206 protein-coding genes and 6 pseudogenes (2 of these 212 cut by a window edge) are annotated in these 230686 nt (G+C 54.3%); 99 read left to right on the top strand and 113 right to left on the bottom strand.

Annotated features, from left to right (window positions below):
- Positions 1-600, top strand: partial view of a sugar transporter gene (locus VW41_11125; GenBank protein ID AJZ91938.1) — the 3' portion only. 570 nt of this gene lie to the left of the window's left edge; only the last 600 of its 1170 coding nucleotides appear in the window; its start codon lies off the left edge, out of view; it ends in the stop codon at positions 598-600.
- Here VW41_11125 and VW41_11120 read toward each other — a convergent pair.
- On the bottom strand, positions 583-1431 hold the full coding sequence (locus VW41_11120) for a LysR family transcriptional regulator (protein ID AJZ91937.1): 849 nt from the start codon (positions 1429-1431) through the stop codon (positions 583-585). The genes VW41_11125 and VW41_11120 overlap by 18 nt on opposite strands.
- A 91-nt stretch (positions 1432-1522) precedes the next feature.
- Between VW41_11120 and VW41_11115 the strand changes: the two genes are divergently transcribed.
- Positions 1523-2578 (top strand): 2-nitropropane dioxygenase, encoded by a 1056-nt coding sequence (locus VW41_11115; protein AJZ89543.1) that lies wholly within the window; start codon positions 1523-1525, stop codon positions 2576-2578.
- Positions 2579-2585: 7 nt separating this feature from the next.
- Here the strand turns inward: VW41_11115 and VW41_11110 are convergent, their stop codons facing one another.
- Positions 2586-3473 (bottom strand): LysR family transcriptional regulator, encoded by an 888-nt coding sequence (locus VW41_11110; protein AJZ89542.1) that lies wholly within the window; start codon positions 3471-3473, stop codon positions 2586-2588.
- Between the two features lie 88 nt (positions 3474-3561).
- Between VW41_11110 and VW41_11105 the strand changes: the two genes are divergently transcribed.
- The 3 genes from VW41_11105 (at position 3562) to VW41_11095 (ending at position 5222) form a co-directional block, all read left to right on the top strand.
- Positions 3562-4116, top strand: a complete 555-nt coding sequence (locus VW41_11105) for an NAD(P)H dehydrogenase (GenBank protein AJZ89541.1) — start codon at positions 3562-3564, stop codon at positions 4114-4116.
- Positions 4117-4206: 90 nt separating this feature from the next.
- Positions 4207-4656 carry a hypothetical protein gene (locus VW41_11100; protein AJZ89540.1) on the top strand — a complete coding sequence of 150 codons (450 nt, stop codon included), beginning with the start codon at positions 4207-4209 and terminating at the stop codon, positions 4654-4656.
- 5 nt (positions 4657-4661) lie between these two features.
- Positions 4662-5222, top strand: a complete 561-nt coding sequence (locus VW41_11095; protein ID AJZ89539.1) for an RNA polymerase subunit sigma-24 — start codon at positions 4662-4664, stop codon at positions 5220-5222.
- A 50-nt stretch (positions 5223-5272) separates the two neighbouring features.
- Here VW41_11095 and VW41_11090 read toward each other — a convergent pair whose 3' ends face one another.
- Complete coding sequence (locus VW41_11090; protein AJZ91936.1) at positions 5273-6610, bottom strand: lipoprotein; 1338 nt, start codon at positions 6608-6610, stop codon at positions 5273-5275.
- Between the two features lie 289 nt (positions 6611-6899).
- On the opposite strand from VW41_11090, the gene VW41_11085 reads away from it, so the two are divergent.
- Genes VW41_11085 through VW41_11070 form a run of 4 tightly spaced genes read left to right on the top strand, consistent with a single transcriptional unit; the run spans position 6900 to position 10836 of the window.
- On the top strand, positions 6900-8324 hold the full coding sequence (locus VW41_11085; protein ID AJZ89538.1) for an isopropylmalate isomerase: 1425 nt from the start codon (positions 6900-6902) through the stop codon (positions 8322-8324).
- The gene (locus tag VW41_11080) at positions 8325-8939 is read left to right on the top strand and encodes a 3-isopropylmalate dehydratase (GenBank protein ID AJZ89537.1); all 615 of its coding nucleotides are present in this window, start codon (positions 8325-8327) and stop codon (positions 8937-8939) included.
- A 6-nt stretch (positions 8940-8945) separates the two neighbouring features.
- The gene (locus VW41_11075) at positions 8946-9869 is read left to right on the top strand and encodes a hydrolase (protein ID AJZ89536.1); all 924 of its coding nucleotides are present in this window, start codon (positions 8946-8948) and stop codon (positions 9867-9869) included.
- A gap of 19 nt (positions 9870-9888) precedes the next feature.
- Positions 9889-10836 (top strand): LysR family transcriptional regulator, encoded by a 948-nt coding sequence (locus VW41_11070; protein AJZ89535.1) that lies wholly within the window; start codon positions 9889-9891, stop codon positions 10834-10836.
- Here VW41_11070 and VW41_11065 read toward each other — a convergent pair.
- A complete protein-coding gene (locus VW41_11065; GenBank protein ID AJZ89534.1) occupies positions 10829-11599 on the bottom strand; it encodes a short-chain dehydrogenase in 771 nt (256 codons plus the stop codon). The two genes, VW41_11070 and VW41_11065, sit on opposite strands and share 8 nt — an antisense overlap.
- 499 nt (positions 11600-12098) lie before the next feature.
- Between VW41_11065 and VW41_11060 the strand changes: the two genes are divergently transcribed.
- From VW41_11060 to VW41_11025, 8 genes are all read left to right on the top strand, one after another.
- Positions 12099-12332: a hypothetical protein gene (locus VW41_11060; protein ID AJZ89533.1), complete on the top strand. Its 234-nt coding sequence runs from the start codon at positions 12099-12101 to the stop codon at positions 12330-12332.
- A 34-nt stretch (positions 12333-12366) separates the two neighbouring features.
- The gene (locus VW41_11055; GenBank protein ID AJZ89532.1) at positions 12367-13161 is read left to right on the top strand and encodes a cytochrome C551; all 795 of its coding nucleotides are present in this window, start codon (positions 12367-12369) and stop codon (positions 13159-13161) included.
- Between the two features lie 172 nt (positions 13162-13333).
- A complete protein-coding gene (gene metQ, locus VW41_11050; protein AJZ89531.1) occupies positions 13334-14158 on the top strand; it encodes a DL-methionine transporter substrate-binding subunit in 825 nt (274 codons plus the stop codon).
- Positions 14159-14774: 616 nt separating this feature from the next.
- Complete coding sequence (locus VW41_11045) at positions 14775-15230, top strand: hypothetical protein (GenBank protein ID AJZ89530.1); 456 nt, start codon at positions 14775-14777, stop codon at positions 15228-15230.
- Positions 15231-15232: 2 nt separating this feature from the next.
- Positions 15233-15511, top strand: a complete 279-nt coding sequence (locus tag VW41_11040) for a PTS maltose transporter subunit IIABC (protein AJZ89529.1) — start codon at positions 15233-15235, stop codon at positions 15509-15511.
- 26 nt (positions 15512-15537) lie between these two features.
- Entirely contained in the window at positions 15538-16839 is a 1302-nt protein-coding gene (locus tag VW41_11035) for a PTS ascorbate transporter subunit IIC (protein AJZ89528.1), read from the top strand.
- A gap of 17 nt (positions 16840-16856) precedes the next feature.
- Positions 16857-17495, top strand: a complete 639-nt coding sequence (locus tag VW41_11030; protein AJZ89527.1) for a hypothetical protein — start codon at positions 16857-16859, stop codon at positions 17493-17495.
- Positions 17496-17505: 10 nt separating this feature from the next.
- On the top strand, positions 17506-18573 hold the full coding sequence (locus VW41_11025) for an ascorbate 6-phosphate lactonase (GenBank protein ID AJZ89526.1): 1068 nt from the start codon (positions 17506-17508) through the stop codon (positions 18571-18573).
- Positions 18574-20617: 2044 nt separating this feature from the next.
- Here the strand turns inward: VW41_11025 and VW41_11020 are convergent.
- Positions 20618-21625: pseudogene (locus tag VW41_11020) on the bottom strand (hypothetical protein).
- Positions 21626-22370: 745 nt separating this feature from the next.
- Between VW41_11020 and VW41_11015 the strand changes: the two are divergent.
- Positions 22371-22583 (top strand): hypothetical protein, encoded by a 213-nt coding sequence (locus VW41_11015; GenBank protein ID AJZ89525.1) that lies wholly within the window; start codon positions 22371-22373, stop codon positions 22581-22583.
- Between the two features lie 98 nt (positions 22584-22681).
- On the opposite strand, the gene VW41_11010 is transcribed toward VW41_11015, so the two are convergent.
- Positions 22682-24661: a hypothetical protein gene (locus VW41_11010; protein AJZ89524.1), complete on the bottom strand. Its 1980-nt coding sequence runs from the start codon at positions 24659-24661 to the stop codon at positions 22682-22684.
- 5 nt (positions 24662-24666) lie between these two features.
- On the opposite strand from VW41_11010, the gene VW41_11005 reads away from it, so the two are divergent.
- Positions 24667-24900, top strand: coding sequence for a hypothetical protein (locus tag VW41_11005; GenBank protein ID AJZ89523.1), 234 nt, complete (start codon positions 24667-24669; stop codon positions 24898-24900).
- A 14-nt stretch (positions 24901-24914) separates the two neighbouring features.
- On the opposite strand, the gene VW41_11000 is transcribed toward VW41_11005, so the two are convergent.
- From VW41_11000 to VW41_10975, 6 genes and pseudogenes are all read right to left on the bottom strand, one after another.
- Positions 24915-26096, bottom strand: coding sequence for a hypothetical protein (locus VW41_11000; GenBank protein ID AJZ89522.1), 1182 nt, complete (start codon positions 26094-26096; stop codon positions 24915-24917).
- A gap of 137 nt (positions 26097-26233) precedes the next feature.
- A pseudogene (locus VW41_10995) lies at positions 26234-26563 on the bottom strand (hypothetical protein).
- 760 nt (positions 26564-27323) lie between these two features.
- Positions 27324-28220 (bottom strand): annotated as a pseudogene (locus VW41_10990) (hypothetical protein).
- Between the two features lie 2028 nt (positions 28221-30248).
- Positions 30249-31529 carry a hypothetical protein gene (locus tag VW41_10985; protein AJZ89521.1) on the bottom strand — a complete coding sequence of 427 codons (1281 nt, stop codon included), beginning with the start codon at positions 31527-31529 and terminating at the stop codon, positions 30249-30251.
- 1128 nt (positions 31530-32657) lie between these two features.
- Entirely contained in the window at positions 32658-33317 is a 660-nt protein-coding gene (locus VW41_10980) for a TenA family transcriptional regulator (protein ID AJZ89520.1), read from the bottom strand.
- Complete coding sequence (locus VW41_10975) at positions 33317-34162, bottom strand: BtpA family membrane complex biogenesis protein (protein ID AJZ89519.1); 846 nt, start codon at positions 34160-34162, stop codon at positions 33317-33319. Before VW41_10975 ends, VW41_10980 begins: the two co-directional genes overlap by 1 nt.
- 26 nt (positions 34163-34188) lie before the next feature.
- Here VW41_10975 and VW41_10970 point away from each other — a divergent pair, with 26 nt between their 5' ends.
- Positions 34189-35061: a carbohydrate kinase gene (locus tag VW41_10970; protein ID AJZ89518.1), complete on the top strand. Its 873-nt coding sequence runs from the start codon at positions 34189-34191 to the stop codon at positions 35059-35061.
- Between the two features lies 1 nt (position 35062).
- Here the strand turns inward: VW41_10970 and VW41_10965 are convergent, their stop codons facing one another.
- Complete coding sequence (locus VW41_10965; protein ID AJZ89517.1) at positions 35063-36016, bottom strand: sugar ABC transporter substrate-binding protein; 954 nt, start codon at positions 36014-36016, stop codon at positions 35063-35065.
- A 344-nt stretch (positions 36017-36360) separates the two neighbouring features.
- Here VW41_10965 and VW41_10960 point away from each other — a divergent pair, with 344 nt between their 5' ends.
- The 8 genes and pseudogenes from VW41_10960 to VW41_10925 all read left to right on the top strand — a co-directional run bounded on the left by VW41_10960 (position 36361) and on the right by VW41_10925 (position 46450).
- Positions 36361-37383 carry a cytochrome C peroxidase gene (locus VW41_10960; protein AJZ89516.1) on the top strand — a complete coding sequence of 341 codons (1023 nt, stop codon included), beginning with the start codon at positions 36361-36363 and terminating at the stop codon, positions 37381-37383.
- 345 nt (positions 37384-37728) lie between these two features.
- Entirely contained in the window at positions 37729-38511 is a 783-nt protein-coding gene (locus tag VW41_10955) for an ABC transporter ATP-binding protein (protein ID AJZ89515.1), read from the top strand.
- A gap of 9 nt (positions 38512-38520) precedes the next feature.
- Positions 38521-39531 (top strand): ABC transporter permease, encoded by a 1011-nt coding sequence (locus tag VW41_10950; protein AJZ89514.1) that lies wholly within the window; start codon positions 38521-38523, stop codon positions 39529-39531.
- A 3-nt stretch (positions 39532-39534) separates the two neighbouring features.
- Positions 39535-40614 carry an aryldialkylphosphatase gene (locus VW41_10945; GenBank protein ID AJZ89513.1) on the top strand — a complete coding sequence of 360 codons (1080 nt, stop codon included), beginning with the start codon at positions 39535-39537 and terminating at the stop codon, positions 40612-40614.
- Positions 40615-40627: 13 nt separating this feature from the next.
- Positions 40628-41383, top strand: a complete 756-nt coding sequence (locus VW41_10940; protein AJZ89512.1) for an A4 beta-galactosidase middle domain protein — start codon at positions 40628-40630, stop codon at positions 41381-41383.
- Positions 41383-42495 (top strand): peptidase M20, encoded by a 1113-nt coding sequence (locus VW41_10935; GenBank protein AJZ89511.1) that lies wholly within the window; start codon positions 41383-41385, stop codon positions 42493-42495. Before VW41_10940 ends, VW41_10935 begins: the two co-directional genes overlap by 1 nt.
- Before the next feature lie 716 nt (positions 42496-43211).
- On the top strand, positions 43212-45710 hold the full coding sequence (locus VW41_10930; GenBank protein AJZ89510.1) for a hypothetical protein: 2499 nt from the start codon (positions 43212-43214) through the stop codon (positions 45708-45710).
- 467 nt (positions 45711-46177) lie between these two features.
- Positions 46178-46450 (top strand): annotated as a pseudogene (locus VW41_10925) (hypothetical protein).
- Positions 46451-47302: 852 nt separating this feature from the next.
- Here the strand turns inward: VW41_10925 and VW41_10920 are convergent.
- Both VW41_10920 and VW41_10915 read right to left on the bottom strand, forming a co-directional pair.
- On the bottom strand, positions 47303-48709 hold the full coding sequence (locus tag VW41_10920) for a histidine kinase (protein ID AJZ89509.1): 1407 nt from the start codon (positions 48707-48709) through the stop codon (positions 47303-47305).
- On the bottom strand, positions 48696-49391 hold the full coding sequence (locus VW41_10915) for a transcriptional regulator (GenBank protein AJZ89508.1): 696 nt from the start codon (positions 49389-49391) through the stop codon (positions 48696-48698). Before VW41_10915 ends, VW41_10920 begins: the two co-directional genes overlap by 14 nt.
- Before the next feature lie 276 nt (positions 49392-49667).
- On the opposite strand from VW41_10915, the gene VW41_10910 reads away from it, so the two are divergent.
- Together VW41_10910 and VW41_10905 are read left to right on the top strand one after the other, a co-directional pair.
- Positions 49668-50885 carry a hemolysin D gene (locus VW41_10910; protein AJZ89507.1) on the top strand — a complete coding sequence of 406 codons (1218 nt, stop codon included), beginning with the start codon at positions 49668-49670 and terminating at the stop codon, positions 50883-50885.
- Positions 50878-54021, top strand: coding sequence for a multidrug transporter (locus VW41_10905; GenBank protein AJZ89506.1), 3144 nt, complete (start codon positions 50878-50880; stop codon positions 54019-54021). The genes VW41_10910 and VW41_10905 overlap by 8 nt, the downstream gene beginning before the upstream one ends.
- 154 nt (positions 54022-54175) lie before the next feature.
- On the opposite strand, the gene VW41_10900 is transcribed toward VW41_10905, so the two are convergent.
- Complete coding sequence (locus VW41_10900; protein AJZ89505.1) at positions 54176-55060, bottom strand: dienelactone hydrolase; 885 nt, start codon at positions 55058-55060, stop codon at positions 54176-54178.
- Positions 55061-55408: 348 nt separating this feature from the next.
- On the bottom strand, positions 55409-56329 hold the full coding sequence (locus tag VW41_10895; protein AJZ89504.1) for a LysR family transcriptional regulator: 921 nt from the start codon (positions 56327-56329) through the stop codon (positions 55409-55411).
- Between the two features lie 126 nt (positions 56330-56455).
- Here VW41_10895 and VW41_10890 point away from each other — a divergent pair, with 126 nt between their 5' ends.
- Entirely contained in the window at positions 56456-56719 is a 264-nt protein-coding gene (locus VW41_10890) for a hypothetical protein (GenBank protein ID AJZ89503.1), read from the top strand.
- Between the two features lie 378 nt (positions 56720-57097).
- On the top strand, positions 57098-57757 hold the full coding sequence (locus VW41_10885; protein ID AJZ89502.1) for a membrane protein: 660 nt from the start codon (positions 57098-57100) through the stop codon (positions 57755-57757).
- A 239-nt stretch (positions 57758-57996) separates the two neighbouring features.
- Here VW41_10885 and VW41_10880 read toward each other — a convergent pair whose 3' ends face one another.
- Entirely contained in the window at positions 57997-58905 is a 909-nt protein-coding gene (locus VW41_10880; protein AJZ89501.1) for a hypothetical protein, read from the bottom strand.
- A gap of 351 nt (positions 58906-59256) precedes the next feature.
- Between VW41_10880 and VW41_10875 the strand changes: the two genes are divergently transcribed.
- Together VW41_10875 and VW41_10870 are read left to right on the top strand one after the other, a co-directional pair.
- On the top strand, positions 59257-60654 hold the full coding sequence (locus VW41_10875; GenBank protein AJZ89500.1) for an FAD-dependent oxidoreductase: 1398 nt from the start codon (positions 59257-59259) through the stop codon (positions 60652-60654).
- Positions 60651-61868, top strand: a complete 1218-nt coding sequence (locus VW41_10870; GenBank protein ID AJZ89499.1) for a pyridine nucleotide-disulfide oxidoreductase — start codon at positions 60651-60653, stop codon at positions 61866-61868. The genes VW41_10875 and VW41_10870 overlap by 4 nt, the downstream gene beginning before the upstream one ends.
- An 88-nt stretch (positions 61869-61956) precedes the next feature.
- Here VW41_10870 and VW41_10865 read toward each other — a convergent pair whose 3' ends face one another.
- Genes VW41_10865 through VW41_10855 form a run of 3 tightly spaced genes read right to left on the bottom strand, consistent with a single transcriptional unit; the run spans position 61957 to position 65084 of the window.
- The gene (locus tag VW41_10865; protein AJZ89498.1) at positions 61957-62313 is read right to left on the bottom strand and encodes a hypothetical protein; all 357 of its coding nucleotides are present in this window, start codon (positions 62311-62313) and stop codon (positions 61957-61959) included.
- Between the two features lie 56 nt (positions 62314-62369).
- Positions 62370-63620, bottom strand: coding sequence for an ethanolamine utilization protein EutH (locus VW41_10860; protein AJZ89497.1), 1251 nt, complete (start codon positions 63618-63620; stop codon positions 62370-62372).
- 12 nt (positions 63621-63632) lie between these two features.
- Positions 63633-65084, bottom strand: a complete 1452-nt coding sequence (locus VW41_10855) for a glycerol kinase (GenBank protein AJZ89496.1) — start codon at positions 65082-65084, stop codon at positions 63633-63635.
- Between the two features lie 360 nt (positions 65085-65444).
- On the opposite strand from VW41_10855, the gene VW41_10850 reads away from it, so the two are divergent.
- Both VW41_10850 and VW41_10845 read left to right on the top strand, forming a co-directional pair.
- Positions 65445-66212 carry a DeoR faimly transcriptional regulator gene (locus tag VW41_10850; protein AJZ89495.1) on the top strand — a complete coding sequence of 256 codons (768 nt, stop codon included), beginning with the start codon at positions 65445-65447 and terminating at the stop codon, positions 66210-66212.
- A 37-nt stretch (positions 66213-66249) separates the two neighbouring features.
- The gene (locus tag VW41_10845; GenBank protein AJZ89494.1) at positions 66250-67260 is read left to right on the top strand and encodes a membrane protein; all 1011 of its coding nucleotides are present in this window, start codon (positions 66250-66252) and stop codon (positions 67258-67260) included.
- 39 nt (positions 67261-67299) lie between these two features.
- Here the strand turns inward: VW41_10845 and VW41_10840 are convergent, their stop codons facing one another.
- The 4 genes from VW41_10840 to VW41_10825 all read right to left on the bottom strand — a co-directional run bounded on the left by VW41_10840 (position 67300) and on the right by VW41_10825 (position 71281).
- Positions 67300-67749: a hypothetical protein gene (locus VW41_10840; GenBank protein ID AJZ89493.1), complete on the bottom strand. Its 450-nt coding sequence runs from the start codon at positions 67747-67749 to the stop codon at positions 67300-67302.
- Positions 67750-68214: 465 nt separating this feature from the next.
- Positions 68215-68586: a glyoxalase gene (locus VW41_10835; protein AJZ89492.1), complete on the bottom strand. Its 372-nt coding sequence runs from the start codon at positions 68584-68586 to the stop codon at positions 68215-68217.
- Positions 68587-68715: 129 nt separating this feature from the next.
- The gene (locus VW41_10830) at positions 68716-70296 is read right to left on the bottom strand and encodes a diguanylate cyclase (protein ID AJZ89491.1); all 1581 of its coding nucleotides are present in this window, start codon (positions 70294-70296) and stop codon (positions 68716-68718) included.
- A gap of 55 nt (positions 70297-70351) precedes the next feature.
- Positions 70352-71281, bottom strand: coding sequence for a LysR family transcriptional regulator (locus VW41_10825; protein ID AJZ89490.1), 930 nt, complete (start codon positions 71279-71281; stop codon positions 70352-70354).
- A 140-nt stretch (positions 71282-71421) separates the two neighbouring features.
- Here VW41_10825 and VW41_10820 point away from each other — a divergent pair, with 140 nt between their 5' ends.
- Together VW41_10820 and VW41_10815 are read left to right on the top strand one after the other, a co-directional pair.
- Positions 71422-72825: a transporter gene (locus tag VW41_10820; protein AJZ89489.1), complete on the top strand. Its 1404-nt coding sequence runs from the start codon at positions 71422-71424 to the stop codon at positions 72823-72825.
- Between the two features lie 56 nt (positions 72826-72881).
- Positions 72882-73352: a polyketide cyclase gene (locus VW41_10815; GenBank protein AJZ89488.1), complete on the top strand. Its 471-nt coding sequence runs from the start codon at positions 72882-72884 to the stop codon at positions 73350-73352.
- Positions 73353-73361: 9 nt separating this feature from the next.
- Here the strand turns inward: VW41_10815 and VW41_10810 are convergent, their stop codons facing one another.
- The 3 genes from VW41_10810 to VW41_10800 all read right to left on the bottom strand — a co-directional run bounded on the left by VW41_10810 (position 73362) and on the right by VW41_10800 (position 74950).
- A complete protein-coding gene (locus VW41_10810) occupies positions 73362-73754 on the bottom strand; it encodes a prolyl endopeptidase (GenBank protein ID AJZ89487.1) in 393 nt (130 codons plus the stop codon).
- 78 nt (positions 73755-73832) lie between these two features.
- Positions 73833-74456, bottom strand: a complete 624-nt coding sequence (locus VW41_10805; GenBank protein AJZ91935.1) for a DNA-binding protein — start codon at positions 74454-74456, stop codon at positions 73833-73835.
- Between the two features lie 11 nt (positions 74457-74467).
- Positions 74468-74950, bottom strand: coding sequence for a GCN5 family acetyltransferase (locus VW41_10800; GenBank protein ID AJZ89486.1), 483 nt, complete (start codon positions 74948-74950; stop codon positions 74468-74470).
- 260 nt (positions 74951-75210) lie between these two features.
- On the opposite strand from VW41_10800, the gene dsbG reads away from it, so the two are divergent.
- Positions 75211-75975, top strand: coding sequence for a disulfide isomerase (dsbG, locus tag VW41_10795; protein ID AJZ89485.1), 765 nt, complete (start codon positions 75211-75213; stop codon positions 75973-75975).
- A 3-nt stretch (positions 75976-75978) separates the two neighbouring features.
- Here the strand turns inward: dsbG and VW41_10790 are convergent, their stop codons facing one another.
- The 8 genes and pseudogenes from VW41_10790 to VW41_10755 all read right to left on the bottom strand — a co-directional run bounded on the left by VW41_10790 (position 75979) and on the right by VW41_10755 (position 85605).
- A complete protein-coding gene (locus tag VW41_10790; GenBank protein ID AJZ89484.1) occupies positions 75979-76914 on the bottom strand; it encodes an alcohol dehydrogenase in 936 nt (311 codons plus the stop codon).
- Between the two features lie 92 nt (positions 76915-77006).
- Entirely contained in the window at positions 77007-77531 is a 525-nt protein-coding gene (locus tag VW41_10785; protein ID AJZ89483.1) for a GCN5 family acetyltransferase, read from the bottom strand.
- Positions 77532-77776: 245 nt separating this feature from the next.
- A pseudogene (locus tag VW41_10780) lies at positions 77777-78295 on the bottom strand (diguanylate cyclase).
- A gap of 51 nt (positions 78296-78346) precedes the next feature.
- The gene (locus VW41_10775; protein ID AJZ91934.1) at positions 78347-79339 is read right to left on the bottom strand and encodes a diguanylate cyclase; all 993 of its coding nucleotides are present in this window, start codon (positions 79337-79339) and stop codon (positions 78347-78349) included.
- A 141-nt stretch (positions 79340-79480) separates the two neighbouring features.
- Positions 79481-80950 carry a diguanylate cyclase gene (locus tag VW41_10770; protein AJZ89482.1) on the bottom strand — a complete coding sequence of 490 codons (1470 nt, stop codon included), beginning with the start codon at positions 80948-80950 and terminating at the stop codon, positions 79481-79483.
- 462 nt (positions 80951-81412) lie between these two features.
- Positions 81413-82339: a glutaminase gene (locus VW41_10765; protein AJZ89481.1), complete on the bottom strand. Its 927-nt coding sequence runs from the start codon at positions 82337-82339 to the stop codon at positions 81413-81415.
- A gap of 69 nt (positions 82340-82408) precedes the next feature.
- Positions 82409-84010, bottom strand: a complete 1602-nt coding sequence (locus VW41_10760) for a chemotaxis protein (GenBank protein ID AJZ89480.1) — start codon at positions 84008-84010, stop codon at positions 82409-82411.
- Between the two features lie 203 nt (positions 84011-84213).
- On the bottom strand, positions 84214-85605 hold the full coding sequence (locus VW41_10755) for a succinate dehydrogenase (protein ID AJZ89479.1): 1392 nt from the start codon (positions 85603-85605) through the stop codon (positions 84214-84216).
- Positions 85606-85706: 101 nt separating this feature from the next.
- Between VW41_10755 and VW41_10750 the strand changes: the two genes are divergently transcribed.
- Positions 85707-86564, top strand: coding sequence for a LysR family transcriptional regulator (locus VW41_10750; protein AJZ89478.1), 858 nt, complete (start codon positions 85707-85709; stop codon positions 86562-86564).
- On the opposite strand, the gene VW41_10745 is transcribed toward VW41_10750, so the two are convergent.
- The gene (locus tag VW41_10745) at positions 86565-87401 is read right to left on the bottom strand and encodes a short-chain dehydrogenase (protein AJZ89477.1); all 837 of its coding nucleotides are present in this window, start codon (positions 87399-87401) and stop codon (positions 86565-86567) included.
- 122 nt (positions 87402-87523) lie between these two features.
- Positions 87524-88315, bottom strand: coding sequence for an isomerase (locus VW41_10740; protein AJZ89476.1), 792 nt, complete (start codon positions 88313-88315; stop codon positions 87524-87526).
- A 195-nt stretch (positions 88316-88510) separates the two neighbouring features.
- Between VW41_10740 and VW41_10735 the strand changes: the two genes are divergently transcribed.
- Positions 88511-89710: an arabinose transporter gene (locus VW41_10735; GenBank protein AJZ89475.1), complete on the top strand. Its 1200-nt coding sequence runs from the start codon at positions 88511-88513 to the stop codon at positions 89708-89710.
- Positions 89711-89758: 48 nt separating this feature from the next.
- Here VW41_10735 and VW41_10730 read toward each other — a convergent pair whose 3' ends face one another.
- Positions 89759-90427: a hypothetical protein gene (locus VW41_10730; protein AJZ89474.1), complete on the bottom strand. Its 669-nt coding sequence runs from the start codon at positions 90425-90427 to the stop codon at positions 89759-89761.
- A 186-nt stretch (positions 90428-90613) separates the two neighbouring features.
- Here VW41_10730 and VW41_10725 point away from each other — a divergent pair, with 186 nt between their 5' ends.
- Genes VW41_10725 through VW41_10715 form a run of 3 tightly spaced genes read left to right on the top strand, consistent with a single transcriptional unit; the run spans position 90614 to position 91712 of the window.
- Entirely contained in the window at positions 90614-91048 is a 435-nt protein-coding gene (locus VW41_10725; GenBank protein AJZ89473.1) for a transcriptional regulator, read from the top strand.
- A gap of 20 nt (positions 91049-91068) precedes the next feature.
- Positions 91069-91461: a transcriptional regulator gene (locus tag VW41_10720; GenBank protein AJZ89472.1), complete on the top strand. Its 393-nt coding sequence runs from the start codon at positions 91069-91071 to the stop codon at positions 91459-91461.
- Positions 91462-91499: 38 nt separating this feature from the next.
- Complete coding sequence (locus VW41_10715; GenBank protein AJZ89471.1) at positions 91500-91712, top strand: hypothetical protein; 213 nt, start codon at positions 91500-91502, stop codon at positions 91710-91712.
- Between the two features lie 43 nt (positions 91713-91755).
- Here VW41_10715 and VW41_10710 read toward each other — a convergent pair whose 3' ends face one another.
- Positions 91756-92658, bottom strand: a complete 903-nt coding sequence (locus VW41_10710) for an acetylserine transporter (GenBank protein AJZ89470.1) — start codon at positions 92656-92658, stop codon at positions 91756-91758.
- Between the two features lie 198 nt (positions 92659-92856).
- Here VW41_10710 and VW41_10705 point away from each other — a divergent pair, with 198 nt between their 5' ends.
- Positions 92857-94071, top strand: a complete 1215-nt coding sequence (locus VW41_10705) for a transporter (GenBank protein ID AJZ89469.1) — start codon at positions 92857-92859, stop codon at positions 94069-94071.
- Positions 94072-94085: 14 nt separating this feature from the next.
- Here the strand turns inward: VW41_10705 and VW41_10700 are convergent, their stop codons facing one another.
- The 14 genes from VW41_10700 to VW41_10635 form a co-directional block, all read right to left on the bottom strand.
- Positions 94086-95264: a GCN5 family acetyltransferase gene (locus tag VW41_10700; protein ID AJZ89468.1), complete on the bottom strand. Its 1179-nt coding sequence runs from the start codon at positions 95262-95264 to the stop codon at positions 94086-94088.
- A 94-nt stretch (positions 95265-95358) separates the two neighbouring features.
- Positions 95359-96057: an urea ABC transporter ATP-binding protein gene (locus tag VW41_10695; GenBank protein ID AJZ89467.1), complete on the bottom strand. Its 699-nt coding sequence runs from the start codon at positions 96055-96057 to the stop codon at positions 95359-95361.
- Between the two features lie 9 nt (positions 96058-96066).
- Positions 96067-96864 carry an urea ABC transporter ATP-binding protein gene (locus tag VW41_10690; protein ID AJZ89466.1) on the bottom strand — a complete coding sequence of 266 codons (798 nt, stop codon included), beginning with the start codon at positions 96862-96864 and terminating at the stop codon, positions 96067-96069.
- Positions 96864-97937 carry an amino acid ABC transporter permease gene (locus VW41_10685; protein AJZ89465.1) on the bottom strand — a complete coding sequence of 358 codons (1074 nt, stop codon included), beginning with the start codon at positions 97935-97937 and terminating at the stop codon, positions 96864-96866. Before VW41_10685 ends, VW41_10690 begins: the two co-directional genes overlap by 1 nt.
- Positions 97937-99508, bottom strand: coding sequence for an urea ABC transporter permease (locus VW41_10680; protein ID AJZ89464.1), 1572 nt, complete (start codon positions 99506-99508; stop codon positions 97937-97939). The genes VW41_10685 and VW41_10680 overlap by 1 nt, the downstream gene beginning before the upstream one ends.
- 173 nt (positions 99509-99681) lie before the next feature.
- Positions 99682-100953, bottom strand: a complete 1272-nt coding sequence (locus VW41_10675; protein AJZ89463.1) for a branched-chain amino acid ABC transporter substrate-binding protein — start codon at positions 100951-100953, stop codon at positions 99682-99684.
- A 32-nt stretch (positions 100954-100985) separates the two neighbouring features.
- Complete coding sequence (locus tag VW41_10670) at positions 100986-101666, bottom strand: GntR family transcriptional regulator (GenBank protein AJZ89462.1); 681 nt, start codon at positions 101664-101666, stop codon at positions 100986-100988.
- A 204-nt stretch (positions 101667-101870) separates the two neighbouring features.
- On the bottom strand, positions 101871-105491 hold the full coding sequence (locus tag VW41_10665; GenBank protein AJZ89461.1) for an urea carboxylase: 3621 nt from the start codon (positions 105489-105491) through the stop codon (positions 101871-101873).
- A gap of 11 nt (positions 105492-105502) precedes the next feature.
- Positions 105503-107218, bottom strand: coding sequence for an allophanate hydrolase (locus VW41_10660; protein AJZ91933.1), 1716 nt, complete (start codon positions 107216-107218; stop codon positions 105503-105505).
- 296 nt (positions 107219-107514) lie between these two features.
- Entirely contained in the window at positions 107515-108387 is an 873-nt protein-coding gene (locus VW41_10655) for an oxidoreductase (protein AJZ89460.1), read from the bottom strand.
- 12 nt (positions 108388-108399) lie between these two features.
- The gene (locus VW41_10650; protein ID AJZ89459.1) at positions 108400-108633 is read right to left on the bottom strand and encodes a hypothetical protein; all 234 of its coding nucleotides are present in this window, start codon (positions 108631-108633) and stop codon (positions 108400-108402) included.
- A gap of 232 nt (positions 108634-108865) precedes the next feature.
- The gene (locus tag VW41_10645) at positions 108866-110464 is read right to left on the bottom strand and encodes a peptide ABC transporter substrate-binding protein (protein AJZ89458.1); all 1599 of its coding nucleotides are present in this window, start codon (positions 110462-110464) and stop codon (positions 108866-108868) included.
- A gap of 135 nt (positions 110465-110599) precedes the next feature.
- Complete coding sequence (locus VW41_10640; protein ID AJZ89457.1) at positions 110600-111319, bottom strand: glutamine amidotransferase; 720 nt, start codon at positions 111317-111319, stop codon at positions 110600-110602.
- Positions 111320-111408: 89 nt separating this feature from the next.
- Entirely contained in the window at positions 111409-112608 is a 1200-nt protein-coding gene (locus VW41_10635) for a transporter (GenBank protein AJZ89456.1), read from the bottom strand.
- A gap of 90 nt (positions 112609-112698) precedes the next feature.
- On the opposite strand from VW41_10635, the gene VW41_10630 reads away from it, so the two are divergent.
- Positions 112699-113217 carry an AsnC family transcriptional regulator gene (locus VW41_10630; GenBank protein ID AJZ89455.1) on the top strand — a complete coding sequence of 173 codons (519 nt, stop codon included), beginning with the start codon at positions 112699-112701 and terminating at the stop codon, positions 113215-113217.
- Positions 113218-113219: 2 nt separating this feature from the next.
- On the opposite strand, the gene VW41_10625 is transcribed toward VW41_10630, so the two are convergent.
- The 4 genes from VW41_10625 to VW41_10610 all read right to left on the bottom strand — a co-directional run bounded on the left by VW41_10625 (position 113220) and on the right by VW41_10610 (position 116541).
- Positions 113220-114281 carry a 1,4-alpha-glucan branching protein gene (locus VW41_10625; protein ID AJZ89454.1) on the bottom strand — a complete coding sequence of 354 codons (1062 nt, stop codon included), beginning with the start codon at positions 114279-114281 and terminating at the stop codon, positions 113220-113222.
- On the bottom strand, positions 114271-115332 hold the full coding sequence (locus VW41_10620) for a hemolysin secretion protein D (protein AJZ89453.1): 1062 nt from the start codon (positions 115330-115332) through the stop codon (positions 114271-114273). Before VW41_10620 ends, VW41_10625 begins: the two co-directional genes overlap by 11 nt.
- Before the next feature lie 48 nt (positions 115333-115380).
- On the bottom strand, positions 115381-115839 hold the full coding sequence (locus VW41_10615) for a MarR family transcriptional regulator (protein ID AJZ89452.1): 459 nt from the start codon (positions 115837-115839) through the stop codon (positions 115381-115383).
- A gap of 150 nt (positions 115840-115989) precedes the next feature.
- Positions 115990-116541 carry an NADPH-dependent FMN reductase gene (locus VW41_10610; protein ID AJZ89451.1) on the bottom strand — a complete coding sequence of 184 codons (552 nt, stop codon included), beginning with the start codon at positions 116539-116541 and terminating at the stop codon, positions 115990-115992.
- A gap of 278 nt (positions 116542-116819) precedes the next feature.
- On the opposite strand from VW41_10610, the gene VW41_10605 reads away from it, so the two are divergent.
- The 4 genes from VW41_10605 to VW41_10590 all read left to right on the top strand — a co-directional run bounded on the left by VW41_10605 (position 116820) and on the right by VW41_10590 (position 125530).
- On the top strand, positions 116820-118205 hold the full coding sequence (locus VW41_10605; GenBank protein ID AJZ89450.1) for a ssrAB activated protein: 1386 nt from the start codon (positions 116820-116822) through the stop codon (positions 118203-118205).
- Between the two features lie 2 nt (positions 118206-118207).
- On the top strand, positions 118208-121180 hold the full coding sequence (locus VW41_10600; protein ID AJZ89449.1) for a virulence factor SrfB: 2973 nt from the start codon (positions 118208-118210) through the stop codon (positions 121178-121180).
- Positions 121177-123318, top strand: coding sequence for a hypothetical protein (locus VW41_10595; protein AJZ89448.1), 2142 nt, complete (start codon positions 121177-121179; stop codon positions 123316-123318). The genes VW41_10600 and VW41_10595 overlap by 4 nt, the downstream gene beginning before the upstream one ends.
- A 481-nt stretch (positions 123319-123799) precedes the next feature.
- A complete protein-coding gene (locus VW41_10590) occupies positions 123800-125530 on the top strand; it encodes an ABC transporter (protein AJZ89447.1) in 1731 nt (576 codons plus the stop codon).
- Positions 125531-125891: 361 nt separating this feature from the next.
- Here the strand turns inward: VW41_10590 and VW41_10585 are convergent, their stop codons facing one another.
- Both VW41_10585 and VW41_10580 read right to left on the bottom strand, forming a co-directional pair.
- Positions 125892-126650 carry an alpha/beta hydrolase gene (locus VW41_10585; GenBank protein ID AJZ91932.1) on the bottom strand — a complete coding sequence of 253 codons (759 nt, stop codon included), beginning with the start codon at positions 126648-126650 and terminating at the stop codon, positions 125892-125894.
- A gap of 142 nt (positions 126651-126792) precedes the next feature.
- Complete coding sequence (locus tag VW41_10580) at positions 126793-128130, bottom strand: esterase-like activity of phytase family protein (protein ID AJZ89446.1); 1338 nt, start codon at positions 128128-128130, stop codon at positions 126793-126795.
- A 196-nt stretch (positions 128131-128326) separates the two neighbouring features.
- On the opposite strand from VW41_10580, the gene VW41_10575 reads away from it, so the two are divergent.
- Positions 128327-129865 (top strand): Tar, encoded by a 1539-nt coding sequence (locus VW41_10575; GenBank protein ID AJZ89445.1) that lies wholly within the window; start codon positions 128327-128329, stop codon positions 129863-129865.
- A gap of 123 nt (positions 129866-129988) precedes the next feature.
- A complete protein-coding gene (locus VW41_10570; GenBank protein AJZ89444.1) occupies positions 129989-130906 on the top strand; it encodes a hypothetical protein in 918 nt (305 codons plus the stop codon).
- 547 nt (positions 130907-131453) lie between these two features.
- Here VW41_10570 and VW41_10565 read toward each other — a convergent pair.
- On the bottom strand, positions 131454-132134 hold the full coding sequence (locus VW41_10565; protein AJZ89443.1) for an ArsR family transcriptional regulator: 681 nt from the start codon (positions 132132-132134) through the stop codon (positions 131454-131456).
- A 75-nt stretch (positions 132135-132209) separates the two neighbouring features.
- On the opposite strand from VW41_10565, the gene VW41_10560 reads away from it, so the two are divergent.
- Both VW41_10560 and VW41_10555 read left to right on the top strand, forming a co-directional pair.
- On the top strand, positions 132210-132569 hold the full coding sequence (locus VW41_10560; GenBank protein ID AJZ89442.1) for an antibiotic biosynthesis monooxygenase: 360 nt from the start codon (positions 132210-132212) through the stop codon (positions 132567-132569).
- Complete coding sequence (locus VW41_10555) at positions 132562-133305, top strand: membrane protein (protein AJZ89441.1); 744 nt, start codon at positions 132562-132564, stop codon at positions 133303-133305. Before VW41_10560 ends, VW41_10555 begins: the two co-directional genes overlap by 8 nt.
- Here the strand turns inward: VW41_10555 and VW41_10550 are convergent.
- A complete protein-coding gene (locus VW41_10550) occupies positions 133302-133691 on the bottom strand; it encodes a rhodanese (GenBank protein ID AJZ89440.1) in 390 nt (129 codons plus the stop codon). The two genes, VW41_10555 and VW41_10550, sit on opposite strands and share 4 nt — an antisense overlap.
- Positions 133692-133762: 71 nt before the next feature.
- Between VW41_10550 and ftrA the strand changes: the two genes are divergently transcribed.
- From ftrA to VW41_10535, 3 genes are all read left to right on the top strand, one after another.
- Positions 133763-134761, top strand: coding sequence for a transcriptional regulator (gene ftrA, locus VW41_10545; GenBank protein ID AJZ91931.1), 999 nt, complete (start codon positions 133763-133765; stop codon positions 134759-134761).
- 123 nt (positions 134762-134884) lie between these two features.
- Positions 134885-134980 (top strand): membrane protein, encoded by a 96-nt coding sequence (locus tag VW41_10540; GenBank protein AJZ89439.1) that lies wholly within the window; start codon positions 134885-134887, stop codon positions 134978-134980.
- Positions 134981-135172: 192 nt separating this feature from the next.
- A complete protein-coding gene (locus VW41_10535) occupies positions 135173-135532 on the top strand; it encodes a hypothetical protein (GenBank protein ID AJZ89438.1) in 360 nt (119 codons plus the stop codon).
- A gap of 45 nt (positions 135533-135577) precedes the next feature.
- Here VW41_10535 and VW41_10530 read toward each other — a convergent pair whose 3' ends face one another.
- A complete protein-coding gene (locus VW41_10530; GenBank protein ID AJZ89437.1) occupies positions 135578-135835 on the bottom strand; it encodes a hypothetical protein in 258 nt (85 codons plus the stop codon).
- Positions 135836-135983: 148 nt separating this feature from the next.
- Positions 135984-136886 carry a XynB gene (locus VW41_10525; GenBank protein AJZ89436.1) on the bottom strand — a complete coding sequence of 301 codons (903 nt, stop codon included), beginning with the start codon at positions 136884-136886 and terminating at the stop codon, positions 135984-135986.
- Between the two features lie 269 nt (positions 136887-137155).
- Between VW41_10525 and VW41_10520 the strand changes: the two genes are divergently transcribed.
- Positions 137156-137359: a selenoprotein YdfZ gene (locus tag VW41_10520; GenBank protein ID AJZ91930.1), complete on the top strand. Its 204-nt coding sequence runs from the start codon at positions 137156-137158 to the stop codon at positions 137357-137359.
- 38 nt (positions 137360-137397) lie between these two features.
- Here VW41_10520 and VW41_10515 read toward each other — a convergent pair whose 3' ends face one another.
- Positions 137398-137688: a hypothetical protein gene (locus tag VW41_10515; GenBank protein AJZ89435.1), complete on the bottom strand. Its 291-nt coding sequence runs from the start codon at positions 137686-137688 to the stop codon at positions 137398-137400.
- Positions 137689-137754: 66 nt separating this feature from the next.
- Here VW41_10515 and VW41_10510 point away from each other — a divergent pair, with 66 nt between their 5' ends.
- Positions 137755-138513, top strand: a complete 759-nt coding sequence (locus VW41_10510; GenBank protein AJZ89434.1) for a trans-aconitate methyltransferase — start codon at positions 137755-137757, stop codon at positions 138511-138513.
- On the opposite strand, the gene VW41_10505 is transcribed toward VW41_10510, so the two are convergent.
- From VW41_10505 to VW41_10495, 3 genes are all read right to left on the bottom strand, one after another.
- On the bottom strand, positions 138510-139439 hold the full coding sequence (locus tag VW41_10505; GenBank protein AJZ89433.1) for an AraC family transcriptional regulator: 930 nt from the start codon (positions 139437-139439) through the stop codon (positions 138510-138512). The genes VW41_10510 and VW41_10505 overlap by 4 nt on opposite strands.
- 1 nt (position 139440) lies before the next feature.
- On the bottom strand, positions 139441-140859 hold the full coding sequence (locus tag VW41_10500; GenBank protein AJZ89432.1) for an aldehyde dehydrogenase: 1419 nt from the start codon (positions 140857-140859) through the stop codon (positions 139441-139443).
- Positions 140860-140959: 100 nt separating this feature from the next.
- Complete coding sequence (locus tag VW41_10495; GenBank protein ID AJZ89431.1) at positions 140960-141415, bottom strand: Na(+)-translocating NADH-quinone reductase subunit E; 456 nt, start codon at positions 141413-141415, stop codon at positions 140960-140962.
- Between the two features lie 88 nt (positions 141416-141503).
- Between VW41_10495 and VW41_10490 the strand changes: the two genes are divergently transcribed.
- Both VW41_10490 and VW41_10485 read left to right on the top strand, forming a co-directional pair.
- A complete protein-coding gene (locus tag VW41_10490) occupies positions 141504-142367 on the top strand; it encodes a transcriptional regulator (GenBank protein AJZ89430.1) in 864 nt (287 codons plus the stop codon).
- An 80-nt stretch (positions 142368-142447) separates the two neighbouring features.
- The gene (locus VW41_10485) at positions 142448-143071 is read left to right on the top strand and encodes a threonine transporter (GenBank protein AJZ89429.1); all 624 of its coding nucleotides are present in this window, start codon (positions 142448-142450) and stop codon (positions 143069-143071) included.
- Between the two features lie 56 nt (positions 143072-143127).
- On the opposite strand, the gene VW41_10480 is transcribed toward VW41_10485, so the two are convergent.
- Entirely contained in the window at positions 143128-143316 is a 189-nt protein-coding gene (locus tag VW41_10480) for a hypothetical protein (GenBank protein ID AJZ89428.1), read from the bottom strand.
- Between the two features lie 117 nt (positions 143317-143433).
- Here VW41_10480 and VW41_10475 point away from each other — a divergent pair, with 117 nt between their 5' ends.
- Positions 143434-143823, top strand: a complete 390-nt coding sequence (locus VW41_10475; GenBank protein ID AJZ89427.1) for a thioesterase — start codon at positions 143434-143436, stop codon at positions 143821-143823.
- Between the two features lie 31 nt (positions 143824-143854).
- Here the strand turns inward: VW41_10475 and VW41_10470 are convergent, their stop codons facing one another.
- Entirely contained in the window at positions 143855-144406 is a 552-nt protein-coding gene (locus tag VW41_10470) for an ATPase (protein ID AJZ91929.1), read from the bottom strand.
- A gap of 102 nt (positions 144407-144508) precedes the next feature.
- Between VW41_10470 and VW41_10465 the strand changes: the two genes are divergently transcribed.
- Positions 144509-145177, top strand: a complete 669-nt coding sequence (locus tag VW41_10465; protein AJZ89426.1) for a hypothetical protein — start codon at positions 144509-144511, stop codon at positions 145175-145177.
- Between the two features lie 239 nt (positions 145178-145416).
- Here the strand turns inward: VW41_10465 and VW41_10460 are convergent, their stop codons facing one another.
- On the bottom strand, positions 145417-147465 hold the full coding sequence (locus tag VW41_10460) for a dipeptidyl carboxypeptidase II (GenBank protein ID AJZ89425.1): 2049 nt from the start codon (positions 147463-147465) through the stop codon (positions 145417-145419).
- A gap of 135 nt (positions 147466-147600) precedes the next feature.
- Here VW41_10460 and VW41_10455 point away from each other — a divergent pair, with 135 nt between their 5' ends.
- Both VW41_10455 and VW41_10450 read left to right on the top strand, forming a co-directional pair.
- A complete protein-coding gene (locus tag VW41_10455) occupies positions 147601-148350 on the top strand; it encodes a malonic semialdehyde reductase (GenBank protein ID AJZ89424.1) in 750 nt (249 codons plus the stop codon).
- A gap of 91 nt (positions 148351-148441) precedes the next feature.
- Positions 148442-149128: a GntR family transcriptional regulator gene (locus VW41_10450; GenBank protein ID AJZ91928.1), complete on the top strand. Its 687-nt coding sequence runs from the start codon at positions 148442-148444 to the stop codon at positions 149126-149128.
- Between the two features lie 33 nt (positions 149129-149161).
- On the opposite strand, the gene VW41_10445 is transcribed toward VW41_10450, so the two are convergent.
- The 5 genes from VW41_10445 to VW41_10425 all read right to left on the bottom strand — a co-directional run bounded on the left by VW41_10445 (position 149162) and on the right by VW41_10425 (position 154978).
- Complete coding sequence (locus VW41_10445) at positions 149162-150613, bottom strand: D-mannonate oxidoreductase (protein ID AJZ91927.1); 1452 nt, start codon at positions 150611-150613, stop codon at positions 149162-149164.
- 92 nt (positions 150614-150705) lie between these two features.
- The gene (locus tag VW41_10440) at positions 150706-152094 is read right to left on the bottom strand and encodes an MFS transporter (protein ID AJZ89423.1); all 1389 of its coding nucleotides are present in this window, start codon (positions 152092-152094) and stop codon (positions 150706-150708) included.
- Positions 152095-152150: 56 nt separating this feature from the next.
- Positions 152151-153164, bottom strand: coding sequence for an oxidoreductase (locus tag VW41_10435; GenBank protein ID AJZ91926.1), 1014 nt, complete (start codon positions 153162-153164; stop codon positions 152151-152153).
- 91 nt (positions 153165-153255) lie between these two features.
- Positions 153256-154470 (bottom strand): bifunctional D-altronate/D-mannonate dehydratase, encoded by a 1215-nt coding sequence (locus VW41_10430; GenBank protein AJZ89422.1) that lies wholly within the window; start codon positions 154468-154470, stop codon positions 153256-153258.
- A gap of 181 nt (positions 154471-154651) precedes the next feature.
- Positions 154652-154978, bottom strand: coding sequence for a membrane protein (locus VW41_10425; GenBank protein ID AJZ89421.1), 327 nt, complete (start codon positions 154976-154978; stop codon positions 154652-154654).
- Between the two features lie 103 nt (positions 154979-155081).
- On the opposite strand from VW41_10425, the gene VW41_10420 reads away from it, so the two are divergent.
- The 3 genes from VW41_10420 to VW41_10410 all read left to right on the top strand — a co-directional run bounded on the left by VW41_10420 (position 155082) and on the right by VW41_10410 (position 158551).
- Complete coding sequence (locus VW41_10420; GenBank protein ID AJZ89420.1) at positions 155082-155492, top strand: hypothetical protein; 411 nt, start codon at positions 155082-155084, stop codon at positions 155490-155492.
- Positions 155493-155557: 65 nt separating this feature from the next.
- The gene (locus VW41_10415; protein ID AJZ89419.1) at positions 155558-156115 is read left to right on the top strand and encodes a spermidine acetyltransferase; all 558 of its coding nucleotides are present in this window, start codon (positions 155558-155560) and stop codon (positions 156113-156115) included.
- Between the two features lie 261 nt (positions 156116-156376).
- Complete coding sequence (locus VW41_10410; protein ID AJZ89418.1) at positions 156377-158551, top strand: peroxidase; 2175 nt, start codon at positions 156377-156379, stop codon at positions 158549-158551.
- A 73-nt stretch (positions 158552-158624) separates the two neighbouring features.
- Here VW41_10410 and VW41_10405 read toward each other — a convergent pair whose 3' ends face one another.
- Together VW41_10405 and VW41_10400 are read right to left on the bottom strand one after the other, a co-directional pair.
- Complete coding sequence (locus tag VW41_10405; GenBank protein AJZ89417.1) at positions 158625-159743, bottom strand: S-(hydroxymethyl)glutathione dehydrogenase; 1119 nt, start codon at positions 159741-159743, stop codon at positions 158625-158627.
- Positions 159744-159771: 28 nt separating this feature from the next.
- Entirely contained in the window at positions 159772-160047 is a 276-nt protein-coding gene (locus VW41_10400; GenBank protein AJZ89416.1) for a hypothetical protein, read from the bottom strand.
- Positions 160048-160363: 316 nt separating this feature from the next.
- Here VW41_10400 and VW41_10395 point away from each other — a divergent pair, with 316 nt between their 5' ends.
- Positions 160364-160744: a hypothetical protein gene (locus VW41_10395; protein AJZ89415.1), complete on the top strand. Its 381-nt coding sequence runs from the start codon at positions 160364-160366 to the stop codon at positions 160742-160744.
- A gap of 74 nt (positions 160745-160818) precedes the next feature.
- Positions 160819-161445 (top strand): hypothetical protein, encoded by a 627-nt coding sequence (locus VW41_10390; protein AJZ89414.1) that lies wholly within the window; start codon positions 160819-160821, stop codon positions 161443-161445.
- Positions 161446-161523: 78 nt separating this feature from the next.
- Here the strand turns inward: VW41_10390 and VW41_10385 are convergent, their stop codons facing one another.
- From VW41_10385 to VW41_10375, 3 genes are all read right to left on the bottom strand, one after another.
- Positions 161524-161916, bottom strand: coding sequence for a hypothetical protein (locus VW41_10385; GenBank protein AJZ89413.1), 393 nt, complete (start codon positions 161914-161916; stop codon positions 161524-161526).
- 112 nt (positions 161917-162028) lie between these two features.
- A complete protein-coding gene (locus VW41_10380; protein ID AJZ89412.1) occupies positions 162029-162568 on the bottom strand; it encodes a dihydrofolate reductase in 540 nt (179 codons plus the stop codon).
- A 71-nt stretch (positions 162569-162639) separates the two neighbouring features.
- Positions 162640-163584, bottom strand: a complete 945-nt coding sequence (locus VW41_10375) for an AraC family transcriptional regulator (protein AJZ89411.1) — start codon at positions 163582-163584, stop codon at positions 162640-162642.
- 115 nt (positions 163585-163699) lie between these two features.
- Here VW41_10375 and VW41_10370 point away from each other — a divergent pair, with 115 nt between their 5' ends.
- The 5 genes from VW41_10370 (at position 163700) to VW41_10350 (ending at position 170927) form a co-directional block, all read left to right on the top strand.
- Entirely contained in the window at positions 163700-164497 is a 798-nt protein-coding gene (locus VW41_10370; protein AJZ89410.1) for an AraC family transcriptional regulator, read from the top strand.
- 210 nt (positions 164498-164707) lie between these two features.
- Positions 164708-165580, top strand: a complete 873-nt coding sequence (locus VW41_10365; GenBank protein AJZ89409.1) for an iron-regulated protein — start codon at positions 164708-164710, stop codon at positions 165578-165580.
- A gap of 7 nt (positions 165581-165587) precedes the next feature.
- Positions 165588-166376, top strand: coding sequence for an energy transducer TonB (locus VW41_10360; protein AJZ89408.1), 789 nt, complete (start codon positions 165588-165590; stop codon positions 166374-166376).
- 101 nt (positions 166377-166477) lie between these two features.
- Positions 166478-168565 (top strand): protease 2, encoded by a 2088-nt coding sequence (locus tag VW41_10355; protein AJZ91925.1) that lies wholly within the window; start codon positions 166478-166480, stop codon positions 168563-168565.
- Between the two features lie 91 nt (positions 168566-168656).
- Positions 168657-170927, top strand: coding sequence for a TonB-dependent receptor (locus VW41_10350; GenBank protein AJZ89407.1), 2271 nt, complete (start codon positions 168657-168659; stop codon positions 170925-170927).
- 43 nt (positions 170928-170970) lie between these two features.
- Here the strand turns inward: VW41_10350 and VW41_10345 are convergent, their stop codons facing one another.
- A complete protein-coding gene (locus VW41_10345; GenBank protein AJZ89406.1) occupies positions 170971-171858 on the bottom strand; it encodes an NAD-dependent dehydratase in 888 nt (295 codons plus the stop codon).
- Between the two features lie 125 nt (positions 171859-171983).
- On the opposite strand from VW41_10345, the gene VW41_10340 reads away from it, so the two are divergent.
- Entirely contained in the window at positions 171984-172880 is an 897-nt protein-coding gene (locus tag VW41_10340; GenBank protein ID AJZ89405.1) for an AraC family transcriptional regulator, read from the top strand.
- Between the two features lie 20 nt (positions 172881-172900).
- Here the strand turns inward: VW41_10340 and VW41_10335 are convergent, their stop codons facing one another.
- From VW41_10335 to VW41_10305, 7 genes and pseudogenes are all read right to left on the bottom strand, one after another.
- On the bottom strand, positions 172901-173437 hold the full coding sequence (locus VW41_10335) for a cytochrome b561 (protein ID AJZ89404.1): 537 nt from the start codon (positions 173435-173437) through the stop codon (positions 172901-172903).
- A gap of 144 nt (positions 173438-173581) precedes the next feature.
- Positions 173582-174376: a hypothetical protein gene (locus tag VW41_10330; GenBank protein ID AJZ89403.1), complete on the bottom strand. Its 795-nt coding sequence runs from the start codon at positions 174374-174376 to the stop codon at positions 173582-173584.
- A 527-nt stretch (positions 174377-174903) separates the two neighbouring features.
- A pseudogene (locus tag VW41_10325) lies at positions 174904-175308 on the bottom strand (glutathione transferase).
- A gap of 2 nt (positions 175309-175310) precedes the next feature.
- Complete coding sequence (locus VW41_10320; GenBank protein ID AJZ89402.1) at positions 175311-175604, bottom strand: hypothetical protein; 294 nt, start codon at positions 175602-175604, stop codon at positions 175311-175313.
- 2 nt (positions 175605-175606) lie between these two features.
- Complete coding sequence (locus tag VW41_10315; GenBank protein AJZ89401.1) at positions 175607-175888, bottom strand: hypothetical protein; 282 nt, start codon at positions 175886-175888, stop codon at positions 175607-175609.
- Positions 175889-176009: 121 nt separating this feature from the next.
- Entirely contained in the window at positions 176010-177704 is a 1695-nt protein-coding gene (locus tag VW41_10310) for a chemotaxis protein (protein ID AJZ89400.1), read from the bottom strand.
- A 198-nt stretch (positions 177705-177902) separates the two neighbouring features.
- Entirely contained in the window at positions 177903-178763 is an 861-nt protein-coding gene (locus VW41_10305; GenBank protein ID AJZ89399.1) for a haloalkane dehalogenase, read from the bottom strand.
- A gap of 115 nt (positions 178764-178878) precedes the next feature.
- Between VW41_10305 and VW41_10300 the strand changes: the two genes are divergently transcribed.
- Positions 178879-179316, top strand: a complete 438-nt coding sequence (locus tag VW41_10300; GenBank protein AJZ89398.1) for a MarR family transcriptional regulator — start codon at positions 178879-178881, stop codon at positions 179314-179316.
- A 76-nt stretch (positions 179317-179392) separates the two neighbouring features.
- On the opposite strand, the gene VW41_10295 is transcribed toward VW41_10300, so the two are convergent.
- The 3 genes from VW41_10295 to VW41_10285 form a co-directional block, all read right to left on the bottom strand.
- Positions 179393-181042 carry a diguanylate cyclase gene (locus VW41_10295; protein AJZ89397.1) on the bottom strand — a complete coding sequence of 550 codons (1650 nt, stop codon included), beginning with the start codon at positions 181040-181042 and terminating at the stop codon, positions 179393-179395.
- Between the two features lie 105 nt (positions 181043-181147).
- Complete coding sequence (locus VW41_10290) at positions 181148-181399, bottom strand: transcriptional regulator (GenBank protein AJZ89396.1); 252 nt, start codon at positions 181397-181399, stop codon at positions 181148-181150.
- A 424-nt stretch (positions 181400-181823) separates the two neighbouring features.
- On the bottom strand, positions 181824-182342 hold the full coding sequence (locus VW41_10285) for a GNAT family acetyltransferase (protein AJZ89395.1): 519 nt from the start codon (positions 182340-182342) through the stop codon (positions 181824-181826).
- A gap of 183 nt (positions 182343-182525) precedes the next feature.
- On the opposite strand from VW41_10285, the gene VW41_10280 reads away from it, so the two are divergent.
- Both VW41_10280 and VW41_10275 read left to right on the top strand, forming a co-directional pair.
- Positions 182526-184823 carry a CbbBc protein gene (locus tag VW41_10280; protein ID AJZ89394.1) on the top strand — a complete coding sequence of 766 codons (2298 nt, stop codon included), beginning with the start codon at positions 182526-182528 and terminating at the stop codon, positions 184821-184823.
- Between the two features lie 67 nt (positions 184824-184890).
- The gene (locus tag VW41_10275; protein ID AJZ89393.1) at positions 184891-185547 is read left to right on the top strand and encodes a methyltransferase; all 657 of its coding nucleotides are present in this window, start codon (positions 184891-184893) and stop codon (positions 185545-185547) included.
- 32 nt (positions 185548-185579) lie between these two features.
- Here the strand turns inward: VW41_10275 and VW41_10270 are convergent, their stop codons facing one another.
- The gene (locus VW41_10270; GenBank protein AJZ89392.1) at positions 185580-189479 is read right to left on the bottom strand and encodes an ATP-dependent helicase HrpA; all 3900 of its coding nucleotides are present in this window, start codon (positions 189477-189479) and stop codon (positions 185580-185582) included.
- Positions 189480-189692: 213 nt separating this feature from the next.
- Here VW41_10270 and VW41_10265 point away from each other — a divergent pair, with 213 nt between their 5' ends.
- Complete coding sequence (locus tag VW41_10265; GenBank protein ID AJZ89391.1) at positions 189693-190298, top strand: FMN-dependent NADH-azoreductase; 606 nt, start codon at positions 189693-189695, stop codon at positions 190296-190298.
- 84 nt (positions 190299-190382) lie between these two features.
- On the opposite strand, the gene VW41_10260 is transcribed toward VW41_10265, so the two are convergent.
- The 8 genes from VW41_10260 to VW41_10225 all read right to left on the bottom strand — a co-directional run bounded on the left by VW41_10260 (position 190383) and on the right by VW41_10225 (position 198054).
- Entirely contained in the window at positions 190383-190979 is a 597-nt protein-coding gene (locus VW41_10260; GenBank protein AJZ89390.1) for a carnitine operon protein CaiE, read from the bottom strand.
- Positions 190980-190993: 14 nt separating this feature from the next.
- A complete protein-coding gene (locus tag VW41_10255) occupies positions 190994-191920 on the bottom strand; it encodes a phenylacetic acid degradation protein (protein ID AJZ89389.1) in 927 nt (308 codons plus the stop codon).
- A gap of 126 nt (positions 191921-192046) precedes the next feature.
- Positions 192047-193234, bottom strand: coding sequence for a glycosyl hydrolase (locus tag VW41_10250; protein ID AJZ89388.1), 1188 nt, complete (start codon positions 193232-193234; stop codon positions 192047-192049).
- Positions 193235-193323: 89 nt separating this feature from the next.
- Positions 193324-194142 (bottom strand): hypothetical protein, encoded by an 819-nt coding sequence (locus VW41_10245; protein AJZ89387.1) that lies wholly within the window; start codon positions 194140-194142, stop codon positions 193324-193326.
- Positions 194139-194801 carry a transcriptional regulator gene (locus VW41_10240; protein ID AJZ89386.1) on the bottom strand — a complete coding sequence of 221 codons (663 nt, stop codon included), beginning with the start codon at positions 194799-194801 and terminating at the stop codon, positions 194139-194141. The genes VW41_10245 and VW41_10240 overlap by 4 nt, the downstream gene beginning before the upstream one ends.
- Positions 194788-196143: a hypothetical protein gene (locus tag VW41_10235; protein AJZ91924.1), complete on the bottom strand. Its 1356-nt coding sequence runs from the start codon at positions 196141-196143 to the stop codon at positions 194788-194790. The genes VW41_10240 and VW41_10235 overlap by 14 nt, the downstream gene beginning before the upstream one ends.
- A gap of 116 nt (positions 196144-196259) precedes the next feature.
- Positions 196260-197213 carry a sugar kinase gene (locus VW41_10230; GenBank protein AJZ89385.1) on the bottom strand — a complete coding sequence of 318 codons (954 nt, stop codon included), beginning with the start codon at positions 197211-197213 and terminating at the stop codon, positions 196260-196262.
- A 10-nt stretch (positions 197214-197223) separates the two neighbouring features.
- On the bottom strand, positions 197224-198054 hold the full coding sequence (locus VW41_10225; GenBank protein AJZ89384.1) for a DeoR faimly transcriptional regulator: 831 nt from the start codon (positions 198052-198054) through the stop codon (positions 197224-197226).
- A 317-nt stretch (positions 198055-198371) separates the two neighbouring features.
- On the opposite strand from VW41_10225, the gene kbaY reads away from it, so the two are divergent.
- Genes kbaY through VW41_10205 form a run of 4 tightly spaced genes read left to right on the top strand, consistent with a single transcriptional unit; the run spans position 198372 to position 202378 of the window.
- Positions 198372-199226 (top strand): tagatose-bisphosphate aldolase, encoded by an 855-nt coding sequence (gene kbaY / locus VW41_10220; GenBank protein AJZ89383.1) that lies wholly within the window; start codon positions 198372-198374, stop codon positions 199224-199226.
- A gap of 24 nt (positions 199227-199250) precedes the next feature.
- Positions 199251-200165 carry a 6-phosphofructokinase gene (locus VW41_10215; protein ID AJZ89382.1) on the top strand — a complete coding sequence of 305 codons (915 nt, stop codon included), beginning with the start codon at positions 199251-199253 and terminating at the stop codon, positions 200163-200165.
- A gap of 10 nt (positions 200166-200175) precedes the next feature.
- Entirely contained in the window at positions 200176-201600 is a 1425-nt protein-coding gene (locus VW41_10210) for a PTS fructose transporter subunit IIC (GenBank protein AJZ89381.1), read from the top strand.
- Complete coding sequence (locus VW41_10205; GenBank protein AJZ89380.1) at positions 201587-202378, top strand: PTS fructose transporter subunit IIA; 792 nt, start codon at positions 201587-201589, stop codon at positions 202376-202378. Before VW41_10210 ends, VW41_10205 begins: the two co-directional genes overlap by 14 nt.
- A gap of 51 nt (positions 202379-202429) precedes the next feature.
- On the opposite strand, the gene VW41_10200 is transcribed toward VW41_10205, so the two are convergent.
- A complete protein-coding gene (locus tag VW41_10200) occupies positions 202430-203140 on the bottom strand; it encodes a lipoprotein (GenBank protein ID AJZ89379.1) in 711 nt (236 codons plus the stop codon).
- 106 nt (positions 203141-203246) lie between these two features.
- On the opposite strand from VW41_10200, the gene VW41_10195 reads away from it, so the two are divergent.
- The 9 genes from VW41_10195 to VW41_10155 all read left to right on the top strand — a co-directional run bounded on the left by VW41_10195 (position 203247) and on the right by VW41_10155 (position 212414).
- Positions 203247-203519, top strand: coding sequence for a hypothetical protein (locus VW41_10195; protein AJZ89378.1), 273 nt, complete (start codon positions 203247-203249; stop codon positions 203517-203519).
- 205 nt (positions 203520-203724) lie between these two features.
- Positions 203725-206166 (top strand): dimethyl sulfoxide reductase, encoded by a 2442-nt coding sequence (locus VW41_10190; GenBank protein ID AJZ89377.1) that lies wholly within the window; start codon positions 203725-203727, stop codon positions 206164-206166.
- A gap of 93 nt (positions 206167-206259) precedes the next feature.
- Positions 206260-206886, top strand: coding sequence for a twin-argninine leader-binding protein DmsD (locus VW41_10185; protein AJZ89376.1), 627 nt, complete (start codon positions 206260-206262; stop codon positions 206884-206886).
- A gap of 311 nt (positions 206887-207197) precedes the next feature.
- Positions 207198-207914 carry a glycine/betaine ABC transporter permease gene (locus VW41_10180; protein AJZ89375.1) on the top strand — a complete coding sequence of 239 codons (717 nt, stop codon included), beginning with the start codon at positions 207198-207200 and terminating at the stop codon, positions 207912-207914.
- Positions 207915-207932: 18 nt separating this feature from the next.
- Entirely contained in the window at positions 207933-208838 is a 906-nt protein-coding gene (locus VW41_10175) for a glycine/betaine ABC transporter substrate-binding protein (protein AJZ89374.1), read from the top strand.
- Positions 208839-208847: 9 nt separating this feature from the next.
- Complete coding sequence (locus tag VW41_10170; GenBank protein AJZ89373.1) at positions 208848-209486, top strand: choline ABC transporter permease; 639 nt, start codon at positions 208848-208850, stop codon at positions 209484-209486.
- 11 nt (positions 209487-209497) lie between these two features.
- Positions 209498-209695 (top strand): lipoprotein, encoded by a 198-nt coding sequence (locus VW41_10165; GenBank protein AJZ91923.1) that lies wholly within the window; start codon positions 209498-209500, stop codon positions 209693-209695.
- 33 nt (positions 209696-209728) lie between these two features.
- Positions 209729-210874, top strand: coding sequence for a glycine/betaine ABC transporter ATP-binding protein (locus VW41_10160; protein AJZ89372.1), 1146 nt, complete (start codon positions 209729-209731; stop codon positions 210872-210874).
- A gap of 247 nt (positions 210875-211121) precedes the next feature.
- Complete coding sequence (locus VW41_10155; protein AJZ89371.1) at positions 211122-212414, top strand: voltage-gated chloride channel protein ClcB; 1293 nt, start codon at positions 211122-211124, stop codon at positions 212412-212414.
- Here the strand turns inward: VW41_10155 and VW41_10150 are convergent.
- From VW41_10150 to VW41_10140, 3 genes are all read right to left on the bottom strand, one after another.
- The gene (locus VW41_10150; protein ID AJZ89370.1) at positions 212367-213062 is read right to left on the bottom strand and encodes a dethiobiotin synthetase; all 696 of its coding nucleotides are present in this window, start codon (positions 213060-213062) and stop codon (positions 212367-212369) included. The two genes, VW41_10155 and VW41_10150, sit on opposite strands and share 48 nt — an antisense overlap.
- Before the next feature lie 124 nt (positions 213063-213186).
- Positions 213187-214404, bottom strand: a complete 1218-nt coding sequence (locus tag VW41_10145) for a transcriptional regulator (protein AJZ89369.1) — start codon at positions 214402-214404, stop codon at positions 213187-213189.
- A gap of 125 nt (positions 214405-214529) precedes the next feature.
- On the bottom strand, positions 214530-215432 hold the full coding sequence (locus VW41_10140; GenBank protein ID AJZ89368.1) for a LysR family transcriptional regulator: 903 nt from the start codon (positions 215430-215432) through the stop codon (positions 214530-214532).
- Between the two features lie 99 nt (positions 215433-215531).
- Between VW41_10140 and VW41_10135 the strand changes: the two genes are divergently transcribed.
- Complete coding sequence (locus VW41_10135; GenBank protein AJZ89367.1) at positions 215532-216782, top strand: membrane protein; 1251 nt, start codon at positions 215532-215534, stop codon at positions 216780-216782.
- Between the two features lie 74 nt (positions 216783-216856).
- A complete protein-coding gene (locus VW41_10130; protein AJZ89366.1) occupies positions 216857-218341 on the top strand; it encodes a peptidase M32 in 1485 nt (494 codons plus the stop codon).
- Positions 218342-218505: 164 nt separating this feature from the next.
- Here VW41_10130 and VW41_10125 read toward each other — a convergent pair whose 3' ends face one another.
- Positions 218506-218877: a hypothetical protein gene (locus VW41_10125; protein ID AJZ89365.1), complete on the bottom strand. Its 372-nt coding sequence runs from the start codon at positions 218875-218877 to the stop codon at positions 218506-218508.
- Positions 218878-219213: 336 nt separating this feature from the next.
- Here VW41_10125 and VW41_10120 point away from each other — a divergent pair, with 336 nt between their 5' ends.
- Entirely contained in the window at positions 219214-220020 is an 807-nt protein-coding gene (locus tag VW41_10120; protein AJZ89364.1) for a serine protease, read from the top strand.
- A gap of 73 nt (positions 220021-220093) precedes the next feature.
- On the opposite strand, the gene VW41_10115 is transcribed toward VW41_10120, so the two are convergent.
- The 5 genes from VW41_10115 to VW41_10095 all read right to left on the bottom strand — a co-directional run bounded on the left by VW41_10115 (position 220094) and on the right by VW41_10095 (position 225313).
- On the bottom strand, positions 220094-221206 hold the full coding sequence (locus VW41_10115; protein AJZ89363.1) for a cell wall shape-determining protein: 1113 nt from the start codon (positions 221204-221206) through the stop codon (positions 220094-220096).
- Positions 221207-221361: 155 nt separating this feature from the next.
- The gene (locus VW41_10110) at positions 221362-222003 is read right to left on the bottom strand and encodes a peptidase S14 (protein ID AJZ89362.1); all 642 of its coding nucleotides are present in this window, start codon (positions 222001-222003) and stop codon (positions 221362-221364) included.
- A gap of 324 nt (positions 222004-222327) precedes the next feature.
- Positions 222328-224490 carry a diguanylate cyclase gene (locus tag VW41_10105; GenBank protein AJZ89361.1) on the bottom strand — a complete coding sequence of 721 codons (2163 nt, stop codon included), beginning with the start codon at positions 224488-224490 and terminating at the stop codon, positions 222328-222330.
- A 132-nt stretch (positions 224491-224622) separates the two neighbouring features.
- On the bottom strand, positions 224623-224952 hold the full coding sequence (locus VW41_10100; protein AJZ89360.1) for a multidrug transporter: 330 nt from the start codon (positions 224950-224952) through the stop codon (positions 224623-224625).
- Positions 224939-225313, bottom strand: coding sequence for a multidrug transporter (locus VW41_10095; protein ID AJZ89359.1), 375 nt, complete (start codon positions 225311-225313; stop codon positions 224939-224941). The genes VW41_10100 and VW41_10095 overlap by 14 nt, the downstream gene beginning before the upstream one ends.
- Positions 225314-225770: 457 nt before the next feature.
- On the opposite strand from VW41_10095, the gene tqsA reads away from it, so the two are divergent.
- Positions 225771-226805: a pheromone autoinducer 2 transporter gene (gene tqsA, locus VW41_10090; protein AJZ89358.1), complete on the top strand. Its 1035-nt coding sequence runs from the start codon at positions 225771-225773 to the stop codon at positions 226803-226805.
- A 140-nt stretch (positions 226806-226945) separates the two neighbouring features.
- On the opposite strand, the gene VW41_10085 is transcribed toward tqsA, so the two are convergent.
- A complete protein-coding gene (locus VW41_10085; protein ID AJZ89357.1) occupies positions 226946-227560 on the bottom strand; it encodes a phospholipase in 615 nt (204 codons plus the stop codon).
- A gap of 188 nt (positions 227561-227748) precedes the next feature.
- Between VW41_10085 and VW41_10080 the strand changes: the two genes are divergently transcribed.
- Together VW41_10080 and VW41_10075 are read left to right on the top strand one after the other, a co-directional pair.
- The gene (locus VW41_10080) at positions 227749-229254 is read left to right on the top strand and encodes an MFS transporter (GenBank protein ID AJZ89356.1); all 1506 of its coding nucleotides are present in this window, start codon (positions 227749-227751) and stop codon (positions 229252-229254) included.
- A 41-nt stretch (positions 229255-229295) separates the two neighbouring features.
- Positions 229296-229877 carry a TetR-family transcriptional regulator gene (locus VW41_10075; protein ID AJZ89355.1) on the top strand — a complete coding sequence of 194 codons (582 nt, stop codon included), beginning with the start codon at positions 229296-229298 and terminating at the stop codon, positions 229875-229877.
- Here VW41_10075 and VW41_10070 read toward each other — a convergent pair.
- On the bottom strand, positions 229874-230686 hold the end of the coding sequence (locus VW41_10070) for a potassium transporter Kup (GenBank protein ID AJZ89354.1). Its footprint extends 1080 nt past the window's final position; the window shows 813 of its 1893 coding nt (coding positions 1081-1893); its start codon lies beyond the right edge, outside the window — the gene reads right to left on this strand; the stop codon is at positions 229874-229876. The genes VW41_10075 and VW41_10070 overlap by 4 nt on opposite strands.

The following is a 230686-nucleotide window of genomic DNA, read 5'->3' as shown; positions in this document are numbered from 1 at the left end:
CTGATGGACTATCACACGCAGACGGCCATTCGGGTTGAGCCAGAAGAAGGGCAGGCTAAAGAGGCATGGAAACTGCTGGCTATCTACGGCCTGGCCGGATTCGGATACATCATTACCGCCACCTATTTACCGCTTTTTCTCTCCGGGTCGCTGAGTGCGCTGGATCCGGTGCAGCTTTGGGCTCTCTTCGGCCTGGCCGCGGTGCCGTCCTGTTTTGTCTGGCATCAAATCGTATCGAAGTACGGTTATCGCCGCGCTTTTGCCGCCAATCTTCTGGTGCAGGCCGCTGGCGTGGTGCTCCCGGCCTTTAGCCAGTCGCTACTTTTTTGCCTGTTAAGCGCTTTGCTGGTGGGCTTTACGTTTACCGGCACGGTGACAATAGCCTTACCGGAAGCCAAAAGGCTGGCACATCTGGTGCGCTTCAACATGATCGCGGCGATGACCGCTATTTACGGCGTCGGGCAGATTATTGGGCCGCTGGTTGCCGGGGAGCTTTACGGCATCACGGGCAGTTTTAACGGGTCATTAGCCGCCGCCACCGGCGCATTACTGTTGGCCGGTGGACTGGTGCTGGCAGGGCGTTCACAGGTTGCTGGCTGAGGCCAGGATCTGTTTCATTGCCTCAAGCGCGGTGGAATGATAGCCCTTGCGCCAGACCAACTGGGTGAGGGCTTCGGCCACAAACTGTTGCTGTGTCCCCTCCGGCAAAGTAAGGGTGGCTGCGACGCTTTCCGGCAGCACGCCGCTGCATCGTCCCGAGGCGACAGAAGCCATCATCGAGTGATAAGAGCTGACGTCCTGTACCTCTACAAGGGTTTGGGCGTTGAGCAAGGCTTCGCCGCGCGCCCGGTAAGAACACCCCCTGGGGAAGGCGGCAAGCCGGGGCTGATTGTGGCCGACCGCTTCGGGAGCGATCAGCACAAGGCGCTCAAGGAACACGTTCGCAAACTCAAGATCTTCAGGGCAGTGGACGAGCCCTCCGGGTTCCGGCAACAGACTCACCAGCGCGCAGTCCAGTGAAGCCTGGCGAACCTGCTCCAGAAGCTGCTGAGTTGGCTGGGTGGTTAAAGTCAGGGCGACATCAGGGTACTGGCGGTGGAACTGCTGGAACACCGGCATCAGGCGGCTGACCGCCGTTGCTTCCATCGAGCCCATATTCAGCGCGCCTGCGGGTTTACCCGGATGCAACGCCTGTCGGGCTTCTTCCGCCAGGCTAAGTATTTTTTTTGTGTAGGAGAGAAAACTCTCGCCCTCCGGCGAAAGGATCATTTTCTTGCTGTCACGCACGAACAAGGCAACGCCAAGATCTTCTTCCAGTTGCTGAATTCGGGTGGTGATGTTCGACTGTACGCGGCCAAGCCTTTTGGCTGCTTTCGTCACGCTTTGTTCTTCCGCGACGATTTTGAACATCTGCAGTGTGGTGTGGTTCATATTTTTAATTCTCAATATGACAATGATCTTGATCTTAGCATCTTCAAATAAGATGTTAAGCACTCAATCTCTCATTTCCTGAGGTGCCGTCATGTTTCGTAGCCTTACCCAACTACTCGCTATCGACTATCCCATCATACAGGCCCCTATGGCGGGCGTCTCCACCCCGGAGCTGGCGGCGGCGGTCAGTAATGCCGGCGGCCTTGGTTCACTGGGGGTGGGCGCGAGCAGCGTCGGGCAGGCCCGGGCGGCAATCCTGAAAACGCAGGCGCTAACCTCGCGCCCGTTCAACGTTAACCTGTTTTGCCACCAGCCTGCAAAACGGGATCCGGCCCTGGAGCAGGCATGGATTGAAAGTCTGCGTCCGCTCTTTGCCGGGTTTGGCGGCACTCCGCCGGAAACGCTCAGCGAAATTTACCAAAGTTTTATCGGCCATGAAGCGATGCTGGAGATGCTGCTGGAGACGGCGCCGGCCGCGGTCAGTTTCCATTTTGGCGTGCCTGAGCGTGAGGTTGTGCAGGCCTTTCGCGACAAAGGGATTGTGACGCTCGCCACCGCCACCCGGCCTGAGGAGGCTTTGCAGATTCAGGCGAACGGCGTGGATGTCATTGTCGCGCAGGGCTTTGAGGCGGGCGGACATCGCGGAATGTTCGACAATAAGGCCCTGGATACTCAACTCAGTACTTTTGCGCTGGTACAGTTGCTGAAAACACAGGTGGATCTGCCGGTTGTTGCCGCCGGGGCGATGATGGATGGCGCCGGTATTCACGCCATGCTAAGCCTGGGCGCAGACGCGGTACAGCTGGGCACTGCGTTTCTGCTTTGCCCTGAGTCTGCCGCCGATGAAGGCTACCGGCAGCGGCTTAAATCGAGCCGATCGCACCGGACGGAAATGACCCACGCCATCTCTGGCAGGGCGGCGAGAAGCCTGGATAACGATTACTGCCGCCACGGGCGCAGCACCGGCCAGCACGCCGTGCCGGCTTACCCGGTGGCCTACGATATTGGTAAAGCTCTCGCCAGCCTCGCAAAAAACCACGGCCATCACGGCTACAGCGCACACTGGGCCGGGCAAGGGGTGAATCTTATCCGCGAAATGCCGGCGGCTGAATTGCTGCAAACGCTGGTGCGCGAAGCCGGGCTGTAAAACGGTTTTACTTCAGCAACGTCATCAAAATAGCGGCGACGTGCTGCAGGGCCACATCCTGGCTTCGGCGTTTGTGCCAGGCCAGGTGGAGCGAAAACCCCGGCAGAGCGACAGGGGCGGGAAAGGCGACGAGGCCCTCAGTAAAGGGGATAACCCGGGAAGGCAGCAGCGCCAGAAAATCCGACGCCGCCAGCAGCTGCGGCACCATCTGGAAATTCGGCAATACCAGCCCGACGCGCCGGCGTAATCCCAACTTTGAGAGTTCCGCATCCACCGGAGTAACGCTTTCCCCTTTGCCGGAAGTGATGATGTGCGGCCAGGCAAGCCAGCGCTCAAGACTGAACCCGGATGCGGCCGGATGCCCGGCCCGCATTGCCACGACGTAGTGCTCGTCCATCAATAACTCACTGTGAATATCTGCGGCAGGCTGAGGGAAGACCGAAATAGCAATGTCCGTGGTGCCCTGGAGTAATGAGGTTTCTGCCTGTTCCGCACCAGTCCAGCCCTGAACGATGGGGTCAATCCCCGGAGCCGACTGCCGAAGTTTCTGCATCAGCGGGACCAGTACAAACAGCGCCGGAAAATCCGCCATGGTGATCCGTAGTTTCTGCTGAATTTGATCTAGCGGAATGACCGGCGGGTCAATGAGTTCGGTAATGCCGCCCAGCACGGATTTCAGCGGCGCGCGTAGGGCCTGGGCAAAAGGCGTCAGCCTCATAGTCCCCCGGCCACGCTCCAGCAGTTGATCGTTAAAAAGACAGCGGCAGCGAGCAAGCGCTGCGGAGGTGGCAGACTGCGAGAGGCATAGTCTGTCAGCGGCCCGGGTGACGTGCGCCTCGTCGAGCAGGGCGTCCAGCACCACCAGGAGGTTAAGATCCAGCGTTCTTAAATTCATACGATCGATAATAGATTATCTTAATTATCTGTTGGAGTAATTTTTAATGCATCGCCATTATCGTCTCATCAACCCAAGGAGACGCCCCATGAGCAAAACCCTGATTTTACTTTTTCACCCGGATTTGTCCCGCTCCAGCGCCAATGCCGCGCTGGCGCAAGAAGCCGCAAAACTTGAACACGTTGAGCTGGTCGATATCCAGGCGATGTATCCTGATGGGATCGACATTTACCGTGACGGCGAGCGTGAAGCGGCCCGGTTACTTGCCGCCGAGCGCATTGTGCTGCAGTTCCCGATGCACTGGTATTCCATGCCGGCCATTATGCGTCAGTGGCAGGACGCGGTGCTGACCCGGATGTTCTACCTTAATTATCAGGAGGAGGGGCAAAAGCTGGAAGGGACGCCGCTGTACGTGGCGGTCACCGCCGGCAACGTGGAGGAGGCTTATCGCCCCGAAGGCCGTAACCTCTTTACCATTGAATCACTGCTTGCGCCTCTGCGTGCTACGGCGAACCGCTGTGGGCTTAGCTGGTGCGCTCCATTTGTGGTCTACACGGCCGATAAGCTTGACGCTGCGGGCCTGAAAACGAAGGCGGAAGCGTATGCGCAGGCGCTGACCCAGTGGCGCGAAAATAAACTTTGAAGTTTTTTTTATTTTTTTAGCAATATTTCTCGCGCTGATTCGTCTACCTCATCACAAGTGATTATCAGTGGCTTTACTGAGGTAAACAAAATGAGAGATTTTGATATGCACCGACACGATCACCCCCGCCGCGGATTCTGTGGCCACCGTATGGGTAAACCGATTTTGCTCTGCGTGGTGTTGTTTGTGGCGCTCGGCCTGATCGTTATGACGCTGTGGAACGCGGTGCTGCCGGGCCTGCTGGGCGTGAAGGACATCGGCTTCTGGCAGTCCTTAGGCCTGTTGGCCCTGTGCCGCATTCTGTTCGGCGGCCTGGGGTTCCGCCCCGGTATGTTTGGCAAAGCCCGCCGCCGTATGCACGAACGCTGGATGCAAATGACGCCTGAGCAGCGCGAAGAGTTCATGCAGCATCGCCGCGAGAAATTTGGCTTTGGTCACCGCGACCGCTGCGGCTGGCACTCGCGCTGGGATGAGAAAATGGATCCGCGCCCGCAGCCGCAGCCAGATGAGAACAACGCTAAAAAACCGGACGCTGAGTGACAACGATGAAAGCCGGCATAGTGGGGGAATCTCTGCTGATGGCAGCCCTGAACGGCTGCCGGACCCGACTGAAAGCGTTTATTCGCGGGAGAACCGCCGGGCGTGAAGATGCCGAGGATATCCTGCAGGAGGTCAGCTACCAGCTGATGAAGGTCGAACAGCCTGTGGAGAACGTCGCCGCCTGGCTGTTCCGCGCCGCCCGGAACGAAATGACAGATCGGGCGAGGAAAAAACGCGAGCTGCCTTTAGCCGGCTGGTTTGGCGACGGAGAAGAGGACGACTACCCGGAAGATGAACTGGCCGAAACGCTGTTCGGTACCCCGCAAACGCCAGAGGGCGAATACCTGAAACATCTGCTATGGGAAGAGCTGGAGGCGGCCCTGTCGGAGCTGCCTGCCCCGCAGCGTGAGGTGTTTATCAAAACCGAGCTGCAAGACTATAGCGTGAAGGCGCTTGCGGCCGAGAGTGGCGACACCGTGCAGGCGCTGCTCTCCCGCAAACACAAAGCCGTTCTGTATCTGCGCACCCGGCTGCGCAATGTGTATGACGACCTGGCTGGTCACTAAGACAGCCCCCGGATCGGCCCAGGGATGGGCGATCCGGTTTTTTTAGCCCATCATTCCCCCCAACGTTCCTTGATGTAGTTCACCGCCTGCTGGGTCTGGGGCTGGTTGAGGTAATTTTCCCGGAACAAAATAGTGCCGTTAATTTGCGGCACGGTATCGTTCAAATCGAGCTGCTTTTTCAGCTCCGGTACGCCGCCGCTTACCGTCCAGTCCGGTTCATTCTTCGAAGGCTCCCCGACTTTATACAGCGCAATCCCAATATAAAGACGCGTATTAGTGGGCTTCACTACATTAGCCCACCATTTGGCCAGCACGTCGTAGCGGGCGGCGCTGCGGGAGAAGGGCCAGTAGATCTGCGGGGCTATATAGTCCAGCAAGCCTTTTTGTACCCAGAGGCGCGTATCGGCATAGGACTCATCATAGGCTGCCGCGCCGCGGGTTTCTGACCCGGCCGGATCGTGGGAGATGTTACGCCAGACGCCCGCCGGACTCACGCCAAACTCAACCCCGGGCTTAAGCTGTTTGATGGTGCGAGAGACTTGCTCAATAAGCTGCTCAGTATTGTGACGGCGCCAGTCGGCTTTGGATGAATAGCCCTGGCCGTAGGTTCTGTAAGTCTGGTTGTCGTTGAGGGTCGAGCCCGGTGATTCGGTGTAGAAGTAATCATCAAACTGTACGCCATCAACGGCGTAGTGCGAGACAACTTCGGCGACAATGCTGGTTATCCAGTCGCGCACTTCGGGGATGCCGGGATCGAGCACAAAGCGGTCGCCGGAGGTTCTTATCCAGTCACGGTGCAGCACAAAAACGCTGGCCGGTTTCAGCGAAAGCGTGCGGTTCAGTGCGGAAACGGTGCCCGGCGTGGTGTTGGTAGAAACCCGGTAGGGGTTAAACCAGGCGTGTACCTTCATGCCGCGTTTGTGTGCTTCATCGAGCATAAACTGCAGCGGATCGTAGCCGGGATCTTCGCCAATTTTTCCCGTCAGCATATCTGACCACGGCAAAATCTTTGAAGACCACAGGGCGGTGCCGTCGGGTTTCACCTGGAAAAACACCGTGTTTATCCCGAGAGACTTGAGTTTATCCAGCTTGTCCCTGAGCGCCTGCTGCTGCTGGTTGATGCGCACGGCTTCGCTGCTGCCGTTCACGGAGGAAACCGGCGGCCAGTCAAGGCGGGAAACCGTCGCCAGCCAGACGCCACGCATCGGCAGATTATGCTGAGAAGAAGGCCCCACATTCGGCTTGGTGCCCGGCAAGGGGGTCACGAGAGAAACCGGCGGTTTCGAGGCACAGCTCGCCAAAAACAGCGCGGCGGCAAGTATCGCACCAGATTTTTTAACCCTGGCGGCAGAGAGGAAGCGGCGTGAAGTGGCGATGATGTGCTCCAGATTTTGCCTGTCGGTGAACAACAAGCATTTTCTTACTATTCAACTTCAAGTCAATCTCTAACAGCGCGAGGTGGCGTAGACCCTGAATAACGTTGCTCCCGATCAAAATCCTTATTTATCATCACAATAAAAAGAACACACTTCGTGTTTTATCCTATTACGCTTGTGCATCATGCCCTTGCTGACAGCTGAATCACCCGGTTGCTACTATCCCTGTAGAAATTGTTCATTTTTTATCTGCGTGCCCGCACGCCGTTATTTTAGCTGTAGAGAAGCAAGGTGACCCGTCATGAAGCCTAAAACGCTGTACGATAAAATCATCGATACCCACGTCATCCGCCCTCTGGACGATCAGGGCAATGTCCTGCTGTATATCGACCGTTCCATCCTCAACGAATACACCAGCCCGCAAGCTTTTAGCGGCCTGCGTGACGCTAACCGCAAGGTCTGGCAGCCAAAGAGCATCCTGCTCAACGTGGACCACGTTAACCCGACGCGGCCTGAGCGCACGCCAGACATGACCGACCCGGGCGGCGAGCTGCAGGTGCGTTACTTTGAGTCCAACAGCCGTGATTTTGGCCTTGAGCTGTTCGGCGTCATGGACCCCCGACAGGGTATTGAACATGTGGTTGCCCATGAACAGGGGATTGTGCTGCCGGGCATGGTGATTGCCGCTGGGGATAGCCATACCACCACCTACGGTGCTTTTGGCGCGTTTGGGTTCGGTATCGGCACCTCAGAAATTGAACATATGCTGGCGACGCAGACGCTGGCCTATAAAAAGCTCAAAACCCTGCGCGTGACGGTGAACGGTGAGCTGCCATTTGCCGCGACGGCTAAAGATATTGTCATGCTGCTGATAGCCGAAATTGGTGCCGACGGCGCGACCGGTTTCGCCATCGAGTTTTGCGGCAGCGCCATTGATGCGCTCAGCGTGGAAGGGCGCATGACCATCTGTAATATGGCGGTCGAAGCCGGGGCCCGCGGCGCGTTTATGGCGCCCGATGACAAAGTTTATGCCTATATCAAACCGGCGCCGCGGGTGCCAAAAGGCGAGATGTGGGAACAGGCGCTGAAATACTGGCGCACGCTCTACAGCGATGCTGATGCGGTATTTGATAAAGAAGTTGTGCTCGACTGCGCAAACTTGACGCCTCGCGTGACGTGGGGCACCAGCCCGGATCAGGGCGGAAGCATCACGGACCTGGTGCCCGATCCTGCCAGTGAGTCCAATGCGGCCAAACGTCGTGATATCGAAAATGCGCTGAGCTATATGGGCCTCAAGCCCGGCACGCCGCTGAGCCAGATCTCGATTACCCATGCGTTTATTGGCTCCTGCACCAACGGACGTATCGAAGATCTCCGGGCGGTTGCCCAGGTGCTGCGAGACAGAAGAATTGCCCCGGGCGTAAGGGGGATTATTGTGCCGGGTTCAACGCAGGTTCGCGCGCGCGCCGAGCAAGAAGGTTTAGCCCAAATATTTATCGATGCAGGGTTTGAATGGCGGCAGTCAGGCTGCTCCATGTGCCTGGCGATGAACGAAGACGTACTGCAGCCAGGCGATCGCTGCGCCTCCAGCACCAACCGTAACTTCGCCGGCCGCCAGGGGGCCGGAGCGAGAACTCATTTGATGAGTCCTGCCATGGTGGCTGCGGCCGCTGTCGCCGGCCACCTCACCGATGTCCGCCCGTTTTTACAGCAGGGGAAAGCGTAAATGGAACCCTTTAACCGCGTAACTGGCGTAGCTGCGCCAATGATGGCAGCCAACATTGATACCGATGTGATCATGCCGAAGCAGTTCCTGAAAGGCATCGACCGCAATAACCTGGACAGAGGCGTTTTCTTCGATCGGCGTTTTATGACCGACGGCTCGCTGAACCCGGATTTTATCCTCAACAAGCCGGCCTGGCAGGGCGCGGAATTTCTTATCGTCGGGCCTAACTTTGGCTGCGGCTCAAGCCGCGAACACGCGGTGTGGGGGCTGCGTCAGCTTGGCATCAGGGCGCTGATCGGCTCCAGCTTTGCCGGTATTTTTAACGACAACTGCCAGCGTAACGGCGTGCTGACCCTGACGCTGCCGACGGAAGATATCGAGCGGCTGGCGCAGGCAGCAAACAACCCGGAAGCCAACAGCATTACCGTCGATCTCGCCCGGCAGCTGATAAGCGTGGAGAGCAAAGATATTGCGTTTACGGTCGATGCGCTGAAAAAGCATATGTTGCTGGAAGGACACGACGCCATTAGCTACACCTTGCAGTATCAGCGGGAGATTCGCGAGTTTGAAAAGCGCCATTTCGCCACCTATCCGTGGCTACTGACTCAGGATTAATTTTCAATGATGAAAGAGAACGCTGACTTTATTCGCGGCAGAGGCGAGTCGCCTTTTATTCGTGGCTTCCGGCTCATAGATGTGACCCTGGAAAACGGTATTACCCTGCGTGCCGCCGTCGGGGGGCAGGGTGAACCATTAGTTTTGCTGCATGGGCACCCGCAGAACCACGTTACCTGGCGTAAAATTGCCCCGGCTCTGGCACAGCATTTTACCGTCATCATGCCGGACATCCGCGGCTATGGCGACAGCGCTAAGCCCACCAGCGACGAAGATCACCGCGGCTATTCCAAGCGTGAAATGGCGAAAGATATTGTTCTGCTGGTGGCGCAGCTCGGTTTCCGGGACGGCTTTGCTTTTATGGGACACGATCGCGGGGCGCGCGTCGGGCATCGCCTGGCGCTGGATTACCCGGCGCTGGTTAAGCGCAGTATCTTTATTGATATCGCCCCAACGGCCACCATGTATGCGCTGACGGACAAAACCTTTGCCACTCGCTATTTCTGGTGGTTCTTCCTGATCCAGTCTTCGCCCGTGCCGGAAAAAATGATCGCCGCAGATCCGGAGTTTTTCCTGCGAAAACATATTGATGGCCAGCTTAAAACCCCTGGCGCGACAGAACCCGAGGTGTTTGCCGAGTACCTGCGTTGTTACCAGCATCCGGATACACTGCGGGCCATCTGCGAAGATTACCGCGCCTCGGCCACCATCGACCTTGAGGATGACGAGGCCGACAAACATCTGCGCATTAGCACTCCTTTGCTGGTGCTGTGGGGGGAGAAAGGCACCGTGGGCCAGCTTTATGATGTCCCAGCCACCTGGCAGGAAAAAGCGCTGGATGTTCGTGGGCGAGCCATGCCCTGCGGGCACAGCCCACAAGAGGAGTGTCCTGATGTGCTGCTGAGCGCTATTATGCCTTTCTTAACCTGACACAGAAGATGGCAGACCGATGAGCCCCAACGAAACTCCGCGCGCCGCCTGGCCGCTTGTTGAAGATTTGAATGTCTTTGTCACCGTGGTGCGTAAAGAAAGCTTTGCCAACGCGGCGGCGGAGCTGGGGCTTTCTCCGTCATATGTCAGTAAACGCATTGCGCTGCTGGAAAAAAGCCTGGGAATGCGGCTGTTTCACCGCAGCGCCCGGGCGATTCATTTAACGTCCGACGGCCATAAGGCGCTGAGCGGGGCGCTTTCGGTTTTGGAAAGTATGGGGGATTTTGTCTCGGAGCTTGCCGCCTGGCGGGATACGCTCGAAGGTAATATTCAGATGAGCTGCTCGTTTGGTTTTGGCTCCACGTATATGCCAGATGCGCTTTCGGCGCTGGCGGAACGCTATCCGGCGCTGAATATCAAGCTAACGCTGACGGACAGAGTGGTTGATTTGATAGAAGAGGGCGTGGATATTGAAATTCGCGTTGGCGACGACATTAAAGATCTTTATATCACCCGGCAGCTCTCAACGAACAACCGCGTACTGTGCGCGGCGCCGGACTACCTGGCGAAACACGGAACGCCGGGAAGGATAGCCGATCTGAAGTCCCATAAATGCCTTGTTATTCAGGAACGCAGCGCACAGTTCGGCGTATGGCCGTTAACTGACGGCACCGATAGCGTTCAGGCGCACGTCAGTAGCCAGCTCTCCTCCAATAACGGCAGCGTGGTATTGAGCTGGGCGTTGAAGGGCCACGGCATTATTCTGCGTTCGCAATGGGAAGTGCAGCGCCACATTGCCCGCGGCGAGCTGGTGCAGATCTTGCCCGACTGGTATCAGGCCGCCAATATTTGGGCGGTTTATTCCAACCGTACCAGTGGCTCAGCGAAGCTAAAGGCCTGTATTGATTTTCTGGTGGACTATTTTCAGCGTTTTCCGCCGGTGGAAGCGTCGGGCATGGCTAACTAATTTCAACGCCTGAATACACCGCGCAGGCGGTTAATAACCGCCGCTGGAGAACAGGATCGGAGGCTGCTTTAACCGCGCTATCTGGCTTCTGGTGATAAAAATAGCCCCCGGTTGGCGCGGATGACAATGTTGGATCGGCAGCAAGCCAGACCTGTGTGCTCGGGCCAAGCTCCAGCGCATCAGACGCGCCAGCACCTCCCATTTTCGTTGCCACCCAGCCGGGGTCGACGCAGTTTGACATCACTTCAGGCCACAGTCTGGCAATAGCAAATGTCAGCAGGGTAATCTGCAGCTTCGAATCCGAATAGGCCTGGCCGCCGTTCCAGCGGCGTTTCTCCCATGCAAGATCGTCAAGCGAGGGATCCCCGTCCCTGTGTAAGGACGAACTGAGGTAGACCAGGCGTTTAGGCCGATGAATTAACGCGGTCAGGATATAAGGTGCCAAAGTGTTAACGGCAAACACCTGCGGTAAACCGTCGACGGTCAGCTGGCGCTCTCTTTCCTGATAACCCACGGCGGCATTGTGAATAATGGCGTCAAAGTGGCCAAAGGCATTCACCTCATCCGCCAGCGTTTTTGTCTCGGCAATGCTGGAAAGGTCGGCGGCAAAAGCCGACTCTGCGCCCGGCACCATCGACATAGCGTGAGCTGCTCGCGTTTTGTTTCGCGCATGCAGTACAACCTGGTGCCCGTCGGCCACCAGAAGCCTGGCGGCCATTTGCCCAAGACCATCGGCAGAGCCGGTAATAAAAATCCTTGCCATTTTACAACCTCCACGGAAGAAAGATGAAACGCCTGCTGAGGCTATGTTTTCCCAAACCATTTGCCTATAACCCGGCAGTCATAACGCTTATGACTGCCGTTCATCAATATTGCAAAGCCGCACGGTGACGGGATATTTAAACCGGAAAAACTCCAAATACGGTTTTGTAAAAATAAAACAGATTTACTCTGGCGTGTGTCCGATTATGCTTTATCAAAAATACGTAGCACTTAATTTAACGGCAGGAACGATATCCTCCTGCCGTCTTTTTTTATTTCACTCAGGGAGTTCGGACACGCTGTTTACGCATAGTTAAAGCTGAAAGATCCATTCAACGGGCTGTTTTTATTGCTATAAAACGCTATGATTTCCCTGGTAATAATTTGTGGCGTTAGGTGAAAAATAGGAGAGATAACAGTTGAATAAAATGTCATTACGGGTCAAGCGGGTACCTCTTGTCAGCCTTCTCAAAATTTTTGGCATCGGCTTATCTATACCCATGACCATACTTGGCATTATCAGCGGGATCATGGGCTTTTTAGGATTCAACGGCGTAATGCTGAACGGACAGCAGGTGTACGGTTTTTCCGCCCTGGTGGCCGGCCCACTGATAAGCATTATTTTTACGTTATTTTTGGTCTTATTTTTCGGTTTTTTTTCATGGCTGGGGTTGAGAGCCTTCTGTAAATTTCGCGTGCTGACCCTTTCGGTTCATCTCGATAAAGGGGAGTAAATCCGGGTGCAACAAATTTGATGGCGCCAATCTAATGCGCACCAACGCAGTAACGTCGCTGGTTTCCGCCAGCCTTTGCCGTGGGCTTTTACTTCTGGGGATCTTCCTGCTGGTGGGCTGTGCCCGCTCCGACGCGCTATGGGGCGTGGTCGATAAGGTGTGCATGACTAACTATCAGCAAACCAGCAGCCCGGCACCGTGCCAGCAAATCTATATGCCAGAAGGAAAGGCTCACGGCTTTAGCGTTATCCAGAACCCACGCTACCCCTACCATTTTATTCTGGTCCCCACGGCGAAGCTGACCGGCATTGAAAGCCCGGAACTGGCGGCAGAAGGGCGCACGGACTATTTCGGCTATGCCTGGATCATGCGTCGCCTTTTAGCCTGGCAGTATGGCGCCCCGGTACCTGACGACGCTCTCGGTCTGGCCATTAACTCGGCTTATGGGCGAAGCCAAAATCAGCTGCATATTCACCTGACCTGCCTGCGGGAGGATGTCCGGCGTCAGATGCTGGCAGAACGTCCCTTTATAACGGAAGAATGGCGACCCTTGCCTGATAAGCTCCTGCGCTACACCTGGTACGCGCGGCGGGTGATGCAGCCGACAGTGATGGGGATTGATCCGATTAACAGCGTCGCGAGTCATTTCCATTTAACGCCTGAACAGCTGGCGGAGTGGGGCGTGGCCGTCATTCCCACCACCTACGGCGAGCAAAAAGGGTTTATTTTACTCACCACCAGGCGAGGCTGGGACCGCAATAATCGGGCCTCGGTGGAAGCATTGCTGGATAAAGAATGTGCGGTCTTGTCGCCTGCAGCGCCCCTTTGAAAAAACACGGGCGAATTTGACGCGATAAACAGCATCAGATTTTTTTACACATAGGTTATGTCTTTTTCTTATTTGCCAGTATCAGTACAGTTTGAAAAACTCTCCCGGCCGCACCTGAGTGGTGGGTAATTTCAAATTTGCTGTTTTTATTGGTTTAAGGAAGACGTTATTTATGCGCTCGGCGATAAAACATACTGTAAAAATTTCTCTGCTGGCTGTTTCACTGGCTGGAGCCACGTTGCTTACCGGCTGTGGCCCTAAACAGGACGCGAACCATATTAAAGTGGGCATCAGCGCAGGCATCGATCAGCCGCTATGGGATACCGTCAAAAAGGTCGCAAAAGAAAAATACAACCTTGATGTGGAAGTGGTGACCTTCACTGACTATGTCTTACCCAATTCGGCGTTGAGCAGCGGCGATATTGATGCCAATTCATTCCAGCATGGCCCTTATCTGGATAAGCAAATAAAAGAGCGCGGCTATAAGCTAGCCGCCGTGGGCAATACTTTTGTTTATCCTATTGCCGGTTATTCCCGCAAAATTAAATCCGTGTCTGAGCTGAAGGATGGGGCGCAGGTGGCTGTACCTAATGACCCTACGAATCTGGGGCGTTCCCTGCTGCTGCTGCAAACCCAGGGTTTGATAAAACTGAAGGATAATGTCGGCCTGCTGCCAACGTCTCTGGATATTGTAGCCAATCCTAAGCACCTGAAAATTGTTGAAGTAGAGGCCGCGCAGCTGACTCGCGCCATTGATGACGACAAAATCGACCTCGCGATCATCAACACCAATTATTCCAGTCAGATTGGGCTGACGCCCGCCAAAAACGGCCTGTTTGTTGAAGATAAAAACTCGCCGTACGTGAACATTATTGTTGCCCGGGAAGATAATAAGGACAGCGACAATGTGAAAAACCTTGTGAAGGCATACCAGACCGATGAAGTGGCCGCCGCGGCTGACAAAATTTATCACGGTGATGCCGTAAAAGGCTGGTAAGCATATATTGGGATCTCGAAAATCGGGATCCCATTCAGATGACTGCCTCGCCCCCTGGCGGCTATCGAGTAAACAGGTGGGTACCCACGGACAAACACCCGGTTAGTGCAAAAACGGAGGAATAGACCATCAGGATAATTAACGGTTTCATTCGTCTCTCTGATGTTTAAAAAAGCGAAACACAGCCGCTCAGCGCAGCCACAGAACATAACAAAAATAACCCACACATCAATTTCCTACACATACGCACCTTTTCTACCTCACGCTAAGATTTCTCGCAGCATGACAGCAGGGCATCAAGAAATTATCAATGCAGCATGCAGAAAGACTCAAGCCCGGGATAGTCCCCGGCATTTGCGTAAAAACTGCTGATTGGCGCATGGCGAATTATTTGATTCTCCTCAAACTTTTAATCACCACATAGGTTCCTTTGCGACTGCCTGAGCAAAAGAAATCAAATGCTATCGCGGCAAAAGTTGCAGCCCATCCCACAGAAATTTTACCTTTCAGCCTGGTTGCGCCCAATTTGTTGACACTCTCCTGAGCGCAAATTGGTTTTTTTTTCGTCGCTCATGCGTATTAGCCTTTGCTCAGAAACATGCAAGGGACACTAGCGATGACGACCGAGATTATTGCCAAAGCGAATATTGAATTGAAAGTCAGGGCGCAAGACTGGCGACATGCCATGCAACTTGCCGGTGATTTACTGACTAAAAATGGTTACACGACGAATGATTACACCAAAGAGATGATCCACGCCGTGGACACTCTTGGCCCTTATATTGTGGTAGCGCCGGGTATCGCGCTGGCACATTCCCGACCGGCTCCCAGTGTCATTAAAACCGGTCTGAGCGTTACGACACTTGTGGAGCCTATCAACTTCGGCAGCGAGGAGAACGATCCGGTTGAGATTGTGTTCGGCCTCTGCGCTACCGACAGCCACAGCCACATCCAGATTATTTCAAGACTGGTGGCATTTCTGGATAACGAAGAAAACATCGAATTCTTAAAGCGCTGCACAAACAGCAGCGACGTCTGGCTCGCCATTAATCGCATTGAAGAAGGGGTCTGAAAATGAAAATTGTTTGCGTATGCGGCATGGGACTTGGTTCAAGTGTGATTGCCAAAATGAACATCGAACAAGTGCTGAAAAAAATGAATCTCTCCGCGACCGTGGAAACCTGCGATTTAGGCAGCGTGCGCGGCGTGCCTGCCGACCTGTATGTCACCACCCGTGAATTAGCCGTCAGCATGCCTGCTGAAGTGCAGAGTAAAACCATCGTGCTGACTAACTTTGTGCGTAAAGTCGAAATCGAAAGCAGCATTGGCGATTACCTCAAAAATCTGGCGTAGAGATCTGCTACAAAAAGGGGATCACGATGAAAGATATTGTCGATTTTATTATTTTCCAACTGCTTGATAAGGCGCCACTGTTCCTCGGTCTCATTGCGATGACAGGGCTGATACTTCAGGGAAGAAAAGTCAACGAAGTCATTGATGGAACGACGAAAACCATCATTGGCCTGCTGGTTATCACCATCGGTTCCGGCACGCTGCTGAAATCACTAACCCCGATCATGGGGAAACTGAACAGCATGCTAGGGATCCAGGGCGTACTGCCAGCCAACGAGGCAGCGTTTGGTGTGGCAATGCTGCATTTTGCCAATGACGTCACCATGACGTTCATTCTCGGCTTCCTGATTCACCTGTTTTTTGTCTGGATCATTCCGTTCAAGCGCTGCAAAAACGTGTATCTGACGGTGCATATCCAGCTATTCCTGGCAACCTTTATGGTGGTTTCCCTGCCGGGCGTTCTGGGCTTATCTGGCTTCCCGCTGATCATCACTGGTGCTGTGCTGTGTGCGCTGTACTGGACGCTTACACCGGCGATTACTCGCTCCCTCGCACAGCACTTCGTTGGCGATGACCTGACGCTGGGTCATCACCAGCAGGTCGGGGCGTGGGTGGCAAGTCGTATTGCGAAAGTGGTTGGTAACCCGGAACAGGATGCGGAAGAGATGAAGTTGCCTGGTTTCCTGGCTATGTTCCGCGACAACACCATTTCGCTCTCATTCCTGATGCCGCTGATTTTCCTGGGCATTGGCCTGGCCGTTGGCGCGGATGGGATTGGTCAACTGAGCGGCAAGACCAACTGGGTTGTCTGGCTCATTATGGAAGGGCTGACCTTTACCGCTGGCGTGGTGATCCTGCTGGTGGGGGTGCGCATGTTTATCGGCTCGATTGTTCCGGCGTTTAAAGGAATTTCCGATCGTCTGCTGCCAGACGCGGTTCCGGCTCTGGATTGCCCGGCGCTTTTCCCGTACTCACCCACAGGTGCAATGCTTGGTTTTATCGCCTCCGTTGCCGGAGCGCTGCTGGTGATGGGGGCAACCATCCTCTTCAAATGTTCGATTATTGTTTTTCCAAGCCCAATCATCATGTTCTTTGATGGCTGCACCATGGGCGTATTTGGCAACAAATACGGCGGGTATAAAGGTGCGCTGGCCGCAGGCTTTGTAACCAGCATCATTGCGCATGCCGGCATAATTCTGCTTTACCCAATGATGGGCTCTCTGTTTGGTTCCGGACTGATGTTCTCCAATATCGATTTCACCCTGGTCTGGTTACCGCTGTTGTATTTGCTGAAACTTGTTGGCACCGCATTTGGTCTGGTGCCGTAACTGTCCTGGAGATGGCTATGAAAATTCAACTGGCGCTCGATTTACTCGACCGCGATCAGGCACTCGACGTGGTGCGCAAAGCGGGGCCGTATGTCGATATTATCGAAGTGGGCACATCTCTACTGAAGCTGTGCGGCATCCAGATTGCCGCGGACATTCGCGCTATCTGCCCGGATAAACCACTGTTTCTCGATATGAAAATCATTGATGGCCCGGAGCGTGAAGCGACGCTGATGTGCAAATGCTCGCCGGAGAACTACTCTATGCTCGCCGTTGCCAGCGACACGGCGGTGAAAAAGATCCTGGCGATTGCCAGTGAAAATAACGCCACCGTGGTCTTTGATTTGCAGTCGGTCCTCAACCCGGTACAGCGCGCGAAAGAGCTCAAAGCGCTGGGCGCCACTCATCTCTGCGTACATAAGAACGCGGATTGTGGTGACAGCCAGGCAGAGGCGTTCCGTGAGTTTCTCGATGTCCGAGAGGCAACGGGTTTGCCTGTCTCGCTGGCGGGGGGAATTAACCTCAACACTCTGCCAAACATCAAAAAACAACTCGATCCGGCCGTCGCCATTGTTGGCGGCGCCATTCTGAATGCGCCTGACTGCCGCGAAGCGGCTATCGCTTTCCAGAAAATTGCCCATCCCAGCGAAGTGTAAGGAGACTATGATGAGTCATGTAAACGAAATTTCCCGCGAATCCTGGGTACAGAATACCTTTCCGGAATGGGGGACCTGGCTGAATGATGAAATCAGCGCCGAGAACGTTGCTCCAAAATCGGTGGCAATGTGGTGGCTTGGTTGTGTCGGCCTGTGGGTGAAAACCCCGGGCAATGCCAATGTCAGCATTGATTTCTGGTGCGGCACCGGCAAGCGCAAAAAGAATCTGCCGGACATGAAACCGAGCCATCAGATGGCCCGTATGAGCGGGGCGCGGATCGCTCAACCGAACCTGCGCAGCACCCCCTTCGTGCTCGACCCGTTCTCCATCAAAGAGATCGACGCGGTGCTGGCCACGCACTATCACGCAGACCATATCGACATCAACGTGGCGGCAGCCGTACTGAAAAACTGTTCTCCGGAGGTGCCGTTTATTGGCCCACAGGCGTGCGTGGATTTATGGATGCAGTGGGGAGTACCTGCGGAGCGTTGTCGGGTTGTGAAACCTGGTGATGTTATCAAAATTAAAGATATGGAAATCGCCGTGCTGGAGTCTTCTGACCGGACGATCCTTATTACGGAACCGCCAAAACCGCTGGCAGATGACGGGGCGGCTATCCCGGATATGGATTTGCGTTCGGTGAACTACCTGCTGAAAACCCCGGGTGGTAACATCTATCACTCAGGCGATTCTCACTACTCCAATATGTACGCTCAGCATGGCAAGCAGCATAATATCGACGTCGCGCTGGGTTCGTTTGGCGAGAATCCGATAGGCATTACTGATAAAATGACTTCCGTGGACATCCTGCGAATGGGCGAAGCGCTGCGCACGAATGTGATGATCCCGTTCCACCACGATATCTGGTGCAACATGCTGGCGGACACCAACGAAATTCTGACGCTGTTCGAAATGCGTCGTCATCGCCTGCAATATCAGTTTGTGCCGTTTATCTGGCAGCCTGGCGGTAAATTTACTTACCCGCAGGATCTTAATCGTCGCATATACCAGCATCCGCGTGGCTTCCCGGATATTTTCGAGGCAGAAACGGACCTGCCATACCCGTCCTTCCTGTAATGCACTGATATTGAGAGCTGGCACCTTAGGTGTCAGCTTTTTCAGGGGGCAACATGCAGCTCGACCACCTGGCCGTAGAGATCCTGAAAAAGGTGTCTACCGAGCCGGGGATGTCCATCAAGATTCTCTGTGAACGCATCGGCTTGCCGCAGCGTAATTTCTATTATCGGCGTACGCGGATTAACAACTGGCTTTCAGCCCAGGGTTTTACGCCACTGATTTGCGATGCGCAGCGGGGCGTGCGCGTTGCCGACAATGAAGCTGCCGGGATCTTACGTCAGCTTGGAGTGATTAACACCCGGCACTACAAACTCAGCGCCGACGAACGGCGCGTCAATCTGCTGCTTCATCTAGCCTGCCGTATCCATCCCGCTTTTACCCAGCATATCAGTGAACTTAACCGCGTGAGCCGCAACACCACGCTGGATGATATCGCGCTGCTTAAACAACAGCTTCAGCCGCAACAACTGATACTCCGAGTCGATAAAAGGCAAGGATATCGCCTTGAAGGAAGCGATCTCTCTATCCGTCTGGCGGTGCAGCAGATGCTGCACCACGCGCTAAAATATTCCGATTATCAGGCAGAGGCCCGCATTGCACAGATTCTATTTGGGCAACTGACTATTGCTGGGCGGGATGAATCCCGGGTGCGTCAGGTGATGGACGCCCAACTTAAACAAACAGAACAGCTGCTGCACCGGACATTTAGCGACAAGGACAGGCGCGCGCTGCATTACATGTTGCTCTTCACGCTGCTGGACACGCTCAATGGGCACTATCCCGAGTTCTCCGTGGTTCAAACGCGCTTTTTGCGTGAGCAAGAAGAGTGTGAAGTTGCCGCCAGTCTGAATGCGGCGCTTGCCCGCGAACTGAATCTGGCGGAAATATCAGGCAACACGCTGTTTATTTCACTGCTGCTTTCTACCAGTAAAAAAATCACTCTTATGGAGGGCGAAAAGGGGGGGAATAGCAGGCTGATGGCAACCGTTCGGCACCTTATCGTACAGTTTCAGGCATTAGCCGGTGTCTATTTACAGGATGCGGAACAGCTGGAATTGCGGTTATTTTCGCACCTTGGTCCGGCTATCCATCGCTGTCTTTTCGGTATGCACAGTGAAAATGTGCTGCGCGAGGAGATCCTTCAACGCTACCCGCTGATTTTCCGCCTTTGTCGGCAGATTATTGTCACCCTGGAGCAAGAGTATCAGGTGGCATTTTGCGACGATGAGCTCAGCTACATTGTTATCAGTTTCGCGGCATGGATGGACCGGCGGCCTGAGACGGCTGAACAGCATATTTTATTGGTCACTGAAGGAGGGCTTTCTTCAACGGCAATCCTTGAAAACCAACTTCGTAACCTGACTGTGCTACCCATGCATATCGAACGAGTCTCTGCCAGCCAGTTGCTGCAGCAAGGCGTAGGAAGTCACGTTCGTCTGGTGGTGAGTACGATTGCGTTAAACTGCCCACTTCCTGCTGGTGTGGGTTTTATTCAGACTCAACATATGCTCAGCGAAAGCGAGAAGCAGCAGTTGCGCCTGATGCTGGAAAATAACATCGAACTGACTGGGGTATCAGCCCTGGTTGAGTCGCTGGTCGCTTCCGTAACCCGACTTGTGCCACAACAAAAAGAACCGCTGCACGAGGAATTCAGTCATATCATCAGCCAGTTTATTCAGAAACAACAACGCCGGGTAGTGGCCTCATCCCAACCAGGCGCCGAACGCTTCCCCTTTGTTAATTTTACCTCCCGCCATTTGTCATGGCAGCAGTCGATCCGTAAGGCGGCGCAGCCGCTCAGGGAGAAGGGGATCATTGATGCGCAGTATGTGCGTAATATGGTCAAACAGATTGAGGATCACGGCATCACCACTTATCTAACCCCGGATATTCTACTGCTACATGATGCGCCGCCTGCTGGTGCGACCGAGGGGGCGCTTTCGCTGCTGAAACTGAAATATCCTCTGCATTTTGAACTATCCGAGCTCTCGCTCACCCCCAGGTTGATTGTGATTTTTGTGCCAACTTCAAATCTTTCACATATTCAATTGCTGGAGGAATTCAATGCATTAATCAGTGATGACAAGAGACTTGAGCAATTGCTCAACGCCGATTCACTCTCCCAGGTTAAATGTTGTATTCATGATGGTGCCGTTTGGTAGGTTGGGCAATCTCAATTGACGCGTTGTCTCTTTTTCTGGACCTGCGGGGAGCATCCAGCCCATGGGCGGACCTACTGTTATCAACTATTCCGGCGGGATCAATTTCATAAATCCGGCCATAGGTGGAGTAGGGTAGTAGACACACTTGGCCCCAGATCCGGCAGGATAATGCCCACCAGCTATGTACTTGCCGATGGCCATTCGACGGTATTCGCGGTCCTCAATCAGATAGCGTTATTTATCGGGCTATACGGTCAGGGCTTTTGATACCCGGCGGGGCATTCGCCCGGGAAATTTCGCATCAAGATCATCGTCTAAGGCCGGCGGCCGATGCGCGTTAAAATCATGCCAGGGGGCTTTGGCAAAGCGTCGGTTGTAATCCGCCATGTATTCTTCCGCAAATACATTTTGTATCAGCTAGCCAGTACAAGGCCGCCGGTAACAAAGCTGATGAATTTTAGGTGCGCGCTGTCTGCGTGGGATCCTGAGTCCGGCTTTTATCCCGAGACGTCGGATGGTTTCCTTGCCAGGGAACAGACCGCGAATGTCCTTCAGATTTTGCCGCGCCTGCGGTCGGTCCTGAATCGGGACTGTATTCCCGGATGATATTGCCAGCTCAGTCAGTGACGCGGGCAGCAAGCGGAATCCAATGCGAGCGCGGCTCTGATGGTTTATGTCAGGCGGGACAGACTGACGATAACTTTCAGCAGGCCGCGGCAATGGTGCGGCGTAATACCGAGCATGTTCGCAGCCTGGCCAGGATGCGGGTTACGGTCGATGACATCCCGAAGAATTTTGAAGCAGTCGATTTCTTTCACGGGGAACATCCCGGCGTCATGTATCGCGACGGGAAACGCGGATCGGACAAAGTGAGTCGTTGGGCCGGGCATACAGACCGGAGGAATCAGCCACAATTAAACAGTAATATTGAGCTACCATGACCTTGGTGCGCATAATGTATATTATGTTAAATTACCTACAATGATAAATAAGTTCATAAGACATTTCCACTAGCTGATTAATCAATACGTTAGAATTTTGGATCCCCTCTCGTTTCTTGCATTAGGTACAGAGTACATTCTCTTCATATCCGTAGTAATTATGGGGTAAACGTCGTGTATTCAGTAAACCAGTTGGCTATCTCAGGCTGCAAACGGCAATGGATCCTGATGGACACGGAAACCTCTCTGCCGTTTCTGTATCCACTCAGATACTACATTGACCATCTGGCTCACCGCTCATTGTCAACGCAGTTAGCTTCACTGCAATCTGTGAAGTTTTTTTACGAATTCTGGAATCAAAAGTATGGTGTCTCGTAGCGAAATGCCTTCATTTTGGCTGTATCAGGAAAATGGCCACAACGTCCAGTCAGATGTGTTGTCTTTAACAAGAGCCACCAAAGCCAGTAGGCAAAGCCCCGACACATAAAAGTGCCACGTAATGGACTTGGAGTCGTCTGGCCCCCTTGAGATTGGGTAGCAACCTTACCCTCTCACCTTATCGCGCTCGCCCGGTTATGTTAATACACCCTACCCCGGTGACGCTAAAAAGCAATCTACAACCTTTCGTTACGGCAGCCAGTACGGCAGCGACGACTGGCAACGGTTCTGTCGGGCCAATAATCTGGCACCGAGCATGAGCCGGCGTGGCAACTGCTGGGATAATGCGGTGGCCGAGTCGTTCTTCAGTTCGCTGAAAAAAGAACGGATCAGAAAGCGTATCTATAAAACCCGGGATCTGGCCCGGGCCGATATCTTCGATTACATTGAAATGTTCTACAACCGGGCCCGGCGGCACAGTCATCTCGGCGGCGTCAGTCCGGAGGCCTTCGAACAAGCCTCGTCGTGAGGACAGAAACTGTCTACCGGAGCTTGGTCACTCCAGCCAGCAGCGGTTCAGCAGGAGGATGTGGCGAAAAATATCAGCTCACCATCTGCCCAGTCTACCTAAGACTTCCCCAAAAGCTCATGCACACATTGGTGCATCGCATTACCGCTCCTCACAGAGATAGCGGGTAGCTTGCGTGCCTGACTCGGCACAATCGGAGAGTCGTCTAGATTGAAAAGCCATACCTTGATCTTGCCATATTCCTGTTGGTTTATTGCCAGACTCATTTCGTCATAGCACCATGGGCTCTGAGCATACTGACGGCTCCAAAGAACTGCACAAACATCGCTGCGAAGAACCGCTTGCTCGATGGTTGCTGTGATCATCTGATCTGATCTGATTTCGTCGTCACCAACCAAGACCTCAATACCCTCTTTAACTAGGGCTGCACGTAGTTCATTCGCTATTACTGAGTCCTGATGAGCAAAACTAATGAAGACCACTTTTGGACGCTCTGGGCAGGAGCTCGGCTGCATTCGATCCAATATCAGACGATTAGCGATCTCAATCGTATGCTCTATGCCATCAACGTCGCACAAAACGCTAGGATCAAATCCCGGATTAAGCCGCGACCAATCACGTCGCTCATATGAGCGACGTGCGACTCCACCAAGAAATGCGAATGGAATGATCGGAAGGCCTTTGGCCTCAGCAAGATGCAATAGTGTGCTAGCCGTTTGGGAAATTTTCCCTCCCAGAGCAACAACTACATCAGCCTTTTCCAGCGCTTGTATCTGGGCCAAAAACCAAGATTGGAACCAGACATCGCCCTCATTGCCCTCTGGGCCAGGGTAGTTCCAATCCTGGATTGCTAGGCCTGGCCGTCCAAGTGTTTTGCGTAGAAGACATCGCTTTTCCTCGACCGTTGAATGTGTGGGACTATGGAACTGGATTACTCCACCACACTTAGCGTCCGCATAACCCATTGCTGTGTAATAGTCGACCGAATCAGGGAACGGGCTACATACTAATAGCTGCGCTCCCGCTTTCGCGAGAACATGACCAAGGGTCAACGATACCTTGTGCAAGCGTGGGAGTTCAGCATCTACATCAGCGGTCTCACCGGTGCGACCACCTATGACAAACACTGATTTCACGCGAGAATCAAGCGGAACATCCGATTCTGAAGAAGATATGACATGTGCCAATTCTGCCTCTGATCCAAACAATCCAGCTTGGACAGTATGAATAAAAAAAGAAACAGCGTTCCTAGCAGACAAATCTCTAAACTTACCTTTAGCGGCGCCCTCAATTTTTTCTTTTCTGGCGTCAGCGTAATCAGAAATGCCGCGAATAGCCACGGCTCGTGGGGCTGGAGTGCGAACAGTCGCAGCATCATGCACACCTGCCGACTCCATTTCTATGGCCGCAACTTTACGATCATGTTCGCGTAAGATCCAATCAACAAATCCCTTGCCTTTACCTACTGCAGGGCCGCTGGCCAGTTTGCGATCATCCCCGGCAAAGAGCTTACAACAACCGCGTAGGATCAGGCCTCTACTAGCAAGGGTTAGTTCGGCCTCTTCTGAAATGAGATCAGACCTGAAGGTTTGCGTATTTTGCTGCCACCGATTGTAATAGTCTTTACTGGTGTGTGCGAAGAATTGAAACCTATTGAGCAGTCTCAAGGAGGTTGGAAATAGGTTACCTGATGTAGTAAATCTCCAGTTCTTACTCTCCCCAATGGCCGCAGAATTTGCCATATACTCGTTAACCGTGTCCGGTATAAATACATCGCCAGGCTCCATGTCGTTTGCCAGCGAGCCTGCTATACCCAGCACCACGATGTTGGCAGGATTGAGTTTTTCGATAAGTACAGATGTAAGACTAGCGGATCGAATGTTGCCCATCTTCCCAGCCGCGAACACCGCCACTTCGAAGTTTCGGTCAAGTGCAGGCGAGGCGATATTGCCGAAGAAACCTGTTAGAGTAACATCTGCCAACTCTTGAGATTTAAAATCTGGCCCTAGCATTTCTATGACTACATCGAACTCCTCGCTTAAAGCTACGTAAAGCAGGATATCGATACTCTTATCCATATCTTGTGACCTTCATAATGTTAATTTGTATGGTGGAGCCAGCGCCCACTGCGACGTTTTTCACCGTAAAAGGTGACATCATAGATCACACGCTTGCGACGAAATTCGTCAGCGGAAGTTCTTGTTTCGGTTTCGCGGAGCATATTGATGCTCTGTTCGCTAGAGAAATTCATCTTAACTGTGATGACCTTACATTGATGATGAAAGTATTAGCAATGTCACTGTCTACCAATCAATAGAGAGCACACTGAGTTCATATCCAGATGTTAGCGATACCTGATCTAATCGCTGAAACTATAAATTTTGCAGAAAGCAAGCATCCTATTCGATGAAACGAATCCCCTTTATTTTTACCACCATCATCAACAACTGATTTAGCTGCAAAAAAAATAGTTCTTTTACTAGCATTCCTGGCCGCTTCATAAACAGAGTAAACTTCCATATCAAAACCAGTAAGCTTACGTTGCCCAACTGCGAGCGATGAGGTATTTCCTTCTTCAGCTATAACAGCACTACCGCTACTGATAATAGCATCAGTAACTATTTTGCATGTTACTCTTTCTTTACCTGAGGGAAATTCTGACCTCGTAGGGTTTAGGTCCATTTCTAGTTTTGATGCAAGTATGCCAGATGCAACTTCGACTAATTTATTATGTACTTCAACTTCAAGCTGTACATCATAATGCTCCGATTTAAATCCTTCAGTGCTCCATTTTCCAACATCATGTTGGTGGCAACATTGGGGAATTAATAAATCATAAATTTCTGATTCCCCAACAACACCACCACATATACCACTCATACAAATCAGGCGTGGTTCAAATCGTTCCAATGCCAGTGAGGCTGAAACTGCAGAAGCAACCAATCCCATTCGATTTGGTTTTACGATTACTGCATTAATATCCCCAATCTGAACTTCACGGCATAGCAAGCCAGAGATAGGGGTAACCGGTCCCCAGGAGTCAGTTAACCCTTCAAACGCGAGAGCCTCTTTTTCAAGAGCACATAAAATAACCACATCAAATTTTTTGGCGGGCTGAGCTGCAAGTAATTTTAACTTAAGTGCCTCTTTCCATTTTCCATGACTATTGAAGTGAATTACATTAATATCGACAATGTTTAGTTCAGAAACAATATCTCCACTCCCCAAGGCGTGTTGTGTCAGAACAATTGCAGGTGTTTTAAATGATTTGCTTCGATAGTCACGTGTAGTTGAAACTAAAGATTCATAATGATCTTCTACCGTATTATCTTTAGATGATCGAGGTACCATTAGATCTAAAAGTATTAGATCAAATTTTATGTGGGCAACAGTGATTGAATAGCCTAGCCAGTTTTTCTCTCGAGTGATTTTTGCATTAGGAATAACTTCCATTATATGTGAAAATATCAATTCGTACTTTGTATCTTCATCCTCCAATATCAGAATATTCATAAACCCCTCAATATAATACTCATTTCATTTTTCCATTGCTTGTCATTTTCTAGATAGCGTATGCAACCTGCAACTTCAATACCAAATTTTTCAAGTATTGTAGCTTTAGCTAAATCTACAGGTATTGGAAAACTTTCAATTTCTATGTCTGGATACTGAGTTAAAATAATACAATGCGTCTGATCCTGACTGAACATTATTTCAAACAAAACATCTAGCCCTCCAGATGAAAGCGGGATAGGTGAACCAGCACCAGCCTTAGGATCATGGCTATGAATAGACATATCGATAATAGCCAAATGAAATTGTTTAGTGGACAAAGATGCAGTAGCAGAAGCCAGTGCATGACACTCACATATTTTTATTCTGTCTTTAAAAAAATCAATTAAGTGGGATTTAATACCCTCCATCTTAAACTGGTCATCTTCTACGATAAGACAATTAATATTGTTAATGTTCGAGGGCATAGATAAGCCTCACTTGAACCTCTTTGTTAATGACTTGGTATTTATCGAGTTTAAAATCACTCCTACTGTTTTCTAGAAGTAAAAGTTTCGATATCCCACTTTTTTTGTCATACATGTTAGCATTCCGAAAATCAGCGCTTTTCCTTGTTTCAATGCTTTCAGATACTTCAACTGGGTCATCTGTAGGTTTTATAGCCGAAGAAATCTCAATGACTAAACTTTTAACTTTTCCAGGAATTACTTCAAATTTTCGATTGAGTGGACGGCTGCGGTCCGCATATTTGGCTGCATTGCTAACAATGATGGCTAAAGAATCATAAATAAGGTGATAAAAATTACCAACCAAATCAATTTCTTCATTACTGTGATCGGCATCTTGCGGATTAAAATCAGGTATCGTATCTTTAATCTCAGCTACAGTTGCTTCAAATAATAGTGATACTGATGCCTTTGGTGCTACGATTGATGGCCTTTTGAACCAGCCAAGCATGGTGATTAATTTTCTATCTATAGATAACTCTAACTCTCTTCTAAAAGAATCTGCCAGTTTATTATCGACCATGGCTGCGGCTGGAAAGAGTTCTTCTGACAAAAAACCTTCGTTTTTTAATGGGTTTTGTTGAGATTTTAAATAATGCACAACTGGAATTAAATCGAGTTCTGCTAGACGCCAGCAATAATCAATTATGGTAGGGCAAATATCTGCTGTTGATATTGTTTCAGCGTAATTTTTACTTATATTATGCACAGCGGCGGATAATACATCTTGTTTTGAGACGTTATAGATATCAGGAGTTAACAGACCCAGTGGTTTTATTTTTGATTGTACATGTAGACGTTCAGCTATTATCTCTTCAATCGCCTCATTGTACGCATTCTTCCAATAACTCCACTTGAGAGAAAAATGAGGATTTGAAAAAAGTCTTTTAAATTTAGCCGATTTTTCCAACCCATTGATAACGCTTGAAAACATATGCCCATGAAATGTACCATGACGAATGCGCCGACCTATATATGAAGCAATGCCAAAAACAGGGTTAGAACAAAATGCGTTGTAACTTTGAGTAACAACCATTGATAGTATTGTTTCATCACAGGTTACAGTTACACCCTTTTTCCCTGCGCCAGTAGAGTTAAGCGCACCATTTAACTCCAGCATCATTTCATCCTCTATCCATGAAATGAAACGCATTGGATCAACATATATTCGATGGTCATCAATTTCGTTCCTTACTCTATTTATTTGATGATCAATCCTTACAGCTCGAGCTCGTTGAAGGTAATATTCATCGCCACCTTTGAACTCAGCCATCCATTCATGTAACGATGCGCGGATTTCTGGTATATCAGCTCGATGAGGAGCAAGTTTCGTTAGTTTTGCAAGAAAGTCCTCAGTGGCAATGTCATAGATATATTCTGCAACATACGGGTGTGTTTTATCATAATGCTTGACCAACTCAACTAACGAGCCATTATGATATTTAAAAGCAATTGATTCCAACTGTTTTCTCAACATAAAGTGATCAAGTTCATTTTTACTGCGCTTAGCTAACAAAAGTAGAAAAATTAATTTTACGAGTTCATCTTTAGCTAATTTTGCCGCAGTACGTGCTGCATTAACAGGAATGGTTCTTGCTAAGTCTCGTGTTAAGCCCATCAGTATGAATAAATCATGGCTATTGAAACCAATCTGACCTTCAGATACTTCAAGCCAATAATTAAAAATTGCAGAACGAGATAAACACCCAGAAATTTCCAATTTTGCCAAGCTAGAGTAACTATGAGATGTAAACTGTTGACCAGATACAAGAATGCTCGGATTTGTTTCTCCAACCCATGAGCTAAGTTCTGTTCTTATGTTTTCAGGCAGTTTATCGATATTTTCGTTTGATGAGTCATAGTAATTATCAATCAGTGCACGGTATTTTTGCATTTGATGATATTCTAACCATGCGCTTGATTGCTTATAAAAGATGTTTTCACTTTCATTCGATGAAGATTGATATGTTTTAATCAAAGCTTCAAATAGATCATCCCTACCAATTGCATTTGAGATTGCTGATAATGTTGGATAACTTTCGATTTTAAAGAATATGCTATTGAATTTAGCTAAAATTATGCCATCAATTAAGGAGCATTTAATGGCTTCTTTTAAATATCCAGCCAAATCATCACAGGATATTGCAAAAGGATGAACACTTAGCTTTGAAATAGTTCGAGTATAACGATTTAGTCCTCCACGATTAGGAATATTAAGCACTGACCTTTTGCTCATCAAAATGCTTTGGTCTGGAGTGTATGTATGTATTAAAGTAGATACAACGACTCCTTTAATTCCTGCTTTGTTGATGAGTTCTTCAATTTTTTCATTAACACTATTTTTTTCTAAATTTTCACGAATAAGCACAACTTTTCGCAATAACGCATGACTCCATCCATCCTCTTCAATTGTTTCAATAATTTTTGCTATGCATTCATCTGTTTTTTTTGAAGCATAACATTCATCAATATATTCAAGAGACTGCGCAAGCCTTTTAAGTCTATGCCAATGCTTTGCGGCGCTAACCTCAAGAGAGGTCAGTATTTCATTTAAATTTGCATGGATATCTGCTCGAAGTATGTCGTGGAATTGAGGTGTTTTAGGAAAAGGAATAGATTTCTTGACGGCTTTAGTTAAAGTGGAGCTATTTATTATTTCATCTAGGGTATCAATTTGAGACTTTCCAAACTTGGCACTTAACTTGGTTAAGCGAGCAATAGCATTGCCCTCGCCATCACTTAAAATAGCTCTAAGTTGATTTCTGGTATTTAAATCAAACCTTTTTATTCTTTGTTCCCTACGCATCACCCTTTTCCTCTATTTAAGCGCGATAATATGTTATTTTTTATTTTGAAGGAATATCAAGCTAACTCGTTTATTTTAAAGAGCATAAAACTATCGGCGTGAATCCTAAAATTAACCCTGCAAGACCTAATACAACAAACACTATTCTAAAACATCTACCATACGTCCAGACAGAAAATAACCCAGAGTTGAGGGTTGAATGATCCAAATCACTAGAAAATATCCTGAATGATGGATGCTCTAAGTGTGATTCCAAATACTTCAATGCTCCTTCTGATTTTTTGATGAGCAAGGAAACACGGTCATCTAGTTTATAAAAAATAAAGGTAATAAAAGTTATAAACAAACCCAATACGGTGCTAAAATAAATAAAATCGCCTCCCTGCTGTAAAGATATGCCGCAACCTGCAGCGAGTAAACCTACAACCGTGATGTAAAAATTAAAGACCGTCATACGTTGTTGCGAGTGAACTTCAAAATATTTCCATGCATGCTCGAAGGATAAATCATTTGGCTGTTTCATTTTTTATTGGGTTTCTCAAATTGAAAATATTTGGGCGTTAATGATTTATAAAGTCTTTCATCATTTCAATAACATAAAAACATAAGAATTAAATTTTTCTCAGTAAGAGAAAATGAGTAGCATAGTTAAGTAATTAAATCTCCTTACTCTTTATGCTTCCTTTTCCTTAATGCTATCAAACAAAATGAATGGTACGTCCGAGTTGGATGACGTCAGTATTTATCTGATCGGGTAATACGCCGTACATCCTTGTACGGCTTGACCGTCCTTATTTAGGTGTTGAGTATTCTGATGGAAAACGCAATTTATCCATATGGTTACTGACGAATTAGTGATACCAATTCCTCCCGTTTTTCCATTAAAAGTGCCTGAATAACTTTATTCTTTCCAGCATAAATCTCTTTGTTGTTACTCTTCTGTATCCAGCCAACGCGTTTTTGGCGTGAGTCGTAGCTGAATAAATTTAGCAGGAACTCACGTTTATCTTCTCCCAGGACAGAAAGGAGTATTTCCTCAGGGCTATTATACTGGAAAATAACATGTTCGTGTGAGTAATTATGTAACGCGATTGCTTTTAGTTTGGTGAGTTCTGCTACGTCCAAAACATCCTTATCGCAAGAAACGAGGTTTGATATATAGAAGTCGACACCAAATTCGTTGCTTGTATTACTGAACCAATCCATAACACGAAACATGAACAAATCCCAGGCACAACCATGAATAATACCAAGAGAGTCGGGGTGATGATGGTTGATTTTGCGAAGTTTCTTTGTTAATTGGTTACTATTCCCATTAAAAAGAATGTCTGTACAAATAGCAATCTCTCGTAGCATCATCACTTGCAATTTTTCATCCATAAACTGAATAAGCATTTCAAGCTTATGTTCATTTTTGTCTTTCGTAGTGATATCCAGTATCTTGGTTTCTAGTAGCAATAATTCGGTCAAAGCAAATTGGTGATCAAGTAAATTAAACTCCCCATTCTGATGCCAGGAAAGGAAATTTTTAAATAACGGAGCGATACTTTCCTCGCATTGCTCAAGGAAATATTTTTTATACATCTCCCGCCAGGATTCATCCAGCGGGCCCGAAATTTTTGATAACGCAGTCATGACGGCAAAGGTTTTTCTGCCATATTCGATATTTTCAGGCTTGGTGTCAAAATATTTCCTATTTTCAAAAAGATATAAATAAGGATTGATATTTCGGTAATCTATCCCTAAGGACTGTATTCGCCCCAGTTGTTTTCTTAGCTCTGGACCAAATTTCTCTTTATATCCTAATGAATAAATAAATGAGGCCACGTTTGAGTCGAAATATGTTCCTGTTCCTGCAAGATAAGGAACCACTCCTTCGGTTCCTGCCATGTTCGCATCAATAACCCATAAGGATCGTCCCCTAAAAATGGAACAGATTCCCGTTGAACTACCTACTACTCTGTTCTGTAGTTTAAATGGACCATGATCATCGTTAGCGGCGTAGATGATTCGCCAGTCCTTCAACAAATCGAAGTGCCGTTCATATATGTTATGTGCTTCAAGTGGAGAAGATGTAGCAGTAATTTGATGAAATATACGCTGTAGTTCAAAATCATCCATTGAAATATCTTTCCTCAAAAGTGTAGTGGTTTACTGAATTTGGCCACCTGAACAGAGGTGATATGCTCACCTTAGAACAATACAGGTGCATAATACTAGGCTAACGGTCCGGAGCTGATCTCGCTGACGCTGGCACAATGGGCAAAAGAGCATAGTGTGATGCTGGAATTTATGAGGCCCGGCAAAACAAGGCAAAATGCCTTTATCGAAGGGCTCAACCGGACATACAAAACAGAAATACTGGATTTTTATCTATTCAAAACACTGAATGAATTTTGGAAGCAACCATATATACCACCGTTAGCCTCTTCCTGATTAGAATAAGCAAACGTTAATATAAATGGCCTCTTTATATTTCATCCATCATTTTCCTATAAAAAAACTGTGCATGCTGAAAACATGGCCATAACATAGTTCGAGTAATAACGCCATGTAAGTCTTACTAATGCCATTAGTGTTCGCTTAACACCACTCTGCCAACATAGATCTTAATAGCCCTCTTACCCAACCGATTCCCCTCAGGCAAACCTAGAAAACTTGACAACGCTACCGCCCTCAGATTCATCATTCTGATTAGGTATTAACATATCTAAATGTCGCTGAAATTAATGAATTGTTCAAGAAAACAATAATATACCACCTAAATTTGGTAGGTTTGGATATATGATTGCGGTGGGATATAGTTTTCATAGCAGATTTTCATGAAATGCTTATAAGAATCAGACCTTATGTTAGTTCATGAAGTCCTGCGAGAGTGAATTCAGATGTACACTGAAGCTACTACATAAAATCAGGTGGATAAAAGCTATATAGCTTATGAACTGGACTCTCACACAACATAAGTTAAATTGCATTTATGGGTCTGTTGCTTCATGGTTCTCTGGTGCAGCTACAGCCATCAGCATGTTGTGAATTTTGAGATACCTCCCTTTTCTTGCGTTCGGTGTCCCGTTCGGTACTGATTGTGTGGCCGTATCATTAGGCTCTGAGCCTGGGTCAGATGCCGGGTCTATTCAAAACCGGAGTCATCATACCGCCGCCTGGCAATATGATGCCCCGCTCCAGCCACTCATTTAAAAGCTGTATTTGGTCGCCACCATTTTAGACGAACCACTATGCACGCTCCTGTTATTCACCTCGCGGCCACTCCTCGTACGCTGCGTGATGAAAATCAATTTCCCACTGCAGAACATCGCCATAAAGTGCCGACAGCGCCTGCTTTTCTTTTTCACTCAGCGCGATGGCGCAGCGATCGAGTTCGTTCTTTAGCCAAAGAGCCTGCTGATAGAATGCGTCCTCCGCGTGCATCTCTACCCAGCGTCGGATGTCCGCGTCGCTCTGGCGACGCTCGCTCACCCGCTGGCACCAGAAGTAATACATCCATTCCGCAGCGAACATCATTGTAACGATCTGCTCATAGCTGCCCTGCTGGGCGGTCCACAGCATACCGTCGCGAAAACGCCGCACGGCGGGTAAATCGGCCGGGTACTCAGCGGGATCGATCCGCCGCTCTGATAACACCTGTTCAAACCATGCGATCTGGGTGTCAACCAGGGCATTCAGCACGCCAATCAGCCAGCGCTGCTGATGAATATCCGGCGCTTTGCTGACCCCGAGGGCAAAAATCGCGATTGCCGTCGCGACAAAGTTGCCTTCAAATACGAGATAACGGTTGAAGACGGCTGCTGGCAGACGATCCTCCTCTATATCAACCACAAAACGGTGCCTCTGCATCGCCTGCCACGCCTGTTGATGCTCGCTCAGCAGACGCTCGCTAAACAATTCCATTATTCCTCCTCGAGCGCGGCCTGCGCGACTGACATAAAATGCTTAACCCGGGCCAGCTCAACATCATTCCACCAGACGCCATCGACCTTCATCGTACTGGCCACTATGACTCCTTGAGTTCGCCCAAGGATCTGGCGCACGTTGCCCGGCGTCACCCCGGAGCCCACTAACAGCGGTAGCTCCGTGGCAGCACGGATCTCATCAATTTCCTCCATCGTGGCGCTATCCCCCGTGCGCTGGCCGGTGGCGATCACCGCATCAGCCTCGAAGAAATCGACGTCACGCGTCAGTTCCTGAATCGAACGATCGGCCACGATGGCATGACTGCCGTGCTTAACGTGGCTGTCGGCAAAAACGCGGATATGCTCGGCGCGCAGCATACTGCGGTAGCGCAGTGCCTTGGCGGCCGCCCCTTCAATAAATCCTTCGTTGGCAATATAGGCGTTGGCCCACTGGTTTACGCGGACGAAATCGGCTCCGCCCGCCAGGGCGATAGCCATCGCCGGGATTGCAGCGTTAGCCAGAACGTTAATACCCAGCGGCACAGCAAAACGCTCTCGCACTTTCTCGGTAATCACCGCCATCAGCGCGGAGGTTTCATGCCCGATATCCTCAGGTTTGGAAAAAGGAATATCCCCGTGATTTTCGATAATAAGGCCATGAACGCCGCCGGAAATATAATTTTCAGCATCGCGAAGCGCACGCTCAACAATACCGGAAACTGATTTTCCTCGATATTTTGGCGAGCCGGGGAAAGGGTCGCAATGAATAACACCAATAACAGCTTTATTACGTGAAAAAATAGCTTGTATTGCGTTCGTTTTTTCTGCTGAGATAGCAATCATCTTATCCATCCTTTTAAGGACATACTATGCGTGTTTACGTTATCGGTAATATTGCCGTGGATGAAACCTGGGCCATTTCAGACATGCCAAAAAAAGGCGTTTCAATTCACGGAATTAAAGTCTCGCAGGATGTCGGCGGTAAAGGCGCGAATCAGGCGATTATATTATCCCGCTGCGGAATCGACACGCATTTAATTGCTGCCACGGGAAATGACAGCAACGGCGAGTGGATCCGTCAGCAGATAATAAATGAACCATTGACGCTACTACCCGACGGCCATTTCAATCCACATAGCGACACCTCGATTATTTTAAATAGTGCTGATGGCGACAATGCCATTATTACCACTACGGCTGCTGCTGATACGTTCAGCCTTGATGATATTATTCCGCATATGGCGGAGGCCACAGCGGGCGATATTCTGCTCCAGCAAGGCAATTTCTCCCTGGATAAAACGCGGGCACTGTTCCAGTACGCCAAAACCCGCGGTATGACAACGGTATTCAACCCCTCACCTGTCAACCCTGACTTTTGCCATCTGTGGCCGCTTATCGACATCGCGGTGGTCAATGAATCCGAAGCCGAACAGCTCCAACCCTATGCCGTGAGAAGCTTAGTGGTGACCCAGGGCGCGGCAGGCGCCTGGCTTATCCAGGCGGGCCAGCGCCAGTTTTGCCCCGCCTTCCCTGCCGAGGCGCTAGACACCACCGGTGCAGGCGACACCTTCCTCGCGGTGATGCTGGCGTCTTCAATCCTGCGCGGTGTTGCGCCGGATGCGCTGGCGCTGGCACACGCCAGTAGAGCTGCCGCCATTACCGTCAGCCGCCGTGGAACGCTCAGCGCGTTTCCCGACGGCGCTGAACTCACCGCCCTGTTAGCCGTGAACGGCGCAAACTGACCTACTTGAACAGCGAACGGTAGGTATCTACGTTCGCTTTGGTTACCACCGTGGCAGGAACCAGAATGGTTTTCGGCACGGTTTTACCTGAGGTGATAGCGTTCAGCGCTTTCAGAGCTTCGGCCCCCATCTTTTCCGGATCCTGCTGCAATACGGCGGTGACGTACCCACCGTCGATACCTGAAATGGCCTTCGCCGTCAGATCCCAGCCAAAGACTTTAATATCCTTCTGGCGCCCCTGGTTTTCCACGGCGGCAATGGCGCCCAGCAAAGCGGGTTCGCCGGTGGCATAAATCACCGTCAGATCGGGGTTACCGGTAATCAGGTTTTCGGCCGCGATCATGGCTTTATCCTGCACGTTCTGGCCGTCGACAACGTCAGCAATGGTGATTTTCGGATTGCTTTTCAGCATCTCTTCAAATCCTTTCTGCCGCTGGTTCTGAATAGCTGAATTCAGTGCACCAACAATACCCAACCGCGCCTGCCCCCCCATCTCTTTCTGCACATAGTCCACGAAGTATTTACCAATTATTTTACCACCCTCGATATTATCAACGCCGACCTGAGCCGCCTGCGGCCCGGCCGGTAATACGGCATCAATCGCAATTACCGGAATGTTGGCAGCGGCAGCTTCTTTTATCGCAGGCATAATGCCGTTAACGTCGATAGCGTCAACGAGAATACCTTTAACACCTTGTTGAATATAGTTTTCTATCGCATCGTTTTGCGCCACGGGATTATCATTAGAGTTAAAAATCACTAAATTTTTGCCGCTGGACTTAGCCGCATCCGCCGCACCTTTATTCATCAGATTAAAGAACAGAGCCTGCTGATTAATTTGTACCAGCGCATAAGTTGGAGCTGCGGCGCCGGCGGCAGAAATAAAACCGATTGATGCCAGCATCGTCGTAGCTACAGCAATAGAACGCAGTTTTCCGGTGTTAAATAACATCATCATTATCCTCTTCGGGAATAGTTTATAGCCAGCAGAGTTCCGCGCCGTATGTGAACGCAGAAGAGTTATTTTTTTGGCGGGCAAATATCGACTATATGGCCTGAACAATCATCGACGTTCGGCGGAGACCTGCTTAATTTCATTCCGGCAACCGGTCCGTGTCGGTGCACGACTGGAATGAGTTAAACGGGTTTGGGAATGATTTCCCGGATGATGCGGTAAACTGCCTATACAATTCTCCGCAGATTAAAATTTGTCAAGCATTTATTTCCGCTTATGGTGAGCAGAGAAATAGCTGTATCCACCGCGATTAACTGTGTTACAGATAGCCGATTCTGGGAGTCATGGCGCAGGAAATGAGTATAAAACGCGTATTGTTATCCGATGTGGCAAAGCTGGCGGGGCTGTCGAAGTCGACACTGTCGCGTTATATGAACAACAGTATTGTGCTGCCGCAGGACACCATCGACCGTATTGAAACCGCCATTCGCGAACTGGACTATCGTGGCAATAGCCTGGCCCGCCGTCTTAGCAAGGGCGGCAGCGAAACGTTTGGCCTGGTGCTTCCCGATATTACCAACCCCTTCTTTGCCGAACTGGCCGATGCCGCCGAAGAGGCCGCTTCCGCCAGCGGCTTCAGCCTGGTGCTGTGTATCACCCGTAACAACCCTGAAAAAGAGTGCCAGTTCATCCGCTGGCTGGATACCTGCCAGGTCGACGGCCTGCTGTTCACCACCAACCGCCCCGATAACGGCCTGCTGCGTAAAGAGATCCAGCGTCACGAACGCATTGTCTTGCTGGATGAAGATATTCCCGGCAGTAAGGTACCGAAAGTGTTTGCTGATAACGTCCAGGGCGGGCGGATCGCCACCGAACAACTGATCGCTGCCGGGCATCGCCATATCGCTTTCGTCGGTGGCCCGGATAAGTTGATGAGCGTCCGCGAGCGCTACCAGGGATTCTGCACCGCGATGGAGCAAGCCGGCCTGAGCTGGCCACCCGAATGGGTTATTTACGGCGACTACCACCGCGAGTTTGGCCAACAGGCGCTGCGGTACCTGTTCAGCCAGCCGGTTCCCCCGACCGCCGTCTTCGCCGCCAGCGACTATCTGGTGCTCGGTCTGTTAGACGGTCTGCGCACCAGAGGACTTCAGGCTCCGGAGGCGCTATCGTTGGTCGGCTTCGATGACGCCAACTACGCCGATTTTACCCAGCCGAGGATTTCGACTATCCGACAGCCCGCCCGGGAACTGGGCCGCACCGCGGTGAACATCATGATGCGCCTGCTGAACAACGATAGTGATATCCCGGCGGAAACCCGCCTGCCGGTTGAATGGATTGGTCGCGACTCGATCCAGAAGCGTTAAGCGCGTTCCAGAATGGCGCAAAAAGCGCCCAGCTTTGGCGCATAAAACGTTCAGCCAACAGTTTTATCATCATGGCAAGTAAACCGGTTTACCGATACTCCAAAGAATTAATTCTATTTAATACATATTGTTAAGTTTAATTGATGCTGTGTTGTTTCTGCCCTGGCACGGATGCTGCAATGTTTTTCCTGGCGAACAAATATCTTACATAGCGTTTGTCCTGACTGTACTGGCGAGTGCTCTTTTCCACAGGTAAACCGGTTTACTAGCATGTAAACCGTGTCGGATAGAGTCTCTCCTGCAGGAGGGCGAACATTTCCCTGCCACAGCGATGGGAGTTATCAGATGCAGCAGCCACAAACTACCCCAGCAAGGGTGGAGATGATCAATATCACCAAGACCTACGGGTCGATACGTTCCCTGCGCGGAGTCAACCTTGCGCTGGCCCCAGGCGAAGTGCTGGGCTTAGTCGGCGATAACGGCGCGGGGAAATCCACCCTGACCAAAGTGCTCTCTGGCGCGGTGATCCCTTCCAGCGGCACGATTCGTATCGACGGTGAACAGCAGCAGTTTACCGCTCCGGCCGATTCACGCCGCTGCCATATCGAGATGGTGTATCAGGATCTGTCGCTGTGCGACACGGTCGACGTCGCGGGCAATCTGTTTATGGGCCGCGAGCCGATGAAATCGGTCCTTGGTATCCCCTTCCTCGATGAGGGCAAAATGCACGCCGACGCCCGGGAGATGCTTAAAGGGCTCGGGATCTCCATTCCCGATACACGACTGCTGGTGCGAAATCTCTCCGGCGGCCAGCGCCAGGCTATTGCCATCGCTCGCGCAGCAGCCTTTGACCCGAAAGTGCTGATTATGGATGAACCCACCGCCGCGCTGGCCGTCGCGGAAGTCGAAGCGGTTCTCGAGCTCATTCGCCGCGTTTCCGCTCGCGGGGTGAGCGTGATTCTGATTACCCACCGCCTGCAGGACCTGTTCCTGGTCTGTGACCGGATCATGGTGATGTATGAAGGTACCAACGTCGCCGACAGACGGGTGGCCGACACCAGCCTGAGCGATATTGTTAACCTGATTGTGGGCGAAAAATTCACCGCCCACTCTGCGGCTGCACATTGAGGTAACAGGATGAGTATCATGAACTTAAGCAGCTCCCGCATGATCCAGCATTCGCTGCCGCGCCGCCTGCTGCATAACCACTCAGGCGTGGTCAGCATTGCACTCTTTTTCGTCTTCTGCTGCGTGGTGTTTTCGCTGATAACCAGCAACTTTCTCACCGGCACCAACTGGCTGAACATTATCCGTCAGAGTGCCCCGCTGCTGATAGTCGCGACGGCAATGACCCTGGTCATTACCACAGGCGGTATAGATCTGTCTGTGGGCTCTACCCTGGCGCTGGTCGGCGCGCTTTCCGCGATCGCCCTTAATAACTGGGGGCTGCCGTGGCCAGTGGTAATGCTCGGCGGCCTTTTGCTTGGCGGATTCGTTGGCGCCATCAACGGCTTTTTTATTGCCTATGAAGGCATTCCGGCGTTTATCGTCACTCTCGCCACCCTGGCCGTGGTTCGCGGCATCGCGCTTCTGGTCACCCAGGGCTACTCGATTCCGGTTCCGGCTGACAGCCTGTTTACCTTTATAGGACGCGCGTGGGTAGTGGGTATCCCCATGCCCGCGCTGATCGGCATTTTGTGTCTGGTTACCGGGCATATCGTACTCAACCATATGCGCTTTGGCCGCTACGTGACCGCTATCGGCGCCAACGCCGAAGGTGCACGACGCAGCGGCATTAACACCAAAGCGGTCACCATGAAGGTCTATATCATCAGCGGAATGGCTGCCGCACTGGCGGGGATGATCATTACCGCCAGACTCGGCAGCGGCTCCTCCAACCAGGGCGAGGGCTTTGAGCTGCAGGTCATAGCGGCCGTAGTGCTTGGCAGTACCAGCCTGTTTGGCGGCTTCGGTACCATTATTGGCACGCTGCTGGGCGCGCTGTCGATTGCGGTCATTCAGAACGGGCTGATCCTGTCGCATATTTCGCCGTTTTACACTCAGATAGCCACCGGCACCATTATCCTGCTGGCCATCTGGCTGAACACCCGCATTCTCAACCCGACTCGCTCCACGGCGAAAGGATAGTTGATGAAAGGATCAATTTTTCGCCACCCCTCCCCGCTACCGGTTGGCGTCAGTAGCGGTTACGTTATGACGGTGCTTGGCCCGCTGCCGGTTAACGAAATGGGCGTTACCCTGATGCATGAGCATATCCTGCTGGATGCCTCCGGCAAATGGGTGCCGCCCTGCTGCTGTAGCGATCGCCATCTTGCCGAACTGCCTGTGAAAATGGAAAACCTCGGCGAACTGTCGCTGAATCCGCTGATGAGCCGCGATAACTGCCAGCTGTTTGATGTCGATGTTGCGATTGACGAGCTGATGAAATATCGAGCCCTTGGCGGAGAAACGGTGGTTGACCCGACCAATATCGGTATTGGCCGCGATCCCAAAGCGCTGGCGCGCATCGCGCGTCTGACCGGTCTGAACATTATTATGGGGACTGGCCTCTATCTGGAACCGTCGCACCCCGAGTGGGTAAAAAACAGCAGCATCGAACAGCTGACCGAGCGGCTGATGTACGATCTTGGCGGCGCGGAGAAGAAACCGGAGGTGCTCGCCGGGCTCATCGGCGAAATCGGTATCTCAAGCCGATTTACGCCGGATGAGGAGAAATCCCTGCGCGCTGCGGGTCGGGCCAGTGCCGCGACAGGCGTGCCCATCGAGGTCCATCTGCCCGGCTGGGAGCGGCTGGGACATCGGGTGCTGGATATTCTCGAACAGGAAGGCGCCGATTTACGCCATACCGTGCTATGCCATATGAATCCCAGCTTTGCCGATAAGCGCTACCAGCGGGAACTGGCGCAGCGCGGGGCGTTTCTCGAATACGACATGATCGGCATGAGCTATTACTACGCTGACGAGTCGGTGCAGTCGCCCTCCGACGAGGAGAACGCCCGCGCGATTCGTGAGCTGATTGACGACGGCTATATTCAGCAAATTCTGCTGTCGCAGGACGTCTTCCTGAAAACCATGCTCACCCGCTACGGCGGTCACGGTTACGGCTACATACTCAAACATTTTGTTCCGCGTCTGAGACGCCACGGCATCAGCGGCGAACAGCTTGAAACCTTAATGATTGGTAATCCCCAACGCGTCTTTGGCGGATAAAAGGAAAATCATAATGCAGAAAAAAATCTTACTGGTCGGTGAATCCTGGACCAGCACGTCAACGCACGTTAAAGGTTTCGACCAGTTTGCCACCACCACCTGGCACACCGGCGCAACGGATTTTTTAGCAGCGCTGGCGGACAGTCCCTACGCCGTGACCTATATGCCCGCCCACGCGGCGGCGACAGATTTTCCGCTGATGCTGGAAGCGCTGCAGGAGTGGGATGCGATTATTCTCTCGGACATCGGCGCCAATACGCTGCTGCTGCATCCGGACACCTGGCTGAAAAGCCGGCGAACCGCCAACCGTCTGACGCTTCTGCATGACTACGTGGCCGGCGGCGGCTCGCTGATGATGATTGGCGGATATTACAGCTTCCAGGGCATTAACGGCGGCGCGCGCTATCGCCATACTGCGGTAGAGAAGGTTTTGCCGGTCCGCTGTCTGGCGTGGGATGACCGCGTTGAAACCCCGGAAGGTTGCTATGCTGAAGTGGCGGAATCGCACACCTTGTTGAACAATATTCCAGGCGAATGGCCGTGGCTGCTGGGCTATAACGAAGTTGAAATGCATCCAGAAGGTAAACTGCTGGCAACCGTCGCTGGTACCGGTCATCCGCTGCTGGCTATTCGTGAATATCAACAGGGCCGTTCGCTGGTGTGGACCAGCGACATGTCGGCACACTGGCTGCCGGAAGAGTTTACTCAATGGCCCGGCTATCGCCAGCTATGGATTAACTGCCTCGACTGGCTGACGGAACATCGCTGATGGTCTCCACCCTGCACTTGGCCCGGCAACTGCTGGGCTTTAACACCATCAACCCGCCGGGCAGCGAAGCGGATTGCATGCGGTTCTTTGCCAACTGGCTGGACGAAAGCGGTTTTGAAGTTTCGCTGTCATCGTTCGGCGAGGGACGCTGCAATCTTATCGCCAGGCTGACCGGAGCGAAGACGGGTAAACCGCTGGCCTTCACCGGACATCTGGATACCGTCCCGCTGGGAAGTGCCCGGTGGCAGTACGATCCTTTCGGCTCGCAGATAGAAGATGGGCGTCTTTATGGACGCGGATCGAGCGATATGAAAGCGGCAATAGCGGCGTTTGCCGTGGCCTGCGTCAAGCTGCGGGAAACGATCCTCGCCGGACGCGGCGCGTTATTGCTAATTACCGGCGGAGAAGAGACCGGCTGCGACGGGGCACGGGCACTGATCGCCTCCACGACGTTGCCGGACGTGGGCGCGCTGATCGTCGGTGAGCCCACCGCCAACTATCCGGTTATCGGCCATAAAGGCGCACTCTGGCTACGCTGCGAAACTCGGGGGAAAACCGCTCACGGCGCGATGCCGGAGCTGGGAATTAATGCTATCTATCTGGCGGCGGATGCGCTGGGTAAAATCCAACATTTTTCGCCGGGCCCGCCGCATCCACTGATGAAGCAGCCCACGGTGAATGTCGGAAGTATTCACGGCGGGCTAAATATTAATTCCGTGCCGGACCACACGCGCTTCGATGTCGATATCCGCAGCGCGCCCAATTTACAGCACGCCACCATCCGCCGGCGGTTGAGTACGCTGCTTGGCGAGAGCGTCACGGTGTCAACGCTAGTCGATCTGCCCGCAGTACTCAGCGAACAAGAGCACGCGTGGATAAAACAGGTTTATCAGCGCTGCCAGCCGCTGCACGCCAGGCCGCTTGAGCCCCGCGTAGTGCCATACTTTACCGACGCATCTCTGTTGCTGCCTGCGTTGGGAAACCCGCCCTGCATGATTCTCGGCCCCGGCGAGCCGTCTATGGCCCATCAAACCGACGAGTATTGTCTGCTCAGTCGGCTGGAAGAAGCGGAACAGCTGTACGGGGAGATTATTCGCGACTGGATGGCGTAAACCGGTGGGTAAAGGCAAAATATAAGTGACAGTGTCACTTAAAGCCGATGCTGCGCGATCAATCCGCCGCCAGCGCCAGTCACTCTCGTCCAGGGGAGTATTGATCATGCCGGAATTCTGTTTCTGAATGCAGCAGGATTTTAGGTCAGGGTCAGTTCAATCGCTCGATAAACGCGTGCTGCGTCGGCTTACAAAATAAACTTACATATTATTATCAAGCTAATCATCCATAGTGCCTTATATATTTTTTGATTTCCCCGTGATAATTATTATGTTCATTTCATTTTAATCAAAATAAGACAAATCCCCGTCCGGTGCTATGTTGATTAGATGTAAAGACAAATCCCTATGCCGCTCTGCGACATGAGCCAGGGGTAAGTTCAATAATAATTCACTATTGCCTTTGTTATTACGCGGCTTTCATATGGCGCGAATTATCCTAAAGCTCATCATCGAACTGACCTCGACCAGAAAATTTCCCTTCCAGGGTATAAAAAACACCCTATAAAAACATAAAACAATGATTTAATTAAGTTTAATAATCAATTTTTCAATAATGATAATAGATCTCATTATCATTTACACGAGGATAAAACTTGGTTATCATAAGATGATTATTCCAATAAAAACCTGCAATTGAGTTTTTTTTACTATTTTTTTCGTGTATTGGAGTGAATGTGGCACTTTTCATAGGGATTTTTTGAACAGGTTAGACCATGAAGAAAAATTTAAAGAATACCTCTATTTGCATGATTTCATTGCCATTGCTATATACCACTCAGGCATTTTCTGCCGAAACTGAAGATCTTCACTCGTTGGGTGTCATCGATGTTACGGCAACTGCTGACAGTAAGAAATTAGACAAAAGTAAAGTTGAAGATACCTACTACTCCCCTCTTACGTCGACATTCCTGGGTAAGACTGAAGTCGACAGATTTAAGGGAACGAGAAACTCGGATATATTCAATCAAATAACAGGCGTTCAGATAAATAACCCGGCAAATGAGGCCGGAGCGCTCGATATCGGTATCCGCGGAATGCAAGGAAATGGCCGGGTGCCTATCGTTATCGATGATGCGGTACAGTCGACAATGACCGAGCGTGGATATCAGGGAAGTTCTGACAGAACCTACATTGATATGGATTTGATCCGGAGTGTGCAGGTAGACAAAGGACCCGCAATTGGCGCTGACACTGCCGGCGCCACCGGTGGTCGAGTTGAAATGCGTACAATTAATGCGGATGATATTATCCCGGACAAAGAAAGCTTCGGTATAAATCTCAACATTGGTACATACAACAATAATAAAAAACCGAACCGGTTTGGTGATGCCAGGGAACAATTGCAGTACCCCTTGAAGCGTCGCCAGAGTGCGACCGATTTTCGTAATGGATTTTATACGGTTGCCATGGCCGGTCGTAACGATCGCGGCAGTTTGCTTATGGCATATACGGAACGCGACACAGGAAACTATTTTGCCGGCAAACGGAATGCGCGACGATATGACTCTGGAACTAAATTTGACCAGGTTACTCGTCCCGGACAGGAAGTGGCCAACACAAGCAATTACAATAGCTCATTTCTTGCAAAAGCCACGTTGAATGCCGATGAAAATAATAGCCTGCTGGTTACTTATCGACACCATAAACAGAAGGCTGGGGAAATTTTATCTGCCTATTTGACCAAGGAAAAAAATGAAGCTGGTGATGATATCCAGGCGCAGTGGAGTCTTGGAACTGCTGAGCTTGATGCGGTCAGCGTCTCGCACCGATTCAATCCGATAGAAAATCCCTGGTTTGATTTAAAGTCTGTACTCTTTTATACCGAACTAAAAACCGAGCAGCACAACGGTTTTAACGGGCGTGGCCAGTACGGCGATCAATACTGGAATTCATTGAGAGATCGGCGACTTGGTTTAAACGTAACAAATACATCGCTATTACCGGCCGTACCCGTAATGGGCGATATGCAGTTAAGCTACGGTGCGTCTCTTGAAAAACAGCTTATAGACCCACGAGTGACACGGCGAAGCAGCGGCTCATCAAATCCTGACGGCAACAGAAAAAGCAGCAGTCTGTTTGCCAATATCAGCGCAGAGCCTTTCAGTTGGGTCACCGCCAGCGCAGGTATCAGGAAAACAGTAGTAAATCTCCATAGCAACCAACAAATAGAATACAAGAAAGATATTTTTGACAACCCTGAAAATCGCGGTGGTGGATGGCGTAGCTACTTAAATCAATATGGACTGCCAACTTATTGCCCTACGTTTGTTAATGGTAAATATTTCATTGCCGACGCAAACAATCCAGATGAAGTAAAAAAACATTGTTTATACACCCGCCAGGAGATTGTCACAGGACAGAGCAAAAAAGATTTCCGCTATGCCCTGCGGCCTGACTTCACAGCCAGTCTAACTTTTCATATCACCCCGGAGCTGGATGTATTTACCAGCTATGCCAATGTCAATCGGGCACCCAGTGCTTACGAACAGATAAGCCAGGGCAGCACAATGAGTAGCGCCAGCTACATGGGGCAATCCGTTGTGAACTCGGAAAATACACAAAATATAGAAGCTGGCCTGGCGGCCAGATATCAAGATGCCATTACCTCTGGAGATAAATTTAATTTCCGCATATCTAAATTTTATAATAAAAACAAGAATTACATTGCACCAGCTGCAAGATGGGATGGACTGTATGCCTTTGTGAACTATGACAGTTTCTCAACTCAGGGAACAGAGGTGCAGATTGATTACGACACAGGCAAATTCTATACATCGGCAGGCCTGACCAGGTTTGACAAACAGACCGTCTGTTCAAAATTGATGGCTGGCAATGCAAGCGAGTGCAACTCCGTCGGCTTTTCGATGGGCGGGATCAGCACAAGATTACAGCCAAAGGATAACCTGGTAGTGACGGCTGGTTACCGTTTTCTGGAGGATAACAGCCTCGATCTGGGGATGCGTTACCGCTATCACAGCAGAAAACAAAATCCCGAGAATTGGCTGTCGGGTACGGCTGCACAGCAAATCATGGAGCATGCCGATGCTAATCAGTTCATCGACATTTATGCGAGCTATAAGGTCAATAATAACCTCACCGTGCAGGCTGGAATAGATAACCTGACCGATCAATATGCTATTGCACCAGGTGCGGCAGTATGGATACCGGAACCAGGCCGAACCTGGCGCCTCACGATTAACACCAAATTTTAACAATACAAAATGACACACGCTCAGGATATTTCGCTCACGTGAGTAATATAAGAAACCTGACTGCCGCTGCATTGTCAGCGGCGTTTCATATAATATTAATTTCTCAACTGGTGGCTATGGAAAGCATCCCTAAATATCCGCTGTCTCACAGTGAAGGAGAAAAGTCTATTATCTCCGTCGAAATGATTATTGCCAGCATGCCAGCTGAAACCAGCGCCGAACCGGAAAAAGAGGAAACACCTGTCAGATTGATTACCAATAAAAATGCGCTGATTAAACAACCAAAAGTATCATCGTCACGGCAGACAGGAAAATCAGCGTCAACTAAAACCCAACGCGCATTGGGCAAGAAGCAAATGACACTCAAAAATATTCTCCCTCCCTCTTTGACCACTGATCCATTTAACAGCCATGAAGGGAGGCGTCAAGCGTTACGACAGGAGGGAACAAATAATGGAGACATCACCAGTAAAAGCACCTATCTTTCGCGGCTAAGAGCAAAAATTGAAAATAATAAGCGCTATCCAACGAACGGTCGAAACAAACAGGGCGTCAGCATCGTGTCCTTCAGGCTGTCAGACAATGGCCAGATCCATAGCGTAACACTCTTAAAGTCTTCCGGATATTCGATACTGGACAACGCCGCAATTATGGCCGTTGGCCAAACCAGCATGGCTGAGGCTCCCCCACCCGAAGTCCCAAGGGTAATGAGTGTCTCAGTATATTTCACTGTTCATTAAGATACTGTGCACCACGGAGAGGCCGCCGGAAATAAGACACATCACCTCAAATAAATTATGTTGATTGAAATCTACCCGACAGCGCTGGCGTCACCTTTACCTCTCAGGGGCTAAAACCATATAAGCGATATGTTTTAGCCCCCTCATCTCCATCAGCGGTATATTATCGCACTACCGCGCCAGTGGCTGGAGTCGCCCGGGTTATCAATGCCGACGATTCGAATATGGCTTGCACCCGCATTAGCTGCTTTATCTTTCAAAGCGAGAACCGCTGAGGATGGGCCTCCTCTTACTCCTGATATAGAAACTGCCCCTATTCTTTGCAAATTAACAGCCTGCTCACTGTTAATTTTCTGCACCGTTGATGGCGATGCCGCGTAGGTAGTGACGGAAAAAATCGCGAGGGTGATTGCTGTAAAATAAGATATCTTTTTCATAAAGCACTCCGAATTTAACTGGAATAGCTGCGTTTCACAGTTACAATCACTCAGACCATCAACCCTCTGAGGGAATATCTTGCGAAACATTTAGCACCACCGATTTAAAGTGCTACCTTTGCATTATGATTGAAATAATGCAAAGTAATGAAACCTGATGTAATTAATTTAAATGCAATGAATTTATATTTCACCGAATGTAGAGGTGGCCTGCTTAAACTTAAGTTTTTGTAGTCGCTTCGCATTGAAGTTCATATTAACCAGCTGGCATTCGACTCTTCACGTAGTATACCAGCAAAAAAAACAACAGAAACACCACCAATAACGGCATTGATTATAAAAATAACAACCAGGTTAAATAAAGCAGAGAGGGCTCATGGTAAATGAAAAGGTGTTTTCTTTCGGGAACAGGCGGTTAGTCTATGGATGGCGGTGGGCTCATTAATGAAAAGCCAAAAGTATTAAAGCCATTTTCGCTGTGAGCAAAAACGTTCCCTCTGTGCATCAGGGCGATGGCTCGCACGATAGAAAGTCCTAAGCCATGATGCATGTTACTCTGCCCTCGAGAGGAATCTATCCGATAAAAGCGTTCGAATAATCTTGAGAGATGCTCGGGCGCAATTTCTTCGCCAGAATTTGTCACTTCTACTCGAATGACATCCTGCGATTTTTCTAATCTCACGCAAACTATTGTATCAGGCAAAGCATAGCGGGCACTGTTCTCCAGTAAATTAGCAAGCGCACGATGGAACAATCGTCTATCCACATATGCCTGAATATCACCGATGATTTCCAGCGTTATATTATTTTCAATAAATAAAGGCTCAACATATTCAGCGGTTTTTAACGCTTCTTCGCGTAACAGGATGTCGCTAAGGACCGTTGAGTATTGACCTGCCTGTGCATAAGATAAAAACAACATATCATTGACAATTGATGTCATGCGTTCAAGCTCCTCCAGATTAGACTGAAGCAAATCCTTCAGCTCACAAACGCTGCGATCGCGAGCCAGCCCATGTTGCGTCTGAACAATCAGATTGGTTAAAGGCGTTCGCAGCTCGTGAGCGACGTCAGCATTAAAACTCTCTAACTGCCCCCAGGCTACTTCCTGCCGGGCAAGTACGCCATTAAATGAGTTAGCCAGGTTGTGTAATTCCGGCGGTAAAGACGCATTGTCAAGCCGCTGGCTTAGATGACCAGGAACCAAATGGTGGGCTTGTTCACTCAGACTAACTACCGGTCGCAGACCAATACGTGAAATACAATACCCAAGGTATGAGGCCAGTAAAATGGCGACGACTGAGATCAAAAGCAGTACTTGAGTGAACTCCGACAGGGTATTCATATAGGGTGTGGAATCTATCGCCACCACATACCGTACAGATGGCCGCTCACCGAGTGGAGGCAGCGTCGAAATGAGTAAGTAAATCGGTGAGTCGGACAGCGGATTTGGCATAGTTGAAAAGCCATCAGCGGAGACAATTGGTCTAAAGCCCGCGGGCAGTGGTGGGATGCTATAGCGCGGGTCGCGACTTATTATCCAGTGATTTACCATTCCACCTTCGCTGCTGGATATGTTATTGAGTTTTTGCTGTACCGCTGACCAGTTCGATGAGGTGCCTTTGTCTGTGATAAAGGGGGAAATCAGTGAGTGGCGGAGCTGAAGTTCCTTTTGCATCTGATTTTGCAATGAAGTGAGCAACGCGTTATGCATGACCAACGCCAGCATTAACATGAGCATAGCCATGATGAGCGCGAACATCAGTGCCATACGTGTTGAGATAGAGATTTTTATGCGGGCTGCAGCCCTATTGCTGACCATCGCCAGGCATCCGTTTTTCAAGCACATATCCCATGCCACGTACCGTATGCAGCAATTTTTGGGGATAAGGCGCGTCAATTTTGGCCCGTAATCTTTTTACCGCCACCTCTACCACATTGGCATCACTTTCAAAGTTCATGTCCCACACCTGTTCAGCTATCATCATTTTCGACAAAATCTCGCCCTGATGACGAGCCAACAGGCTAAGCAACGAAAACTCTTTAGCAGTCAAGTCTATACGTTCGTTCCCTCTGACCACCCTACGCGCCAGCAGGTCAACCTGTAAATCGTCAATCTGTAAATGGGTAATATCCGCCCCATCGCTGCTTCGGCGGCGCACCAGAGCTTGAATGCGTGCAACCAGTTCTATCAGTGAGAAAGGTTTAGGCAAGTAGTCATCAGCCCCACTCCTCAGGCCTTTGACTCGCTCATCTACAGACCCACGAGCCGACAGCATCAGCACCGGCGTTTTTTTACAGGCCCGCAGGCTTTCCAGGACTGCGTAGCCATCCTTACCGGGTAACATCACATCCAGAATCACCGCATCGTAGTCCTGGTGTACGGACAGATGCAGCCCTTCTATTCCATCGCCAGCAACGTCAACTGTGTAGCCAAGTTCACTTAACGCGCTGTTGATGTATGAGGATGTTTTGATTTCGTCCTCTATCAGCAGTAATCGCACGGCTTTTCCTATTCCTATATTAAAAATTCATGACATGAGCCTGCCTACAAGATAGCAACGAGCCTTATCCGCCAGTGTAGATCATCCATTGGGTCAGTTTGCTTACAGCAAACTGATATTTTTGTCAGCAAGCCCGCGGTTAACCATAAATCAACGCTGGCTGACAGAAATGTTATTCGCAGGTCATGTTGAGGTCAGTTAACGGTACGTAGAGTAAAAATCAGGTTGCACTGTGGTTTGCCGCCAGTCACACGGCATGTAAAAGGAAACCTGTTCATGAATGTCAAAAAAACCTTTCTGTTCATCGCTGTCATTTTTCTCACTCTTGCGGCCTGTCTGTTTCTGTGGTTTGAGCAAGCTGCCGAAAAACCTGAATCCAGGGAGCTACCGCAGAGATCAAGAGTAAGGGTGGTTACTTTGAATAACCAGCCTATTACGTTGACCCGGGAACTGCCCGGGCGTGCCACAGCCTTTCGTAATGCCGAGGTGCGGCCGCAGGTAGGAGGAATTGTGCAGAAACGGTTGTTTACTGAAGGTCAGGAGGTGAAAGCGCAGCAACCCCTGTACCAGATTGATCCGGTACTCTATCAGACCGAATATAACCGCAGTGATGCTGCCCTGGCTCGCGCCAATGCACAGTTGAGAGTTGCCACCTTGCTGATACAGCGTTATCGCCCCCTCGTAGACACTCGTGTTATAAGCCAACAGACCTATGATGACGCCGTTGCCGCTCAGCAGCAGGCGAATGCAGATGTGCTGGTTGCAAAAGCGAATCTCGATACTGCCAGTATTAATCTGGTTTACACCAGGGTGCTGTCGCCAATTGACGGGGTGATTGGACGTTCAGCGGTGACGGAAGGAGCTCTTGTCACCGCGCAGCAGGCGAGCGCGATTGCATCCGTGCAACAGATTGACCCCATTTATGTTGATATCACACAGCCCACCGCTCAGCTTTTACGTTTGAAAGATGCATTTAACCGTGGGGCACTAACGGCAGGCGACGCGTCGCAATCTGCCATTGTCACCTTAATGCTTGAAGATGGCTCCCGGTATGCCCATCCAGGAAAATTGCAATTTTCTGATATTTCGGTCGACCACTCCACCGGCTCGGTGATTTTGCGCGCAATATTTCCCAATCCAGATCGGCAATTACTTCCAGGCATGTTCGTACGGGCGCACCTGATGGATGGAATGGCTGCGTCGAATGGCTTGCTGGTACCACAGCGAGGGGTGACCCGAAACACACAGGGTAAAGCGACGGCCCTGGTTGTTGAATCAACAGGGAAAGTCGAATTGCGTGAAGTCGTAACCGAGAGGGCTCTGGGAGACCAGTGGCTGATATCAACCGGTTTGTCGGCCGGCGATCGCGTGATTGTTGAAGGGGGGCAGACGGTGCGTCCGGGGATGCAGGTCATCGCGGCGGAATGGCCCTCTGCCGCCAGAACTGACGATGGAAAATCCACAGTTCAGATTAAGGAGCCGGCCAATGGCTAATTTCTTTATTGACCGGCCTGTTTTCGCCTGGGTACTGGCGATTACCATGATGCTTTGCGGCCTGATATCCATCCTTAACCTGCCGTTAGCCCAGTATCCAGCCATTGCCCCACCCTCCATCAGAATTCAGCTCACCTACCCTGGCGCGTCAGCCAAAACGGTACAAGACAGTGTGGTCCAGGTGATTGAGCAGCAGATGAACGGCCTGGACCAGCTGCAATATATCTCCTCAGAGAGCAACTCCGACGGCAGCATGAGCATTGCGCTCACTTTCGCCCAGGGCACCAATGCCGATACCGCTCAGGTACAGGTACAAAATAAGCTGGCACTGGCACAGCCACTTTTGCCTCAAGAGGTGCAACAGCAAGGGATTCGCGTAACCAAAGCGTCGGCAAGTTTTATGATGATGGAGGCATTTATCTCGACTGACGGCAGCATGACGCGACAAGATTTGGCAGACTATGTTGCCTCTTATGTACAGGATCCCCTTAGCCGTACTTCCGGAGTGGGCGAACTTCAGTTATTTGGGGCACCTTATGCAATGCGTATTTGGCTGGATCCCGCAGCCCTGATGAACTATGGGCTCACGGCCATTGATGTCAGCAACGCTATTCAGGAACAAAACGTACAGGTATCGTCCGGGCAATTAGGTGAACAGCCCGCGCTTGCAGGCCAGGAACTGAATGCCACGATGATTGGCCCTTCACGCCTGCAAACACCGGAACAGTTTGGTCAGATTTTGTTAAAAGCTAACCCGAATGGATCTCAAGTCAGGCTGGGGGATGTGGCGCGTATTGAGCTGGGGGCACAGAACTATTCTATAGACAGTTACTATAACGGCGCTCCGGCGGCAGGATTGGGCATTCGCCTGGCGCCTAACGCAAACGCACTGGAAACAGCGAAAGCAGTGAGAGCCACGCTGGATGAGTTAAAGCCTTTTTTTCCTCCAGGAATGGAAGTGGTAAACGTCTATGACACGGCGCCATTTGTAAGTCAGTCAATTCTAAACGTGGTGCGTACGCTTATTGAGGCCATTATTCTGGTATTTGCTGTTATGTATCTGTTTTTGCAAAACCTTCGGGCAACGCTAATCCCCACGCTTGCGGTACCTGTTGTACTGCTCGGTACATTTGGCGTACTTGCCGCATTCGGTTATTCAATAAATACGCTGACCATGTTTGGAATGGTATTAGCTATTGGATTACTGGTAGATGATGCCATCGTGGTGGTGGAAAATGTTGAACGAATAATGCATGAAGAAGGGCTGTCGCCCCGCCAGGCTACCCGTAAATCCATGCAGCAGATCACTGGCGCACTGTTGGGCATCGCTATGGTACTGACGGCAGTATTTATTCCCATGGCGTTTTTTAGCGGGTCAAGCGGGGTTATATACCGTCAATTCTCCATAACGATTATTTCTTCAATGGTGTTGTCCGTCATCGTGGCCGTCGTTTTTACACCTGCCCTGTGCGCGACACTACTCAAACCTGTCAAGACTGAATATCACTCTGAACGTAGAGGTTTCTTCGCCTGGTTTAATCACCAGATGGCCTGGGCAAATCAAAGCTATGTCACCTCAGTAATACGGGGGCTCACCCGGCCGCGAAGGCTGATGATCATTTACCTGATCATTGCTGTTGTTACTGGTTGGTTATTCACGCGGATTCCAACTTCATTTCTGCCACAGGAAGATCAGGGGATATTATTTGCGCAGCTACAGGCTCCTCCGGGGGCGACAGGCGAACGCATACGAAATACGTTGCACGACGCTACAGATTATCTTCTCAAGCTAGAAGGAGAAAGCGTGAGCTCCGTATATTCTATTTCTGGTTTAAATTTTGGAGGGCGCGGACAGAATGTCGGAACGCTATTTATCGGGCTGCATGACTGGGCACAGCGACAGCGCCCCGATCAGAATGCTGAGTCAATCGCCGTTCGCCTGAATGCTATTTTCGGCAGTGAATTCCGGGATACCAATACAAATGTGGTGCTGCCTCCGTCGGTGCGTGAGCTGGGTAATGTGTCAGGTTTCAATTTACAGCTAATGGATCGTGGCGGGATTGGCTATGCAAATCTGCTTGAGGCCCGCAACGCGTTCCTGCTAGCTGCAGGACAAAGCCCTTTATTAAATCGGGTGCGCGCCAACGGAATTGAGGATGCCCCTCAGTATGAGCTGATTATTGACCGCGAGAAAGCGCGCGCGTTGAGCGTATCAATTGGTGACATAAACCGTACACTTTCGCTGGCCTGGGGAGCGGGTTATATAAATGATTTTATCGATCGCGAGCGAGTGAAGCGCGTATATATTCAGGGTGAAGCATCATCTCGTATGCTGCCACAGGATTTAGATAAGTGGTTTGTACGGAATGCCTCAGACACGATGGTCCCTTTCTCCGCCTTCTCCAGCGCAAAATGGAGCTACGGCCCACAAAAGCTCAACCGCTATAATGGTGTGCAATCATTTAATCTTCAAGGTGCACCGGCACAGGGATTCAGCACCGGACAGGCGATGGCCGAAATTGAACGCATTGCCGTTAACTTGCCGCCAGGGGTGGGGTTTAACTGGACCGGGATGTCATTTGAGGAGCGTTTATCCGGTTCTCAGGTTCCAGCGCTTTACGCAATCTCGCTGATAGTGGTGTTTCTGTGTCTGGCAGCGCTTTATGAAAGCTGGAGCATTCCCAGCGCGGTGATGCTGGTGATTCCGCTCGGTGTTATGGGCGCAGTGGTTGCGACATTACTCCGAGGGCTTCCCAACGATGTTTATTTTCAGGTGGGGCTGCTGACGACGGTTGGACTGGCGGCTAAAAATGCCATTTTGATCGTGGAATTCGCAAAGGCGCATTTTGAAGCGGGCTCCACTCCGGTCGATGCGGTAGTCAATGCCGCCAAACAGAGGTTACGGCCAATCCTGATGACATCGCTGGCCTTCATTCTTGGCGTTGTGCCATTAGTCGTGGCCAGCGGGGCTGGCTCAGGCAGTCAGAATGCTATTGGCACCGTAGTCATGGGCGGGATGCTGACCAGCACATTTCTGGCCATTTTCTTTGTCCCCTCGTTCTTCGTCATTATGCTGCGATTGTTCCGTGTTCAGCGACGCAGCGAACGTATGAAAAACGAGCAAACCGTACACTAATGCTAATGCCGATTAATGAGGACTCACTACCGTCAAGGTAATGAGTCCTCTGGTAGGTAAATTTTCAAAAATAAATATAAGAATATTTAAATTAAATTTCTTCTTTCAGCCTGGTGTTAGCCCATGAAGTTATGTACATAAAAAATTGAGTGCGTTAGCTCAGATATTTTTCAAACCAGCTTAGCGTTCTCTGCCACGCCAGGTCTGCTGAGCGCTCATCATATCGTGGGGTTGAATCATTGTGAAACCCATGATTTACGCCTGGGTAAATATATGCTTCAAACACCTTGTTATTTGATTTAAGAGCCGCTTCATAGACTGGCCAGCCCTCGTTGATACTTTGATCATATTCGGCGAGATGAATAAGCAATGGAGCATTAATTTTCGGCACGTCTATCGCGGGAGGATGTCGGCCGTAAAAAGGTACGGCGCACGCTAATTCAGGATAGGCAATAGCGGCGGCATTAGACACTCCGCCTCCGTAGCAAAACCCGGTAATACCGACCTTTCCATTTGTCTCATCGGACTTCTGCATAAATTCAATAGCCGCAAAAAAATCATTCATTAATTTTTGGGGATCGACAGTCTGCTGAAGTACTCTGCCCTCATCATCATTACCGGGATAACCCCCCACCGAACTTAAACCGTCCGGGGCCAGAGCAATGTAGCCTGCCTTAGCTACTCGTCGCGCGACGTCTTCAATGTAAGGATTTAGCCCACGGTTTTCATGTATCACAACGACTGCGGGAACTTTACCGGTAATCTTCGTCGGTTTAACCAGGTATCCACGGACTTGTCCATGACCATTTACCGAGGGGTATGAAATGTATTCTGCAAATATGTCAGGATCTGTGAATTTTACCTTTTCTGCTAGCGCATAGTTTGGTTTAAGCATATTGAAGAGCATTATCGCCGTGACTCCCCCCACAGTATACTTAGCTGCGAGGGCCAGAAACTCACGTTTACTTATTTTTCCATGTGCATAGTAATCATAGTACTCGATTAGTTCTTGTGGGAAATCTTTGGCAGTTAGTCGCATGTCGAGTTACCTCCTGAGTTTTAATTCTATAAATCACAAGCGGGATTATTAATTCATGCTTTAAAAACGCTGTCAGAATAACTTAACAATATGATCTGTAACTATATTGATTTTTACTTAAACACTATCCCTTCAAGGCCATCTCATTTACTGCTTGTTTTCCAGAAACGCAATCAAACTATAAACAAACATTTGAAATTAATTGAAACCATGCGTAAATAATATTAAAGATTGTGGATAAATATGGAGAATATTGAATTTATTTAATTCATGAATCTATCCGGAAGTTAGTTGCCCCTTGTATTTAATATGTTCTTTTAAAACAAAAGGATATTTAGATAACTGCAGCTATGAATCCATCCGCTCACGCATAGCCCCTTCCAGAAATTCAATAAAGGCTCTTACTTTGGAAGTAAGGGCGGATCGTTCATTTACGCAGGCATAAATATTCATCGGGTCAGGCTCAGCGTAGCTCTCATCGCTTCGCTCTGTACAGAACAGCGGGATTAGCTGGCCATTGTCTATCAGCGGCTGGGCAATAAAGCTTGCAAGACGGGCGATGCCGCCGCCCTCCTCTGCTATTTTTTTAATAATATCAATATCATCACTTACAAAAGCCGGGTTGAGTTTAACGTTAACCAGTTGGCCATTAACCCTAAATGTCCAGGGCAAAAAACGCCCATCCGTGGGGTAGCGGAACACCAGACAGGCATGCTGGCTGAGCGCTTCAGGCGTCTGAGGGATGCCTGCGCGAGCCAGATAAGCGGGTGACGCACAAAATATAAAGGGTAATGAGGCAATTTTTCTGGCGATCAGTTGATCGTTGAGCTGCGCCTCAATACGGATACTCACGTCCACACCTTCCAGCCGGTGGTCAACGTTGCGGTCGGTGCTAATGAGTTCGACCTCAATATCAGGGAAAGTCCTTTTAAACGCTGGCATAAGGGGAGCAATCACGTAGCGGCCAAACGCCGCTGTAGTCGCGATGCAAAGCGGGCCTTGTGGCTGACTGTCATTCGAAACGGCCTGAGAAGCAAGGTCGATATCATATGGAATATGACGAACCTTCTCGAAATAGCGTTTACCATTCTCAGTTAGTGTCATGCTCCGGGTGGTACGCGACAGCAGCCGTACCCCCAAATGCGTTTCAAGCCGGGACAAACTTTGGCTAACCGCTGCCGGGCTCATACCCTTAACCCGGGCTGCTGCGGCAATACTGCCGTTCTCTACTACGCGGATAAAATTCTCGATCAGCCCTAGCATATCCATACGATTTCCACCGACCGATTCGTTGATTTTAGTTAACAATGATTAAATCACCACCGCCCTACCACTCTTGTCATTCGCTAGTTAGGTTAGCCGCTGATTTCCACCCTTGCTAAACAGGATAACTCAATGTCGAATGCTGTCATCAGAAAAAACAAACGATTCCGCTTTCCCCCGCGCACTTCACCCTATGTTTTTTCTCTTTATATGGCGACCATCATGGCCTTTCTGATGAGCCTGGTCATTACCCTGGCTGAATTCGGAATGGGGCCTCATTACATGGAAAATGTGATGAATGCTTATCAAGTTGCTATGCCGGCGGCCTTCGTCTGTATCCTCGTCGTACGCCCGCTTGTTACCCGCTTAGTGGGATTGACGGTTCACGTTCACTGATTCAGTCATATTGCCCGCCGAATCGTTTTATGTGCCGTTAAATAGAGATGTTTAACGGCGCACAATGCCTCAGAAACCATGCTGAATCACATCCTTAGAGCCACCTCCGTTTACAGTTAAGCTCCCCAACTTTCGGCCAATCAATCACCCATAAGCGTGCTCGCGGCATAGATAACAACGCAACGATATGATTATAAAGAAATTACCCTATTATTCGCACGCTACGTGAATTCTGAGATTTTGGCAGCATCTGAGTGCGTCAAAATTCACGTACGGCGAGCAGCCAATATTCAAAAAATCGCCACTGCAGGCCAGCATGCCTTTCGCTTTAGCCTCGTCTACAGTTAACTTATCCACCCCTCGTCGAATCAATTACCCATGAGATTTTCGCTACGGACCCACCTGTTCGCCCGCCTGCGGCTATTGGTTTCAGTTGCCGCCGGTATCCTCTGTTATTACCTATTGCCCGCTCATCTCGGCACGCTGCAGCGGCTGTTGATCGGCTGGAATGTTTTGGCCTGGCTTTACCTGACGTTTATCTGGTTTCGCATGCTGCGAACGGAAGTCTGCAACATCCCGCGAATAGCCAGGGTACAGGATCAAAGCGCAGCGCTGGTACTGAGCCTGGTTATCTTTGCCTGTATGGCCAGCCTTGTGGCCATCCTGAGTGAACTGCCGTCGCTACGTTCCCTTTCAGGCACTCCGCTTGTGCTGCACATCGTTCTGACAGCATTGACGCTCCTGGCTTCCTGGACACTACTGCCCAGCTCTTTTGCCATGCACTACGCGCATCAGCACTATTTGCATCTCAGCCAGAACGTCACGCCGATGATTTTTCCTGAAAAACCAAAAGCCCCAGGATATTGGGATTTCCTTTATTACTCTTTCACCATAGCCGTTGCCGCACAAACGGCGGATGTGGCAACGGGTACAACCGGCATGCGCAAAATAACCCTGCTGCAGTCAATTATTTCGTTTATCTTCAACCTGGCGATTTTGGGACTGTCCGTCAACGTGGGGGCTGGATTGCTGAGTTAGCAAGTATGAGATTTGAGCTGGCCCAAACAAAATAGACTATAATTTAACCAGCGATGCCCCGCGTAAAGGTGGAACACGATGCCGAATCCATTTGATGCCTGCATGTCTATCGTGCTGATTCTTGGCGCATTACATGAAATGGGATTAATTCCCTGGTAATGTTTTCCCGGTGCTTAGCCTGGACGCACTAACCACCGGGAACAACCGCTTATTGGCCTGATTTATCAAATCTCAGGTGATTAATCTTTGTTCTCTCTGGCAGCGGCCAGTGCTTTCCCTACCGTTCTGGCAAATCCACGTCCTGCCAACCCATCCGGGTCCATATCTGGGTTATAAATGGTCAACTGAAGCCCAATCGCTTTAGGGGAACTCATCGCCACCCGAATAATGGTGGCAAGGTCATCCCACATAAAACCATCCGGTTGCGGAGCATCGCACGCCCACATAATGCTCTGATCCAGGCAATCGGCATCGATGTGGATCCAGTATCCTTCCGGTCCATCCTCTCTGGTTAAAAAGGCCACGGCATCTTCCGCAGCCGTTTCTGTTCCCAGTATCCTTACCTGATTACGGTTCAGCGCCATCATACTTTCAGGCAGGACTTCGCAGCGGTTATGCACCTGCGTTGCGCCATCGCGATAGCCAAAGACCGCAACGTCCTCATCCCGAACCAGGGGTCTCAGCCCTTCTATGTTGGAGACGATGTCCGGCCCGCGTCCGGTAATAAAGTAGAGATCGCTGGCGGAAGCTGCACCAAGAATAGGGTTGAGATCCGGGCGATAAAAATCGGTATGGCCATCAACGTAAAAAATCCCGTAACGGCCACGGCGGCGCAGTGCCAATAAATTGCCAAGAATAATGGAGCAATCTCCGCCTATCACTACGGGAAAATCTCCCGCCTCGATCGCCTGGCCGACGGCATCTGCAAGCTGGACTGAGTACTGGTTAATTTCCGTGGGGTTCATCATTTGAGTTTCAGCATCTCGTTCCGCACGCCAGCGCGGACTCTCTACGCGCGTGACCGTCTTCGCGCCGATCAAATCAGTGAAACCATTTTGTCGGAATGAATCCGGCATTTTTGCGACGCCGAGATGCGTAGGGATATGTCCGAGCACGGACGGTGCTTCAATAATTGTGTAACTGCGCATACTTATCTGCCTCTCATTGAATGTGGGTTTGTTGATGAGATTTGATCTAAAAACCACAAATTACAACATGAAATTAACATTCAATTGCTAAAGCGTGACGCCACTCATGTTTGGCATTCTCCCCTTATCTCCTGAAATAACCACATCAAAAGCCACACAACAGAAACAACTTTACACTCAGTCACCAAACTCACTGAAAATCAATATTTTCTCATCATGACAATACATTAACATCGATATCAATGATGCTTTTCATGGCAAACACGATGTGATCAATGCGTGGCAATAACGTTGTTATCATGTGGTTTTTGTGATTATATGTTGTCAGAACCTGAAGGCGGGAACTTATAAATGACAGAGTTACTTGAAGATGTGGATGTGGTTGTCATCGGCGGGGGTGTAGTCGGCTGTGCCGTCTTCCGCCGCTTTACTTTGCTGGGCGCACGCACGCTTTTGCTCGAAAAAGGGGAAGATATCCTCTCCGGGGCCAGCAAGGCTAATAGCGCAATATTACACACGGGTTTTGATGCGCCCGGGGAAAGCCTGGAGCTTAAATGCATACAGGATGGCTACGCGGAGTATCTGGAGATTCATAAAAAAATGAATCTTCCCCTGTTGAAAACGACGGCGATTGTGGTTGCCTGGACACAGGAGCAGCTTGAGGCATTACCGGGCATCGTGCAGCAGGCTCATCAAAACGGCGTCAAAGACGTAGAACAGATTTCCGCCGATGAGATTTACCGCCGCGAGCCGAATCTGGCTTCCGGGGCACTTGGCGGCGTTTATGTTCCCGGGGAGTACGTCATCGATCCCTGGAGCGCCCCGCTCGCCTATGTCACCCAGGCCGTGATGCACGGCGGGAAGTACCATTTCGATTGTGAGGTACAAAACGCCGTTCAGGAGCAAGAGGGTTGGCTGCTGGACACCACTAAAGGGCCAGTGAAAAGCCGGCTGGTCATTAATTGCGCAGGGAATCACGGCGATCTGGTTGATGGCCTGTGGCGCACCCCAGAGTTTGAGATCCATCCGCGTAAAGGGCAGTTTTTGGTGTTCGATAAAGCCGCCGCCTCGCGTATTAATGCCATCATTCTCCCGGTGCCAACGGCAACCACAAAAGGCGTGCTGCTGTGCCGAACCATCTTTGGCAACATGATCCTTGGCCCAACCGCAGAAGAACAGCAGGATCGAAACCGGGCCGATGTCGATGAAGCCGTGATGAAAGGTTTAATAGAAAAAGGCCGCCAGATGCTGCCTGAGCTAACGAACTACTCAGTAACGGCGACCTATGCTGGATTACGCCCCGCAACGGAGAAAAAAGAGTACCGTCTTTTTCACTATCCGGAACATCGCTGGATAACCGTGGGCGGGATCCGCTCCACCGGCCTGACCGCCGCGCTGGGTATCGCGTCATGGGTTGAACGGTTGTACCTGGAAAACTTCCCTGTCTTGTTCCCGTTGAACCCTGCGGCAGAATTAAAATGGCCCACCATGCCGATGCTTTCTGAGTATGAGCCACGAGATTACGCCTGTGCCGGTAACGGCGGCATTGTCTGCCACTGTGAACTGGTTACCCGGCGTGAACTTGAAGCCGCATTTGATTCGGCGGTACCGCCGGAGTGCATCGGGGGATTACGCCGCCGAACCAGAGTCATGATGGGGCGCTGCAACGGTTTCTTCTGCAGTAATCATGTCGCTGAAATCGTCGGCGAACGTCTGAATAATTCTTTGGTTGTCGGGAAGGTCGAATGAGTACGCCTTATGAGGTCATTATTATTGGGGCTGGCCCTTCCGGGCTGGGAGCCGCTCGCGCTTTATTAGAGAAAGGGATCAAAAATGTTTTACTGCTCGAAAGAGAGAATGAAGCCGGAGGCGTCCCCAGACACTGTCGGCACCCTACTTTCGGCCTTCAGACCTTCCACCGTCCCATGAGTGGCCACCGCTGGGCGGAGAAAATTCACCGGATGATTGCCGGTAAATATGAAATTCGTACCAGCACCACCGTTATCGGCATAAAACCCGGGGGCGAAGTCATCGTCACCTCTGACCTGGGCCTTGAAACGCTGCGCGCCGGCCGAGTTATCATTGCGACCGGCGTCAGGGAAACGCCACGTCATCCACGTCTTATCAGCGGCTTAAGACCGCAAGGTATTCTCACCGCAGGTGCCCTGCAGCAGTTTATCTATCTGCGTAAGCTGAAACCCGGTAACCGCCCGGTGATTGTCGGATCGGAACTGGTTAGTTTTTCCACCATCTGGACGCTGCGCAACGCGGGAATCAAGGCCCTGGCTCTGCTTGACGAGAACCGACGTCCCCTGGCCTTCAGACCCAGCGTGCTCTTCGCTTATTTGTTAGGGGTTAAGCTGCATCTTGGCGCTCATATCACCAACATTAACGGTACTGAACGTGTTGAAGGCGTAGAGTTTACCGACGCTCAGGGCCAGTCGCACAGCCTGGCCTGCGATAGCGTCATTTTTACCGGGCGTTTTACCGGCGAATATACGCTGATCCGCAGCAGCCATCTCGCCCACCAGCCGGAAAGTGGACGCCCGATATTCGATCAGTTTGGCCGCTGTTCCGATCCATGTTATTACGCGGTCGGAAACATGACTCATCCGGCGGATATGGGCGACCAATGCTATCAGGAAGGCCAGCTCGTGGGCTATTCCGTCGCACGTTCGCTGCAGGTAGAAACGCCACAAAGCTTCGCCGTTCCCGTTCTGCTGGAAGATACCTTCCATATTGCCGCACCTAACACCATTACCTGCGGCAGCGGAAAGACCGGCCGTGTGACGCTAAATGTTCGTGTCAATACTGCGCATACCGGGGATATTGTGGTCAGCGACGGGCAACGCGAGCTTTATCGTAAAAAGCATCGCTGCCTGCCGGAACGCAGGATCTTGCTGAAGGATATAGAGGTTTCAGGTTTAAGCCCGTCGAGCCGTCTGACGGTAAAAGCGGGCTAACGCCCAGGCGCAGTAAAACCGTGGGGCTCCGGCCCCTTTTTTGCAGCCGCTAGTTTATATAAAAAGGCGCTTTCCGCGCCTTAATCCGTTATTCAAATTCCTGTTCAATCTCAGACCAGAGACTTACCCGCTGGCCTCTGCCCCGGTAAAATTCAATTTCACGTTTGATCCCCGCACTTTTATCCCACCCCTCAAGGTCAAGAATAATCAGCTCTTCCATCATGTCCAGAAACACGGCGTCTATCGGGGCCCACATTTTCCCGATATTCGCTTTCTCGGTCTTTTTCAGCATTTGATTTATCGGGTGAGACATAGTGACCTGGCTAAAGACAGCCTGGCCTGACTCAACAATTTTTGCGGCAACTGTATTGCATGCCAGATAGCGCTGTTGAACCACGCTTTCATCAGGATGGCTATATGGACAGGCGAGAAAAATTTTACGCATTGTGACCTCCAGGTCATAAAAAAAGCGCGACAAACTGCGCCGCGCCGGGGGAAGAATTACTGAGTTCGTTGGGGTGTCATGCCGGTTTCAGGAGAGGACTCGCCCGCACTCTGGGCGTCTTTTTGTTCCATACGCTGGGCTTCCGGTACCGAGATAAAGATGGCAATAGCGACCGCTATCGCGCCGGCGAGAAACTTACCGGCCATGATGGGCAGAACAAGCGTTGGCTGAAAATTAGCGGTAAAAGCAAGATGATCGCCAAGCGTTGCCTGCGCGCAAATACCAAACGCCACGCACAGCACCTTGTCACGGGCGCGCATCGAGGCAAACAGATGAAACACAGCAATAATATTAGCCAGCACCATCACCATGCCTAAGGCGCCTGTATCGCTCAGCTTCAATCGGCGACCAATAAACTTCATCGGCCGCTGGCAATACTTCTGGAACAGGTAGCAAATCGGAAACGTACCGGCCAGCATAATGCCGATATATCCGGCAATCTCGATAGCGCGATACAGCTCTTTTTCATCGGCAAACAGTGGGTCAAAGATCCAGTGTCCAAACAATGTGGTAAACAGCCCGGTGAAGTGTTGAATAATGCAGGCAGCCAGCCCAAGTTTGATAAACGCATCCATCACTTTCCCAAACAGCAGGAAGGCATTCACCATCAAATCGGTGCGGTACTTCAGCCCGAGCGCGAGCAGAAAACAAAATGCAAACAGCGGCGAAAGCAGATGCAACGCGTTGACGAAGTCGATGCTTAGATAATGATTAGCCGCCGATGAGGTAGAAATTATCTCTCGCACCGGAATATTGTTCAGCGTAATGAGCATCAGCGATATCAGCACGCCAAAGGGAATACTGATCAGCCCGGCCATTGCCCCAAGGGCCAGATACTTGTGATCTTTCTTTTGCAACATCACCAGGCCGACGGGAATGAGATAAACAATACTCGCTCCTGAGGTATACCCAATGAGCATGGCGGTTATCCACTGGTCACGATTCGCAGCAATCACATCTGCCAGCTGGTACCCGCCCATATCCACGGCAATAACCGACAGCGCGGCGATTGACACGTCAGACCCCATCGACTCAAACAGCGGCCCGATGGTATGCGTAATGGCGTATGAAATTATAGGGATCGCCGCCATAATCCCGGCCTGGGCAAGAAATACCGGTCCAATAGCGTGAATACCGTTCACAAACTCTTTGCCAAGGCCGCTTTCCGGCTTGACGACGGACGCCATAGCACCAAGCAGCGTGCCCGCCATAATGATATAGATGATGATATTGCCAATCTCAGACATAACGGCCTCTTATTATTTTTCACAGCGCAGGTTGCGTGAACGGGCAATGATCTCCCGGTACCGCTCGAAATAAGACGAAAAGTCCCGGTTCTCTGGCTCAATCACCGAGTGCTGATTTCTCACCTTCAGCGGATGCTCATTGCCTAATCCCTTACGGGCCAGCATGGCTACGCCCTGAGCGGTGATTTCACGGTTAGAAGGCGAGACAATTTGCTTTTGGATAAGGGTGGACAGGAACTGCGTGAAGTAGCGGTTAGAGGAGAGACCACCGTCCACTGAAATGGTGTCACCTACAGGGCGAACCCTGGCCATGGCATTGATAACTTCGGCCGAGCGCACCGCAATCCCTTCGAGGATCGACTGCAGCATGTCTTTACGCTCCGTTTCAAGGGATAAGCCGGCCCATAGCCCCGCCGCAGAGCGATCCCAGTGCGGGCAGCCGAGGCCTGAAAGTGCCGGCACAAAAGCAAGCCCACGGGCAATCGCGGGTTCATTTGGGAAGTCAGAGAAATCTTCCAGCTCGGTAAACAAGCCAATTTTTCCGGCCCAGTTGACCGCAGATGCCGCGTTGTATACTCCACCGTCAAGGCCATAAACCGGTTTTTCACCGGGAAGCTTCCAGCAAAGCGTGGGCAACAGCCCGGAACCGTGCGCATCCGGAACATCAGTTCCGGCAATCGACTGTAAAAATGCTCCGGTGCCAAAGGTGATTTTCATCTGCCCTGGCTCAACACAGCCGTGCCCGTAGGTGCCGGCAAACTGATCGACAATGCAGGCTGTAAGGGGTGTTGTGGTGGTATTGCCCTCCGAGCGCACGTCACCGAAGTGACCGGTGTTGTGACGCACTTCCGGAAGCGCTTCAATGGGCACACCAAAAATTCGACACAGCTCCTCATCCCACTGAAGCGTGTGAATGTTGAATAAAGAAGTACGGGATGCAGAGTTATAATCCGTCGCGTGAACACCACACAGATGGAACATGAAAAATGCGTCCATGGTGCCCAGCCGCAATGTGCCCTTGCGCAACAGTTCACGCGCGCCCGCCACATTATTCATCACCCAGCCCATCTTACTGGCCGAGAAATAGGTGTCTAACGGCAAGCCTGCCCTGGCCCGGACAACCTCCTCTATTCCCTCCGCCCGCAGTTTTTGGATCACGGACTCGGTACGCTGATCCTGCCAGATAATGGCATTGCACAGCGGCAGGCCCGTTTGCGCATCCCAGGCAACAATGCTTTCCCCCTGATGTGCCAGGCCGATAGCATCAACCACACCGCAGTGGTTCAGACAATTACGGATATTACGCAAAATCTCCATTGCGTCGTGTTCAACCCAGCCCGGATTGGGCGTAAGTTGTTTGTGGGCAACAGCCGCAGGTGAAAAGTGTTTTCCATCCTCGCTGAACACCACCACGCGTGTTCCAGTCGTTCCCTGATCAATAGCTGCATAGCGTTGGTTTAGCATATGACCCTCGATGCCGTTGTTACTTTTATGTTGTTAATTGGTGTTTTTTGTTTATTTGGCATTAAATAAACACATAAAAGCAACACCAATAACACATCATAGCGTGTAAACGTGATGCATCTCATACTTTGTTGTTATGTCTGTGTGGGTTTGGTGTTGTTTTAGGAAATCTGGCCGTAAGAACAGCTCGAAGAGGATTAACAGAGAAACGTAATTTAACTAGTTATTTCATGTGGATGTATTAAAGTTTTCGACTGAGTGGCTCTTTCGAACGGTATAAATCGTGATGTGGATATCCCTTGTCCGGGTTTTGACGAATGCGTACTATAGCGTTCAATGCTATGGCAACCGGAACGTAATATGGACCACTCTAACGGCTCTGAAAGAAGGAACGTTATCCTTGAAAAACTGAGGGAAACGGGCCAGGTTTTTGTTAACGATCTTGCTGAATACTTTAATGTTTCTCAGGAAACCATCCGGCGTGACTTTAATAAACTCGAAGAACTGAGGTTTATAAAAAAAGTTCACGGCGGCGCCGTCAGCGCACAATTCGGCTTTGAGCTTGAATTTAATGCGCGAGCAAAGCTTGCAGAAGATGAGAAAAAATCTATCGCGGCCCGGGCGGCAGAACTCGTCAAACCCGGCGACTCGCTGTTTATTGATTTTGGCACCACGACCATGGAGCTCGCCCGCAAGCTTAGCGAAATCAATGACCTTACGGTGATAACCAACTCACCGGTCATCGCCAACCTGTTTCATGACAACAGCTCCATCGAACTTATTTTAATCGGGGGCCAGTTCGGCGCTTCCAGAATGGAATGCGTCGGAGCCATTGCCCTGCAATCCATAAGCGCTTTTTATGCTGACTACGCTTTTATCGGCGCGGGGGCGGTAAGTCCGGATGCGGGCGTCATGGATCAAAACCTGGACGAAGCCGCCATTGCCCGGCAGATGATTAAACACAGTAACAAGGCCGTTGTTTTGGCGGATGGCCACAAGGTGAATAACCGCGCCACTGCGGTTGTTGCCGACTGGAAAGAGATTACCTGGCTCATTACCACCGATCCCGACAACAAGCTAAAGCAGCTGGCTTTCCCCAAAAACGTCAATGTTATCGTCGCCGGGTAGTCAGACCCGCCATCTCCCACGGTGCTTCAGGAAAACCATGAACTCAACGCTACAGACTTTTGTTGGCAGCTTGCTTCAGGACGAGAAAACGCTTGTCGCCTCTTACGATCTTGAGTCATTGTCGCCGGCGCAGAGAAACGACCTGCGGCTTAAGGCGCTGAATCAGCCGGGGATTTACAACTACGCCTTACAGCCCTTTTCTCTCGACTTTAGCGAGATCCAGCGGCTCTGTATTATTAACGGCATGGGCGTCACGCTGGGAGATTCGCTGATCGGCATTGCGGCGTTGCAGGCCATTAAAGTCATCAACCCCAAGCTTCACCTGACGGTGCTGCGCCCTCACACCTGCCTGGGCTATGTGGAAGAAATTTATCGGCTCGCGGGTAACGTGATCGATGAACTGCATTTTATGCCTCAGGAACTGGCTTCATTTCAGGGATATGATGCGCTGATTGACGCCGGGAACCAGCTCTTCCGGGAGGATTTCGCCACCCTGGAAATGCACGATTTCTTCTTACGCCACCTTGGCATTGCCCCCGAGTCTGTACCCGAAGATATAAAAACAAATCGCTGGCTTCGGGACGGCATGCCGGAGCAAGCTCCCCTTCTGGAAGGCCGTTACGTACTGTTCAATCATCGCGCCAGCACGCCGCTTCGCGACATCCCGCCGGCCGTGCTCGTTGAATTTGTCGCGCATATCTATCGGCAGCATGGCCTGCCCGTTGCAGGATTTGGACAAATAGATCACCCGCAGTTCATCGATCTGTCTTCTCATTCCCGTACAACCCGCGACTTTATCGCCATTATTCGCCACGCCAGGAAAGTCTATACCTGTGATTCGTCGGCTCTGCATATTGCCGCCGCCTTTGAGGTGCCTACGACGGCATATTTTAACGCCATCAAGCCGGCGCTGCGGGCAGCTTATTACCCGCAGTGTAAAAGTATAGACATGAGCACCGCGCGGTCTGTACTGCTGCACCAAAGTGAAGACAGCGAATTGCTGAAAGAAATTGAGGATAATTATTGGCGTTATCTGGCCGCTTTATAGCGCCAGAAAACTGGCCGTAGCATGACGGCCAGTCCCGCTTTATTGGTTGATTCCAGTTACCAGCACGGTTGATTTCTTGCATTGATTATCCTGGCAAATACCGGAGAACCAAACCTGCCCTTTGCCGATTGCCAGCCCCTGATAATTAGCAAAAAGATCCTGATATGCCTGAGCTTTTACCACCGCCACCAACTCCGGTGTAAAAATCGCGTCATAGTGCTTAACCAGTTGCTGAGGCGTTTTGATTTGTACTTTTTTACCCACCAGCGTGACCTTTATCGGGTATGAAACCAGTTTTGCCACCTCTGTTTTATTCTGCGCGACAACCTGTGTTTTGAAATTATCGAAAAAAGCATGATAGTTCTGATGAGAATTGAATAACCGATCCAGATTCGCATCCATCTCCTGCTCAGTGGCCGCAAACGACGCGCCGGACCAGACAACTGACGAAACCAGTAACAGTCTGGCAAGTAGCGATGTAAACTTCATAAAATCTTCCCCTTGTCTTAAATATCATTACATTGTCGTATTTATATCGTTTTAACTTCCCTGCCTCACACACCCTTTGCTGCGTCGATAAGCCAGCAGGCGTTCCCTCGGCGGCATCATATATGATATAATTTTGACCAATCCATTGATTTCAAATAAAAGTAAACAAATCATATTAATATGAAACAACTTTTCCTGGCGATCTGCCTTTTCATTCCCTTCAAAATGTCCATGGCTTCGGTCAGCGGGACCTTTGACGTGAGAATGACTATTTTGCCGAAGCCTCTGCCGCCTAAAGTGACTAAAATTAAACTTTCAGCAGATACGGTGATGATCATTAATGAATGGTAGTGTTTTCATCCTTCAAGTCATCCTGATAGCAAAATTTCGCATCCATTAAAAAAGCCGCTGACGGAATCCACCAGCGGCTTTTTGTTGGTAGTGCTTCAGACTATCCGCCTGATTTTAGTTTACTAATCTTTGCCCTACGTCTATCCGGTTCCCGTCAGGGTCGGCAAACACAAATGCCCGCAGGCCATAATCTTTATCCTGAAGCCCCTTAATGATCCTGGCGCCTGCCTGCTGGCAAAGTGCCAACAGCGCGCTGGCGTCATCAACCAGAAGATGCACCACCGGAAAATTCGCAGCTTCATGCCGCGGCTGTAACGTCAAATGGAGCTCACTGCCCCCCTGTTTGACGATAACAAACCCGACCGGGTCGCCGTTTTGAAAGGTCTGGCTAAATCCTAACCCGTCTACGTAAAAAGCGATTGCCTGCTGCATATCTTTTACCGGCAACACGGCCGCCATGCGGCCAAATCCCACAGTGAAATCCATTCTCAACCTCGTGATTTACTGAAATGTGGCCATCAATGCAGACGGTGCCGCAACTGATACATTTCATTTTGATGCCGGACGGTGCCAGAGTGAACGTATCATATCCGGGCGGCCAGCCTCACTCAAAGATTATCGGCTGGAGCCTTTTGCCCCATACTTATTACGCTTATGCTGATACAGCCGTTCATCTGCTTTCAGTAGCGCAGTTTCTAAGGTATCCCCCGCGATCATTTGGTAACTCCCGTAGGAAAAAGCGACCATTTTCTGGGCGTCAATTGTCAGCAGGTAATCCTGAATGCGCGCGATCACTTCGTTAGATTTGCTCAGGTTGTAATCAATCAGGATCAGGCTAAATTCATCGCCGCCGAGGCGGATGCCGTAGTCGCTCTTACGGATAGATTGCGCCAGCGCTCTCCCCAGATACTGAATAGCCCGGTCTCCCATGGCGTGGCCAAGCGTATCGTTGATCCTCTTCAACCCATCGCTATCAATAGAGATAACCGTCACCGCAATGTTGCTGCGTAATAACCCCTGAACCTTCTGTTCCAGAGAAGATGTCAGCACTTTCCGGTTATACAGCCCGGTCATCGCGTCGGTCATATTATCGTGAGACAGCGACCGATGCCGGTCGAGTTGTTTCCTGGCGTAGCGACAAAGGAGCCAGGTTCCCCCCACATAGAGAGCCATTAACCAGAGAATAGCGATCAGGAAGTAAATAGCATCCAGTTTAATATGCAGCGTATAGTAGCCGGTGATTTTCTCTTCATAGCTAATCGGCGTGAACGAATTTAGCGCCGGACGATGGAAAGTAATCTTATCGCCAGTCGCATTATCTGTGACGTACAATGATAAAAAATGCCACAGCAGCGGTCTTTCTGCCGTATAAAATGAGGTGGCCAAATCATCAATATTGATATCGGTAATAAATAGTCCTTTTATATCCTCTCGCTGAAATACCGGCGTAATCATGCTGATGATGTTTTTCCGCGTGTAGCCATCTCTATAAATGTGGGAGACAATATTTTCACCCAACCGCAGGTCGGCCAGCGCGGCGTCATCAATATTAATAGTTCTGGCGCTTCGATCGATATCTATTCGCCCATTTTCGCGTACCAACCAGTTATTGAAAGTATAATGATTAGTATCAACAATTTTATTAATAAAGATGTAGTTATTTTTCAGATCGATGTAATAGCGAATATTATTGAACACATAGCCACTGTAGTTAGAGAAACTGTATCTGGAAACGTTGCCCACAGCCCTGTCCTGCACAATCATCAGCGAGGCTACATCACCAGCCCAGCTGGTACATGCAGGGTTTCGTGTTTGCAAAGTCCCGCTTAACGCGGATAATTTATGGCCAACAAGATTTAAGCCATAAATACCATTGAGCGACTCGGCATATTTACATACCTCGACCTCTTTATTCCCCACCGAACTAAGCCCCGCAGGTGCCGATGAAAACGCACGAGATAAACGGAAAGCGATGCTTTGGTTAATATACTCTTCATGGAAAAGTGCAGATTTACCATTTTCTGCAACATATCCCATATAACTTTCCAGACTTCTGTACTCCCGCAGCACGAAACCGGCAAAAATCGACGTCGTCAAAATAGCGATAATTATAAGAGTATTGATGTATTTTAGCTGCGACAAGACGGTATATTCCCTTAAAAAAAACCACTTGTTAGTTGTGCTCGAGTATAGCATATCGATAAGACGGAGATTACCTGGAGCACAGAATACTCCTGGTCACACCTGTCAACTAAGGCACCAGGGTACGGCATACGCTTAGTACCAGCTTGCGTAGCCAACTGTGCGCGAGGTCGGCCTCTGAGCGTGGATGCCACATTTGAGAAACGGTGATCGGTTTCGTACTCACCGGCAGCTCAAACATTGCCAGCCTGGCGTTATCTCCGTCAACCTCACTAACCGATTGATTAAGAAGAAAAGAAGATGGCACCAGTGCAATCAGGTCGGACGCCTGAGCCACCTTTAACGACGCCGGAAACCCCGGTACCACAGCGGCAATTTTTCGCACCAGCCCCCTTTTATCCAGCGCGTCATCTACGGGCCCGAGCGTTGAGCGGATACGGCGGGAAGCAACCACATGTCCATAGGCAAGATACTGTTCTACGGTAACTTCCGAGACCCCAGCCAGAGGATGTCCGGCCCGAACCACGCCGACAAAGCGATCGCGAAACAGCGCCTGAAGCCGTATTTCCGGCCCCATTTCACCCATCACGCCGATTTCAAGGTCAACCAGGCCTTCTCGCAGATGCCGGGGGCCTTTCTCAGGTTTTGAGGTAAAGCACAGCTGGACCCCCGGCGCCTGTGCTGTGGCAGCGGCGATCAGTGACGGAGCAAATGCCTCAATAAAACCGTCATTGGCTCTGATAATAAATGCGCATGTCAGCGTGGAAAGAGACAGCTCTGCCGGGGAGGGGCTCAGTAAGGCTCGCGCCTCGAGCGCTGCGTTTCTCGCCCGGTCACGAATCGCTTCGGCATAGGGCGTCAGCACCATATTTCTTCCCGCTCTAACCAGCAGAGGATCGCCGGTTGCAGCCCGCAGGCGACTCAACGTCCGGCTCATCGCCGACGAACTGAGCCCCAGGCGTCGTGCGGCCCCGGCCACGCTTCCTTCAGAAAGAAAGGTATCCAGCGCAAGCAGCAGATTCAGGTCGGGTTCATTCATAAGGGCATCCTGTAAAGAGATATAGCGTCTGATGCAACTATTAACTGCACATCATGCGTCTTCCGCCTGTCTTTAAGTATCACTATATTTGCTGCACTGACAACCTGATACTGCGTGCCGCGCTGCGGCAAGGAACCGTGATGGAATTATTTTCAACCCAGCCAGGCGATGAAGGTTTACCCGGTCGCCAGCGCCTGATGGCAATGCTTGCCGTGATGACGACCGTAACGATGGCCGTATTCGATGGTTCGATGGTGAACATCGCGCTACCCACTATCGCCAAAGCGCTCGGCGTGTCCGGGAGCGATGCCATTTGGGTGGCTAATGGCTACCTGCTTGCCACGGCTATGACGCTGGCGATTTTCGCCGCGCTGGCTACCCGACTGGGCTTCAGGCAAGTATTTGTTTTCGGGCTGAGCCTGTTTACCCTGGCATCCGCGGGCTGCGCGCTGTCCTCTTCCCTTGATATGTTAGTGATTATGCGGTTATTGCAGGGAGTAGGTGGCGCGGCGGTGCTTAGCATCTCCCCGGCAATCCTTCGGTCGGTATTCCCAAACCGCCTGCTCGGCAGGATCCTGGGGCTGAATGCCTTTCTCATCGCCACCAGTACGGCAATTGCGCCTTTGCTTGGCGGGACGCTGCTCTCCACGCTGGGTTGGGAATGGCTTTTTGCGGTGAATATACCGTTGGGCATTGCGGCGCTTGGACTGAGCCTCCGGGTGCCAGCTGGTGACACAGCCGCCAATCCTAAGCCCTTCGATTATGCCGGATCGCTTCTTTCCGCTTTGCTGTTGGGCTCGCTGATAATGGCCGCCGACAGCTTTACCAGGAGCGGAGGCATGATGTCGGCGTTGATCTACAGCGTTATCTCATTATTTGCCGGGGTGGCCTTTATCTGGCGTGAGCGCCGTGCGGCCCAGCCCCTGCTTCCGCTGACGCTGTTCGCCTCTGCACGATTTTCGCTGGCGGCCATGACTTCGCTGGCTTCATTCATCGGGCAAGGGATAACGTTTGTCGCCCTGCCGTTTTTATTCCAGAACGTTTATGGCTACAGCGCTTTTGCCTCAGCCCTGCTCTTTACGCCCTGGCCCGTTGGTATCATGCTCGCCGCGCCGCGTGCCGGTCGGCTTGCCGACAAGCATTCACCGGCGCTTATCGCCACCACCGGCTTGGGGGTGTTTACGGTAGGCCTGGTGCTTTTAGCCCTGCTGCCTGCCCACGCCCAGGCATGGGACATCGGTTTACGTAGCCTGGTGTGCGGCATTGGCTTCGGCATTTTCCAGAGTCCTAACAACCGGGAGATGATGGCCAATGCCTCGCGGGAAAACAGCGGCTACGCCTCTGGCATACTGGCCATTATGCGAACCTTCGGGCAGTGCCTGGGCGCGGCAATCGTGGGTATTATTCTGGCGCTTTACGGCAACGCAATATGGCAGGAGCCGCAGGCGATACGCCTGAGTCTTTGGGTTGCCGCTGGCGCAACGTTACTGGCCATCAGCTTAAGTGGCCTGCGAACCAGGCAACCAGGACAGCAAAATATTTAGCCACAAAAAGAAACTTCAGCCAGGCTATAGAAGTAAATATCCCCCGAGGAATCACCATGAACCTGGATGCTGACACTGACTTAAAACTGGAGCGCGTGATCGACGTTCCAGGGCGGCTGGTCTGGGAATGCTGGACCCAGCCGCAGCATATAAAACAGTTTTTTGTGCCGCGCCCTCATCGCGTCTCCGCCTGTGAGATAGATCTTCGGGTTGGCGGGCGTTTCAATACCGTGTTTAACGTTGACGGGCAGGAGATGCACAACACCGGCGTCTGGCTTGATATCGTGGCCGGGCAAAAGCTGGTTTTTACCGACGCCTATAGCGAGGGCTGGAAGCCGGCAGTAAACCCGTTTATGACGGCAATTTTGCTGCTTGAGGATGCAGGCAACGGGAAAACGCGCTACACGGCAATCGCCCGCCACCGTACGCCAGAAGCCCGGCAGGCCCATGAAGAAATGGGCTTCTTCACCGGCTGGAATATCGTTGTCGATCAGCTTGTCGAGTACGCAAAAGGCCTGAAGCGTTGATAACGCAGGCTATAGCGACCAGTCGCTATTTTGCAAAACAACCCGATAATCGTCGGAGTCGATAAAGGTTGCGCCCTTTACATCCCAGTAGGGGTTGAATGCATCCCGCCGGGTAAAACCGGCTTCCAGCATTCTGTCGCAGGCGGCTTCCCATTCGACACGGTCGGGGACATAAAGAACAAGTAAATCATCTTTCGTTGGCCGCGGTGCAATCGGGTGATGCTGGCAGACAGTAAATTCCAGGTGCCAGCCCAGCGACGGACGGCCCAGCATCACGCCGCTGAAACCGTCGTGATCGTTAAATTCCGCTATTTGCTGAAGACCGAGTCCCGCGCAGTACATGTCGCGACTGTTTTTAAGGTTGCTCACCGGCCGGGCAATACGCATATGGCTGAAGTTCATCATTTTTTCCTGGTCTGATATTCACTCAACCTTAAAGGTATTTCTTTCGCGCCATTTTCCTCACCGTGCGATTTCAGGCTACAAACTGTAGGCAGGAATTGAGCGGAGCGTACCCGTCAGGCTGTCGAAGACCATGCGTTCTGCCGTGATTATCGCCATCCCGGCCTGCCTCAGGACGGAGATATCGGCCGCAATACGCTGCAGCCCAAACCAAAACAAGCCGTCGAGGGCATTGACCTGAAGCCCGGCCTCAAGGGCGATTTTCAGCCGATCTCTGGGGCTTCTGACCTGCAACGCGATCTGCTGGTAGGCCGTCGCGGGCGTACCACCCGGATCAATTCTGCGTATGCGATTTGAAAAACGATAGCGGAAGGCGTCCGGCACGGCGCTGAGATCGTCTTTTATGCTGTAGACCTCCCCCCGCTTATTGTCATTGATCACCACGCTCTTCTGGCTAAGCTGAAGCTCGGCGCGTAGTTTGTCGATCAACTGAGGCGCCCGCAGGAGCAGCAGACGAAAAGGCAGTTCAAAGCTTGTCACATAGTCCACGTTCAGCAACGCCAGCCTCAGGCGCTGCTCCGCATCCTGCGGCTCTCTCTGAAACTCCTCCCGGACTTCCTCCCACTGCCGGGTGAGGCGCGGGGACTCTTCTACTTCGGTGAAACTGTACTTTTCAATCTGGTAATCGATGCGGTCGTTCATGTTGGCACCTTTCACATTTCAGAATCCAGCTCGCAAACCATCTCGTAGCAGCGCAGCAATGTACCGCTGCGCGATATGGGATAAAGCCCCTCTTTCACGACGCGAAACCCCTGCGTCAGATAAAAGCCTCGGGCGTTTGGCGTCGAGGAAAGCGTCAATCTGCTCATCCCTCTGGACCTGGCTTCCTGCTTGATAGCCTGGAGAATCTGTTTTGCCATTCCCCGGCCGGTGTATGCCGGCAGGGTAAAAACGGCCTCAACAGACCCGTTTTTGAGATCCAAAAAACCCGTGGCTACCGGCTCGCCGTTTTCATTCTCCGCCACAAAGAAGGGATTTTTCACGATTTCGTTTCGGTAACCCTCTGGCATCTCATCAGGCGTCCATGTGGCCAGCACATCTTCCGGATAAGTCTCCCGGCAGCCAAAACGAATGGCCTCGTTTCTTATCGTCCATAGCGCCTGAGCTTCATTCAGCGTTGCTCGTCTGACCGTCATTGCCTGACCTCCGAAATGATCCGTTACTTAAAGGAAAGTATTACCCGGCATATTTCAAGCTGCGGGTGCGTGGACTGCTCCCGCTCCCCCCAGCCACATAGTTAGCTACGCTCCTGCGGGGGCAGCGGAAATACTGTTCAAAAAGGCCTGAAAGTCTTTTTGCCCCGCCACTCGAATTATCCTGGATATGTGCCTGATGACTTAGCGCAAAAAGGAATGTTACCCTTTGAAGAAAATAACATTTAATTAAGGACCGCTCGATGAAAAAAATCTCTGCCCTGTCCGTTTCGCTGGCCCTGCTTTTTAATGCCTCAGCCTTTGCCGCTGACGCAAAACTGCCCGCCCCAATAGAGGCCCTGGAAAAACAGGGCTTCGAACTGAAAGGGGAATTTAAAGCCCCGGGCGACCTGCAGGGTTACGCCATGCAGTATCAGGGACAAGGCACAACCGTTTACCTGACGCCGGACAAACAGCACGCCATTATGGGTAACATGGTCGACCCCGAAGGTAAAAACCTGAGCGACGCGGAAGTTGAGAAATTTGTCTATGCGCCGATGGCCAAAGCCATGTGGCAAAATCTTGAGAAACACCGCTGGATAGCCGCCGGGAGTGAAAAAGCCTCCCGCATTGTCTACGTGTTTGCCGACCCGTACTGCCCGTATTGCACCCAGTTTTGGGAACAGGCTCAGCCCTGGCTGAAGTCCGGTAAAGTCCAGCTCCGCGTCCTTCTCGTCGGGATGCTGCGCCCGGACAGCGGGCAAAAAGCGGCGGCAATTCTGATGTCGAAAGATCCGGCCAAAACGCTGGCCGACTATGAGAACAGCAAAGGTAAGCTGGCGCTGCAAAAACCGGAAAAAATAGATCCGGTTATCGGGGAAGCCCTAAAAGATAACCTGACGCTGATGGACGACCTCGGCGGCAACGCCACGCCGTCGATTTACTACCTGAACGCCGAAGGCCGCCTGCAGCAGCACCAGGGTATGCCGGATGCCGAAACCCTGAATACCATTCTGGGTGATAAATAACGCTTATAGCCTCAGCAGCGGTTTGCGCTGGCGGCCAGGTTCACGGAACAGCGCCAGCGCCTGCCGCCAATCCTCCAGCGCATACACCGCCACAGCGGGCTGCTGCGTTTGTAGCAGCCGCTCCCACAGGGAGATAAACCAGCCCTGCCACTCTTCAACCGGGGTGACCGCCAGCGTATCGCGCAAATGAAATCGCTGGGCGGTAACGTTCTTCCCTCGTGGAGAAAAGGCTTTCCCGCTCAGTAAACCGTAGGAAATCAACGCCGCATAATGATTGAGGTGATCGAGCATCAGTGTGGCTAATTCGCCGCCCACGGCGTCATACACTACATCAACTTTTCCGGCGGCTTCGGCGATGCCACCCCGGTCATCGCCACTCAGCGGGATAATACCCGACTGAAGCAACGCCGGAAGATGCTGTGCCGAGCGGTAAACGCCATAAACTTCCTTTGCCCCCTGCTGTTTGGCCCACTGCGCCAGTAACCCGGCACAGGTTGACCCCGCCGCCGTGACCAGGACGCTTTTCCCCGCCACGGGCCATTTTTTAAGCATCAGCCAGGCGGCCAGGGGGTTGATATAGCCGCGTGCCGCAAGCTCATCCGGAACGCTGTCCGGCACGGGCACCGCCCATTGACTCGGGCAGTCAATCCATCTTTGCCAGGTGCCTTCCCCCCGCAGAGGCAACACCCGCCGGCCAATCCACGCAGGGGAATCCGCCTGCTCGACGACGCCAACGCCTTCATACCCGGCTATACGCGGGGGGACAACCCTATGGCGGTAAGCCCCGGTAATCGGAATCAGATCTGAGGGATTGAGAGGGGCATAGCGCATGCGCACCCGTAGCGTGCCGGGGATAACCGGCGCGAGCGGCGCTTGTTCGAGGGTTAAGACCTGTTCTGGTTCACCAAACTGCCGGAACCAGAGGGCTGAGTTTTCCATACTAAATGCCTGTCACTGCCATATTGCAGGCACTATATCACGTCAAACTCAGCATAAACGCGGCAAAAAAAGTGACACCGTCACTCACTGTCTTATAAATTGCGGTAGTAGAACGTCGTGGAACATGGGCTGCCGTCCGGCATCAGCGCATAATGCGGCAAATCCCCTACGCGCTGCCAGCCCATGCCCTGGTAAAATATCTCCGCATCGCTACCGGTGGCGGTATCAAGTACCAGCACCGACTTTCCCTGCGTGGTGGCGACGGCTTCGAGGTAGGCCATCAGGCGCTGGGCAATACCTTTGCGCCTCGCCTGACGATGCACCAACAGCTTGGCCACATCGGCCCGGTGCGGCTGGTTTTCCGGCTGGCTGGTAATCAGTTGCACGGTGCCGACAATGTGCCCCTGGCCATCTTCCGCCACAATCACCGTGCGTTCGCCCCGCGCCACGCTTTGCCCAACCTCGCCCCAGAATGCCGCCGCTTTTTCCGGGGCTAACGGATGCAAAAAGCTGACCGAAGCCCCGCCTGCTACACAGTCAATCAGCACATCAGTTAATGCTGCGGTGGCGGCCGCAAATTCACAGGCCTTCAGGGAACGAATACGATACTCGGGCACAGCGACTCCTGAATATTAGTTAAGTACATGTCGGAATATTACCGGGCATAAGAATAGACCAGCTTAATGCGTAGCACCGGAATCAGCTATTCAGGAAAGATATGGATAAGCTGCCCGCGGTAACCTCTTTCTTTACAGGAAGAGAGAATGCCCCGCGGCGCAGCGAATGAAAAAGCATGCGGGTGGCACATGTTAAGCCAGAGGGTTAGCAGAGCCTCATCATAAGGAATTATGATTGCGCAGGTTTATAGCTTCTCATACCCTTTTCCTGGCCGCTCCGCCCCTGAAGATTTCGCCTGATACATGGCCCGCCCGGCTTCGGTGATGACATCCTCAAGGCAGAGATGCCGGTGAGGATCGAACTCCACGCTTCCCCAGCGGAAAGACAGCATCCAGGGGTTTTCTGCTCGCTGGTTAAAGTCGGTAACTTTGCCTTGCAGGTGCTGCATGGCGATAAATGCCCCTTCATCATTCGTCGCGTTAAAAAGCAGGACAAATTCATCTCCGCCCTGCCTGGCGACCAGATCCGTTTCACGGAAAGAGGAGCGCATAAGTTCTGAGAAAGCGACCAGCGCTCGATTACCCTGCTGATGGCCGAAACTGTCGTTAATCTGCCCCACCTCATTAAGGTGGATAAACACCATCGAAAGCGGCTCCGCACGGCGGTTAGCGCTACTCATGGCATACTGCCCCAGAAACATAAGGCCCTGACGGTTCAGCAGGCCCGTCAGCTCGTCGGTCATTGTGGTATCGAGCATCTCATCCCCCGGCGCAGACTAATAACATGGTCTGCTTAGAGTTTAGATGATCATTAATCAGGCGGCATAAATGCGGTTTTTGCCGGCGCGTTTAGCGTTATAAAGCGCATCATCCGCCGCTTTTAGCCACTCGGCAGCATCCGGCATCTGTTTTGTTGCGCAGGCAATGCCGATACTCAGGGTGCAGAAAGCATTCTTTTCAGGCAGGACCCGAACATTAATAGACTCCAGCAGGATCCGCTGGGCAATCCCTTCAGCTTCTTCCAGCGAGGTGTTTGGCATCAGGACCACAAACTCGTCCCCGCCAAGGCGAGCCGGCGTGTCGCTGGGGCGCGTCACCACCCGCAGCACGTCGGATACCGCCATCAGAATAGCGTCCCCGACTTTATGCCCGAAACGGTCGTTCACCTCTTTGAAATTGTCGATGTCGATAAACATCAGCGCCGAGCTGCCACAGGCAATGTGCAATCGCGCCAGCTCATTGCTGATTTTACGCTCCAGCAGGCGCCGGTTGGCGATCCCCAGCAGAGGATCCATCATGGCAATGTTTTCCAGCTCGCGGCTCTTTGCCCGCAGTTTCAGCGCGATAGACGCCGTCAGCATACTGAGCGTGATGGTGTACACCGCAATCAATGGCAGCGTGGCGTACATTGTCCGGGCAGAAACAGCCGGGCTAAACGGCATCCCGTGGCTTATCCAGGTCAGCCCAAATGCAAGCCCCATAGCCAGCATCGCCCGTTTCATCAGCGGTTTTCCTCCGGCGGCCAGCCGATCGGAAACCAGAATAGTGACAATCACCACCGACGGCAGCGCGCTGAGCGATATCATGGCAATCCAGAAGCCTCCCGCCGCCGCGTCGATCACAAGGTTCTGTTTTTCACTGTTGACGGGAGATGAGGCAAAGCGCGCTTTCAGCAGCGCAACGTGCGGCCAGACAAAAGCGTTCACGACCAGCAGCGCCACCACCGGCACAGAGGAGTGCTGCTCATGTAGCACCGAAAAAATGGGCAAAAAACATAACAGCGTGCCCAACATGCGCATGATATACATGCGATTAATAAAGCGAGAGCCGTGCGTTCTGGCTTTTTTTTGAGGATCAGATGTACTCATAAATATCTCAGGCAGACGAACCAGCAACGACAAACTGCACGGGCATATTACGCGATAATAAAGGATCCAAAGTGCAGATGGCTATTGTGAATCGCCGATCTGCGGCGCAGTAAACGCCTCAGGCGCCACGCCATTCGTGCTGGTCTTATTGCGCCCCTGCCGTTTCGACAAATACAAATACTTATCCGCTTCGGGAATAAGCTGATTAAAGGTCGCCTCCAGCGTGCTATTGCCCAGCGCCGCCTCGGCCAGACCAATACTGACGGTGATAAACAGCGACTGCCCCTCGTAGTAAAAACTGCTGGCCTCAATTGTTTTACGGATTTGCTCGGCTATTTCAAAACCCTCTCTGGGAGAGCGGGTGCGGCAAACCACCACAAACTCTTCGCCGCCAATACGCGCCACCATTCCCCGGTCACCCACGGTGTCCAGCACCCTGGCGGCAAAAGATGCCAGCACAGTATCCCCACATTCGTGGCCCCAGCTGTCATTTATCCGTTTAAAAAAATCGATATCCAGCAGCATCACGCAGAGCAGCGGCTCACCGTGACCTGGCTGATGTCGTCCGCTGCGCTTGAGCGCTTCAAACAGCCCTGAGCGGGAGAAAACGCCCGTCAGGTAATCATAGTCCGCACGCAGCGACGTCTGCTTAATCAACTGATTAATGGCATCCACGCTGATGGAAACAATCAGCGGGCAAATAGCGATGGTGGCAATCCCCAGCCGCGCGGAGAACATCTGATCGACCAGCAGCAGCGGCTGTTCGGAGTGGAGATTGATCGCCGCATGGGCCACCAGCACAATTTCCACCCCGCCGGTTATCAGCGTTAATAGCGCGGTAACCGGGAGGGGGTAGCGAATGGCACACCAGATAAGCGCGGGGAGCGGAAACGCCAGGCTGCCCGCCCCGCCGATAATCATCGCCGTGCAGACGGCAATCACTACGGAAAAAAACGGATACATGTCTGACGGCACGATACCGGTTAATTTACGCCAGGAAGGCCAGCTTGCGGTCAGTAAACAGGGCAGCATCAGCACGCCGGTTGAAAACTGCTCGCTCACCCAGTCGGCATAGAGCGGCATAAACTTTTCATGATAATCGCCGCTAATACCCAGCGACCCGACGGCGCCGAATAATGAAGATAATATGGCGGCAATCAGCGAAAAGTTGAAAATATTAAACGCATTTAGCGCCCAGTTACTCTCATCCATATTGCGCGAATAACGCAGCAATAAACAGGCAGCGGTGACAATAAAGACCATGTTCGAGAAATTTATGATCGTCGACTGCCAGCCCCACTGGGTGGTAAAGGCGTCATAAATCAGCATTGCCGCGTAGCAAATAAAATAATAAACGGCTTTATTCAGCCACGGATTACGAACAAAAATGGCGGCCAGCACCGCATTCAGCGGCCAAAATAGAGAAAGATCGTTAACCAGGCGCAGTGAAGCGCCAAAGAAGTAAAAAAGCGTGGTAAGCACAAAAACACTGACTGCGTTTAACAGCATTTTTTCGGGGGAAAAGAATAAAAACTTAGGTCGATTAACCATGCTATCCTGGTTCATATCTATTCATCACCGCTGAAAATAAATAGCGCCATCAGGTGATTGCGAAAATAAGCATTAGCTTAGCATGTTTGCCCTGGTAGCAACCCAGGGCATTGAGAGAAAGAAGAAAATTCACTCAACTCGCCAGCACTCCGCATGAACTATCAGCCATAAGCTAAATTTCCGCCAGCTTGTACGCCCCCTTTTGTTAGCGGCAGGCTTTGTGGCTAAAAATTCATACTTATCACCGGGGAATAATTAGCAGCCTCAGGTTTAACCGATGTTTAACGTGGCTGCCTTATAGTCCATGGACGTAAGATTTCCCGGAGCTGAAATGCGTAAAACACCCTGGGCGGAACGACTTATCATTACCGCCATAATGCTGGCCGTGCTGGCCACCGTTAGCCTGGTTGGCGTGCTATGGCTGCGCATACCGGGATTATTACTGCTGTAATCCCACAGCGGTTAAAAAATAGAGCGCCCGATGCGCTGAGAAAGAATTTCCAGCGCTGCCGTCCCGGCCAGTGAGTTACCGGAAGCATCCAGCTCCGGGCACCACACGGCAATAGACATCTCATTCGGTACGTTGGCGATAATTCCGCCGCCCACCCCAGACTTCCCTGGCAAACCAACGCGATAGGCAAATTCCCCGGCACCGTCATACATGCCGCTGGTGATCATCAGCGCATTAATCTGCCGCGCGTGCTGGGCGGAGATCACCGGCTCATCAATGTGCAGAGCCCGTCCCTGCCTGGCGAGAAATAAAAACGTTTTGGCCAACTCCAGGCAACTCATTTCCAGCGCACAATAATGGAAATAGGTTTGCAGCACGGGAATGACATCATTCTCAAAATTACCAAATGACTTCATCAGCCAGGCAATCGCGGCATTACGTGCCGAATGCTCAAATTCAGACCGCGCCACGCGCGTGTTATAGACTAAATCATCGGCACCGGAGAGCGCACGCACGACTTCCAGCATACGCTGTTTGGGCGCGCTGAGGCGGGTTTGCAGCATGTCACACACCACCAGCGCACCGGCATTAATAAACGGATTGCGGGGTTTGCCCTGTTCAAGCTCAAGCTGCAAAAGAGAGTTAAACGGCTGGCCGGATGGCTCTTTGCCGACGCGCTGCCAGATTTCATCTTCATCATAGCGGCCCATCGCCAGCGTCAGGCTCAGCACTTTAGAGATCGACTGAATAGAAAAACGCTCTGCCGCATCCCCGGCGCTGAAAAATTCACCGTCAACGGTACAAATAGCGATCCCGAGTTTATTGCCGGAAACCTCTTCCAGGGCCGGGATATAGTCCGCGACCTTCCCCTTACCCAGCAAAGGACGAACCTGGTCGAGGATCTCTTCCAGTAACTCATTGTTTAATTGAACCGGCACCGTGCGCTCCTGAGGGATATGTTAAGCGGCGAAAGTATATCAGAGCCACGGGCCGATAATAAAACGAACTCAAGCCGTCATTTGAAAGCGAGCTACTGCTTTTTCAAGACGTTGAGACTCATCCAGTAAACGTTTAGAGGTGGTGGCCGACGCTTTAATCAGCAGCCCAGTCTGGCTCACCGCCTGGTTAAGCGTGGTGATCCGTGTGGTAACGTGATGCACGCTAGCGCCCTGGTCCACGGAGGCACTGGAAATTTCATTCAACAGCCCGCTTAAACGGGTCACCAGGGCAATCACCTTTTTCAACTGCGCCTCCAGCTCTGACACCGCTTCGCTGCCCTGCTCAATGCCCTGCAGAGAGTTGTTGATCAACGACTGAATGTTTCTGGTTGACTGGCTGCTCTGTTTCGCCAGCAGACCAACTTCACGAGCCACCACGGCAAATCCTCTTCCCTGATTACCCGCATGAGCGGCTTCAATGGCGGCGTTCAGGGCCAGGATATTGGTCTGGAAGGCAACGTTATCAATCATCGCCACGATGCCGCGCATCTCTGAGGAACGGGTCACAATATCCTGCATCGACATATTCACCGTGTGCATCATCTGATCCCCCCCGGCCACCATTTCACGGGCTTCGTCCGCGCGCTGGTTCGCCTGGATAGCATACTGGCTGTTTTCCTGAACGCGGGACTCCAGCTCGGTGATATGCAGGGTAACTTTCTCCAGCTCCTGCTCCTGCCGGGAGGAGTGGTTAGACAGCTCGGTATTCCCTTCAGCAAGCTGGCCAATGTTGCTTAGCAAAATGGCGGAAGACTCCCGCACCTCAAGCACAAGCTGCTGGATACCCTGCTGCATCTCCAGCACGCTGCCGTGAAGCTGTTTCACTTCGCGGTTAACCAGTTTTCGTTCAGCGGGTAGCCGGGACAGATCGCCGGCGGCCAGAATGTGCAAATGCTCGATAAGACTACGCAGAGGACGAATCACCCAGCGGGCCACTCCCAGCCAGACTGCAATCGCCACCCCCAGCAAAATACCCAGCGCGATAATAAACAACGTTTGGGCCTGACTCAGGCTATGCAGCAGAGTGTGGCTGGCCTGAACGGTTTGTTTCTCGCCTTCGGCCTGATATCGCGCGTACTGCTCGTTGAAATCGGACTGAAATGCCTGGATCGGCACTTCAAAGAAAGCATCGATGGACGCCTTTTTTTGCATCCCTTCCAGCTGTTCTTTTAATCCCCCAAAGAACAACTGATAACTGTTAGCCAGACTCTCACTGCCCGCCGGGTGAAGCTGCTGCCAGGCGGCAAAGTTCTGCCGGGAAACCTTCAGCGAAGCGTCGGCTTCATCCACCAGGCTGTTCCAGCTGCCGACCGAGCCGGTTTCTTTGTCCTGCATAAAATATACGCCCGCCCGGTTCAGCAGGTCGCTGGTCATCAGCAGCGAGGTTCTCGCCTTCTCCATAACAACCTGCTGCTGGTGAAGCTGGCTATTTTCAAGCACGCTCTGACGGGTTTCATGCAGAATGTTGGAGAGGGACACGGTGGAGAGAATTTGCAGCACGGAAAAGAGTGCGATCACGCCAACCACCCCGCTCAGTAGCCCGAACTCGCGGGGGCGACGGGCAAAAAGTCTGAAGGGATTTAAACGGCGAAAAATTTGACTTATGTTCATGATTTTCTTCAGTAACACAACGATGCCGCGAGTGTACTGAGCGAAAATGACAGAATTATTTCACTCTCATGACAAACAAGGCCACCTTCACGGTGGCCTTACTTTTTACTAATAGCCTAGGCATAAACCAGCATAACGTCCGTACTTAGCGGGGGAAAAGAAGCATTATCCCTCCCCGACAGGCCGGCATCAGGCGGGCTAAACTAGCGTCGGTCCTTCCATACGGTCTGAATATTACAGAACTCGTGCAGCCCGAAGTGGGAAAGTTCGCGGCCAAACCCGCTCTTTTTCACCCCGCCAAACGCCACTCGAGGGTCGCTGGCGCTATAACCGTTGATAAACACGCCGCCGCATTCGAGGCGGGACGCCATCTCCAGCGCAAGCTGTTCATTGGCGGTATAAACCGTCGCAGATAGCCCATAATCGCTGTCGTTTGCCAGCTCAAGGGCATGATTGCTGTCGCGAGCGACGGTAATCGCGGCCACCGGGCCGAACAGCTCCTGGCGGAACGCGGCCATATCTGGCGTCACATTGGTGAGCACGGTCGGCGCGTAGTAGTTGCCCTCGCCGGGCAGCTTATCCCCGCCAGTCAGCAGTTTTGCGCCCTGTTTAAGTGACATTGTCACTTGCTCATGCAGCTCATCACGCAGATCGTAGCGCGCCATCGGCCCGAGGCGGTTAGCTTCTTCCACCGGGGAACCAACCTCGTAGCTTTTCAGCTCGGCAATAAAGCGGTCGGTAAAGGCTGCGGCGATCCCGGCTTCCACGATGAAGCGTTTCGCGGCGGCACAAACCTGCCCGGTGTTCTGGAAGCGCCCGGCCACCGCGGCCTTCACGGCTTCATCGAGGTCGGCATCATTAAGCACGATGAACGGATCCGAGCCGCCCAGTTCCAGCACGCATTTTTTCAACGCTGCCCCGGCCTGAGCCCCAATCGCCGCCCCGGCTCTGCCGCTGCCGGTCACGGTTACGGCGGCCACGCGGGAGTCGTTAATCGCCTGACTAACCCCTTCCGGCGTGACGTTCAGCAGCTCGAACAATGCGGGCAGGAAGCCCGCGTCAACAAACATCTGGCGAATAAGTTCGGCGCAGCCCATCACGTTCGGCGCATGTTTCAGAATATAGCTGTTGCCGGCCAGCAGAATCGGCACCGCCCCGCGCAGCACCTGCCAAAGCGGGAAGTTCCAGGGCATTACCGCCAGAATCGGCCCCAGCGGGCGGTATTCAATAACGGCTTTGTTGTTTTCAACCTGAGTAGCTTCCGGACCTAACATGGCCGGGCCGTGCTCGGCATACCAGTCGCAGAGGTTCGCGGATTTCGCCACTTCAGCACGCGCCTGCAAAATGGGTTTGCCCATTTCAGCGGTAATCATTTGCGCCATCGCTTCGCCGTGCTTGCGCACCGCCGCCCCTAAATCACGGAGCTTTTGTGCACGTTCGCTGAGCGGGGTAACGCGCCAGGCGTGAAACGCCTGCTGGTTACGGGCCAGCGCGGCATCAATCTGGGCTGCGCTCTCGAAAGGATAAACCGCAATGCGCTCACCGGTAGCGGGATTGCGTGAAATGGCGTGGGTTTGCCCGGTTACTGATTGCATGGTGGTGCCTCGACAGGTGAATGAGATGTTAACAGTAGCCTTGAGGCACAAAGTTTAAAAATGAATAATACTAAGCAAACCCTTCACGATTTGAGAAAGCTATGGATCTCACTCAGCTGGAAATGTTCAACGCCGTTGCGGAAACTGGCAGCATCAGCGCCGCCGCGCAGCAGGTACACCGCGTCCCGTCCAATCTCACGACCCGAATCAAGCAGCTGGAGGCTGACTTAGGCGTGGCGCTGTTCATTCGTGAGAACCAGCGGCTGAAGCTCTCCCCGTCCGGCCACAGCTTCCTGGCCTACAGTAAACGCATCCTGGCGCTGGTAGATGAGGCGCGCATGGTGGTGTCCGGGGATGAACCTCAGGGGCCGCTGGCGCTGGGATCGCTGGAAAGTACGGCGGCGGTGCGCATTCCCGGCCTGCTGGCGAACTTTAACCAGCGTTATCCCAAAATCCACCTTTCCCTTACCACCGGGCCTTCCGGTGACCAGATTGACGGCGTGCTCGAAGGCCGCCTCGCCGCTGCCTTTGTTGACGGGCCGGTGCTGCATCCTTCTCTGGAAGGCGTGGCGGTGTACCGTGAAGAGATGACCATTGTCGCGCCTGCCGACCATGCCCCCATTCACAGCGGGTCGGACGTTAACGGCGCGAGTATTTACGCTTTCCGGGCAAACTGCTCCTACCGCCGCCATTTTGAAAGCTGGTTCCACGACAGCCGGGCGATGCCGGGTAAAATCCATGAAATGGAGTCGTATCACGGGATGCTCGCCTGCGTGATTGCGGGCGCTGGCCTGGCGCTGATGCCGCGCAGTATGCTGGAGAGTATGCCGGGCAGCCATCAGATAAGCACCTGGCCGCTGCCGGACGATAAACGCTATCTGGACACCTGGCTGCTGTGGCGCAGAGACGCTAAAACCCGCCAGCTTGACGCTTTTATCTCCCTGCTGGAAGCGCCTTAATTAAGCCTTAAGATCGCCATACTTATAAGCGGCGGTGACCCCGCCGTCGATCAGGATATCGCTCCCGCTGATATACGCGCCGTTTGGGCCAAAGAGAAACTCAGCCAGCGCGCCAATTTCATCTGGCGTACCGCCTCTTCCTGCCGGAGATTTTGCCAGCATGTTTCGGTAGAACTCCCCACGCTCGGCGCTGTGCAGTTCGTCATAGGCCAAAGGCGTGTAAACAATCCCGGCGCTGATGCAGTTGATTCTCGCCCCTCGCCGCCCCCACTTAACCGCCTCGGCCATCACCCGCAGCGCATTGCCTCGCTTTGAAAGCTGATAGGCATACAGGCTGTCATCAATGGCTTTGACTCGCGGTAGCTCCAGCAATTGTTCCGGCGGCAGCGTGGCCAGCTCGTCGGCCTCGGCCTGCGTGAGCGCATCCACATCCAGCCGATGGCTGGACTGTGAGCCAATCACTACCCCGGAGCCGCCTGCGCCGATAACCTGGCCGAACGTCTGAAACACTACCGCCGTACCGAAGAGATCGACGCGGAGAATATCCTGCGCGGCAGCCTGGGAAGGCGAAAGCCCGGCGGTATGTATCACGCCCTTCACTTCGCCCAGGTCACAAGCCAGACCCACTAATTTTTGAATAGATTCACGGGAACGAACGTCGACACCGGCGGTACTCACCCGAAAGCCTGCCTGCTGCAATGTTTGTTGCGCGGCCTCGCTATTTTCCGGCGTGATATCGGCCAGCAGAATATGTTTGCCAATGCCTACGCGGCGGGCAATCGCCTGGGCAATCGACCCACTGCCGATAACAACTATAACTTCATGGGATACGGGCATCTTTTTCTCCTGGAGAATGGAATGCAATCAGGCTAGCACGGACGGATTACTCAATAATCGCTTCCAACGTGCTAGCCTTTATGAGCTGCATTCATTAATCCCGGCGAATTTTGCCCGGAAAGTTAGCGCAACAGCACTTTGCCCACCAGATAGGTCACGGCCTTGCCGCCAATCAACACCCGGTCACCTTTGTACTGGCAGCGCAGATCGCCGCCGCGATACGAGACCTGTCGCGCCAGCAGGTGCGTTTTATTCAGCTTATCCGCCCAGTAAGGGATCAGCATGCTGTGAGTGGAGCCGGTGACGGGATCTTCCGGCACCGCTTCGCCCGGGCAGAAGAAGCGGCTGACAAAATCATATTCGCCTTCACCCGCTGCGGTAATGCAGACCATTTTTTCCAGCGGGATCATGGCGTTGATATCGGGCTGTATCGCCTCAACCTGTGCCTGGCTTTCCAGTACCACGATATAATCACGCCCTACGCGCATCTCTTTGCACTCGCTGATGCCAAGCGTCGCCAGGAGTTCCGGCAGCGGCGCAATCGGCTGAGTTTCCCAGGCCGGGAAATCCAGCGTCAGCCACTCGCCGCTACGCGTTACCGTCAGCGGGCCGACAAAACGCGTGCTGAAATGGATTACCGCCTCCGGGTGATCCAGATGCTCGAAAATAACGTGGGAAGCCGCCAGCGTAGCGTGTCCGCAAAGGTTGATCTCCCCCTGGGTCGTGAACCAGCGCAGCTCAAAGCCCTCATCCGTGGTAACGAAAAAAGCCGTTTCCGACTGATTATGCTGCTGTGACATTTTCAGCAGCACTTCGTCAGGCAACCATTCGCTGAGCGGGCAAACCGCCGCAGCGTTGCCGCCAAACGTTGTGTCTGCAAAGGCGTCTACCATATAAAAGTCAATTGCTTGCATTGGCGTTACTCCTGTTTTTCATTGTTATTTTCTTCGCCTCTACCATGACATATTCGCCCACCCGGTGCTGCTTTTTTTCCACCATATACAGGCGCTGGCTGCAAATGAGACATAAATCACAAAATGGGTTGTGTCGCCGATCTGATGGTTTTATGATCGAGCCATTCCTACCCCTTATTTACCTGCTATTCCCTTATGACAATCGCTACCGTTTCTCGCAAAACGGCGTGGCTGCGGGTCGTCACTCTCGCCGTTGCCGCGTTTATCTTTAACACTACCGAATTTGTGCCCGTCGGTCTGCTGTCCGACATCGCGCAAAGTTTTGGCATGGAAACCGCGCAGGTCGGGATCATGCTCACTATCTATGCCTGGGTGGTGGCCCTGATGTCGCTGCCCTTTATGCTGATGACAAGCCAGGTTGAGCGCCGCCGCCTGCTGATTAGCATTTTCCTGCTGTTTATCGCCAGCCATGTGCTGTCGTTCCTCGCCTGGAACTTCACCGTGCTGGTGATAAGCCGCATCGGGATTGCTTTCGCCCATGCCATTTTTTGGTCTATTACCGCCTCACTGGCCATTCGCATGGCCCCGGCGGGCAAAAAAGCGCAGGCGCTGAGCTTGCTCGCTACCGGCACGGCGCTGGCGATGGTGCTGGGCTTACCCATCGGCCGCATCGTCGGGCAGTATTTCGGCTGGCGAACGACCTTCTTCGTCATTGGCGTGGTGGCAGCGATAACGCTGTTCTGCCTGATAAAACTGCTGCCTAAACTGCCCAGCGAACATTCTGGCTCGCTATCCAGCGTCCCTAAACTGTTCCGCCGTCCGGCGCTGGTCAATATTTATGCTTTAATCGCGATAGTGGTGACCGCGCACTACACCGCCTACAGTTACATCGAACCTTTCGTCCAGCAGATTGCCGGGCTTAGCGCTAATTTCGCCACCCTGCTTTTACTGCTGTTTGGCGGCGCGGGCATTATCGGCAGCGTGCTGTTTGGCAAATGGGGAAATAAACATGCTTCGGGACTGGTTTCCGGCGCGATTGCGCTGATGGCAGCTTGCCTTGTGCTCCTGCTCCCTGCCGCGCAAGGCGAACTCACCCTTGCCGGGCTCAGCCTGTTCTGGGGCATTTCGATCATGATAGTTGCCCTGGGTATGCAGGTGAAAGTGCTGGCCCTGGCACCGGACGCTACCGACGTGGCGATGTCGCTATTCTCCGGGATCTTTAATATAGGCATCGGCGCAGGTGCGCTGCTGGGTAACCAGGTCAGCCTGCATATTTCCATGTCAGATATCGGCTTTATCGGCGCTATTCCGGCGATTATCGCGCTGGTCTGGTCGATTCTGGTGTTCCGCCGCTGGCCGGTGGCGCTGGAAGAACACCCCCAAGCCACGCATTAACAAAAATGCCCTCATTGCGAGGGCATTTTTCTTTAAATCACGCTCAAATCAGGCGGGATAAGTCTTAATAATTTCCAGCACGCCGTTAATAATAAACTGCACGCCCATACACACCAGCAGGAACCCCATCAGGCGGGAAATTGCCTCAATGCCGCTTTTACCGACAATACGCATAATCGCGCCGGAGCTGCGCAAGCTGGCCCAAAGAATCAGGCCCACGGCGAGGAAAATCAGCGGCGGCGCAACGGTAATGACCCAGCTCGGGAAGTCGGAGCCAGCCCGCACCGTAGAAGCGGAGCTGATGATCATCGCAATGGTGCCCGGCCCAGCCGTACTCGGCATCGCCAGCGGCACAAAAGCAATATTGGCTTCCGGCTCTTCGCTTAACTCTTCCGACTTGGTTCTTGCCTCCGGGGACTCATGCGCTTTCTGCTGCGGGAACAGCATACGGAAGCCGATAAAGGCGACAATCAGTCCGCCGGCGATACGCAGTCCGGGAATAGAAATCCCGAAGGTGTTCATCACCACCTGCCCGGCGTAGTACGCCACCATCATAATGACAAACACATTCACCGAAGCCATCAGCGCAGTGCGGTTGCGCTGCCGGCTATTCATGTCCCCGGAGAGCCCAAGGAACAGCGCCACGGTGGTAAGCGGGTTCGCCAGCGGCAGCAGAACCACAAGGCCAAGGCCGATGGCCCTGAGTAAATCCATCATATTTTTATCCTTTTTTGTCCTTTATCGAGCGGCTATAGCGCAGGTTTGACTATAGCAGCCCGCAGTTTACTGACCGCAGTTGAAGCGTTTTAGCTTTTCGTGGCATCGGCTGAATCATCACGTTGACTTATACTTGCCTCGGCAATAGTATCTGCCGTGACTAATCTACTTGCCTGGGCAAACATAGTGAAAAGCACCTGTGATCTGTTTAACGAAATGATCCCCCTCGGGCGATTGATCCACATGGTGAATCAGCATAAGGATCGCCTGTTAAACGATTCTCTCTCCCCGCTGGATATCACCGCGACCCAGTTTAAGGTGCTGTGCTCCATTCACTATGAAGTGTGTATTACCCCAGTCGAGCTGAAAAAAGTGCTTTCCGTTGACCTCGGCGCGTTAACCCGAATGCTGGACCGCCTGCTGTGCAAAGGCTGGGTCGAGCGTTTGCCGAACCCCAACGATAAGCGCGGCGTTCTGATCAGGCTGACGCCGGAAGGCGTGGCGCTGTGTGAAGAGTGCCGAAACCTGGTGGGGCTTAGCCTCCATAAAGAACTTACTAAAAACCTGACGGACGACGAAGTCGACACGCTTTATCGCCTGTTGAAAAAGGTATTGCCGTAAACCTGCAAAGAGGTGAAACGATGTCCAGACGCAACAATGATGCGGTCACGATTCAAAGCATTTTGGGGTGGATTGAAGAGAACCTGGAAACCCCGCTCTCGCTGGAGAAGGTTTCTCAGCGTTCTGGCTACTCCAAGTGGCATCTGCAGCGGATGTTTAAAAAAGAAACCGGCCACTCGCTGGGCCAGTACATCCGCAACCGTAAGCTGACCGAAATCGCGCTGAAGCTCAAAGAGAGCAACGAGCCGATCCTTTATCTGGCCGAGCGCTACGGCTTTGAATCGCAGCAAACGTTAACCCGCACCTTTAAGAACTACTTTTCGGTGCCGCCGCACAAGTACCGCGTAACCCGTCTTGCCGGCGAAGGCAAGTATCTGCATCCCTACAACCAGTATTGCAGTTTGTGTAACTAATGCATCACCGTCTGTTTTACAGACGTAACCGAGGAAATATGAAAGTCATCTCCGCAGCCGCGCTCATTCTGGCGCTGGCATCAACCAACGCTCTTGCGGAGCAATCCGGCAGCTTCAACGCCACCCAGGCCAACTACGGCAACATGATCACCTGTTCTGGCGGTCAATTGTCTAAAGGCCCGCAGCAAACCGCGGCTGAACGTTCAGAAGAACTGGGCTCCCCGTACTACCACGGTCACGCGCGTTCGTAAGATAAAGGCTGACCCGCCCGATGCTGGGCGGGTGCCGCACTTCTCAGGATGGCAATCTTTTCACTGAACGACCAAACCGCAGGCCAAAGACGTTAATATACAGCCCGCCCATAATTAACACTGCCCCCAGCAACTGCATTACCGTCAGCTTTTCGCCCAGCAGCAACGCCGCGCTAGCCATACCCACGACCGGCACCAGCAGCGACAGCGGCGCCACGCGCCAGGTTTCGTACCGCCCTAACAGGGTGCCCCAGATACCGTAGCCCACAATGGTGGAGATAAACGCCAGATAGATCAGCGAAAGCACCGTTGTGATATCAATATTGACCAGGCTTTGCAGCATCGTTGCCGGGCCATCCAGCAGCCAGCTTGCGGCAAAGAACGGCAGCACCGGGATCAGCGCGCTCCAGACAATCAGCGACATGATCGCCGGACGCTGCTCATGCTGCATGATAATCTTGTTGAAGATATTACCGAACGCCCAGCTCATGCCTGCCGCAAGCGTTAGCATAAAGCCCAGCAGCGCCACCTGTTGCCCTTCGAAACTGCCCTCAATCAGCACCAGTACGCCGAAAACCGCCAGGGTAATGCCGGCCAGTTGCTTAGCCTGCAGACGCTCGCCAAAGAAAAATGTCCCCAGAATGATGGTGAAAAACGCCTGAGACTGCAGCACCAGTGAAGCCAGCCCGGCGGGCATGCCGAACTTTATCGCGGTAAACAGGAAGGCAAACTGCCCGAAGCTGATGGTCAGCGCGTAGGCTGCCAGCAGGCGGAACGGAAGCTTTGGCCGGGCCACAAACAGCAGCGCGGGAAACGCCACCAGCAAAAAACGCAGACCCGCCAGCATCAGCGGCGGCATATTGTGCAGCCCCAGCTTGATCACCACAAAATTCACGCCCCAAATCACCACCACCAGCAACGCCAGCAGTCCATCTTTACGCGTCATTATCCAGCCCCTGTATTTATTATCGATTTGTAAAAAAATAAACCTTATCTCCTTCAGCAAACAGATACAGATCTCACTTTTTGTCAGGAGTACAGATGTGGTGTATCGTGCTTTCGCCAGATCTGGTTGCTATACCAGGCTGATTTTTCGTGATAAATCTTTCGCTCTCTTACCACACCATAACTAAAACAGGCCGCCATGACCGCCCTCAGAAATCTGTTTGCAGGCAAACAACTTGCAACAACTGTGTTACTTATTTCTTCGCTGCTGTTGACTATCGGGCGGGGTCTGACGCTGCCGTTTATGACCATCTATCTTTCGCGTGAATACCATATGGCGCTGAAGGATATCGGCCTGGCGATTACCATCGCGCTGGTGGCCGGGGTGGTATTCAGCCTGTGGTTTGGCATCCTTGCAGACAAATTCGATAAGAAAAAGGCGATGCTGCTGGCTATCGTCATTTTCCTCGGCGGCTTTGCGGTCATTCCGCTGGTGCACAATGCCGGGCTGGTGGTGTTGTTCTACTCCATCATCAACTGCTCTTATACGGTGTTTTCCGTGGTGGTGAAGGCGTGGTTTTCCGACACGCTGGACGTCAGCCTGCGGCCAAAAATCTTTTCGCTCAACTACACCTTCGTCAACATCGGCTGGACGGTTGGCCCGCCGCTCGGCACTTTCGTGGTGATGTACAGCACCAATCTGCCGTTCTGGCTCTCCGCCCTGACCGCCCTGCTGCCGATTCTGATGATTGGCCGCTATGTCAAAAGTCAGCCCGTCGCCGCCATGATGCCCGGCAGTCTGGAAGACAAAGTTCTGCCTTCGCCGCGCATTATGCTGCGCGACAAACAGTTGATGTGGTTCACTACCTCGGCGTTTTTAGGCTCAATGGTTTACGGCGCTTTCGCCGGCTGCCTGTCGCAATACGCGATTGTTATCGGCGATACCGGGCTGGCGGAAAAAGTGGTCAGCGTCGTACTTTCGGTCAACGCTATTGTTGTCGTCGCTTTCCAGTACTTCCTGGGGAAAAATATTCGCCCGGATAACATCAAAAAGATGATGTTCTACGGCACGCTGTTTTTCATCTGCGGCCTCGGTGGCTTTATGATTTCAGGGACTAACCTGTGGCTGTGGGGGCTGTCTTCACTGGTGTTTACCGTCGGCGAGCTTATCTACGCGCCGGGGGAATACATGCTTATCGACAACATTGCGCCGTCGGGCCTGAAATCAAGCTATTTTGCCGCCCAGCAGCTCGGCTGGCTTGGCGGGGCCTGTAACCCGCTGGTCACCGGTCTGTTATTGAGCTGGCTGCCGCCTTACATGCTGTTCGTGGTGCTGATGGGCACGATTTTACTGGCTTACTACGCCATCGTGATTGGCATGAATACGCCGCCCCGCCAGCCCATAACGGCCTGACGAGGCGTGCGTTATTACACGGCTTTTTCGTATTTGATAAAGCCGGACTTCTGCGCCACTTTGTCATACAGCGTCTGCGCCGTGGCGTTAGTTTCATGGGTATGCCAGTACAGGCGCGAACTGTGGTTCGCCCCGGCGTGCTGGCGAACCGCTTCAATCAGCGCCCGGCCAACGCCTTTGCCCCTCGCTTGTGGAGCCGCAAACAAGTCTTCCAGGTAGCAATAGTTCGTCGCAGACCAGGTACTGCGGTGATAGAGGAAGTGAGTAAAACCGAGCATGGTGCCCTTTTCATCAAAGGCCCCAAAGCCCCACATTGGCTCACGCTCATCCAGCATGCGCTCCCAGGTCAAATTAGTGACACTGTCACTTATCTGGGCGTCGTAAAAGTTCAGATAGCCCTGCCAGAGCGCCTGCCACTGCGCCCGGTCGCCTGCCGTTAACAGGCGCACTTCCACCTGCGGACCAGGTTCGCTTTTCTGGCGGCTAAGTTCGTCGCGAATAGCCGCCAGCCCTGTACGCTGCACGCCGTTATCCATATTGTCAGCAGCAAGCCAGCGCTCAAAGGCGGTTTTCACCAGCGGCCATTCGCCATCGGTGATGGAGAACCACGCCGTATCACGGGTGCGCCCTTTGTAGATCCCCATCTGGCGAAACACGCCTTCGAAGCGGAAGCCAAACCGCAGCGCCGCGCGGCGGGAGGGGCCATTCAGGCTGTCACACTTCCACTCGTAGCGACGGTAGCCCAGCGTTTCAAACGCATACTTCATCAGCAAAAAATGGGCTTCCGTGGCCAGGGCGGTGCGCTGCAGCAGCGGCGAAAACACCACAAAGCCAACTTCAATACTGCCGTTCGCCGGGTCAATACGCATCAGCGACAGCGAGCCCAGCGCTTTACCGCTGGCGTTATCCACGACAGCATAATGAAAAGAGTCCGGGCTTTGTTCTGCCCCGGCAATGTACTGGATAAAATCGACTTCGGTGTCGAAGGGCCCGACGCTGAGATAAGTCCAGCCTCGGGTATCTTCGGCCTGGCGCCAGGCCTGCCAAAGCGGCGCCCCATGCTGCGCCGCACTCAATGGCTCAAGGCGGCAAAACTGGCCGTTTAATGTGACGCGATCCGGCAGCGGACGGCGCTGCCAGTCAGGAAGAGAGAAGCCAATCGGCTGCTGAAAACTGTTGACGGTAAAAGACATGCTAACCTCTGGAATTCGATGGAGAATGTCTAAAACTATAGGCGCACAGAGGTTCAGCCAAAAGTACCACAATCAGTAATTTTTTGCAGACCACTTATATTGCCACCAGCCCTCGAACACCTTCCTGCTCCATCGCGCTACCATCCCCCCGTTGCACTATCTCCCCGCGCGACATCACCAGATATCGGTCGGCAATCTCTGCGGCAAAATCGTAAAACTGCTCCACCAGCAAAATCGCCATATCCCCTCGTCCGGCAAGGTGACGAATCACCTGCCCGATCTCTTTGATGATTGAGGGCTGAATGCCTTCCGTGGGCTCATCCAGAATCAGCAACTGCGGCTTACAGGCCAGCGCCCGGCCAATCGCCAACTGCTGTTGCTGCCCGCCGGAGAGATCGCCGCCCCGCCTGAGTCTCATCTCTTTTAGCACCGGAAAAAGCCGGTAAATCTCGTCCGGTACGGCCTTTGCCTCGCGCCCGGAAAACCGCGACAACCCCATCAGCAGATTTTCCTCCACCGTCAGCCGGGGAAAGATTTCCCGCCCCTGGGGAACGTAGGCGATGCCCGCCTGAACACGCTGGTGCGGCCTGCGCTGGGTTATTGCTTTCCCCTGCCAGCTAATACTGCCGCCCTTCACCGGCACCAGCCCCATCAGGCATTTCAGCAGCGTGGTTTTCCCCACGCCATTACGTCCGAGCAGGCAGGTCACTTCCCCCACGCGCACCTCAAAGCTGATGCCACGCAAAATATGGCTGCCGCCGTAATACTGGTTAAGCTCATTCACCTGCAGCATGTTTGCTCCTTAGCGTCCAAGATAGACCTCGATAACCTGCTCATTCGCCTGCACTTCACGCAGCGAGCCTTCCGCCAGCACCTGCCCCTGATGCAGCACGGTCACATGGTCAGCAATCGTTTCAACAAAGCCCATATCGTGCTCGACCACCATCAGGGAATGCTTCCCCGCGAGGCTGCGGAATAGCTCCGCCGTGTACTCGGTTTCGGCATCGGTCATGCCCGCCGCAGGCTCATCCAGCAGCAGCAAATGCGGTTCCTGCACCAGCAGCATGCCGATTTCGAGAAACTGCTTTTGCCCGTGGGACAGCAGCCCCGCCCGACGATGACGATCCCCGGCAAGCCGCAGCGTGACCAGCATGTCATCAATGCGATCGCGCTGTTCGCCGCTGAGTTTCGCCCGCAGACTCGCCCATACGGACTTCTCGTTTTTCTGGGCTATCTCCAGGTTTTCGAAGACCGTGAGCGCCTCGAAAACCGTGGGCTTTTGAAATTTACGACCTATACCGCGCCGGGCGATTTCAATGGGTTCCAGACGCATCAGGTCGATGGATTGATCGTAAAAAGCTTTGCCGCTTTGGGGTTTGGTCTTCCCGGTGATCACATCCATCAGCGTGGTTTTTCCCGCGCCGTTGGGGCCAATCACACAGCGCAGCTCCCCGACGCCGATATTCAGCGACAAATTGGTTAACGCCTGAAACCCGTCGAAGTTGACGTTGATATTTTCCAGCGCCAGTACCGGGTCGGTCTGCTCGCGAAAACGATCCGTAGGGTACTGGCGGGTAAACAGGGATTCGGCAGGCTGCATCATTTCTCTCCTTTGCGCAGCAGGCCAATCACCCCGCGCGGTAAAAACAGCGTCACCAGAATAAAAATCAGGCCAAGAAACAGTTGCCAGTATTCCGGCACCGCCATGGTGAAGTAACTTTTAGCCCCGTTCACCAGCCCCGCCCCCAGCACCGGGCCAATCAGCGTCCCGCGTCCGCCCAGCGCGACCCAGATAGCGGCCTCAATGGAATTAGTCGGTGACATTTCGCCAGGGTTAATGATGCCCACCTGCGGCACGTACAGCGCCCCGGCTAAGCCACACAGCGCCGCAGAAAGCGTCCACACCAGTAGCTTGAAGCCCCGGGGATCGTACCCGCAGTACGTCAGGCGGTTTTCCGCATCACGCACCGCCGTCAGAACGCGGCCAAATTTGCTGCGCGCCAGCCAGAACCCGAGGCCGATGCTCGCCACCAAAAGCAGCACGGTGGCGATAAACAGGCCGATACGCGTGCCGACCGCCGTGACGGGCATCCCCAACAGCGTGGTAAAACCGGTGAAACCGTTATTACCGCCAAAGCCAGTTTCGTTGCGAAAAAATAGCAGCATCCCAGCCCAGGTGAGCGCCTGCGTCATGATCGAGAAGTACACGCCTTTAATCTTTGAGCGAAAAGCGAAGTAGCCGAAAACAAACGCCAGCAGCCCTGGAATAGCCATCGCCAGCAGCAGCGCCCAGGCAAAATGCTGCGTGCCCCACCAGTACCACGGCAGCTCGCTCCAGGAGAGAAACGACATAAACCCGGGTAGCCCGTCACCTGCAGCCTGGCGCATAAGGTACATTCCCATGGCGTAGCCGCCGAGGGCGAAAAACAGGCCATGCCCGAGGGAAAGTAAACCGGCATAGCCCCAGACCAGATCCAGCGCCACCGCGACGATGGCGTAGCAGAGGATCTTGCCAAGCAGCGTCAGGGTGTAGGTTGACAGGCTGAGCGGATTGCTGGCCGGCAACAGCGTCAGGAACGGCAGCGTCAGCAGCAAAACAACCAGCAATGTCCCCACAAGCAAAGTCAGGCGCGGCGCTTTGTGCCCGAGCGTTAAAGTCAGCGGCATGCTCATCAGTCAATGACCCTCCCTTTTAGCGCAAACAGCCCCTGCGGCCGCTTCTGAATGAACAGCACGATCAGGACCAGAATCAAAATCTTGCCCAGCACCGCGCCGATTTGCGGCTCGAGGATTTTGTTAAAGATGCCAAGCCCGAACGCCGCGGCCACGCTCCCGGCAAGCTGCCCGACACCGCCCAGCACCACGACCAGGAAGGAGTCGATGATGTAGCCCTGGCCAAGCTCAGGGCCAACGTTGCCTAACTGAGACAGCGCCACGCCGCCCAAACCGGCAATGCCAGACCCAAGCCCAAACGCGAGCATATCCACACGCCCGGTCGAAACGCCGCAGCAGGCCGCCATGGCGCGGTTTTGCGTCACGGCCCGCACGTTCATGCCCAGCCGTGTTTTATTCAGCAACAGCCAGGTAAACAGCAGCACCAGTAGCACAAAGCCCAGCACCACCAGGCGGTTCCACGGCAGGATCAGGTTCGGCAGTACCTGCAGCCCGCCGGACAGCCAGGCGGGGTTAGCCACCTCCACGTTCTGCGCGCCAAACAGCATGCGCACTACCTGAATCAGCATCAGGCTGATGCCCCATGTCGCCAGCAGCGTCTCCAGCGGCCGGCCGTACAAATGGCGGATAATCGTGCGCTCAAGCGCCATGCCAATCCCGGCGGTGATCGCAAACGCCACCGGCAGTGCAACCAGCGGATAAAGCGCCAGCCACGCCGGGGCAAACTGCTGGAATGCGGTCTGAACGCCCCACGCCGAGTACGCCCCCAGCATCAACATTTCGCCATGCGCCATATTGATAACCCCCAGCAGGCCATAGGTGATAGCCAGGCCCAGCGCGGCCAGCAATAAAATCGAGCCCAGGGAAAGCCCCATAAACGCCTGGCCGAGGATATCGCCCAGCATCTGGCGGCGCTCGATTTGGCGCAGCCCGTCTGTTGCGGCCTGCCGCACGTTTGCATCCGGCTCCGCGCTTGCATCGGTTAAAGGCTTGAGCAGCGCTTCAGTATCCGGGTCGGTGGACTTGCCCAGCAGCCTGACCGCATCCAGACGCACGGCAGTCTGCGGGCTGGTTAACTCCAGCCGAGCGACGGCCAGCTCAAGCGCGGCCCGCACGCTTTGCTCTTTTTCGGCGCTAATCCGCTGTTGTAAAACGGGCAGCAGCTCCGGCGGGGCATCCTTCTGCAGGGCTTTCGCAGCGCCCAGACGAATAGTGACGTTGTCACTTATTAATTGATGACTGGCCAGCGCCCCGGCGACCAGGACGCGCAGCCGGTTGGTCAATCGGAGTTTTTTTGTCTCGCCCTGCGGTTGGGCTTCGTCGCCTAACACCGTCAGCGTGGCGCCAGTCTGGTTAAAAGCCGAATGCCCGTCGGTGACCAGCGTTTCCTGTTTCAGCGCGTTGAGCAGCGGTAAACGGGCCGGGTCGGGTGCCAGCGTCCAGCTTTGCAGCAGATCGGCCTGCGCCGTGCGGTTTGCCGCCGCAAACGTTTCTGCATCCCCGGCGGCGGCAAGCCCCGGCAGTAAAGCGGCCACAACCAGCAGCAGCCGGGCCAGTGTCGCTAATGTCATGGCGTTCTCCTGTTTGATTTCAACCTGCAGCCCCTCACCCTAACCCTCTCCCCAGAGGGGCGAGGGAATAAAGAATTTCCCCCACTCCCTTTTCAGATAGGGTATTCCCGCTTTTCCCCTCTCCCTTCCAGGGAGAGGGCCGGGGTGAGGGTAAATGCCCCGTGGGTCGAACATCAGTTGCTGGCGGTCTTCACCGGCCGATCCGATTTCTTATCATTGCCAGGAATAAACGGACTCCAGGGCTGGGCACGCACGGGCTTATCGGTCTGCCACACCACGTTGAACTGGCCGTTGCTTTCGATCTCGCCGATCATCACCGGCTTGTGCAGGTGGTGGTTGGTGGCGTCCATAGTCAGGGTAAAGCCGGAAGGCGCTTTAAAGGTCTGTCCGGCCATCGCCGCGCGGACTTTGTCCACATCGGTCGTCCCGGCTTTCTCTACGGCCTGCGCCCACATATGAATGCCGACGTACGTCGCCTCCATCGGGTCGTTGGTGACCACGGTATTGGCGTTCGGCAGGTTGTGGGCTTTGGCATAGGCTTTCCATTCGCTAACGAACTGTTTGTTGGTCGGATTATCGACGGACTCGAAGTAGTTCCATGCCGCGAGGTTGCCCACCAGCGGTTTGGTATCGATCCCGCGCAGCTCTTCTTCACCCACGGAGAAAGCCACAACCGGCACGTCGGTCGCCTTCAGGCCCTGGTTCGCCAGCTCTTTGTAGAACGGCACGTTGGAGTCGCCGTTGATGGTGGAGATCACCGCCGTTTTACCGCCGGCGGAGAATTTTTTAATATTGGCCACGATAGTCTGGTAATCGCTGTGCCCAAACGGCGTGTAGACTTCTTCGATGTCTTTGTCCTGAACGCCTTTCGAATGCAGGAAAGCACGCAGGATCTTGTTGGTAGTGCGCGGATAAACGTAGTCCGTGCCCAGCAGGAAGAAGCGTTTCGCCGCCCCGCCGTCTTCGCTCATCAGGTATTCCACCGCCGGAATCGCCTGCTGGTTAGGCGCCGCCCCGGTGTAAAACACGTTCGGCGACATCTCTTCCCCTTCGTACTGCACCGGGTAGAACAGCAGGCCATTCAGTTCTTCAAATACCGGCAGCACGGATTTACGCGACACGGACGTCCAGCAGCCAAAGACCACGGCCACTTTATCCTGGCTCAGCAGCTGGCGGGCTTTTTCAGCGAACAGCGGCCAGTTTGACGCCGGGTCAACCACCACCGGCTCCAGCTTTTTCCCCAGCACGCCGCCCTTCGCGTTAATGTCGTCGATGGTCATTAACGCCACGTCTTTCAGCGGCGTTTCTGAGATAGCCATGGTGCCCGACAGCGAGTGCATGATCCCCACTTTGATGGTGTCCGCCGCCTGGGCTGCGAAGGCCCATCCAAGGCTGACAATCGAAGCGGAAAGCGCGAAAGCTTTAACAAAGGTACGACGTTGCATAAGTCTGACTCCCCTGAAGAAACGATAAGTAATTAGCTCAGCTTGTATTGCCTGGCCTGGTGCAGCATATGAAGCGTTATCTGACGAACCTCTTTCTGACTTGCGGCGATATGGTCATGTAGTCGGGTTTGTGCCTCCTCAAGATTACGGTCCCGAACGGCGAGCAGGATCTGCCCATGCTCGGCATAGGTCGCACTGACGCGCGGCTGGCGGGTAAAGTCCAGCCTGCGCACAATGCGAATTTTTTCGGTGATCTCCCGGTGAACCCTCGCCATTTCAGGGTTACCCGCCGCAGTGACCAGCGTCATGTGAAAAACCTCGTCGTGCGGCGCGACGTTCATTCCCTCGTCCAGCGGCGCGTCATCCAGCCAGAACTGTTTCAGCGCCTGTAGCGGCAACGGAAAAACTGAATCAGCCCGCTGGCAAAGCCGTTTCACTGCCTCCAGCTCCAGCACGATGCGCAGATCGTACAGGGCCTCGAGATGATCGAAATCTACCGCACGGATCTGCCAGCCGCTGCGGGGCTGCACGTCGACATAGCCTTCCTGCTGCAGGGCATAAAGAGCCTGGCGAACCGGGGTGCGGCTGGCGCTCATGCGGTCCGCAATTTCGTTTTCGCTAAAGCGGTCGCCCGGCAGCAGGAGAAAGTCGAAGATTTCCTGTTTGAGCTGCTGGTAGATGCGCTCGGCTACGGCTTCTGGTCGCTTTGGCATAGTGATTTTCCGTGTGTTTACCCTCACCCCGGCCCTCTCCCTGGAAGGGAGAGGGAGAAATAAAGTGAGGTGCTTGTCTGTGTTTATTCCCTCGCCCCGCCTGAACTACGAGGCTCTGTTTTATTCCCTCGCCCCGACTGGACTACGAGGCTCTGTTTTATTCCCTCTCCCCTCTGGGGAGAGGGTTAGGGTGAGGGGCGGCCCCTACACCGCCTCCAACCACAGCAGCGCATCCCCAGGCCCCACGGGCCGGCCCTGCTGGCACTGAATTCGCACCACCTTGCCGTCGCACGGCGCGCTAACCAGCAGCTCCATTTTCATCGCCTCGACGACAATCAGCGGCTCGCCCTGTTTCACGCTTTGCCCCGGCTCAACGAGGATCTTCCAGATATTGCCGTTCAGGTCGGCGCTGACGAGCTGTCCGGCCTGTTCCTCCGTCGGCAGATCCGCCGCCATTAGCGCGCTCTCTACCGCCGCGCTTTCCTGCTCTTTCCAGTGCGCCACTTCGCTCAGAAACGCTTCCTGTTGGCGGCCACGGAAGGCGGCAATATCGTCGGCGTTGTCAGCGAGAAAACGGCTATATTCGGCAAAATCGAACTCAACCTCTTCGATCTCAACCTGTACCCGCCCTTCCCGAAACGCCGTGCGAAACGCAGTGAGCTCTTCTTCGCTCACCGGGTAGAAACGTACCTGATCAAAGAACTTGAGCAGCCACGGCTCGTCGCCAAACTGTTCGTTTTTAAGAAATTTGTTCCAGATGGGCAGCGTGCGCCCCACCAGTTGATAGCCCCCCGGCGAATCCATGCCGTAGATGCACATGTACATCCCGCCGATCCCTACCGTGCCTTCCGCCGTCCACGTTCGTGCCGGGTTGTACTTCGAACTCAACAGGCGATGACGCGGGTCGAGCGGCACGGCGCAAGGCGCCCCGAGATACACATCCCCCAGGCCGAGCACCAGATAGCTGGCGTCGAACAGGATCTGCTTCACCTCATCGCGGCTTTGCAGCCCGTTGGTGCGCTGAATAAAGTCCACGTTGTTCGGCAGCCACGGCGCCTCTTCCCGCACCGTCTGCTGGTAGCGTTCCACCGCCGCGAGCGTGGCGCTGTCTTCAAAGGCCAGCGGTAAATGCACGATGCGCGAAGGAATTTTCAGCCGGGTTACATCGCCTAGCTGTTTCTCAATGCTCAGCAGCAGCGTGAGCAGCTGGCCCTGGGAAATACGCTGGCTGTCATAGCGGATCTGCAGCGAGCGCACGCCCGGGGAGAGTTCCTCAATGCCCGGCTGCGCCGCCTGGTTAATCGCCTTCATCAGCAGATAAATACGCAGCCGCAGCGCCAGGTCGAGCACGTTATCGCCGTATTCAATCAGCACATAGTTGTCGCCCGCCTGGCGGTAAACCACCGCCGGGAGTACACCCTGAGCCGGAATTTCCGCCAGAATCGCCGCGCTGGTCGTCGCGCCAGGTGCAATCGAAGGATGCAGATCCGGCAGGCTTGCCCCAGCGCACAGATTGGTCACCGCAACCTGCTGGGCAATCTCCAGCGACTGCGCGTGCTCAAAGCTGATGGCGTGAAAACGAATGCGGTCGCCCGGCTTCACCTGCCCGACTTTCCACAATTCCGCTTTGGCTATCGTCACCGGGCAAACAAAACCGCCGAGACTTGGGCCATCGCGCGTCAGGATCACCGGGAAGTCGCCGGTGAAGTTCACCGCGCCGATGGCGTATTCACAGTCGTGAACATTGGAAGGATGCAGCCCGGCTTCGCCCCCGTCGGCTCTCGTCCATTCCGGCTTCGGCCCCACCAGACGCACGCCGAGGCGGTTAGAGTTGTAGTGAACCTGCCACTCGGCATTGAAAAAGGTTTCCATCGACTCAGGCGTGAAGAAATCCGGAGCGCCGTGTGGCCCGTACAGCACGCCAATCTCCCACAGCTCGCCGTACTGCGGGATCAGCGCCGGTTCCGGAGCCTGCGGCAGGCTTATCGGCGCCGGTGTGGTACAGGCTGGCAGGCAAGGCTGAGAAATAGCCAGCACATCGGCCACGCGCAGCGTGCGCCCGGCGTGGCCGCCAAACTGCCCCAGGGCGAAGGTGGCGCGGCTGCCAAGATAAACCGGCACATCGAAGCCGTTACGCACCGCCAGATAGGTACGGCAGCCGCTGGTCGCCCTGCCGAGCGTCAGGATCTGCCCGGCTTTGACCACGGTGGGCTGCCAGAAGGCTACGGGCCTGTCATCCAGCGTGGCCGGGCAAGGTGCGCCGGTCAGCGCGATTGTGGCTTCGCTGTGGAAACGCAGCGTCGGCCCCTGCAGAGTAAACTCCAGCCCGGCCGCGGAAGGATGGTTGCCGACGATGCGGTTTGCCAGGCGGAAAGCAAAATCATCCATCGGCCCGGAAGGCGGCACGCCAATATCCCAATAGCCCAGGCGGCCCGGACTGTCCTGGATACTGCTCCAGGTCCCCGGCTCCAGCACCTCCACCGCCTGTGCCCGATAACTCACGCTATCCAGCAGGCGCGTCCACATAACCCCTGCTTTGAATTCCGGCAGACACACGACCTGGCGCAGATAATCGAGGTTGGTGGCGATCCCGTGCAGACGGGTGGCGGCCAGGGCGCCGTTTAGTTTACTTAACGCCGCCAGGCGGTCCTCACCGTGAACGATGATCTTGGCGATCATCGGATCGTAAAACGCGCTGACTTCGCTGCCGGTACTGACCCAGCCGTCAACCCGCACGCCCTCCGGGAAATAAACGTCGGTCAACATCCCCGGCGACGGCTGGAAGTTTTTCAGCGCATCCTCCGCATAAATGCGGACTTCAATAGCCGCCCCCTGCGGTGCCTCTGCCATTTTTTGCCAGTCCGGTGACGCGCCTGCCGCCACCAGCACCATGCATTCGATAAGATCCAGTCCGGTTACGCATTCGGTCACCGGGTGTTCAACCTGCAGGCGGGTGTTCACCTCCAGGAAATAGAACGCATCCCGCGCGGCGTCGTAGATAAATTCCACGGTTCCCGCACTGCGGTAATGAACGGACTCCCCCAGCGCCACCGCGGCACGGTGCAGCGCTTCGCGCGTGGTCTGCGGCAGATTCGGTGCCGGGGTTTCTTCGACAACTTTCTGGTTGCGGCGCTGTAGCGAGCAATCACGCTCTCCTAAGGCAACAACCTTCCCTTTACCATCCCCAAAAATTTGCACTTCCAGATGGCGTGCCTTGTCGACAAAGCGTTCGATAAACACGCCGTCGTCGCTGAAAAATTGCGCGCCCATGCGCTTCACGCTTTCCCAGGCTTCAAGCAACGCCGCTTCACTGTCGCAGCGGGTCAGCCCGATCCCGCCCCCGCCTGCCGTGGTTTTAAGCATCACCGGATAGCCGATTTCCGCCGCCGCCAGCTGCGCTTCGGCAAGCGATGTCAGCAGCCCGGTGCCCGGCGTCATCGGCACGTCCACGCCGGAGGCCAGCTCACGGGCGCGATGCTTCAGGCCAAAATCGCTGATTTGCTGCGCCGTTGGCCCGATAAAAATAACGCCTGCCGCTGCACAAGCCTCGGCAAATTCCGCCCGCTCCGAGAGGAAGCCGTAGCCGGGGAAGATCGCCTCGGCGCCGCTTTCTTTTGCCGCTGCCAGAATTTTTTCGATATTCAGATAAGTGTCGCTGGCCTTATTTCCCCCAAGCGCCACCGCCTCATCGGCATCAATGACGTGCTGTGCGCTGGCATCTGCGTCGGAATAGACGGCCACGCTGGTAATGTTCATTTTCTTCAGCGTGCGCATGGCGCGGCAGGCAATTTCACCGCGGTTGGCAATCAAAACCTTGCTAAACATAGTCCCTCTCCTTAAGCGCCAGGTTGACGAGCAAGCCAGGCTTTCCAGCCGCCCCATGGGGTAATGTCCGTGGCACCTTCTGTCGCACACGGTTCACAAATAAAGCCCTTCACGTTCCGCCCGTCCTGCAAGGTCAGCGTGCCGATACCCAGCGGAGCGGGGATTTCGGCGACAAATTCACCAAAGCGAGCGAGCGGGATATCCCACAGCTCAACGGCGATCGGCTGCCCTTCGGAGGCACGGACCAGGCCCGGTTTCGGCGGCTGTGTATTAGCCAGGGCATAGAGGCGGTAGGTTTCTGCCGTATGGGTTTCTTCTACGAAGACGGCATTGCGGCCGGTGAGCTGGTGGTTCAGCGGCATCCCACGCAGGTGCGCCCCCACAACCGCGACACGCACGCAGCCATGGGCAGGTATCGAGGTTTGCGTGGCGGGCAGTTTTTGGGATGTGGCCCCGACCGGCAAATCAAGCTGAGCCTGCCACTGCGCACCAAAATGGCTGAGCGCGGTATCATGCCAGGCCGGGGCTATCAAGGTGATCCCCGCCGGCAGGCCATCGCCCCGGAAATCCGCCGGGAGCGCCAGCGCGCTCAGGTCAGCAAGGTTGGTGAAGTTGGTGTAGGTGCCAAACTGAGAGTTATAGGCCACCGGCTCATCGCGCATTTCAGCCAGGGTGTGGATAGTCGGAGACGTGGGCACCACAAGGGCATCAAATGAGGCAAGCTGCTGCTGAATACGGCGGGCAAGTTCAGCGCGGGTGTATTCCGCCTGCCAGGCATCGCAGGCGGTGAAGCTCAGCCCGCTGGCGACGATCCCGCGCACGGTAGGCTCCATCGCATCAGGGTGTTTTTCGAGGATCTCTTTCACCGCGACGGTACGCTCGGCAACCCACGCCCCGTTATAGAGTTGTTCGGCCAGGCGGGTGAAATCACTGAAATCTATCGCAACCAGCTCCGCTCCCATCGCCATTAATCTTTCCAGCGCCAGCTGAAAAGCCTCTTCGCTGAGTTTGTCGCCAAAGAATGTCAGGCGGTCTGGAATGGCAAAGCGCAGGCGCGGGCTAAAGCGAGCCGGCGCGGTGTGGGGGTTGTTTCGGGAGTAAGGATCGCGGGGATCGTACCCCCCGGCCACGCTGGCCACCAGGGCCGCATCCGCCGCCGAGTGGGCGAAGATCGACACACAATCGTTGAGGCGACAGGCCGGGACCACACCCTGCGTAGAAAGCCAGCCTTTGGTGGGTTTTAAACCGACGATGTTATTGAACCCGGCGGGAACTCGCCCGGAGCCTGCGGTGTCCGTGCCTAATGAGAAGCAAACCAGCCCGCGAGCTACTACGGAAGCGGAACCTGAGCTCGAGCCGCCGCTGACATAGTCCGGGTTAAAGCTGTTCACCACCGCGCCATAGGGCGAGCGGGTGCCGACCAGCCCGGTCGCGAACTGATCGAGGTTAGTTTTGCCCACCACTATGGCACCGGCGGCGCGAAGGCGCGAAATCACCGTGGCATCGTCAGCGGGATGATAAATAAACGCCGGGCAAGCGGCGCTGGTTGGCATCCCGGCCACATCAATATTGTCTTTCACTGCAAACGGCACGCCAAATAATGGGAAATCTTCCGGTTTTTTCCCCCCGACCTTAATGGCCTGTAATAACGATTTTATTTGCTCATTAATTTGCTGCTCGCTGGCGATATATATCCACGCATTATCCTGCCGCGAGATATTGGCTATTAATTGCTGATAAGCGCCCGGCAGCAAATGCGGCTGCGGCTGGTACTCGGCTACCCACTGCGACAATAAAGCGACTGACATAAGCTGGCATCCCACCTGGTATACAAGATGGATTGAATAAAGCAATTACGATGCCAGGTCTGATTTATCTATGATTTACAAGGAAATTATATTTAAAAATAAGATTTAATTATATTTAATGCACCGTCGCAGCGCGTTATTTTAGTGCGGATGAATAATTAAGGGGATATATTTGGCGGCGAATAAGTCGTGTTACCATTCGCCGCCAGGGAGAGTTATTTCCCGCTGCGGCGAGCGGAAACGGTGGCTAATGCCGCCCAGTCAAGATGTTCATCGCCGTGAGCCAGCGCATCGAGATAGTTATCCCGCAGGACGCCAGCAAACCCCATCGGCACATTTTTACTTTCTGCCGCCTGCTGCGCCAGACGCACGTCTTTCAGCCCCAGCTTCATGGTAAACCCGGCCGGACTGTAGCGAGATTCGGCGATCATCGCCCCATAGTTTTTATACGCCGGGGCGGCAAACAGCGTGCTGGTCAGCATCCCGAGGAAATCACCGGCGGCCACATCGTAGGCGCCCACCAGCGCAGAGGATTCCCCCATCGCTTCGATGGCGCTGGCGAGCATAAAGTTAGCCGCCAGCTTCACCGCCGCCGCCTGCTCCGGCCTGTCGCCAAAGCGCCAGGTTTTTTGCCCCAGCACATCGAAGATAGGCTGCACGCTGTCCAGCAGCTCCGCTGCCCCTGCGGTAAGAATGTTGAGATTACCTGCGGCGGCAACGTCCACGCGCCCCAGAACGGGCGCAGCGATATAGCGATACCCACCGGCGCTGGCTTTTTCCGCCATCTCATTGGTAAAGCCAACGGAAACCGTGGCCATGTTGATCCAGATAGCGCCCTTCGGCAGTGCATTGAGCGCGCCCTGCTCAATCACCACGCGGCGGCTGGTGTCGTCGTCGGCCAGCATAGTGATCAACACGTCGCTGTCGCTGAACTCTGCTGGCGTGGCGTGGACTGTCGCCCCTTTCGCTTTTAAGGCTTCGGCGGGTGCCTGAGAACGGTTCCAGACGGCAACCTGGTGCCCGGCGGTCAGCAGATTGTCTGCCATTGGCTGGCCCATACCGCCCAGTCCGATAAATCCAATACGCATAACAACTCCCGGCTAGATAATGGTGCCGCTGCGGGTGAACAGCTCCCGGCGTTCTTCGGCTTCTTCTTTGTGGTGATTGCCTTTGTGGGCAATGGCGATACGTAGTCGCTGCTGCTGGGCATACCTGTCTTCCCGCGTCAGCTCTGCGTCATCGCTGAGTTCAATCAGCAGCTCGTTCATTGGGATGATGATGTCCGCGGCAATGGCGGCGTCCACGCGGCTGATAACGTCTGCAAGATGGGTCATGGTGTGTTCCTTAACATGTTTTTTCCCCCTCACCCTAACCCTCTCCCCAGCGGGGAGAGGGAATAAAAAAACTGGCATCTGTATTCCCTTCTCTCCCTGCCTGGGAGAGATAGAATAAAAAGCCGGCATCAGTATTCCCCCTCTCCCTGCCAGGGAGAGATAGAATAAAAAGCCGGCATCAGTATTCCCCCTCTCCCTGCCAGGGAGAGGCCGGGGTGAGGATCGATACCTCTTAATCCAGCTTCGCTTTGGAGAAATCACTCCCGGCGAGGCTAACGGTATAACCGCTCACGTTGCTGCGGGTGGCGTAGAATGTTTTACCGTTCGCCAGCGCAATCCACGGCGCCTGCTGATAGTAAACCTGCTGCGCCTGGACGTAGAGCTTCGCGCGGGCGGCCGGGTCGCTGGTCAGCTTCGCTTTCTGTACCAGTGAATCGTAGTTTTTGTCACACCAGCGGGCAACGTTCGAGCCGCTGGCGACGCTGCCGCAGCCCAGCAGGGTATCGGCAAAGTTATCCGGATCGCCGTTATCGGACATCCAGCCAAATAGCGCCGAGGAGTGTTCCCCTTTACGCATCCCGGACAGATATTCGCCCCATTCGAAGGTGACGATTTTGGCGTTGACGCCCACTTTCGCCCAGTCACTCTGGATCATCTCGGCAATACGACGCGAGTTCGGGTTATACGGGCGCTGCACCGGCATCGACCACAGATCGGTATCAAAGCCCTTCTCCAGCCCGGCCTGCTTCAGCAACGCTTTGGCTTTTTCTGGATCGTAGCCGTAATCTTTCAGATCCTTATCGTAGCCCAACATGGTTGGCGGGATCGGCGACTTTGCCACCGAGCCGGACCCCATAAAGATGGCGTTCACGATGGCTTTTTTGTCCACCGCATAGTTCAGCGCCTGGCGCACCAGCGCATTATCGAACGGCTTCTTGCTGGTGTTAAACGCCAGGTAACCGACGTTCAGACCATCAATGCTGTGCAGCGCCAGATTTTTGTCCGCCTTGATAGCGTCAAACTGCACCGGGCTTGGCGCAGGGATAATCTGGCATTCGTTTTTCTGCAGCTTCGCCAGGCGGGTTTGCACATTCGGCGTGATGGAGAAAATCAGGTGTTTGGTCGGGACTTCGCCTTTCCAGTAATTAGGGTTGGCGACGTAGCGAATCACGGAATCAACTTTGTAATCCTGCAGTGCATAAGGCCCGGTGCCGATTGGGTTGTTGTCCACGCGCTCTGGCGTACCGGCTTTCAGCATCGCATCCGCGTACTCGGCGGATAAAATAGAGGCAAAGTCCATGCCCCAGTCGGCGAGAAACGCCGCATTCGGTTCGCTCAGGGTGAACTGGACGTGATAGTCATCCAGCTTTTTAACGTCAACGATGAGCTTGTCGAGGCCGACGTCGTTGAAGTACTCGTAGTTCGCCTGCGACACCTTATGGTATGGGTTGTTGGCGTCCTTCTGTCGCATGACCGAGAACACAACATCATCCGCGTTGAAGTCACGCGTTGGCTTAAAGAACTTGTTGCTGTTGAACTTCACGCCCTGCCGCAGGGTAAACGTATAGGTTTTACCGTCGGGACTGATTTTCCATTCCGTCGCCAGCGACGGCACCGGCGTGTTGTCGGTCAGGTTGAAATCAATCAGGCGGTTATACAGGGTTTGCGAGCTGGCGACAAAGCTTGGGCCGGAGCTGGCAATTTGTGGGTTAAAGGATTCAGGAGAGGCTTCTGAGCAGTAGACCAGCGTGCTGTTTGCCGCCGCCATCGCGCTTCCTGCCGGGAGGAGCGCGCTCAGCAGCAGGCCGAGCAGTGTTTTCCCTTTAGACATAGTGTTTGCCTTATATTTGCTTGCCAAATGGTTGAGCTACTTATTATTTCTCACAGTAATAACAGCACAGCCCTTAGCGACAAGCAAATGGCAAACCTCCCCTTTCTATACAATTATGGCGGTTAACGCGGGCCTTCAGGCCGATGACAAAACAAAACGCTGCAAAATTGCTCTGGCCCCGGGTGTACCACTGATATCGTTCGGCGATGCCTGTTTATTTTCGTTCCCCAGCGCCGCCTGCTCGCTGCGGCTGGCGAGAATTTTGTGCATCACCGTCGCGGTAAATTCCGGGTGAAACTGCACCGAGAGCGCGGTGGGGGTGTAGCGGATAATTTGATGAGGATCGTGGGCCGACGACGCCAGACAGACCGCCCCTGGCGGCAGCGCCAGCACGCTCTGCGCATGGCTTAAAAAGACGGGGAACGACTCAGGCAGGTGGCTCAGCGCCGGATCGTCTCGCCCTGCTTCCGTCAGCGCCACCGGCAGTTGCCCGACTTCACTGCCCCGTGGATGGTAGTCCACTCGCCCACCGAGCGCGTAAGCCATCAGTTGATGTCCGTAGCACACGCCGAACAGCGGCGTGCCGGCGGCAACGACGTCTTTCACCCATTCTGCCGTGCGCTCGCTCCACGCCTCATGCTCCGTCACCATCGACCATGAACCCGAAATCACCGCCGCCTGAAAGCTTCCAGGGGCAGGCAAAGGCTCGCCCAGAAACGGCCTGACGGTGTTCAACTCGACATCCGGGTGTTGTAGCGCCTGCTCAAACCAGGCCGGCTGATCCCCTACGGCCTGCTGAATATCCTCCGGGGGCCGCCCCATTTGCACCAGTAAAATCGGCAATCTTTGACTCATATTTCGGACCTCTGCAACCATATAATGGCTTCAGAATTAGCACAGGCAATCCGGCTTGTCTCAGATAAAAAAGCGATAACTCAGAAGCTTTAATCCGCAACCTTCACGCTCTGTCCGGCAGAATCACGCCACAGGCAGGTCAGCACTGCGATAACCATCAGCGCCAGGGAGACCAGCGAGATAGCGGTAAAACCATGATCGGTATAAAGCGGCCCGTAGCTGCTGCTGCCGGCAAACACCGCAAGGTACGTCACCGCACTGTTTAATCCCATCAGCGTGCCGCGCTTAGCCGGGTCGATGGCCGTCAGGCGCTGAATCAGCAAATTCACACCAAGGTGGTTCACCAGGCCCAGAACAAACAGCAGGCAGATAACCCCCACCAGCGAGCCGCCGAACATCGCCAGGCCCAGGTACACCAGGGCTGCCACCAAAAGCACCGGCGGCATCAGGCGTTTGGGGCCAAATCGATCCACCATTCCGCCAAGTAATGCTGCGCAGCCAAACCCGGCCCCATAGGCAATCGCTACCCCGCCGTTGGCCGTCACCGGCAGGCCGAGATCTTGATGAAGATGATCGCCGAGGTAGGCATAAATACCGTAAAACGCGGTCATAAATGCGCCGCACACCACCAGCAGTGACTTCATGCCAGATAGCCCCAGGGCAGACAGTGGCGATGGGGCAATGCCCGCCGCTGGACGATCCTGCATGTTCAGCCTGATGAGCGCGATCAGCGCCAGGGCGGCAAGACAGCTCACCGACACATACACCGCGCGCCAGCTGAATACCTCGGTCAATACAACGGAAAACGACACGCCGGCTATCATGCTCAGCGTCCAGCCGGTCAGCACCTTGCCGATCGTCCGGCTTTCACGCCCCGGCTCAGCAATGGCGGCGGCGCTAGCGTAAATCGCAGGCAGCGCGATCCCCGAAGCCAGCCCGGCAAACAGTTGGGCAGCAATAAACACCTCCACGGAAGGCGAAGCCGCGCCAAGCAGCAGCGACGCGCCCAGCAGCAGCATGGTGAATTTGAGCATCCGCGCCGAGCCAACGAGATCGATAAGCCTTGCCAGGAAAAGCGCGCTTGCCGCCGTCCCCAGGCCAAACGCCGCCGCGGCCATCATCACCGTAGGCACAGCCGCTCCGATAGACACTGCTACTGCGGGGGCAATAGGGCCCAACACCATTGAGTTAGCGCCGATAACGCCGACGCAGCCGGTCAGCACATACACGGCTTTGGCGGGAGACAGAGACGGCTCTGGATGCAGTTCCAGACACTGGCTGTTTTTCATTTCGCTTCCTGGTAATGATTGAACTTGACTTACATTCGATAAAAACCAATTTTATCCGAATGAAATTCAGCGTCATTAGCTAGGGGCAATATGAAAAAAGAAACAGACAGTATTAAGCAGAACGGTGCGGCAGAGCGAACTATCGATGCCGCTGACCGAAGAATATTAGGCGCCCTGGTGGAGGATGCGACCATCAGCTATGCCGAACTCGGTGAAAAGGTCGCGCTTTCCGCCCCGGCGGTACATGAAAGAGTCAAACGCCTGAAGCGGTCAGGTGTGATTCAGCAGACGGCGGCGCTACTCGATCCCAAGGCCATCAGTAAATCTCTGCTGGCCTTCGTGCATATTGATACCAAGGGCTGGGGAAAAACGCCGGATCTGCTGCGAATATCCGCCTACCCGGAAGTGGAAGAGATCCATTCCGTGGCCGGAGACACTTCCATGCTGCTGAAGGTCCGTACGGAGGACTCAAGGGCGCTTGAGGCCCTGCTGGCACACCTGTATGAGATCAACGGCGTGGTGGCGACCAGAACCTATATCGTGCTGTCCACCTATCTTGAGCGCCCTGTCCAGCCGGGAATTACCCGCGACTGGCCGGAACAGGACTAACGTTATTTCACGATATAGCGCGTTGAGGCGAAGTTATTCAGTATCTTATGAATAATAAAGGTCACGGCCAGCGTGCCGACAATCGCCACCGATACCGATGAAATACGGTACAGCGCGCTAAAAACAATGTCCTGGTTAGGGTGCATGTATTGCCCGAACATCAGCGCCAGCGTTGTCAGAATAGAAAAGCCCACGCCCGGCCCGACCTTCTCAAAAACGTGAATTCGCGCGGCCAGCAGCAGGCCGAGGCTAATCAACGGCATCAGTAGAATCAGGTGGCGGCTAAAATCGTAGATAACCAGCTGCACCAGAATCGCGTAAAGACACCCGGCTATCACCCCCACAATGCGCCACCAGGAGGAAAGAATCGCCCCGCGAAAATGCATGGGGAACAGGGCAAAAATCCCGGCCATCAGCGCGGCCAGGGAATCATTCAGCGTGTAGACCTGGAACACGGTGAATAAAATGGTCGCCGTTATCGAAGCCAGCAGCGTTTCATGCATCACCCTTGGCCCATCCTTTTGAATCGCGGGCGGCGGCTTGCGCGGCTCTACGTCCGGCAGCAAATAGCAGCTAAGCGCCGACAGTCCCACGGCCAAAAGACTGCCAATGATGTTAGAAAACATCAGATCGCTCATGTCAGTTGTCGGGTAGCTCAGGAAATTCGCCATCACGCTTAAACACACCACGCCCATTGAGCCAAACAGAAAAAGCGGCCCCCGGCTCATCAGGTAGAAGCGTGTCATGTACATCAGGAAAACAATCAACGTCATCGGCAGCGGGTAATTAGCCAGCACCGCAAACAGCAGCGTCATTTCCACACAGTTTAGCAAGGCGTTGGCTATCATCTGCCGGGCAATGTGGCCGTTAAAAATGGGCACCAGTCCGGTGAGCATGATCGGGTAAACCACATAAAACACCCCGTACTGCGTATTGACCCAACTGTAGACAAACATCCCCACGCAGCCCGCCATCACGATGCGCAGCATGTGGCGGAAATCATTGCCGCTGAACGGCGTCGGCGCATTGCGCTTCAGCGGACCAACAATAAATTTAATAAACATAATGCAGGTAGCTCACCAGCCTGATTTGCATCCCGCCGATAAACGAAGCAAAAGCAGATGACGAATTGTAGAGTTGCACCGTAGCCCGCGCGCCCGCCGGCAGATCTGGCGTTTCACCGTCGTCCAGCAGCAAATGGATGCGCATACGCTGTGCGTCCCTCACCCAGCGATTGGAGGTTTCCGGCGCGGAAAGCTGCCCGTTGATGGCCTGCTGCCCCGGCAAAACACCCGCGTCTTTGCTGGTGACCCGGGCTTTGAAAACTTGCCCCGGCAGGCCGTCAAAAACGATGTCTGCCGCCGTCTCTGGCAGGGTTTTGCTCAGGCTTTTTTCACGGAAATCGGCCACGATATCGAGCTTGTCGTTGACCAGCGCCAGCGTCGGCGAGCCGGCCCCCGCATACCAGCCTTCTTTAAGCTGTAAGTTGCTGATGATGCCGTCGCTGCTGGCGATCACACGGGTGTAATCCAGGTTTAGCCGGGCGTCGTTCAGCAGGTTGCGGTATTTTTGCAGCGTGACGTTTTGATCCCCTCGTTCACCCCGCGAAATCACCAATTGCGCTAAAGCCGCCTGCAGGTTGTTGACGTTTTGCTCCGCGCTTTGCCAACGCGTCAAGGCCGCGTCCAGATCCTGTCTGGAAATGAGGTTGCCGCTGCTTAGTCCGTTAAAGCGGTGATAGCTGCGCCCGGCATTGTCGGCATCCAACTGAGCGGCTTTGATTTTTGCCCTGGCGGCGCTGATTTGGGCATCAATTTGCTGGTTGTCGAGTATCGCTTGCTGATAGGCAATCTCCGCGCGTTCCAGCTGATTTTGATAAGGTTTATTGTCGATCTCGAACAGCACATCCCCCTTCTTCACCACGCTGTTGTTGCTGACGTAGATATGGGTCACGTAGCCCGAGACCCGGGCAGAAACCGGGGTTACCACGCGCATCACGGTGGAGTCCGGGGTTTGCGGCACCCAGATGTCGGCGGCAAGGAAATAGCAAAACATTGCGGCAAAAAGCGCCAGCGTCACTTTTACCCAGCGGGTAAATCGTTGTTCAGGGGTCATAACTACTCGCTAAATGAGAAATACGCCAGGAAGCCGGGCGTGAAAGCACTACCGAATCTTAATCATGTTGGCCGCCAGCAGGTTTACCGTCTGGCTGAACTGTTCTATTTGCTGCGCCGGAATACCCTGTGCGACCTGAGCCTGACAGCGTTCGACCGTTTCACTTACCGCCTTGATCGCTTTTTGCCCTGAGGGCGTCAGCGAGATAAATTTCACCCGCCTGTCTTTTTCGTCCGGCGTGCGGGTGACATAGCCCTCTTTTTCAAGCTGTGCCAGCGTGCGCATCAAAGGTGGCAGGTCAATGCCCTGCGCCCGGGCCAGATCCGTAACGGTGATTTTCTCTCCCGCCACGCTGAGCTGCATCAGCGTTGTCCAGCTACTTTGGGTCAGGCCGGTAAACGCCACGGCGTCATCCACGATGCCACGCCACAGTCGCACCAGCATCGCCAGGCGCATCCCCAGCGGGCGATCGGGAAAGTCGACAATGTCGTACTTATCGTCATGCATTGGGTAGTTTCCACGCAAATAGTCACTATGATAATTATCATGATAAGTATTTATCTGGTGAATACAACTGACAATAACCAGGGGTAATTACTGAGAAAGAAGCCAAAGACAAAAGCGCCCGCAGGCGCTTTAGAGATAAGAAGAGAAACGTTAGCTCAGGCGGGCAGCAATATCCGCCACGCGGGCGCCATATTTCACGGCGGTGTCCAGGTCACCCTGGGCAATTTGCTCGGCACCCGCGTCAGCAGGAGACTGGACCAGCAGCCCTACGGAGCCGCCCAGGTTGTTAGCGTCTTCACGGGTCGCCGCCAGCGTGTTAGCCGGCAACTGGCCGAGGCTCACCCAAATGCCACCGTGCTGAGAAGCCAGGGTTTGCATCCACTGCAGGCTCACCTGCTTGTCGCCGTTCAGGCTGGCGCTGTTGGTAAAGCCGCCGAACACTTTGTCCTGCCAGCCACGGGTAAACCAGACTTTGGACGAGGCATCGGCAAATTTCTTGAACTGCCACGGCACGTTGCCCATATAGGTCGGCGCCCCAAAGATGATCCCTTTGGCTTCGTTCAGTTTTTGCCAGTCCGCTTCCTGAATATCGCCGTTGCTGTCAACGGCTATCAGGTCGGCGTTTGCCCCCTGGGCAACGTGCTCTGCCACACGCTTGGTGTGGCCGTATCCGGAAAAGTAAATAACAGCGATTTTAGCCATAATGTTTCTCGACATGGTTAAAGGGAAAGCCCCGGCCAGAAGGCCGTGAAACTGGGGTCATCGTGTCTGTATTTTTCTTTCTGGTCAAGAAGTTACCCACCGGTAAGTGACTTACTTCCGGGTAAGTATCGTCCACATCTTACCGTCCCATTTTGTACAATAGCCAGATAATTTACCCATTTTGCCGTCTCTTCTGCCGTTTGACTTAGGGCCGCTTCGTTAAACTGTAAAGCGTGAAGATGGCTCTCGGGTGAGCCGTTAACAGCAGGATTGATGACGTGGCAAAAACATTATTGCGCAGCGGATGCCTGGATGACTTTCTCGCGCTGGGCGAAAACGGTCAGGCAGTGTTTGATTCCGCGTTTCAAATACGCGAAACCTTACGCCTTCGTAAACAGCAGGCCGTCGCCGATGCGCTGGCCATTCCCCAGCCTAACGACGAAGGCGACCGCGTCGACTGGTATGCACCTCAGGAAGGCAGCGTCACCAGCTGGGCCGCCGCCAGCGATGAAGAGCGCCGTACCGCCCTTCGCTATCTGGATAACTGTTTATCTAACGTGGCTTCCCTCAGCGCGCGCTGCCAGCAAGCGGAAAAAACCTCAATACGTCTTTTTGGCGCGCTGCTGGAGAAAGCCCTGCAGTTTCCCGGTAGTCAGCACGTCTACCTGGTGAACGGCAAGCCGGTGATTACCTTCTGGGGTTTTGTAAATCTTAACCAGGGCGCACGGGACGATGTGCTGGAATGCCTGCGGATTGTTGAGCCGCGCGAGCCTGAAATCGCGTTTATCCCGGAAGAAGTGATGCCGGAGCCGGAGCCGCTGCCGGTAGAGATAAGCGAGCCAGAAAAGCCGCTGCTTGAAACCCCGATGACCGTTCAGGCAGATGACAATTCACCGGTGTATAGCCTCTCGGCGCTCACAGCGGCGAAAACGCCGGCGATGGAAGAAGTAAAACCGGCCCCGCGCCCGGAACCCGCAGCTATAGCCGCGAAACCTCGCCGCCGCTGGCTGCTGCCGGTAGCCGCCGTGATTGCCGTCGCCATTGCGGCCCCCGTAGGTTATCTGCTGCTTAGCGGTAGCCAGACCGCGCCGGTGGCAACCGCCCAGGCTGAAGTCCCACCTAAGCCTATTGCTCCTGCGCCAATTCAGGCTGTCGACGTGGCAAAAACCACTCTGCCGCTAACGCCTGCCGAAGTTATTGTGCCACCTAAACCAGAACCTGCGCCGGCCGTAACGCCAGAGGCGGCTCCTGAGCCGATCCCCGTCGCGGCGGACGTGCCGAAAAATGCGTTAATTTTACCTGCAGAAGCCCTAAAAATGGGCTCCACCAAATTCCTCAACGGCACCTGGCGGGCACAAATCAATTTCAGCGACCCGATAACCGGCAAAGCGCCAAGCCTGCGTTACCAGATAGCCAACAACAAAGGCACGGTGCGCCTGGTGCATGGCGATAACATCGTCTGTAAAGCAGAGGTGTTTTCCGGCCTGCATCAGAACGGCGCCCTGATGATTAAAACCCGTGGCAGCGCCCGCTGCAGCGACGGCACCCGCTACCCGATGCCGGAAGTGACCTGTAAAACCGGCAGCAACGGCGCCGCCGTTTGCACCGGCCGCTACGAAGGCGACAAAGTCATACCGATCACCTTCCGAAAAGTGAGTAACTGATCATGCTGGCGACCCTTTTTCACTACAAGCCGAGCGTCACGCTCATTAAAGACAGCGGGATCCAGTTCCTGGACTTTGGCCTTGCGCCACAGACTAACGCCGCCCACGCCGGACGCTTTGTCCGCCAGACCGCCAACGGCCCGCTATTACGCCTTGATTATGATGTTGTGCCGGGGAAATTTACCCTGCCGGGTGAGCACGGCGCGGCGCCAGAAGTGGTGAAACCCGAAAGCACCATTACGCTTGGCCACTCCCTGCGGGTGATGGACAAAACCTGGCTGCCGCTCCCGTTCCTGCGGTTTAACCCACCTCGTACCTTCGTGGGCGGCCCGGATAACTGGGCTCGGGTGCAGGTGCGGGTGCTGGAGACGCCGGATTCTGCGGGCAATACGGTGCGCATCAGCATCGCGCTGGACAGCAAGATTTACGCTGATGATCACCCGGCGGCACACCTGGCACCGACGGAAAACGACGTGCGTAACGGCGCCCGTTTTGCGTTGGCCTGGCATAACCACGAGATAAAAGATTTTCTCGACCAGGCCTGGGTTGACGGCTGGCTGCGCGAAATCTTCACTCAGTTTGCGACCCGCGAGGAAGAGCGCACCGAGCGCGAACTGGCCGCCGCGATGAAAGCCTTTGAATATCAGGCTCACTACCTGAATATTCTGGAACTTATCGGTAATCAACTGGCCGTACCGGAAGTGAAGATCGTCTCCGCCACGCTGCAATCCCCGCCGATTGACGTAGATTTGGTGCTGGATGTGGGGAACACCCACACCTGCGGCGTCCTGATCGAAGACCACGGCGAAGAGAACGATGGCCTGCGCCAGACCGCCGAGCTGCAGATCCGCTCCCTGAGTGAACCGCAGCTCATCAACGACGCGATGTTTACCAGCCGCCTGGAGTTCAGCGAGGCAAAATTCGGCAAGCAGCACTTTTCCGTCGAAAGCGGACGCGACGACGCCTTTGTCTGGCCATCAATTGCCCGCGTGGGCGACGAAGCCCGCCGCATGGCCTGCGCTCGCCTGGGTACCGAAGGCGCCAGCGGAATATCCAGCCCGCGCCGCTACCTGTGGGACGTGACGCCAGCCAGCCAGGACTGGCGCTTCAGTCAGATGGGTGTGAAAACCCAGCGAGAACCTCTGGCTACCGCGTTCCCGCTGATGAACCTGATGAACGACGACGGCCAGCCGCTTTACGCCCTGCCGATGGACGAACGCCTGCCGGTGTTTTCCCCCCAGTACAGCCGCAGTTCGCTGATGACCCTGATGCTGTGCGAGCTGCTCTCCCAGGCGCTGATGCAAATCAACAGTATCGGCTCCCGTCAGAGCATGGGCCACCCGACCTCGCCCCGTCAGTTGCGTAACCTTATCCTGACCCTGCCTTCCGCCATGCCAAAACCGGAGCGCGAGCTGTTCCGCCAGCGCATGCAGGAGGCCGTCGGCCTGGTATGGAAAGCTATGGACTGGCACCCTACAGACGAAGGCTTCACCCTCGAACGTGACAAAAAGAAAAGCATCGTGCCGGTACCAGAAGTGCAAATGGAGTGGGACGAAGCGACCTGCGGCCAGCTTGTCTGGCTGTATAACGAGGCGCTGGTTAACTACGCCGGGCAAACCGGGCGCTTCTTTGAAAGCCTCGCCCGCCCCGACCGCGCCCTGACGCCGGATGAACCCGCCGGCAAAACCCTGCGCGTAGCCTCGATTGACATCGGCGGCGGCACAACCGATATGGCGATCACCCAGTACCAGTTGGATGACGGCGTGGGCAGCAACGTGAAAATTGCGCCGCGACTGCTGTTCCGCGAAGGCTTTAAGGTTGCCGGAGACGATATTTTACTGGACGTGATTCAACGCTGCGTGCTGCCAGCGCTGCAGGCGCATATTCACAAAGCGGGCGTGGCCGATGCTGCGGGCCTGATGACCACCCTGTTCGGGGAGTCCGGCCGGATGGACACCCGCGCGACGCTGCGCCAGCAAACCGCGCTGCAGCTGTTTATTCCACTTGGGCATGCGGTGCTTTCGTTCTGGGAAGAGAGCGACCCGGAAGAGCCGGACGCGGTGCTGGAGGCGACCTTCGGCGAGCTGTTGACCCAGCCGCCAACCCGCAACGTGATCAATTATGTTCAGCAGGCGGTGCAGCACGAGCTCCCTGCCGATGCCCCGCAGTTTGACATTATGAGCGTGCCCCTGCAGGCGGAAATTGCCGCCCTGCAGGATGCGCTGCTGGCGGGCCAGTTTACCCTCACCGCGCCTCTGCAGGCGCTGTGCGAAGTCATCAACCATTATTGCTGCGACGTGCTGCTGGTAACGGGTCGCCCGGGGTGCCTGCCGGGTGTGCAGGCGCTGCTGCGCCACCTTCAGCCGGTGCCGGTTAACCGCATCGTCTGGCTCGATAACTACCAGACCCACGAATGGTATCCGTTCAGTCAGCAGGGACGTATCGGTAACCCGAAATCTACCGCCGCGGTGGGCGCGATGCTGTGCAGCCTGGCGATGGATCTGCGCTTACCCAGCTTTAACTTTAAGGCCGCCGATATTCAGGCCTATTCCACCGTCCGCTATCTCGGCATGCTGGACGGCAACGATCGGCTGCTGGAAGACAACGTCTGGTACCGGGATATCGATCTCGACAGCCCGCAGGCAAGCCTGGACACCCGAGTCCATTTCCCGCTGCGCGGCAACGCCTGCCTGGGCTTCCGACAACTGGACAATGCCCGCTGGCCGGCCACCCCGCTCTACACGCTGGCCATTAACTCGCCCCAGTTGGCGAAATCTATCGCCGGAGATGGCGTGCTGAACGTGCGCCTGAAGCAGACCCGCGAGGCCGAGTCGTTCCACCTTGCCGAAGCCTGGCTGTCGGACGGCAGCAAAGTCCCCCTCGATCAACTGAGTTTTAAACTGAACACCCTCGCCGGCAGCTACAGCGGGGCGACGCATTACTGGATAGACAGCGGGAGCGTATACCAAAAATGAAGCAGTTAACGACCTCTCTCAGCCATCTGGTGAACTGGGTTCAGATGACCCGCACTTTTTCTCCGCTGCTCGATAACGAAGCGGACAGCCTGCTGGCCCGCCTCGAACAGCTCAGCGAGCGCCACCGCCGCATCAGCGCCCTGGAGGACGCCCCGCTGACGCTGGGGATTTATGGCCACGCCCTGGACGGCAAAAATCATCTGCTGAATACCCTGCAGGGCAGCCCGAATGGCCGCATTGATATTCAGCTCGGCGACAAGCGACTGGACTACCTGACGCACATCAATCCCGGCCATACGCCAGCGGCGATGGCGGTGCGTTTCAGCCCGCAGCCGGCACCGGCAGTGGAGAATTATCCGCTGCTGCTGACGCTGTTTAGCGAAGCCGAACTGGCGCAGCAGTTTATCAATCGATATCACGCCTCTGACGCACCGCGCCTGGCAACGTCCAGCGCTGTTGCCCTGCGGCTTACCGAACTGGAATCCCGCCGTCTTTCCTCCCCGGCGCCGGGATTAACCCGTGAGCAAACGGCCGATCTGTTGTACGGCTACCACCGTCTCCAGCGCCGCCAGCACCATCTGGATGAGCGCGTGGCCTACCGTATGGCCGAGCTTGCGCCTCATCTTTCGACGGAAGATCGCGCCGCGCTGTTCGCCCTGCTGTGGGGCGAGGATAGCGCCCTGACTGAAACCTGGCTGCGGCTGGCACAGGCACTACAGCATCTGGGCTGTGTGGCGCAGGTTCTGGCCCCGGCAAGCCTGGTGGTGGACAGTTTCCTGCTTCCTGCCGAAGGTTTTCTGATTCCTTCCGGCCCTGAAGATGCGCCGGAGCAGGCGGATGTGATGGTTTGCCCGCTGGTGGGGAATCTGCCGGGGTCACACCTCAGCCTGCCTCAGAGCGACCTCGCGCAGCTTTGCGCCGAAGTGATTTTCACCCTTAGTCAGCCGTCAGCGCTGGCCAACGTCGATTTACTGGATATCCCGGCGGATCAGCTAAGCTGGTACACCACTCGCCTTCAACCGGACACGCTGCTTGTATGCAACGCTGTCACCGAGCGCAGTGCCGTTCAGGCGACGGGGAAAGCCCTGGCATGGTGGGTAGACAGCACCCAAAGTCCGGGCCACAGCTCGCTGCCGGGTCTGGTCTGGGCCATCACGCCGTTTGACGCCCGCTTTACGCTTGGCGCCAGCCTGGATGACGGCGTTCAGCGCCTGGTTGGTTATCCCGGTAAGCGCTGGGGCACGCTGCAGGCGCTGGACAGCAGGAATATGCACCGCCTGGTGGAATGGCTGACCGATGCGCTAAATCCCACCCGCCGTGAGCAGCGTATCGCCGCCCTGCGCCATGACCTGGAGACGCAAACCGTCGCGCTGTTCCAGCGCTTTATTGACGCGCAGCAGGTCACCCCTCAGCAGGCCCGCCAGCAGGCTGAAGATCTGGTGCGCGCGCTGCAGGCCAGGGCCACCCAGCACGGTAATTTACTGGCAAGCCTTGTGCCATCCCGGGATTCGCTGCAGCAGATATGGCTGCAGCATCAACAGCAGCATCAGCCTAAACCGGAAGGTTTTGCGCTGGAGATAGACTTGTTTGCCGACACGGCCGAACACCTCGCCCCGCAGGCCGACGGCATCAGCTACGCCCGCGCCGTGCACCAGCTTTGGGTAAACCATCTGCGCCTGCTGGGCCACCGACGTGAGGCCGCGCACCAGTTTGGCCTGGATAGCGTCCAGCTTCAGGCGCTGTGCGATGTGCTGATCGTGGCCAGTTACCGGCTGGACGTGCCGATGATGCTGGAACGCAGTATGCATAACGGCGATTCGGGCCTTGAGCTGGATATTTCCCGCGCCAGCACGGTGCTGGGTGATTTTATTGCCTGGCTGGGGTACGCCAGCGCCCCGGTCGCTGGTCGCCCTGCAAGCCGCGTGAATAAAGGCCAAGCGGTGTTTGCCCCTCCCGCACAGGCCGATATCAGCCGCCGCCTGACTAAACTGGGTGAACAGCCTACGCGCGGCAACGCCAGTTACGTGTACGACTGGCTGGTCGCGCTGTATACCCGGGCAACGGAGAATATCGGCTATCAAAACCCGCTGGATATTAACGAGAAGCAGCGGCAGACACTGGTGAAGCTGCTGGGGTGAATTTGGGGGGCGTCAGCCCCTCACCCCGGCCCTCTCCCCAAAGGGGAGAGGGGGCAAACAAAAGCTATGGGAAGCATTGTTTATTTCATCTCCCCAAGGGAGCGAGGGAGAAACAACAGGTCAAAACAGCAGGTCATCTATTCCCTCTCCCTTCCAGGGAGAGGGTGAGGATAAGAAGCGATGCCGCACTAAAGTGATTCGCAACAAATTCTGGCAGGTGGCAACCCATTAACTTTCCCGCTAAAATCCGCTCACCCATTCACTCAACATATATAAGGAGGATCCCCATGATGTCTTGTGAGCGCTTTAACCGTTCGCATACTTTTGGCGATCGTCTCTGCTCAAGCGTTATCGGTTCCGTGCTGCGATAACTTCGGCTTGAGCGAAGAAACTTACTGAATCCCTTCTCTCGGGCTTACCGGGTTATCGTCAGCGTTATATGACGAGGCGTTTGCACGCCATAACTCTTGAGTAAGCACATATGAGCACTTTATTAACCGCCCAATCTCTGCACCTCGATACCGCTTTCGGTTCGCTGCTGGAGTCCATCACTTTTACCCTGAAAAAAGGCGACCGCATTGGCCTGATTGGTCATAACGGCTGCGGCAAAAGCACCCTGCTGAAACTGCTGGACGGCACCCTTTCGCCCACCAGCGGCTCTGTGACGCGGGCGGCAAGCTGCCTGATGGCCAGGGTTGAACAGCATCTGCCGGAAAGCCTCAACGCGATGACCATGCTCGATGCCGTTCTGGCGCAGATTGAGGAAAACCAGCGCGACAGTGACCGCTGGCGAGCCGAAGCTTTGCTGGCAAGCATGGGTTTTAGCGATGCGGACTGGCGGCTGACTTCGGGTACGCTGAGCGGCGGGCAGCATACTCGCCTGCTGCTGGCCCGAGCGCTGATAAGCGAACCGGATTTACTGCTGCTGGATGAGCCCAGCAACCACCTGGATCTGCCCACGCTGCTCTGGCTGGAACAGTTCCTGCGCGGCTGGAGCGGCAGCTTTGTGCTGGTGTCGCACGACCGCAGCCTGCTGGATAACGTCACCAACGGCAGCTGGATTTTGCGCGATCGGGCACTGCATTTCTTTGCCCTACCTTGTTCACAGGCGCGCAGTGCGCTGGAGGACCGGGACAAAACCGATGCCCACCGCCACCAGGCGGAGCAAAAGGAAATTGACCGTATTGCCGCCAGCGCGAAACGCCTGGCAATTTGGGGCCGGGTTTACGACAACGAAGATCTTTCCCGAAAAGCCAAACAGATGGAGAAACGCATCGACCGGCTGAAAGACGAGCAAACTGAGCTCACGGCGGGCAGCCAGTGGCAGCTGAAGCTGAAAGGCGAAGCGCTGGTCGCCGACAGGCTACTGGAGCTGGAAGCGCTGAAGGTTCGTCCTGCACCGGGGTGTGAACCGCTGTTCACTCTGCCTTTGCAGAGAGTGAAAAGCGGCGACCGCGTGGCGGTGATAGGCCGGAACGGCTGCGGCAAGTCGTCTCTGCTGCGGCTGCTTTGGCAGCAGTATCAGCAGCCGGAACGTGAGCAGGGTATTCGCCTGCATCCTCGCGTGCATCTGGGGTACTACGACCAGACGCTGCACCAGCTTAACGACGGTGATTCGCTGCTGGCGGCGCTGGAGTCTTTTGCTCCGCTCAGCGAGCAGGACAGGAAAATGGCGTTAATCAGCGCCGGATTCCCGTGGCTGCGGCACCAGCAAACCGTCAGCACCCTGAGCGGCGGCGAACGTTCACGGCTGCTGTTCGTTGGCCTGACGCTGGCCCGCTACTCCCTGCTGATGTTGGATGAGCCGACCAACCACCTGGACATGGAAGGCAAAGAGGCGCTGGCGGAAACCCTGCAAACCTTTGAAGGTGGCGTGCTGCTGGTGACCCACGATCGTGAACTGATCGCCAAAGGCTGTAACCGCTTCTGGCTGGTAGATAACGGCGTGTTAAGCGAATGGCACGACCTGGACGCTTTGTACGCCCTGCTGACCGCCGAGGAAGCCGGGCAACCGGATGCCGACGCGAAGCCAAAGCTCGGGCAAACCGCGGCTCCGCCGTGGCGCGAAAGCGATGCGCTGCTGGAGCGGCTTATCGAGCTGGAAGAAAAGCTGGCGGAGGATATTGCGCGCAAGGAAAAGCACCAGAAACCGGCCCTGCAAAAGCAGTGGCGGGAAGAGATTGAGGCGTTAAATAAAAAGTTAGCGATTTAAAACTAAAAGCCATCCTTCGGGATGGCTTTCAGGCCGCTGACAAACCTCAACCAATAGAAGAAATACCAGACGATTCGTCAAAAGAAACAGGAAAATCAATTCATTGATTTTCGGCTGATAACCACGAAGAGGGAAAAACTACGCTTTTTCCCTCTTCGTCAACAACGTCAAAGCCATCCTTTGGGATGGCTTTCAGGCCGCTGACAAACCTCAACCAATAGAAGAAATACCAGACGATTCGTCAAAAGAAACAGGAAAATCAATTCATTGATTTTCGGCTGATAACCACGAAGAGGGAAAAACCACGCTTTTTCCCTCTTCGCCAACAACGTCAAAGCCATCCTTTAGGATGGCTTTTTTATTACGCCCGGCACTGCTCGGCCAGCACTCGCGCCAGCCCGGCCGGGTTATCCCAGGACATAGAATGCCCGGCGCTCGGCACAATGGCGGTTGCCACGCCGGCCTGCTGGAAGGCGGTAAAATCTTCATCCGGCAGCGAAAGCTCACCGAAAATAAGCGTTTTGGGGATTTTTAGCTGAGCAAAAAGCTGATACCAGTCCGGGTCAATGCCCTGGACCAGGCTTCCCGCCGCGCGCCAGGCCGCTGTTGGCTCGGTGCTTTGCAGGCTACCGGACCACGGATTCGCCTCGTTGGCCGCTATGGCTTTCTGGAAACCGTGGGTCACGAATTCGTCTTCGGTTTGCGCGGCAATCATGCGGCTGTACATCCCGCCACCGCTACGGAAATTGGGTTCCGAGACCATCAAACCTGCGATTTTCCCCGGCATGGCGGCCGCCACTTCAATGGCGATGCTGCCCCCCATGCTGTGGCCGTACAAAAAGAAGCGATGCAGCCCCAGATGCTCCACCAGTTCGGCCACGACTTTTGCCTGCTCGCGAGTGCTATAGCAGTAATCCTGCGGCCTGTCGCTATAGCCGCTGCCGGGTAAATCGATGAGAATGCTGCGCCGGGAACTCCAGGCCGGGTCGCTGACGACCCGGGGATATTCATAAGAGGACGCGCAGCCGAGGCCGTGAATGAACAGGAGCGGTACACCCCCGCCGGGTAAATCGAGATAGCGCACGCGGCATTGCGCCGTGGCGGAGAAGAAGTTTTGCATCAGCATTCCTTTTTCTTACAATAACTGTGTTTATATACAGTATACCGTATTTTCCTGCCACTCCTTTCTCTAAAGTGCTCCTGGCCTGCCTGGCATTAATGGCTTGCTCCCTTGTCGGGGGACAAAGGAGCAAGGGCAATGATTACTTCAGGGGTTCGGGCAGCTTAATTACCCAGAAATCGTTCTGTGATTCCGGTTTTTCCAGCGGTTTCAGCTCGATTTTGGTCGCCACTGCCGCGCCGTCTTTCAGCAAGTGGCCTTTACCGTCCACCTGATAGTCCTCGGCATTTTCAAGCACGGCCTGCAGGCCAAAGTCGTTGTCGTTGATAACGGCAATCGTCTGGTTATCAATCAACGCCATACCTTCGGCTTTCTCCTGCTGCCAGCCCAGCTTGCGCAGGTCGACAACCTCTTTTTTGCTCGCCAGCCTGATGCCGCGCGCCTTCAGTTGTTCAGCGTCATCAAACTCTGGCGCTTTTTCCCGATCAAACCCCGCCAGATCGGACGCGCCGTTCAGGTCAACTACGTAGACCAGGTTGCGCATCTGTTTGTTTTTGTCGCCGCCTTGTTCAATGAGCAGCAGACGATGGTTATCCAGCGCCACGATGTCACCAATTTTGGCATCTTTCGCTTTTTTATAGACGCTCACGTCAATCGGGTAGCCGTACATTTCGGTTTTACCGGTCGCCGGGTCGAGGCTTACCAGGCGCGTGAACTGCGCGCTGTTTTTGGTTTTGCCGTCAATATCCAGCGTGCTCTGCACTGCCGCAATAATACGGCCATCAGGCATACGGGTTATGCCTTCAAACCCACGGTTAGGCTGGCGCCATTTGACAATATTTGGCAATCCGCCCGCCACACCCTGTTCGCCGTGCTCAGCCTGCGGGCCGTATTTTTTCAGGATTTTGCCGTCAGCATCCACATGGATAACAAACGGGCCGTACTCGTCGCACAGCCAGTAACCGCCCTTGCCGTCCGGCGTTATGCCTTCGGTATCCAGCCCGCGCTTGTCACTCTTCAGCTGCTGGAGCGTATCGCTCAGGGCAATTTCATTGGTAGCGCCGATAAGCCCTTCCGGCAGCGGCAGCCCACTGATTGGCCCCTGCTCATCATGCAGCGGCTTCGCGTCGATGGCCTCGGCTTTGCCGTTGCCGACGCGGATGGTCATCAACAGCGGCGTGAAGTCAGGATTTGCAAAAATCTTGGACTCTTTTTTCCCGGCTTTCGGGGAGTCGGCGTTGGGCCCGCGATCCGTCACGGTGGTAAAGATCAGGTCGTCGCCCTGCTTGCCCATAAAGGTCAGGCCGGAGCCTACGCCTACCGGCAGTCCATGAGGGAAGCCGGCGGCATATTCACCTTTGTAAGCCACGCTGTCACCTTGGGGAAACGTGACAACGTAACGTTCAACTTGCGCATCCGCAGCGTGAACGGCCAGAGGGAAAACGGTACTGCAAAGTAAGGCAAGTGTTTTTAATTTCATGGTTTTTATACATATCGGTGGTTGAGGTACCGGAGTTATAAAATAGCCAGATGACAGAAAGATTACACTTTGTGCTCTAAATCCCCCGCCCGGTAAATATCCCCTTCGCGCTGCCGATAACCCTACGGCCAGCAGTGTTGAATGCCCTTCATCCGCTGCATGGGATAAGAATATTTCACCGATTTAAGGATGTACTATGTCAGTCAGGCGTTTTTCAATTTTGGTTTTCAGCACGCTTTTGCTTATTTTCCTCGCCAGCACGGCGTCCAACATTTGGTCCCTTACCCGCAGTAATCACGCCCTCAATGACGTTAACAGTGAAATCCGCGTTGTGTTATCCGTGATCGATCCCATTAACCACAGCCGCACGATGCGCGTTCGCGCCATGCAGGCTATCCAGGAAATGGAATCCGGCAGCGCCAGGCAGGCTAGCCAGAGCCTGGCTGGGGCAAAAGAAGCCCTGGGTAAAGCAGACTCCAGCTTCCAGGCCTACCTGACCGCGGTGAAACAGCCCGGTGAGCAAACCCTCGCCGATGAGTATAAAGCCGCCTGGCTCGCCTATCGTGACGGGGGGCTACAGCCCCTGCTGGACGCCGCCCAGGCCAATGACAAAACCCGCAGCGCTGAACTGGTCACGGCCACCATCCCGGCGCTCGATCGCGGGTTCGAAATCACGCTGGATAAGCTGCTGGCGTTTCGGGAACAGCACGCCCGCCAGCTCAACGATAACGCGCAGGCAGGTTTTCATTCGAGTTTTGTCGCCATCGGCCTGTTTGCCGCGCTGTTTATCGCTATTCTTGCCGCCGTCTTTATTTTGCTGAAAGTTCGCGTCCTCAAAGAGTTGGATACCGCGAAGGCACACTGCGCTGAAATTGCCAACGGCCTGCTGCATCGCTCGATTGATATCAAATCCAATGATGAAATCGGCCAGATGATGCACAGCCTCGAGCAAATGCGTCTGTCGCTCACCGAAATCATCAGCCAGGTGCGCGAGTCCAGCACCACCGTCGGTTATGCATCAGAAGAGATTGCGGCGGGCAATACCGACCTGTCCGCCCGCACCGAAGAACAGGCGGCGTCGCTGGGCGAAACGGCGGCCAGCATGGAGCAGCTTACCGTCACGGTGAAACGAACGTCTGAAAGCTCGCATCAGGCCAACACCCTGGCCAGCGGTATGCTGGCGGCGGCCAACGACGGGCAGCAGATCGTCGATCGGGTGATCGGCTCTATGCGCAATATCGAAACCAGCGCCGGCAAAATCGACAGCATTATTTCCATCATCGAAGACATTGCCTTCCAGACCAACATTCTTGCCCTTAACGCAGCGGTTGAAGCTGCGCGCGCGGGTGAGCAAGGCCGAGGTTTTGCGGTAGTTGCCGCAGAGGTGCGCAATCTTGCCCAGCGTTCGTCCGTGGCGGCCAAAGAGATCAAAGAGCTGATTGAGCTGTCCGGCCAGCAGGTTACCGACGGCAGCGAGCTGGTAAACCGCGCCGGGGAAAGCATGAAGCGCATTTCCGCCTCGATTACCCAGGTCACCACGCTAATGGCCGAGATTGCCGTGTCTACCGGCGAGCAGAGTCGCGGCATTGAGCAGATTAACCAGGCCGTGCTGCAAATGGACGTAGTCACCCAGCAAAATGCCGCCCTGGTTGAGCAGGCCTCTGCCGCCGCTCATTCCCTCAAAGATCAGTCGCAACGGCTCAATGAAGCCGTCTCGGTGTTTAAACTCGCCTGATAAAATGGGGCTACCTCATGGAAGTTTGGGGTAGCCTTTGTTAATTTTCTGTAGCGATAAATATTGATCTGCGTCACGGTCTGCCGTTAAATACAGTCTCTTGTTACTAGTCTGTTACTCATCATGATCGTTCGCCCGCATCAACACTGGTTGGCTCGTCTTTTCGTCTGGCACGGTTCGGTACTGGAAAAAATCTATTCCCGCCTGCTGCTGAATCTGCTGCTTTCTATTAGCGTTATTTTCTTCCTGCCGTGGTACGAAACCCTCGGGATCAAGCTCACCATCGCGCCGTTCAGCATCCTCGGTGTGGCTATCGCAATTTTCCTCGGTTTCCGCAACAGCGCCTGCTATGCCCGCTTCAACGAAGCGCGTTTGCTGTGGGGGCAGTTGGCTATTACGTCGCGCTCTTTGCTGCGCGAGGTGAAAACGCTGGCGGGAGATCAACCTGAGGCGGTGCAGCGGTTTGTGAATTTACAGGTGGCCTTCTGCAACAGCCTGCGTATGACCCTGCGCAAAAAGCCACAGCAGGACACACTGAGTCGTTACCTGAGCCCGCAGGATCTGGCCTGGGTTAGCGAGAGCCACGCGCCCTGTAACCGCATTTTGATGCTGATGGGAAGCTGGCTGAATCAGCAGCGCGAGAAAGGCGTGATTTCCGATGTGCTGTGGCGCAGCCTGGACAATCATCTCAACGAGCTGTCGGCGGTGTCCGGGGGCTGCGAGCGTATTATTTCTACGCCGATGCCCTTCGCCTACAGCCTGATTCAGCACCGCACGGTGTATATTTTCTGCATCATGCTGCCGTTTGCCCTCGTGACCGATCTGCACTACATGACGCCGTTTGTTTCCGTGTTTGTGTCCTACACCTTTATTTCCCTCGACTCGCTGGCCGAAGAGCTGGAAGATCCGTTTGGTACAGAGGATAACGATCTGCCGCTGGATGCCATTTGCGTGGCAATTGAGCGTGATTTACGGGATATGAACGACGAGGCAGAGAAACCGGAGGCGCTGAAGCCTAACCGGCATTACCGGCTGAGCTGAGCGAAACTTTTCATCCTGAGCCCTTTTGAGCCCACAGTTTCCTCGATGCAGGTATGGCTAAAGTTCCATTCACTTCCAGCCCTGTTTTATGCCGCTACCGAGCATAGGAACGCCCCAGGGGAATCTCCGTCATTCCCCTCAGGGCCCGGACTCCCGGCCAATAAATCGCCCGCTGCCGCGGCAGACCTGCGTTTTATCTCCCGGTCCTGGGTCGGATGAAATACGTTCCCTCCGCCCGGCCCCTGGCCAGTCGGAGAGAAAACGGAGACGATTTAAGCCGGAACCGGGTCTCGCTTTAAACCCGGGGCTGACTGCAACCACCACGTCGCGACTTTCCCTCCCCCTAACCCTCTCCCGGAGGGTTAGGGAATAAAAAAGCTCGGGGCGTGTGTTCCCCCTCGCCCCTGTAGGGAGAGGTCGTTATCTTCCCGGCGCGTTCACCGTACTCTGAACATGCAGGGAAAACAGATCCAGGGTGAAAGAAATATTCACCGCCCTTTTATAGACGGATAGCTGTGACTAAAAATCACGTTGAAGCGGGCAATAATCAAAACTCTACCCCAAACATCCCGGCCAGCTTGCGCTTACCGCTTTCAGACACATGCAACTCTCGGCTGACTAAATCCCGCCGCATCCACCCTTTTTGCTCGCATGTATGCAGCAACGCTTTACCTAGCTGCCCGCCCAGATGCTCACGTCTTTCGCTCCAGTCCAGACAGCCGCAGGCATAGCGGCGACGCGATGCGCTGTGTTCGGTTTTTACCCCCAGAAGCTGCAGCTGCTCCTTGCCGTGGGCGGTGATGGAATACTCTTCACCTTCCAGCCAGTTAAGGCGAAATAATGCGTCATGCAGCGCCACGGCGATTTCCCCCGCCATATGGTCGTAGCAGGTTCTGGCGTACCGAAGATTGCCGGGGGTTTTGGTGCGCATAACGGCATCATCGCGGCCAACTAATCCCATTAATCCTTCCAGCGCCCCGGCAATTTGACTGCTATAAAGCCGGTAGTAACGGTGTCGCCCCTGCTGCACGCAGGCAATCAGCGATTGCTCCATTAATTTTGCCAGATGGCTGCTGGCCGTTGACGGTGCCACATTAGCCATAATGCTTAGTTCGGTTGCCGTCCAGGCCCGGCCATCCATCAACGCGCACAGCATACTGGCGCGGGTTTTGTCCGCAATGGCAGCGGCAACGGCGGCAAGTCGGGTTTCGAGAAAATCTGTTTCCATATTTCGATGCTCAGCGAAGCGTCCTGTCTGACGATGGATTAGGGTTAGCACGACAGAACAATAAGGAGCAACCTGATGATCGCCGTAATCTTTGAAGTCCTGCCTGCAGAAGGACACTATAGCCGCTATCTTGAACTGGCGGCAGAGTTAAAACCCCAGCTTGAAGAGAGAGATGGGTTTATTTCCATTGAACGTTTTCAGAGCCTTAGCGAACCGGGGAAAATCCTGTCGCTTTCGTTCTGGCGCGATGAAGACGCCGTGCAGCAATGGCGTAATCAGGAATTGCACCGCAGCGTTCAACACCAGGGCCGCCAGTCGGTTTTTAGCGATTACCGGCTTAGGGTGGCAGGTGTGATCCGGGATTACAGCATGTTTGATAGGGCACAGGCCCCGCAGGACAGCCGTGACGCACATAAGGAAAGCACGCATGAATGATATCGGCCTGAGTCTGGCCATTGCCGCCACTTTCGTGCTCGCAGGCACCGTCAAGGGCGTAACGGGCATGGGCCTGCCTACCGTCGCCATGGGGATTTTGGGGGCAATGATCTCTCCGGTGGCGGCGGCAGGCATGCTGCTTCTCCCCTCTTTTCTGACCAATATCTTCCAGCTTTATGAAGGTGGCAACCTGGCTACATTGCTCAAACGCCTGTGGCCGATGATGCTGACCATCGTGCTGGGCACCATTGGCAGCAGCAGCCTGTTAGCTTCGGGCAGCAGTCACGCCACCACCGTTGCGCTGGGCCTGGCCCTGATCATTTATGCGCTCTGGACGCTTTTTGCCAGGCCACTGCACGTCCCCGCCCGCCACGAACGCTGGCTTTCACCATTGATAGGTTTACTCACCGGGTTATTGACCGGCGGGACCGGCGTGTTTGTGATCCCCGCCGTGCCCTATATTCAGTCGCTGGGCCTTGAGCGCGATGAACTGGTTCAGGCTCTCGGGCTGTCCTTTACGTTCTCGACCCTTGCGCTGGCCGCCGGGCTCTGGTGGCACGGGGCGCTGCAGGAAATCGCCATCAGCACGTCGGTAATGGCGGTTGTCGCCGCGCTTATCGGCTTGTTTGCCGGGCAGCGTATTCGCAAGCGCATCAGTCCATTAGCCTTCAAGCGCGGCTTCCTGATTTGTCTCGTTCTGCTTGGCGGCGACATGGTGTTCCGCGCGCTGATTTAGGCGAAAGGCAGACCTTCATCTTCCCAGCCGGTTATGCCGCCGGGCATAACCTTCACCCGCCTGCCGAGCTGCGCAAGTTTCAACGCCGCCCGGTCGGCACCGTTGCAGTGTGGCCCGGCGCAGTACACCACAAACAGCGTGTCGTCGGGCCATTCTTCCATTCGGGCGGCGGTAATAAACCGGTGCGGCAAATGAATAGCTCCCGGCAGATGCCGTCGGGCAAATGTCTCATCAGAACCCACCACATGCAGCAGCACAAAGTCGAGATCGCCGCTCTGAATCGCCGCATTGACGTCAGCACAGTCGGTTTCAAGGGACAGTTTGTGCCGGTAATGCGCGGCGATGGTTGCTGGCTCAGCCGCCGGGTGGTCAGTCACGTAGCTCATGTTTAACTCCTTTTGGTTTGAGCTTTGATTCTGCCCCCGCGACGGACTCTTGACAGCTGGCACGAATGACGATTAGCGTAAATATCATGACAAAATCATCCGCCCTGCCTAAAAACCCTCTCGTCGTCGCGCTGGCTTACGACGGCCTTTGCACGTTCGAATTCGGCGTTGCCGTAGAAATTTTTGGCCTGCCGCGCCCCGAGCTGGGCGAGAACTGGTACCGCTTTGCCGTCGCCGGTATTGAGTCCGGCGAGCTGCGGGCGATGGGCGGTATTCGTCTGGCCGTAGATGGCGGGCTGGATTTGCTGGCTGAAGCCAGTCTGATAGTCATCCCCGGCTGGCGCGGCATCAATGCCCCCGTGCCCGAATCGCTGATTACTGCGCTGCAGGCGGCACATGCGCGCAGCGCCCGCCTGATGTCCATTTGCTCCGGCGTGTTTGTTCTGGCGGCGACAGGCCTGCTCGATGGCAAACGGGCAACCACCCACTGGCGTTATACCGAGGCGCTGCAGGCACGTTATCCGAAAATCGAAGTGATACCTGACGTGCTTTATCTGGATAACGGCAATATCTTGACCTCGGCGGGTAGCGCGGCGGGTATCGATCTCGGCCTGCATCTGGTGCGTCGGGATTTTGGTGCAGCCGCGGCAAACAGCGTTGCCCGGCGCTTAGTCGTACAGCCCCATCGGGACGGCGGTCAGGCGCAGTTTATCGAACAGGCCGTGCCGGTCGAGTACGAAGGTGAACGGTTTGCGCCGCTGTTTGATTATCTGCAGCGCCATTTAAGCGAGCGGCACTCTGTGGCAAGCCTGGCAGCCTTTGTCGGCATGAGTCCGAGAACTTTTTTACGCCGCTTCGAAGCCGCAACGGGCATCACCCCCGCCGGTTGGCTGCTGCAAACGCGCCTGAAACGCTGCCGGGAGCTGCTGGAAAACAGCACGCTGCCGATAGAGCATATTGCCGAACAAACGGGGTTTGGCTCGGCGGCAACGCTGCGCCATCACTTCCGGAAACATCTACGGACTTCACCCGGCACATACAGAAACTCATTTACTTCACAAAACGAATAATTTACCAGCGGTTAGGGATTGTTTAAGTTGTATACGTTATGATAGCCCCTACTCATCTGAGTAAACCCTTTTTTATCACGCGAGGTATTTCTATAGAAATGCAGTAACCCTGGAGGATTAACCATGTTAGGGAACATGAACGTATTTATGGCAGTACTGGGATTTATCTTATTTTCCGGTTTTCTTGCCGCCTGGTTTAGCCACAAATGGGATGACTAATGAACGGTGACCTTCCCCCACCTACGACGCCTCTCGCGAAATAAACTTTCCGGGAGGCGTTTTCATTTCTGCTCCACCGCAGTGGAGGATTTGCTAACAAAATAATACAGCGCGTAATGAGTAAATCGGCACAATTTGTTGTCTTCCTATACGGAATCAACAAAAGCAGACTGGATTCACTCTGGAGAATTTATGCGCAAGTCAACAAAAGTAGCGGTATTAACAGCGGTATGGCTCGCGGGCGCGCTGCCCTCTCTGGCCTTTGCCTATTCAGGGGATAAGCAGCTAAAAGCGACGGCACCCGGCACGTCGTCACAGTCCTATGAACTGAAAGAATTCTCCTCAGATTTCAAAATGTACAAGATAGGCGACATTGCGCCCGACATCTACCGTACCGAACCCTATAACATCAAAAGCTGGCAGCTTCGCCATCTCCCTGCGCCACAGGCCGGCAGTCACTGGACCTACATGGGCGGCAACTATGTGTTAATTACCGACGCCGAAGGGAAAATTCTTCAGGCAATGGCTGGCGATATATTTTATCAGCACTAAGGATAATCCAACCCTGAGGCTGGATTTCCTTAAGACCGACAGGGTTTAATTTAATAAATTTCTCAGGGGATCGATTTCAGCATAATGATTATCGATCTCCAGTAGCCCCGCAATATCCAATACCTGCCTGTACTCTTCAGGGCTAATACGCACCTGATAATTTGCGATATGTCCACACAGCGTTTCAAATGCCAGTACATTTTCTGAGAAGTCGATATATTCCAGTGCGAAGTCAATGAGTGACGAATCGAGCCGGTTTTTAAGAGCCTCACCAAAGGTTTTGATTTTTTCGTTGATATCCATATTGACCACGTAAAGTTAATTGTTATTTGCGTGCCATCATTGGGAATGGGAAACGGCATCCTGCCGAAATACATCCCTATGGATATCGGATTACGGGAAAATTTCTTGAGGGGGGTGCGTAATACTTATTTTAAATAACGATCCAGCGCTAGCTTTTCGCCAGCCATTTCTCGTAATGATCGGGCCACTTTACGGTCGGTGTGCCAGGTTTACCCATCCCGAAACCGTGGCCGCCGCTGCTGTAGCGATGCATTTCAACGGGCACATGCTGCTGCTCGCAGGCCGCCGCCATGATCAGCGTATTCTGCGGATCGGAAATCGGGTCGTCCTCCGCCTGCACCAGGAAGAACGAGGGCGAATGAGGAGTAACATAATTCTGCACGGACCATGCGGCGTTCTCGGCAGCGGAAGCGTCTTTGCCGACCAGGATTTTATGGGTAGAGGTGTGCTCGTAGGGTTTTTCCAGCGTAATCACCGGGTAAATTAGCGCAGCCCTGTCGGCAAAGGCGGGTTTCTCGTCTAAACGGTCCTGCTTTGGATACGAACGGTAATCGGGACGCGTGGCGGCCAGACCAAGCAGATGTCCGCCGGCGGAAAAGCCCAGCACGCTGACGTTATGCTCGCGATCGCGCACGATTCTCAATGCGCGCTGCGCGTCCTGTAACGCCACCAGATTGCCATCGGCCCATCCTTCAGACGGTAAACGGTAACTCAGCACATAGGCCGTGTAACCTCTCGCGGCCAGCCACTCCGCCGCCGGCCAGGCTTCTGAACCCATTTCAATACGCTTATATCCCCCGCCTGCCGCCACCAGCACGGCCAGGTCATTAGGGGATTCGGGTTCAATCACGGTCAGGATGGGGACAGCAATATTGCTTTGTGCCCCTCGCGCCGAAGTCTGAATACTCCCGGTCGGCCCACCGCCGCCGGGCGGTATGCCTTTCCAGAGAGGAATAACCGAACGCTTCACGCCCGATGACGCAAAAGAAACGCCCGCTTTAGCCGCGAGTAAACCGGCGGTAACACAGGTAATAAAATGGCGACGATCCATAGTAAGCTCCTGACAACACAGGTTAATCACTATGCCAAAAGAGTGTGTCTAAAGTCATATTCTAAACCCGAAATACGTAACCAGCCGTTTCGCTTGCGCTAATGATGGAGGAAAATAGAGTCTGAAAATCATTCACCCCACTTTAATCTTCGCAAAATAACGACCAATTCATCATACAATTTGATTTTGATTAATGAATCGTGACGCACATCGGCCTTAAATAGTTCCCGGTCAAACTGTTTCATTCGTTAAGAGGAGTGCTCAACATGATGATGACCTGGGACCGCAACCGTAACGCCATTACCACCGGCAGCCGCGTTTTGATTAACGGCACAGGCAAAACAGGGCTGATTAAAGCGATTCACGGCGAAGGTAAAAATGCCGAGCAAATTCGCCGCAGCAAATGTGTGGAAGTGGAAGGTTGTGAAGGGCAATTTGAACCGACGGAATTATTCCGTCTGGGTTTACACTGATGGCTGAAGTTACCCGGCTCTGTGCCGGGTAACTGGCATTATTTACGCAGCGCCCTGACCTGTGAAAAACCGTGCTCGAACACGCTGTCAGCGGCACAGATAATGACGATAACATCCCCCCCGTTAGCCTCGCTCAGCAGGCGCGCCAGCTCGGCATCCAGTTCACGGTTCATTTTAGGCATCGCCAGATGCATCTCCCCCGGATAATCCTCATCTTCGTCAGGCGGCATATCTTCAATGCGGCTGCCTTTCACCACATAAATCAGCAGGTCATTGTCATTATGGGTGAGCTCTAGTCTCAAATATTTGCCTACCGGATGTTTAGCCATGCGTTACCTTCAATAGCGTATAAAATAATTTGTCGGCAATGTTAGCAAAGCAACGAGGATAAAACGATGCAGGACTGGAACCCCGCGCTCTATTTGCAGTTTGAAGCTGAACGTACCCGCCCGGCCGCTGAGTTGGTTGCCCGAATTAACCACCCTGGCGCAAACACCTTTACCGATTTGGGCTGCGGCCCCGGCAACTCCACGGCCCTGCTGCGTAATCTGGCGCCGAACGCCACGATTACCGGGCTGGATAACTCCCCAGCGATGCTCGCCAAAGCCAGCGCCGCGCTGCCCGATTGCCGCTTTGAAGAAGCGGATATCGCCAGCTGGCAGCCTGCGGTGAAGCAGGACGTGATTTTCGCCAACGCTTCTCTGCAGTGGATTGCCAGCCATAAGCAGGTCTTCCCGCACCTGGCGGCGCAGCTGGCCGGCGGCGGCGTGCTGGCGGTACAAATGCCAGATAACTGGCAGGAACCCACGCATACCCTGATGCGCCAGGTTGCAGACGAACTGGGGATCTCACGCTCCAGTCGCGAAGCCTTGCTGACGGCTCAGGAGTATTACGATCTGCTGGCCGAAAGCGGCTGCACGGTGGATATCTGGCGCACGACGTATTTCCACGTCATGCCGTCCGCCCGGGCCATCATCGAATGGTTAAGCTCGACGGGCCTGCGCCCCTACCTGAACGGGCTGGACGCCATTCAGCAAGAAGCGTTTCTTGAGCGCTACCACCAGTTGCTACAGCGCGCCTACCGCAAGCAGCATGACGGGAGCGTGCTGATGCCGTTCCCACGCCTGTTTATTGTGGCGCGGAAAAACGCTTAGAACGAAGTGCCCTGCTGACGCAGGGCGTCAATGTCCTGCAGCGGAGAAGCCCCAAATGCCCGGCGATACTCCCGATTAAACTGGGAGGGGGAGTCATACCCCACCTTCCAGGCAACGCTTGCCACATCGCCTTCGCAGCTCAATAAGCGGCGGCGGGCCTCCAGCAAACGAAGCTGTTTTTGGTACTGCAGCGGGCTCATGATAGTCAGGGCTTTGAAGCGGTGATGCAGGCTGGACACGCTCATGCCCACGCGCTTCGCCAGCTCATCAATGACCAGCGGCTCGGCGTAATTCTCTTTGATCCAGTTTATGGCTTCCCCCACGCCTTTCCCCTGCGCCCAGCCCAGCGCCTGTTTCCAGAATGAAGCGCCGGCGGGAGCAATGACCAACCGGTAAAGTATTTCTTGCTTGATGAGCGGCGCGAGGGCATGCAGATGCTGCGGGCTGTCCAGCAGCGTGACCAGGCGCAGGAAAGCGGCCTGAAGTTCTTCCTCTGCGGCGGCCACCCAGGCCCCGGTTTTCTCCCCGTTGCCGTCCGGCAGCACCACGTTCATGTTCATGATCAGGTCGGCAATTTCTTTCCCGTCGAGGTCGATGCGCACACCGTAGTATGGCTCTGCTTCGCAGGCGCGGGTCACCTGCCCGGACACAGGCATATCCACGGCAGCCAGCGAATAGCTGCCGGGGCCATACTCCGTGACGTTGTCACCGATTAGCATTTTTTTGCTGCCCTGCAGCACCATGCACATTGAAGGAGAAAGCATACCTCGATTGAGCAATGTCGGCTGTTCGATGCGAATAAAGCTGAGCCACGGCAGAGCGCAGCCCAACTCTTTCACTCCACCGCTGCCCGGTGTGTAACGCCGGGCCACGCGCTGGTGAAGTTCTTCAATAATGCGGCCCGCAGGCCGCTCTGGTTGCTGCATATTACTGTCCCATGATGGCTTTGGGTTCAAGATACGCTTCCAGCCCGTAAGTGCCAAATTCACGCCCAAGCCCGGACTGTTTAAAGCCGCCAAATGGCGCGAGGGGTTCATCATAGACGCCGTTGACGAACACGCGTCCCGCGATAAGCTGGCGGGCAATTGCCGCAGTGCGTTCAGCATTTTTACCGCTGACGTAGGCCTGCAGGCCGTAAACCGTATCGTTAGCTAGCTGCACCGCTTCGGCATCATCGCGATAGGTAATCACCGACAGCACCGGGCCAAAAATTTCCTGCTGGGCGATGGTCATATCATTGCGAACGTTAACAAATACTGTCGGTTTCACAAAGTAGCCGCTTTCCAGCCCTTCAGGACGCCCTTCTCCGCCGCACAGCAGCTCCGCACCTTCAGCAATCCCGGTGCGAATATACTCCTGCACACGCTGATACTGCCGGGCGGTAACGGCAGCTCCGATGTTCGTTTTTGGATCTCTTGGGTTGCCTGGTACCAGAATAGCCAGGTGCTTAAGGATCTGCGCCTTCACTTCTTCCAGCTTGTTTGCCGGCACTAGCAGGCGCGTGCCGGCTATACAAGCCTGGCCACTGTTCCAGCTCATCACCTGCAACGCCAGCGGAATGGCAGTGTCGAGATCCACGTCGTCAAGCAGCACGTTGGCGGACTTCCCGCCGAGCTCCAGCGTCACGCGCTTCATGGTTGCGGCCCCGTCGCGGGCAATTGTTTTGCCTACCGCCGTTGAGCCCGTGAATGAAATTTTAGCCACGTCCGGGTGACGGGTGATTTCCGCGCCAACCACATTGCCCAGGCCGGTAACGATATTGAAAGCGCCATCGGGCAGCCCGGCCTTGTGCAAGCATTCAGTGATTAGCGCCGTTTGTCGGGCGCTTAGCTCGCTCGGCTTAATAACCGCAGTGCTGCCGGAGGCAATCACCATCGCCAGTTTGCCGGCGATAAAACCGTAGTTAGCGTTCCACGGGGTAATAAGCCCGACCACGCCCAGCGGCTCCATGACGACTTTCGCCATCCCCGCCTGGGTTTCAAAAGAGTAGTCCTTCAGCAGATCAATAGCCTGCAGGAAGCTATTGTAAGCGCGCGCCACGGTGCTTTGGGCGAAGGCGACCGGACAGCCGTATTCATCCACCATGGTCTCCACCAGCTCACCCTCACGCGCTTTCATGGCGTCGTGCAGCAGTTGCAGCCAAAGCATTCTTTGCTCGCGGCTGGAGAGACGCATCTGCGGAAAAGCTGCTTTTGCAGCGGCGATGGCAAGACGGGTGTCTTCTTCATCTGCCAGGCGAACCTGCGCTACAGGCTGTTCGCTGACCGGGTGAATTAAGGTCAGCACTTCAGTGCCGTGGGGCGTGACGTGCTGACCATTAATATAGAGGGTGTCGATAGTTTTCATTTTTGCGCTCCAGGGGGTTGTGTCTGACGCTTAAAGTGTCGTTGAACACGGCCGCTTTCCTGTAGCGCAATCCTGTTTGATGCTTGCACAATCCTGCAAATCAGGACTGCTTATTCATCTCTCTGCTGGCCATGTTCTGGAAACGTTTGGCGCGCAGCCAGTCGTAACACCAGTTATAAACCACGGTATATGGCAGGAAGAACAGGAAGAAGCCAATCTCTACCATCAGCGCCTGCAGCAGGGTGACATTAAGCATCCACGCGGCGATCGGCAGACCAATCAGAATAAAGCCCCCCTCAAAGCCAAGCGCATGCGCGACGCGCAGCCAAATGCCACGTTTGCGTGACGGCGGGTAAAATTTATCAAACCCGGCGTTGTAAATAATGTTCCAGACCATCGCAACGGTTGAAAGCATGATGGCCAGCGCCCCCATCTGGAACAGAGGTTTGTTCATCAGCCAGGCGGCGGTTGGCGCACAGATACCAATGGCGATGGCCTCGAAGCCGACGGCATGCACAATGCGCTCAGACAGGCTTCTGTTGTTTTGCGATTTCATCTTGATGACTCCTTTTTCACAAGGCGACCATTATCATCGTAATTATTGATATGATATAGCTAACAGCCATCGATAAAAGCGATAGTTTATGCGTTATTCCCCTGAATCACTGGAAGCCTTTTTGCAGGCCGTTGAAACAGGCTCTTTTTCCGCCGCCGCCCGCAAGCTGAAGAAGAGCCAGTCAACCATCAGCAGCGCCATTGCCAACCTGGAGGCAGATCTCGGCGTAACGCTGTTTGATCGCCACGCCAGGCAGCCAACGCTCACGCCACACGGGCAGCGAGTTTTGCCCTACGTGCAGGCGATTTTTGCCGCCAGCGAGCGGCTGGATGAGGTTTCCGTCAGGCTGGCGGACAACGTTGAGCCGCGTCTGACTTTTGTGCTTTCAGACATGTGGCAAACCGCCCATCACGAATCTATCCTGCAGCAGTTTTCCGAGCGTTACCCGGATATCGAGTTCGAGTGCATCATTGCCGAAGATGAAGACGTGATCGATAGCCTGCAAATTGGCCGCGCCCACGTCGGCGTGCTTCGGGTTCAGGAAAGTTACCCGCCGGATATCACCGTCGCCCGCCTTCAGGTCGGCGCAGAAATGACCATTTTTATCCATCGCGATCACCGGCTGGCAAAGCAGAAAGAGGTGCGGATGGATGAGTTACACACCGTGCGGCAACTGGTGCTTAAAACTTTTGTAAGCCCCGGCAAAGTCGCAGCACAGGGCCCCATCTGGTCGTCCCCGTCTTTATTGCTATTGCTTGAGATGGCAGAACAAGGTTTTGGTTGGGGTATTTTACCCAGTTGGCTGGTTAACCAGTTTGGGCACGGCGTGCTTAAGCCGCTGAAGGTGGAAGGCTGGCCGCAAAATCTGGAGGTGGATGTCGCCTGGTCGAACAAAACGCCGCCCGGGCCTGCGGGGCGCTGGATGATCGACCGGCTACGCGAGCGGCGGTAATAAATCGGCACACACTTGCGGTTGTCACTCCGTGCGCTTCCAGGTTAAAAAAATGTTTTGCCACCAACAGGATCCCGTAGATGAGCGCCATCACCACCCTTTTTGCTATTACCGCCACCGTCACGCTGGGCGCAATGAGCCCTGGCCCAAGCTTTGTTTATGTCGCCCAAAATGCCGTGGCGCGTTCCCGCGCACATGGGCTGGTGACTGCGCTTGGTACTGGCGTCGGCGCTGCTGCATTTTCACTGATGGCGCTGCTGGGTCTGCAGGCTTTCCTGCTGGCGGTGCCGGTGGCTTATACCGGGATCAAGATAGCCGGGGGGCTTTATCTGCTGTGGCTGGCGTATAAGATAATCAAACACGCGCGCGAGCCGCTGCACGTCGGCGCTGTAGGGAAAAGCGATAAAAGCATGATGGCTACCTTCCGCGACGGGCTGTTTACGCAGTTGAGCAATCCGAAAACCGCCGTGGTGTTTGCCAGTATTTTTACCGCGCTGCTGCCGCGGGAGATCCCGGCCTTCTACTACGTGGTGCTGCCGGTGCTGTGCTTTGTGATTGATGCGGGATGGTATTCCATTGTCACGCTGGTGCTCTCTTCAGAGAAGCCGCGCAATGCCTACCTGCGTTTTAAAACCGTGATTGACCGCTTAGCGGGCGGCGTGATGGGAATTTTGGGGCTGAAACTGATTTTCTTTTCACGCTAAAAACAGAAAGCCACCCTGTGTGGTGGCTCTTGTGCATTACTGCTGACAGAGAGGGATCAGTGAATCCCCAACCGGTGCGCATGGAAAATCTCTTCACGCAGCTCGAGGTGGGTTAAACCCAGCAGATCGGCAAACTCCAGCTTTAGCTGCTGCAGGCGGATCAGGAATTGCGCGGGGGTTAACTGCTCTTGTTCACGGCGAAGAAATTCAAACGCTAAGGTGGTTGGGGTTATATCGGTGTCCATGGTAATCCTCTGTTTGGTTGTGAAATCGACAGTATTGTACCACTAACGGACTGTGCAAAAAACGGTCAGAACGGGATTTCTGGCGCTTAACTTACATAACAACATCAGGACTGAACCATGTTTTCTAAGCATTATGAAGTGGATGAAAGCCATATTGATTTCCAGGACGTAGTAGACGGCCTGTACTATCCGTTTTACATGGAGTGGACTCGCCACGCGTACATGCGCGAGGCGCTGGGCATTGATATCGAGGAAGAGTTCCGCCAGGGCAAGCTCTACATGGTGCTGGAGTATTCCCTGCGTTTTCGTAAGAGCCTGCAGAAAGGCGACAGCGTTGAGGTCACCTGCCAGTTAGAGCGGAACGAAAAACGCAACCGCGTTAACTTCGCCCAGCAGATTAAAGTCGACGGCGTGGTCTATGCCGAAGCGACGTTTGTCGCCACCTGCCTGGCCAATGGCCGCCCATCCATGCCGGAAGCCGTACTGAACGCGCTGGAACAACTTTGAATCCCGTTAGCGAAGGGCGATGCGCTCTTCGCTAACGCTTCTCCAGCGTCTGGAGGATAAAATCTGTTCTCCACTCTACGCTCCCTGCCGGCAAGGTAATGATTCGATAACCTAGTTTGCTGTAGGTTTCCGCCATAATGTCGGCCGTCTGGACCGCCTCTTCCCAGCTCTGCTTCCTTTCTGTGTCCCTGGCATAAATAACCTCCCAGGGCGGCGCCAGAAAAATATCAGGATGGTAGGGAAACCGTTTAACGGCCTCCGTCAAATGTCGCGGAATGGGGAGCTGCATTAGGGTGAGATAGCCCAGAATGTCCGGCACGCCGCGATCGTAGAAACAATAACTTTGTTTTTCATCTGCCCCATGCCAGGAACGCATATCCCAGCCAAGCATCTGCTCAGCAAATGCCGCAGGATCCAGCCAGGGTAAGGCATGGCCGCCAATTTGCTGTTGGTGCTGAATAACGCTCCTCCCGGCCTCCGGCTGACAGTAAAAGCCCCGGCGCTCCAGCGCATTAATCACGGTACTTTTCCCCGAACCAGGCCCGCCGGTAATCACCACGCGTTTCACCTGAATGCTGTTCATAAACCTCCCAAACATAAGTATCTTTACTGATTTATGATGATTCCACGCCCCCGTTCCTGCTACCCTCTGGCAAAAAGTGAATAAGAGTTAGGATCACCTGCGATGCAAGAATTTACCCGGCCAGTTTTACAGCTGCCAAACAACGAGAAGAAACTCCTGCTGCACTCCTGCTGCGCACCCTGCTCGGGCGAAGTCATGGAGGCAATACACGCGTCCGGTATCGAATACACCGTGTTCTTCTACAACCCAAACATTCACCCGCAGAAAGAGTATTTGCTGCGCAAGGATGAAAACATTCGGTTTGCGGAACAGCACGGCGTGCCGTTTGTGGATGCGGATTACGATACCGATAACTGGTTTGAGCGTGCGAAAGGTATGGAGTGGGAGCCGGAGCGTGGGGTCAGATGCACAATGTGCTTTGATATGCGTTTCGAGCGTACCGCACTTTACGCGCATGAGCACGGATTTAATGTCATCAGCAGCTCACTGGGTATTTCCCGCTGGAAAAACATGCAGCAGATTAACGACTGTGGGCACCGCGCCGCCGCGCCTTATGAAGGCATGAGCTACTGGGATTACAACTGGCGCAAACAGGGCGGCTCCGCCCGCATGATTGAAATCAGCAAGCGCGAACAGTTCTATCAGCAGGAGTACTGCGGCTGCGTCTATTCCCTGCGCGACACCAACCTGCACCGTAAAGCCAATAACCGCCCGCTGATTAAAATCGGCAAGCTTTTCTACGGCAAGGACGACGAGTCAACGGAAGCGTAAAACGAAGGGAGAAAATCCGGGAGCCTGCCGACATCGATCAGGCCCCGTAATCGTTCAAAATAACCCAGAAGTACCCTGCATTATCCTGAGCAGGTTTGCAATTTATAGCCAGCAACCCTGCACATTGCACGGATATATTCTTTTTGATTTTTAAGGCACTTAACGCAAATCAGGGCTTTGCAGTTTGCGTTAAGTGCGATTTCACTATGGCTACACTTGTGAGAGCGCTTTCTTCGACATTATTGTTCCACCAGCCCACGGTTTTTCAGCATCGGTTCGCTGTACGGATCGTGCCCGCGCCAGTCGCGATATAACGCCTCCAGATCGCTGCTGTTGCCTCGCGAAAGGATAGCGTCCCGGAAGCGCTGGCCATTTTCGGCGCTGAGTCCCCCCTGCTCCACAAACCACTGATAGCCATCATCCGCCAGCATTTGCGTCCAGATATAGGCGTAATACCCTGCCGCGTAGCCGCCGCCAAAAATATGAGCAAAATAGCTGCTGCGGTAGCGCGGCGGAACCTCGGCCAGGTTGATACGCTCTTTTTCCAGGGCTGCGGCTTCGAAACGCGCCACGTCGTCAATGGCCGTCTCTGGCGCCAGGCTGTGCCAGTTCATGTCCAGCAGCGCCGCCGCCAGCAGCTCGGTCATGTCATACCCTTTATTGAACTGGGCGGAGCGGAACAGTTTGCTGCGCAGCGACTCTGGCATCGGTTCACCGGTCTGGTGGTGGCGGGCGTAGTTGGCAAAGACCTCGGGATGGCTCGCCCAGTGCTCGTTAATTTGCGAAGGAAACTCTACAAAATCACGCGGCGTGTTGGTCCCTGAAAGGCTGGCGTAGCGCTGAGTCGCGAACAGGCCGTGAAGCGTATGACCGAACTCGTGGAATAACGTGATGACATCGTCCCAGGAAATCAGCGCGGCCTCGCCGCTGGCCGGCCGGGTGTAGTTGCAGACGTTGTAGATCACCGGCATGGCGTCAAACAGCGTGGATTGCTCGACAAAGTTCCCCATCCAGGCCCCGCCGCCTTTGCTGTCGCGAGCAAAGAAATCACCGTAGAACAGCGCCATGCCGCGTCCGTCGTTATCAAAAATCTCCCAGGTACGCACATCCGGGTGATAAGTCGGGATATCAAAGCGCTCAACAAAACGCAGCCCGAAGAGCTGGCTGGCGGCCCAGAACACGCCGTTGGTCAGCACGCCATTCAGTTCAAAATACGGTTTAATCTGCCCTTCATCGAGATCGTACTTCGCCCTGCGCACCTGCTCGGCGTAGAATTGCCAGTCCCAGGCTGCGGCCTGGAAGCCTGCATTTTGGGCATCAATAACGCCCTGTATATCTTTCAGCTCGCGGCGGGCACGCCCGGTTGCCGCAGGGACAATATTCCGCATAAAGCGCAGCGCCGCATCAGGGGTTTTCGCCATCTGGTCGGCCATTTTCCATGCCGCATAGTTTTCAAAACCCAAAAGCTGGGCCTGGGCGGCCCGTAGCGTAGCCAGGCGAGCGACGATGGCGCGTGTGTCGTTGGCATCGTTGCGCTGGGAGCGCGTCCATCCAGCCTCAAACAGGGCCTCCCGCGTGGCGCGGTTGCTCAGGCTTTGTAAAGCGGGCTGCTGGGTGAAATTCAACAGCGGGAGCAGCCACTTGCCCGGCAAACCTTTGTCGACAGCCGCCTGTGCCGCTGCCGCAACTTCCGCACTGGTCAGGCCCTTAAGCGCCTCAACGCTGTCAACAACCAGCCCACCGGCTTTATCCGCCGCATGGAGGCGATTATTGAACTGGCTGGTCAACTGCGCGCTCTCTTTGTTCAGCGCTTTCAGGCGGGTTTTATCCTGCTGGCTGAGCGTGGCACCGGCCAGCTTGAAGTACTGCCAGGTCACCTCCACCAGCCGCAGAGATTCCGCATCAAGATTACCGTCGTGGCGCTGCTGATAAACGGTATTCAACCGGGCGAATAAGGTGTCGTTCAGGCGAATTTCATCCGCAAGCTCAGCCAGTTCAGTGGAGAACTCTTCATCAAGCTGCTGGAGGAAATCGTTGGTGTGCGCCGACGTCATGGCGTAGAACACGGTGGTCACGCGGCCCAACATCGCACCGGTTTTCTCCAGCGCCAGGTAGGTGTTTTCAAAAGTAGGTACCGCCGGGTTGCCGGCAATGGCGGCAACCTCTTCACGCTTGATTCGCTTGCCTTCATCGAAAGCCGGTCGGTAATGGTCGTTCGTTATCTTATCGAAATGCGGGGCCTGGTAAGGCAATAAACTCGGCTGGAAAAACGGGTTGCTCTGCAACATCCTCTACTCCCGGTCACCTGAAATGTGGGTTAGTTATAGCGCATTTAGACAGGTTTCTTAAAAGAAAAACTAAGATTACCGTAGCCCGTTAGCGTGCTAAGGTAGTACAGGACAAAAGCGTTGAGGAACAGAGAGATGATTGTACTGGTTACGGGTGCTACAGCGGGCTTTGGTGAAAGCATTACCCGCCGTTTCGTTAAAAATGGCCACAAGGTAATTGCCACCGGCCGCCGTCAGGAACGCTTGCTTGAGCTTAAAGAAGAGCTGGGTGACAACCTGTTTACGCTGCAGCTGGATGTACGCAATCGCGCGGCAATAGAAGAAGCGCTGGCTTCCCTGCCGGCGGAATGGCAACACATTGATATTCTGGTCAACAACGCCGGTCTGGCGTTGGGCATGGAGCCTGCGCATAAAGCCAACGTTGATGACTGGGAAAACATGATCGACACCAACAACAAAGGCCTGGTGTACATGACCCGCGCCGTGTTGCCTGGCATGGTCGAACGCAATCGCGGCCACATCATTAACATCGGCTCCACGGCGGGCAGTTGGCCATATGCAGGCGGCAACGTGTACGGGGCAACCAAAGCCTTCGTGCGCCAGTTCAGCCTGAACCTGCGTACCGACCTGCATAAAACTGCCGTTCGCGTTACCGACATCGAACCGGGCATGGTGGGCGGCACCGAGTTTTCCAACGTTCGTTTTAAAGGCGATGATGACAAAGCCGGAAAAACCTACGAAAACGCCAACGCGCTGACGCCGGAAGACGTTACCGAGGCCGTCTGGTGGGTGGCGACGCTGCCGAAACACGTCAATATCAATACGCTGGAAATGATGCCGGTCAGCCAGACGTTTGCCGGGCTGAGCGTCCACCGCGAAGGGTAACTCTCTTCTAAACCCGGATAAACCATCCGGGTTTAGATTTTAAGAACATTCGATGCTAAATTTGCAGCAAACCTCTGAAGATAAGAAAACCATGCCACTTTCCCGTGAGATCAATCCCACTCAACCGGTAAACCAGCAGATCTATCATATTTTGCGCCGTGAAATTGTGCGCTGCCAGATTGCCCCCGGGACCCCGCTTTCGGAAAAAGAGGTCTCCGGTCGGTTTGATGTATCGCGTCAGCCGGTGCGAGAAGCGTTTATTAAACTCGCAGAAACGGGCCTGGTCCAGATACGTCCTCAGCGAGGGACATGGGTGAGTAAAATCTCGGTCAGCCACGTTAGAAATGGCTGTTTTATTCGCGAAGCAATTGAGCGTGCGGTCGTTAAACGCGCCGCCGAAAAAGTGAACGACTCCGATTTATATGCGCTGGAACACCTGCTCAACCAGCAAAGGCTGGCGATTACAGACAGCCAGATTGACGACTTCTTCTCCCTCGACGATAAATTTCATCGGCAGCTTGCGCTGATTGCAGATTGCAGCCTCGCCTGGGACACGGTTGAAAACATTAAAGCGACGATGGATCGCGTGCGCTATATGAGTCTCGACCATGTTTCACCGCCAGCTATGCTGCTTGAGCAGCATTATGCGATTTTCAATGCGCTAAAAGCCCATGATGTGGCGGAGGTGGACACCGCAATGCATCTTCATCTGCATGAAATAAGTCAGTCAATTTTGCTGATTCGCCAGGAGAACCAGGACTGGTTCAGCGATGAGTAGAGAAATGGGGCGCCAGGCGCCCCTACTGTTCTATTAGAACTGCGCCACGGTTGCCTGCGCGCCTTTCTCCCGGAGGTTCAGATATAGCTCGGTAACGCGGCGCACGAATGCAGCGTTGGCCGGCAAATCATCACCAAAGATGGTTTTCAGCCCGAGTAATGCCTTCACTCGCGCTTCCCCCTCTGCACTTTGCTCTACTGCAGTTTTTATTGCCGGCAGCAGTGGGTCGCTGATTTCAATCGCCTTGCCCCGATCGTCCACGCCGCTGACATAACGCATCCAGCCAGCCACGCCCAGCGCCAGCAGGTCATAGCAACTGCCGTTCACGATATGCCAGCGAACAGCGTCCAGCCAGCGCTGGGGAAGCTTCTGGCTGCCGTCCATCGCAATTTGCCAGGTGCGGTGACGCAGCGCCGGGTTGCTGTAGCGCTCAATGAGTGAGTCAGCATAGCTTTCCAGGTCGACATCCTGCACTTTTAGCGTCGGGGCCTGTTCGTCAAGCATCAACCTCCGGGCCGTGCGGCGGTAGTTTTCATCCTGCATGCAGTCAGAAATATGTTGATAACCGGCAAGATACCCCAGGTAGGCCAGGAACGAGTGACTGCCGTTAAGCATGCGCAGCTTCATCTCTTCATACGGCAGGACGTCGTTGACCAGTTCGGCTCCGGCCTTTTCCCACGCCGGGCGCCCGGCCACAAAATTATCCTCAATAACCCACTGGCGGAAAGGTTCACAGGCCACGGCAGCCGGATCGGCAACGCCGGTTTGCTCAGCAACCAGGGCCAATGACTCTGGCGTGACCGCCGGGACAATACGGTCAACCATGGTTGACGGGAAAGTAACATTAGCGTCAATCCAGTCTGCCAGCGTGTCGTCCAGCGCCCGGGCCCAGGCAACTATCACGTTACGGGTGACATGGCCGTTTTCTGGCATGTTATCGCAGGACATTACGCTGAAGGGTTTAAGACCGGCGGCTTTACGGCGAGCGAGCGCCTCGATAATCACGCCCGGTGCAGACTGCGGTCTCTGGGGGGTCTCCAGGTCATGCAGAAATAAAGGATGATCGGTCAGTAATTTCCCGGTTGCCGGAGAGTGGCAGTACCCCTTTTCAGTAATCGACAGGGAAACTATCGCGACTTCAGGCCGCATCAGAGCGGTAAATACGGCCTCAAGCCCGTCGACATGCGCGTGAAGCACTTCGGTGACAACGCCCACTACGCGGCATTGCCAGGCCTCAGCGGACATCTCAGCCACGCTGTAGAGATTATTCTGCTTTTTGAGATCGGCAATTTGTTGCTCACCGCCAATCAAATTGACTTCGCAATAGCCCCAGTCGCTGCCGTGCTCATTAGCCAGAATATCGGCATATACGGCCTGATGCGCGCGGTGAAACGCACCAAAGCCCAGATGGACAATGCGGGGAACCAGCTTGCTGCGATCGTAGCGGGGAAGAATAGCGTTGGCCTTGAGCAAGGTATTTTCCATAATAATGAAATCGTTATTACTGAATTTCATTCTATTTCCTTTCTTTTATTCGAATAGAAAGAAGCCGCCTGACCGGCGGCTTATAGAGTATGTCAATAATTACGCACCGGTGCCGTGGCGCGGTTTTCATCTTCGGCCGCATCTTCCTGCACGCTGAGATCGCGGTCCCGAACCTCGGGCATCAGCACGGCGGCGATCAGACCAATAACCGAATAACTAACGAGCATAGCTACCAGCGGCCACCAGTCGCCGGTGGCATTCACAAAAATACCCGCCAGCACCGGGCCAAATCCAACGGCCACCAGACCACCCGCCTCTTTTGATATCGCCATACGCGTGAAACGATTGCGGGCACCAAACATTTCCGCCATGGTGATATTTTCCAGAGCAAATAACCCCAATACCGCGACATTATGAATAATGATAATGCAGGCCATAATTACGCTAATGCTCTGACTCCTATCAATAATCATCGACAACATCGGATAAGCGAGAATAATGGCGGAAATATTGACAATAATATAAGGCACGCGGCGGCCCATTTTGTCAGAGATCCAGCCAAGAAGTGGAATAGTAATAAAGCCGATGACCGAGCTAATCATTAACGCATCCGTCGGGATACTCTTATCAAACAGCAGCGTCTGTACCAGATAGCCCGCAAGGAAAGTTTGAATCAGGCCGGAGTTCCCCGCCTGGCCGAACCGCAGCCCGGTAGCCAGCCAGAATGATTTACTGGTAAACATGGCAGTCAACGAATGAGCATTATCGCTCTCCTTCACCGCAACAGGCGCATCACCTTCATTCACTTTTTCAAACACCGGACTCTCTTTCAGGTTAAATCGCAGCCAGATAGCAAAGATCATCACGACGACGCTTGCCAGGAACGGAATACGCCAGCCCCAGGCAAGGAGCTGTTCTTTATCCAGCATAAAGAACATTACCGCCCAGATTGCCGTTGCAGAAAGAGTGCCACAGTTGGTTCCCATGGCGACGAGTGACGAAATAATGCCGCGCCGCCCTTTTGGCGCATACTCCGCCAGCATAGTCCCCGCCCCGGAGATTTCCGCCCCGGCCCCCAGCCCCTGAATAATACGCAAAGCAACCAATAATAAAGGTGCGAAGATGCCTATTTGAGCATAGGTCGGTAACACGCCAATTAGCGTTGTACAAATTCCCATCATAGTAATGGTAATAAACAACACTTTTTTACGACCGATGGTATCTCCCATACGTCCAAAAATGAACGCCCCGACAATCCTCGCTACATACCCTGCGCCATAGGTGCCCATGGCAAGGATTAACGCCATCGCGGCGGATTGTTCTGGGAAAAATATTTCATGGAAGACCAGCGCTGCGCCCAGTGAATAAAGCTGGAAGTCCATAAATTCAAGCGCCGTTCCTAACCAGCCAGAAACGGCGGCTTTGATGAGGTCGGAGGTACTTCTTTCTGAATTTCCCTGATCCAGGTCCGTTGTTTTCATCATTATTGCCTCTGTAGTTTATATTATTGCGTACAGAAAAATCGCATTCAAAAAAATCAAAATGTTAATAACACCTTGCAGCAATGGCGCTGTTCTTTTTCAAACAATGCCATTGCCTCAACGACCTGTTGATAGCCGAAGTGATGAGTAATTAATTTTTCAGGCTGTATTTTTCTTTCCTGCATCCATTCAATCACCAGAGGAAAACGATTACTGTTGAGCCTTGAGCTAAAAATAGAGATTTCTTTGCTGGTAATACCCTGCTGGCTAATAATACAGGGCTCGGAAGAGAACCCCATAATGCCGATGCGGGCCGCTGGAGATGCAACCTTAATGGCTTCAGGTAAAATAGAAGGGTGGCAGGCGGCATCAATAATTAACGTAGGATAAATACCGCGAGCGACCAGTGCCTCAGCTAAATCAAGGTGAGTATTATTGATGATTCGGTCAGCGCCGCTTTCCATTGCCATTTGCAGACGCTCTTCGAGCCGGTCAACAACGATAATTTCTTTAACACCATAAACGCCTCGCAGCGCCTGAACCGAGGTAAGCCCCATCGGCCCCGCGCCATACACTAAAGCAACATCATGGGAGGTGGGGTTAAGCTGACTGCAAATGTTCGCCGCTATTGTAAACGGTTCAATCATCGTGGCGTCATCATCGTTAATAGCCGCCGGAACCACATGGGAGTTTTTTGCCGGCAAGGTGACATATTCGCTGAAACCACCGTCACGATGAACGCCAATTACCTGAAGCTCTGCACATACATTAGGCCGTCCTACGCTACAGGGATAACAGGAACCACAGCTAACGACCGGGTCGCCTACAACGCGCTCGCCAATACGTTTTTCATCAATGTCTTCACCAACGGCATCGATATAACCCCAAAATTCATGGCCAATAACGCGCGGATATTTAGCAAATGGATTATGTCCATGCCAGATATGAATATCCGAACCACATATTCCGGCACTCACTACTCGGATCCGTACTTCATTTTTTTTCGGCTTAGGAATTTGACGTTCTTCAATGACTAAATCATTAGGTGTTCTTACCGTAATAGATTTCATTTTTACTCCGATAATTATTTTTGACATTACCAGATAGAATGGATTATTGACTCCGATGCGTTATATTCCGTCCGGCCAATAAAAACGTTCGTTACCAGTTCCAGAGCGTACCGTCTTCCAGACGAGCTACCGGCAGGTAAGCAGGTTCGTAGGGGTATTTCGCCGCAAGCTTCTTGTCGAAATCGATGCCGAGACCCGGTTTGTCACTCGGGTGCATCAGTCCGTTATCAAACGTCCAGTTGTGCGGGAAGACCTCCAGCATTTGTTCGGAGTAACCCATATATTCCTGCACGCCAAAGTTCGGTACCCAGAGGTCAAAATGTAGAGCCGCGGCCATACAGACCGGGGACAGATCGGACGGGCCGTGAGAGCCAGTACGCACCTGATAAAGTGAAGCGAAGTCGGCAATACGACGCATACCGGTGATGCCGCCCGCGTGCGTAATGGTGGTGCGGATGTAGTCGATAAGCTGCTCTTCAATCAGTTGCTTGCAGTCCCAAATGCTATTAAACACTTCCCCGACGGCAATCGGGGTTACCGTGTGTTGGCGGATCAAACGGAAGCATTCCTGGTTCTCTGCTGGCGTCGGGTCTTCCATCCAAAACAGGCGATAATCCTCGATGCTCTTACCAAAGCGCGCGGCTTCAATCGGCGTCAGGCGGTGGTGCATGTCGTGCAGCAGATGTTCATCGAAACCGAACTTCGAGCGAACCGCATCAAACAGTTCTGGCGTGAAGTCGAGGTATTTTTCCGTGGACCACAGTTGCTCTTCCGGCCAGTCTCCTTTTGTGGCGGGTTCATAAGCCAGCCCTTTCCCCTTCGCCATCCCGTAGGTAGTTTTCATCCCCGGCACGCCGCACTGCACGCGAATAGCTTTGAACCCCATTTCTTTATGGCGGGCGTAATCTTCCAGGACTTCATCAATGGAGTGGCCGGTCGTATGGCAGTAAACCATGACACCTTCGCGGGAAGCTCCCCCAAGCAGCTGATAAAGCGGCATGCCTGCGGCTTTCGCTTTGATATCCCAAAGAGCCATATCAATGGCCGAGATAGCCGTCATGGTCACCGGCCCGCGGCGCCAGTACGCGCCTTTATAGAAAAACTGCCAGATATCTTCGATGCGGTGTGCGTCCCGCCCAACCAGTTGGGGGCAGATATGGTCTTTAAGATATGATGCCACCGACAGTTCGCGACCGTTGAGCGTAGCGTCTCCCAGCCCCGTTAACCCATCATCGGTGGTGATTTTCAACGTAACAAAATTTCGCCCAGGGCAAGTGACAAAGACCTCAGCTTTTACGATTTTCATGCATTGTTTCCTTAAGGCAAATTGCTACAACGATAATTATTTGAGCAGAAACTACCTCCGATCTAACTACCATACAAGTATTCAATTGGTGATAATCGAACGTTAGTCACATTTAAAATGTGACTTTACGCAACGATTACAAATTGAGTGAGAGAAATGACAGGCAGGAAAAAAGAGAAAATCAGGCCCGGCCCCAGCCGGCAACAATGATTAGCATCCCACAGAAAGCAATGGCCGCCCCGGTCCAGTCGTACACGCTGAGCTTCACACCGTCCACCACCCGCAGCCACAGCAGCGCCGTCACAACATAAACCCCGCCGTAGGCCGCATAGACTCGGCCACTGGCCGCAGGGTGCAGCGTCAGGAGCCAGACAAAAATCGCCAGCGACAGCGCAGCAGGAAGCAATAGCAACGGGGAGCCATTACGTTTGAGCCATAACCAGGGCAGGAAGCAGCCAATGATCTCCGCCAGGGCGGTAGCAAAAAATAGCAGCGTTGTTTTGATCATATTGTATTTTCTTCAGTAATAATAATGCCCACGATCGATGTCATTAGGCGCGAATCAGGCCCAATGATATGATTAGTTTTATTAAACTAAAAAGGAAATCTCGATGAACTCAATCCTTCGTAAGTCTCTGTCATGGATGCCGTTAGCCTTGCTGGGGGCTGCATTCATGGTTTCCGTGCCGACTCAGGCCGAAACCAATATCATCGTTGTCCAACCGGGTAACAGCAACAATACAAACAGCCTGGCCGGGCAGGAAAACTCCATGACCCGCCAGCGCGCAGCGGAAGAAAAAGAGCAGTGGAACGATACCCGTAACCTGCGCCAGAAGATCAACCGCCATAATGAAAAAGTGTTCGACCGTGAGTCGGCACGCGGTGACAAAGACTGGGCCAAACAAGACGCCGCCCAGGACACCTTCGACAAATGCCAGCAGAGCGCCAACGTGAACGCTTACTGGGAGCCGAACACCCTGCGCTGCCTGGATCGCCGCACCGGTCGCGCGATTAATCCATAATAGCGCCCGCCCCAAACGAGGCTTCTGTTCAAGAAGCCTCACCGTCATCTGCGCAAGGACTTGCTATGAGTAAAGAACTGCCGATCCGTCTTCGCCCGCTTGAGCGTGAAGACCTCCGCTTCGTCCATCAACTGGACAATAACGCCAGCGTTATGCGCTACTGGTTTGAAGAGCCTTACGAAGCCTTTGTGGAGCTTTCCGACCTGTACGACAAACATATTCACGATCAGAGCGAGCGCCGCTTTGTGATCGACTGCAACGGCGTGAACGCCGGGCTGGTGGAGCTGGTCGAAATCGACCATATTCACCGCCGGGCTGAGTTTCAGATAATCATCACGCCTGAATTCCAGGGCAAGGGGCTGGCCTCTCGCGCCGCCAAACTGGCAATGGATTACGGCTTTACCGTGCTCAATCTCTACAAGCTGTACCTGATTGTCGACAAAGAGAACGATAAAGCGGTGCATATCTATAAAAAACTGGGCTTTATCGTTGAAGGCGAGCTGATCCACGAGTTCTTCATTAACGGCCAGTACCGCGATGCCATTCGGATGTGCATCTTCCAGCAGCAGTTCCTGGCGCAGAAAACCCCGGAAAAAACCCTGCTGAAGCCGACGGCTCAGTAACCGCCTTCCACAGATGAATGCCGCCCTGCGTGTGCGTTCATCTGCCTCTCTCCCATTTCCCACCAGCCTCCTGCCGCTTCGTCTATTTTCCAGACAATCAGACGGGTTTTTCCTGCAAAGCAACCAATCAGAACTAAAATAATAGGGCTGTAAAATTTTGCGTTTAAAAGGCAACGGCTATCAAATTCGTAGGCCCATCCAGATATTAATTATTAGTCTTACAGACTATCGTTAACGGGCATACATATAACGGAGAGCAAAATGAGCAATTCTAATGACTTACACGATGCTTCCTCGGCGGGCGCAGGAAAGTGCCCATTTAACCACGGCCAGAGCACGGATATCGCCGGCGAGGGAACCAGCAACCAGGACTGGTGGCCGCACCAGCTGCGCGTCGACCTGTTGAATCAACACTCCAACCGTTCTAACCCGCTGGACGAAAACTTCAGCTACCGCAAAGCGTTTAGCAAACTCGATTACTACGCCCTGAAAGGCGATATCAAAGCGCTGTTAACAGATTCTCAATCCTGGTGGCCTGCCGACTGGGGCAGCTATATTGGCCTCTTTATCCGTATGGCGTGGCACAGCGCAGGAACCTATCGCTCCCGCGACGGCCGCGGTGGCTCCGGACGCGGTCAACAGCGTTTTGCCCCGCTTAACTCCTGGCCGGATAACGTCAGCCTCGATAAATCCCGCCGCCTGCTTTGGCCAATTAAACAAAAATATGGCCAGCAGATTTCCTGGGCTGACCTGATCATTCTCGCCGGCAACGTGGCGCTGGAAAATGCGGGCTTCCGCACCTTCGGCTTCGGTGCCGGTCGTGAGGATGTCTGGGAACCAGACCTCGACGTCAACTGGGGGGCTGAGAAAGAGTGGCTTGAGCACCGCCACCCGGAATCGCTGGCACAGGCCCCGCTGGGCGCTACCGAAATGGGTCTGATTTACGTTAACCCGGAAGGGCCTGAGCACAGCGGTGACCCGCTTTCCGCGGCGCCTGCTATCCGCGCCACCTTCGGCAACATGGGGATGGACGACGAAGAGATTGTCGCCCTGATTGCCGGCGGCCACACCCTCGGTAAAACCCACGGCTCCGCCGCCGCCACCCACGTTGGTGCAGACCCGGAAGCTGCTCCGCTTGAAGCTCAGGGTCTTGGCTGGGCAAACAGCTATCAGAGCGGCGTCGGGGCAGATGCCATTACCTCCGGCCTCGAAGTGGTCTGGACGCAAACGCCAACCCAGTGGAGCAACTATTTCTTCGAAAACCTGTTTGGCTACGACTGGGTTCAAACCCGCAGCCCGGCAGGCGCCATTCAGTTTGAGGCGACCAACGGCCCGGATATTATTCCTGACCCGTTTGACCCGTCCAAAAAACGCAAACCAACGATGCTGGTGACCGACCTGACGCTGCGCTTCGATCCAGAGTTCGAGAAAATTTCTCGTCGCTTCCTGAACGATCCGCAGGCCTTCAACGAAGCCTTCGCCCGCGCCTGGTTTAAACTGACGCACCGAGATATGGGGCCGAAAGCGCGGTACATTGGCCCGGAAGTGCCAAAAGAAGATTTGATTTGGCAGGATCCGTTGCCGAAAGCGACGCACTCGCCGTCCAGCGCCGATATCGACGCGCTGAAAAAAGCCATTGCGGACTCCGGCCTCTCCGTCAGCGAGCTGGTCTCGGTAGCCTGGGCTTCAGCCTCAACCTTCCGCGGCGGGGACAAACGCGGCGGAGCCAACGGGGCCCGACTGGCCCTTGCCCCGCAGCGCGGCTGGGAAGTGAACGCCGTGGCGGCCCGTGCTCTGCCGGTACTTGAAGCGATTCAAAAAGCATCCGGTAAGGCATCCCTTGCGGACGTTATCGTGCTGGCCGGCGTCGTAGGCATTGAGAAAGCCAGCCACAGCAAAGTGCCGTTTACGCCGGGCCGCGTGGACGCCACTCAGGAGCAGACCGACATCGAGTCCTTCGAGCTACTGAAACCGGCCGCCGATGGCTTCCGAAACTATCGCCGCATCGCGAATGCGACCTCAACCGAAGCGCTGCTGATCGACAAGGCGCAGCAGCTGACGCTGACGGCCCCTGAGCTGACTGTTTTAATCGGTGGTTTGCGCGCGCTGGGCGTTAACTACGATGAAAGCCAGCACGGGGTGCTGACCTCACGTCCGGGTGAGCTGACGAATGATTTCTTTGTCAATCTGCTGGATATGCGCACCGAGTGGAAGGCTGCTGGCGCAGACTCCGAAGTGTTTGAAGGCCGCGACCGCCTCAGCGGGGAAGTGAAATATACCGGCACCCGCGCCGATCTGGTCTTTGGCTCTAACGCCGTCCTGCGCTCCCTGGCAGAGGTGTATGCCAGCCAGGATGCCGCAGAGAAGTTCGTCAAAGACTTTATCGCCGCGTGGACGAAGGTGATGAATCTCGACCGTTTCGACCTGCAGCAGTAAAACGAAAGGGAGGCTTTAGCCTCCCCTGGTTTAGCGCTATAAGGGAAGGCTTAACGCCTTCCCTTTTTACTGCTTACTCTTCGCCGAAGTGGATCACGGTCCGAATCGATTTGCCTTCATGCATCAGGTCAAACGCTTCGTTGATCTTGTCCAGCGGCATGCGGTGAGTAATGAACGGATCAAGATTGATTTTGCCCGCCATTGCCTCTTCCACCATGCCCGGCAGCTGAGTGCGACCTTTAACGCCACCGAACGCAGAACCACGCCAGACGCGGCCTGTCACCAGCTGGAATGGACGGGTTTTAATTTCCTGACCCGCCCCGGCCACGCCGATAATCACGCTCTCGCCCCAGCCTTTGTGGCAGCATTCCAGCGCGGAACGCATCACGTTCACGTTGCCGATACATTCGAAGCTGTAATCCACCCCGCCGTCGGTCAGCTCAACGATCACATCCTGAATCGGCTTCTGGTGATCTTTCGGGTTAATGCAATCGGTAGCGCCCATTTCCCGCGCGAGGGTGAATTTCTCCGGGTTAGTATCAATGGCAATGATTCGCCCGGCTTTAGCCTGCACCGCGCCCTGAATCACCGCCAGGCCGATCCCGCCGAGGCCAAATACCGCCACGGTATCGCCCTCTTTCACTTTCGCCGTGTTGTGCACCGCGCCGATGCCGGTGGTTACGCCGCAGCCAAGCAGGCACACTTTATCCAGGGGTGCCTGAGGGTTGACCTTAGCCAGGGAGATCTCCGCCACTACGGTATATTCGCTGAAGGTACTGGTGCCCATGTAGTGATAAATTGGCTCGCCATTATAGGAGAAGCGGGTGGTGCCATCCGGCATCAGGCCTTTGCCCTGGGTGGCGCGAACGGCCTGGCAGAGGTTAGTTTTGCCGGATTTACAGAACTTACACTCGCGGCATTCTGCGGTGTAGAGCGGAATAACGTGGTCGCCCGGCTTCAGGCTGGTCACGCCCTCGCCCACTTCCACCACGATGCCGCCGCCTTCGTGGCCCAGCACCGCCGGGAATACGCCTTCCGGATCGTCGCCGGACAGCGTGAAAGCATCGGTATGGCAAACGCCGGTGTGGGTGATTTTCACCAGCACCTCACCTTTTTGCGGGGGCGCAACGTCGATTTCAACAATTTCTAAAGGTTTACCCGGCCCAAAGGCCACCGCAGCACGTGATTTCATTGTTTTGTTCCTTTTGGTGAGGGTGTTTTTATTTTAGATAAGAGCGCAGCAAATTCCCGACTTCCGCCATCCGCAGCGCACGCTGCTCTTCGGAGGTATCGCCGGTGACCAGCTCGTCTTTAAGGTGAATTTCCATCATTTCGCCCATCAGGCCGTTGGCCGCCCCGCGGACGGCCGCGATCTGCTGCAAGATGGCGAGGCACGGCTCGCCGTTTTCCAGCGCGCGCTCAAGCGCCTCCGCCTGGCCGCGAATGCGCCTGACGCGGGTCAAAATGCGTTTTTTGTCTTCCGGAGAGTGTGGCATAACCGCCCCTTAGGTACTGTAGGGGGGTATAGTACCTTAATTTTTAGACTATTGATAATTTATATTTTATTTAATTATCAGCTATTTAAAAGAAGCCACAAACAGACACCTGGCGACATACACAATAATTAACATGCCCCCAAAATCGGCCCTAAACGCGATTTCGCCCCCAATTTTGCCCCCAAAATCGGCCCTAAATCGGGTGTGAAAAAGCAACTGCGCTTAAAGTACTCGCCATTCAATTCACGCGGCGGCCACTCCAGAACGCCGCCGGATGTGTGACGGATAAGAGAGGCCGTTAGCACAGGGTTTTCTGGTGACGCTCCTGCTCAGCCTGTTTACCCCGATATTGCAGCATAGGTTTATGGCGTGCCGGGACCTATGCTGCCATTGGTTCGAATCGAACAACAATAAACATGGGGATAATACTCGCCTCGCTGGAAATATAATCGACTCGGTTTACACTGGTGGGCTATATCTGAATGGTGATTTTCATAATTATTATCTGGATAGTATTCTACAGGTAGGGCTGTATGAAATAAATACAACCACAGAACAGAAAAACAGAGGCCTTGCAACGACACCCTATTTCTCCAACCTAATACAGCGGAAACAAAAAAAAATAATGCAAAGATTATTTTGTCGACACGCTCATAATATATTGAAGGCGAAAGCCATAGTGATACCCAGAGTATAATTTGAATCAAAACAACAATTCATTTAATATATGAATTGTTTTTCAAACGTTCCTTACCGAAGATAAAACCCGAAATGAAAAATGCATGCAATAAACTATTTGTCATGAGCACCATTTTCGAAAATTACACTGGGATAAAGAAACTCACTATGTTAAGGAAGTTGAATTTATCAGCAGGTGCTGCCTGCGCAATGCTTGGCTTGCTGACTGGTTGCGCCGAAGGCGTACCCGAATACAAAGAGCCTCCGGTAGCCACGGTTGCGGTCAAAGATAGCCAGGCCCGCATAGTCTTCCGCTCTGCGGGAATGCCCATGACAGTGAATTACGCAGTTGATACTTCAACGCCAACCAGCGAAGGTTTTACGCCTATTGGCCGTGTCTTTCATAGCGGGCGAGAGAAGCTTCTGCCCTGGATTGCCACTCTGACTGAAAATACTCGTGGGACAATTTCCGACGAGCAGTTGCAGATTGAGAAAACCGTCGATGCAGGGCACAGCATTCGGATAAGGGGTATTTCTGCCTGGTCTGATTATGGCCAACAAATTAATACCTCTGGTTCATGTGGCCCACTCTTCTCTCAATTTATCCCCGAGGGAGGCAGTACCTACCTGGTTGAGTTCCGCTTTAAGGGAACCAATAGCTGCTCTCAACGAATCTACAAGATAGGCGCCGGTGAAGAACGATTACCAGTGCCTTCTTAATTCATCAGACTCCCGGACCAGATCAGTATGCGTGATATTAATGCTGCTCCACGAGGGCGTTTATGTACACGCCCGGCCTTATTGTGACATCGAGACCGGCGAGGCTCTTCTGCCTCCGCCGAATGAACTGTTCAGGCGATCGACCTCACTGAAAAGCACCATCAAATCGTTGCTGTCCACGCCGATCAGGCCAAGTTCGTGAACCAGAGACTCAAGGAGCAGATGCTTACGGGCATCAGGAGAACCCGAGGAGAGTACAGCCTCAATCAGCACGAAGTTAGCACTCCGCGGGCGTTCAAGATCGGGATAAGTTGGGTCCACATAAAGCGAGTCGTCGTCGAGACTGATAAAGCGCTGGAACAGATCGTTATGGGGGTAGCCGGTGGTCACCGTGGCGGCGTGAATGGCGGCCGAAATTCTTTTTTTATCCAACGTACCGGTTTTTCGCAGTGTGATAGTAAATACGGGCATGGTCTGACTCCTCAGGATAATCAAATGAGTCTACTGCCTTCCGTTCTTATAGATAGCCTGAAAACTGTTTCTCGCTGTAACCAAACTGATGGCTTGCGCATGCTTTGTTTTTTTATCCCCCAACCACATCATACACAAACTCAACGCCCCCGCTTTTCAGCACCCGTTGCGTGACTGGCTTAAGGTTCAATGCCTTACTCACCGGCAGCAGCGGTATCCCCGCCCCGATAACAACCGGGATCTGGGTGATAAACAGGCGCTGCAGCTCGCCGGCTTCGGCAAACATAGCGGCGGTTTTGCCTCCGCCTACCAGCCAGACATCTTTGCCTTCGGCGGCTCTTCGTGCCTGCGCCGCAATGGCGGCGGCCTCGCCCTGCACCAGCGTGATATTTTGCCCCTCGGGAACGGAAAGCGAACGATGCGTGACGATAAATGCCGGGACGTCGGCGTAGGGCCAGGCTTCAGGCGAATTATCAAGGATCCAGCCGTAGGTTTCAGCCCCCATGATCACCGCCCCAACGGTCTGGTAGAAATCATCGTATGGCGTTGCGTCGTCGCCCAGCGGGAAGCTCATTAGCCAGTCCAGGTGATGCTGCTGGTCGGCTATGTAACCGTCCAGCGTTGCGGCGACGTAATAGACTAAATTGGCCATGCTTTTCCCTCTCTGGCAGATAATTATCCGTTTGATAATACAGCGATAAAAACATGTCGCCACTGCCAATTTTAGGCCTGCAGTTCTTCATCCCCTCTTGCCTGGCGGCGTATCACTTGCGGCGGCTGGCCGTAGGCGCGCAGAAACGCCCGGCGCATTCTGTCCCGCTCGCCAAACCCGGTCTGCCGGGCCACTTCGTCGATGGAGCGGGCGCTGGTTTCAAGCAGCATCCGGGCGGACTCCAGGCGCAAGTGCTCTATGGCGCGGGCGGGCGACTGGCCGGTTTCAGCCTGAAAAATGCGGCTAAACTGCCGGGGAGATAAATTAGTCACCGCCGCCAATTCTTCCACGCTCAACGCATTTTCAAGGTGCGCGCGGGCCCAGGTCATCACTTTTTGGATACGGTCAGTTTTGGGTTCCAGTTCAAGCAGGGAGGAAAACTGCGACTGGCCGCCGGACCGGCGGTGATAAAGCACCAGCTTCCGGGCAATGGTGCGGGCGATGTCCGCCCCCAGATCGTCTTCAATCAGCGCCAGCGCAAGATCGATAGCCGCCGTCATCCCCGCAGAAGTCCAGTAAGGCCCATCGCAAATAAAAATCTTGTCCTCTTCGACGCTGATGCCCGGAAAACGCTGCTGCAGATCTCGCGCGTACATCCAGTGCGTGGTGGCGCGCCGGCCTTCCAGCAGCCCGGCTTCTGCCAATAAAAAGGTCCCCAGACAAGCGGCGGCCACGCGGCGTGCATAAGCCGCAGCCTGGCGAACAAAATCAATCGTCGCGGGGGAAGCCTGTTCCATCGTGGCGCCAAACAGCAGGAGATCGTACTGGGTATCCACCATTGACTCGGTCATCACCTCAAAGCCTGCCGACGTAGGCACCCTGCCGCCGTGCTCTGAGAGCAGATGCAGCTCATAAACCGGCTCACTCGCCATCAGGTTAGCGACTTCAAACGCCGTGATGACGGCAAACCCCATGGTGGAATACCCGGGAGTAACAACAAAACCAACCTTTTGCATGATGCACACCGTTGTCATTGATGATGTCATAAAAAGACGGTTATATGACATTTGAGACACAAAAAGCCAGTGTTAATGTTGCCTGCGTCAACTAACCCCTTTCAGGAGTCACACCATGAGCAACGCATCTAAAGGCACGGCCCTCATCACTGGCGCATCCGGCGGGATCGGCGCCGTCTACGCGGCCCGTCTGGCAAAACGCGGGTACGATCTTATTCTGGTAGCCCGCAGTACTGACCGTCTGAACCAGGTTGCCCGGCGCATCCGCGAGGAAAGCGGGCAATCGGTGGAGGTCATTACCGCCGACCTGGGGAATGCGGCGGAGCTGCTGCAGCTCGAAACGCGGCTAAAAAACGACGCGTCTATTTCGCTGCTGGTTAACAACGCCGGCTTCGGTTCAAAAGAAAGCGTGCTGGCAGCCAGCGTGGATGAAATGACCGCGATGATCGACCTTAATGTGACGGCCCTGACCCGCCTGACGTATGCGGCAGCCCCGGCGATGGCTGCCCGCCAACACGGCACCATAATTAACATCGCCTCGGTCGTAGCCATTGCGCCTGAATTGCTGAACGGCGTTTACGGCGCCAGCAAAGCGTTCGTGCTGGCATTGAGCCACTCTTTGCAGCAGGAACTGGCAGAATCAGGCGTGCGTATTCAGGCCGTGCTGCCCGGCGCAACGGCCACGGACTTCTGGAATATTGCCGGCGTTGGTGGGCATGAAAATCTGCCGCAAAGCTGGGTGATGAGCACGGAAGACATGGTGGATGCCGCGCTGGTCGGCCTTGATGCCGGGGAGAAAGTCACCATTCCTGCGTTACAGGAAGGCAGCGAATGGGATAACTGGGAGGCTGAACGCCGGGTGCTCAGCTCGCATCTGAGCGCATCTCAGCCAGCGCCGCGTTACGCCCGCTGACCGTTCACGCTATTTTGAACCATATATGCCGCCAGCAGGCGGCTTTTTTTGCTGCTATTCAAGCTATTTACCGCTCAAATAACCTGCTAACAAAAACTTTTAAATGATAATGAGTATCATTTGATATCTTTATTTGTTAGCATCCTGCCCGCACTAAATTGATCGCCATAAAGACTAACAGCCAGTGAAGGCTACCTCCGGGCAAAAGATATGCACAAAAAATTGATCCTTACGTCTTTGATCGCGTTAGCCAGCCTGGGCCTCAGCGCCTGCAGCCAAACCACTCCCCCTCCTCAAGCGGCAAGCCATGTCGCCGTCACGCGTGGGCAAATCGTTGATTTACAGAGCGGCGAAACGCTGACCGAACGGCAGTTACTGGTCAAGCTTGCCGGTGCTCAGCGGCTTATTGTCGGCGAAAAGCACGATAACGCCGAACATCATCAAATTGAACTTTGGCTGCTGCAAAATCTGCGGCAGGAGCGCCCTCAGGGCAGCATCTTGCTGGAGATGTTGACCGCCAGCCAGCAGCCGCGCGTCAACCAGGTAAAAGCCTGGCTGAAGGATGAGCCTCAGGTGCGGGGCGGCCGTATCCAGGAACTGCTCAGTTGGCAAAAAGGCTGGGCGTGGGAAATGTACGGCAGCATTGTTACCGAGGCCCTGCGGGCCCCCTCGCCTTTACTCAACGCCAATATCAACCGCGATGAGATAATGCGCCTCTATAAAGCCCCACGCTTCCCGGAAGGGAACAAATCAACCGCACCCGCCGTACAGGCCGCGCTGAAGGAAACGATTATTGCCATGCACGGAGGCAAAATCGAATGCCAGCAGTTAACCTCGATGCTGGCGATTCAGCAACAGCGCGATCGTTACATGGCTCAGCAGCTGCTGAACGCCCCGGCGCCTGCCTTGCTGATTGCGGGCGGATATCATGCGTCAAAGAGCATCGGCGTCCCGCTGCATATGGAAGACTTGTCCCCTGCTTCGAAGCCTGTTGTGCTGATGCTGGCGGAAAAAGGGATGAACATCACGGCGGCTCAGGCTGACTATGTGTGGTTTGTCGCCCCTGTCCCGGCCAAACGGTAATCCGTGGATGACAGACACACTTAATACTTCGCTGCCGGGCAGAAGCGGGACGGGCTTTACGTTGTCTCTGCTTCTCCACGGGGGGCTTTTTTTGGCACTCGTTTGGCAGGCGTCTGACACGCCGTCTGCCCTGCGACCTGCACCCGCCGTCATGCTGCAGTGGTCAGACAATATCGAAGCGCCGACCCCACCAGTCCCGCTTCCAGTGGGTATTGCGCAGCAAGAATCTGCGGCAGCAGAGGAAAAACAGCAGGCCGAGGACAAGCAACAGCAGCCGCTGCCGGTAGCCAAAGACGCGGTGATTGAAGTCACTCGCCGGAAAAAAGCCGCCGAGGGCGAAAAGAAAAAGCCTCGTCCGCCGCGTCACGTCCGGGAAAAAACCAGCGACAGTAGCCAGGCGGCCATCTCGACCAATGCCGCCCCTCAATCCAGCGTGGTTTCCTCACGCATTGCCGCGCCTTACCACAGCGATGCCGAGAAACAAGACAGCCTGGAGGACTCATGGGAAAACCGGGTAAAAGGCCATCTCAACCGCTTTAAACGCTATCCCGGCGATGCCCGCCAGCGTGCCAGGACCGGCATGGCGGTGGTCACGTTTACCGTGGATGCTGCGGGCGTGGTTATTGCCAGTTCGCTGGCTGGATCATCGGGAACACGCTCGCTCGATAGGGAAGCCGTGGCCGTTTTAGAACGCGCCCAGCCGCTGCCAAAGCCCCCCGCAGAGCGCTTAAAGGGTGGCTTTTATAAAGTCACGATGCCAATCAATTTTGATCTGACGGAGCTTAGCCGAAGCTAGCGCTAAGCCCACTATCTGAACGTTAATTTTATGCTGAATATTCGGCAGGGCGTCCCATCGCCTGGCATTAAGGAGGCATCATGGAAAAACTATGGAAAGCAATGCCGCTGTTTCTCGTCTGTTCACTGTCCGGCCGCTGGGCAATTGCCGACGTGCCGCCCCCGCCGGCTACGCCCAAAATTCCCCACCGGCTGATTGAGCATGGCGACATCCGCGTGGATAACTATTTTTGGCTCAGGGATGACAGCCGCAGCGATACAAAAGTGCGGCGTCATCTTGAGGATGAAAATAACTACGCCCGCCGGGTACTGAAACCCTCCGCAGAGTTAACGGACACGCTGTATCGGGAAATGGTCGCGCGGATGAGCCCGGAAAACCGCTCGGTGCCCTTCCAGCGAAACGGTTATCGCTACCAGGATGTTTATCTCGCCGGGCAAGATTACGCCGTCAGCCAGCGGCAACTCATCGGAAGTCATGGCGACTGGCAAACGCTGGTGGACGGCAACCAGCGCGCCAAAGGCCAGGCCTATTACCAGCTCAGCGGTTTGGTCGTCAGTCAGGATAACCAGATGATGGCGATTGCCGAGGACACGACGGGCCGCCGCCAGTACCGCCTCTCGCTCCGGGATTTAAAGCGCGAGCAATGGCTCCCCGATGCGATCGAAAACACGTCCGGGAATATGGTTTGGTCCAACGACGGACGCTACCTGTTCTACATCCGCAATAACCCACAAACGCTGGTACCCTCGCAGGTTTGGCGGCACCGGCCAGGCACGCCTGTCGCCGAGGATGTGCTGGTCTACCAGGAGGCTGACGGCGGCTATTATCTGGGACTTTCCCGTTCGGCATCAGACCGCTATTTAATCATCACGCTCAGCGCCAGCACGTCATCGGAAGCACGCCTGATCGACGCGGATAATCCCGAGGCACCACCGGTACTTTTTGCCACCCGCAGGCCGGGGATTGAATATTATCTCGACCATTTTGGCGAGGCGTTTTACCTGCGTGCCAACCAGGAAAACGCCAATTTCGGGCTGTATAAAAGCCCCACGCCGGGCGGCAAGTGGCAGGCCGTGGTTGCACCCAAACCCAATAAAATGGTGGAAGGATTTGCGCTGTTTAAGGACTGGCTGGTGGTTGCTGAACGCCAGGACGGGCTGAGCCAAATCCGTAAAATTAACTGGCGCGATAGTCAGGAGCAGACGCTTAAGTTTGATGATGCCAGCTATATGGCCTGGCTTGGCTATAACCCGGAGCCGCAGGCCGGCAAACTGCGCTATGGCTACTCCTCAATGACCACCCCCACCAGCACTTATGAATGGGATCTGGTCAGCGGCGAGCGCACCCTGCTTAAACGTCAGGCGGTAAACCATACCGATCCGCAGGATTACCACAGCGAGCGGATTTGGGTCACCGCTCGCGATGGCGTTCAGGTGCCCGTCTCGCTGGTCTATAACCAGAAAATGTTCAAACCGGCCCACAGCCCGCTGCTGGTTTACGGCTATGGCGCCTACGGAATGAGTATGGATCCGGCCTTCAGCGCCAACCGCCTAAGCTTGCTGGATCGTGGTTTTGTGTTCGCTATCGTTCACGTTCGTGGCGGGGGGGAACTCGGCCAGCAGTGGTATCAGCAGGGAAAACTGGAAAACAAGCCAAACAGTTTCAATGATTTTCTCGATGCAACCCACCGTCTGGTTGAACTTGGCTACGGGCAGCCTGGCAGGCTTTACGCCATGGGGGGGAGCGCCGGAGGCTTGCTGATGGGCAACGTCATTAACCAGCAACCCACCCTCTTTAACGCCGTGGTTGCTCAGGTACCCTTCGTGGATGTGGTCACAACCATGCTGGATGATTCGCTGCCCCTCACGCTCGGCGAATATGACGAATGGGGTAATCCACACCGGGAGAAGGATTATCTGAACCTCAAGTTATGGAGCCCCTACGACAATGTAAAACCCGCCCGCTACCCAAATTTACTGGTCACCAGCGGCCTCCACGACTCGCAGGTACAGTATTGGGAGCCCGCAAAGTGGGTCGCTAAGCTGCGTGAAAACCAGCGGGGCCCCGGAAAAATCCTCCTGCTGACCGATATGCAGGCCGGACACGGCGGTAAATCAGGCCGAATAAAGCGCCTGGAAAATACCGCGCTGGAATACAGCTTTATTCTGGAAGCAGATAAACAACGCTAACCGGGAACCCTTCCCTTAGCGGGAAGGGCTCGTGCAGGCGACATAATTATAAAAATATTTTTTATTTTATTACGATACTTCAAGGACACGTATGAACGTTAATAAACTGGCCGTTGCCCTCGGCTCGGGCATGCTATTGCTCAGCGCCAGCGGTGCGGCACAAGAGAATAATGATAAAGGCAGCGGGGATAAAAAAGGCACGGCGGTATTTAGCCCGCTTAATGTGTCCGCCGGGAATATCACCCGCGAGCAAGAAGCGCTGGAAAAACCAGGCGCAACCAGCTCCCGCGCCACGGATAAAAACCTGCAGTCTCTGGACGCCACGCTACGCAGCATGCCCGGTACCTATACCCAAATCGATCCCGGCCAGGGCACGGTCAGCGTCAACATTCGCGGAATGAGCGGCTTTGGCCGGGTTAACACCATGGTGGATGGGATCACCCAAAGTTTTTACGGCACCACGACGTCCGGCACCACCGTGCACGGCTCCACCAACAACCAGGCCGGCGTACTCATCGATCCTAACTTTTTGGTCGGCGTGGACGTCATTCGCGGGGACAGCAGCGGCTCAGCGGGGATCAACGCCCTGACGGGAAGCGCAAATATGCGCACCCTTGGCGTTGATGACGTGATTTTTAAAGGCAATGATTACGGCTTGCGGTCGCGCTTCTCGGTAGGCAGCAACGGTATCGGACGCAGCGGGATGATTTCCGCCGCTGGAAAAACCGACGCCTTTACCGATACCGTAAGCTTCGGCGCCATGGCCGCCATCAGCGGTAGCTCTATTTATTCGAATTTCTCAAACGGCTCCGGTATTAATAGCGAAGAGTTTGGTTACGATAAATTTATGAAGCAGAACCCGAAATCCCAGCTTTATAAAATGGATATTAAACCTGATGAATTTAATAGCTTCGAACTGTCGGCCAGAACCTATAAGAATAGATTCTCCCGCCGGGATATCACCAGCGACGATTATTATATTAAATACCATTACGCCCCGTTTACTGAGCTGATTGATTTTAAAGTCGCGGCCAGTACCAGCCGCGGGGATCAGAAATATCGTGATGACTCGCTGTTTACTTTTTACCGCACATCCGCGCAAAACCGCTCTGATGCGCTGGATATAAGTAACGTCAGCCGTTTCAGCTTAGGCGATAACGATTTGGCCTTTACGCTGGGCGGGAAGCTGATGCGCACCCGCTATACCAGGATAATTAACTCCGCCGCAGGAGATGAGAAAACCAACCAGGAGTCGATCGAAAACAACCCGTTCGCCCCTTCCGGGCAGCAGGATATTTCGGCGTTATACACCGGGCTGCAGGTGAAGCGCGGTATCTGGCAGGCAGATCTTAACTTCAACTACACGCACAACCGTATCACCGGGCATAAACCACCCTGTGACGAACGCGTAATCTGCGTCCCACAGGGAAGCTATGAGGTCGATGAGCGAGAAAATGGCTTTAACCCTTCAGCCCAACTGTCAGCCCAGGTCACCCCATGGCTTCAGCCATTTGTCGGCTACAGTAAGTCGATGCGTGCGCCAAATATTCAGGAGATGTTTTTCTCCAACTCCGGCGGGGCTTCCATGAACCCCTTCTTAAAGCCTGAACTCGCAGAAACCTGGCAGCTTGGTTTTAATATCGACACCAAAGACCTTATCGCTAAACAGGATTCGTTGCGCTTTAAACTGCTGGGCTACCGCAGCAGGATCCAGAACTATATCTTCAGCGAGTCTTACCAGGTCTGCTCCAGCGGGCGAAAATGCAGCATGTCCGAGGTGATTGGCAACGGCTGGGCGGACATGAGCGAGGACTACAGCGACAATATGTACATCTACGTGAACTCCGCCACCGGCGTCACCGCCCAGGGTGTTGAGCTTGAGATGGATTACGACGCTGGGTTCGCCTTCACCCGTCTCTCCTTTAGCCAACAGCTGACCGACCAGCCTACGTCCATCGCCAGCACCTACTTTGGCGCCGGGGATATTACCGAGCTGCCAAGAAAGTACATGACGCTGGATGCCGGGGTACGTTTCTTCGATGAGGCGCTGACCCTCGGGACGATTGTCAAATACACCGGGAAAGCCCGTCGTATGTCGCCTGATTTTGAACCCGATGAGCAGACCGGCGCCATCATTAAAGAGGATTTGCCGCAGATCCCGACGATTATCGATCTCTACGGCACCTACGAGGTGAACCGCAATCTGATGCTGAAGCTTACGGTGCAAAACCTGATGAACCGGGATTACTCCGAGGCGCTGAATAAGCTCAATATGATGCCTGGGCCGGGCGATGATGATGCCAGCCGGGCCAATACCGCGCGCGGCAGAACCTGGATCTTCGGCGGCGAAGTTCGCTTCTGATTGTCATGCCATCGCCCGGAGATTTTAGCCGGGCGATGTGCGGTTAACGGTATTTCATCTTCTGCAAATCTTCCATCAGCCCTGGGCCAACGGGTCGCCAGCCGGTTTTCTGCTGCGTGATTGCGCTTGAGGCCGACATGTCGTGTGCGGCAAAGCTCCCCAGCCAGCCAAAATGATCGCTGGCTTTGGCAGCCTCAATGCTGCGTACCGGCACGCCAAGCCCCTGGCCAATCACGTCGGCGATGGCTTTAGTGGCGATCCCCTCTTCCGCCACGGCATTATAGCGCTCCCCCGCCATGCCTCTTTCCACCGCCTTAACATACAGACGGGCGGCATCGCTCAGATGCACCGCCGACCAGCGGTTTTTACCCTCGCCAATATAAGCCGCCACGCCTTTGTCGCGCGCCAGCTCGATAAGCGGCGTAATGAGCCCCTGCCTGAAGGTGTCGTGCACCTGCGGCAGCCGCACAAACGCGGCGTTAACGCCCCGCTCAAGCTGGCTGACCCCGGCAATTTCCGTGGCCTTACGTGGGTTTGGCGTCTGAAGGTTATACCCCGCTTCCGTCGCAGGTTGGCCAGGTTCAGTGGCCCCCATCGCCACAAAAGAGGTGATCACCATTGGGCGGGCCGAGCCCACCAGCGCGTCCCCCATGGCGGCAATCACTTTCCCGTCAGCCTCGCAGTTCGCCGCAAAGGTAGAAAAATCGTGGTTAAAAGCGGTGTGAATTACGGCGTCCGCAAGATCCGCCCCGTGCTGCAGACTGGCAAGGTCATCCAAATCGCCATAGTGTGCTTTTGCTCCCCAGGATGATAAGGCCTCAGCCCCGCGCTGAGAACGCGTGAGCCCCACTACCTGATGCCCGGCGGCAAGCAACTGTTGAACGATGGCCGAGCCAAGAAAACCGGTCGCACCGGTGACAAAAATACGCATAGTCAATTATCCCAAACCGTCACTGAGGACTGAGTTGCCGTCCGACGGGATTTACTGTAAACAGATGAGAAAAGACGAACAATGTTCAAAAATCGCCATTTTTGGTCTTATCGTCCGGAGTTACTATGGATCCTTTGTCTGAACTGCTTTCCCTGCTGAAACCCCAGAGCTACGCCTCCGGCGGCGTTGCCCTGCATGAAGATATGGCCATTCAGTGGCCGGCACATGCCGGAATCAAGTGCTATGCCGTGGTGTCTGGCCGCTGCTGGCTCTCCGTTGACGGTATGGACAAGCCGCTGCTGCTGCAGGCCGGCGACTGTTATCTTCTGCCGCCGGGGCCGCCTTTTTGCCTGGCTACCGGGCCAGATGCCACACCTGTAGATTTCTACACGCTGCGCCAGGCGGGGAAGCTCGGACCTGACGTCGTCCCCGGCCAGCAGGAAAGCAGTTTCCTGGTCGGCGGCCATTTTGTTTTGAGCGGGGAAGCGGCCGATCTGCTGCTGAGCTCTTTGCCGCCGGTGGTTAGCCTTCAGCGGCCTGAGAGTAAGGCCGCCATGCGCTGGGCGCTGGATCAAATGACCGATGAAGTCCGCCAGCCTCGCCCCGGCAGCGCGCTTATCGTCCAGCAGCTCGCCTGGATGATGCTGATTCAGGCTTTGAGGCTGCACCTGACTCATCAGCCCGCCGTGGGCTGGCTCTATGCGCTGGCGGATAAACAGCTCAGTCTGGCCCTGACCTGCATGCATACAGAGCCCGCGTTCAACTGGACGCTGGAAAAACTGGCGGAGCGCGTGGGGATGTCGCGGTCAGCGTTTGCCGCCCGGTTTAAAGCGGTGACGGGCGCATCCGCTATCGATTACCTGACCCGCTGGCGCATGATGCTGGCTTGCGACAGGCTGCGCCAGTCAGGTGATTCCCTGGCGCGTATTGCGGTGGAATTGGGGTATGAATCGGAAAGCGCGTTTGGTAAGGCTTTCAAGCGGGTGATGGGCTGCTCACCCCGGCAGTATTCAAAAGGCTAACGGCCAGCCGCCGCAGACAATCAGGGCCGTTCACGCTTGCCGGGCATCATTCGCAGCAGCGTGTTGTCTTTCCAGACATAGTGGTGAAACAGAGCGCCGAAAGCATGAAGACCAATAACGAAATAGCCAGTGTTGGCGAGCAGCTCATGCCAGGATTTGAGGCTGAATTCCAGGTCTTCATCCGGTACCGCCGCCACCGGCATCTGTAGCCCAAAGGCCACCCAGTCACTGCCGCGATAGTACATCGCCAGCAAGCCCAGCACCGGCAGGCCAATAAACATCAGATAGACAATCGTGTGGACCAGATGAGAGATACCGGTCACCGCCGGGTGCGGCCTGGGCACAATAGCCGGGGCGCGGTATTTGATGCGAACCAGCAGGCGGGCAGCCATCAGCCCCAGGACCGAAATGCCGCAGGTGAAATGGATGGAGTTGATAAGTGGCCGGTAGCTACGCGGCGCAAAGCCACGCAGTTCCATGGCGCAGTAGGCTCCCACCACCAGCAGAAAGACCAGCCAGTGGATCGAAATCTGTAACGAAGTGTATTTAGTGCGCATGAGAGACCCTGCCCTGAAAAAACGTTAAATGCCAGGATAACGAAGAAACATTAAAAGAGTATTAACATCAACGTATTATGGACGTTAATTTGTTTCAGCGTGTAATTTTTTAGCCTTAACGTTATTCAGGGCAAAGCCCGAGGTTTAAAGCCCGCGTTCGCGGATCATTGCGCTCAGCGCCATGTCCTGCTGGAGAGCGTGCCAGGCGGCCATCACCTGCGGTGGAATATCAACGTGCACGATGAAGTCTCGCCCCTGCGGACCATAGCCGGTTGCGTCGTCGCGCAGGCGAGGGATTTCGCCCAGCGCCAGCGACACATAGCGCTCAATCGGCCACAAACCTTCCGCCTCTCCGGCAAAAATAGCGCCCTGTTCTCCCTCGACTAACTCCGGTACCACGCCTGGCCAGCTTAGCCACTCCGGCGCCTGCGCGTCGCCCTGCCAGACGCGAGCGAAAGTCGCGACGGTGCGGCGCTGCATGGTCGGATCCTGGATAATCAGCACGCGTGCGGGGTTGAGGCCAAGTTCGGTCATTTTTTCCACGCTAAAGCGCGCATTTTCACCACAGTTGGTCGACTTCTCTTCGGTAATAATTTTCTCGCTCGGGATTTTCCAGAACTGGTGGGCAATATCCCGGATAATCGCCGCCTCGGCGCGGCCGGTAGTAGGAATCGTGTTATAGCGCGGGTGGCGGGCAATTTCCCCGTAGAGATACGTCGTGGAATGACCTATTCCGCCGGCAATCAGCAGCGGTTTTTCACCGTTGGCGGCAAGCTCACACGCGGCGTCGATGGTTGGGATCACGGCGTTACCCGCCAGGATAATCAGGTCTGCATCCTGTGCCTGTGGCGCGCCAGTAAAATCGCTTTGCGCCAGCCACTGGCCCAGCGTATTCACGGCCTGAATTGTCGGGTGGCTCAAGGTTGGGGATGTCATCATTAGCGGGATCCTCCCGGTTAAAAACCAGCTTGTAGCCTAACCCGCTACAAATTAGACGCCTATCAGATGCGACTGAAAGGGCAGTTTCAGGCGGGGAGCGATTTTTGCAGCAGCAGGCGGGAATCGGCCGGGTCGCCCTTCCGCTCCATCTCAATAAGCTGATAACCGTTTTTAAGCAGCATCATTAGCATGCCGCGGAATTTGTTGCGGGTTTTCACGCTAAGCGTGCGGTAACCCAGCTCCACCGCCCATTTTTCCTGCGCGGCCAGCAAGGCCTGAGCGACACCATCCCGCCTGAATTCGGGTAAAACGCCGCCGAGCCAGCTGTAAAATTCTGTTTCGCTCAGCGCGTAGCCAAGCTTGAACCCGGCAGGAAGGCCGTTAACGCAGGCAATGAGCTGGCTGGTCTGGTTCCCCGCCAGGCGGGCCTGAAGATCCGCCTCACTTCTACAATCTTCAAATTCCGGCAGACGGTGATAAAGCGCGAGGATCTCCTTCAGAGAGGCCTCCCGTACGGTAATGCCCGCCTCCTGGAATGTCATCCCTGCGTATGGTTTTACCCTACAGGCAGCCAGGCGACTGGCTAAATCCCCGACGTGAAGCTCAAGCTGGTGGTTATCCGGGTCAAGAAAGTAGAAGGAATGCCCTTCGCTGCGGTTGTCTTTCCATACCTGAACGCCTTGCTGCTCCAGCGCCTTAACCGCCCGGGGAAATGCCTCCGCACTCACGCTGAAGGCATAGTGAGTGTAGTGCGCGGGCTGCTCCCCGGCCATGTCGTCCAGGGAGAGGCAAAGCCACACATCACCGCAGGAAAGATAGGCTCCGGCGTCCCAGCGCGCGTGCAGCCTGATCCCCGGCAGGCTTTGATAAAACGCCAGGCTCCGCGCCAGGTCCCGCACCGCAAGCGTCAGGTGATTCAGGCCGGTTAGCATGGTCAGACTTCCACTTTGCCGTCGAACGCTTTACTCAGGCTGCGCACTTCCACCCGCTCCCGCATCCCTTCGACCCAAAAAGGATCGTCCAGATAGCAGCGTTCGGCCCCGGCAAAGTTTTCGGCTTCCACCAACCAGCACGCCCCGTCCGGATTGCCGTCTGGTTCTGCGCGCAATGATCCTGCGAGTTTGATGCTCTGCTTGCGGCTTTCAAGCCAGGCAAGGTGTGCGGGCAGCAGGCGCTGACGCAGCGCAAAGGTGTCAGGTTTATCGTAAAAGCGCAGCATAAACAGCATGGTTATTCCTTATTTTTACCCTGCCAGTTTGCCCACGGGCTTTCCGCCGGCGCGTCATTAAGGCCGGGCTCGTCGAGAGAGGCGATATACATCTCTTCCACTTCTTTACGCGCCCAGGGCGTGCGGCGCAGAAACTTCAGGCTGGACTTAACGCTGGGGTCGCTTTTAAAGCAGTTGATATTTACCTGCCGCGCCATTTCCGCCCAGCCGTAACGTTCAACCAGGGCGTTAAGCAACGCTTCAAGCGTAATGCCGTGCAGCGGATCTTTTGAACTCATGATCATTCCGGATATTTCGAAAATTTGCGCACACCTTACTGATTCTGCCAGCGAGGCGCAACAAGGGGCGGGCGGCGATCCCGAATAAGTGAGAGGCGGCCCATGGCTGAGCCGCGAGAGAGGTAAATCAGAATGTTTCCCAGTTGTCGGCCGAGGCGGTGGCCGGACGAACCGCGGTGGATACAGGAGAAGGAATGACAGCGTGTTTTTGCGGCGCAGCGGTGAAGCCCGTTGTCAGCCGGAAGGCGCCGACCGCTTCAGTCAGGCGAGCGGCCTGCTCTTCCAGAGAAACGGCGGCGGCAGACGCCTCCTCCACCAGCGAGGCATTTTGCTGCGTGACGTTATCCATTTCATGTATCGCCTGTCCGACCTGCTGGATGCCACGGCTTTGCTCATCCGAAGCGGCAGCAATTTCCAGCATAATATCGGTCACGCGACGGACGGCCTCCACAATCCCGGTCACGGTGGTGCCGGCCTGCGCCACCTGTCGGGAACCGCTGTCGATCAGCGACACGGATTCGCTGATAAGCCCCTCAATCTCTTTTGCCGCCTGGGCACTACGCTGTGCCAGCGTGCGCACCTCGCTTGCCACCACGGCGAATCCTCGCCCCTGCTCCCCGGCCCTTGCCGCCTCAACGGCGGCGTTCAGCGCCAGAATATTGGTCTGGAAAGCGATACTGTTGATCACCGCGGTGATCTCAGAGATTTTCTTCGAACTGGCGGAAATGTTGTCCATGGTGCTGACCACGCCCGAAACAATACGCCCGCCGTCGCTGGCCTTTTGCGAGGCGTCTTCCGCAAGCCTGGTCGCGTGATGCGCGTTGTCAGCATTTTGTTTCACCGTGGCGGTCAACTGCTCCATGCTGGCGGCGGTTTGTTCGATAGCCGCCGCCTGCTGCTCGGTGCGGGAAGAGAGGTCGCTATTGCCGGCGGAGATTTCACTCGAGCCCTGATAGATAGCATCGGCCCCTTCGCGCACCGTGCTGACGGTGCTGACCAGCTGCTGCTGCATATGCTGCAGATGCTGGCTAAGTTTGCCAATTTCGCTGTTGCCGGTCGCTTCTGCCGGCAGAGTCAAATCACCGTCAGAGATGTGTTCAATGCGTTTCGCGGCGCGCTGCAGTGGGCCAATCACCACCCGACGCAGCATGATGAAGGTGAACACTGTCATAAATAGCGCAATCGCAAACGCCCCGGCCATCAACGCCACGCTGGTGCGGGTGCGGCTGTCGGCCTGCTCTCTCAGGGCGTTTGCCCGGTCAGTGCGGATGTTGACGGCTTGCTGCAGTTTTGCATCGTAATCGCCGTCCAGCTTACGCACCACTTCACTTTCATGAGTGATGATCGCCTCAAACATGCCGTTTTTTGCGAACTTCAGCATCGGCTTCATCCCTTTTTCAAGGTAGGCGGCAAAGTCATCCTGCAGCACTTTGTCCAGCGCCTGGTCTGCCGGGGTTTTCACCTTCCTGGCCATATAGGCGCTAAAACCAGCCTGCGCCTGTTTCATCAGCCCCTCGGCATTGGCCACGTTCTGTTTAACCTGATCCATATCCGCCACGCGGCTTGCGGCCCCGGCGTTGATCAGGTTGATACGCGCCGTGCGCAGGTGGTTAGCGCTGTCCGCCAGCCCCATTCGCACCTGAATTTCTTCGGTGACGTCCTGTAGCGCGCGATCGCTCTGGATAAGAAAATAGCTGGCGAAACCGATGCATAACGCAAACAGCAGCAGAATGCCGCCGAGAATAGAAGAAAACAGCGGCACCAGCCTGATGTGATGCCAGAAGCGCACGCCGTTTTGTGGGGGCAGAGTTTTTATCGACATGTCCGTGACTCTCTTTATATGGGGAATTCCCTTCGAAGGTCATCGGCCCCGGCGAGTAAAAACATTACGCGCCACGTCACAGATTTGCGTTAATGGCGCTAAAGAAGTCCCGGCGAGTTAAGTGGATCACAGGATTGGCTGTATAAAACGTCAGAAAAACGAGGAGCCCGTCGGGGCCTCGTTTTAAATCAACGGTTATTACAAAGATTTATAGCCGTTCAGCCAGTGGTTAATGGCGGCCGCAATCTCTTCCGGCCTGTCCTCCGGGGCGTTGTGTTTTGCCGGGCCGCATGGCGTAATCGTCAGGTTAGCAATATGCTGGCGACACCAGGCCACCGCCTCCTGATTGATAGCCAGACTGCCGGTAGCATCCTCGAAGGAGAGCAACAGCTTTGGCGTCTCTTCGCTGTTTGCCAGCCACTGATTAAAACATTGAATATGTTTCAAGACCTCAGCAGGCTCGCCGTCAAAGGGCATAGCCCGGGCCCATTCCAGCAAAGGACGACGGCTTTCTGGGGTAGTGTACGGGGCCGTATAGGCCTGAATGTCTTTATCAGACAACGTGGACAACACGGTCGCCCGGAGCGTTTTTTCTATAAAGTCGTGGTCCTCGAGGACTATTTTTTCCCCAGGCGGGGTTCGCAATGCCTTAAAACGTTCGGCCACGGGTGGTGGCAGGCTTTGCCAGGCCATGGGCTTTAAAACGGCCTCCATAAAAATTACCCCTTTCACATGTCCAGGGTGACGTGACGCCCAGTCAAAAGCCAGAGCCGCCCCCCAGTCGTGTCCGACAAGGATAATATCCTGTAAATTAAGGGTCTTCAGCCATGCGTCGAGGTAACAGGCATGGGCTGAAAAACCGTAGCCGGATGAGGAACTTCCCGACTGCCCCATGCCAATGAGATCGGGGGCATAACAGTGAAACTGGCCGTCAATGGCAGGCATAATGTTGCGCCACAGATAGGACGTGGTTGGATTACCGTGCAGGAATACCAGCGGCGTACCGACGCCGCGTTCTTCATAATGTATGATTGAATCGAGTACTGAAATAGCAGGCATAGCGATGTCCTCTCACAACGATATAGTCAGGAACCTGTCCAATATATACATAGACAGGCACCTGTCAATTATTGAAGCATCATTTTTCGCCTGCACCGCATAAAGGATAAGTAATATGTCTAGCCAGCCCGAATCCCCGCAGCTGGGGCTCCTCCTCCGTCAGGTACATCAGCACTGGACCCAACAAGTTGATTTAGCACTCAGTAATGCAGGTTTTGATGATATTCGCCCTTCACACTCCAGCGTTTTTGCCTTTACCCCTCCGGAAGGGATCACCGTCAGCGCCTTAACGAAGTTTGCCCAGGTTCGCAAACAGTCAATGTCGCAGGCGGTGGAAGAGCTGGAAAAGCTTGGCTATGTCGAACGCCGGCCGGATCCGACAGACCGGCGGGCGCGACGCGTTTTTCTGACGGCCAAAGGAGAGGGAGTACGACCAGTGGCGCTCGCGGCAGGCTCAGAGGTGCAAAAAGAGTGGGCAAATGCGGTGGGGAATGAGGATATCAGGCAGTTGACACAGCTCTTACAAAAGCTGGCCTCTACCCTGCAGGGCTGAAAGGGCGAAGTGAAAAAACAACGGACAGGCATCCACAAAGACATTGGCAGCGCAAATACATGCGCCACCATTGGTTTCACCGATGAATATTTTTGATATCAACGGGCTGTCCAAAAAGGAAGCCCTGAATTTCGGTACAACCCTCTTCTTCCAGAATACGCAGCTGCTCGTTGGTTTCTACACCTTCAGCAATCAGCGGCGTATTGATAGAGTTACCGAGAGAGATAATTGCACGAACAAATGAGCGCGCCTGGAAGTTACTTTCAACGTTCGTCAGGAAGCTGCGATCCAGCTTGATGACGTCAAAATGAAATTCCCGCAGCGTGCTCAAAGAAGAATACCCGGTACCAAAATCATCCAGCGCGATGCTGATCCCCATTTTCTGGAACTGATGCAGAATATTGAAGGTCAGCTTTTTATTAATGATGAAGGCGGTCTCCGTCACCTCAAACTCCAGCAGCGTTATTGGCCACGCGGTGCGCATTAAAATATCGCGAACATTGTCGATAAAGCTGAGGTTGCGCAGCTGTACCGGCGAAATGTTGATCGAGATTTTTTTGTCGAGCTTGTTGGCGAGCGACTCTTTGCATACCGTTTCAATCACCCAATAGCCCAGCGGCACAATCGCCCCGCTTTCCTCGGCAATAGGGATAAATTCATCCGGTGGAATGAGCCCTTGCTCCGGATGATTCCAGCGAAGCAGTGCTTCATAGCCGGTGATAGCCTTGTCTTTAAGCGAGCGTTTCTCCTGGTAATGAATGAAGAACTGCCCTTCTTTTATGCCGCGGCGAATATCCGCCGCCATCAGGTTGCGCAGCCGAGTTTTTTCATCCATGTCTTTTTCATACCAGCAGATCTTGTTATCCAGATTAGCTTTCGCGCGGTACATCGCCAGATCTGAATTGCTGATAAGCGTATTGATATCCGTGGCATCATCCGGATAAACCGCCACGCCGATACTGGCGCTGACGGTAATTTCGCTGTGGGCAAAAAACTGTTTGCCGACGAAACAGCCGTGCAGCCGCTCGGTGAAGTTACGCAGCTCATCATCGTGGTTATAAGGCTTGGCGGCCACAAACTCGTCGCCGCCAAAGCGGGCAACAATCTCATCTTTTTCTATCGCTTTGAGCACCGAGGACGAAACGCGCTGCAGAAGCTGGTCGCCCACCAGGTGCCCTTCGGTGTCATTGATCTCTTTGAATTTATCGAGATCAACCGTGCAAATAGCGATGTGGTTATAGTCAGACTCAGTGAACAGTTTCTCCACGAAGCTGAAGAATTCGACGCGGTTAGGAAGCCCGGTCAGCGCATCGTAGCGGGCAAGCCATGAGATTTTATCGATCACTACCTTCTGCTCGCTGATATCGCGGGTAATTTTGGCAAACCCCAGCAGCGTTTGGTGCTCATCATAGATGGCATCAATCACCACATGCGCCCAAAAACGGGTGCCATCTTTGCGATAGCGCCAGCCTTCCCCTTCAAACTTTCCGTTTTTAAGTGCGATATTCAGATTACGCTCGGGCAGGCCATTTTTTTGCTCAGCGTCACTGTAAAAAATGCCAAAGTACTGCCCCACAATCTCCTCGCGCAGATATCCCTTCGCTCGCAGCGCCCCCTCGTTCCAGGTGGCTACGGTGCCATCAATGTTCAGCATGTAGATAGCATAGTCTTTTACGCTTTCTACAAAGTGACGATAGGCGATATCAGTTAAGCTTTCAGTACGCATCTTGCCCTTGAGTTAATTGTGGTTTTTCATGAATAAAAAGAGTAATTTATCGTATTATCGGCGGTGTAGCCATGAAGCTTTACGTCCGTTATCGCCGGCATAAGATTATTTTTCCCGCTTCACTCGCTGCAGGTAGCTTTCCAGTTGCTGAGTGACTTCCCGACTGAGGGCGTACTGATCGTCCCCCACATGATAAACATAGTTGCTTAGTCGCCGGAGATCCCGGTAAATCGTCCGTTCACTTACGCCAAACTTACTGGCCAGTTGATGGCGGGACACGCGCTCACAGCTCAGCATTTCACAAAAAATACCGGCAATTCTGTTGGCAAGCAGCGTGCTTTTTTCGGGGGGGGTCATGAGTGTTTCTCCTGCAAGTAGGTGTCAGGAATATTAGCGCGAACAAATGACAGGTCGTGTCAGCCTTGGGTAGAATATATCGCGCGACTGCAGGGTAATTATTACGCAACATTATGACAAGGCTAGATTTTTTTGAGTAAAAAATAACACCTGGGGAGATCGGACAACATATTGACGACTTTGCAGGGTATAATCGCGCCTCACAATAAGTTGGCAGACTATGACCGTGAGTAAACATCGGGTAACAAGGCCAGATGAAATTGAGATGAAACAACGGGCCTGGCATCAGGCTCGACGGGCTATCCTGAGCGGCAGGCCGGATGTCGCCCCGCTTACTCCGCCATCAACGCTGTACGAAGAGCTGGCCATCGGCTACCACATCCGCCAGCTTACACGATTACAAAAGTGGTTTACCGACCGAGGGCTACCTCTCCCCGAGTAAATACCGCATTGCGCAACGGGGCAAAACCATCAGGCCTTCGGCGCGCTGATCCATCAGGCAGCGAACGAGGGCCGGCGTTAACTCCGCGTCATCGATAGCGACAAAACCGTGGCGCCCGTACCATGGGCCATTCCAGCTCACATCTCGGTAGGTTGTGAGCGTGACTTGGCTTACCCCAAGCGTGCGTCCCGCGCGCATCACCTCTGCCAACAGCATAGCCCCTACTCCCTGACGCTCAAAATCCGGGTGGGTAGAAATCTCAGCCAGATAAAGCGCGTCATCGTGCCGCTGGCAATAACAAAAACCTTTGATCCGGCCGTCGCTCCCGGTCACCTTCCAGGCGAGTTTATTTTCGATCGCTGCGGCGTGGGTTATCTCGTCCGTTGCCCCTGCCTCGGCTAAAAATGCAAGTTCAGGCACCGCCAGAAAGCGGCGTGCAGCGGCGGTCTCAACGCGCTGTAACTCAGCGATATCCCTTACATCACTGGCATATACCATCATTATTCCTTTCCTGTACTGACGCCGATGCCACACAGTTTAACAGGCCAGCCTGGGAGATCCTGTCCGTTTTGTTGACGGCTGATTGACGTTAACACTTCCACAAATGTTAATCAGGAGTAAACTGAAAGTAAGCAACTCATCTGTGTTATTGCGCAACCAACCATAACAAGTGACACCTGCCATATGAAATTCAAATCGGCTATCAAGCCTTACCAGGCCGCAGCGGGCGGCTGGGGTTCCCTTGAAGCGACAACCCGCTTCGTCATCGACAGCAAACATGCTCTGAAAAACCTACGCAACCTGATGCGCATGAATAAGGCCAAAGGCTTTGACTGCCCAGGCTGCGCGTGGGGTGACGATAACAAAAGCACCTTTAGCTTCTGCGAAAATGGCGCTAAAGCGGTCACCTGGGAAGCCACCCGCCGTTTTATCGACAGCGACTTTTTTGCCCAACACAGCGTGAGCAAACTCTACCAGCAAAGCGACTACTTCCTTGAATATCAAGGCCGTCTGACCGAGCCACTTAGCTACAACCCACAGACCGATCGCTACGAGCCCATCAGTTGGGCCAGCGCCCTGAGCCTGATTGCGCAACATATTCAGGCCATGGACAACCCCGATCAGATTGAGCTTTACACTTCCGGCCGCGCCAGCAATGAAGCCTCTTATCTTTATCAACTTTTTGGCCGCATGCTGGGCACCAATAACTTTCCTGATTGTTCAAACATGTGCCACGAAGCCAGCGGCAGCGGGCTGAAACGCAGCATCGGCGTCGGGAAAGGCACCATCCGACTGGATGATTTCGACAAAGCCGACGCCATTTTTGTGTTTGGTCAGAACCCCGGCACCAACCATCCCCGCATGCTGCACAGCCTGCGCCATGCGGCAGAAAATGGGGCACAAATAGTCACCTTCAATACGCTGCGCGAGCGCGGCCTGGAGCGCTTTGCCGACCCACAAAAACCGCTGGAAGTAATCACCCCGCTGGCGGGCACCATCAGCACGAACTATTACCAACCGAATCTGGGCGGCGACATGGCCGCGGTTCGCGGTATGGCAAAAGCGCTGCTGGAAACCCATCGCCGCCTCATTACCGAAGGTGAAGATGGCGTGTTCGATCTGGCGTTTATCGATGCCCATACCCACGGCGCTGAGGCCTGGTTCACCGCCATCGATGAAACCAGCTGGGAAAAAATTACCCAACAGTCCGGCCTGAGCGAACTGCAGCTACGCGATGCGGCGGCCATATGGCAGCATTCTAAACGGGTGATTTTTACCTGGGCCATGGGCATCACCCAGCATAAACATTCGCTCAATACCGTGCGTGAAATCGTCAACCTTCAGCTGCTCGGTGGCCATCTTGGGCGCCCAGGGGCAGGCCTTTGCCCGGTGCGCGGTCACAGCAACGTGCAGGGTAACCGCACGATGGGGATTGATGAAAAGCCGCCGGTCAGCCTGCTGGATAATCTGGCAAAACACTTTGATTTTGAGCCTCCGCGCGAGCACGGCCACAATACCGTTGAGGCCCTGGCCGCGATGCTGCGTGACGAAATAAAAGTGCTGATTGCGCTGGGCGGAAACCTCGCGGCTGCGGCCCCGGACAGCCCACGTACGGAAGAAGCCATTAGCCGCTGCGGCCTGACCGTGTTCATCAGCACCAAGCTGAACCGCAGCCACCTGGTACCGGGCAAAGCCTCGCTGATACTCCCGACGCTGGGCCGCACCGAAGAGGACATGCAGGTTTCCGGGCGCCAGTTTGTCACCGTCGAGGACTCCTTTAGTATGGTTCACGCCTCCGAAGGGATCGGCCAGCCGATCGCGGACACACAGCGCTCAGAAACCGCGATTGTTGCCGGCATAGCTGATGCGGTTCTGGGCAGAAGCAAACTCGACTGGCTCAGGCTTGCCGACGATTACAACCTGATTCGCGATCATATCGCCGCCACGCTGCCAGGCTTTAAAGATTTCAATCAGCGCTGCGAAGAGCCGGGAGGATTCTACCTGGGCAACGCGGCGGCAGAACTGCGGTTTAATACCCCCAGCGGCAAAGCTGAGTTCAGCCATGCGCCGCTGCCGGATTCGCTGTGGCAAGGTGTGGAAGCTCCGTTCACGCTGCAGACGCTGCGCTCACACGATCAGTACAACACCACAATTTATGGCCTGGACGATCGCTACCGCGGCGTGTACGGCCAGCGTGAAGTCCTGTTTATTCATCCTGATGATATGGGCGAACTGGGGCTGAACGATGGCGATAAAGTCGATATTGAAACAATCTGGCATGACGGTATCACCCGTAAAGTCAGCGGGTTTAAGCTGGTGGCGTATGACATCCCGCGCGGCAACCTCGCGGCCTATTATCCAGAAACTAACCCGCTGGTACCGCTTGGCAGCGTCGGCGACGGCACCGGTACGCCGACGTCAAAATCCGTGCCGGTGAAAATCACCCGCAGCGAAGCGGAAGATACGCAGCGAATTGCCTGATCGGGAATCGCATTCCCTCTCCCGCATGGCGAGGGGGAAAACGTTATACCTAAACGTGGAGTAAGCAATGCAAAAAAAATGGTCCGATGTTGATGAGTACCTCGTTCATTCCCTGATCCCTTCCGATACCGTTTTCCAACAAATCCTCGAAAATAATCATGCCGCCGGTCTGCCCGCCCATGATGTCGCCCCTAACCAGGGGAAATTCCTTCAGCTGCTGGTAGAAATAACCGGTGCGCGCAAAATCCTCGAGATTGGCACCCTGGGCGCGTACAGTTCCGTCTGGATGGCGCGAGCCCTGCCTCCTGAAGGCAAGCTGGTTACGCTTGAGGCCGACCCTCGCCACGCCGAGGTTGCGCAAAAGAATATTAAGCTGGCCGGGTTGGAAAAAACTATTGAATTGCATATTGGCCCTGCGGCACAGACGCTGGCACATCTCGGCGGTGAAGCGCCGTTCGATTTGATTTTTATTGATGCCGATAAGCCTAATAACCCGGTTTATCTGGAATGGGCATTGAAATATTCGCGCCCAGGCACGTTAATCATCGGCGATAACGTGGTTCGCGACGGTGAGGTTGCCAACCCCGACAGCATTGATGACCGCGTGCAGGGCGTGCGAACCTTTATCGAATTGATGGGAAACAACCCAAGCCTTTCGGTCACCGCGCTACAAACGGTCGGCAGTAAAGGCTGGGATGGTTTTACGCTGGCAAGAGTGAAATAGCGCCCCCTTTGCAGGTGAAAGGGGGCGGGCAATCAAAGCGCCACCTGCTCCATTGCCTGCAAAATACGCTTGTCGGAAATCGGGTACGGGGTTCCCAGTTGCTGAGCAAAGTAGCTGACGCGCAGCTCCTCTATCATCCAGCGGATCTCCTGTACCTCTTCATTCTCACGGCTGGCCGGTGGAAGCTTGTTCAGCCACTGCTGCCACGCCTGCTGCACGCTTTCCACTTTCAGCATTTGTGCGCGGTCGCGGTGCGGATCGATAGCCATTTTTTCCAGTCGTTTTTCGATAGCCTGCAGATAACGCAGCGTATCGCCGAGGCGTTTATAGCCGTTGCCGGTGACAAACCCACGGTATACCAGGCCGCTCATCTGGGCCTTCACATCCGACAGGCCAAGCGCCATGGTCATATCCACGCGCCCCTTCAGCCGCTTGTTGATGTTAAACACTGCCGTGAGGATTTGCTCCACCTGTTTGGCAATCTCAACCACCGTGTCGTTCAGCTCGGCGCGCACTTTTTCATGTAACGCAGCAAACCCTTCTTCACTCCAGACCGGCCCGCCGTTTTGCGCAATCAGTTTATCAATCCCGCAGGAAATGCAGTCGTCGATAAGCTCCAGCACCTTGCCGTACGGGTTAAAGTAGAGGCCCAGCTTGGCTTTGTTCGGCAGCTTTTCATGCAGGTATTTCACCGGTGATGGAATATTCAGCAGCAGCAGACGGCGCAGCCCGCGCCACATCGCCTGTTGCTGTTCGAGTGGGTTATCGAACAGCTTAATAGCCACGCTCTCTTTTTCATCCACCAGCGCCGGGAAGGCCTTCATCCGGTAGTTGCCGCGTTTCTGCTCATAGCTCTCCGGCAGCGAACCAAAGCTCCAGATGTGCAGCCCGCTCTGCTCAATCCCATCATCCGCTACGGCGGAAAGCGTCTGCTGCACTTTATCCTTCAGGCCACCTTTCAGCTCGCTGAGGTCTTTGCCCTCTTTCAGCTTCTTGTTGTGCTCGTCCACCACGCGGAAGGTCATTTTCAGGTGATCGGGCACCTGATCCCAGTGCCAGTCTTCCCGGTCAATGGTGACGCCCGCCATGCGGCGGAATTCACGTTCCAGGCTGTCCAGCAGCGGCAGTTCCAGCGGCGTAGCCCGGCCTAAAAACGCCTCCGCGTAGTTCGGGGCCGGGACAAAGTTGCGGCGCACCGGCTTCGGCAGAGACTTAATCAGGGCAATGATCAGCTCACGACGCACGCCAGGGATCTGCCACTCAAAACCGGCCTCCTCAACCTGGTTAAGCAGCGGCAGCGGGATATGTACCGTTACGCCGTCGGCGTCCGCGCCCGGCTCAAACTGATAGGTCAGACGCAGCTTGAGGTTGCCCTGATGCCAGAAGTTCGGGTAGTCCAGCTTGCTAACCTGCTCGGCACCTTCCCTGATCAGCATATTTTTTTCAAAATTCAGCAGGTCTGGCGTTTCGCGACTGGTCTTTTTCCACCAGCTGTCGAAATGGCGCGCCGAAATCACGTCATGGGCGATGCGCTGGTCATAAAACTCAAACAGCGTTTCGTCATCCACCAGAATGTCGCGACGGCGGGATTTATGCTCCAGGTCTTCGATTTCCGCCCGCAGCTTGAGGTTGTCACGGAAGAACGCGTGGCGGGTTTGCCAGTCACCTTCAACCAGCGCATGCCGGATAAACAGCTCCCGGCACAGCGCCGGATCTATATCGCTGTAATTCACTTTACGCGCCGCCACAATCGGCAGGCCATAAAGGGTCACTTTTTCCTGCGCCATCACCGCGCCCTGGGCTTTCTCCCAGTGCGGCTCGCTGTAGGAGCGTTTAATCAGGTGCTGCGCCAGGGGCTCAATCCATTCCGGATCGATCCGGGCGGCAATGCGCCCCCACAGGCGGCTGGTCTCCACCAGTTCAGCCACCATCGTCCACTTCGGCGGTTTTTTAAATAAGCCGGAGCCTGGGAAGATGGAGAAGCGAGCGTTGCGCGCCCCGGTATACTCCTGCTTTTCCGTGTCCTTCTGCCCGATGTGGGACAGCAGCCCGGTCAGCAACGCCGAGTGTACCGCGCGGAAATCACCCGGCTCGCTGTTCACCGGCAGGCCAAGCTCTTTCACCACCTGCCGCAGTTGGGTGTAAATATCCTGCCATTCACGCACGCGCAGGTAGTTAAGGAAATCCAGCTTGCACTGCCGGCGGAACTGGTTCGAAGAGAGCGCTTTTTGCTGCTCGCCGAGGTAATTCCACAGGTTCACGTAGGCGAGGAAGTCAGACTCTTTGTCGTGGAAGCGGCGATGTTTCTCATCCGAGGCCTGCTGCCTGTCCATTGGACGCTCGCGCGGATCCTGAATGGACAGCGCGGAAGTAATGATCATCACCTCACGCACGCAGCCAAATTTCTGCGCCTCCAGCACCATTTTGGCGAGGCGCGGATCAACCGGCAGCTGTGAAAGCTGGCGCCCGGATGGCGTCAGTTTATAAACGCTATGCTCTTCATCGCTGGTAATGGCGCCCAGCTCTTCCAGCAGGCGCACGCCGTCCTGGATGTGGCGCTTATCCGGTGCCTCAACGAACGGAAACGCCTGAATATCTCCCAGCCCCAGCGCCGTCATCTGCAAAATGACCGACGCGAGGTTGGTACGCAGAATTTCCGGATCGGTAAATTCAGGGCGCGACAGGAAATCATCTTCGGAATAAAGACGAATGCAGATCCCTTCCGACACGCGGCCGCAGCGGCCTTTACGCTGGTTGGCCGAAGCCTGAGAAACCGGCTCAATCGGCAGACGCTGGACTTTAGTCCGGTAGCTGTAGCGGCTAATACGCGCCGTTCCGGGGTCGATAACGTACTTAATGCCCGGCACGGTGAGCGAGGTTTCTGCGACGTTGGTCGCCAGCACAATACGCCGCCCGACATGGGCCTGGAAAACGCGATTCTGCTCGCTGTTGGACAGGCGGGCATAGAGTGGCAGAATTTCCGTATGCGGCAGATTAAGCTTCGTCAGCGCATCGGCGGTGTCGCGAATTTCCCGCTCGCCGCTCATAAAGATCAGAATGTCGCCTGAACTTTCATGGCCCAGTTCATCCACCGCGTCGAAAATTGCCTGCAGCTGATCGCGGTCGGTATCGTCATTGTCTTCGACCATCGGGCGGTAGCGCACTTCCACCGGAAAAGTGCGGCCCGAAACTTCAACGATAGGCGCGTTATTGAAGTGGCGCGAGAAACGCTCTGGATCGATGGTCGCCGAAGTAATGATGATTTTCAGATCGGGGCGTTTCGGCAGCAGTTCACGCAGGTAGCCCAGCAGGAAGTCGATATTCAGGCTGCGTTCGTGGGCTTCATCGATGATGATGGTGTCGTACTGCATCAGCAGCCTGTCCTGCTGAATTTCCGCCAGCAGGATCCCGTCCGTCATCAGCTTGACCATGGTGTTATCGCCAACGTGGTCGGAGAAACGCACCTTGTAGCCTACGCAACCGCCGGGTTCGGTTTGCAGCTCTTCCGCAATGCGGTTTGCCACGGTACGCGCCGCCAGGCGGCGAGGCTGCGTGTGGCCAATCAGGCCTTTGATACCGCGCCCCAGTTCCATGCAGATTTTTGGTAGCTGGGTGGTTTTACCTGAGCCGGTTTCACCCGCCACGATCACCACCTGGTGGTCGCGCACGGCGTTCAGAATATCCTGTTTTTTCTGGCTAACGGGCAGGTTGTCAGGATAAGTAATCGCCGGGCGGGCGGCTTCACGCAGCTGTACTTTGCCCGCGGCGGCATCAATTTCTGCGGCCAGGGTGTCGAATAAGGCCTGCTGAGAGTCGGCATTTTTAATTTTCTTCGCGCCGTGAAGACGGCGAGAAAAGCGTTGTCTGTCGCGGAGCATCAGCCCGTCAAGACGAGCCAACAAAGAGGACAGCGAGGGTTTTGTCATTTCCATTTTATCTATCGTTATTTCGCTACCGGGCACAACCGGATAAGTCACGGTGTCAATTTCCGCTATTTTATCACACCCCGATTTCGAGCGCCTTGTTCAATAAATTCGAATATAGGGTTCGATATATTGCGCTATCTCTGTAATCGGATTGTGAATACAGTAAGTCCTAACGAACGGGCACACTGTCCGACTGACCAAACACTAAGGAATCACTCCATGAGCAAAGTATTAGTTCTGAAATCCAGCATCCTGGCAGGTTACTCCCAGTCCAACCAGCTGTCCGACTATTTTGTTGAACAATGGCGTGAAAAACACAGCGCTGACGAAATCACCGTTCGTGACCTGGCGGCAAACCCAATTCCAGTGCTGGATGGCGAACTGGTCGGTGCTCTGCGCCCTTCCGATGCCGCGCTGACCCCACGTCAGCAGGAAGCTCTGGCGCTGTCTGATGAGCTGATTGCCGAACTGAAAGCGCACGACGTGATTGTCTTCAATGCGCCAATGTATAACTTCAACATCCCGACCCAGTTGAAAAACTATTTCGACCTGGTGGCTCGCGCTGGCGTGACTTTCCGCTACACCGAGAAAGGCCCTGAAGGTCTGGTGACCGGTAAACGTGCCCTGGTTGTTACCAGCCGCGGCGGGATCCACAAAGATACCCCAACCGATCTGCTGGTGCCTTACCTGAACGTGTTCCTGGGCTTTATCGGGATCACCGACGTGAACTACGTGTTTGCTGAAGGCTTTGGCTATGGCCCGGAAGTGGCGGCTAAGGCGCAGACTGACGCGAAAGCGGCTATCGACAGCATCGTTGCTGCGTAAGATTTGCTCCTGGAGTGACTGCCCCTCACCCTGGCCCTCTCCCTAAATGGGAGAGGGAAATCAACCGAATGATGTTAAAGGGAATTAATGACTTTTCTTAGGCTGATGCAAAGCCTCAAACACCAGGCGCTTCCGCCCCGCCTCAACCTCCCGCAGCGGCTCCACCTGATGCATCGTTTGCTGGCAGCGAATCACTAAATCCTGATACTCCTTCGTCCCCTGTTTCTTCCAGGCCAGCTCTTCAGGCCGTAATTCACGTATCGCTTTCGCCGGGCTGCCGATGATCATCGTATTCGCCGGAAATTCCGCTTTACCTTTAACAAAAGCCGCCGCGCCGACAATCGAATTCTCACCAATTTGGGCGCCATCCAGAATCACCGCGTTCATCCCTACCAGCGCGTTTTTGCCAATACGGCAGCCGTGCAGAATGGCCCCGTGGCCGATGTGACCGTCCTGTTCCACAACGGTGTCCTGCTCAGGAAAACCGTGCATCACGCAGTTGTCCTGCACATTGGCGCCATCCTCAACGATAATCCGCCCAAAGTCCCCGCGCAGGCTGGCATTGGGGCCGATGTAGACGCGGTGTCCGAGAATAACGTCGCCGATCAGCACCGCCGTCGGGTGGACGTAGCTGTCTTCCGGGACGACAGGCGTGAGGCCATCAATCTGATAAATGGACATACGGGCTCCTTATTTTAGGCGGTGAGTCCACCGAATCGCTTGTGGTAAGCGCTGACCGGGGCGGGCAGCTCACCCACCGAGGTTTCACCCAGCTCGCTGACGTAAGCCAGTGACCCGGCGGCGACCCGCTGATAGATATTGATACACAGCTGTCGGGCGTTTTGCCCCAGCCAGTGCGGGGGCAACAGTTCATCCGGCAGCAGCGGATCTTTCAGCACGACGCGGCGGTAGAAGTGAATCAACAGCAGCTGAATTTGAAAACAGCGCTGCGGCGTCAGCTCATCGCTTCCCGCCTCGCGCAGCAGCGGCAGAAGCGGACGGAAAGAGTTGATAAATTCAGCGTAACGTTCGTTTTTGTCGGTCAGCAGCCAGCACTCTTCCACCCGGGACCTGAGCGCTGCGCGAGACGTTTGCAGCGGTGATTCAGCCTCAAAACAAATGACCTGTTCAGCGACGCCCGCCTCGTGGAGCAGGCTTTGGATGTCCGCGAGGTTTTGTGAGGGGGAAGCCATCAGGTTAGGCGCGAGCGCCCCAAAACCCTGCCAGATAAGCTGTTTTTTCACCTGCTGCAGCGTGGTTTTCTCCAGCCCTTCGGAAAGCAGCAACAGCCACTTTCCGTCCCAGGTGGGCTGCCCGGCTCGATAAATTTTCGACTCCGCACGGCGGGACATTCTCTGGCCTGTGTCAGTCAGGCGATAAAAGCTGCGGCGCCCCACTCGCTCCACGTCCAGCCAGCCTTCTTTATTGAGTCGAAAAAGCGACGTTCGCACAAAGCGCTCGCCGAATCCCAGGGGTTCCAGCATCGCCGCCAGGCTACCCAGCCAGATTTCACCCCCGCGATGGGCCAGCGCATCGCCGTACAAAGAGACAATCAGCGACGTGCCGCTGATGGGCACCGCGCTGACGGCCTGCTGAATAAAGTTGTCGAGTTTGCTGCTCATCCTGCCTCATTGCCGCTATGGGAATTTCACAGAAAAAACATAGCATAATAAAGCGGACTGCCGACATTGAATTAGCAAATATGATTCAAAAAATTTGCATTTCATCGCCATGATGTAACGCATATCTCAACGGAAAGACAGCCCCAGACGACGGCTAATTGGCTCAAACTCGGGCGTGGCGTGCCGCGGTAAAGTGTCCGGCTTATGCTCATCAATCGCCTGCCAGTACGACCAGGGCACTTTGCTTGTCCCCAGTTCATAATCCATGCCGTCCCAGGCGTCTTCGCGAAAGCTATAGAATGCCCAGTGCGCCTGCGTTTTATCCAACGCGCGGAGGACATCTTCGAGGTACTGGCGGCATCCGGCCAGCTGACGCATACAGCCAAACTCCCCTGCCACCATGCGATTCTGCGCCACCCCACGCTGCTTAGCCCACCAGAACGGCTGCTGCAAATAGCTGGCCACCCGTTCACCGTTCCATTTTTCCTGTTTGCCGCCAAAAGGGACGACGCCGGGATAAACATAAGGCTTCAGGCGTTTCAGGTTCGGCGCGCTGGTCGCGTCGTAGGGTTCGTACATGTGGAAACTGTAAAGCACGCGATCATCGCTCAGGGCTGAAGGCCAGTAGCTAAAGCTGTCGGCGGCGGCGTACCAGCCGCTATCCACCATGATGGGCGTCGTCTTATCTACTTCGCGAATCGCTTTGATCACCGTTTGGTAGAACTCTGGCAGATCCCGCGCCGTATTCTGGTGTTTTTTGTACCAGGCCTTCATTTCGTCCAGCGAAGCATGTTCCGGCAGACCCGCCCGTTTCTCCGGGGCAGGTTCATTAATCAGGTTGTAGGCGGCAATCGCCGGGTTATCTTTTAGCTGCCCGGCGAGATCGCGCCAGAACTGTGCGCTTTGCCGCCAGTAGCGTTTATCCTGCCACAGCCGATCGTCAAACCGACCCTCATTGTTTTGTGCCCAGCGCATACCGGGTAGCGAAAGCGGCGTAATCACCACTTTAAGCCCGGCGGCATTGGCACGCGCCAGAGTCTCTTTGAGCGTGAGCAGATCCTGTTTCATCAGGCCCTGATAATTGTCGGCATTGCCCAACAAAAAATCACGCCGTTCCGGGTGCCATTTATCCCAGGAGAGCCGTACCCAACTGGCACCGTAGCCTTTGAGGGCTGAGAAATAGGCTTCATCGGGCGGCTGGCGGTTAAAGCTGTTCCCGCCGTGCTGTGGCGAATTCCAAAAAGTGATGCTGTCGCTGGCCAGGGCGGAGGTGGAGAGAAGCGCCAGCCCCGCAAAAAGTGCTTTGAGTTTCATGGCAAATACCTCAGTAACGGAAGAGGCAGCAGTATTGCCGGTGTGCGGGCATCGATTGTCAGAGGAATGTCAGGATAGCGTTGTCGCGCTTAATGTTTCATCGTCGCCAGCGGGCCGGCGAACCGGTGCTCGACTCTTACCGCCACGCTTCCCCGATTTTCAGCACTTACCACGGCAATCGTGGCCCATACGCTGTCGGCTGGCTTCGAAGGCCAGGGAATCAGGGCCAGTTTGTCGTTTCGTACCCACCAAATCTGGCTATAGTCGCTCCGGTTAAGCAGCGTCTGCTCAAGCCACGGCTCAGGACATGAGGAGGCGACCCGTGGCGCGTCCAGCGTGATGGCATGACCGTGAAGCTGGATCCGGCTCAAGCCTCCCAGGCCCTGAAGCGCCAGTGGCTGCTGCCATTGTTGCCCATCGCTCGAAACGGTCAGCCTATAAACGCCTTCGCTCAGCGGCTGATTAAACTCTTCACTTTCGATCCGAAATTCGCCGGCCGCTTCATATTGCACCCGCATTTTGGCAAACGCTTTTTTGCCATCAGGGAGCGTCAGGGCAACGTTCAGGTCACGGCGCGGACTCTTCCCGCTCAGGCTAATGCGATAAATTCGGTTAAGCGGCATATCACGCTGCATCAACGTTAACGTTAAGTCCTCAAGCCACTCAGGCACCGCCGGAGAGAGATCTTTCCCGCATTGCTGGCTGACCACTGCATTCAGCGCATCTTTCCAGGCCTGTCGCTGTGTCTCACTGTTCAGCCGGGGCCAGACATCAATCAACTGGCGGTTGGCAAGGTCATCCCGCTGGTTAAACAGCTGATGATATACCGGCTCCAGCGGCGTTTGGGGCAACGCCGCGCTAACGCTGAACGACGAGAAGATCAGCATGGCTGACAGGCACCGTTTCATTCCGGTAGCTCCAGCCGGTAGCCAATCCCACGCACGCTCGCAATCGGCAGACCCGGTAGTTTTTGCCGGAGCTGTAAAACATGAGTATCGACCGTTCTGGTTGACGGAAAACTTTGATAGCCCCAGACCTGATTGAGCAGCTCATCCCGGGTAAACACGCGCCCGGCCATCTGCATCAGCATGGCCAGCAGCGCAAACTCTGTTGCCGTCAGTGCGACCTCTTTTCGCTGCCAACTTGCCACCTGCCGCGCCGGAAGTAAGCGTAGTTCCCCGCAGACCAGCAGCCCGTCGCCTAAAGGGCGAAGCTGCGCCCGGATTCGTGCCAGCAGCTCAACGTGGGCAAAGGGTTTGCTCAGGTAGTCACGCGCCCCGGCTTCCAGCCCCGCGACGCGATCTTCAACGCTGACTTTTGCCGTCAGCACGATCACCGGCAGGGCTTTCTTTGCCAGCCACTGAGGCAAAAGCCGGAGACTGTCCCCCTCGGGAAGCTGGCGGTCGAGAATTGCCAAATCCGCCTGATACCAATGGTCGAGGACATGCTCACTGCTCCGCAGCCAGCGGCAGGTAAATCCCTCCTGCTGTAAGCAGGCCGCCAGCCCTTCACCCAGCGCGATATCGTCCTCAATTAATAATAAAGAATGCGCTTTATGCGGGGTCATACGGCAACTCCAGGGTAAAAGTGGTTGGCGCGGCGCTGAACGTCAGCCTGCCGTTCAGGCGACGCGCGACGCGCTGAACAATGGTCAGTCCCAGGCCAAGATTGCTGCTTGACCAACGCAAACGACGGGAGACTCGCAGCGGGTTTTGAGTGACGATCCCGCTATCGGCTATTTGAAAAATGAGGTGCGTTTTGCTTTGGCGCACGGTCAGATGAACAGGAGGCACACCGTGACGGAACGCATTATCCAGTAAATTCGTCAGGCAGAGACTGCTCCAGTAAAGCGATACGCCCACGGTTATATTTTCGGCCAGGCAGTACGTCAGCCCGTCCCTATTCGCACAAAGGTGATCGAGCCAGTCGCTGAGCGGTACCTGGGTGGGCGTTTCCAGCGCTTCCCGCTGATGCTCAGCTATCAGGTAGTGTTTGCTGGTGTCGGCCATCTGCCGCATACGCTGCAGCGTGTCGGCAAGCGCCACAAAATTAAGCTGGGCCCCTTCCGGCAACCGATCGAAGTCGCGGCGAAAATGCTCGACAACGTTGCTTAACTGGGCGATAGGCGTACGCAGTTCATGGGTCAGCATTTGCGTGATAAATCGCTGGCGCTCACGCAGGCGGCGCCGCTGCCACGCCATCCATATCAACCCCGGGGCGGTAAACAGCATCAGCAGGCCAAAAAGCCAGCGCCAGACATCACGGTAACTGTCACCCGCATTGACGCACAGCGCCCCCGCCCGCATATCGCACCGCCCGCCGACATTCACGAGTTCGATACCCGACTGCCGGGCCAGCGGCTGCCAGACCTTCGCCTCATAACGCCGCCACTGTTGGGCGCTGAATCGCCAGAGTTCACCCTTTTGCAACAGCCAGTGCTGGCCCCCAAGCAACGCCTCAAGATTGTCGTCGGACAGCGTGCCTATACCCGCCAGATCATCCGGTCTTTCCCGCACATGCAGCGAGTTTTTTAGCGCAGCCGCTGCCTCAGGGTGACGCAAAATGTACTGCCAGGCACTGCTTCCTCCCAGCGGATACAGGGGATGAGCGGCCAGCCAGGCTGCGGGCGGTATATTCGGCTGGCATAACGCGGCCACAAATGACTGCGCGGAAGCAGATAACGCGTCCTCGCTGGCGCAGCGCTTATTCAACAGGTAAAACGCCCTGAGTTCCGACAGCGACCAGGTCTGAAACTGCGGGTACATGGACTCAGGCTGGAGCAACACCGCATCAAGCTGCTGCAAAGTTTGCAGCGAGACCTGTGCCGCAGGGGGCGACAGGCTTAACGCCGCGCTAAACTGTGCCAAATTCTCGTCGAGTTCCGCCGCTCGGGCCACACCAGCGTGCAGCCAAAGGGCGGCGCACAGCCAGGTCAAAACGTAACGGAAAAGCGGTTCAAATCGCTGGGTCACGAGAAAAGCCTTAATTTATGGGGAGGCGTAAAGCTACCCTGCTGCCCGCACGTTTATTGTGCAGTTCGCGCCGCAAGAAAAGCTTCAATTTGCGAACGGGTGGACGTCCCTTCCATCGGGCCGCGCTGCGAAATCGCCAGTGAGCCGCTGGCATTGGCCCAGCTCAGGGCTTCCTGTGGCTGAACCCCGGACAAAAACAGGCTGACAAACGTGGCGCCAAAACAGTCCCCGGCGCCGGTGGGATCAACCACCGAAACGGCGAAGCCGGGCAGATGCCAGGTCTGCCGATCGCTGAAATAACTCGCCCCGCGCGGCCCTCGTTTGATCACTACGTGTTTTACCCCACGCTTGAGCAGATTATCCACCAGCCGTTGCTCATCTTCTCCCTGATGCCGACCGAAGTAATCAAGCTCCCCGTCACTCGGCAGGAAAATATCGGTGTAATCAAGTATATATTCAAAGGCCTGTGACATTTCAGGAATGTTAAGCATCTCTTTACGGATGTTAGGATCGAAGGAGACGGTGCCGCCGCGTGACTTCACGTTTTCAATCGCCTTTCGCATGGCATCAATAATGCGAAACGAAAACAGCGACGAGCCCATAATATGAAAATGATGGCACTGGTTGAGCAGGGTTTCGTCGATATGGCCGGCGGTAAGCAAGCCGCAGGCGCTGTTCGGCAGATTAAAAATAAAATCACGCTGCGACTGGTTACGGTAACTGACAAAGGCGCTGCCGGTGGTAGCCTTTTGCAGCACGGTAATGCCGTTCACGTTGACGCCGTCTCTTTCCAGGCGGGCGATATTCATCTCACCGAAGGCATCGCTGCCGACACAGCTGAACAGCACGGAGCCGAATCCTAATTTAGCTACCTGATCGGCAAAGATTGCCGGGGCGCCGCTGGGATAAGGCCCCCAGAACTCCCCCGGCTGCGAAAAGCCCTGATTTTCTTTCTTGGCGAGAAACTCCACCAACAGCTCACCGATGGTACATATCGTCACGTTCATCACCGCTCCTTCATTTTGCTTTTTGCATCGCCGGGTTGAGCCACGTCAGGCATTCATTATTGGTGTAGCTATTGCTCAGCCCCACGGCGAGAAAGCGAGCGTGGTATTCCGCAGCAACGACCTGGGGCGTAATCAGGCCGCTTGCCTGCGCGAGCTGCCCAATGGCATAGCGTTTTTCGCCATAAACAGGCCTGCTCGCCACGATGGCAATAAAGTGCTGACTTTGCTCGACGGCCTCACCCAGCAGCCTCGCGCTGTCTGCATCTCTGACGCTCAGCGTCCCATCTTCTGCGATATGGTCAACGGCAATAAGCGTGCGCGACGGGCGGTAATGGCGAAGCGCGTTTAACGCCACCTCACCTTCAATCCGGTTTCCATCTCCACTCAATACGCCGCCGAGCAGGATCTTTTCACCGGGAAGAAACTCCTGCGCAAAACAGACGTGCGCCAGGTCATTCATCAGCAGGCGCAGGTCGCCATACCCCGCCAGGAAGGGAATCACTTTGCGTAACGTGGATCCCGGGCCTAAAAATACGGTTTCATCCTCGCTGATTAAGGCCGCAGCCTGACGCGCCATTTCGGCTTCCAGCACTTTATCCGTAACGGCGACAGGCTCCCGGGGCTGAGCCACGGGCGCCCCCTGCTGTGCGGTATAAATTGCGCCGCCAAACGAACGCTTCAGATAACCTTGCTGCTCCAGATAATTGAGGTCATTTCGAATGGTGACCCCTGACACGGCAAGCATCTCCGCCAGATCATCAACTTTAATTTCGCCGTTTTTACGAACAATCTCTGCAATATCTAAGCGTCTTTTCAGCAGGCTGGTTGACGGTTTTGCCACAATAGAGTGCCTTTTAAGTCATTCGAGTAATAACTTTCATTTTTAAATTTATCGTTTCTGTTGTCTAACTCGCGGCCATCAGCAGACACACGAAAAGAGATAAACTGGCTTTTTTTCAATGCATTAATAAACCATTACCTTCCAACAATACGTTTAAAAACGAAGCCTATCAATCCCTGATAACTTTCATTTAATAAACTCGATCGCCGTTGTGTGGCTCCGATCACAGCGTCAGGAAAAGACTATCGTTAAATTACTTTCAAAACGTAAGTTAATATCAAAACAAATATTACATTTTGAAATCAAAAGGAGCGAGTATGTATATTATTTCCAGCAAAAATATGTTGTTAAAGGCCCAGCGTCTGGGGTACGCCGTGCCTGCATTTAACATCCACAATCTGGAAACAATGCAGGTGGTGGTGGAAACAGCCGCTGAAATGCGTTCCCCGTTGATCCTTGCCGGGACACCGGGTACTTACAGCTATGCCGGAACCGGCAACGTTGTTGCCATCGCCAGGGATCTGGCCAGGCTTTGGGATCAGCCGCTCGCGCTCCACCTTGATCACCACGAAGATCTCCCGGACATCACCCACAAAGTACAGGCCGGGATCCGTTCAGTGATGATCGACGGGTCACATCATGCTTTTGAAGATAACGTTGCGCTGGTGAAAAGCGTCGTAGCATTGAGCCACCGCTACGATGCCAGCGTGGAAGCAGAGCTAGGACGGCTTGGCGGCGCGGAGGACGACCTGGTCGTTGACGCAAAGGATGCGCTCTATACCAACCCGGAACAGGCGCGTGAATTTGTCTCCCGTACCGGCATCGATTCGCTGGCGGTAGCTATCGGGACGGCTCACGGCCTTTATGCCGCCGAGCCAAAACTCGATTTCGACCGCCTGGCCGCGATCCGCGACTGCGTGGATGTTCCCCTGGTATTACACGGCGCTTCCGGTTTGCCGGAGGGCGATATTCGCCGGGCTATTTCGCTGGGCGTCTGTAAGGTCAACGTTGCCACCGAACTTAAAATCGCGTTCTCAGACGCGCTAAAGCAGTACTTCATCGAACAGCCCGGGGCTAACGATCCCCGGCATTATATGAAGCCTGCCAAAGCGGCGATGAAAGAAGTCGTCCGCAAGGTGATTCATGTGTGTGGTTGTGAAGGCCAACTCTAACCAACGGCCGCAAGGAGCAATGTCGTGATCCATACCCTGACGTTAAACACAGCCATTGATATGAATATTTTTTGCGCCCCTTTACAGCCTTCTGCCGTGAACCGCACCCAACGCACGGAATATTGCCCTAACGGCAAAGGCGTTAACGTTTCTTTGGTCCTTCAACATTTTCAACAGCCGACCCACGTCATGGGCATATTTGGCGGATTTACCGGACGTTATATTGTGGAGGAGCTTAAAAAGCAAAAAATTAACGTCACCCCTTCCTGGGTGCAGGCATCTACGCGGATTAATGTTTTTATTAATGACGGCCACAATGAATATAAGTTGGTCAACACGGGGGCGCATATCGATGATGAATGTAAGCAACAGGTCATTCAACATCTGGACTGCATTCACCCCGGAGATTATTTAGTAATTAGCGGCAGTTTACCGCCGGGTATTGAAAGCCAGTTTTATGTGGAAGTCATGTCGCTGTGTGAACAACGCGGGGGCGAAGTCATTCTGGATATCAGTCATCCTTCACTGCGGCAATTGCTTGAGCTTAACCCCCTGCTGATCAAGCCCAATGACGATGAATTAAGCGAAATATTCAATCTTCAGGTGGGAAATATCCAGCAGGTACGCGATGCAATGCAGGCATTGCATCAGCTGGGGGCGCGGAATGTGTTATTAACGCTCGGCGCCAAAGGACTCTATTTTTCAAACGGCTGTAACTTGTGGTTTGCCTCCGCGCCCGAAATCGAGCTGGTCAGTTCTGCCTGCGCGGGTGACGCGGCGCTCGGTGCATTTCTCAGTCAATGGCTCAATAGTGAAGACATCCCTCAGGCGTTAGCCCTTGCCAGCGCCACCGGCGCGGACGTTGCCGCTTCCGCCGGTCTGGGAAAGCTCAATCGCCTGGAAGAATTATTACAACAGGTTCAAATCGTCCAATTATAAAGGTCCGATTATGAAAAAGATCATTGCCGTTACCGGCTGCCCTACAGGTATAGCCCACACATTTATGGCTGAAGAAGCCTTAAAGACCGCAGCAAAAAAATTAAATGTAGAAATAAAAATAGAAACAAATGGCGCGTCAGGCGTAGAAAATGAAATACAGCCGGAAGACTTGACGAATATTTACGGCGTAATTATTGCCGCAGATAAAGATGTCAACGCCGAGCGTTTTAATGGCCTGCCGGTCATTGAGGTTCCGGTTAAAGAGGCGATTCACCACCCGGCCGACCTTATTAATAAAGTCATGAGCGGGCAACTCTCCCACCGCCAGGGAATATCGTCGGCCTCTGTGGCAACGGAAAAATATGAACAAGAATCCTTCGGCAGGCAGGTGTATAAACACCTGATGAGCGGGGTGTCCAACATGCTGCCTTTTGTGGTGGCAGGCGGTATTCTGATTGCTATCTCCTTCCTGTGGGGGATCTACTCCGCTGACCCCAGTTCGCCTCAGTACAACGCGATTGCCGCGACCTTAATGCAGGTCGGGCAACAGGCATTTTCCATTATGGTGCCCGTTTTTACGGCCTATATCGCCTGGTCAATTTCTGGCCGCGCCGGCATGGTTGCAGGGTTCGTTGGCGGCTTGCTGGCTAATGCCACGGGGGCGGGGTTTCTCGGCGGGATCATTGCCGGTTTCGCTGCCGGCTACTTCATGCTGCTTGTCCGCCGCATGCTCGACGGGCTACCGCGCCAGTATGAGGGTTTAAAATCGATCTTCATTATGCCGCTGATTGGCGTACTGGTGATTGGCGTGCTGATGGTGCTGCTCGGCAAGCCCGTCGCGGCCATCAACAACGGCATGATGGGCTGGCTGACTTCGCTGCAGCAAGCCAACCCGATACTGCTGGGCATCGTTGTCGGGGCGATGTGCTCCTTCGACTTCGGCGGCCCGGTCAATAAAGCGGCCTACGTGACGGGAACATTGCTGCTCGGCCAGGGGAACTTCTTCTTTATGGCCGGAGTGTCCGCGGCCTGTATTACTCCTCCACTGGTTATCGCTCTGGCGACCACCTTCTTTCCCAAAGGGTTTAGCGAGGAGGAGCGCGCGGCCGGCATGGTGAACTACATTCTCGGCTGTACACATATCACCGAAGGCGCCATCCCCTTTGCGGCAAAAGATCCGCTGCGCGTCATCCCGATGATGATGATCGCCTCTTCTATCTCAGCCGTGCTCAGCTACAGCATGCATATTGAAGTCCCGGCGCCGCACGGCGGGTTCCTGATCCTGCCGCTGGTCAGTAAGCCGTTTATCTGGGTGCTGTGCATCCTGGCCGGCTCCGCCTGCGGCGCGGTGATGCTGGGCACCTGGCGGCTCTGGAATAACCGCAAACAGCCCACAGTCGGGCTTCAGACAGGGGGTCAGAATGCAACTCTGTGAAGGGGATATTTTCATCAGCCATGAGCACGTCGATAAAGGGACTGCGCTCCGGCAAGTCAACGACAAGCTGGTATCGGCCGGAAGTACCACGCCGGAATATCTGCAAGGCATGCTGGACAGAGAGGCCCAGATTTCCACTTACTTAGGTCAGGGAATTGCCATTCCCCACGGCACGGCAGACACCCGCCACGCGGTACTCAATACTGGCGTAAAAGTGATTGTCTTCCCGCAGGGCGTGGACTGGGGAGAAGGTAATGTTGCGTATATGGTGGCCGGGATTGCGGCCCGCTCGAACGAACATCTCGATATTTTGCGCCAGCTTACCCGCGCATTGAGCGATGAGGGCGTGCCACACACGCTGGCGAAAGCCACAACCCCGGCGGAGGTTTTAGCGATTTTGACCGTCGGCAATGACGCCGGGGGCGATCCACAAGCCCCCTCCACAGCAGGAGAACAGGCCACCTTTGTGATCCGTAATCCTCATGGGCTGCATGCCAGGCCGAGCGCCGTGCTGGTGAAACTGATCAAACAGTTTCAAAGCCATGTCACCGTTGAAAATATGGACAGTCCGGCCGGGCCCGTCGATGGCAAGAACCTGATGAAGATGGTGTCTTTGGGGGCAAAAGCGGGCCACCGCATGCGGTTTTCGGCGAGCGGTGCTGACGCCCGTAGGGCGCTGGCAGCCATTGGGCAAGGCATTGAACAAGGCCTGGGAGAAATGCCCTCCGCGCCGCCAGAACAGCCGAAGCGAAGCTGGTTATCCCGTTTGTTTAGTTAACTGCATACGCCGGATGCCTAGCGCATCCGGCGCTTCGTGATACCGGCCAGATCAATAATACTCCACCGTATTTTTGATGGTGTAACGCGACACGGTTGGCGGAGTGACGGACTCATCCGTCATTTCCAGAGAGCAGGACAGCGAGTTGAAATGGCTGTCATATTCACAGCTTTGCTTTGCGACACCGATAATTTTACCGTTCAGACTGGTTGTCGCGCTGTAATCCAGCTTTTTCTTTTTATCGGCCCCGGCTTTTGCCACGATGGCAAGCTCACTGTCTTTTGACTTGGTGACTTTTCCAAGCGGATAACCTTCGCTGTCGTACTTATAGGCCACCAGTACATCTTTGCCTTTTGCGGCAGTGACGAAATCATTGTCATCGGTATCGTAGCTAATGCCTGCGGCAGGCAGCTCGGCAAGCTGGCATTTCCCCTGCAGACGAACGCGTTTTTCAAGGCTGACGGCATCAACGTAGTAGTTTGCATCGAGAGTCAGCGACGCCCCGCTGTTGTTCTCCAGATCGTGGAACTCCAGTGTGTCAAAGCACCCTTCCTCCGACAGCGTGCCGCTAACCCTTTTCAAAACCTGGCCCTGCTCATTCATTAGCGTCTGGCTAAAATCCTTTACCGGGCCACGCATCGGGTCGAAATCGAACTCGTTAGAAAAACTGGCCATTTCCGGCGTGTACGCCTGCGGCGACGTCGAGTTATCGCAGCCCACAAGGCTCAAAACCAGCGCACCGAGGGTAATGATTTTCTTCACGTTTTGCCGCTCTCCTGTTTTTATGTCATAACATGATATAAGCAAATACAACACTTTACACTAGAAGCGCTATTCTTAACTTTCAACTCAACATAAGGAAGAGATGATGAAACGTACCGTTTGGTTAAGCACGATACTGCTGATCGCTGCCGCCCCGGCGTTGGCCGCACAGGGCAGTTGCGAAAAGGTGAAAGCGGACATCCAGCAGAAAATTATCAATAACGGCGTGCCTGAGTCAGGCTTCTCTCTGACTATCGTGCCGAACGATCAGGCTGACAAAGCCGGCGGCCAGGTCGTCGGCCACTGTGCAAATGACACGCAAAAAATCGTTTATACCCGTATCGCCGGCGGCGCTGCGCCGGAAAATGAGCCGCAATAATCACCTGCAGGGTGCCCGGCACCCTGCTTTTCTTTATCTATTTGCCCTCAACCACCGCAACTTTGACTCGCGTTAATAACGTCTACTCCTAATTAAGTAACACTCTCCCCCGAGCGCCCCTTGACGGGCTGCCTCAGCAATCACCGATAAACAAAAAAACACAAAAATAACGTCTTCCACACGACAAAAAGTCATGGAGAGAGCGATGTCGAACCTCAATCATCCAGGCGGGATTAGCCGCCGCAGCCTGGTAAAATCATCAGCCATTGGCGGCCTGGCCCTCGCCGCAGGCGGCATTTCGCTGCCTTTTGGCATCCGTAGCGCCGCCGCCGCGGTTGCGGACGCCCTGTCGCCGGATAATAAAGACAAAGTCGTCTGGGGAGCCTGTTCGGTCAACTGCGGAAGCCGCTGCGCCCTGCGGCTGCACGTTCGCGACGAAGAAGTTTATTGGGTAGAAACGGACAATACCGGGCTGGATTCCTATGGCGATCACCAGGTTCGCGCCTGCCTGCGTGGACGCTCCATCCGCCGTAGGATCAACCATCCAGAACGGCTGAATTACCCGATGAAACGCGTGGGCAAACGGGGTGAGGGTAAATTTGAGCGCATCAGTTGGGACGAAGCGCTGGAGATAGTCAGCCTCAGCCTGAAGCAGACCGTCGAAAAATATGGCAACGAAGCGGTCTACATTAATTACTCTTCCGGCGTGGTCGGCGGGAATATCACCCGCTCTTCCCCTTACGCCTCGCTGGTCGCCAGGCTGATGAACTGCTACGGCGGTTTTCTGAGCCACTACGGCACCTACAGCACGGCCCAAATCGCCTGTGCCATGCCGTACACCTACGGCAGCAATGACGGCAACAGCACGTCGGATATTGAAAACAGCAAACTTGTCGTCCTGTTTGGTAATAATCCGGCGGAAACGCGCATGAGCGGCGGCGGTATCACTTATTACCTTGAGCAGGCTCGCGAACGTTCAAACGCCCGCATGATTGTTATCGATCCACGCTATACCGACACCGCCGCAGGCCGGGAAGATGAATGGATCCCTATTCGCCCCGGAACGGATGCCGCGCTGGTGGCCGGCCTGGCTCACGTCATGATCGTTGAAAACCTGGTCGATCAGCCTTTCCTGGACAAATACTGCCTCGGCTATGATGAGAAAACCCTGCCTGCTGATGCCCCGCGCAATGGCCACTACAAAGCCTATATTTTAGGCCAGGGCGACGATGGGATAGAAAAAACGCCGCAGTGGGCTTCCGCGATTACCGGCATCCCGGCGGACAGAATCATCAAGCTGGCGCGTGAAATTTCGGGCGCAAAACCCGCCTACATTGCCCAGGGCTGGGGGCCTCAGCGCCAGGCTAACGGCGAGTTAACCTCACGCGCCATTGCCATGCTGCCGATCCTGACCGGTAACGTGGGGATTAACGGCGGCAACAGCGGCGCGCGTGAATCCACCTATACCATCACCATTGAACGCATGCCGGTGCTGGAAAATCCGGTCAAAACGCAGATCTCTTGCTTTAGCTGGACGGACGCCATCACTCGCGGGCCGGAAATGACGGCTAAACGAGACGGCGTTCGCGGGAAAGAAAAGCTGGATGTACCGATCAAGTTCATCTGGAACTATGCCGGCAACACCATCATTAACCAACACTCCGACATCAATAAAACCCACGCCATTTTGCAGGATGACAAGCAATGCGAAATGATTGTGGTGATCGAGAACTTTATGACTTCGTCGGCGAAATACGCCGATATCCTGCTGCCGGACCTGATGACCGTCGAGCAGGAGGACATCATTCCTAACGACTACGCCGGCAATATGGGCTACCTGATTTTCATTCAGCCCGCCACCGCGCCTAAGTTCGAGCGCCGGCCTATCTACTGGATGATGAGCGAAGTGGCAAAACGGCTGGGCGACGAGGTGCATCAGGCCTTCACGGAAGGACGAACCCAGCGCGAGTGGCTGCAATATTTGTACGCAAAAATGCTGGCAAAAGACCCCGCGCTGCCTGCCTATGAAGATCTGCGAGCGATGGGCATTTACAAGCGAAAGGATCCGGCCGGCCATTTCGTGGCCTACAAAAAATTCCGCGAAGACCCGCAGGCCAATCCGCTGAAAACGCCGTCCGGCAAAATTGAAATTTATTCCAGCAAACTCGCCGGGATTGCCGCCAGCTGGGAGCTGGAAAAAGACGAAACCATCAGCCCTCTGCCGGTGTATGCCTCGACCTTTGAAGGCTGGGACGACCCTCAGCGCAGCGAATTTCCTCTCCAGCTGTTTGGGTTCCACTACAAATCCAGAACTCACTCAACCTACGGCAACATTGACGTCCTGCAGGCCGCGGCGCGTCAGGAAGTCTGGATTAACCCGCTCGATGCCAGACGTCGCGGCATTGCCAACGGCGACAAAGTTAGCGTGTTCAACGGGCGCGGGGAGGTGCACATTGAGGCGAAGGTTACCCCACGCATCATGCCGGGCGTTGCCGCCATGGGCCAGGGGGCCTGGCACGACGCCGACATGAACGGCGACCGCATTGACCACGGCGCCTGCATAAATACGCTGACCACGCATCGCCCTTCGCCGCTGGCAAAAGGTAACCCGCAGCATACCAATCTGGTTGAAATTAAGAAGATTTAAGCGTCATGGCAAAGGTATGTCACTTTGCCTGTTTTTTACCTGGCTCCGGCGACATAAAGCGGAGCCAGGTACCTGGACCGAAAGGAATTAAAAATGCTCTCTGAACAACAACGTCTGTCGGCGATTGCCCTTAGCGGCCGGGTGCTCGGAGCCCTGTTTTATCATGCCCCCAGCCACCCTGACTGCGCCTCGCTGATGGCGATGCTTTCGACCCCGGACTGGGTGAGCGAATGGCCGTTCCAGACTCCGAAGCTGACGACAATTGCGCCGCTGATGGCCGCAGGCCTGGCGGACCAGCTCACGCCGATAAACGAAGAGTTCCAGCGCCTGTTTATCGGCCCCTATGCGCTGCCCGCCCCGCCGTGGGGCTCCGTTTATCTCGACAAAGAGAACGTGCTGTTTGGCGACTCGCTGCTGGAACTTCGCCAGTGGATGCGCGCCCAAGGCTTTGCCCCGCAAACGGAACAAAACGAACCTGAAGATCATTTTGGCTTAATGCTGATGCTGGCGGCCTGGCTTGCCGACCAGGGGCAACAGCAGCCGCTGGATGAGCTGCTGGCCTGGCATCTGCTGCCCTGGGCCGAACGTTATCTGAACCTGTTTACCGACAACGCGGCGAATGATTTCTATCGTGGCCTTGGCGATCTGGCGAAACTCACCCTCTCAGGCTGGCAAAAGGGCATGTTGATGCCCGTTGCCTGCAAACAACTACATTTCTAAGAATCCTGGGCTTTCAGGCAGCCGGGCATGTCCGGTTTCCTGAAAAACCAGGGAGTTCCGCATCCATTAAATGTGACAACGTCACTTATGATTAACATTTTTAAGACAAATCTTTACTTTTCTCCCACAGACCAGAAGCCATAAGGCCTGAGCAATACTTTATCTGCTAAACCATTAGCCCCTTAATTGTCCCATAAACTGGAATCCTTCCCGCTGCGTTGCTATAGCTCCAGACACCCTGCCGACACATGGCATAACAACAGGCCGCCCCCCGGCGGCGATAACGCGTGCACCCAGGGAGACACACTGCAATGCAAAACGCATCCTTCGCAACACGGTTCCTGCTCGGACTGCTTGCGCTTTTTTTAGTGCTCGGTCTACTGGTTTGGGGCATCGGCCTCGACACCCTTAAAGCCCGCCAGGTCGATTTACTCTACCTCGGGCAGCAGCACCTGATTCTGGTCTTCAGCTCTATGGCGCTCGCCCTGCTGGTCGGTATTCCTAGCGGGATTTTACTCAGCCGACCTGCGGCTCGCCGCTGGGCAGAGTACGTCATGCAAATTTTCAACATTGGCAATACGCTTCCGCCGCTGGCGGTGTTAGCGCTGGCGATGGTGATCATTGGCATCGGCGACAAACCGGCCATCATCGCCCTATTCCTCGCCTCACTGCTACCCATCGTGCGCAATACCTATGCCGGGCTGTGCAGCGTCCCGGCGTCGCTTATCGAAGCCGCCAACGGGATTGGCATGACCAAAATGCAGCGGCTGCGTCAGGTAGAAATCCCGAACGCCTGGCCGGTGATTCTTTCCGGCGTGCGGATTGCCACCGCCATTAACGTCGGTACGGCGCCGCTGGCCTTTCTTATCGGCGCGAGCAGCTACGGGGAACTTATCTTCCCGGGGATTTACCTGAATGACTTCCCAACGCTGATTCTCGGCGCCGTGGCGACGGCCCTGTTTGCCCTGATCCTCGATCTGGCGCTTGCCAGCCTGGGTCGGGTGCTCAGCCCCCACACCGCCCAATAACAACAATAAGGAGCGTTTATGAGACTACTTTCACGGGTGCTGACGACGGCGTTTGCCGCGGCATCCCTTATCGCCTCGCAGGCCCAGGCCGCACCGCTGATTCTGGCGACCAAAAGCTTTACCGAGCAGCATATTTTGTCGGCCATGACCACGCAGTATCTGGCTAAAAAGGGCTTTCAGGTGACGCCCCAGACCAACATTGCCACGGTGATTTCCCGCAATGCGATGATCAATAAGCAGATTGACATGACCTGGGAGTACACCGGCACCTCGCTGATTATCTTCAACCACATTAATAAGCGAATGACGCCGGAAGAGTCGTACAACACGGTCAAAAAACTGGACGCTAAGCTCGGCCTCGTCTGGCTTAAACCGGCGGAGATGAACAACACCTACGCCTTTGCCATGAAGCGCGAGCGGGCAGAAAAGGAAGGCATTACCACGATGTCACAGCTGGTGGAACGCATCGAACATATTCGCCAGACCGACCCGAAACATAACTGGATGCTGGGCCTGGATCTGGAGTTTGCCGGGCGCAGCGACGGCCTGAAGCCGCTACAGCAGGTTTACAACATGCCGCTGGACCGCCCGCAGATCCGCCAGATGGACCCCGGCCTTGTCTATAACGCCATTCGCGATGGGTTCGTTGATGCCGGTCTGATCTACACCACCGACGGGCGCATGAAGGGCTTTGACCTGAAAGCGCTGGTGGACGATAAGGGCTTCTTCCCAAGTTACGCTGTCACGCCTGTGGTGCGTAAAGACGTGCTGGACTCGCATCCGGGCCTTGAGGAGGCGCTGAACACCCTTTCGTCCGAGCTGAACAATGAGGTGATAACAACCCTGAACGCTAAAGTTGATATCGACCATGAAACCCCGCAGCAGGTAGCCCGTGAATTCCTGCAGCAGAAAGGCTTGCTCTGAGGAGGTATCGTGGAAACGTTACATTATATGATTGATAACGCAGGGTATATTGGTTCCCTCACCCTGCATCACCTGTGGCTGGTGCTGATTGCCGTCGGCATGGCAATCCTCATTGGCGTGCCGCTGGGCATTCTTATCGTGCGCCATAAATGGCTCGCCACGCCGATACTCGGCTTTGCCACGATTTTGCTTACCTTTCCATCCGTCGCGCTGTTTGGCCTGATGATTCCCCTGTTTTCACTGATCGGTCAGGGTATAGGCGTGGTGCCTGCGGTCACGGCGGTGTTCCTTTATTCGCTGCTGCCTATTGTCCGCAACACCCACACCGCACTGGACAGCCTGCCGCCGGGGCTACGTGAAGCCGGACGAGGCATCGGCATGACCTTTTGGCAGCGCTTGCGCTGGGTGGAAATTCCCATGGCGCTGCCGGTGATTTTTGGCGGGATCCGTACCGCTGTGGTGATGAATATTGGCGTCATGGCGATTGCCGCCGTCATTGGCGCGGGTGGCCTGGGCTTACTGCTGCTCAACGGCATCGGCGGGAGTGACATCCGCATGCTGATTGCCGGGGCGGTAATGATCTGCCTGTTAGCTATCGTGCTCGACTGGCTGCTGCATCGCCTGCAGCTGCATTTCACAAAATGGTAGAAGAGGCCGCTATGCATTTCGCCCGACTCTGCATGCTTGCATCTTTGGCGCTGCTGACCGCCTGCTCCACCCGGCCAGCGCCGAAACCGCCTCAGGAGACACCCGAGTGCATGACCTATCGCCATATGATGACCGCACCTATGCTGCCGGACGCGGTGCAGCGTCTGAAACAGAAGTGTGAAGACTCCCGCCGCAAGCTTATGAATTAAGGCGCTGAGACCAGCGCCAAAGAGGACCTGATAATGATAAAACTTGAAAACCTCACGCGACAATTTGTACAGAAAAATGGCCAGACTTTTAACGCTGTCGACAACATCAGCCTGAACGTACCCGAAGGGGAAATGTGTGTGCTCCTCGGCCCGTCCGGCTGCGGCAAAACCACCACGCTGAAAATGATCAATCGCCTGATAAAGCCCACCGGGGGCAAGATTTTAATCAACGGCCAGGACACCAACGATCTCGATACCGTCACTCTGCGCCGCAACATCGGCTACGTTATCCAGCAAATCGGTCTGTTTCCGAACATGACGATTGAAGAGAACATCACCGTTGTGCCGCGCATGTTGGGCTGGGACAAAGCCCGCTGTAAAGAGCGCGCCCGGGAGTTGATGAGCATGGTCGCCCTCGATCCTAACCGCTTCCTCAACCGCTATCCGCGAGAAATGTCTGGCGGCCAGCAGCAGCGTATCGGTGTGATCCGTGCCCTGGCGGCAGATCCTCCGGTGCTGCTGATGGATGAGCCCTTTGGCGCGGTTGACCCGATTAACCGCGAAACCATCCAGAACGAATTTCTGGAGATGCAGCGCCAGCTGAAGAAAACGGTGATGCTGGTCAGCCACGACATCGACGAGGCGCTAAAACTGGGCGACCGGATTGCGGTCTTCCGCCAGGGTAAAATCGTGCAGTGCGCCAGCCCCGACGAGCTGCTGGCTAAACCCGCCAATGACTTCGTCGGGTCATTCGTCGGCCAGGACCGCACGCTGAAACGCCTGCTGCTGGTCCAGGCCGGGGATGTGACCGACCAGCAGCCCACCATTACGGCTCGGGAGTCCACGCCGTTGGCAGAGGCTTTCACCACCATGGACGACAACGACATGCGCTCCATCACCATCGTGGATGCCGGCGGCAAACCGCTGGGCTTCGTTAAGCGGCGTGAGGCACGAGGCGCGACGGGCACCTGCACCGATCTTCTTCACCCGTTCCGGGTGACCGGCCGCGCGGAGGAAAACTTGCGCATCGTGCTCTCCAAGCTCTATGAGCACAACATGGTCTGGATGCCAATCACCGATGAAGAAGGTCGATACAGCGGGGAGATTTCGCAGGATTATATTGCCGATTATCTCAGCTCGGGCCGAACGCGTCGGGCGCTGAATATTCAGCAAAGTTAATCCCCCTGATGCCCTGCCTTTCTGCGGGGCATCAGACAGCTGGCAACGTTCATTGTCCAAAAAACCCGAACTTCGGCCTAATAAAAACAATGAATTATGTTCTCTGGTTTGCCCCAAACACCCGAAAACCCTGTTTTTCGGGTGTTTGTCATCAATCCGATGCGCTGCTTTCCGGCGGCGCATTTTCCTTTGAGCTTATCGACATTCTCCCCCACAATAGCGCCATTCCTTCGCCATATTATGCGCTATGCACCGTTTACATGCCTTTCCTGACATCAGAGAGATGCTTCGCCGGCTGGTGATTGCGGTCTTCATTGGCCTGGCTTCCGCGCTGGTGGTCTGGCTATTTCGCGAGGCCATGTATCTCCTTGAGAACGTTTTCCTCGGCGACCACGGCGGCAGCCTGGTTGCAGCCGCCGCGGCTCTCGAGCCCTGGCGACGAGCGCTGACGCCTGCGGCCGGAGGCCTGCTGGCCGGGCTTCTGCTGTGGAGCTGGCAGCGAGCCACTCGTCAGCGCCCTTCTGCCCCCACGGACTATATGGAAGCCATCGAAACCGGCGATGGTCGCCTGGACGTGCCGTCAAGCCTGGTGAAGTCCGCCGCGTCATTGATCGTTGTCGCCAGCGGGAGCGCAATCGGACGTGAAGGGGCGATGATTCTGCTGGCCACGGTTTTTGCCTCGCTGTTTGCCCAACGCTTTACCCCGGATAAGGAATGGAAGCTGTGGGTGGCCTGCGGTGCGGCTGCCGGGATGGCGAGCGCCTACCACGCGCCGCTGGCGGGCAGCTTGTTTATCGCGGAGATTCTGTTTGGCTCGCTGATGCTTGCTTCTCTGGGGCCGGTGGTGATTGCCGCGGTCAGCGCCCTGCTGATGACCCATTTGTTGAACGGCGGCCAGGCACCGCTGTATATCGTGACGCTTCTTGACCCACCGCTGCCTTCTCAGTATGGGCTCATGGCGCTGCTCGGCTTAACCGCAGGGGTTCTTGGGCCGCTGGTTCTCTGGCTGCTGGCGCAAAGCAGCACGCTGTTCCGGTCACTAAAACTTTCGCCCCCGCTGCAGCTGGCGCTCGGCGGGCTGATTGTCGGCCTTCTTTCGCTCGTGACCCCGACGGCCTGGGGCAACGGCTACAGCGTGGTGCAATCGTTTCTGACCAGCCCCCCCGCGCTGCTGTTTGTGGCTGGGGTATTACTGTGCAAACTGCTGGCGGTGATGGCCAGCAGCGGCTCCGGCGCACCTGGCGGCGTATTTACGCCCACGCTGTTTATGGGGGCTGCGCTGGGAATGCTGTTTGGCCAGGTTTGTGGCTTGTGGGGCGGGAGCGAACCGCTGATGATCCTGCTTGGGCTGACGGGAATGGCGTCTTTGCTGGCGGCCACTACCCACGCGCCGATTATGGCGACGCTGATGATTTGTGAAATGACCGGGGAATTTACGCTGCTCCCCGGCCTGTTGCTGACCTGCGTTATCGCCTCAACGCTGTCACGGTGGCTACGCCCGCAGTCGGTCTACCGTCAGAGCGCTGCGCAGCCGGGATAGGTCGATGTAGGCCCCCAGCTCGCGCTGTTCGGCCCGAGGCAGGTACGGTAGTTCGCCAACCAGCGGCCCCGGCAGCTTTTTACTCAACACCTCGATGATTTCCGCGTAATGCGCCAGACCTGGATTGATGCGGTTCGCCACCCAGCCAATAAACGGCAGCCCGTCATTGGCAATCGCCTGCGCCGTCAACAGCGCATGGTTAATGCACCCTTCCTGAATACCTACCACTAACAGCACCGGCAGCTGTTCCTGCACCACCCAGTCCGAGAGCGGACGCAGGTCATTCATCAGGCTGCGCCAGCCGCCCGTGCCTTCAACGACAACGTGATCCATTTGGTCAGCAAGTCTTTGCAAGCCGCCTGACAGCAGCGAATAGTTGATTGGCCCGTGATGGCTGATGCTGCTCTCTTCTTCGCTTAAGGCGATAGGATTGATTGCTTCATACGGCAGTTTAATCGTGGAGACGCTTTGCAGCACCAGCGCATCTTTATTGCGCAGCCCGTCTGGCGTCTCTTTACTGCCCTTAGCGACCGGTTTGTAACCGACGACGCTTTTACCGCTGGCCGATAACGCCTGCAGTAAGGCTCGTGACACCACCGTCTTCCCTACGGCCGTATCCGTACCCGTTATAAAGAAACGCTTAAGCATGACTGTCTCCCGAGGTAATGCTAGCCAGATAAATAAAAAAGAAAAACTAACGCGGGAAAGTCTAAAAGAATGGCGCTGTAGCCAGATTGAGATAGCGCAATATTTGGTGAATCAGGGCCGAAGATTAGCCCTGTAGCAGACGGATTAATAAAGAGCCGTTATACATTGCGTCCTTAACTAATGCCGCTCCGGCCATGGTGCCGCGATTATTAAACTGCGTGCTTTCCACCACCGTGTGGCTACTGTAGGCCGGCAACGCCTGCTGACGAATACAGTCGGTAATCGCCGGATGAAGGATTGCAGCCGCGCGGTTAAGCGGTGAGCCGATAAGAATTTTTTGCGGGTTAAACAGGTTAACCATAATAGCCAGAATGCGGCCAACATTTTGCCCGACACCGATAATAATATCTTTCGCCAGCAGATCTCCGCTTAGCGCAGCGTCGCACAGGGATTCCACACTCAACGGTTGGCCGTGCAGCATCGAGCCCATTGACTGACTCATACGCTGCTGCGCCAGTTCCAGCACGCTTTCCACGCTGGCAATGGTTTCCAGGCAACCGTGGTTACCGCAATAGCAGCGTTTACCGTATGGGTCGACCTGCGTGTGGCCAATTTCTACCAGGCTACTGCTGCCGGCGTGCAGCAGACGCCCGTCGGTGATAACGCCGGCGCCGACGTTGTGGTCAATCACCACCTGAATCACATCCCTCGCCCCCTGAGAGGCACCAAACAGCCCTTCGGCCATGGTCCATGCGCTAATATCGTGCTGAATAAACACCGGCACGCCGGTGTGATTGCCCAGCGCTTCGCCCAGCGGCATATCGCAAACGTCATAGAACGGCATACGGTGAATAACGCCGCGAACAGTGTCTATAATGCCCGGCAGCGTAATAGCAATGGCGGTGAGGCGCTCGAGCTTTTGCTGATGGCGAATAAAGAATTGATCGACCTGAAAAAGAATGCGCTCCAGCAACGGCTGCGGGTCGTCCGTCGGCAGATCTACGGTGTCTTCTACCACCAGCTTGCTGCTGAGGTCGCGCAGGCCAAGGGAAATTTCACCCCGGCTCAGGCGAATTGAGAGGTAATGCCAGGCTTCTGTTTCCAGCATTAATCCCACCGCGGGGCGGCCACGGCTGCCGGGATCCTGAATCTCCGTTTCCTGTACCAGATGCGCCTCAAGCATTTCCCGTACAATCTTGGTGATACTGGCCGGAGCCAATTGCGCCAGACGGGAAAGATCGATTCGCGACACCGGACCGTGAGTATCAATCAAGCGATAAACAACGCCAGCATTGGTTTGTTTAATCTGATCGATATGGCCCGGCTGACTATCAGCTACCACGTGGTACTCCCTTTATTTTCGCGCTTCGAAATAAACTTTTAGGCTATGGTTAAACACTTCAAGTGGGGTCGTCAAATATTTACGTAGGGTTGTGATTTACCGCACATATTCCCGCCACATTTGCCCTATTTTAACGCCCAGGAGGCTTCGGTCAGCAGCGCCGATATGCGCTTCGCCGCCTCCGATAACTCCCGATGTTTCGGCCAGACCAGCCACAGTTCAGACTGCGCCTCTGGCTCGTCTATAGGCAGCCATACAACATCACTCAGCCGAATGCGCTGGAATGACGCCGGCAGGATGGAAACCCCGAGGCCGGCGGACACTAACCCAATGATTGTCATTGCCTCGCCGACTTCCTGGGTGATGTACGGCACGATGTTATAGCGCCGGAGCAGCCCAATAATGTCGTCGTACAGCCCGGTGCCAACGTGGGGGTCAAAGAAAACAAACGGCTCCTGAGCAAGTTGCTTCAGCGATATAGAACGGCTGCCGGCCAGCGGATGGTCGCGATGCACCATCGCCAGCAGCGGTTCACGCAGGATAAGCGTCCAGTTCAGGGTGTCCGGCAGGCGCGTATTGCGCATCAGTCCCAGCTCTAGCTCGCCCTCATTCAGGGGGGCAATTTGCTCGCGGGTGTTAACTTCTCGCATCTGGAGATGAACATCGGGGTAACGCTTGCGAAAGCGGGAAAGGCTGTCCGAAACCGCCTTAATAAACGGTGCGGAAGACGTAAAGCCAATGCGCAGTTCGCCGGTTTCCCCCTGATGCAAACGGGCCGCACGCGCCGCTGCGGCATCCACCTGGCCGAGAATCTGCCTGGCGTCGGAGAGAAACTGCTGCCCCGCCGCAGTCAAGTTAACGCTGCGGTTCGTCCGCGCCAGCAGGCGGGCGCCAATCTGCTCTTCAAGGATCTGAATTTGCTGGCTAAGGGGCGGCTGGGAGATCCGCAGCCTTGCTGCCGCCCGGCCAAAATGCAGTTCTTCGGCAACGGCGATGAAATAACGCAGATGACGCAGTTCGATATTCATATGTTTAAAGTATCATTTGAGATTATTAATATATTAGACATAACATTTACACTTTTCTACTCTGTAAAGAATAAGTTAACACCTGCGTAAGGATCTCCCTTGAGTCGTACAACTACCGTCAGCACTGCCCCGACAGAGGATGCTGACGAAAGCCGTTCCGCCCCTTCTGTCAGCTATATCAAACGCGGTACTCCTCAGTTTATGCGCGTCACGCTGGCGCTGTTTTCTGCCGGGCTGGCGACTTTTGCCCTGCTCTATTGCGTGCAGCCTATTTTACCTGTGCTCTCCCATGAGTTTGGCGTCAGCCCGGCGAGCAGCAGTATCTCTCTCTCGGTGTCAACCGCCATGCTGGCTATCGGCCTGCTGTTTACCGGCCCGCTATCGGACGCCATTGGCCGTAAACAGGTAATGGTCACGGCGCTGCTGCTGGCTTCCTGCTGTACTTTACTGTCAACGCTGATGACCAGCTGGCACGGGATTTTGATCATGCGGGCGCTAATCGGCCTTTCACTTAGCGGCGTCGCTGCCGTCGGCATGACTTACCTCAGCGAGGAAATGCACCCCAGCGTGGTGGCCTTTTCGATGGGCCTGTACATCAGCGGGAACTCGATAGGCGGGATGAGCGGCCGCCTGATAACCGGGGTCCTCACTGACTTCTTTACCTGGCGCGTGGCCGTCGCGGCTATCGGCTGCTTTGCCCTCGCCTCGGCGCTGATGTTCTGGAAGATTTTGCCGCAGTCACAGCATTTCCGGGCCTCCAGCCTGCGGCCTAAAACGCTGTTTATTAACTTCCGCCTGCACTGGCGGGACCAGGGCTTGCCGCTGCTGTTTGCGGAAGGCTTCCTGCTGATGGGGGCGTTTGTCACGCTCTTTAACTATATTGGCTACCGCATGATGGAAGCCCCGTGGTTTCTGAGCCAGGCGGTGGTGGGCCTGCTTTCCGTGGCCTACCTGACCGGGACGTGGAGTTCGCCGAAAGCGGGCGCAATGACCGCGAAATATGGCCGAGGCCCCGTACTGATTGGCTTCACGGCGATTATGTTCCTGGGCCTGACGCTGACCGTATTCTCCTCGCTTATCGTTATTTTTGCCGGGATGTTGCTGTTCTCCGCCGGCTTCTTTGCCGCTCACTCGGTCGCCAGCAGTTGGATTGGGCCACGCGCGCGCCGGGCCAAAGGCCAGGCTTCATCGCTTTACTTGTTCAGTTACTACCTCGGCTCCAGCCTGGCGGGCACGCTTGGCGGCGTGTTCTGGCACCAGTTTGGCTGGAACGGCGTGGCGGCGTTTATCGGCTCGCTACTGCTGGTCGCCCTGCTCGTTGCCACTCGTTTGCACCATAAGGCGCACTAGCCTGCTGCCGCTCTCGTGTTCAGGTAAGCTTAATGCTATTTTCTTTGGCGTTAACAACCTGTTCACGAGGCCATATGGAAAAGCAAAACTATAATCACCTGACCCGTACCTTCCAGCGTCTGTCCCGTTTCGAGCATCTGTCAGCCATTGCCGGCTGGGACATGTCTACCATGATGCCGGCGAACGGTAGCCAGGCACGCGGTGAGGCTCTCGCGGAACTCAGCGTGCTTAAGCACCAAATCCTCACCGATAAGAAAATTGCCACTCTGCTCCAGGCCGCAGCGCAGGAAGATCTCAACGACGTTGAGCGCGCGAACCTGCGTGAAATGACCCGTCACTATCAGGAAGCCGTGCTGCTCCCGGATGCGTTAGTAGAAGAGAAATCACTGGTTGGCTCGCGCTGCGAACATGGCTGGCGCACCCAGCGCCCGGCCAACGACTGGCAGGGATTCTCCACCAACCTGAAGGAAGTGGTGCGCGTCAGCCGCGAAGAAGCTCGCCTGCGCGCTGAGGCAAAAGGCATTTCCCGCTATGATGCGCTGCTGGATATCTATGAACCCGGTATGACCAGCGCCAAACTTGACGTGCTTTTCGGCGATCTGCGTGGCTGGCTGCCGGACCTGCTCCAGAAGGTGGTCGACAAACAGGCGAAAGAAAAAACGCTTACGCCTGAGGGCCCCTTCGCCACTGAAACCCAGCGCCAGCTCGGGCTGGATACCATGGCGCTGCTTGGTTTTGACTTCAACGGCGGCCGCCTTGACGTCAGCGCGCATCCTTTCTGCGGCGGCGTGCCTGAAGATGTGCGAATCACCACTCGTTATAACGAAGAAGAAATGTTCAGCTCACTGTTTGGCGTGATTCATGAAACCGGCCACGCCCGCTACGAGCAAAACCTGCCGCGTGAATGGCTGGGCCAGCCTGTGGCCCTGGCACGCTCTACCGCCATCCACGAATCCCAAAGCCTGTTCTTTGAAATGCAGCTGGGACGGAGCGCGCCTTTCCTGAAACTGCTGCTGCCGAAAGTGATTGAGCGCTTTGGCCCGCAGCCGGCGTTCGAGCTCAATAACTTTATCAACGTCAACCAGCAGGTCGAGCGCGGCTATATCCGCGTGGATGCCGATGAGGTGAGCTACCCGGCGCACGTCGTGCTGCGTTATGAAATTGAACGGGCGCTGATCGACGGCGACATTGAAGTGGACGACATCCCGGCGCTATGGAACGAGAAAATGCAGTCCTGGCTGGGTCTGTCTACCGAAGGCAACTACCGTAACGGCTGTATGCAGGATATTCACTGGACCGACGGCGCTTTCGGCTACTTCCCGTCCTACACGCTGGGCGCTATGTACGCGGCACAGCTGTTTAGCGCGGCGTCACGGGCGCTGCCGGATCTGGACCAGGCGATCGCCAGCGGTAATTTCAGCGCATTATTTGACTGGCTAAAGCAAAATATCTGGCAGCACGGCAGCCGTTTCACCACCGCACAGCTGATAACCAATGCGACCGGAGAAGACCTTAACCCATTGTATTTCCGTAAGCATTTAGAGTCTCGCTACCTGTAAACCCCTCGCGCCGGGTCGCCTGTACCCGGCGTTGTACATTACGTTACATGCCGATACCAATCACTCACTGAAGACTTTGATTCCCCAGCCTATAGTTCATTTCAACGGCCCCGCAGTGGGGTTGACACACAAACAAATTCGAGGATGTCGAAATGAAAAAAGTATTAGCTCTGGTTGTTGCCGCTGCTATGGGTCTGTCTTCTGCCGCTTTCGCTGCTGACACCACCGCTACCGCTCCAGCTGCTGCTCCAGCAACCACCGCTGCTGCTCCTGCTGCTAAAGCGCCAGCTGCAAAAGTAACGCATCACAAGAAACACAAAAAAGCTGCCGCTCAGAAAGCTCAGGCCGCTAAAAAGAAACACAAAAAAGCCGCTAAACCAGCTACCGAGCAGAAAGCTCAGGCTGCTAAAAAGCACCACAAAAAAGCAGTAAAACCAGCTGCTCAGAAAGCCCAGGCTGCTAAAAAACACCACAAAAAAGCAGCAAAACCAGCTGCACAGAAAGCTCAGGCTGCTAAGAAACACGTGAAAAAACATCACAAAGCCGCTGCTAAACCAGCTGCACAGCCAGCAGCATAAGTTAGACGGGATAACCCGTTAGCTTAAAGCGTTTACACAAACACCCGGCTTGCCGGGTGTTTTATTAGGAATAAGGCACAGCCTTTAGTACGTACTTATTTCTGGAGTGCGGATAATGTTGCGACGCTACAGTTTCGAGTTAATCCTCGCCCTGCTGATCATCTGCGGTATTATTACGCTGAGCTTCTGGCTCTGATAGCGTAGTCTGCTGTTTTCACTCCCACTTTCGGCCTGTTCCGACTATAGTTACTGCATCTATAAAAACCATAATTATTAGCCCCTTCAGAGAGAGCTATGCGCAAAAGTGTTGTGTTGTTTTTAGGAGCATTGATCCTTTTACCTCAACTTGCTCACGCGGACGAAGACGACAGTCCGGCGAACGTTAAAACACTGTTCTTCGGCAAAGATGACCGGATTCGTGTAACTAACCCCGAGGATGCCCCATGGGATGCCATTGGCCAGTTGGAAACCGCCAGCGGCAACTTATGTACCGCCACGCTGATTTCACCGCATCTCGCCTTAACCGCCGGGCACTGCTTGCTGCAGCCGCCGCGCGGCAAAGCTGACAAAGCCATCGCCCTGCGTTTTATTTCCCATAAAGGGCAATGGCGCTATGAGATCCATGATATTGAAGGCCGCGTGGACAAATCCCTCGGCCGCCGGCTCAAGCCGGATGGCGACGGCTGGATAGTGCCCTCGAGCGCAGCGCCTTACGACTTTGGCCTGATTATTATCCGCAATCCGCCGTCGGGAATTACGCCACTGCCGCTGTTCACCGGCGATAAAGACGCGCTGACTGAAGCCCTGAAAACGCAGGATCGCAAAGTCACGCAATCGGGTTATCCGCTGGATCACCTCGACGATTTGTATACCCATAATAACTGCCTGGTGACAGGCTGGGCGCAGGCGTCAGTGCTGTCGCACCAGTGCGATACTTTGCCCGGCGACAGCGGTTCCCCCCTGCTGCTGAAAACCGATCAGGGCTGGCAGCTGATTGCGGTGCAAAGTTCGGCCCCGGCGGCCAAAGACCGCTATCGGGCGGACAACCGAGCCATTTCAGTCACCGGTTTCCGCGACAGGCTGGAAGCCCTGGCGCAATAAGTCTCTGTGCTGATGCCGCCGGCACCGCAACAATACGGTGCCTGGCGGCAAATCCCTCGCCCTCTTCCTGCCGCTAAATATTTTTAGACATCATCTTGCGGTGCGTATGTATTGACATAATGATGCCAAACCCGGCCATCAGTACGATCAACGCCGAGCCGCCGTAGCTTATTAACGGCAGCGGGACGCCCACCACCGGTAAAAGACCGCTCACCATACCGATATTCACAAACACATAAACAAACAGGATCAGTACCAGGCTGCCGACAACCATCCGCCCGAACAGCGTCTGGGCCTGAGCCGCGATGCTCAGGCCCCGCATAATTACCAGCAGATAAAGCGTAAGCAGCACCAGAATGCCGATAAAGCCCAGCTCCTCCGCCAGAACGGCAAACACAAAGTCGGTGTGTCGCTCTGGCAAAAACTCCAGCTGAGACTGTGTGCCATGCAGCCAGCCTTTCCCTACCAGGCCGCCTGAGCCAATGGCAATTTTTGACTGAATAATGTGGTAACCCGCCCCCCGCGGATCGAGCGTCGGATCCAACAGCATCATGATGCGTTCGCGCTGGTAGTCATGCATAAGAAAGAACCACAGCACCGGAATAAATACGGCAATCAGCCCGGCAGCAGCGGCAATAATTCTCCAGCTGATGCCGGACAGGAACAACACGAAAAGCCCGGACGTGGCCACCAGGACGGCGGTGCCCAGGTCGGGCTGCATCGCAATAAGCAAGGTGGGCACAAAAATAATCGCCAGGGCGATGACCGTATGTTTAAGCGACGGAGGACAGGAATTCTGATTGATAAAGCGGGCCACCATCAGCGGGACGGCTATCTTTGCTATTTCCGAAGGCTGAAAGCGGATAATGCCGAGATCCAGCCAGCGCTGGGCTCCTTTACTGATTTGCCCGAGGCTATCCACCAGCAGCAGTAAAATAACGCACAGGGCAAAAAGCCAGGGGGCGGACCTTTCATAAAAGCGTGGCGGGATCTGCGCCATGACAATCATCACGATAAGCCCCATCGTAATCTGCACAACTTTGCGCTCCATCATCCCGGCATCCTGGCCGCTGGCGCTCCACATCACAAATGCGCTGTAGGCAAGCAGCAATACAATCAACAGCAGCAGCGAGGGATCAACATGAATTCTTACCCCAAAAATTCTCTTCTGATGGATGCTTTCCATATAATACCTCTGCCACCATGAGGCAATTCAGGCATCATATTATTGCCGGAACCACTCCATCGGATATATTTTCCAGGCAAGGCAATCGGGCCACCCGCTGCGTTATTTTCATCTTCAGGCGATACCCCGATAGCTTGCCTGGTCACATCCGATTATTAATTCGAGCTGCTGACGACAGAGTAACTGTAAGTGGCCGGGATTATTTTTTCATCCACGGAAGTTACTAGCCCAACAGCCATTGCCTCACTGGGAGAAAAGTCTGTAAGGTTATACTCGCTATGCAATATTTCGGCTATCCTGGCGTCATCAAGTTTTGTGCATGCCCGATACGTTTTCTTAAACATCTCGTTGAAGCGGCGAGTTTCTCTTTCAAGATAAGTCACATCTGCAGGCCTTATATCTCCCTGATGTGGGATAGAGGCCGGGTGCAGGAATAAGCTTCCATCCGGCAGCGAGCGCCTGTCGTCTGCGGCGCAGAACATAATCGTTGCCGAAGAACCGACGGTAGACATGGCAACGGTTGTAACGGGGATAGCGGAGCTTCTGACGGCGGCAGCGGCCATCAGGCCAGCGTCCATATCACCGCCATAGCTGTTGATATACAAATAAATTCTCTCTACATCATTATTTTTATTAATTTCATCAAAGATGCTGACGAGCCTCGACACGGCGGACGTTTGCATTTCCCCCGTATAATAAACTTTGGCTATTTTGTTTTTATCTTCAACAGGCTGCGCTGAAGCAAATGAAGCATAGGAAATTAACAGCGTAATGATCAGGTGTATTGTGGTTTTCACATCTCTCTCCTTGAAAAACGTTACCTAAGATTCCATTTTTCCACAGCTTATAATACGGAGTTGCAAAAGCAAGGTGTTTTATATCCAGCATTTAAACAAAGACTTAATGCGGAGGTGAAAACGCTGAAGCGAAAATAAAAAACAACTCCTTGTAATAACTAATAATATTAGCCAAATCTAAAAATTCATTTTATAAAAACAACGTTCCGCTTTGCCCGCCAACAACGCCCAAGGGACGGTGGTTCCTGCTGCCTGATAAGCCATAGTTTCATAACAGCAATCACAGAAGAAACTGAATTATAGGTATTATTTAATAGAACCTCATTACGCCGGATGACGCATACGCAGCGGTAAAAGGCGCGCCAGCGGCACGGGCTGACTAAAGTAATAGCCCTGCAGCCGGTCACAACCCGCCAGACAAAGCAGCTTGAGTTGCTCTTCGTTTTCCACGCCCTCTGCCGTGACCATCATGCCCAGCGCGGTGGCGATACGTACCGTCCCGTTCACCAGCGCCAGCGCCTGCTCATCGCTGTCCACCAGCCCGGCCAGAGACTTGTCTATTTTGATGGTGTCAAAATTAAAGCGGCGCAGGTAGCCAATGCTGGAATAACCGTTGCCAAAATCATCCAGCGCTACGGCCATTCCTTGAGATTTAAGGTTTCGGATGGCCGCCAGGGCTCGTTCCGGATTTTCCAGCACATAGCTTTCCGTGACTTCCAGCTCCAGCCGCTGCGCCGGGAACTTCGTATCCTGCAGCACGCTGGCAACCTTATCCTCAAATTCCGGGTCACGGAACTGCGCCGGGGAAATGTTCACCGACAGGCGGAGATCCTCATAAGGTACTAAATCGCGACAAGCCCGACGGAGCACAAACTGCCCGAGAGAATAGATAAGGCCGCTGGTTTCGGCCACGGGAATAAACTCATCCGGCAACAACTCCCCCCCTGGACGTCTCGGCCAGCGCACCAGCGCTTCTACGCCAGACATAGTCTGGCTGCGCGCCTCGATGATCGGCTGGTACCACACCTCAAACTCATCTCGCGTCAGGCCCACGCGAATGTCGTTCTCGATAATTAACCGGCGCTCGCGAACGTTGTTTAACGCTGCATCATAATAAGTTGTTCGCCCCTTCCCGGTGATTTTTGAGTGATACATGGCAATGTCGGCACGGCGGAAAAGCTCCGAGCTGCTGCAGTCCACCAGCGACCCCGAAGCAATTCCGATGCTGGCGCTGATATGCAGGGTACTTTCCCCGACGGGTATCGGCTGGCTCAGGAAATCGAGCACCGAGCCTGCAAAGGCCGCGGAGTGCTCTCCGGCTCGTTCCCCGCCGATCATCATGGCAAATTCATCCCCGCCCATACGCACCAGCATGCCGTTTTCCGGCACCCGATCGCGAAGCGCATGGGCAATGGTGACGATCAGCTTGTCGCCTTTGTCATGCCCGTAAATATCATTCACATCCTTAAAACCATCGAGATCGATAAACACCACGCTTTTTTCGTCGGTATCCCCCCGCTTGCTGATGGTTTCCAGCCGCTCTATCAGCGCTCGCCGATTGGGTAAATGGCTGAGCCAGTCGGTCAGCGCGATATTTCTCGCCTGCTTTTCACCGCGTGCCAGCTTGTACAACCCCAGGCTACTGATGACGATAAACACCAGTATTAACACCGCAGCAAGCATCGCAATGCGCATAATGTCTGCCGAAGCGGCGTGGGCGGCCTCAGCCCCAGGCTGCCTTGGTTGCCAGCTTAGATAACCCAGTGTTTCACCGGAGGCGCTGTTCAACGGGACGCTCGCCGAATCTGACGCCTCTGGCGTCAGGCGCAGGTTCTCTATCTGAAAGGTATTCCCTAACTCCTTCAGCATCGCGTTATTGATCTGACGGCCAATCACCAGGTAGCGACGCGTGGCATCGTGAACGTTAAGTCGCCCCAGCATTGGCCGGATCAGCCCTATGCCGATAAACGAAATACCGCTTTCGGTCTGAGTGATACCGGCAAAAATTTTCTTATCATCCCTCAGCGTTTGCGCGTGCTGATTGACGAGGGATTCAAACCCCTTCCCCAGCTGCGTGATACTTTGCCCCGTCACACGCTGGCCACGAAACGAGCCCCAGAGCACTTTAAACTGCTCATCCAGGACATATACGCCATCATAAAGGTTATTGATCTTGTAACCCGCGCCCCAGGTGTTATACAGCCAATTGACGTCCAGCTCAGGGCGGTAAACTTGATTTACCGCATCGTCCCAAACCGCGTTATCGATAACCAGCGCCCAGACGCGGTTTACCGAGGTCTGTATGGCCCCTTGTACCGACAATGCGCTTCGGTGCTCGTCTATCTCATTGGTTTTACTGCTGATAAGGTGAAGTGAAAGGTAGAGTAGCGCGATAACAGACACGATCAGCCCGATTCCTGCCATAAATACCATGGCAAACAGGGTTCCGGCGACGGGCGTGCTTTTCCAGCTAAGAGGATTACGCAATTTCAGCTCTCTTGTAAGTGAAATAACGTGGAACTTCTGGCTTTTAATTTAGAGAAGTGCTTTTACCGTAAAATAAGCGTAATACACCCTGAGGAAAGCGCTGCCCGAATAATTAACGGGCAGCGTGATGAGTCAGGCAATTTTGATAATAATCATCCCCACCAGCAACAGGCTAATGCCAATCCAGCCTCTGCGGTTGAGACGCTGTCCGAACAGTATCCAGCCCGCGGCCACGGTGGCAGCGATACCGAACCCGCCCCACAGCGCATAGGCTACGGATAATTCAATACCTTTAACCGCCTGAGCAAGCGCACTAAATGCGGCGAGGACGGCCAGCAGAGACAATACGCCGTATACCGGCCGGTGGAAACCATCGGATTTTTTTAAAAAAATATTAGCGACAATTTCCAGGACAATGGCTAACGCTAGCCACAGCGCGTGTACCCACTCAAACGACGGCATGATGATCTCCTTTCTCTGACATCACCGGGCGTGATTTTTTATCTCGCGTACCCGATTTAATCAGCGCAATACCGATAACCAGCGTGGTCAGGCCGAGTATTTTTAGCGGTGAAATGGACTCATCAAACAACAACACGCTGAAGAGTGTAATAAACAGAATACCGATCCCTTCCCACATGGCATACGCCACACCAAGGGCAATTTTTTTAACCGAAAACGCCAGGAAAATATAGGAAACTGCAATCATGACCAGCATGAAAATATAACCCATGTTATTTTCGTTAACGCTTGACCATTTCATTGACAAAGTACCGGTGATTTCGGCGACGATGGCTAAACCTAATAAAATCCAGTAAATCATGATTTCTCTCCTGACAGAGAAAATAAAGACGCAAAAGACCGACAAGCAACGTCAAATGACGAGCAAGGGGCAATTAAAAAACCAGAAAAATGTCAGAAGAAAGGGACTAGAGCGCGTTGCGCCAGTGCTGCTCACCAGAGAGTGAAGAAGTAGATGTGATAAAAACAGAATGCTGATTGAATGAAGTGCTGAACGTATTGTCCATAATATTTCCAACTTACCCGCGGTGTTGCTTCTCGTCAGTTGCGGATAGAAAATTGTCCTCAGTAGTTAAACACGCCGATTTTATACCATAATTCGGTATGTTATCGCCTGACCTTTACACTCCTTTACGATAAGCGACAGCGGAAACACAATGTATTAAACTGTTTTTAACGTTTAAAATAACGTAATAAAGGGATTATTATTCTAACCGCGGTGTATTATTTCCTTCCACTACACTGGAGAACCAGCCTCAATGGCGAAACCAATTATTACCCTTAAAGCGCTGAAAGCCGTGATTATGCTGGGCATGCTGGTCATTATTCTGGTGGGCATTAAAGCGGCGGCCGATATCATCGTGCCTTTTATTCTGGCGCTGTTTATTGCCGTTATTCTCAACCCACTGATTCGCCGCCTCGAGCAACTGCGGGTGCCGCGCGTGCCGGCCATCAGTTTGGTGATTATCGTGATTATCCTGAGCATGGTGCTATTGCTGGCCTATCTCGGCACTTCGCTAAACGAGCTGGCGCGCACCCTGCCGCAGTATCGATCTTCATTGGTGGTGCCGCTAAAAACCCTTGAACCCTGGCTGCAGCGCGCGGGGATATCCGTTTCTGTCGATGAGTTAATGAAGTATGTCGATCCTAACGCCCTGATGACGCTGGTAACCGGCCTGCTGACGCAGCTTTCCAACGCGATGACCTCTATCTTTTTACTGCTGCTGACCGTGGTGTTTATGCTCATTGAGGTCCCTCAACTGCCGCGCAAACTGCAGCAGTTAATGGCTCGCCCGGAAGAAGGTATGGGCGCCATTCAGCGCGCCCTGGACAGCGTCAGTCATTATTTGGTGCTAAAAACGGCCATCAGCATTGTGACCGGGCTGGTTGTTTGGGGCATGCTCGCCGCGCTGGACGTTCGCTTCGCTTTTATCTGGGGACTGCTGGCCTTCGCCCTGAATTATATTCCAAACATCGGCTCAGTGTTGGCGGCTATCCCGCCGGTGGTACAGGTCCTGGTGTTTAACGGGCTGTATGAAGCCCTGATTGTCGTGGCAGGTTATCTGCTGATTAATCTGGTGTTCGGCAATATTCTGGAGCCGCGCATGATGGGCCGCGGGCTTGGGCTCTCAACGCTGGTCGTGTTCCTGTCGCTCATCTTCTGGGGCTGGCTGCTCGGCCCGGTTGGGATGCTGTTGTCTGTCCCACTGACAATTGCGGTGAAAATTGCCCTGGAGCAAACGGAAGGCGGGAAGAGTATTGCGGTGCTGCTGAGTGATATGAGCAAGCCCTGAAGGCTGCGGCCCTCTCCCCCAAAGGGGCGAGGGCGAAAACAAACTACGGGAGACAGGTTTTATTCCCTCTCCCCGAAGGAGCGAGGGAATAAGCCGAACATCTGGGCCGATCTCGTTCCCCTTTGGCGTGGGGGCACAAGTCACTCCGGATCTAACTCAAAACGCTCCGCAATATACCCCAACGCCTGAGACACACCATCCGCGCTGATGGTATGCACCACGCCGGGTTCAAACAGCGTTTCGACCTCCGCCCCTGCTTCAGTTAGCGCCGCAGCAGCAGCTTCACTCTCAGACCACGGAATCACCTGATCGGCCATGCCATGGATCAGCAGCGCCGACGCATCTGCCGCGACGTGATACGGTTTTGGTGAAGCAAGACGCCCGGAAAACGCAACCACGCCCGCCAGTGGGAAACGGGAAGTCGCCAGAACGTCCAGGGCCATGATAGACCCCTGAGAGAAGCCCAGCAGGATCACCCGATCTTTACCCGGCGTCACGTCATGCTGCTTAAAAATAGCCTGCAGCTTCACATCAAACGCAGCGCGGGCCTCAACAATACGCTGCGGGCGGTTTTCTGCGGTCACGCCGTCCAGGCTGAACCACTGCCAGGCATCGCCGCCGCCGTCAAAAGGCTCGCTGCCGTTCGGGGAAGCAAATAACACCTCCGGCATCACCTGCTGCACGAATAACCCCAGCCCTTCCAGATCGGCCCCGGAGCTACCCACGCCATGTAACATCACGATCAGTTTTTTCATTTCCCTGCCTTGTACTCAAACCTGAATTAATATCCTCTCAGGGGACTACCTTATCCTGTTCCTCCCCTTCACAACAAGTAAACCACCGCTTAATACGAGAAGGCTCAGCGCTTGTTTTTGAGCAACCGCTCAAGTATATTTCGCACTTGAGCAACCGCTCAAATTTGGCTTTTTTAGAGGCATTTCACATGCGCTTCACTAACCGCTGGCTGATTCTGGCGATCCTGACCAGCACCCTTTTCCTGATCATTATTGATATGACGGTGCTCTACACCGCGCTGCCGAGGCTCACCCAGGCTTTAAACGCTACGGCATCTGAAAAACTGTGGATCATTAACGCCTATCCGCTTGTGGCGGCTGGCCTGCTTCCCGGGGCGGGTATGCTGAGTGACCGCCTTGGCCACAAGCTGCTGTTTATGTCCGGACTGCCCGTTTTCGGCATCGCCTCGCTCTGCGCGGCATACTCCCCCACGGCTGAGTTGCTGATCGCTTCGCGCGTGTTTCTGGCTATCGGCGCAACCATGATGATGCCGGCCACGCTTGCCATCGTGCGCCAGGTCTTTACCAACGAGCGCGAGCGGGCGCTGGCCATCGGCATCTGGTCTGCCGTCGCTTCTGCCGCCGCCGCACTTGGCCCGGTTATCGGCGGCGTGCTGCTGGAATACTTCTGGTGGGGCTCGGTCTTCCTGATTAACGTGCCGGTGGTATTACTGGTGATCGTCTTTGCATGGTTCCTGATCCCGCGTGATGCCGGGAACGCCAGCCGCCCTTGCGATTTCACCGCCTCGCTGCTGATTATGTTTGGCCTTGTAGGCGTGATTTACGCGCTCAAGGAACTCAGCAAGATGGACGCCTCGCCGCTAACCGTGGCCGGTTCTTTGCTGGCTGGCGTGGTGTTTTTAACGCTGTTTGTCCGCCGCCAACAGCGGGCTGAACATCCGATGATCGATTTTTCGCTGTTCCGCAACCGCATGTTCGCCAGCGGGATCGGCGTCGCCATCATCACCATGATCGCGCTCACCGGCATTGAGCTGGTGCTGACCCAGCGCCTCCAGCTTGTTCTGGGCCTGACGCCGCTTTTAGCCGGGCTGTCAATTCTGCCTATCCCGGTTGGTTCGGCTCTCGCTTCACCGCTGGCGGGTATCGTGCTGCCGCGCTGGGGCGGTGCAAAACTCATGGTCTTCGGCCTGCTGGTGACAGCCATGGGCATGACGGGCATGGCTTTGCTGGCCGATTACAGCCTGGCACCGCAGCTCGCCGCGCTGTTTGTTATCGGGCTTGGGCTGGGCGTGGCGTTCACCGCCGCCTCAACATCCATCATGCTTAATGCCCCGGAGGAAAAAGCCGGGATGGTTGCCGCGATTGAGGACGTTTCCTGGGAAATGGGCGGCGTGCTCGGCGTCACGTTGCTGGGCGGTCTGATGACCGCCATCTACAGCGCAAGTCTGGTGCTGCCAGATGGCCTGGCCGTGGGAAACAGCGCTTACGACAGCCTGGATGAAGCGCTGCATCTTGCAGGATCGATGAGCACAGCCAGCGCCGCACTGTTGAAAGAACTGGCGCGGAACGCCTTTAGCCACGCTTATCTGACGGTGGTTATCTGTGCCGCCGTCCTGGTCGCCCTCAGCACCGTGATATTGAAATATGTGCTGCGCCAGCCGGAAAAGCTGTCCAGCCAGAGTGTTAAAAACTGATAAGATGCCCCACCAGCGATTCAGATAACTGTGGAAACGTCATGAAAGAAGCACCGGACACGCTAAGAAGCAAAATCCTGAGCGGGGCCATTGAGCTGTTCATTGAGAAAGGCATTGAGAAGGTCACCACCCGCGAACTCACCGAGCGGGTGGGCATCTCGCGCAGCCACATTTATCACTACTTTAGCGACTGGCAAACGCTTTGCGTTGAAGCCATGACGGCGTTTTTGATGGCCGATCTACACAGGTTTATCGACGAAACCGACAGGTTTTCCCCGGAAGATAAGCTACAGCGCTTGATCCACACGTATCTCCCTCACGCGCCCGACGCTGTCTGGCAGCTTTACGGCGCGCTCTGGCACCAGGCGGCGCACAGCGGCGTATGGGCAGAGCTTGCTCTGGTTATGACGCAGAAGTGGGAAAAGGTGCTGGCCGATATTGTCGATGACGGCATTGCGGCCGGCGTGTTTAAAGCGGTGGATGCCGCCAGAACCACGCGCCAGTTCAGCGCCCTGTTAAACGGTTATGCCGACAAACAGCTGGTCGCCGCAGCGCCCGCCGACAGGCAGTTGGCGCTGGACGATATCGACAGTTTTATTCGCCTGGTCCTGCGCGCAGGCTAAATTGCTATCCGCCGGCTGATCTCTACCACGCTGTCGCTCGGCAGGCGGTAATAGTGCGTCACATGCGTGGCGTTTCTCACCATAAATGCGAAGCTCTTACGTTGCCAGGCCGGCATGCCATGTCCGTCCTCACGGGCTACGATGGTTTCATGGCCCAGGTAATAAGTCACGTCCTCCACGCGGAAGGCACACGCCATCTCTCCCAATCTCGCCATCAGTTCAGGAATGTGTGGCCTTTCCATAAAGCCGTACTGGGCGATACCGCGCCAGTAATTCGGCGCCTGTTCCACGATAACCAGCCTTTCTCCGGCCGGGACGCGCGGCACGTTCATGATTGAAATAGTCAGCGAAAGCACCTGCTCCTGCAGCGCGTGGTTACGTGCCACATGCCACCGCATAACCGGCGGAATACCATTGCGCGTTTTGGTCAGAAACACCGCCGAGCCCTGCACGCGAGGAACGCCCCGCTCTTTCAGCGCGGCGAAGAAGGTATTCACATCGATAACTTTTTCGTTCACCGCGTTGGACGCGGCCGCCGCTCCACGGTGCCAGACCAGCATCGTGGTGCAGACCACGGCAGCCAGCAGCAGCGGAATATAGCCGCCTTCCAGCACCTTGATCAGGTTAGCTATCAGGAAGCAGGTATCGACTATCAAAAAGCCCCCCGCCACCAGCGCACTGGTCAACCGCCGCCACTGCCAGATATGGCGCATCGCCACGTACAGCAACCCGGAGGTCATCAGCATGGTCAGAGACACCGCAATCCCGTAGGCCGCCGCCAGGTTCTCGGAGGACTTAAAGAACACCGT

This window comes from Klebsiella michiganensis (genome assembly GCA_000963575.1).
GTDB lineage: Bacteria > Pseudomonadota > Gammaproteobacteria > Enterobacterales > Enterobacteriaceae > Cedecea > Cedecea michiganensis_A.
Note: the sequence above shows the minus strand (reverse complement) of the source record. Positions and strands in the feature narration are given on the sequence as shown.

What these genes read in the sequence shown, in the direction of transcription:
- VW41_11120 (AJZ91937.1), bottom strand. Translation starts at nt 1,431, where the DNA reads ATGAACCACACCACACTGCAGATGTTCAAAATCGTCGCGGAAGAACAA.
- VW41_11115 (AJZ89543.1), top strand. Translation starts at nt 1,523, where the DNA reads ATGTTTCGTAGCCTTACCCAACTACTCGCTATCGACTATCCCATCATA.
- VW41_11110 (AJZ89542.1), bottom strand. Translation starts at nt 3,473, where the DNA reads ATGAATTTAAGAACGCTGGATCTTAACCTCCTGGTGGTGCTGGACGCC.
- VW41_11105 (AJZ89541.1), top strand. Translation starts at nt 3,562, where the DNA reads ATGAGCAAAACCCTGATTTTACTTTTTCACCCGGATTTGTCCCGCTCC.
- VW41_11100 (AJZ89540.1), top strand. Translation starts at nt 4,207, where the DNA reads ATGAGAGATTTTGATATGCACCGACACGATCACCCCCGCCGCGGATTC.
- VW41_11095 (AJZ89539.1), top strand. Translation starts at nt 4,662, where the DNA reads ATGAAAGCCGGCATAGTGGGGGAATCTCTGCTGATGGCAGCCCTGAAC.
- VW41_11085 (AJZ89538.1), top strand. Translation starts at nt 6,900, where the DNA reads ATGAAGCCTAAAACGCTGTACGATAAAATCATCGATACCCACGTCATC.
- VW41_11080 (AJZ89537.1), top strand. Translation starts at nt 8,325, where the DNA reads ATGGAACCCTTTAACCGCGTAACTGGCGTAGCTGCGCCAATGATGGCA.
- VW41_11075 (AJZ89536.1), top strand. Translation starts at nt 8,946, where the DNA reads ATGATGAAAGAGAACGCTGACTTTATTCGCGGCAGAGGCGAGTCGCCT.
- VW41_11070 (AJZ89535.1), top strand. Translation starts at nt 9,889, where the DNA reads ATGAGCCCCAACGAAACTCCGCGCGCCGCCTGGCCGCTTGTTGAAGAT.
- VW41_11065 (AJZ89534.1), bottom strand. Translation starts at nt 11,599, where the DNA reads ATGGCAAGGATTTTTATTACCGGCTCTGCCGATGGTCTTGGGCAAATG.
- VW41_11060 (AJZ89533.1), top strand. Translation starts at nt 12,099, where the DNA reads ATGACCATACTTGGCATTATCAGCGGGATCATGGGCTTTTTAGGATTC.
- VW41_11055 (AJZ89532.1), top strand. Translation starts at nt 12,367, where the DNA reads ATGCGCACCAACGCAGTAACGTCGCTGGTTTCCGCCAGCCTTTGCCGT.
- metQ (AJZ89531.1), top strand. Translation starts at nt 13,334, where the DNA reads ATGCGCTCGGCGATAAAACATACTGTAAAAATTTCTCTGCTGGCTGTT.
- VW41_11045 (AJZ89530.1), top strand. Translation starts at nt 14,775, where the DNA reads ATGACGACCGAGATTATTGCCAAAGCGAATATTGAATTGAAAGTCAGG.
- VW41_11040 (AJZ89529.1), top strand. Translation starts at nt 15,233, where the DNA reads ATGAAAATTGTTTGCGTATGCGGCATGGGACTTGGTTCAAGTGTGATT.
- VW41_11035 (AJZ89528.1), top strand. Translation starts at nt 15,538, where the DNA reads ATGAAAGATATTGTCGATTTTATTATTTTCCAACTGCTTGATAAGGCG.
- VW41_11030 (AJZ89527.1), top strand. Translation starts at nt 16,857, where the DNA reads ATGAAAATTCAACTGGCGCTCGATTTACTCGACCGCGATCAGGCACTC.
- VW41_11025 (AJZ89526.1), top strand. Translation starts at nt 17,506, where the DNA reads ATGAGTCATGTAAACGAAATTTCCCGCGAATCCTGGGTACAGAATACC.
- VW41_11015 (AJZ89525.1), top strand. Translation starts at nt 22,371, where the DNA reads ATGAGCCGGCGTGGCAACTGCTGGGATAATGCGGTGGCCGAGTCGTTC.
- VW41_11010 (AJZ89524.1), bottom strand. Translation starts at nt 24,661, where the DNA reads ATGGATAAGAGTATCGATATCCTGCTTTACGTAGCTTTAAGCGAGGAG.
- VW41_11000 (AJZ89522.1), bottom strand. Translation starts at nt 26,096, where the DNA reads ATGAATATTCTGATATTGGAGGATGAAGATACAAAGTACGAATTGATA.
- VW41_10985 (AJZ89521.1), bottom strand. Translation starts at nt 31,529, where the DNA reads ATGGATGATTTTGAACTACAGCGTATATTTCATCAAATTACTGCTACA.
- VW41_10980 (AJZ89520.1), bottom strand. Translation starts at nt 33,317, where the DNA reads ATGGAATTGTTTAGCGAGCGTCTGCTGAGCGAGCATCAACAGGCGTGG.
- VW41_10975 (AJZ89519.1), bottom strand. Translation starts at nt 34,162, where the DNA reads ATGATTGCTATCTCAGCAGAAAAAACGAACGCAATACAAGCTATTTTT.
- VW41_10970 (AJZ89518.1), top strand. Translation starts at nt 34,189, where the DNA reads ATGCGTGTTTACGTTATCGGTAATATTGCCGTGGATGAAACCTGGGCC.
- VW41_10965 (AJZ89517.1), bottom strand. Translation starts at nt 36,016, where the DNA reads ATGATGTTATTTAACACCGGAAAACTGCGTTCTATTGCTGTAGCTACG.
- VW41_10960 (AJZ89516.1), top strand. Translation starts at nt 36,361, where the DNA reads ATGGCGCAGGAAATGAGTATAAAACGCGTATTGTTATCCGATGTGGCA.
- VW41_10955 (AJZ89515.1), top strand. Translation starts at nt 37,729, where the DNA reads ATGCAGCAGCCACAAACTACCCCAGCAAGGGTGGAGATGATCAATATC.
- VW41_10950 (AJZ89514.1), top strand. Translation starts at nt 38,521, where the DNA reads ATGAGTATCATGAACTTAAGCAGCTCCCGCATGATCCAGCATTCGCTG.
- VW41_10945 (AJZ89513.1), top strand. Translation starts at nt 39,535, where the DNA reads ATGAAAGGATCAATTTTTCGCCACCCCTCCCCGCTACCGGTTGGCGTC.
- VW41_10940 (AJZ89512.1), top strand. Translation starts at nt 40,628, where the DNA reads ATGCAGAAAAAAATCTTACTGGTCGGTGAATCCTGGACCAGCACGTCA.
- VW41_10935 (AJZ89511.1), top strand. Translation starts at nt 41,383, where the DNA reads ATGGTCTCCACCCTGCACTTGGCCCGGCAACTGCTGGGCTTTAACACC.
- VW41_10930 (AJZ89510.1), top strand. Translation starts at nt 43,212, where the DNA reads ATGAAGAAAAATTTAAAGAATACCTCTATTTGCATGATTTCATTGCCA.
- VW41_10920 (AJZ89509.1), bottom strand. Translation starts at nt 48,709, where the DNA reads ATGGTCAGCAATAGGGCTGCAGCCCGCATAAAAATCTCTATCTCAACA.
- VW41_10910 (AJZ89507.1), top strand. Translation starts at nt 49,668, where the DNA reads ATGAATGTCAAAAAAACCTTTCTGTTCATCGCTGTCATTTTTCTCACT.
- VW41_10905 (AJZ89506.1), top strand. Translation starts at nt 50,878, where the DNA reads ATGGCTAATTTCTTTATTGACCGGCCTGTTTTCGCCTGGGTACTGGCG.
- VW41_10900 (AJZ89505.1), bottom strand. Translation starts at nt 55,060, where the DNA reads ATGCGACTAACTGCCAAAGATTTCCCACAAGAACTAATCGAGTACTAT.
- VW41_10895 (AJZ89504.1), bottom strand. Translation starts at nt 56,329, where the DNA reads ATGGATATGCTAGGGCTGATCGAGAATTTTATCCGCGTAGTAGAGAAC.
- VW41_10890 (AJZ89503.1), top strand. Translation starts at nt 56,456, where the DNA reads ATGTCGAATGCTGTCATCAGAAAAAACAAACGATTCCGCTTTCCCCCG.
- VW41_10885 (AJZ89502.1), top strand. Translation starts at nt 57,098, where the DNA reads ATGAGATTTTCGCTACGGACCCACCTGTTCGCCCGCCTGCGGCTATTG.
- VW41_10880 (AJZ89501.1), bottom strand. Translation starts at nt 58,905, where the DNA reads ATGCGCAGTTACACAATTATTGAAGCACCGTCCGTGCTCGGACATATC.
- VW41_10875 (AJZ89500.1), top strand. Translation starts at nt 59,257, where the DNA reads ATGACAGAGTTACTTGAAGATGTGGATGTGGTTGTCATCGGCGGGGGT.
- VW41_10870 (AJZ89499.1), top strand. Translation starts at nt 60,651, where the DNA reads ATGAGTACGCCTTATGAGGTCATTATTATTGGGGCTGGCCCTTCCGGG.
- VW41_10865 (AJZ89498.1), bottom strand. Translation starts at nt 62,313, where the DNA reads ATGCGTAAAATTTTTCTCGCCTGTCCATATAGCCATCCTGATGAAAGC.
- VW41_10860 (AJZ89497.1), bottom strand. Translation starts at nt 63,620, where the DNA reads ATGTCTGAGATTGGCAATATCATCATCTATATCATTATGGCGGGCACG.
- VW41_10855 (AJZ89496.1), bottom strand. Translation starts at nt 65,084, where the DNA reads ATGCTAAACCAACGCTATGCAGCTATTGATCAGGGAACGACTGGAACA.
- VW41_10850 (AJZ89495.1), top strand. Translation starts at nt 65,445, where the DNA reads ATGGACCACTCTAACGGCTCTGAAAGAAGGAACGTTATCCTTGAAAAA.
- VW41_10845 (AJZ89494.1), top strand. Translation starts at nt 66,250, where the DNA reads ATGAACTCAACGCTACAGACTTTTGTTGGCAGCTTGCTTCAGGACGAG.
- VW41_10840 (AJZ89493.1), bottom strand. Translation starts at nt 67,749, where the DNA reads ATGAAGTTTACATCGCTACTTGCCAGACTGTTACTGGTTTCGTCAGTT.
- VW41_10835 (AJZ89492.1), bottom strand. Translation starts at nt 68,586, where the DNA reads ATGGATTTCACTGTGGGATTTGGCCGCATGGCGGCCGTGTTGCCGGTA.
- VW41_10830 (AJZ89491.1), bottom strand. Translation starts at nt 70,296, where the DNA reads ATGCTATACTCGAGCACAACTAACAAGTGGTTTTTTTTAAGGGAATAT.
- VW41_10825 (AJZ89490.1), bottom strand. Translation starts at nt 71,281, where the DNA reads ATGAATGAACCCGACCTGAATCTGCTGCTTGCGCTGGATACCTTTCTT.
- VW41_10820 (AJZ89489.1), top strand. Translation starts at nt 71,422, where the DNA reads ATGGAATTATTTTCAACCCAGCCAGGCGATGAAGGTTTACCCGGTCGC.
- VW41_10815 (AJZ89488.1), top strand. Translation starts at nt 72,882, where the DNA reads ATGAACCTGGATGCTGACACTGACTTAAAACTGGAGCGCGTGATCGAC.
- VW41_10810 (AJZ89487.1), bottom strand. Translation starts at nt 73,754, where the DNA reads ATGAACTTCAGCCATATGCGTATTGCCCGGCCGGTGAGCAACCTTAAA.
- VW41_10805 (AJZ91935.1), bottom strand. Translation starts at nt 74,456, where the DNA reads ATGAACGACCGCATCGATTACCAGATTGAAAAGTACAGTTTCACCGAA.
- VW41_10800 (AJZ89486.1), bottom strand. Translation starts at nt 74,950, where the DNA reads ATGACGGTCAGACGAGCAACGCTGAATGAAGCTCAGGCGCTATGGACG.
- dsbG (AJZ89485.1), top strand. Translation starts at nt 75,211, where the DNA reads ATGAAAAAAATCTCTGCCCTGTCCGTTTCGCTGGCCCTGCTTTTTAAT.
- VW41_10790 (AJZ89484.1), bottom strand. Translation starts at nt 76,914, where the DNA reads ATGGAAAACTCAGCCCTCTGGTTCCGGCAGTTTGGTGAACCAGAACAG.
- VW41_10775 (AJZ91934.1), bottom strand. Translation starts at nt 79,339, where the DNA reads ATGTATATCATGCGCATGTTGGGCACGCTGTTATGTTTTTTGCCCATT.
- VW41_10770 (AJZ89482.1), bottom strand. Translation starts at nt 80,950, where the DNA reads ATGGTTAATCGACCTAAGTTTTTATTCTTTTCCCCCGAAAAAATGCTG.
- VW41_10760 (AJZ89480.1), bottom strand. Translation starts at nt 84,010, where the DNA reads ATGAACATAAGTCAAATTTTTCGCCGTTTAAATCCCTTCAGACTTTTT.
- VW41_10755 (AJZ89479.1), bottom strand. Translation starts at nt 85,605, where the DNA reads ATGCAATCAGTAACCGGGCAAACCCACGCCATTTCACGCAATCCCGCT.
- VW41_10750 (AJZ89478.1), top strand. Translation starts at nt 85,707, where the DNA reads ATGGATCTCACTCAGCTGGAAATGTTCAACGCCGTTGCGGAAACTGGC.
- VW41_10745 (AJZ89477.1), bottom strand. Translation starts at nt 87,401, where the DNA reads ATGCCCGTATCCCATGAAGTTATAGTTGTTATCGGCAGTGGGTCGATT.
- VW41_10740 (AJZ89476.1), bottom strand. Translation starts at nt 88,315, where the DNA reads ATGCAAGCAATTGACTTTTATATGGTAGACGCCTTTGCAGACACAACG.
- VW41_10735 (AJZ89475.1), top strand. Translation starts at nt 88,511, where the DNA reads ATGACAATCGCTACCGTTTCTCGCAAAACGGCGTGGCTGCGGGTCGTC.
- VW41_10730 (AJZ89474.1), bottom strand. Translation starts at nt 90,427, where the DNA reads ATGATGGATTTACTCAGGGCCATCGGCCTTGGCCTTGTGGTTCTGCTG.
- VW41_10720 (AJZ89472.1), top strand. Translation starts at nt 91,069, where the DNA reads ATGTCCAGACGCAACAATGATGCGGTCACGATTCAAAGCATTTTGGGG.
- VW41_10715 (AJZ89471.1), top strand. Translation starts at nt 91,500, where the DNA reads ATGAAAGTCATCTCCGCAGCCGCGCTCATTCTGGCGCTGGCATCAACC.
- VW41_10710 (AJZ89470.1), bottom strand. Translation starts at nt 92,658, where the DNA reads ATGACGCGTAAAGATGGACTGCTGGCGTTGCTGGTGGTGGTGATTTGG.
- VW41_10705 (AJZ89469.1), top strand. Translation starts at nt 92,857, where the DNA reads ATGACCGCCCTCAGAAATCTGTTTGCAGGCAAACAACTTGCAACAACT.
- VW41_10700 (AJZ89468.1), bottom strand. Translation starts at nt 95,264, where the DNA reads ATGTCTTTTACCGTCAACAGTTTTCAGCAGCCGATTGGCTTCTCTCTT.
- VW41_10695 (AJZ89467.1), bottom strand. Translation starts at nt 96,057, where the DNA reads ATGCTGCAGGTGAATGAGCTTAACCAGTATTACGGCGGCAGCCATATT.
- VW41_10690 (AJZ89466.1), bottom strand. Translation starts at nt 96,864, where the DNA reads ATGCAGCCTGCCGAATCCCTGTTTACCCGCCAGTACCCTACGGATCGT.
- VW41_10685 (AJZ89465.1), bottom strand. Translation starts at nt 97,937, where the DNA reads ATGAGCATGCCGCTGACTTTAACGCTCGGGCACAAAGCGCCGCGCCTG.
- VW41_10680 (AJZ89464.1), bottom strand. Translation starts at nt 99,508, where the DNA reads ATGACATTAGCGACACTGGCCCGGCTGCTGCTGGTTGTGGCCGCTTTA.
- VW41_10675 (AJZ89463.1), bottom strand. Translation starts at nt 100,953, where the DNA reads ATGCAACGTCGTACCTTTGTTAAAGCTTTCGCGCTTTCCGCTTCGATT.
- VW41_10670 (AJZ89462.1), bottom strand. Translation starts at nt 101,666, where the DNA reads ATGCCAAAGCGACCAGAAGCCGTAGCCGAGCGCATCTACCAGCAGCTC.
- VW41_10665 (AJZ89461.1), bottom strand. Translation starts at nt 105,491, where the DNA reads ATGTTTAGCAAGGTTTTGATTGCCAACCGCGGTGAAATTGCCTGCCGC.
- VW41_10655 (AJZ89460.1), bottom strand. Translation starts at nt 108,387, where the DNA reads ATGCGTATTGGATTTATCGGACTGGGCGGTATGGGCCAGCCAATGGCA.
- VW41_10650 (AJZ89459.1), bottom strand. Translation starts at nt 108,633, where the DNA reads ATGACCCATCTTGCAGACGTTATCAGCCGCGTGGACGCCGCCATTGCC.
- VW41_10645 (AJZ89458.1), bottom strand. Translation starts at nt 110,464, where the DNA reads ATGTCTAAAGGGAAAACACTGCTCGGCCTGCTGCTGAGCGCGCTCCTC.
- VW41_10640 (AJZ89457.1), bottom strand. Translation starts at nt 111,319, where the DNA reads ATGAGTCAAAGATTGCCGATTTTACTGGTGCAAATGGGGCGGCCCCCG.
- VW41_10635 (AJZ89456.1), bottom strand. Translation starts at nt 112,608, where the DNA reads ATGAAAAACAGCCAGTGTCTGGAACTGCATCCAGAGCCGTCTCTGTCT.
- VW41_10630 (AJZ89455.1), top strand. Translation starts at nt 112,699, where the DNA reads ATGAAAAAAGAAACAGACAGTATTAAGCAGAACGGTGCGGCAGAGCGA.
- VW41_10625 (AJZ89454.1), bottom strand. Translation starts at nt 114,281, where the DNA reads ATGTTTATTAAATTTATTGTTGGTCCGCTGAAGCGCAATGCGCCGACG.
- VW41_10620 (AJZ89453.1), bottom strand. Translation starts at nt 115,332, where the DNA reads ATGACCCCTGAACAACGATTTACCCGCTGGGTAAAAGTGACGCTGGCG.
- VW41_10615 (AJZ89452.1), bottom strand. Translation starts at nt 115,839, where the DNA reads ATGCATGACGATAAGTACGACATTGTCGACTTTCCCGATCGCCCGCTG.
- VW41_10610 (AJZ89451.1), bottom strand. Translation starts at nt 116,541, where the DNA reads ATGGCTAAAATCGCTGTTATTTACTTTTCCGGATACGGCCACACCAAG.
- VW41_10600 (AJZ89449.1), top strand. Translation starts at nt 118,208, where the DNA reads ATGCTGGCGACCCTTTTTCACTACAAGCCGAGCGTCACGCTCATTAAA.
- VW41_10595 (AJZ89448.1), top strand. Translation starts at nt 121,177, where the DNA reads ATGAAGCAGTTAACGACCTCTCTCAGCCATCTGGTGAACTGGGTTCAG.
- VW41_10590 (AJZ89447.1), top strand. Translation starts at nt 123,800, where the DNA reads ATGAGCACTTTATTAACCGCCCAATCTCTGCACCTCGATACCGCTTTC.
- VW41_10585 (AJZ91932.1), bottom strand. Translation starts at nt 126,650, where the DNA reads ATGCAAAACTTCTTCTCCGCCACGGCGCAATGCCGCGTGCGCTATCTC.
- VW41_10580 (AJZ89446.1), bottom strand. Translation starts at nt 128,130, where the DNA reads ATGAAATTAAAAACACTTGCCTTACTTTGCAGTACCGTTTTCCCTCTG.
- VW41_10575 (AJZ89445.1), top strand. Translation starts at nt 128,327, where the DNA reads ATGTCAGTCAGGCGTTTTTCAATTTTGGTTTTCAGCACGCTTTTGCTT.
- VW41_10570 (AJZ89444.1), top strand. Translation starts at nt 129,989, where the DNA reads ATGATCGTTCGCCCGCATCAACACTGGTTGGCTCGTCTTTTCGTCTGG.
- VW41_10565 (AJZ89443.1), bottom strand. Translation starts at nt 132,134, where the DNA reads ATGGAAACAGATTTTCTCGAAACCCGACTTGCCGCCGTTGCCGCTGCC.
- VW41_10560 (AJZ89442.1), top strand. Translation starts at nt 132,210, where the DNA reads ATGATCGCCGTAATCTTTGAAGTCCTGCCTGCAGAAGGACACTATAGC.
- VW41_10555 (AJZ89441.1), top strand. Translation starts at nt 132,562, where the DNA reads ATGAATGATATCGGCCTGAGTCTGGCCATTGCCGCCACTTTCGTGCTC.
- VW41_10550 (AJZ89440.1), bottom strand. Translation starts at nt 133,691, where the DNA reads ATGAGCTACGTGACTGACCACCCGGCGGCTGAGCCAGCAACCATCGCC.
- VW41_10540 (AJZ89439.1), top strand. Translation starts at nt 134,885, where the DNA reads ATGTTAGGGAACATGAACGTATTTATGGCAGTACTGGGATTTATCTTA.
- VW41_10535 (AJZ89438.1), top strand. Translation starts at nt 135,173, where the DNA reads ATGCGCAAGTCAACAAAAGTAGCGGTATTAACAGCGGTATGGCTCGCG.
- VW41_10530 (AJZ89437.1), bottom strand. Translation starts at nt 135,835, where the DNA reads ATGGATATCAACGAAAAAATCAAAACCTTTGGTGAGGCTCTTAAAAAC.
- VW41_10525 (AJZ89436.1), bottom strand. Translation starts at nt 136,886, where the DNA reads ATGGATCGTCGCCATTTTATTACCTGTGTTACCGCCGGTTTACTCGCG.
- VW41_10520 (AJZ91930.1), top strand. Translation starts at nt 137,156, where the DNA reads ATGATGACCTGGGACCGCAACCGTAACGCCATTACCACCGGCAGCCGC.
- VW41_10515 (AJZ89435.1), bottom strand. Translation starts at nt 137,688, where the DNA reads ATGGCTAAACATCCGGTAGGCAAATATTTGAGACTAGAGCTCACCCAT.
- VW41_10510 (AJZ89434.1), top strand. Translation starts at nt 137,755, where the DNA reads ATGCAGGACTGGAACCCCGCGCTCTATTTGCAGTTTGAAGCTGAACGT.
- VW41_10505 (AJZ89433.1), bottom strand. Translation starts at nt 139,439, where the DNA reads ATGCAGCAACCAGAGCGGCCTGCGGGCCGCATTATTGAAGAACTTCAC.
- VW41_10500 (AJZ89432.1), bottom strand. Translation starts at nt 140,859, where the DNA reads ATGAAAACTATCGACACCCTCTATATTAATGGTCAGCACGTCACGCCC.
- VW41_10495 (AJZ89431.1), bottom strand. Translation starts at nt 141,415, where the DNA reads ATGAAATCGCAAAACAACAGAAGCCTGTCTGAGCGCATTGTGCATGCC.
- VW41_10490 (AJZ89430.1), top strand. Translation starts at nt 141,504, where the DNA reads ATGCGTTATTCCCCTGAATCACTGGAAGCCTTTTTGCAGGCCGTTGAA.
- VW41_10485 (AJZ89429.1), top strand. Translation starts at nt 142,448, where the DNA reads ATGAGCGCCATCACCACCCTTTTTGCTATTACCGCCACCGTCACGCTG.
- VW41_10480 (AJZ89428.1), bottom strand. Translation starts at nt 143,316, where the DNA reads ATGGACACCGATATAACCCCAACCACCTTAGCGTTTGAATTTCTTCGC.
- VW41_10475 (AJZ89427.1), top strand. Translation starts at nt 143,434, where the DNA reads ATGTTTTCTAAGCATTATGAAGTGGATGAAAGCCATATTGATTTCCAG.
- VW41_10470 (AJZ91929.1), bottom strand. Translation starts at nt 144,406, where the DNA reads ATGAACAGCATTCAGGTGAAACGCGTGGTGATTACCGGCGGGCCTGGT.
- VW41_10465 (AJZ89426.1), top strand. Translation starts at nt 144,509, where the DNA reads ATGCAAGAATTTACCCGGCCAGTTTTACAGCTGCCAAACAACGAGAAG.
- VW41_10460 (AJZ89425.1), bottom strand. Translation starts at nt 147,465, where the DNA reads ATGTTGCAGAGCAACCCGTTTTTCCAGCCGAGTTTATTGCCTTACCAG.
- VW41_10455 (AJZ89424.1), top strand. Translation starts at nt 147,601, where the DNA reads ATGATTGTACTGGTTACGGGTGCTACAGCGGGCTTTGGTGAAAGCATT.
- VW41_10450 (AJZ91928.1), top strand. Translation starts at nt 148,442, where the DNA reads ATGCCACTTTCCCGTGAGATCAATCCCACTCAACCGGTAAACCAGCAG.
- VW41_10445 (AJZ91927.1), bottom strand. Translation starts at nt 150,613, where the DNA reads ATGGAAAATACCTTGCTCAAGGCCAACGCTATTCTTCCCCGCTACGAT.
- VW41_10440 (AJZ89423.1), bottom strand. Translation starts at nt 152,094, where the DNA reads ATGAAAACAACGGACCTGGATCAGGGAAATTCAGAAAGAAGTACCTCC.
- VW41_10435 (AJZ91926.1), bottom strand. Translation starts at nt 153,164, where the DNA reads ATGAAATCTATTACGGTAAGAACACCTAATGATTTAGTCATTGAAGAA.
- VW41_10430 (AJZ89422.1), bottom strand. Translation starts at nt 154,470, where the DNA reads ATGAAAATCGTAAAAGCTGAGGTCTTTGTCACTTGCCCTGGGCGAAAT.
- VW41_10425 (AJZ89421.1), bottom strand. Translation starts at nt 154,978, where the DNA reads ATGATCAAAACAACGCTGCTATTTTTTGCTACCGCCCTGGCGGAGATC.
- VW41_10420 (AJZ89420.1), top strand. Translation starts at nt 155,082, where the DNA reads ATGAACTCAATCCTTCGTAAGTCTCTGTCATGGATGCCGTTAGCCTTG.
- VW41_10415 (AJZ89419.1), top strand. Translation starts at nt 155,558, where the DNA reads ATGAGTAAAGAACTGCCGATCCGTCTTCGCCCGCTTGAGCGTGAAGAC.
- VW41_10410 (AJZ89418.1), top strand. Translation starts at nt 156,377, where the DNA reads ATGAGCAATTCTAATGACTTACACGATGCTTCCTCGGCGGGCGCAGGA.
- VW41_10405 (AJZ89417.1), bottom strand. Translation starts at nt 159,743, where the DNA reads ATGAAATCACGTGCTGCGGTGGCCTTTGGGCCGGGTAAACCTTTAGAA.
- VW41_10400 (AJZ89416.1), bottom strand. Translation starts at nt 160,047, where the DNA reads ATGCCACACTCTCCGGAAGACAAAAAACGCATTTTGACCCGCGTCAGG.
- VW41_10390 (AJZ89414.1), top strand. Translation starts at nt 160,819, where the DNA reads ATGAAAAATGCATGCAATAAACTATTTGTCATGAGCACCATTTTCGAA.
- VW41_10385 (AJZ89413.1), bottom strand. Translation starts at nt 161,916, where the DNA reads ATGCCCGTATTTACTATCACACTGCGAAAAACCGGTACGTTGGATAAA.
- VW41_10380 (AJZ89412.1), bottom strand. Translation starts at nt 162,568, where the DNA reads ATGGCCAATTTAGTCTATTACGTCGCCGCAACGCTGGACGGTTACATA.
- VW41_10375 (AJZ89411.1), bottom strand. Translation starts at nt 163,584, where the DNA reads ATGCAAAAGGTTGGTTTTGTTGTTACTCCCGGGTATTCCACCATGGGG.
- VW41_10370 (AJZ89410.1), top strand. Translation starts at nt 163,700, where the DNA reads ATGAGCAACGCATCTAAAGGCACGGCCCTCATCACTGGCGCATCCGGC.
- VW41_10365 (AJZ89409.1), top strand. Translation starts at nt 164,708, where the DNA reads ATGCACAAAAAATTGATCCTTACGTCTTTGATCGCGTTAGCCAGCCTG.
- VW41_10360 (AJZ89408.1), top strand. Translation starts at nt 165,588, where the DNA reads ATGACAGACACACTTAATACTTCGCTGCCGGGCAGAAGCGGGACGGGC.
- VW41_10355 (AJZ91925.1), top strand. Translation starts at nt 166,478, where the DNA reads ATGCCGCTGTTTCTCGTCTGTTCACTGTCCGGCCGCTGGGCAATTGCC.
- VW41_10350 (AJZ89407.1), top strand. Translation starts at nt 168,657, where the DNA reads ATGAACGTTAATAAACTGGCCGTTGCCCTCGGCTCGGGCATGCTATTG.
- VW41_10345 (AJZ89406.1), bottom strand. Translation starts at nt 171,858, where the DNA reads ATGCGTATTTTTGTCACCGGTGCGACCGGTTTTCTTGGCTCGGCCATC.
- VW41_10340 (AJZ89405.1), top strand. Translation starts at nt 171,984, where the DNA reads ATGGATCCTTTGTCTGAACTGCTTTCCCTGCTGAAACCCCAGAGCTAC.
- VW41_10335 (AJZ89404.1), bottom strand. Translation starts at nt 173,437, where the DNA reads ATGCGCACTAAATACACTTCGTTACAGATTTCGATCCACTGGCTGGTC.
- VW41_10330 (AJZ89403.1), bottom strand. Translation starts at nt 174,376, where the DNA reads ATGATGACATCCCCAACCTTGAGCCACCCGACAATTCAGGCCGTGAAT.
- VW41_10320 (AJZ89402.1), bottom strand. Translation starts at nt 175,604, where the DNA reads ATGCTGTTTATGCTGCGCTTTTACGATAAACCTGACACCTTTGCGCTG.
- VW41_10315 (AJZ89401.1), bottom strand. Translation starts at nt 175,888, where the DNA reads ATGATCATGAGTTCAAAAGATCCGCTGCACGGCATTACGCTTGAAGCG.
- VW41_10310 (AJZ89400.1), bottom strand. Translation starts at nt 177,704, where the DNA reads ATGTCGATAAAAACTCTGCCCCCACAAAACGGCGTGCGCTTCTGGCAT.
- VW41_10305 (AJZ89399.1), bottom strand. Translation starts at nt 178,763, where the DNA reads ATGCCTGCTATTTCAGTACTCGATTCAATCATACATTATGAAGAACGC.
- VW41_10300 (AJZ89398.1), top strand. Translation starts at nt 178,879, where the DNA reads ATGTCTAGCCAGCCCGAATCCCCGCAGCTGGGGCTCCTCCTCCGTCAG.
- VW41_10295 (AJZ89397.1), bottom strand. Translation starts at nt 181,042, where the DNA reads ATGCGTACTGAAAGCTTAACTGATATCGCCTATCGTCACTTTGTAGAA.
- VW41_10290 (AJZ89396.1), bottom strand. Translation starts at nt 181,399, where the DNA reads ATGACCCCCCCCGAAAAAAGCACGCTGCTTGCCAACAGAATTGCCGGT.
- VW41_10285 (AJZ89395.1), bottom strand. Translation starts at nt 182,342, where the DNA reads ATGATGGTATATGCCAGTGATGTAAGGGATATCGCTGAGTTACAGCGC.
- VW41_10280 (AJZ89394.1), top strand. Translation starts at nt 182,526, where the DNA reads ATGAAATTCAAATCGGCTATCAAGCCTTACCAGGCCGCAGCGGGCGGC.
- VW41_10275 (AJZ89393.1), top strand. Translation starts at nt 184,891, where the DNA reads ATGCAAAAAAAATGGTCCGATGTTGATGAGTACCTCGTTCATTCCCTG.
- VW41_10270 (AJZ89392.1), bottom strand. Translation starts at nt 189,479, where the DNA reads ATGGAAATGACAAAACCCTCGCTGTCCTCTTTGTTGGCTCGTCTTGAC.
- VW41_10265 (AJZ89391.1), top strand. Translation starts at nt 189,693, where the DNA reads ATGAGCAAAGTATTAGTTCTGAAATCCAGCATCCTGGCAGGTTACTCC.
- VW41_10260 (AJZ89390.1), bottom strand. Translation starts at nt 190,979, where the DNA reads ATGTCCATTTATCAGATTGATGGCCTCACGCCTGTCGTCCCGGAAGAC.
- VW41_10255 (AJZ89389.1), bottom strand. Translation starts at nt 191,920, where the DNA reads ATGAGCAGCAAACTCGACAACTTTATTCAGCAGGCCGTCAGCGCGGTG.
- VW41_10250 (AJZ89388.1), bottom strand. Translation starts at nt 193,234, where the DNA reads ATGAAACTCAAAGCACTTTTTGCGGGGCTGGCGCTTCTCTCCACCTCC.
- VW41_10245 (AJZ89387.1), bottom strand. Translation starts at nt 194,142, where the DNA reads ATGAAACGGTGCCTGTCAGCCATGCTGATCTTCTCGTCGTTCAGCGTT.
- VW41_10240 (AJZ89386.1), bottom strand. Translation starts at nt 194,801, where the DNA reads ATGACCCCGCATAAAGCGCATTCTTTATTATTAATTGAGGACGATATC.
- VW41_10230 (AJZ89385.1), bottom strand. Translation starts at nt 197,213, where the DNA reads ATGAACGTGACGATATGTACCATCGGTGAGCTGTTGGTGGAGTTTCTC.
- kbaY (AJZ89383.1), top strand. Translation starts at nt 198,372, where the DNA reads ATGTATATTATTTCCAGCAAAAATATGTTGTTAAAGGCCCAGCGTCTG.
- VW41_10210 (AJZ89381.1), top strand. Translation starts at nt 200,176, where the DNA reads ATGAAAAAGATCATTGCCGTTACCGGCTGCCCTACAGGTATAGCCCAC.
- VW41_10205 (AJZ89380.1), top strand. Translation starts at nt 201,587, where the DNA reads ATGCAACTCTGTGAAGGGGATATTTTCATCAGCCATGAGCACGTCGAT.
- VW41_10195 (AJZ89378.1), top strand. Translation starts at nt 203,247, where the DNA reads ATGAAACGTACCGTTTGGTTAAGCACGATACTGCTGATCGCTGCCGCC.
- VW41_10190 (AJZ89377.1), top strand. Translation starts at nt 203,725, where the DNA reads ATGTCGAACCTCAATCATCCAGGCGGGATTAGCCGCCGCAGCCTGGTA.
- VW41_10185 (AJZ89376.1), top strand. Translation starts at nt 206,260, where the DNA reads ATGCTCTCTGAACAACAACGTCTGTCGGCGATTGCCCTTAGCGGCCGG.
- VW41_10180 (AJZ89375.1), top strand. Translation starts at nt 207,198, where the DNA reads ATGCAAAACGCATCCTTCGCAACACGGTTCCTGCTCGGACTGCTTGCG.
- VW41_10175 (AJZ89374.1), top strand. Translation starts at nt 207,933, where the DNA reads ATGAGACTACTTTCACGGGTGCTGACGACGGCGTTTGCCGCGGCATCC.
- VW41_10165 (AJZ91923.1), top strand. Translation starts at nt 209,498, where the DNA reads ATGCATTTCGCCCGACTCTGCATGCTTGCATCTTTGGCGCTGCTGACC.
- VW41_10160 (AJZ89372.1), top strand. Translation starts at nt 209,729, where the DNA reads ATGATAAAACTTGAAAACCTCACGCGACAATTTGTACAGAAAAATGGC.
- VW41_10155 (AJZ89371.1), top strand. Translation starts at nt 211,122, where the DNA reads ATGCACCGTTTACATGCCTTTCCTGACATCAGAGAGATGCTTCGCCGG.
- VW41_10150 (AJZ89370.1), bottom strand. Translation starts at nt 213,062, where the DNA reads ATGCTTAAGCGTTTCTTTATAACGGGTACGGATACGGCCGTAGGGAAG.
- VW41_10140 (AJZ89368.1), bottom strand. Translation starts at nt 215,432, where the DNA reads ATGAATATCGAACTGCGTCATCTGCGTTATTTCATCGCCGTTGCCGAA.
- VW41_10130 (AJZ89366.1), top strand. Translation starts at nt 216,857, where the DNA reads ATGGAAAAGCAAAACTATAATCACCTGACCCGTACCTTCCAGCGTCTG.
- VW41_10125 (AJZ89365.1), bottom strand. Translation starts at nt 218,877, where the DNA reads ATGTTTTTTCACGTGTTTCTTAGCAGCCTGAGCTTTCTGTGCAGCTGG.
- VW41_10120 (AJZ89364.1), top strand. Translation starts at nt 219,214, where the DNA reads ATGCGCAAAAGTGTTGTGTTGTTTTTAGGAGCATTGATCCTTTTACCT.
- VW41_10115 (AJZ89363.1), bottom strand. Translation starts at nt 221,206, where the DNA reads ATGGAAAGCATCCATCAGAAGAGAATTTTTGGGGTAAGAATTCATGTT.
- VW41_10100 (AJZ89360.1), bottom strand. Translation starts at nt 224,952, where the DNA reads ATGCCGTCGTTTGAGTGGGTACACGCGCTGTGGCTAGCGTTAGCCATT.
- VW41_10095 (AJZ89359.1), bottom strand. Translation starts at nt 225,313, where the DNA reads ATGATTTACTGGATTTTATTAGGTTTAGCCATCGTCGCCGAAATCACC.
- tqsA (AJZ89358.1), top strand. Translation starts at nt 225,771, where the DNA reads ATGGCGAAACCAATTATTACCCTTAAAGCGCTGAAAGCCGTGATTATG.
- VW41_10085 (AJZ89357.1), bottom strand. Translation starts at nt 227,560, where the DNA reads ATGAAAAAACTGATCGTGATGTTACATGGCGTGGGTAGCTCCGGGGCC.
- VW41_10080 (AJZ89356.1), top strand. Translation starts at nt 227,749, where the DNA reads ATGCGCTTCACTAACCGCTGGCTGATTCTGGCGATCCTGACCAGCACC.
- VW41_10075 (AJZ89355.1), top strand. Translation starts at nt 229,296, where the DNA reads ATGAAAGAAGCACCGGACACGCTAAGAAGCAAAATCCTGAGCGGGGCC.